General features: G+C 61.5%; 171 protein-coding genes, 4 pseudogenes and 1 riboswitch (1 of these 176 running past the window's edge). Of the genes and pseudogenes, 79 read left to right on the top strand and 96 right to left on the bottom strand.

The window, feature by feature from the left end; genetic code table 11:
- The first annotated feature begins 715 nt into the window (after nucleotides 1–715).
- On the top strand, nucleotides 716–2,713 hold the full coding sequence (gene rpoD / locus BCY88_RS36960) for an RNA polymerase sigma factor RpoD (RefSeq protein ID WP_120349005.1): 1,998 nt from the start codon (nucleotides 716–718) through the stop codon (nucleotides 2,711–2,713).
- A 124-nt stretch (nucleotides 2,714–2,837) separates the two neighbouring features.
- Here the strand turns inward: rpoD and BCY88_RS36955 are convergent, their stop codons facing one another.
- The 10 genes from BCY88_RS36955 to BCY88_RS36910 all read right to left on the bottom strand — a co-directional run bounded on the left by BCY88_RS36955 (nucleotide 2,838) and on the right by BCY88_RS36910 (nucleotide 19,477).
- Nucleotides 2,838–3,635, bottom strand: a complete 798-nt coding sequence (locus tag BCY88_RS36955) for a YfaP family protein (protein ID WP_120349027.1) — start codon at nucleotides 3,633–3,635, stop codon at nucleotides 2,838–2,840.
- A 22-nt stretch (nucleotides 3,636–3,657) separates the two neighbouring features.
- The gene (locus tag BCY88_RS36950; protein WP_259461627.1) at nucleotides 3,658–4,470 is read right to left on the bottom strand and encodes a YfaP family protein; all 813 of its coding nucleotides are present in this window, start codon (nucleotides 4,468–4,470) and stop codon (nucleotides 3,658–3,660) included.
- A gap of 158 nt (nucleotides 4,471–4,628) precedes the next feature.
- Nucleotides 4,629–6,443: a DUF2300 domain-containing protein gene (locus tag BCY88_RS36945; protein WP_120349003.1), complete on the bottom strand. Its 1,815-nt coding sequence runs from the start codon at nucleotides 6,441–6,443 to the stop codon at nucleotides 4,629–4,631.
- Nucleotides 6,444–6,454: 11 nt separating this feature from the next.
- The gene (locus tag BCY88_RS36940; RefSeq protein WP_120349002.1) at nucleotides 6,455–11,278 is read right to left on the bottom strand and encodes an alpha-2-macroglobulin family protein; all 4,824 of its coding nucleotides are present in this window, start codon (nucleotides 11,276–11,278) and stop codon (nucleotides 6,455–6,457) included.
- On the bottom strand, nucleotides 11,275–12,081 hold the full coding sequence (locus BCY88_RS36935) for a DUF1175 domain-containing protein (RefSeq protein WP_259461626.1): 807 nt from the start codon (nucleotides 12,079–12,081) through the stop codon (nucleotides 11,275–11,277). Before BCY88_RS36935 ends, BCY88_RS36940 begins: the two co-directional genes overlap by 4 nt.
- Nucleotides 12,082–13,872 (bottom strand): DUF2138 domain-containing protein, encoded by a 1,791-nt coding sequence (locus BCY88_RS36930; RefSeq protein ID WP_120349001.1) that lies wholly within the window; start codon nucleotides 13,870–13,872, stop codon nucleotides 12,082–12,084.
- Nucleotides 13,873–14,363: 491 nt separating this feature from the next.
- A complete protein-coding gene (locus BCY88_RS36925) occupies nucleotides 14,364–15,560 on the bottom strand; it encodes an aminotransferase-like domain-containing protein (RefSeq protein ID WP_120349000.1) in 1,197 nt (398 codons plus the stop codon).
- Nucleotides 15,561–15,693: 133 nt separating this feature from the next.
- Nucleotides 15,694–16,866 carry an NAD(P)/FAD-dependent oxidoreductase gene (locus tag BCY88_RS36920; protein ID WP_120348999.1) on the bottom strand — a complete coding sequence of 391 codons (1,173 nt, stop codon included), beginning with the start codon at nucleotides 16,864–16,866 and terminating at the stop codon, nucleotides 15,694–15,696.
- A gap of 31 nt (nucleotides 16,867–16,897) precedes the next feature.
- Nucleotides 16,898–18,397 carry an L-piperidine-6-carboxylate dehydrogenase gene (gene amaB, locus BCY88_RS36915; protein WP_120348998.1) on the bottom strand — a complete coding sequence of 500 codons (1,500 nt, stop codon included), beginning with the start codon at nucleotides 18,395–18,397 and terminating at the stop codon, nucleotides 16,898–16,900.
- A gap of 234 nt (nucleotides 18,398–18,631) precedes the next feature.
- Nucleotides 18,632–19,477 carry an HTD2 family dehydratase gene (locus tag BCY88_RS36910; protein WP_120348997.1) on the bottom strand — a complete coding sequence of 282 codons (846 nt, stop codon included), beginning with the start codon at nucleotides 19,475–19,477 and terminating at the stop codon, nucleotides 18,632–18,634.
- A gap of 228 nt (nucleotides 19,478–19,705) precedes the next feature.
- Between BCY88_RS36910 and BCY88_RS36905 the strand changes: the two genes are divergently transcribed.
- Together BCY88_RS36905 and BCY88_RS36900 are read left to right on the top strand one after the other, a co-directional pair.
- Complete coding sequence (locus BCY88_RS36905; RefSeq protein WP_120348996.1) at nucleotides 19,706–20,518, top strand: 2OG-Fe(II) oxygenase; 813 nt, start codon at nucleotides 19,706–19,708, stop codon at nucleotides 20,516–20,518.
- Nucleotides 20,519–20,723: 205 nt separating this feature from the next.
- Nucleotides 20,724–21,443: a glycosyltransferase family 2 protein gene (locus tag BCY88_RS36900; protein WP_120348995.1), complete on the top strand. Its 720-nt coding sequence runs from the start codon at nucleotides 20,724–20,726 to the stop codon at nucleotides 21,441–21,443.
- A gap of 360 nt (nucleotides 21,444–21,803) precedes the next feature.
- Here the strand turns inward: BCY88_RS36900 and BCY88_RS36895 are convergent, their stop codons facing one another.
- The 6 genes from BCY88_RS36895 to BCY88_RS36870 all read right to left on the bottom strand — a co-directional run bounded on the left by BCY88_RS36895 (nucleotide 21,804) and on the right by BCY88_RS36870 (nucleotide 28,343).
- Nucleotides 21,804–22,079 (bottom strand): hypothetical protein, encoded by a 276-nt coding sequence (locus BCY88_RS36895; protein WP_120348994.1) that lies wholly within the window; start codon nucleotides 22,077–22,079, stop codon nucleotides 21,804–21,806.
- A complete protein-coding gene (locus tag BCY88_RS36890) occupies nucleotides 22,079–24,430 on the bottom strand; it encodes a DUF6531 domain-containing protein (RefSeq protein ID WP_120348993.1) in 2,352 nt (783 codons plus the stop codon). The genes BCY88_RS36895 and BCY88_RS36890 overlap by 1 nt, the downstream gene beginning before the upstream one ends.
- A gap of 550 nt (nucleotides 24,431–24,980) precedes the next feature.
- Nucleotides 24,981–25,796: a VOC family protein gene (locus BCY88_RS36885; protein ID WP_120348992.1), complete on the bottom strand. Its 816-nt coding sequence runs from the start codon at nucleotides 25,794–25,796 to the stop codon at nucleotides 24,981–24,983.
- A 57-nt stretch (nucleotides 25,797–25,853) separates the two neighbouring features.
- Complete coding sequence (locus BCY88_RS36880) at nucleotides 25,854–27,041, bottom strand: ABC transporter substrate-binding protein (protein WP_120348991.1); 1,188 nt, start codon at nucleotides 27,039–27,041, stop codon at nucleotides 25,854–25,856.
- A 322-nt stretch (nucleotides 27,042–27,363) separates the two neighbouring features.
- Nucleotides 27,364–28,110, bottom strand: a complete 747-nt coding sequence (locus BCY88_RS36875; RefSeq protein WP_120348990.1) for a CbtA family protein — start codon at nucleotides 28,108–28,110, stop codon at nucleotides 27,364–27,366.
- A gap of 11 nt (nucleotides 28,111–28,121) precedes the next feature.
- Nucleotides 28,122–28,343 carry a CbtB domain-containing protein gene (locus tag BCY88_RS36870; protein WP_120348989.1) on the bottom strand — a complete coding sequence of 74 codons (222 nt, stop codon included), beginning with the start codon at nucleotides 28,341–28,343 and terminating at the stop codon, nucleotides 28,122–28,124.
- Between the two features lie 54 nt (nucleotides 28,344–28,397).
- A riboswitch (adenosylcobalamin (AdoCbl) riboswitch) is annotated at nucleotides 28,398–28,482 on the bottom strand.
- 98 nt (nucleotides 28,483–28,580) lie between these two features.
- On the opposite strand from BCY88_RS36870, the gene BCY88_RS36865 reads away from it, so the two are divergent.
- A complete protein-coding gene (locus tag BCY88_RS36865; RefSeq protein ID WP_120348988.1) occupies nucleotides 28,581–29,255 on the top strand; it encodes a histidine phosphatase family protein in 675 nt (224 codons plus the stop codon).
- 47 nt (nucleotides 29,256–29,302) lie between these two features.
- Here the strand turns inward: BCY88_RS36865 and BCY88_RS36860 are convergent, their stop codons facing one another.
- The 4 genes from BCY88_RS36860 to BCY88_RS36845 all read right to left on the bottom strand — a co-directional run bounded on the left by BCY88_RS36860 (nucleotide 29,303) and on the right by BCY88_RS36845 (nucleotide 33,371).
- Complete coding sequence (locus tag BCY88_RS36860) at nucleotides 29,303–29,743, bottom strand: hypothetical protein (protein WP_120349025.1); 441 nt, start codon at nucleotides 29,741–29,743, stop codon at nucleotides 29,303–29,305.
- Between the two features lie 155 nt (nucleotides 29,744–29,898).
- Nucleotides 29,899–30,909, bottom strand: a complete 1,011-nt coding sequence (locus tag BCY88_RS36855; RefSeq protein ID WP_120348987.1) for an alpha/beta hydrolase — start codon at nucleotides 30,907–30,909, stop codon at nucleotides 29,899–29,901.
- A 42-nt stretch (nucleotides 30,910–30,951) separates the two neighbouring features.
- Nucleotides 30,952–32,313 (bottom strand): MFS transporter, encoded by a 1,362-nt coding sequence (locus tag BCY88_RS36850; protein ID WP_120348986.1) that lies wholly within the window; start codon nucleotides 32,311–32,313, stop codon nucleotides 30,952–30,954.
- Nucleotides 32,310–33,371 (bottom strand): alpha/beta hydrolase, encoded by a 1,062-nt coding sequence (locus BCY88_RS36845; protein ID WP_120348985.1) that lies wholly within the window; start codon nucleotides 33,369–33,371, stop codon nucleotides 32,310–32,312. Before BCY88_RS36845 ends, BCY88_RS36850 begins: the two co-directional genes overlap by 4 nt.
- 223 nt (nucleotides 33,372–33,594) lie before the next feature.
- On the opposite strand from BCY88_RS36845, the gene BCY88_RS36840 reads away from it, so the two are divergent.
- The 6 genes from BCY88_RS36840 to BCY88_RS36815 all read left to right on the top strand — a co-directional run bounded on the left by BCY88_RS36840 (nucleotide 33,595) and on the right by BCY88_RS36815 (nucleotide 39,980).
- Nucleotides 33,595–34,503 (top strand): LysR family transcriptional regulator, encoded by a 909-nt coding sequence (locus tag BCY88_RS36840; protein ID WP_120348984.1) that lies wholly within the window; start codon nucleotides 33,595–33,597, stop codon nucleotides 34,501–34,503.
- 100 nt (nucleotides 34,504–34,603) lie between these two features.
- Nucleotides 34,604–35,065 (top strand): MarR family winged helix-turn-helix transcriptional regulator, encoded by a 462-nt coding sequence (locus tag BCY88_RS36835; RefSeq protein ID WP_120349024.1) that lies wholly within the window; start codon nucleotides 34,604–34,606, stop codon nucleotides 35,063–35,065.
- A gap of 6 nt (nucleotides 35,066–35,071) precedes the next feature.
- Nucleotides 35,072–37,174, top strand: coding sequence for an FUSC family protein (locus BCY88_RS36830; protein WP_120348983.1), 2,103 nt, complete (start codon nucleotides 35,072–35,074; stop codon nucleotides 37,172–37,174).
- Between the two features lie 45 nt (nucleotides 37,175–37,219).
- Entirely contained in the window at nucleotides 37,220–37,429 is a 210-nt protein-coding gene (locus BCY88_RS36825; protein ID WP_120348982.1) for a DUF1656 domain-containing protein, read from the top strand.
- Complete coding sequence (locus BCY88_RS36820) at nucleotides 37,426–38,412, top strand: efflux RND transporter periplasmic adaptor subunit (RefSeq protein ID WP_120348981.1); 987 nt, start codon at nucleotides 37,426–37,428, stop codon at nucleotides 38,410–38,412. The genes BCY88_RS36825 and BCY88_RS36820 overlap by 4 nt, the downstream gene beginning before the upstream one ends.
- Nucleotides 38,409–39,980, top strand: a complete 1,572-nt coding sequence (locus BCY88_RS36815; RefSeq protein WP_120348980.1) for an efflux transporter outer membrane subunit — start codon at nucleotides 38,409–38,411, stop codon at nucleotides 39,978–39,980. The genes BCY88_RS36820 and BCY88_RS36815 overlap by 4 nt, the downstream gene beginning before the upstream one ends.
- Nucleotides 39,981–39,996: 16 nt before the next feature.
- On the opposite strand, the gene speD is transcribed toward BCY88_RS36815, so the two are convergent.
- The 4 genes from speD to BCY88_RS36795 form a co-directional block, all read right to left on the bottom strand.
- Entirely contained in the window at nucleotides 39,997–40,386 is a 390-nt protein-coding gene (gene speD, locus BCY88_RS36810) for an adenosylmethionine decarboxylase (protein WP_120348979.1), read from the bottom strand.
- 165 nt (nucleotides 40,387–40,551) lie between these two features.
- On the bottom strand, nucleotides 40,552–42,114 hold the full coding sequence (locus BCY88_RS36805; RefSeq protein ID WP_120348978.1) for a DUF4178 domain-containing protein: 1,563 nt from the start codon (nucleotides 42,112–42,114) through the stop codon (nucleotides 40,552–40,554).
- Between the two features lie 9 nt (nucleotides 42,115–42,123).
- Nucleotides 42,124–43,134: an SPFH domain-containing protein gene (locus tag BCY88_RS36800; RefSeq protein WP_120348977.1), complete on the bottom strand. Its 1,011-nt coding sequence runs from the start codon at nucleotides 43,132–43,134 to the stop codon at nucleotides 42,124–42,126.
- Between the two features lie 63 nt (nucleotides 43,135–43,197).
- Entirely contained in the window at nucleotides 43,198–43,584 is a 387-nt protein-coding gene (locus BCY88_RS36795) for a DUF350 domain-containing protein (protein ID WP_120348976.1), read from the bottom strand.
- 127 nt (nucleotides 43,585–43,711) lie between these two features.
- On the opposite strand from BCY88_RS36795, the gene BCY88_RS36790 reads away from it, so the two are divergent.
- Nucleotides 43,712–45,229 (top strand): polyamine aminopropyltransferase, encoded by a 1,518-nt coding sequence (locus BCY88_RS36790; RefSeq protein WP_120349023.1) that lies wholly within the window; start codon nucleotides 43,712–43,714, stop codon nucleotides 45,227–45,229.
- A complete protein-coding gene (locus BCY88_RS36785) occupies nucleotides 45,229–46,851 on the top strand; it encodes an NAD(P)-binding protein (RefSeq protein ID WP_120348975.1) in 1,623 nt (540 codons plus the stop codon). Before BCY88_RS36790 ends, BCY88_RS36785 begins: the two co-directional genes overlap by 1 nt.
- Before the next feature lie 259 nt (nucleotides 46,852–47,110).
- Here BCY88_RS36785 and BCY88_RS36780 read toward each other — a convergent pair whose 3' ends face one another.
- From BCY88_RS36780 to BCY88_RS36770, 3 genes are all read right to left on the bottom strand, one after another.
- Complete coding sequence (locus BCY88_RS36780) at nucleotides 47,111–47,572, bottom strand: (2Fe-2S)-binding protein (RefSeq protein ID WP_120348974.1); 462 nt, start codon at nucleotides 47,570–47,572, stop codon at nucleotides 47,111–47,113.
- A 24-nt stretch (nucleotides 47,573–47,596) separates the two neighbouring features.
- A complete protein-coding gene (locus BCY88_RS36775; protein WP_120349022.1) occupies nucleotides 47,597–49,867 on the bottom strand; it encodes a xanthine dehydrogenase family protein molybdopterin-binding subunit in 2,271 nt (756 codons plus the stop codon).
- Nucleotides 49,868–50,147: 280 nt separating this feature from the next.
- On the bottom strand, nucleotides 50,148–51,035 hold the full coding sequence (locus BCY88_RS36770; protein ID WP_120348973.1) for a LysR family transcriptional regulator: 888 nt from the start codon (nucleotides 51,033–51,035) through the stop codon (nucleotides 50,148–50,150).
- A 100-nt stretch (nucleotides 51,036–51,135) separates the two neighbouring features.
- Between BCY88_RS36770 and BCY88_RS36765 the strand changes: the two genes are divergently transcribed.
- The 3 genes and pseudogenes from BCY88_RS36765 to BCY88_RS40635 all read left to right on the top strand — a co-directional run.
- Nucleotides 51,136–52,557, top strand: coding sequence for an aldehyde dehydrogenase family protein (locus BCY88_RS36765; RefSeq protein ID WP_120348972.1), 1,422 nt, complete (start codon nucleotides 51,136–51,138; stop codon nucleotides 52,555–52,557).
- Between the two features lie 261 nt (nucleotides 52,558–52,818).
- Complete coding sequence (locus BCY88_RS36760; RefSeq protein ID WP_120348971.1) at nucleotides 52,819–53,154, top strand: type II toxin-antitoxin system RelE/ParE family toxin; 336 nt, start codon at nucleotides 52,819–52,821, stop codon at nucleotides 53,152–53,154.
- A pseudogene (locus BCY88_RS40635) lies at nucleotides 53,151–53,426 on the top strand (helix-turn-helix domain-containing protein); the annotation flags it as partial. The gene BCY88_RS36760 and the pseudogene BCY88_RS40635, both read left to right, overlap by 4 nt.
- Nucleotides 53,427–53,681: 255 nt before the next feature.
- Here BCY88_RS40635 and BCY88_RS36750 read toward each other — a convergent pair.
- From BCY88_RS36750 to xylA, 4 genes are all read right to left on the bottom strand, one after another.
- Nucleotides 53,682–54,881: a sugar ABC transporter permease gene (locus BCY88_RS36750; protein ID WP_120348969.1), complete on the bottom strand. Its 1,200-nt coding sequence runs from the start codon at nucleotides 54,879–54,881 to the stop codon at nucleotides 53,682–53,684.
- Nucleotides 54,878–56,437, bottom strand: a complete 1,560-nt coding sequence (gene xylG, locus BCY88_RS36745; protein ID WP_120348968.1) for a D-xylose ABC transporter ATP-binding protein — start codon at nucleotides 56,435–56,437, stop codon at nucleotides 54,878–54,880. Before xylG ends, BCY88_RS36750 begins: the two co-directional genes overlap by 4 nt.
- A 99-nt stretch (nucleotides 56,438–56,536) precedes the next feature.
- Nucleotides 56,537–57,565 (bottom strand): D-xylose ABC transporter substrate-binding protein, encoded by a 1,029-nt coding sequence (xylF, locus tag BCY88_RS36740; RefSeq protein ID WP_120348967.1) that lies wholly within the window; start codon nucleotides 57,563–57,565, stop codon nucleotides 56,537–56,539.
- 174 nt (nucleotides 57,566–57,739) lie between these two features.
- The gene (gene xylA, locus BCY88_RS36735; protein WP_120348966.1) at nucleotides 57,740–59,062 is read right to left on the bottom strand and encodes a xylose isomerase; all 1,323 of its coding nucleotides are present in this window, start codon (nucleotides 59,060–59,062) and stop codon (nucleotides 57,740–57,742) included.
- A gap of 330 nt (nucleotides 59,063–59,392) precedes the next feature.
- Here xylA and BCY88_RS36730 point away from each other — a divergent pair, with 330 nt between their 5' ends.
- The 5 genes from BCY88_RS36730 (at nucleotide 59,393) to BCY88_RS36705 (ending at nucleotide 64,588) form a co-directional block, all read left to right on the top strand.
- The gene (locus tag BCY88_RS36730) at nucleotides 59,393–60,610 is read left to right on the top strand and encodes a XylR family transcriptional regulator (RefSeq protein WP_120348965.1); all 1,218 of its coding nucleotides are present in this window, start codon (nucleotides 59,393–59,395) and stop codon (nucleotides 60,608–60,610) included.
- Nucleotides 60,611–60,643: 33 nt separating this feature from the next.
- Nucleotides 60,644–61,729: an aldose epimerase family protein gene (locus BCY88_RS36725; RefSeq protein WP_120348964.1), complete on the top strand. Its 1,086-nt coding sequence runs from the start codon at nucleotides 60,644–60,646 to the stop codon at nucleotides 61,727–61,729.
- 173 nt (nucleotides 61,730–61,902) lie between these two features.
- A complete protein-coding gene (locus BCY88_RS36720; protein WP_120348963.1) occupies nucleotides 61,903–62,214 on the top strand; it encodes a DUF4148 domain-containing protein in 312 nt (103 codons plus the stop codon).
- Nucleotides 62,215–63,006: 792 nt separating this feature from the next.
- Complete coding sequence (locus BCY88_RS36710) at nucleotides 63,007–64,083, top strand: polyamine ABC transporter substrate-binding protein (RefSeq protein ID WP_259461630.1); 1,077 nt, start codon at nucleotides 63,007–63,009, stop codon at nucleotides 64,081–64,083.
- 142 nt (nucleotides 64,084–64,225) lie between these two features.
- Nucleotides 64,226–64,588: a cupin domain-containing protein gene (locus BCY88_RS36705; protein WP_120348961.1), complete on the top strand. Its 363-nt coding sequence runs from the start codon at nucleotides 64,226–64,228 to the stop codon at nucleotides 64,586–64,588.
- Between the two features lie 96 nt (nucleotides 64,589–64,684).
- Here the strand turns inward: BCY88_RS36705 and BCY88_RS36700 are convergent, their stop codons facing one another.
- Together BCY88_RS36700 and BCY88_RS36695 are read right to left on the bottom strand one after the other, a co-directional pair.
- Nucleotides 64,685–65,446 carry an SDR family oxidoreductase gene (locus BCY88_RS36700; protein WP_120348960.1) on the bottom strand — a complete coding sequence of 254 codons (762 nt, stop codon included), beginning with the start codon at nucleotides 65,444–65,446 and terminating at the stop codon, nucleotides 64,685–64,687.
- 26 nt (nucleotides 65,447–65,472) lie between these two features.
- Nucleotides 65,473–66,315, bottom strand: coding sequence for a DMT family transporter (locus BCY88_RS36695; RefSeq protein WP_120348959.1), 843 nt, complete (start codon nucleotides 66,313–66,315; stop codon nucleotides 65,473–65,475).
- A 102-nt stretch (nucleotides 66,316–66,417) separates the two neighbouring features.
- Between BCY88_RS36695 and gcvA the strand changes: the two genes are divergently transcribed.
- A complete protein-coding gene (gcvA, locus tag BCY88_RS36690; RefSeq protein WP_120348958.1) occupies nucleotides 66,418–67,323 on the top strand; it encodes a transcriptional regulator GcvA in 906 nt (301 codons plus the stop codon).
- A gap of 123 nt (nucleotides 67,324–67,446) precedes the next feature.
- Here the strand turns inward: gcvA and BCY88_RS36685 are convergent, their stop codons facing one another.
- The gene (locus tag BCY88_RS36685; RefSeq protein ID WP_120348957.1) at nucleotides 67,447–67,950 is read right to left on the bottom strand and encodes a hypothetical protein; all 504 of its coding nucleotides are present in this window, start codon (nucleotides 67,948–67,950) and stop codon (nucleotides 67,447–67,449) included.
- 126 nt (nucleotides 67,951–68,076) lie between these two features.
- Here BCY88_RS36685 and BCY88_RS36680 point away from each other — a divergent pair, with 126 nt between their 5' ends.
- Entirely contained in the window at nucleotides 68,077–69,036 is a 960-nt protein-coding gene (locus BCY88_RS36680; RefSeq protein WP_120348956.1) for a LysR family transcriptional regulator, read from the top strand.
- Nucleotides 69,037–69,222: 186 nt separating this feature from the next.
- Here the strand turns inward: BCY88_RS36680 and BCY88_RS36675 are convergent, their stop codons facing one another.
- Nucleotides 69,223–70,212, bottom strand: coding sequence for a GlxA family transcriptional regulator (locus BCY88_RS36675; RefSeq protein WP_120348955.1), 990 nt, complete (start codon nucleotides 70,210–70,212; stop codon nucleotides 69,223–69,225).
- An 82-nt stretch (nucleotides 70,213–70,294) separates the two neighbouring features.
- Between BCY88_RS36675 and BCY88_RS36670 the strand changes: the two genes are divergently transcribed.
- The 4 genes from BCY88_RS36670 (at nucleotide 70,295) to BCY88_RS36655 (ending at nucleotide 73,342) form a co-directional block, all read left to right on the top strand.
- Nucleotides 70,295–70,744, top strand: a complete 450-nt coding sequence (locus BCY88_RS36670; RefSeq protein WP_120348954.1) for a tautomerase family protein — start codon at nucleotides 70,295–70,297, stop codon at nucleotides 70,742–70,744.
- Nucleotides 70,745–70,772: 28 nt separating this feature from the next.
- Entirely contained in the window at nucleotides 70,773–71,237 is a 465-nt protein-coding gene (locus BCY88_RS36665) for an SRPBCC family protein (protein WP_120348953.1), read from the top strand.
- 134 nt (nucleotides 71,238–71,371) lie between these two features.
- On the top strand, nucleotides 71,372–72,829 hold the full coding sequence (locus tag BCY88_RS36660; RefSeq protein WP_120348952.1) for an NCS1 family nucleobase:cation symporter-1: 1,458 nt from the start codon (nucleotides 71,372–71,374) through the stop codon (nucleotides 72,827–72,829).
- 129 nt (nucleotides 72,830–72,958) lie between these two features.
- On the top strand, nucleotides 72,959–73,342 hold the full coding sequence (locus BCY88_RS36655; RefSeq protein ID WP_120348951.1) for a hypothetical protein: 384 nt from the start codon (nucleotides 72,959–72,961) through the stop codon (nucleotides 73,340–73,342).
- Between the two features lie 142 nt (nucleotides 73,343–73,484).
- On the opposite strand, the gene BCY88_RS40055 is transcribed toward BCY88_RS36655, so the two are convergent.
- The gene (locus BCY88_RS40055; RefSeq protein ID WP_183081542.1) at nucleotides 73,485–73,943 is read right to left on the bottom strand and encodes a hypothetical protein; all 459 of its coding nucleotides are present in this window, start codon (nucleotides 73,941–73,943) and stop codon (nucleotides 73,485–73,487) included.
- Nucleotides 73,944–74,319: 376 nt separating this feature from the next.
- Between BCY88_RS40055 and BCY88_RS36650 the strand changes: the two genes are divergently transcribed.
- From BCY88_RS36650 to BCY88_RS36630, 5 genes are all read left to right on the top strand, one after another.
- Nucleotides 74,320–75,735 (top strand): tetratricopeptide repeat protein, encoded by a 1,416-nt coding sequence (locus BCY88_RS36650; protein ID WP_120348950.1) that lies wholly within the window; start codon nucleotides 74,320–74,322, stop codon nucleotides 75,733–75,735.
- Nucleotides 75,736–75,853: 118 nt separating this feature from the next.
- The gene (locus BCY88_RS36645; RefSeq protein ID WP_183081541.1) at nucleotides 75,854–76,765 is read left to right on the top strand and encodes a phosphotransferase family protein; all 912 of its coding nucleotides are present in this window, start codon (nucleotides 75,854–75,856) and stop codon (nucleotides 76,763–76,765) included.
- Nucleotides 76,766–76,880: 115 nt separating this feature from the next.
- Nucleotides 76,881–77,423 (top strand): helix-turn-helix domain-containing protein, encoded by a 543-nt coding sequence (locus BCY88_RS36640; protein ID WP_120348948.1) that lies wholly within the window; start codon nucleotides 76,881–76,883, stop codon nucleotides 77,421–77,423.
- Nucleotides 77,420–77,836: a VOC family protein gene (locus BCY88_RS36635; protein WP_120348947.1), complete on the top strand. Its 417-nt coding sequence runs from the start codon at nucleotides 77,420–77,422 to the stop codon at nucleotides 77,834–77,836. The genes BCY88_RS36640 and BCY88_RS36635 overlap by 4 nt, the downstream gene beginning before the upstream one ends.
- Complete coding sequence (locus BCY88_RS36630) at nucleotides 77,833–78,069, top strand: hypothetical protein (RefSeq protein ID WP_120348946.1); 237 nt, start codon at nucleotides 77,833–77,835, stop codon at nucleotides 78,067–78,069. Before BCY88_RS36635 ends, BCY88_RS36630 begins: the two co-directional genes overlap by 4 nt.
- Here the strand turns inward: BCY88_RS36630 and BCY88_RS36625 are convergent.
- Nucleotides 78,066–79,007, bottom strand: coding sequence for a LysR family transcriptional regulator (locus tag BCY88_RS36625; RefSeq protein WP_120349021.1), 942 nt, complete (start codon nucleotides 79,005–79,007; stop codon nucleotides 78,066–78,068). The two genes, BCY88_RS36630 and BCY88_RS36625, sit on opposite strands and share 4 nt — an antisense overlap.
- Before the next feature lie 100 nt (nucleotides 79,008–79,107).
- On the opposite strand from BCY88_RS36625, the gene BCY88_RS36620 reads away from it, so the two are divergent.
- The 3 genes from BCY88_RS36620 (at nucleotide 79,108) to BCY88_RS36610 (ending at nucleotide 81,807) form a co-directional block, all read left to right on the top strand.
- A complete protein-coding gene (locus BCY88_RS36620) occupies nucleotides 79,108–80,157 on the top strand; it encodes an aromatic ring-hydroxylating dioxygenase subunit alpha (protein ID WP_120348945.1) in 1,050 nt (349 codons plus the stop codon).
- 1 nt (nucleotide 80,158) lies between these two features.
- On the top strand, nucleotides 80,159–81,112 hold the full coding sequence (locus tag BCY88_RS36615) for a PDR/VanB family oxidoreductase (protein ID WP_120348944.1): 954 nt from the start codon (nucleotides 80,159–80,161) through the stop codon (nucleotides 81,110–81,112).
- 272 nt (nucleotides 81,113–81,384) lie between these two features.
- Nucleotides 81,385–81,807 (top strand): cupin domain-containing protein, encoded by a 423-nt coding sequence (locus BCY88_RS36610; protein ID WP_259461629.1) that lies wholly within the window; start codon nucleotides 81,385–81,387, stop codon nucleotides 81,805–81,807.
- A gap of 122 nt (nucleotides 81,808–81,929) precedes the next feature.
- Here the strand turns inward: BCY88_RS36610 and BCY88_RS36605 are convergent, their stop codons facing one another.
- The 3 genes from BCY88_RS36605 to BCY88_RS36600 all read right to left on the bottom strand — a co-directional run bounded on the left by BCY88_RS36605 (nucleotide 81,930) and on the right by BCY88_RS36600 (nucleotide 83,895).
- Nucleotides 81,930–83,027 carry a serine hydrolase domain-containing protein gene (locus tag BCY88_RS36605; RefSeq protein WP_120348942.1) on the bottom strand — a complete coding sequence of 366 codons (1,098 nt, stop codon included), beginning with the start codon at nucleotides 83,025–83,027 and terminating at the stop codon, nucleotides 81,930–81,932.
- 164 nt (nucleotides 83,028–83,191) lie between these two features.
- A complete protein-coding gene (locus tag BCY88_RS40050) occupies nucleotides 83,192–83,350 on the bottom strand; it encodes a hypothetical protein (protein ID WP_183081540.1) in 159 nt (52 codons plus the stop codon).
- A gap of 338 nt (nucleotides 83,351–83,688) precedes the next feature.
- Nucleotides 83,689–83,895: a hypothetical protein gene (locus BCY88_RS36600; RefSeq protein ID WP_120348941.1), complete on the bottom strand. Its 207-nt coding sequence runs from the start codon at nucleotides 83,893–83,895 to the stop codon at nucleotides 83,689–83,691.
- A gap of 411 nt (nucleotides 83,896–84,306) precedes the next feature.
- On the opposite strand from BCY88_RS36600, the gene BCY88_RS36595 reads away from it, so the two are divergent.
- From BCY88_RS36595 to BCY88_RS36585, 3 genes are all read left to right on the top strand, one after another.
- Nucleotides 84,307–85,557, top strand: a complete 1,251-nt coding sequence (locus BCY88_RS36595; protein ID WP_120348940.1) for a metal-dependent hydrolase family protein — start codon at nucleotides 84,307–84,309, stop codon at nucleotides 85,555–85,557.
- 50 nt (nucleotides 85,558–85,607) lie between these two features.
- Nucleotides 85,608–86,978 carry an MFS transporter gene (locus BCY88_RS36590; RefSeq protein WP_120348939.1) on the top strand — a complete coding sequence of 457 codons (1,371 nt, stop codon included), beginning with the start codon at nucleotides 85,608–85,610 and terminating at the stop codon, nucleotides 86,976–86,978.
- 283 nt (nucleotides 86,979–87,261) lie between these two features.
- Nucleotides 87,262–87,657, top strand: coding sequence for an RcnB family protein (locus tag BCY88_RS36585; RefSeq protein ID WP_120348938.1), 396 nt, complete (start codon nucleotides 87,262–87,264; stop codon nucleotides 87,655–87,657).
- A 160-nt stretch (nucleotides 87,658–87,817) separates the two neighbouring features.
- Here BCY88_RS36585 and BCY88_RS36580 read toward each other — a convergent pair whose 3' ends face one another.
- The 3 genes from BCY88_RS36580 to BCY88_RS36570 all read right to left on the bottom strand — a co-directional run bounded on the left by BCY88_RS36580 (nucleotide 87,818) and on the right by BCY88_RS36570 (nucleotide 90,422).
- Nucleotides 87,818–88,219 carry a VOC family protein gene (locus BCY88_RS36580; protein WP_120348937.1) on the bottom strand — a complete coding sequence of 134 codons (402 nt, stop codon included), beginning with the start codon at nucleotides 88,217–88,219 and terminating at the stop codon, nucleotides 87,818–87,820.
- A 117-nt stretch (nucleotides 88,220–88,336) separates the two neighbouring features.
- On the bottom strand, nucleotides 88,337–88,999 hold the full coding sequence (locus tag BCY88_RS36575) for a TetR/AcrR family transcriptional regulator (protein WP_310796142.1): 663 nt from the start codon (nucleotides 88,997–88,999) through the stop codon (nucleotides 88,337–88,339).
- A gap of 103 nt (nucleotides 89,000–89,102) precedes the next feature.
- Nucleotides 89,103–90,422, bottom strand: coding sequence for an Nramp family divalent metal transporter (locus BCY88_RS36570; protein ID WP_120348935.1), 1,320 nt, complete (start codon nucleotides 90,420–90,422; stop codon nucleotides 89,103–89,105).
- Between the two features lie 492 nt (nucleotides 90,423–90,914).
- On the opposite strand from BCY88_RS36570, the gene BCY88_RS36565 reads away from it, so the two are divergent.
- Nucleotides 90,915–91,607 carry an NnrU family protein gene (locus tag BCY88_RS36565; RefSeq protein WP_120348934.1) on the top strand — a complete coding sequence of 231 codons (693 nt, stop codon included), beginning with the start codon at nucleotides 90,915–90,917 and terminating at the stop codon, nucleotides 91,605–91,607.
- Between the two features lie 86 nt (nucleotides 91,608–91,693).
- On the opposite strand, the gene ppnP is transcribed toward BCY88_RS36565, so the two are convergent.
- The 3 genes from ppnP to BCY88_RS36550 form a co-directional block, all read right to left on the bottom strand.
- Nucleotides 91,694–92,014, bottom strand: a complete 321-nt coding sequence (gene ppnP, locus BCY88_RS36560) for a pyrimidine/purine nucleoside phosphorylase (protein ID WP_120349020.1) — start codon at nucleotides 92,012–92,014, stop codon at nucleotides 91,694–91,696.
- 202 nt (nucleotides 92,015–92,216) lie between these two features.
- Nucleotides 92,217–92,957, bottom strand: coding sequence for a hypothetical protein (locus tag BCY88_RS36555; RefSeq protein WP_259461621.1), 741 nt, complete (start codon nucleotides 92,955–92,957; stop codon nucleotides 92,217–92,219).
- 74 nt (nucleotides 92,958–93,031) lie between these two features.
- Nucleotides 93,032–93,853, bottom strand: coding sequence for an alpha/beta fold hydrolase (locus BCY88_RS36550; protein WP_120348932.1), 822 nt, complete (start codon nucleotides 93,851–93,853; stop codon nucleotides 93,032–93,034).
- 156 nt (nucleotides 93,854–94,009) lie between these two features.
- On the opposite strand from BCY88_RS36550, the gene BCY88_RS36545 reads away from it, so the two are divergent.
- Nucleotides 94,010–94,795, top strand: a complete 786-nt coding sequence (locus BCY88_RS36545) for an AraC family transcriptional regulator (protein ID WP_120348931.1) — start codon at nucleotides 94,010–94,012, stop codon at nucleotides 94,793–94,795.
- Nucleotides 94,796–95,011: 216 nt separating this feature from the next.
- Nucleotides 95,012–95,644: a helix-turn-helix domain-containing protein gene (locus tag BCY88_RS36540; RefSeq protein WP_120348930.1), complete on the top strand. Its 633-nt coding sequence runs from the start codon at nucleotides 95,012–95,014 to the stop codon at nucleotides 95,642–95,644.
- A gap of 53 nt (nucleotides 95,645–95,697) precedes the next feature.
- Here the strand turns inward: BCY88_RS36540 and BCY88_RS36535 are convergent, their stop codons facing one another.
- The gene (locus tag BCY88_RS36535; RefSeq protein ID WP_120348929.1) at nucleotides 95,698–98,721 is read right to left on the bottom strand and encodes an FAD-binding and (Fe-S)-binding domain-containing protein; all 3,024 of its coding nucleotides are present in this window, start codon (nucleotides 98,719–98,721) and stop codon (nucleotides 95,698–95,700) included.
- Nucleotides 98,722–98,773: 52 nt separating this feature from the next.
- Nucleotides 98,774–99,811, bottom strand: coding sequence for a DUF1338 domain-containing protein (locus tag BCY88_RS36530; protein ID WP_120348928.1), 1,038 nt, complete (start codon nucleotides 99,809–99,811; stop codon nucleotides 98,774–98,776).
- 167 nt (nucleotides 99,812–99,978) lie between these two features.
- Here BCY88_RS36530 and BCY88_RS36525 point away from each other — a divergent pair, with 167 nt between their 5' ends.
- Nucleotides 99,979–100,911 (top strand): LysR substrate-binding domain-containing protein, encoded by a 933-nt coding sequence (locus tag BCY88_RS36525; RefSeq protein WP_120348927.1) that lies wholly within the window; start codon nucleotides 99,979–99,981, stop codon nucleotides 100,909–100,911.
- 35 nt (nucleotides 100,912–100,946) lie between these two features.
- On the opposite strand, the gene BCY88_RS36520 is transcribed toward BCY88_RS36525, so the two are convergent.
- Nucleotides 100,947–102,080 carry a 4-hydroxyphenylpyruvate dioxygenase family protein gene (locus tag BCY88_RS36520; RefSeq protein ID WP_120348926.1) on the bottom strand — a complete coding sequence of 378 codons (1,134 nt, stop codon included), beginning with the start codon at nucleotides 102,078–102,080 and terminating at the stop codon, nucleotides 100,947–100,949.
- A gap of 527 nt (nucleotides 102,081–102,607) precedes the next feature.
- Nucleotides 102,608–102,763: pseudogene (locus tag BCY88_RS36515) on the bottom strand (IS6 family transposase); the annotation flags it as partial.
- Between the two features lie 220 nt (nucleotides 102,764–102,983).
- Here BCY88_RS36515 and BCY88_RS36510 point away from each other — a divergent pair.
- The 9 genes and pseudogenes from BCY88_RS36510 (at nucleotide 102,984) to BCY88_RS36475 (ending at nucleotide 109,826) form a co-directional block, all read left to right on the top strand.
- Nucleotides 102,984–103,589 carry a TetR/AcrR family transcriptional regulator gene (locus BCY88_RS36510; protein ID WP_120348925.1) on the top strand — a complete coding sequence of 202 codons (606 nt, stop codon included), beginning with the start codon at nucleotides 102,984–102,986 and terminating at the stop codon, nucleotides 103,587–103,589.
- A 120-nt stretch (nucleotides 103,590–103,709) separates the two neighbouring features.
- Nucleotides 103,710–104,396 carry a type 1 glutamine amidotransferase domain-containing protein gene (locus BCY88_RS36505; RefSeq protein WP_120348924.1) on the top strand — a complete coding sequence of 229 codons (687 nt, stop codon included), beginning with the start codon at nucleotides 103,710–103,712 and terminating at the stop codon, nucleotides 104,394–104,396.
- Nucleotides 104,397–104,555: 159 nt separating this feature from the next.
- The gene (locus tag BCY88_RS36500; RefSeq protein ID WP_120348923.1) at nucleotides 104,556–105,713 is read left to right on the top strand and encodes an alkene reductase; all 1,158 of its coding nucleotides are present in this window, start codon (nucleotides 104,556–104,558) and stop codon (nucleotides 105,711–105,713) included.
- A complete protein-coding gene (locus tag BCY88_RS40840; protein WP_404935761.1) occupies nucleotides 105,710–105,856 on the top strand; it encodes an SDR family NAD(P)-dependent oxidoreductase in 147 nt (48 codons plus the stop codon). The genes BCY88_RS36500 and BCY88_RS40840 overlap by 4 nt, the downstream gene beginning before the upstream one ends.
- Nucleotides 105,826–106,173 (top strand): annotated as a pseudogene (locus tag BCY88_RS36495) (SDR family oxidoreductase); the annotation flags it as partial. The gene BCY88_RS40840 and the pseudogene BCY88_RS36495, both read left to right, overlap by 31 nt.
- A gap of 284 nt (nucleotides 106,174–106,457) precedes the next feature.
- Entirely contained in the window at nucleotides 106,458–107,264 is an 807-nt protein-coding gene (locus BCY88_RS36490) for a helix-turn-helix transcriptional regulator (protein WP_120348922.1), read from the top strand.
- A gap of 93 nt (nucleotides 107,265–107,357) precedes the next feature.
- On the top strand, nucleotides 107,358–108,761 hold the full coding sequence (locus tag BCY88_RS36485; protein ID WP_120348921.1) for an NAD-dependent succinate-semialdehyde dehydrogenase: 1,404 nt from the start codon (nucleotides 107,358–107,360) through the stop codon (nucleotides 108,759–108,761).
- Between the two features lie 63 nt (nucleotides 108,762–108,824).
- The gene (locus BCY88_RS36480) at nucleotides 108,825–108,986 is read left to right on the top strand and encodes an oxidoreductase (protein WP_120348920.1); all 162 of its coding nucleotides are present in this window, start codon (nucleotides 108,825–108,827) and stop codon (nucleotides 108,984–108,986) included.
- Nucleotides 108,987–109,055: 69 nt separating this feature from the next.
- Nucleotides 109,056–109,826: an alpha/beta hydrolase gene (locus BCY88_RS36475; RefSeq protein WP_120348919.1), complete on the top strand. Its 771-nt coding sequence runs from the start codon at nucleotides 109,056–109,058 to the stop codon at nucleotides 109,824–109,826.
- Between the two features lie 146 nt (nucleotides 109,827–109,972).
- Here BCY88_RS36475 and uilS read toward each other — a convergent pair whose 3' ends face one another.
- The 7 genes and pseudogenes from uilS to BCY88_RS36440 form a co-directional block, all read right to left on the bottom strand.
- Nucleotides 109,973–111,103 (bottom strand): UilS family quorum-quenching N-acyl-homoserine lactonase, encoded by a 1,131-nt coding sequence (gene uilS, locus BCY88_RS36470; protein ID WP_259461620.1) that lies wholly within the window; start codon nucleotides 111,101–111,103, stop codon nucleotides 109,973–109,975.
- 99 nt (nucleotides 111,104–111,202) lie between these two features.
- On the bottom strand, nucleotides 111,203–112,432 hold the full coding sequence (locus BCY88_RS36460; RefSeq protein ID WP_183081539.1) for a lipase family protein: 1,230 nt from the start codon (nucleotides 112,430–112,432) through the stop codon (nucleotides 111,203–111,205).
- A 424-nt stretch (nucleotides 112,433–112,856) separates the two neighbouring features.
- Nucleotides 112,857–113,771, bottom strand: a complete 915-nt coding sequence (locus BCY88_RS36455) for a LysR family transcriptional regulator (RefSeq protein WP_120348916.1) — start codon at nucleotides 113,769–113,771, stop codon at nucleotides 112,857–112,859.
- 175 nt (nucleotides 113,772–113,946) lie between these two features.
- Nucleotides 113,947–114,066: pseudogene (locus tag BCY88_RS40630) on the bottom strand (IS6 family transposase); the annotation flags it as partial.
- Between the two features lie 328 nt (nucleotides 114,067–114,394).
- Complete coding sequence (locus BCY88_RS36450; RefSeq protein ID WP_120348915.1) at nucleotides 114,395–114,778, bottom strand: VOC family protein; 384 nt, start codon at nucleotides 114,776–114,778, stop codon at nucleotides 114,395–114,397.
- A gap of 96 nt (nucleotides 114,779–114,874) precedes the next feature.
- Nucleotides 114,875–116,404 (bottom strand): methyl-accepting chemotaxis protein, encoded by a 1,530-nt coding sequence (locus BCY88_RS36445; protein WP_183081538.1) that lies wholly within the window; start codon nucleotides 116,402–116,404, stop codon nucleotides 114,875–114,877.
- 20 nt (nucleotides 116,405–116,424) lie between these two features.
- Entirely contained in the window at nucleotides 116,425–117,315 is an 891-nt protein-coding gene (locus BCY88_RS36440; protein WP_120348913.1) for a sugar phosphate isomerase/epimerase family protein, read from the bottom strand.
- A gap of 276 nt (nucleotides 117,316–117,591) precedes the next feature.
- On the opposite strand from BCY88_RS36440, the gene BCY88_RS36435 reads away from it, so the two are divergent.
- On the top strand, nucleotides 117,592–118,869 hold the full coding sequence (locus tag BCY88_RS36435; RefSeq protein ID WP_120348912.1) for an ABC transporter substrate-binding protein: 1,278 nt from the start codon (nucleotides 117,592–117,594) through the stop codon (nucleotides 118,867–118,869).
- A gap of 79 nt (nucleotides 118,870–118,948) precedes the next feature.
- On the opposite strand, the gene BCY88_RS36430 is transcribed toward BCY88_RS36435, so the two are convergent.
- Nucleotides 118,949–120,607 carry a GMC family oxidoreductase gene (locus tag BCY88_RS36430; protein ID WP_220669718.1) on the bottom strand — a complete coding sequence of 553 codons (1,659 nt, stop codon included), beginning with the start codon at nucleotides 120,605–120,607 and terminating at the stop codon, nucleotides 118,949–118,951.
- Nucleotides 120,608–120,644: 37 nt separating this feature from the next.
- A complete protein-coding gene (locus BCY88_RS36425) occupies nucleotides 120,645–121,736 on the bottom strand; it encodes a Gfo/Idh/MocA family oxidoreductase (RefSeq protein WP_220669717.1) in 1,092 nt (363 codons plus the stop codon).
- A gap of 298 nt (nucleotides 121,737–122,034) precedes the next feature.
- Here BCY88_RS36425 and BCY88_RS36420 point away from each other — a divergent pair, with 298 nt between their 5' ends.
- A complete protein-coding gene (locus tag BCY88_RS36420) occupies nucleotides 122,035–123,183 on the top strand; it encodes an MFS transporter (protein WP_120348910.1) in 1,149 nt (382 codons plus the stop codon).
- A 20-nt stretch (nucleotides 123,184–123,203) separates the two neighbouring features.
- Here the strand turns inward: BCY88_RS36420 and BCY88_RS36415 are convergent, their stop codons facing one another.
- The 6 genes from BCY88_RS36415 to hisD form a co-directional block, all read right to left on the bottom strand.
- Nucleotides 123,204–124,358, bottom strand: a complete 1,155-nt coding sequence (locus BCY88_RS36415) for an MFS transporter (RefSeq protein WP_120348909.1) — start codon at nucleotides 124,356–124,358, stop codon at nucleotides 123,204–123,206.
- A gap of 18 nt (nucleotides 124,359–124,376) precedes the next feature.
- The gene (locus BCY88_RS36410) at nucleotides 124,377–125,900 is read right to left on the bottom strand and encodes an amino acid permease (RefSeq protein WP_120348908.1); all 1,524 of its coding nucleotides are present in this window, start codon (nucleotides 125,898–125,900) and stop codon (nucleotides 124,377–124,379) included.
- Between the two features lie 283 nt (nucleotides 125,901–126,183).
- Complete coding sequence (locus BCY88_RS40045; RefSeq protein WP_183081537.1) at nucleotides 126,184–126,351, bottom strand: hypothetical protein; 168 nt, start codon at nucleotides 126,349–126,351, stop codon at nucleotides 126,184–126,186.
- 63 nt (nucleotides 126,352–126,414) lie between these two features.
- The gene (locus tag BCY88_RS36405) at nucleotides 126,415–127,404 is read right to left on the bottom strand and encodes an SGNH/GDSL hydrolase family protein (protein ID WP_120348907.1); all 990 of its coding nucleotides are present in this window, start codon (nucleotides 127,402–127,404) and stop codon (nucleotides 126,415–126,417) included.
- Between the two features lie 93 nt (nucleotides 127,405–127,497).
- Nucleotides 127,498–128,628: a porin gene (locus BCY88_RS36400; RefSeq protein WP_120348906.1), complete on the bottom strand. Its 1,131-nt coding sequence runs from the start codon at nucleotides 128,626–128,628 to the stop codon at nucleotides 127,498–127,500.
- 437 nt (nucleotides 128,629–129,065) lie between these two features.
- On the bottom strand, nucleotides 129,066–130,349 hold the full coding sequence (hisD, locus tag BCY88_RS36395) for a histidinol dehydrogenase (RefSeq protein WP_120348905.1): 1,284 nt from the start codon (nucleotides 130,347–130,349) through the stop codon (nucleotides 129,066–129,068).
- Nucleotides 130,350–130,819: 470 nt separating this feature from the next.
- On the opposite strand from hisD, the gene BCY88_RS36390 reads away from it, so the two are divergent.
- From BCY88_RS36390 to BCY88_RS36380, 3 genes are all read left to right on the top strand, one after another.
- A complete protein-coding gene (locus BCY88_RS36390) occupies nucleotides 130,820–131,479 on the top strand; it encodes a ThuA domain-containing protein (RefSeq protein WP_120348904.1) in 660 nt (219 codons plus the stop codon).
- A 109-nt stretch (nucleotides 131,480–131,588) separates the two neighbouring features.
- On the top strand, nucleotides 131,589–133,376 hold the full coding sequence (locus BCY88_RS36385) for a thiamine pyrophosphate-binding protein (protein WP_120349017.1): 1,788 nt from the start codon (nucleotides 131,589–131,591) through the stop codon (nucleotides 133,374–133,376).
- A 14-nt stretch (nucleotides 133,377–133,390) separates the two neighbouring features.
- On the top strand, nucleotides 133,391–134,989 hold the full coding sequence (locus tag BCY88_RS36380; RefSeq protein WP_120348903.1) for a GMC oxidoreductase: 1,599 nt from the start codon (nucleotides 133,391–133,393) through the stop codon (nucleotides 134,987–134,989).
- 38 nt (nucleotides 134,990–135,027) lie between these two features.
- On the opposite strand, the gene BCY88_RS36375 is transcribed toward BCY88_RS36380, so the two are convergent.
- From BCY88_RS36375 to BCY88_RS36350, 6 genes are all read right to left on the bottom strand, one after another.
- Nucleotides 135,028–136,200, bottom strand: a complete 1,173-nt coding sequence (locus BCY88_RS36375; protein WP_120348902.1) for a LacI family DNA-binding transcriptional regulator — start codon at nucleotides 136,198–136,200, stop codon at nucleotides 135,028–135,030.
- Nucleotides 136,197–137,003, bottom strand: a complete 807-nt coding sequence (locus BCY88_RS36370; RefSeq protein ID WP_259461619.1) for an inositol monophosphatase family protein — start codon at nucleotides 137,001–137,003, stop codon at nucleotides 136,197–136,199. Before BCY88_RS36370 ends, BCY88_RS36375 begins: the two co-directional genes overlap by 4 nt.
- Nucleotides 137,000–138,091: an ABC transporter ATP-binding protein gene (locus BCY88_RS36365; RefSeq protein WP_120349015.1), complete on the bottom strand. Its 1,092-nt coding sequence runs from the start codon at nucleotides 138,089–138,091 to the stop codon at nucleotides 137,000–137,002. The genes BCY88_RS36370 and BCY88_RS36365 overlap by 4 nt, the downstream gene beginning before the upstream one ends.
- 2 nt (nucleotides 138,092–138,093) lie before the next feature.
- Entirely contained in the window at nucleotides 138,094–138,879 is a 786-nt protein-coding gene (locus BCY88_RS36360) for a carbohydrate ABC transporter permease (protein ID WP_120349014.1), read from the bottom strand.
- Nucleotides 138,880–138,988: 109 nt separating this feature from the next.
- Nucleotides 138,989–140,044: a carbohydrate ABC transporter permease gene (locus BCY88_RS36355; RefSeq protein WP_404935760.1), complete on the bottom strand. Its 1,056-nt coding sequence runs from the start codon at nucleotides 140,042–140,044 to the stop codon at nucleotides 138,989–138,991.
- Nucleotides 140,031–141,716 (bottom strand): thiamine pyrophosphate-binding protein, encoded by a 1,686-nt coding sequence (locus BCY88_RS36350; protein WP_120348901.1) that lies wholly within the window; start codon nucleotides 141,714–141,716, stop codon nucleotides 140,031–140,033. The genes BCY88_RS36355 and BCY88_RS36350 overlap by 14 nt, the downstream gene beginning before the upstream one ends.
- A gap of 177 nt (nucleotides 141,717–141,893) precedes the next feature.
- On the opposite strand from BCY88_RS36350, the gene BCY88_RS36345 reads away from it, so the two are divergent.
- Nucleotides 141,894–142,892, top strand: coding sequence for a helix-turn-helix domain-containing protein (locus BCY88_RS36345; protein ID WP_259461618.1), 999 nt, complete (start codon nucleotides 141,894–141,896; stop codon nucleotides 142,890–142,892).
- Nucleotides 142,893–143,614: 722 nt separating this feature from the next.
- Complete coding sequence (locus BCY88_RS36340; RefSeq protein WP_120348899.1) at nucleotides 143,615–144,391, top strand: DeoR/GlpR family DNA-binding transcription regulator; 777 nt, start codon at nucleotides 143,615–143,617, stop codon at nucleotides 144,389–144,391.
- Between the two features lie 97 nt (nucleotides 144,392–144,488).
- Here BCY88_RS36340 and BCY88_RS36335 read toward each other — a convergent pair whose 3' ends face one another.
- The 3 genes from BCY88_RS36335 to pcaQ all read right to left on the bottom strand — a co-directional run bounded on the left by BCY88_RS36335 (nucleotide 144,489) and on the right by pcaQ (nucleotide 148,042).
- A complete protein-coding gene (locus tag BCY88_RS36335; RefSeq protein ID WP_120348898.1) occupies nucleotides 144,489–145,502 on the bottom strand; it encodes a glycoside hydrolase family 3 N-terminal domain-containing protein in 1,014 nt (337 codons plus the stop codon).
- Entirely contained in the window at nucleotides 145,499–146,554 is a 1,056-nt protein-coding gene (locus BCY88_RS36330) for a glycoside hydrolase family 3 N-terminal domain-containing protein (RefSeq protein ID WP_120348897.1), read from the bottom strand. The genes BCY88_RS36335 and BCY88_RS36330 overlap by 4 nt, the downstream gene beginning before the upstream one ends.
- Before the next feature lie 489 nt (nucleotides 146,555–147,043).
- Nucleotides 147,044–148,042 carry a pca operon transcription factor PcaQ gene (pcaQ, locus tag BCY88_RS36320; protein WP_120348895.1) on the bottom strand — a complete coding sequence of 333 codons (999 nt, stop codon included), beginning with the start codon at nucleotides 148,040–148,042 and terminating at the stop codon, nucleotides 147,044–147,046.
- A gap of 107 nt (nucleotides 148,043–148,149) precedes the next feature.
- Here pcaQ and pcaH point away from each other — a divergent pair, with 107 nt between their 5' ends.
- The gene (gene pcaH / locus BCY88_RS36315) at nucleotides 148,150–148,854 is read left to right on the top strand and encodes a protocatechuate 3,4-dioxygenase subunit beta (RefSeq protein ID WP_120348894.1); all 705 of its coding nucleotides are present in this window, start codon (nucleotides 148,150–148,152) and stop codon (nucleotides 148,852–148,854) included.
- A gap of 3 nt (nucleotides 148,855–148,857) precedes the next feature.
- Complete coding sequence (gene pcaG, locus BCY88_RS36310; RefSeq protein ID WP_120348893.1) at nucleotides 148,858–149,445, top strand: protocatechuate 3,4-dioxygenase subunit alpha; 588 nt, start codon at nucleotides 148,858–148,860, stop codon at nucleotides 149,443–149,445.
- Between the two features lie 116 nt (nucleotides 149,446–149,561).
- On the opposite strand, the gene BCY88_RS36305 is transcribed toward pcaG, so the two are convergent.
- A complete protein-coding gene (locus BCY88_RS36305) occupies nucleotides 149,562–149,825 on the bottom strand; it encodes an H-NS family nucleoid-associated regulatory protein (RefSeq protein ID WP_120348892.1) in 264 nt (87 codons plus the stop codon).
- 448 nt (nucleotides 149,826–150,273) lie between these two features.
- Here BCY88_RS36305 and BCY88_RS36300 point away from each other — a divergent pair, with 448 nt between their 5' ends.
- From BCY88_RS36300 to BCY88_RS36290, 3 genes are all read left to right on the top strand, one after another.
- Nucleotides 150,274–150,909, top strand: a complete 636-nt coding sequence (locus BCY88_RS36300) for a LysE family translocator (RefSeq protein WP_120348891.1) — start codon at nucleotides 150,274–150,276, stop codon at nucleotides 150,907–150,909.
- A gap of 293 nt (nucleotides 150,910–151,202) precedes the next feature.
- Nucleotides 151,203–151,406 carry a cold-shock protein gene (locus BCY88_RS36295; protein WP_012428559.1) on the top strand — a complete coding sequence of 68 codons (204 nt, stop codon included), beginning with the start codon at nucleotides 151,203–151,205 and terminating at the stop codon, nucleotides 151,404–151,406.
- A gap of 285 nt (nucleotides 151,407–151,691) precedes the next feature.
- Complete coding sequence (locus BCY88_RS36290) at nucleotides 151,692–151,916, top strand: hypothetical protein (protein ID WP_093635010.1); 225 nt, start codon at nucleotides 151,692–151,694, stop codon at nucleotides 151,914–151,916.
- Nucleotides 151,917–152,014: 98 nt separating this feature from the next.
- Here BCY88_RS36290 and BCY88_RS36285 read toward each other — a convergent pair whose 3' ends face one another.
- Nucleotides 152,015–153,646 carry an acyl-CoA synthetase gene (locus tag BCY88_RS36285; RefSeq protein ID WP_120348890.1) on the bottom strand — a complete coding sequence of 544 codons (1,632 nt, stop codon included), beginning with the start codon at nucleotides 153,644–153,646 and terminating at the stop codon, nucleotides 152,015–152,017.
- A 159-nt stretch (nucleotides 153,647–153,805) separates the two neighbouring features.
- Between BCY88_RS36285 and BCY88_RS36280 the strand changes: the two genes are divergently transcribed.
- A complete protein-coding gene (locus BCY88_RS36280) occupies nucleotides 153,806–154,552 on the top strand; it encodes a Crp/Fnr family transcriptional regulator (protein ID WP_120348889.1) in 747 nt (248 codons plus the stop codon).
- 269 nt (nucleotides 154,553–154,821) lie between these two features.
- Nucleotides 154,822–156,381: a methyl-accepting chemotaxis protein gene (locus BCY88_RS36275; RefSeq protein ID WP_120348888.1), complete on the top strand. Its 1,560-nt coding sequence runs from the start codon at nucleotides 154,822–154,824 to the stop codon at nucleotides 156,379–156,381.
- Nucleotides 156,382–156,507: 126 nt separating this feature from the next.
- Here the strand turns inward: BCY88_RS36275 and BCY88_RS36270 are convergent, their stop codons facing one another.
- The 3 genes from BCY88_RS36270 to BCY88_RS36260 all read right to left on the bottom strand — a co-directional run bounded on the left by BCY88_RS36270 (nucleotide 156,508) and on the right by BCY88_RS36260 (nucleotide 159,541).
- Nucleotides 156,508–156,861, bottom strand: coding sequence for a transposase (locus BCY88_RS36270; RefSeq protein WP_120348887.1), 354 nt, complete (start codon nucleotides 156,859–156,861; stop codon nucleotides 156,508–156,510).
- Nucleotides 156,862–157,154: 293 nt separating this feature from the next.
- Nucleotides 157,155–158,318 (bottom strand): porin, encoded by a 1,164-nt coding sequence (locus tag BCY88_RS36265; RefSeq protein ID WP_120348886.1) that lies wholly within the window; start codon nucleotides 158,316–158,318, stop codon nucleotides 157,155–157,157.
- An 815-nt stretch (nucleotides 158,319–159,133) separates the two neighbouring features.
- On the bottom strand, nucleotides 159,134–159,541 hold the full coding sequence (locus BCY88_RS36260; RefSeq protein ID WP_120348885.1) for an HrpB1 family type III secretion system apparatus protein: 408 nt from the start codon (nucleotides 159,539–159,541) through the stop codon (nucleotides 159,134–159,136).
- 329 nt (nucleotides 159,542–159,870) lie between these two features.
- Here BCY88_RS36260 and BCY88_RS36255 point away from each other — a divergent pair, with 329 nt between their 5' ends.
- Nucleotides 159,871–160,455 carry a hypothetical protein gene (locus tag BCY88_RS36255; RefSeq protein ID WP_120348884.1) on the top strand — a complete coding sequence of 195 codons (585 nt, stop codon included), beginning with the start codon at nucleotides 159,871–159,873 and terminating at the stop codon, nucleotides 160,453–160,455.
- A gap of 97 nt (nucleotides 160,456–160,552) precedes the next feature.
- Nucleotides 160,553–161,758: a cytochrome P450 gene (locus BCY88_RS36250; RefSeq protein WP_120348883.1), complete on the top strand. Its 1,206-nt coding sequence runs from the start codon at nucleotides 160,553–160,555 to the stop codon at nucleotides 161,756–161,758.
- Here BCY88_RS36250 and BCY88_RS36245 read toward each other — a convergent pair.
- The 5 genes from BCY88_RS36245 to BCY88_RS36225 all read right to left on the bottom strand — a co-directional run bounded on the left by BCY88_RS36245 (nucleotide 161,731) and on the right by BCY88_RS36225 (nucleotide 169,043).
- Entirely contained in the window at nucleotides 161,731–164,028 is a 2,298-nt protein-coding gene (locus tag BCY88_RS36245) for a DcrB/PsbP domain-containing protein (RefSeq protein ID WP_120348882.1), read from the bottom strand. The genes BCY88_RS36250 and BCY88_RS36245 overlap by 28 nt on opposite strands.
- Nucleotides 164,029–164,034: 6 nt before the next feature.
- Complete coding sequence (locus tag BCY88_RS36240) at nucleotides 164,035–164,430, bottom strand: CesT family type III secretion system chaperone (protein WP_120348881.1); 396 nt, start codon at nucleotides 164,428–164,430, stop codon at nucleotides 164,035–164,037.
- A gap of 81 nt (nucleotides 164,431–164,511) precedes the next feature.
- Complete coding sequence (locus BCY88_RS36235) at nucleotides 164,512–166,737, bottom strand: glutamate cyclase domain-containing protein (protein ID WP_120348880.1); 2,226 nt, start codon at nucleotides 166,735–166,737, stop codon at nucleotides 164,512–164,514.
- A gap of 178 nt (nucleotides 166,738–166,915) precedes the next feature.
- Nucleotides 166,916–167,737, bottom strand: a complete 822-nt coding sequence (locus BCY88_RS36230) for a hypothetical protein (RefSeq protein WP_120348879.1) — start codon at nucleotides 167,735–167,737, stop codon at nucleotides 166,916–166,918.
- A 187-nt stretch (nucleotides 167,738–167,924) separates the two neighbouring features.
- Entirely contained in the window at nucleotides 167,925–169,043 is a 1,119-nt protein-coding gene (locus BCY88_RS36225; RefSeq protein WP_183081536.1) for a cupin-like domain-containing protein, read from the bottom strand.
- A gap of 323 nt (nucleotides 169,044–169,366) precedes the next feature.
- On the opposite strand from BCY88_RS36225, the gene BCY88_RS36220 reads away from it, so the two are divergent.
- From BCY88_RS36220 to BCY88_RS36205, 4 genes are read left to right on the top strand one after another with little or no spacing between them, the layout of a single operon-like run.
- A complete protein-coding gene (locus tag BCY88_RS36220; RefSeq protein ID WP_120348877.1) occupies nucleotides 169,367–170,107 on the top strand; it encodes a DUF3455 domain-containing protein in 741 nt (246 codons plus the stop codon).
- Nucleotides 170,108–170,139: 32 nt separating this feature from the next.
- On the top strand, nucleotides 170,140–173,643 hold the full coding sequence (locus BCY88_RS36215; protein WP_120348876.1) for a hypothetical protein: 3,504 nt from the start codon (nucleotides 170,140–170,142) through the stop codon (nucleotides 173,641–173,643).
- A 9-nt stretch (nucleotides 173,644–173,652) separates the two neighbouring features.
- A complete protein-coding gene (locus tag BCY88_RS36210) occupies nucleotides 173,653–174,558 on the top strand; it encodes an aminoglycoside phosphotransferase family protein (RefSeq protein ID WP_120348875.1) in 906 nt (301 codons plus the stop codon).
- Nucleotides 174,559–174,562: 4 nt separating this feature from the next.
- Nucleotides 174,563–175,309 (top strand): class I SAM-dependent methyltransferase, encoded by a 747-nt coding sequence (locus tag BCY88_RS36205; RefSeq protein WP_120348874.1) that lies wholly within the window; start codon nucleotides 174,563–174,565, stop codon nucleotides 175,307–175,309.
- 44 nt (nucleotides 175,310–175,353) lie between these two features.
- Here BCY88_RS36205 and BCY88_RS36200 read toward each other — a convergent pair whose 3' ends face one another.
- Nucleotides 175,354–176,454, bottom strand: coding sequence for an aromatic ring-hydroxylating dioxygenase subunit alpha (locus BCY88_RS36200; protein WP_120348873.1), 1,101 nt, complete (start codon nucleotides 176,452–176,454; stop codon nucleotides 175,354–175,356).
- A 623-nt stretch (nucleotides 176,455–177,077) separates the two neighbouring features.
- Between BCY88_RS36200 and BCY88_RS36195 the strand changes: the two genes are divergently transcribed.
- Nucleotides 177,078–178,109, top strand: coding sequence for a response regulator transcription factor (locus tag BCY88_RS36195; protein WP_120348872.1), 1,032 nt, complete (start codon nucleotides 177,078–177,080; stop codon nucleotides 178,107–178,109).
- On the opposite strand, the gene sctC is transcribed toward BCY88_RS36195, so the two are convergent.
- The 11 genes from sctC to BCY88_RS36140 form a co-directional block, all read right to left on the bottom strand.
- The gene (sctC, locus tag BCY88_RS36190) at nucleotides 178,096–179,940 is read right to left on the bottom strand and encodes a type III secretion system outer membrane ring subunit SctC (RefSeq protein ID WP_120348871.1); all 1,845 of its coding nucleotides are present in this window, start codon (nucleotides 179,938–179,940) and stop codon (nucleotides 178,096–178,098) included. The two genes, BCY88_RS36195 and sctC, sit on opposite strands and share 14 nt — an antisense overlap.
- 66 nt (nucleotides 179,941–180,006) lie before the next feature.
- Nucleotides 180,007–181,461, bottom strand: coding sequence for a helix-turn-helix transcriptional regulator (locus BCY88_RS36185; protein WP_120348870.1), 1,455 nt, complete (start codon nucleotides 181,459–181,461; stop codon nucleotides 180,007–180,009).
- A gap of 289 nt (nucleotides 181,462–181,750) precedes the next feature.
- Entirely contained in the window at nucleotides 181,751–182,566 is an 816-nt protein-coding gene (gene sctT, locus BCY88_RS36180; protein WP_120348869.1) for a type III secretion system export apparatus subunit SctT, read from the bottom strand.
- Nucleotides 182,567–182,585: 19 nt separating this feature from the next.
- Entirely contained in the window at nucleotides 182,586–183,098 is a 513-nt protein-coding gene (locus BCY88_RS36175; RefSeq protein WP_120349012.1) for a type III secretion protein, read from the bottom strand.
- Nucleotides 183,099–183,109: 11 nt separating this feature from the next.
- A complete protein-coding gene (sctN, locus tag BCY88_RS36170; protein ID WP_120348868.1) occupies nucleotides 183,110–184,489 on the bottom strand; it encodes a type III secretion system ATPase SctN in 1,380 nt (459 codons plus the stop codon).
- A gap of 18 nt (nucleotides 184,490–184,507) precedes the next feature.
- On the bottom strand, nucleotides 184,508–185,290 hold the full coding sequence (sctL, locus tag BCY88_RS36165) for a type III secretion system stator protein SctL (protein ID WP_120348867.1): 783 nt from the start codon (nucleotides 185,288–185,290) through the stop codon (nucleotides 184,508–184,510).
- A complete protein-coding gene (locus tag BCY88_RS36160; RefSeq protein ID WP_120348866.1) occupies nucleotides 185,275–185,988 on the bottom strand; it encodes a type III secretion protein HrpB4 in 714 nt (237 codons plus the stop codon). Before BCY88_RS36160 ends, sctL begins: the two co-directional genes overlap by 16 nt.
- On the bottom strand, nucleotides 185,988–186,782 hold the full coding sequence (gene sctJ / locus BCY88_RS36155; RefSeq protein ID WP_120349011.1) for a type III secretion system inner membrane ring lipoprotein SctJ: 795 nt from the start codon (nucleotides 186,780–186,782) through the stop codon (nucleotides 185,988–185,990). Before sctJ ends, BCY88_RS36160 begins: the two co-directional genes overlap by 1 nt.
- Nucleotides 186,783–186,818: 36 nt before the next feature.
- Entirely contained in the window at nucleotides 186,819–187,208 is a 390-nt protein-coding gene (locus BCY88_RS36150) for a type III secretion protein HrpB2 (RefSeq protein WP_120348865.1), read from the bottom strand.
- A 29-nt stretch (nucleotides 187,209–187,237) separates the two neighbouring features.
- The gene (locus BCY88_RS36145) at nucleotides 187,238–187,828 is read right to left on the bottom strand and encodes an HrpB1 family type III secretion system apparatus protein (protein ID WP_120348864.1); all 591 of its coding nucleotides are present in this window, start codon (nucleotides 187,826–187,828) and stop codon (nucleotides 187,238–187,240) included.
- 88 nt (nucleotides 187,829–187,916) lie between these two features.
- Nucleotides 187,917–188,099 (bottom strand): hypothetical protein, encoded by a 183-nt coding sequence (locus tag BCY88_RS36140; protein ID WP_120348863.1) that lies wholly within the window; start codon nucleotides 188,097–188,099, stop codon nucleotides 187,917–187,919.
- Between the two features lie 163 nt (nucleotides 188,100–188,262).
- Here BCY88_RS36140 and sctU point away from each other — a divergent pair, with 163 nt between their 5' ends.
- The 8 genes from sctU to BCY88_RS36100 form a co-directional block, all read left to right on the top strand.
- Nucleotides 188,263–189,351 carry a type III secretion system export apparatus subunit SctU gene (gene sctU / locus BCY88_RS36135; RefSeq protein WP_120348862.1) on the top strand — a complete coding sequence of 363 codons (1,089 nt, stop codon included), beginning with the start codon at nucleotides 188,263–188,265 and terminating at the stop codon, nucleotides 189,349–189,351.
- A gap of 26 nt (nucleotides 189,352–189,377) precedes the next feature.
- Entirely contained in the window at nucleotides 189,378–191,462 is a 2,085-nt protein-coding gene (gene sctV, locus BCY88_RS36130; protein WP_120348861.1) for a type III secretion system export apparatus subunit SctV, read from the top strand.
- A 29-nt stretch (nucleotides 191,463–191,491) separates the two neighbouring features.
- A complete protein-coding gene (sctP, locus tag BCY88_RS36125; RefSeq protein WP_120348860.1) occupies nucleotides 191,492–192,139 on the top strand; it encodes a type III secretion system protein SctP in 648 nt (215 codons plus the stop codon).
- A 22-nt stretch (nucleotides 192,140–192,161) separates the two neighbouring features.
- A complete protein-coding gene (sctQ, locus tag BCY88_RS36120) occupies nucleotides 192,162–193,454 on the top strand; it encodes a type III secretion system cytoplasmic ring protein SctQ (RefSeq protein WP_259461617.1) in 1,293 nt (430 codons plus the stop codon).
- Entirely contained in the window at nucleotides 193,438–194,088 is a 651-nt protein-coding gene (gene sctR / locus BCY88_RS36115; RefSeq protein ID WP_120348858.1) for a type III secretion system export apparatus subunit SctR, read from the top strand. The genes sctQ and sctR overlap by 17 nt, the downstream gene beginning before the upstream one ends.
- 30 nt (nucleotides 194,089–194,118) lie before the next feature.
- Entirely contained in the window at nucleotides 194,119–194,382 is a 264-nt protein-coding gene (gene sctS, locus BCY88_RS36110; protein ID WP_064266295.1) for a type III secretion system export apparatus subunit SctS, read from the top strand.
- The gene (locus BCY88_RS36105) at nucleotides 194,379–195,323 is read left to right on the top strand and encodes a hypothetical protein (RefSeq protein WP_120348857.1); all 945 of its coding nucleotides are present in this window, start codon (nucleotides 194,379–194,381) and stop codon (nucleotides 195,321–195,323) included. The genes sctS and BCY88_RS36105 overlap by 4 nt, the downstream gene beginning before the upstream one ends.
- Nucleotides 195,324–195,478: 155 nt before the next feature.
- Nucleotides 195,479–196,498, top strand: the 5' portion of a protein-coding gene (locus BCY88_RS36100) for a secretion protein (RefSeq protein ID WP_120348856.1). It continues 222 nt past the right edge of the window; only the first 1,020 of its 1,242 coding nucleotides appear in the window; the start codon lies at nucleotides 195,479–195,481; the stop codon falls past the right edge of the window.

Here is a 196,498-nt window from a genome sequence, read left to right as displayed (position 1 = left end):
CAGGAAAACCTTCCTTTAATACTAGTGTGAGACTTGATACTTTCGCTTATGCCAGACTCCGAAGAATCCGGCTCGCGTCTCGCATCAAGCGCCCACACTTATCGGCTGTTAATTTTTAAAGATCGAGTACGCATTCACCACCAAACCAGCACCGCGTCGCACACTTCACAACCACCGGCACCGCTTCGTTCTGCGTCGCTGCATCAGCAGCAGAGAAACGAGATTATGGAGAACGGTCGGCATGTCGTCAACCCCCTTCTGCGAATTTTCTTTTGAGCAAGGGCGAATCAACGCTAGAACTTGCATCCTTCCACGACGCCCCTATATATAGCGAGGTGGCAGAATGTGGGGACACCGTGTGAGGGCGCGCGACTTCATCTATAGTAGGAGGCTTGTTCCTAGGCATGTCGATCTGTCGACGCGTCGCCTATGACGAGCATCCACTCGATAGCCAGCGGCACCCAAACAGGCCTGCGGCAAGAGCGCACGACAAAAGGTGTACGCACAATGAGCGCGAAGGCGCAAGGTCGTATATAATGCGAGCCGCGCGAATTTCGCACATTTCTATCGGCCCGCTTCGTGCGGGCTCATCTTTTTTGCTCCCCAGAGCACAGCCAAACAACCGCGTTGAGTCACTCAGGTGATGTTGAGCCATGCTCGAAACGCCTGACGGTCGCGTCTTGCGTCTCATAGCGAAGCCTCTAGAGGAGAATACGTGAACCCTTTTGATCGCGAAGATTCGCAACACGAAACTGCCGGATACACCGCCAAAGCGCCCGCAGGCCGTACAGCCAAGGGCAAAGGCGCAGGCAAAGCGATCCCCGTAGCGGCTGAACTGCCGCCGCAACAAGCTGAAGAGCGTCAGCGCCAGATGCGCGCGCTGATCCAGTTGGGCAAGGAACAAGGTTACTTGACCCACGCGCAGATCAACGACCATTTGCCCGACAACTTCGCGCAAACGGCGGCGATCGACAGCATTGTCAGCGCCTTCAACGACATGGGCGTGCAGGTCTACGAGCAGGCCCCGGATGCGGAAACCCTGCTGCTCAACTCGAACGCCCCCGCCGTGGTGTCGGACGATCAGGCTGACGAGGAAACCGAAGTCGCGTTGTCGACGGTCGATTCCGAGTTCGGCCGCACGACCGACCCGGTGCGCATGTACATGCGCGAAATGGGCGCAACCGAGCTGCTGACCCGTGCAGGCGAGATCGCAATTGCGAAGCGCATTGAAGACGGCCTTCACGAAATGGTGCAGGCGATTGCCGCTTGCCCGCTCGCGATTTCCGCCATTCTGGCGAGCGCCCAGCAGGTCGCGGACGGCGAACTGCGAATTGACGAACTGGTCGACGGTCTGAATGAAGACACGGTCGCCGCGGAAGACGCCAGCGCGGACGCCGCAGCGGACGTTGACACCGACGCGACCGACGATGACGACAGCGATAGCGAAGACGACGACGATGCCGGTCCGGCCGACTCCTCGGCGGCAGACGAAGCACGCCTGAAGCAACTCACCAGCGACTGCCTGGAAATCTTCGCCCAGGTCGGTATTCTGTCCGACCAGCAGAACGCCTCGCACACGCGCGGCGACGTCACGTCGAAAGCCTATCAGCGCGCCCGCGAAGAGATCCAGCAACACCTCGCGAAGATTCGCTTTACGGCTCGCACAATCGACCGCCTGTGCGGCGACGTGCAAAGCCAGGTCGCGCAGGTTCGCGCGATCGAGCGCAACATCCTGCAAATCGTCGTGACGAAGAGCGGCATGCCGCGCGAGCAGTTCATCGAGTCGTTCAAGGGTCACGAAGCCGACCTCGGCTGGACCGAGCGCGCCGCCCGCGGGTCGTCGTCGTTTGGCGCGGCGCTGGAGCGCCACCTCCCGGCAATCCAGTCGGAACAGCAAAAGCTGATCGACATCGAGGCTACCGTCTCGCTGCCGCTCAAGCATCTGAAAGAGATCAATCGTCAGATGGTCGCGGCCGAGTCGAAGATGCGCAAGGCCAAGAGCGAGATGATCGAGGCGAATCTGCGTCTCGTGATCTCGATCGCGAAGAAGTACGTCAACCGCGGCATGCTGTTCCTCGATCTGATCCAGGAAGGCAACATCGGTTTGATGAAGGCGGTGGACAAGTTCGAATACCGTCGCGGCTGGAAGTTCTCGACGTATGCAACGTGGTGGGTTCGTCAGGCTGTGACGCGTTCGCTCGCCGACCAGGCGCGCACGATTCGCGTGCCGGTGCACATGATCGAAACGATCAACAAGCTCAACCGAATTTCGCGCGAGATCCTGCAACAGACCGGTCAGGAAGCTCATCCGTCGGTGCTGGCAGAACGCATGGAACTGTCGGAAGAGAAGGTGCGCGGCATTCTGAAGATCGCCAAGCAGCCGGTGTCGATGGAAACGCCGGTTGGCGATGACGGCGACGCCACGCTTGGCGACATGATCGAAGATTCGGCAGCTTCCTCGCCGGCTGACGCAGCCATGCAGGCCGACTTGCGCGCCGCTATCGACGACGCGCTCGACTCGCTGTCGCCGCGCGAAGCGAAGGTGCTGCGCATGCGCTACGGCATCAACACGAAGTCGGACCACACGCTTGAAGAAGTCGGCAAGCAGTTCGACGTCACGCGCGAGCGGATTCGTCAGATCGAAAGCAAGGCAATGCGTAAGCTGATGCATCCGAGCCGCGCAGACCGCCTGAAGTCGTTCCTCGACCGTTAAGCAAGCGGTTGCGCTTGTCGTGCCCCAAGCACGGCAAGCGCATGCCGGGATTCAACACCGTTCCTGCCGATTGTCTCTGGCGCCCGGCTGCGCCGCCAAAAAACACCCCGCCTCACCGCCCTCGCTAGGGCATCACAAACGTCTTCACGAGCGTCAGCTCGCCCGGCTTGCGCATGGGCACCCGAATCGTTTCGCTCTTCTCGTCTGGCGTATTCTCGTTCGTGATGATCGTCACCTGAGCGACGGTCATATCGCTGCCGCTATTCCCGTTGCCGAAGTAATTCACGTAGACCAGATACGTGCCCTTCAACGGCGCCGCCGACGAGTAAATCTCCGGACCATAGCCGGTCGTCACATCCACATCGAGCGAGCCGCCGCTCGGCGCAACCCGGTCGCCGTACCAGGTGTGCACGCCATCCGGCGAAACCACATGTAAATCCAGATCAGTGCCGTCGGTGTCCCAGGCGAGCACGATGCGTAACTTCGGCTGGGTTTTGCCGCTATACGCGTCGTAAAACTGCACGCGCTTGCGTGAACCGTCCGGCGCCCGCAGTTCGACGCCGTTGCTGCCTGACGGAAACGCATAAGGCCGCGAGAACTTGCCGTCTTCCTCAATGCGCTGCGGCAACGGCGTACCGTCGACCACCAGCGTGCCCACCGTGGTGCCCTTCTTCTTCGGCGTGTTACGGATCTGCCCTTCGATCAGCGCGAACTTCGACTGACCTTCGGGTGTCGTCACCGTCACGGCCGGGTAATGCACGTCCTGGGTATAGCGCTGGCTGTCGCCGCTCGTATTGCGCCAGCCGTTCAATGGCGCGCCGAAGTCGATATCGCTCGCGTGCGCTACCGTCGCAACCTGCAAACAGGCGACGACAAGCATCATCCAGCCAGCCTTCACCCAACTCGTCGTCTTGACCTTCATCGTCACTGCTCCCATCCCGCTCTCAAAGCCGCTCGCTTTTCACGAGCAACAGGTCGCCGATCTTGCGCAACGGCACGACCATCGTTTCACGCCGCTCGTTTGGCGTATTTTCATTGAAGACCAGCGTCAACGTCGCGGTAATCACGTCGCGCTCGTGCGCGGCGGCGTCGAAGTTGTAGCCGGTCGAATCGAAATTGCCCCAGTAGTTCAAAAAGAACAACCACGTACCATGCTCGGGCGCCGCCGATGAAAATATGCCCGGCCCCGCACCGTCCACCGAGTCGACGTCGAAGCCGCTGCCGTCTTCGAGTGTGGGATTGGCGAAGAACGCATGCAGGCCGTCCGGTGTGATCACGTGCAAATCTACCTGCGCTTTCGGGTCATCCCACGTGACGATCGCGCGCAGCTTCGCCTGCGGCTTGCTGTGGTCGGCTTCGTAGAACTGCATGCGCTGGTGCTGCTTGCCGTCAGCGGAAATGAACTCGATGCTGTTCGACCCCGCGCCGAACGCCCACGGGCGCGCGAATGCGCCTTCGTCGTCGGTATAGAGCGGCGTCGGGTTGCCGTTGACGATCAGTGTAGGCGGCTTGCGCGCGTGTTTGTCGAAGTGCCTCAGCCGTCCTTCGATCAGCGTGCGATAGCGTTGTGCACCACGGTCGACCGGCGGGCGCGGGTACGCCGCGACAAAGTGCTCGCCCTCGTTCGTTAGTCCGCTGTGACGCCAGCCACCGAACGCACCGGTCAGATCGGCAATCGCGCCGCTGCCGTCGTCCGCGCCTGCCGCTTGCACATTCGTCGCCGCCACCAGTGCAGCCGAGGCCGCAGCAATGGCCATGCGGACTCGAAAACCACGCGTAAGAGCCGGCAAGGTAATTGCCATGCGAACTCGACGGCGGCGCATAAGTGAGGGCAAGGCAACCGTCGCAGAAATCCGAACACGGCGCATTGAAGGCGGCGCGCGGAACATTTGCGAAAGCGAACGCGAGATCGAGTTCATTGGATCGGACTGTCCGTTCGGATCAGCGTGCGCGCGGTACGTTCGACGAACGCTTCATCGAGGCCACGCGGATGATGCTGGAACGCGAGGTGAATATATTCATGCGCCAGCGCGATACGATCCTCTTCGGTCTGCAGACGATACACATACACGCGATTGCGCTGCGCGTCCGCATAGGGCCGCCCTTCGCGCACCTCGCATACGGCCGGCAGATCGGGCGTCTCGTAGCCGGCCGCGCCGTCCATGCGCCGCGCCCACAGCGGCGCGTTGCGCTGCAGCCATTGCTGGGCGCCCGCCACCTGGGTGCAATCGCCAGACAGCGGGCTCTCGAACGACGTCAAGGTTGCTTGCGGCCAGGTGCGCGAGACAATGGCGTCGAACGTGAGACCGGTTTGCGCGGACGCCTTCGCGGCTAGCCAGCTCATCTGGCCAGGCGCGGCCTTGTCGTGGTGATACTGAACCGGCACGCCGGTGAGCACCAGCGCGTCGGTCAGATCGGCTGCCCGCCGTGCGGCAGCGGTCGGCGCGCGTGGCAGAACGCGCTGCGTGCTGCTGCTGTCGTCGATACGGAAGCAGCCGTGATCGTGATTGCCGTGCTGCACGACGTAAGAGCGCGCCGCCACCGCCAGCGCTTTCGCCGCTTCCGGCTGGCTCGTGTCGCCTTCCCGCTCGACCACCCGCGCGACGTAGTCATTCATGCCGAAGCGGCCCACGATCTGCAGCGCACCGGCGGGATCGCGATCGAGCCGCAGTTCACCGCGGCTCTCCACACGCGCCCAGTTGCCGTTGACGAAGCCAACCCGGAAGTCGCCGCGCAGCGGCCCCTCGGGCGCCGCCGCCGGCCCTTTGTCGCCGAGCACCTCGCGAATCGGGTAGCGGCTGAAGAAGTCAACCAGCACGCAGGCGTTGTCATCAGGCACGCTCACTTGCGTGAGCAGCGGCGCGATGCGCGGCGCGGCGTCGGCCAGCACGCGCGCGCTGCCGCCGGCGCCGCCCAGCCATACCGGCGTGCCGTCGGCGAGCCAGCCAGCCGCGCCGCCAATCGAAGCGCCGGGCCGGGCCGGGTCTGGCATGGTCCAGGTCTTGGCGCGCAACAGGCTGCCGTAGACCGACACGGTGCCCTCACCGCGCCCGCTGGTCAGCACCGACACCAGCGTGTTCGCCGCCGCTTCGCGCGGCCGTGCCGGCATCGCCTGCAATGCGGCAAGCAAGTCGGACACCGGCACGCGGTGCGTGGGCGTCATGGCGTGGAGGTCGCGCAGCCAGACGGGCGCATGCGCGGCCGTCCAGTACTTGCGCCAATCGGCGGGGTCCAGTTGCAGGCGCGCGGGCTCGAAAAAGCGTCCGCACGATTGCACCAGCGCGTGTTCGCGGTCGACGTGGCCGCCCGTCATGCAGCAATACACTTCCTCAGGATCGCCGCCGTTGCAGACGTAGTCCGGCGTGGCGATATTGCGGTCGACCAGATAGCCATAGACGAACAGCTTCCACACGCTGCCGAGCGGCGTCTTCAGGTTCGACGGCAACGGGCGCGCGGACTGCGGCGTGAGACCGTCCGCGGCACCGGAGGCCGCGGCGTTGAATTGCCAAAGCTGCGCCTGGCTGTCGCGCAACCAGGCAAAGCGCAGCAGTTGCGCCGAGGAAGTATCCGGCGACACAGGCCGCGACGCGCCCGGCAACGTAGCCACCGCAGCCGCAACCGAAGCAGCACTCGCGCCCGCACCGCCAAACACACACCCCGCCCCCACCATGAGCGCAACCCGCAGCGTAGCGGCCAGACGATCGCGCGAGTGTCGAAGGACGGAGAACATGGCGGTCTCGCTTACTGAATGCGCAGCGTCGTTACGCGATCGCTCTTGCCGCCTTCGAACGCCTTCGCGTCCGGCTGATACATGCGGAAGTAGCGAGCCGGTGGCAACGCGAACGTGCCCGGCAAGGCAAAGCGCACCAGTTGCCGCAGCGTCACCGGACGATCGAGCAAGGGCACGGGCTGGTGATAAGCCAGCTCGCCCATCTCAAACGACGCGGCACGCGCGAAAGGCTGCGGACCGCTCGCCCCGTCCTTTGCGCCCGGCAAACCGTCGATCGACACGCCCCAGCTGGTCGCCTCGACATCGCCGCCCGGCGGCAGCGGCACGTCGAGCAGACCGTAGTGGTACGCGTTGCCCGAGCGCGGCGTGAGCGTCACTTCGTCGACGTACAGCGCATTGCTGTCGATCGCATCGCCTGACTTCACGAGGCGCGCGGTAAATGCCGAGCGGCCCAGTTGACTCCCGGCGTCACCCTTCTTCGGATCGACCTTCACTTCGACCGGCTCGAGCTTGTAGAAACGGCGTTCGACCGTGATGTTCAGGCGGCTGTCCTCGCTCGTATGGCTGCGGAACGACACCAGTGCGTTCACATCGGTGCGCGCGCCGCCTGCGTCGAGCGTGGTGGGCGGTCCCCCAAGGGGACTTCCTTCGGGGCGTGCCGCGCCGGTCCACTTCCAGAGCGGCGTGCCGGTCGGCGTCGCTGCGCGCGTCCAGCCCGCGCCTTGCAGTGACGGCAACGAAGCCGGCGCCGTGTCGCCGCCGAGTGCCTTGCGCACCCACAGCAGGGTCAGCGCGCGATCGAGCGTCGGGTAGTCGGCGCTGCTCTTCGCGAGCAAGGCCGATGCGTCGTTTGCCGCGCCACCGTCGCCACCCGTCATGTAAAGCAGGCTCTGTACGAGCGGGGCGGAATCGTTGGCGAGAGCCGTACGCGCGGCGCTCGCTGCCGCGTCGAAGCCATCCGGCAGTTGCGCACTCGTGCTGCGCGCGAGGTTGGCGATCAGCAGCGTCGCCATCTGCTTGCCGCGCGGCGAATCGGCTTGCGCGAACACGATACTGTCCGACGCGCCATACGTGACGCTAGCGGACGGCGCTTTGCCGGTGGCCGCCGCATCGTTCATCAGGTCCGCCGCGACGCCCGAAACCGGCGTCGCGACCGGCAAGCCCATCTGCTGCATGAACCACAGCGCCAACGCGCGATGCAACAGCGGCTCTTTCGCACCGGCGTCGCGATAGACATCCATCGCGTGCTGCCAGTTGTCGGCGGGCAGCGTAATACCCAGGCTGCGGCTCGCGAGCCAGTCCGCGTAGTACGCGTAGGCGGTAATCAGCGAACTGCCGCCGGTCGTATCGCCCCACCAGCCGAACGTGCCGCCGACACCCGCCAGCATCGCCAGACGTTGGCGCTGGTTGCGCAACAGCGCTTCGAGCCCCTGCGTCGAGTTGGCGCCGCTGTCACCACTGAGGCCGCGGCCGATCGCATCGTGCGCGAGTGCCAGAGGAATCAGGCGGCTCGACGTCTGTTCGGCGCAACCGTAGGGGTAATTGATCAGATCGTCGGCGACGCGTGCGAACTGGCTCGCGGCACTGCCGATGAACCGCACGCTGACGTCCTGCGCGTCTTGCGGCAGATTGAGCGGTTTGTTCGAGCCGTCGAGCGCCACTGTGTTCTGATGCAGATCGAGCCAGCCGCTCGCATCGAGCTGGATGGTGGTCTGCAGGCGATCCACGTCCTTACCCGCACGACGCAAGCTCGCGTTGATCACCCCGGCCTTCAACGCGCCCGTCGGCAGACGCAGATAGTTGGCGCCGCGCTTGAGCGTGACCTTCTGGTGCAACGAGAGACCGCCGCCGTCGACCAGCCACTCGGCGTCCACATCCGCGTCGGTCTGATTGAAGGCGATCATGTCGATGGCCGGCTGATCGTTGACGCGGAAATGCGACGGACCGCTCCACTTGAGATACAGCGCCTTGTCCGAGCGCACGTATGCGGTGCGCTGACCGACCATGCCGTCCGGCGCCGCCGCTCGCACGGTCACGCGCCAGCGGGCCAGCGAGTCCGGCATCCTGAACGTCATGGTGGCATGCCCGTTCGCGTCGGTCTTCAGCGTGCCTTCCCATGCGGCCGTGTCCTGATCGTCACGGCGCGGCCGTTCGAGCACCTTCACGCCGCGCTCGTTGTAGTTCGCGCGTTGCGGGCCACCTGGCGCACCCTTCAGCGGCGAGCGCGCAAGGTCGTACGTAATGAACGACAGACTCGACGACGTCCGCACGTTGTTACGCCGCGGGTGATAGAAAAAGTCGACGATATTCGGCGCGATTTCCGGCTGCAGCACGTAGACCATTTCATCGACCACGCTCACCGTCAGGTTCGCCGCTTCCGGTTTGCCGTTCAACGTGCTGTCGAAATTCAGCGTGACCGTATCGCCCGGACCGTACACCGGCTTGTCGCTCTTCACGTTCAGTTCGATCTGCGGTTGCGCGACCACGATGCCCGCGTTCTGGAACACGTATTCGCCTGCATGCACGTACAGCACCGAGAACGTCATGTTCGGCGCGAATTCTTCGCCGACCTTGATACGCGCTTTCCATTGCGAGGGGGCCACGCGTTGCAGTTGCAACCAGTCGCCGCCGGCCGTCAGCAAGGCACGGTGTTCGACGTTGTCACGCTCCAAGGTCAGGAGTGCGTCGTCGACCGGCATCGGGAAGGTGATCAGCGCTTCGGCGGTGTCGCCGATCTTGTACCTGTCGCGATCGAACACGATCTCGACGCTGCCCGGGATCGCCTTCAGCCCATCGCCTGCGACCCAATGGCTCGCAGCGGCCAGCAGATTGCCCGTGTCGTCCTTGACGGACAGCATGTAGGACCCCGGTTCATCGAACTGCACCGGGAACGACAACTTGCCGCCGGTCGTGGCGCCCTTGAGTGCGCCTTCGCCGTGTGTCTGCGATTCGAGGCGGGTCCATTCCCATTTGGCCGGCGCGTGCGAAGACGGATCGATCGACCCGAGCGCCTGCAGATCGAAATTGACCGCTTCCTTCGGTTGCGAAAACGACTTGGCCGTCGACAGGCGATAAGGCGTCGCGCCGCGTGCGATCAGCACTTCACGTGTCACACGCACCTTGTAGGCCGCCCCGTCCTGCGCAAACAGCGTCAACGCGTAGCGGCTCGGCTCTTTGGCGGCGGGCAGCGTGAGGCTCGCGTTGCCGTCGCTGTCGGTCGTGAGTTCCTGCTGCTCCAGCTTGACCGGAAACAATCCGGCATAACGCAATTCACCGTCGACGATCGTCACTTTCTGCGCCCGCAGTGTGACCGACACCTTGCTGTCGCGTACCGGCTTGCCGTCCGGGTAGCGCAACTGGATCTTGCCCTTCAGTTGCTCGCCCGTCGCATAGTCGGCTTTATCCATCGACAGGTTGACGTCGAAATGCGGCTTCACATATTCGGCGACGCGAAATGCGCTGCCGTATACATCGCCGTTGTAGTCGAAGCGCAGCGTATAGCCGCCGGCGGTGGCATCGGCGGGAAGCGTAAACGATGCATCCGCGCCCGTGTCCGAAGCAAAATGCACCTTGCTGCTCGCCACCGGCGAGCCGTTCGGATCGAGCACGTCGAGCTTGATATCGGCCTCGGCGGGCGCGGTGGACTGCGTCGCGTTCTGGAACGTGCGGCCGATAAACTTCACGTGCACCGCGTCCCCCGGCCGATACATTGGACGGTCCGTGACCGCATAGATCTTGGTGTTGTAGATCTCGCTGTCGTAATAGAAATTCTCCGAGACGAACACGCCGCCTTGCGGATCGGTGCCGAGCACATAGCTGCGCTCGGGGCTCACGTGTTGCAGCACCAGCGCCCCGTCGTTGCCGGTGGCGCCGCTTTGCAGCACGCCTACGCCATCGGTCCAGCTCACGTCGGTATTCGGCACCGGCTTGCCGTTATCGCGCCGCGCGGTCCACACCAGCATGCCGCTCGACGCCGCTTTCACGACCGCAACCGTGTCCGACACGAACAGCAAGGTATGCGCGCGATAGTTGCCGATCACTGCCTCGACGATGTACAGCCCCGGCGGCAGCTTGCCGACCGGAATCATCACGTTGCCCGAACTCGCTTCGATAAAGTTACTGCTGCTGCCTTCGAGATTCACGCCCTTGGGCGGCTCGATCACCTTCGCGTCCCAGATCGGATAGCGAAAGCGCGCGACCATGTCATAGCCTTTCAACGGCGCGAACTGCGTGTTCTGCCGGAATTGCGTCTGCTTGCCAGTCTCTTCGCCGAGCTTGAATTGCGGCTCGGCCTGGGTCACCTTGCTGCGCGTCGCGAACGACAGTACCCGTTGCCAGGCGCGGCGTGCTTCGGTGAACCAGCGGTCCCACAGATATGCCAGCGTATTCGCCAGCCCTTCACCCTGATAATTCGGCGCAACATTCAGCCGATGCAGATTCTTCTGTGCCTTCAGGAAGTCCAACGGCTTCGGCACCCGATACACGACGATGTCCGCTCCGCCGTACGCCTGCAATGCATCCTTGAACTCGCGGCCGGGCGCTTCGAGACGCACCTGAGCCAGCTGATCGCTGCCGAAGCTCGCGTCCGAGAGCAGGAAGAAGGGCTGACCGTCGACCTTCTGCGAAGCGAAGTTGCTCGACGGCGCTGTTTGCAGCGTCGGGTTCGCGGCGATGTTGGTATCCGCCGCGGTGCTCGATGCGTCGTCATCCGCATGCGCCGTTGGCGCGATGACAAGCGTCATGGCCGCGAAAAACGCTAGCAGCGCGACACCCGCGCGACGAGGTAAGTTGCCGAGCCAGGCGCGCGACGCAGTGACGGATTGCATTCGGGTCATGGTGTCAGAAAGTCCAAACGAAACACGCCAACGAAATTCGGATTGCCGTCGAGCGGCTGCCAGCGGGAATCTTTCCATTGCATCAGGTCGGAGACGGCCACGGCGCGCAAACCGGTATCGGTCGGCGTAACGGTGCCTGTGTGATAAGCGATGTAGCGATCCAGCCAGATCATCAGATGCTGGTCGTCGCCCTGGTCGAAGAACAGCAGATCGCCAGGCAGTGCCTGGTTCACGTCCTTCGAAACAAACCGGCTATTGCGTTGAATCAGCGCGATCGCCGACGCGTACGCGCCGGTGGAACCGTCGAGTTGGGTCCAGCGATTCGCGATGGTGCGTTGCGAGGCGGACAGTTGCAGTTCGGGCGGCATGCTGCTCGCGTCCGCGAGACTGGTCATGCCGTTGGCGCGCAGCCATTTGCTGTCATGCGGCTTAAGCGTCTCGCCGACGGCAAAGCGCACGAGACCCGCGCAATCGCGTTGGGTCCAGCGCGGCGTCGGACCGCGGCGCATTTGCTGGTCGACGATACGCGTGAACCAGGCGCGAAACGCAGCGGATTGCTGCGGCGAGAGCGCGTCGGGGTCGGGCGATGCAGCGGTGCTGGTGAGCGCGTTTGCATAGGGCGCAAGGCTGGCCATGACGAGCGCTGACGCAGCGCGCGCGAGCCACTTGCGGCGCGCGGCAGCCGGCGTGCCGCATGCGTGAGCGATTGCATGCGCCGCAGGAGCGCGCGCGGACGCGGACGCTGGCGCCGCTGCGCGCCCATCCGTCGCGGATGCCACGTCGAAGACGTGAAGGTGGCGCATTCAATCGCCCTCGGTGCCGGGCTGGTCCGCAGGGGCATCCGCCACACCGGCGTTTGCAGCGCCAGCCGCACCCGCCTGCGGGCGATCGAACCACCATTCGACCGGAACCCAGCCCGTCGAACCCGGCAATTCCTGCGGCAGCGTCAACGACACCGGCGGGTAGTGTGCAAGCGCATGCAGCTTCGGCACGAGATGGGTGCGCGACGCATTGCGGAACACCGCTTCCTGGTCCGCCGGCAGCGCCGCACCCGCTTCGCGCTCGATCAACGCGGCCGCGGACGAAGGCGTGAGCGTCAGGATGGTACGCGGCAGACGTTGCGGCGCGAGCGTATCGGCGAGCGCCGGATAGCGCTTGTCGAGCACGGCGAGCGTGTCGTCGACCAGACGTGAATCGGGGGAAAAGATCAGATAACCGTGCGCCAGAGCGAGCGTCACCGGGAAATACCGCTCCGCCGACAATTGCGCTGCGAACGACGCCTTGCTGGACAAAGCCGTACCCGAGCGCGCACTGACCGGCCGTTGCCACACGGTGACGCCCGCGCCCTGGTCGTGCTGCGTGACCGGCAGGCGGCGATAGCCCGAACCGGCGTCGCCGGATTGCGCAGCCTTTGCCTCGTAGGCGCCGATCACGTCGCCAAAGGTCTTACCCAGCGAAGCCTTCAGCGCAGCGATGCTCGCCGCGTCCTGGGTCTTCACGCGCGCGACAAACACCGGCGCGACCAGCGTGGACTTCGCATACCAGCAGACGGCCGCGGGACCGGTGAGCTGATCGCCGATCGCAGCGGCGCCGTCCGCGCCAACATCGGCGACCTTGCCCAACAGACCCGACGCCTCTTTCCAGTCGGCCGGCAGGCTCGTACACGCCGCCGGATTGGCAGGCAGCGCGCGCCACAAGTCGGCGCTATTCCACGCTTGCGGCAACTTGCCCGGCTCGATCAGCGCAGTGGTCTGCCAGTTCGCAGCCGCGTCCCCGTTCGACGAAAAATCGAATCGCAGTGCATCGATGCCGGAGAAAAACGCCTGATAGCCAAACGACAGATAGTTCGCCGATACCACCAGTCTGTGCCCCTTCGGTGCATCGCCAGGCGCGTCCAGCCGATAGGCGCGCGCCGCATCGTCGCGGCCGGAAGAGAGCATCTCGGACACAGCGTCGGCCCGTTCGCCCAGCAAGCCGCCCTTCGGATCGAGCAGCACGCCGGGTGCGGACATCACGACAAGGCGGTCGTCTTTCGTCGCGAACAGAATCGTGCGGCCTACCGCCAGCTTCAACGCGTAAACCGGAACGTCGCCGGAAAGTTTGGCGACCTGGCTCAACTGCGAGTCGCTCGCTGCGACGTTGCCGAAACCCTGCAGCAGCTTCGCCAGACCGTTGCGGTGGATCGACATCACCCAATAACCCAGCCGGCCGTCCGGCGAGCGCCACAGCAACACATGCGCGGGTTCGTCGAAGACGCGGCGGATCAGCTCATCGCGCCAGTCCAGTTGATGCTCGAATGCGAGACGCCGCAGCGCGCCTTCGGTGGACAGTCGCGTGTCGTTCGATTCGTAATAGTCGACGAAGTCCTGAGTCAGCACGTCGTGCAACAGCGGCACGCGCAGAATGTCGCGTGGCAAACGCGAGAGCGCCTCGCTGTCGATCACCGCGTCCGGGTGATGAATGTCGAGCACGATTTCGCTATTCTCGGCGGCTTTGCGATGCGCGAATGGACGCCACACCGCCTGAATGACCACGCCGGCCACGACCAGAAGACCGACCACCAGGATTACAATCTTTTTGCGCGACATCTTCATCTGATTTTTTCTGGTTCGATGCGACGGTATTAACGTGGATGGCCGATGAATTAACTCATCGGAATCATTCGCCGAAGGCAGCGATCATAACCGATATTTATAGCTCAAAACCAGCGGCACACGCCATTTAACAATCAACCATGTTTCATAAGTTTGACGGAAATACTGAACAGAAGGGAATTAAACGATTAGAAAACGCATCGCAATCGAAACAGCCGTTTGAGTTAAAACGACATGCAAAGAAGGAGACGGCGTACGGAGGAAGCGACGCACGCATCTGCAGCCCGGAGCGAAGCGGGGCGAGGGCCGCGAGCGGCGTCGGGCTGCGCGTGACATTACGCGGCTTTACCGGGTCGGTGAACCTATGCTAAATCGCCGTGATTTAGCGTTGGCATAAAAAACCCGACGGTGCACCGCGTGCCCGCCGGGTTATTTCAGGCATTGCGCTTACTGCTTTTCCGCCAATACCGTGTTAGCCGCCTTTGCCGCCATCAAACGAGTGCGAGCGCCTGCTTCATTCTCCGCACCCCGGTTTCGATTTCGGCGACACCGGGCGCGGCAAATGACAAACGCAGTGCCGCCAGATCGATATTGTCTTTATAGAATGCGACGCCCGGCACGAACATGACGTTGCGCTCGATACACGCACGCAATGTGTCGGATGCATTCTCACCGCCCGTCAGTCGCGCCCACACGAACATGCCGCCGGCAGGACGATGAAACGCAATGGCGTCGCCCAGATGCTCGTCGAGCGCATCGCACAGCGTGCGGCACTTCACGGCATAGGCGTCGACGATTCGTGGCAAATGACGCTCCAGCGCGCCGCTCGCGAGGTATTCGGCGGCAATCGCCTGAGTCCACGGCGAGCTGCATAGATCGACGGTCTGCTTGGCGACGAGGCAGCGGCGCAAGATTTCCGCGTGCGCGACCATCCAGCCGACCCGCAGACCCGGTGCGACGATTTTCGACAGACTCGAGAAATGCACCACCCAGTCGCGTGAACCGGGCACCTGGTCGCTCAACGCCAGCAACGACGGCAACGCCGCGCCGCTAAAACGCAGGTCGCCATAGGGATCGTCTTCGACGATTAGAAAATGGTGACGCGCCGCCAGCTTCAATAACGCGATGCGGCGCTCGAGCGACAACGTCGCGCCGGTTGGATTCGCAAAGGTCGCAACGGTGTAGAGCAGCTTTGGCGGCCGCGCTAATGTGCCCGCTTCGAGCAACGCGGCGAGCGCGTCCACATCGAGCCCGTTCTGATCCACCGGCACGGTCACCACATCGGCTTGCTGCAGCTTGAGCGCCTGCAAAGTGGCCGGATAGGCGGGCTGTTCGACCAGCACTACGTCGCCCGGTGCAACCATCACGCGCAGCAGCAGATCGAAACCTTGCTGCGAACCGGTCGTGACGAGCAACGCCTGCGGGGCGCAAGGCGTGCCGCGCCGCGTCATCAACTGGGCGAGTTGCTCCTTGAGGACGGCGAGGCCATCCGTCGGACCATATTGCAGGCAGAGCGTGGACTGTTGCGACGCACGCGCCGCGGCGGCATCGAGACCTTCGCGGTCGAACAGGTCGCTCGCCGGATAACCGCCGGCAAACGAAATCATGCCGGGCTGCGCCAGATACTTGAACAGCTCGCGGATCGGCGAACCGCTCGGCGCTTCGAATGCGGGATTGAACGTGAACATGGTGACGGACCGTTTATCTTTTTGAAGGAAGACCGGCGTCGATTGTGATCATCGTCCGGATGGGCGGCAAACGATATCTACGCACTACGTATTGCGTTTTCCGCATCATCTCGACCCGCTTCGATCAAGCCGGTCAAACCACGTTCTTCTCCACGATCGGCCGGTTTTCGAGCACGCGGGTGAAGCCCAGCGAGCCCAGATCGAGCGTCGTGTAGCGGCCATGCAGAATCAGTTCGCTGATACCGCGGCCGGTTGCCGGGCCTTGCTGCAGACCATGCCCACTATAGCCATTGGCAAAAATGCAGTTATCGACATCCGGGTGATAGCCGATGATCGCATTCTGATCCAGCACGTTGTACTCGTAGTAGCCAGACCAGCAGTTCTGCACCCGCAGCGCTTCGAATTGCGGCACGCGATGCGCGAGCGTTGGCCAGATCACATCGTCGAATAGTGCGTGATCGACTTCGTCGAGCGGCAAATCATCGGGATCGTTGTCCGCTGACGGTGAGGTGCCGCAAATAAACGATTTGCCCTCGGGCCGGAAATACACGCCGCTCGGATCGATCAGCAAAGGACAATGGTCGAGCCGCGCGGGCGACGTGACATTGAAAATGCTGCGGCGCCGCGCGAACACCGGTAGATCGATGCCGGCCATCTGCGCGACTTTGCGCGACCACGCGCCCGCGGCGTTCACGACGAAGTCGCAGGCATAAACCTCGCCATTCGCGGTTTGAACTTGCGTGACATGTTTGCCGTCGCGATGCAGGGCGGTGACGTCGGCGGCAATGTAGCGCGCGCCGAGCGCCTGGGTCTTCTTGCGCAACGCCTGCACGAGGCCATAACCGTCGAACCAGCCCTCGCCGCTTTCGCCGTAAGCGCCAGCAATGAGATCTTCGGTATTGAGCCAGGGGAAGCGCGCCTGCAACGCGTCTTTGGCGAGCAAACTGATATCCGCGCCGAGCGCTGTTTGCAGCGCGTGATTCTCACGCAGCGTCGCCTCACCGGCGGGCGTGGCGAGAAACAGATAACCGCCTTCGTGCAGATCGATCGACGGCTTCACACCGTCGATCTCGAGCCGCTCGCCGATCGAGCGCAGAAACTCGATGCCGAACAACGACATCTGAATGGAAAGCGGCGTAGAGAACTGCTGACGAATGGACGCGGCCGACAATGCCGACGACGACCGCGCATACGTCGGATCGCGTTCGATCACGGTGACGCTAACCGACGGATCAGAAAGCCGCAGAAAATATGCAATCGAGCTGCCGATCACCCCACCGCCGACGATCACGACTTTGGAACTCAAGACTGACTCCACGAATAGCGCCGCCGCTCTATCAGCCGATATTGAAGTCGATGCCCTGCGCGAGCGGCAACGCTGACGAATAGTTGACCGTGTTGGTTGCGCGGCGCATGTAGGCCTTCCACGCATCCGAGCCCGACTCACGACCGCCGCCCGTTTCCTTCTCGCCACCGAACGCGCCGCCGATTTCCGCGCCGCTCGGCCCGATGTTCACGTTAGCGATACCGCAGTCGCTGCCCGAATCGGACAGGAAGCGTTCGGCTTCGCGCAGATCGGTCGTGAACACGCACGACGACAAACCATGCACTGCCGCGTTGTTCGCCTCGACCGCATCCGTGAAATCCGAATAGCGCAGCACGTACAGAATCGGAGCGAAAGTTTCCCTCAGCACCACCGCCGTTTGCGACGGCATTTCCACGATCGCCGGACGCACGTAGTAACCGCCTTCATGGCCCTTTACCTCGACGCGTTCGCCGCCGAACACCTTGCCGCCTTCGGCCGTGGCCTGCTGCAGCGCTTCCTGCATGCGAACATACGATTGCTTGTCGATCAGCGGCCCCATCAGCGTGCCCTTCTCGAGCGGATTGCCGATCGGCACCTTGCTGTACAGCTGCTTCAGACGTTCGATGGTCTTGTCGTACACGCTCTCATGCACGAACAGGCGCCGCAGCGACGTGCAGCGCTGCCCCGCCGTACCCACTGCCGAGAACAGGATGCCGCGCATCGCGAGCTCGTGATCCGCCGTTTGCGCGACGATGCCCGCGTTGTTGCCGCCGAGTTCGAGCAGTGAGCGGCCGAAACGCTTCGCCACTTCGACACCGACCGTGCGGCCCATTTCCGTGCTGCCCGTGGCGCTGACAATCGACGCACGCGGGTCGGCCACCAGCTTCGCGCCCACATCGCGGCCACCGTTGATCAGCGCGGTCAGGCCGGCCGGCGCGTCGCCGAACTCCTGCAGTGCCTCGCTGAGAATCTGGTTGACCGCGAGCGCGGTCAACGGCGTCTTTTCGGACGGCTTCCAGATCACGGCGTTGCCGCAAACGAGCGCAAGCGCCGCATTCCACGACCATACTGCCGCCGGGAAGTTGAACGCCGAGATGACGACGCACGTGCCCATTGGATGCCAGGTTTCAGCCATGCGATGGCCCGGGCGTTCCGAGGCGATCGTCAGACCGTACAACTGGCGCGACAGCCCGACCGCGAAGTCGCAGATGTCGATCATTTCCTGCACTTCGCCCAGCCCTTCCTGCAGGATCTTGCCGGTTTCGAGCGTGATGATGCTGCCGAGCGCGTGCTTCTTTTCACGCAGACGATTGCCGAGCAGGCGCACCAGCTCGCCGCGGCGCGGCGCCGGAACGTTGCGCCAGGCGGTGTATGCCTCTTTCGCACGGGCGAGGGCCGCATCGACTTCCGCCACCGTGTTGCTGGCCACTCGGCCAATGAGTTCGCCGGTAATCGGCGAATGAACCGCGATGTCGCCGGCTTGCGCCGCGTGGGCGATGCCGAGGTCGGCGAGGATGGTGGAAGCGTCCATGAAAATCCCTTTAATTTCCGATACGAAACAAGAGTAAGTTCGGAAACTATACACGCGGGATTTTATGGCGGCAAGCGGATTTGCCCGGGGTTGCGGGTCTGGGCGAGTGAATGGGCCTGCAATGGCTGATTACGGCTCGCCGGCGCCGGGCGGCGCTGAACGGCCGGCGCGTGGTTGCCGGTCGGTTGGCGGCGTACCAGCAGGCGAGCGTTCGTTTCTTATTGGAAATATCTTCTACGCAGCCACCACCGCCGTAGCACGCATGGTCAGATAGCCTTCGTGGTCTTTGGCCCACAGATCGATCGTCTTGCCGTCGGCCGAAGGTTTGCCGCATACCGTGAAAGGCTGACCCGCGAAGGTAGGCCGCACCGCCTTGAACGCGAAGCTTTGCAGCGTCGCATCCGGTTGCTCGCGGCGCACCAGATCGACGAGGAGCGTCGCGATCAACGGCCCGTGCACGATCAGGCCGGGATAGCCCTCCACCTCGGTCACGTACGGGTAGTCGTAATGGATGCGATGGCTGTTGAAGGTCAGCGCGGAGTAGCGGAACAGCATCACGGCGTCCGCATCGACGGCGCGGCGCCACGTTTCGCCCTCCGGCGCAGGTGCCGCTTGCGGCGGGCGGCCGCCCTCTTGTGGCGCGTCACGGTAAACAATGTCGTGCTCTTCTTCCAGCCTCAGTTCACCACCGGCTTCAATCGTGTGCTGCACCGTCACGAACACGAGACGGCCCGAGCGGCCGGTCTTGTCTTCGATATTGACGATGGTCGATGTGCGTTTCGCGTGTTCGCCGACTTTGAGCGGCGCGTGGAAAGTCAGGCGTCCGCCGGCCCACATGCGGCGTGGCAGCGACACCGGCGGCAGAAACTCGCCGCGCTTCGGATGACCGTCCGGGCCGGCCTCGGACAGGGGCGAGACCGGCAGGAAGTACAGCCAGTGCCAGAGCGGCGGCACGTTATCGCCACTTTCTTCGCGCGCCAGGGTCGCGGCCATAGCCGTCAACGGAAAAGCGGTGATGTCGTCTTCCATCACCGCTTCCTTGTCGAGCCAGTCATCGAGTTTTTCTGGGGAGGCGGACATGGGCAAAGTCTCCGAATGCGCTGGTTGGGTCAGATAGGGTTTTACTACGAACCTCGCCTCAGGTTTCACGAGGATTGCATTTTCGATTTCCCCCGCCCTTAACCGGCAGGATTCAGGCGGCGTGGTCATAACGATACGGGAATTGAAGAGCAAGAGTCGGAGTGCATCGCATTAGCCGCGTGCTTACACTCAGTTATCGTTCGATGAATCGCCTTACGGAGAATGCTCATGAATACGGTCGCGAAGGACCCGCACTCGCAATTGCCGGCGTTGGAACTTGAGCTGGGGTTCGAGCTCGAACCGAAACACACGGGAGCGCGGGAGTCCGCCACTGGCTCGCTTACGCAGCGCGTCAACGCGATCGACTGGTTCGATGTCGAAGAGGAATTGAATGGCTACGGCTGCGCGATGCTACGCAATCTGCTCGGTGCGCAGGAATGCGATGCGCTGAGCGCACTCTACCCGCGCGACGACCTGTATCGCAGCCGTGTCGTGATGGCGCGGCATGGCTTCGGCCGTGGTGAATACAAATACTTTGCGTATCCGCTGCCGCATCGGGTGGCGCAGTTGCGCGCCGCGCTCTACCCGCGCCTCGCGCCGGTCGCGAATCGTTGGAACGAGGTAATGAATATCGATGTGCGCTATCCAGCCGCGCACGACGAGTTCATCGCGCGTTGCCACGCCGCCGGCCAGATGCGTCCGACGCCCCTGATCCTTCAATACGCCACCGACGACTACAACTGCCTGCATCAGGATCTTTACGGCGAGCATGTCTTCCCGCTTCAGATCGCGATTCTGCTGTCCGAGCCTGGCAAGGATTTCACGGGTGGTGAGTTCGTGATGACGGAGCAGCGTCCGCGGATGCAGTCGCGCACGGAAGTCGTGCCGCTCTGCAAAGGTGACGCGGTGGTGTTTGCGGTTCATCACCGGCCGGTGCAGGGCACGCGTGGCGTGTACCGCGTGAATCTGCGGCACGGCGTGAGCCGGTTGCGCTCGGGTCATCGGCATACGCTTGGGGTGATTTTTCATGACGCGACGTGATCCTAAACCGGGCGGCGCTCCTGGCCATCAAGCACCGCACGCCTTCCTGGCGATGTGAGGCCTACCCTGATCGCCAGCGCTGCATAGCGAATGACATTGTTGCGTGAGTACATAGTGGTGCCCCGGACGACTGGTATTTAAGATAATCCGGGGTCGGCGCCGATAGATATAATCCGCCGTTCCACCAATCCCACAACCAGCCTTCATGCGAGTCGCTGTCATTAGCGCCTACTATAAAGAGCCGCGCCACGTCTTACGAAAATGTCACGAAAGCGTTCTTGCGCAAGCAGGCAACGTGACTCACTTTATGGTCGCCGATGGGTTCCCTGACTCCGAAGTCGATAGCTGGCCAGCTGTGGTCCACATCAAGATCCCCAATCACGCCGACTACGGTGACACGCCTCGCGGTGTAGGTGCCGCTTGCGCGGCCGCGAATGGATTTGATGCGATCTGTTTTCTTGACGCCGACAATTGGTATGAGCCAAATCATGTCGAAACGATGCGCACGATCGTCGAGGAAACCGGTGCGCAAGTCGTCACGGCGACACGAACGATATTCACCGCCGACGGCCGGATGCTCGGCATCTGCAAAGAATCGAACAGCGTCGATTTCAACGACACCAACTGTTATTTCCTTACGCGCTCCGCCTTTCCCGCCTGCGCCGCGTGGCTATTCAAGGACGCGCGCGAAAGCATCAGCGGCGATAGGGTATTCTGGAACGCCGTGCAAGCCGGTGGCTACACGCGGTTCCACTCAATCGAGCCAACCGTCAACTATGTGAGCACGCTTGCATTTCACTACGAAATGTTCGGAGAAATACCGCCCGACGACTCAAAGGTCATTGCAAAACTGAAGGGTAGCCGGCATTTCCAGATGTTTAGTTACGCGCAATTTAAGACGATGCGCCAAGCGCCCGGTCGGTAATGGCGGTCGTATACACAAAATAGTGCTAGCACTCTGGGTACTGCGGCAGGACGTTTCGCCTCGGCGATAGGGCGCGATACGCTATTGCCGGAACGAACTGTCTGATATCGCAGTTGCGCGCGTGCGTAGTAAGAGCATCGGCTCATCTGTGGTGCCGCGCCGAGAGTAAGGATGATCAGTGAGAAACAGCCGCCCCGATTTCACCGACTGTTTCTGAATGACCGCGACGGCGCGCGCAGCTCCGTCGGACGATCGTGAAAGGGGACAGTTGCATCTTCGCCTTCGAGTATCAGCGGCGCCGCTTCCGCCGCCTCGGGGGCATGACCAAACGTTGATCGTAAGGCGCTTACCCCCAATTTGTTACTCTTCTGACGGTCTGTCGATTGGATGCTGCGTAAGAGTGAGGTATTTTTTGACGTCAGGCCTGCCCGCTGCAATCAGATTCAGCATAGCGACCCCAAGCTGCCGGGCCAATTCGTCGTCAAACCTGAACTCCTCGTCATCCAAAAAAAATGGCACTTCCATTTTTCCGGCGACGAGTGGAGCCACTAAGCTGGAATCCACTGCTTGTATCGTCAATTGCCGAGGATCATCGGTATAGGTCAGGACTACGGTATACGGCGGATGATTAACCATTAATATCCCCTGCACTGTTGATATCTGTCGAACGCGTTCTCTTTACATAGAGCGTAGTTTCGCTGGCCCCTCGGTTTGGCTGCCAGGATGCAAAAATCCAGGTCGACCTCATACTTTGCATGACATGCAGCCTCATGGCCTTCACGCCCACCGCACTTTACCATTCCCCCGTCACCGCTCGCTGCTCCAAAAAGAGCGCTATAAAGCATTGATCTCTTCGCAGAACTGGTCAGATCCGGCACAAGAGTAGGATAAGGAATCTGCGACTGATCGCTCAGCATCAGTTCCGTTGTCTCGCCCCACTTCGGAAGCGTTTCGCTCAATTCGCTACCGAAAAGCTTCCCCGTGAACTTCGCTTTCCACGCCACATAACATTCAACGCACATATCTGGAACGAAGGCTCTGGCATCAGCCTTGATTCCCGTGAGCATAGGGGGTGGTGCAACAGGATCATTGCCCAACTCCCAGTTGGTCAGCCACACGCCTAGCTCAGCGTCGCTGATCGGCTGCGACCACGCTCCATTCGTTGAGACCTTCGCTGAATGTGACGACACCGCGCCATTCGCAGCATACTCATAGTCGACTGCCAGTACGCGGGACAGGCCGCCGTTTACCAAACTTGCCGGTTCGTTGTACTGAAACGACTTTACGCGGCCACGCTCGTCGTAAGCAATGCTTGCCTGACCGCTGTTACCTGCTATTTGTGTCGCACGGTTCGCGGCGTTACGCTCAAGCGTTCGCATCGTCCAACCCGAAACGGCATCCTTCGTCGTCGCGATGTTGCCCTTTTCATCGTAAGCATAGGTCCAGTCCTCAAGCTTCTGGCCGTCCTGGATGACCGTCGCGGACAGGAGACGGCCTGCTCCATCGTAGCTAGCGCCCACCGTCATCTTGCTGCCAGTCGCGGCCGCCAGCATCCCCTGTTCGCCCGTAAGGTCAGTCGTTTGGACCTCTGCGTAGCCCGTGGCATTGCCTTGCGCGTCATAGACAAACGCACGGATTTTGCCCGGGGTCGCAACTAGATGCGGACGCAACGAACTAGCGTCGGCATACTCGACCGTCGTTACGGTCCTGTTTTCAGCAATCGTTGCAATTGCCTTCGTTGGCCGGTTGACGCTGTCCCACGTGTACTGGACACCTCCGTCGGGCGTCTGCCTCTGCTTCAGATTCCCTGCCGTATCCCACGCTCTCGATACCGCGCCATCTGGCGTAGCAATAGTTCGAGGGCGCAACGTGTCTCCGACATCGAACGAATACGTCGTGGTGCCGGACATGTCGCTGAGCGTCGTCGTCCCTGAAAGATAGCTGAGCGACACATTCCGTGTCGTGTCGGGATGGGTGACCGAGATTGCACGTCCGCTGGAATCGTAGCTCCACGTTGCAATCCGTGAGCCGGATTCGTCCTTAATGCCGGTCAATGCGTTTGGAAAGCGGGCGTCCTCGTACAGATACTGACGAACGTGGTCATAGGGTGCGGTTACCGAAACGAGATTGCCCTTTCCGTCGTAAGCATAGGATGTCGGCATTCCCAAAGGATCCACCAGCGTAACGATACGGCCACTGTCGTCATATTCCATACGAATTGACGTCACTGTTTCCGCTACAACGTTATCGGCCGGCCATTCGGCGATCACCGACAGCCGCTGCTTGCCGTCATACATCGCCTTCCGGATAAAGCCCGTGCGAGTCGTTTCGGAGTAAAACTTACCGTTAGCTTCCGAGTAGGCTTCCGTCGTACCAAGCCGTTCGTCCTTGAGGTAGAAGTACCCGTCGCCAGCTTTCGTCAGGGAAAGACCGGCGGTTCCTGGCACGACCCACGCTCCGTCAATCAACTTGAATATCAGAGGTCGTCCGGTACCCCGATAGGCAGCGATTTTCGGCGTGCTCGTATCGACCGCCGACAGATCAAGTCTGCGTTGCCAGTTGTTGACCCAGTAACCACCCATCGCTGTCTGCGTTTTGTCGTAGGGCTTCGAGAGATAGGTTCGCTTAAAGACAAGTGGAGATGTGTCACCACTAGCAAAATCAGTTTCGGAAACAATGACGTTACCGTTTGCTGGAAACACCGGGTCTGCCACCGGACAGGAGTCATCAGTCGGATTGTCGGTTGAATTGCACCACTGCTCGATCAGAGCAAGATTATTGATGCAGGCGTAGTTACCCATCCCGCCAGGCGTATTGCTGGTAACGTCAATCTTGCAGGTTGGCGAACCTTGAGTGGCTCCGGATTTGGCGTAAAGCGTGAAGCAGTCGTCCGCGCCTGCTCCGAGCGCGACCGGGAGCAGCATGAACGCAGCCAGTAAACGGAACGCTGTGGCTGCCCTTCCTCTGTGAAATTTGTTGTTTTTCATAGTTATCCTTATTAGTTGTACCTGCTTGAAACCCAAGTACCCTATAAGGAGCCTTCAGGCCCTGGCTATCCGACAATTCCTAAATTTGTATTTTCTTTATGTCGGCTCAAACGCTACCGTCCAACCTCCGACGCAATTCGTAGGGCATGATGCAAAGCTCCGTCAGTCATCAACGCTTTGCAATCAGAAAAGCAGAAGGCCGAACGCCAGGTATGCATACGCGGAAATGATTGGATGCTCGCAGACAAGCCAATGCGGGCGGGAAGGAACGGCAGGAGATAGAGCGGGCCACGCAGTACGTTGCCCGAAGAGAAGACTAGTAACGCAAGAAAGCGCTACGAGACGAATCGCGACTTAAAGCACGATTCCAAAACAACAGGCCTGTGAAGAACAGGCAAAAACGGAACGACCAACCGTCCGAAGGGCGGCCTCAAAGTTATCCCCAGTTTTTGTTCGCAAGCCTGTGGATAACACCCCCACAACGATCCCAAGCCATTGATACAAATACGTTCCTAGGCCCTGCGCGCTGACAGGCGAAAGGCGAACCCCCTCACCCGGCCACGATCTCAAACCACGCCCCATGCGTACGATCACGATCGAGCACCCGTGACTCAGCCCGACCGTCAGCCCGCAGCGCAACTCCCAACACCCCTTCCCCACGCGTGGCGAGTTGCCGGCGCAGCGCAGCGCCTTCCGCGGTGACGCTCGCGGCATCGACATGCACGGGGCTCAACAGCACGACGGACACATCGCCGATCGACACCGTCGCCGACACCGCCCCCAGTCCCGGCAACGCGACCGGCCGTGCCTCAGCCGCCCCAAGACCAAGCAAGGCCCGATACCGCTGCACGCTCACCTTCAAATCCTCCACCACGACAGTCAAACTCGCGACGCCTCGCACGCCGTTCGCATGTTCACGCACGGCGCCCTCCGCCACACGCAGATCACGCGGCGTGATATCCCCGCACAGGAATGGCAAGTCGCTGGTCTGCGGCCGGCCGGTTTGCCACTCGAGCCGCGCGCCATCCGGACGCACGCGCCCACCGGCCTGCGGACCGTCGTATTGCAACCCGCGTCCATGCGCGGCGTCGATCACGGCGCCCACGCTCGACGGCAACAGGGCGTAATCGACAAAGCCATCGCCGTGACGCTGCCCCACGTCCCACCAGCGGCGCTGCGGCGCCGCCTGCAAGAAAGCGATCAGTTCGATGTAGCTACCGTCGGCGAAACCGATCAGCGCGTTGTGCGTCACGCCATCGGCATGGGTGCCGCCTTGTTGCACGGTGAAACCAAGCGCGGTGAAATCTTCTATGGTTTGCGTCAGGTCGTGGACGCGAATCACGATGTGATCGAGTAAAAGGCTCATGGCGAAAGCGGTCTGAATGGCGTGAATGATCGGATGGTTCGACGGACGTTGGGACGCCTACTTCTGCGCAACCGTTGCGTTGCCCTCAAGCAAGGCCCACTTGTCGTTCTTCACCACCACGTTGATGTTTTTCACGCCGATTACACGGCGCGTCGCCGGATCGAAATTGGCCTTGCCGAACACGACGCTCGGAATGTCGTGCAGCTTCGGCAACGCATCGCGCACGGCTTTGCGCTCAGGGCCACCGGCGCGCAACGCGTAGGCCGCGATGATGACGGCGTCGTACGCGTAAGCGTTGAACGCGTCCGGCTCGCAGTGGTACTTCGCTTCAAAACGTTTGACGAAGCTCTGCACCTCCGGTCCGGATTCGCCGGGGAAAAAGCTGGTGTTCGTCGCCACGCCATTGACGGCCGCTCCGCCGAGTTCGAGGAATTTCGGCGAATACACGGAGCTGGCCGCGGCGATCGGCAGGTTGATGCCGCTCGTCCGCGCCTGGCGGGCGATCTGTGCGCCGTCGGAGTAGTACGAAATCAGCACGATGCCATCCGGGTTCGCCGCGCTCACCCGTACCAGTGTCGCGCGGAAATCCTTCTCGGTCGGCTGATAGCCTTCGGCCGCGACGACCTGCGCACCGCGTTCGTCGGCGGCTTTGACAAAGACGTCTTTGCTGGTGCGTCCCCAGTCGGTGTTCAGATAGAGCACGGCGATACGCTTGAGGCCGAGCGTTTTGACGGCGAGATCGGCAAGCAACGGCTGGGCATCGGCCTGGCTGACCGAGGGGCTCCAGATGTAGTCGCCACCCTTGGTGAAGTCCGGATGAGAATTGGTGAAGCCGAGTTGCACGAGGCCGGCGTGCTGGTAAATCGGCGAGGCGGCCATCGAGGCCGGACTGGAAAAGTCGCCGAGTTCGATCAGGATGCGCGGGTCGTTGACGAATTTCTGCGCGATCGTGATGGATTGGCGCGGGTCGCTCTGGCTGTCTTCGAAGACATAGTTCAGCGGGCGGCCATTGATGCCGCCGTGGCCGTTGATTTCATCCAGGGCGAGATCGAAGCCGGCCTTCCATTGCGCGCCGTACTGCGCGTTCTGGCCGGTTAGCGGGCCACTTACGCCTATCAGAATCGGCTCGCCTGAAGGCGGTGCGGCCACGGCTGTCGTTGTCGCCGTTATTGCCGATGCGGCGAGCAGCAGAAGTGCCGTGAACTGGGTGGCCCATGATGGGCGCGGGCTTGACGTATTCGACATGGCTCCAGGCTCGGTTTGCGTGAGATTGGAGTGAGTGTCGGATGTGCCCCGGCTTCGGGCAACCAAGCGATTCGCATATCGTTATGCTGCGGGAGAACTTGTCCACAGAAAATGTTCGCAAGCCTGTGGATAACATTCTGGCAAGCGCGCCAAGTACTTGATGTATTTGGCTTCTCTTACGCTGCACGTCGGCGGGACCGCTAACGCGGTCCCGCCCAAGGCGTCAATAAGTAGGCGGCTTCGCCGCGGCTAACGCGGTCCCGCCTGGGGCGTCAATAAGTAAGCGGCTTCGCCGCGGCTGACGCGGTCCCGCCGTCATACATCAAAGGTAAGCGGACTTCGCCACGCCGCGGTTCGCGGGGCCCAGCAGTTTGCTTCGCTCAACCAGGGCGCCAAACAGCAGCCCAATGGTCGTCCACATGATCACCTGCATGCCGATTGCCGCGACGCGGAATTTCCACAGCAGCACGGCCGGGAAGGCAGCCGGCACTTCGTTGATCACCGGCATCGACAACTGCACGGCAGCAATGATCACGACGAACACCACGCCGGCCACGATCGAGCCATTCCACGCACCGAGCTTCAGCGCCGCGCGGCGCCGTACCTTCAGCGAGAACACCAAAGCAGCCAGCGAGATCGCGATCATCAGGAAGAACAAGCCGGTTCGCATCCCGATCGTCTCGGGGTCGCCCACTGACGGCGGATTTGCGGGGTACTTGATATTCGGAACGATCACCAGCGCGATAAACGCGCCAAGCGCAAGCCATGCGGACAACGCGCGCGCACTCAATGCACCGACGCGGCCGTACGCAAAGGCGAACACCAGCGAGAACAGCCCGCCAAACGCGGCGCCATAGGTCACCACCCCCGTCAACAGTCCCAGGCCCGCTTGCGTTTCGCGGCTCACCAGCTCGGGTTCGGGCGCTTCGCCTTTGGCGGCATCGGCCTTTTCCTCGAAGGAAATCGCCTGGTCGACCTGCGGTTCGCCCACCAGTCTGGCGAAGCCGAACGTGAGCAATCCGGCGGCGATGCCTGCAAGCATCCCGCGCACCAATAATTTACCAACCATGTTCGACTCCGTTAGTGGCAGGGAAAGCCGAGCAGATGGCGGCCGTCGTGTACGAACTCATGCACGTACATGCCTGGCACCAGCGAGGTGGCGCCTTCTTCCGCACCAACGAAATAAATCGCGAGCAACAGCAGCAAGCCGCCGAACACGACCCAAGGCAGCAGTTCACGCAGCGGAATCGGCGTGGGTTGCGCAACGGGTTGCGTCGCGGAATCAAAAACAGCGTTGGACATAGTGGACATCTCCTGGGGGTTACGCGCCCCGATAGTCGATTGAAGAGGAATGAAGCGAAGCTCGGGTCTGGCTTTCGGCTCGTGATGCCGATTACAGTGGCGCGACCGCGCCGGGTTCTCACCGGCTTCCGTGCTTCGCAGTGCCGCTATTCTACGCGTTAAACTTTGCCGCCCGGTAATGCGCAGCCTGCATCGCATGCGTTCCGCGTTGACCTGGTCTCTATGGAAATGAACCGAATGGACATACGGCTGTTACTGATCAGCCACGCGTCGACCGCGGCAATGCGCGCGGCCCGCTTTCCCGCCGACGATCCGCTCGATGCACGCGGCCTCGCCGAGGCAAGCACCGCGCGTGCGCGTCTGTCGATTCAGGACGACGTCGTGGTCTTCGTCAGCCCCGCCGTTTGTGCGCGCGATACGGCATCGGCCTTGGGTCTCGCCGCAACGGTCCACGATGGACTGACCGATCTGGATTACGGACGCTGGCATGGCCGCCGCCTCGCCGATCTCGCCGTCGAAGCGCCGCAAGACCTCGCCGCATGGACGCACGATCCCGACGCCGCTGCACACGGCGGCGAATCATTCAGTCAACTCGTGAAGCGGATAGGACGGTGGCTCGATACGCTCGACGATGAGTTGAGCAAGAGCATGATCCATGCAAAAGACAGTGCGTCAGGCGATGGAGCGGATGGCGCAAACAATCACGCGCCCAGCAGCGCAAGGACACGCAGCGCGCCGCACCATACGCAAAATGTCATCGCCGTCACGCATGCGCCGGTGATCCGGGCCGCCATTGTTCATGTGCTCGGCGCATCGCCGGCAAGTTTTCCGCGCATTGAGATCGCACCGCTTTCGATGGTCGAGTTGCGACACTCGCGACGTGGCTGGACCTGGTGGCCGGCGTCACAGTAACAGCGGCGGTCGCGCGAGAAAAACCGCGTTGACACGCGTGTACCCGCTCACTTGCCGGAGACGAGCAGCCTCAGCTTGTTCGAACCGGCCCGCGTCAACGTGATATCGGTCCGCCTCGCACGCGTGCCAAGATAAAAGTGCTGGCGTCCTGGCGAATTCTGGTCATGCGTCGCGTCCGGCAAACACGATGCGATATCGGCGGCAACGGCCTGCAACGCGTCCGCGGCGGAACCGGCGTCCTGGTGCGGCGTCCACGTGCATTGATAGCTGCCATGGCTCGCCGAACATAGCGCGTCGTCGCCGTAAGGTTGTGCAACACCTTTGCCGTCGTCCGGCGTCAACGAGGCCAAACCTCCCGGCGCCGCCGCGACGATCCGTTTGAGCGACGCACACGGGCTAGGCGCATCGTCGGCATTCGCGCTGCACGGCAGCAAGGCGCTCAGCGAAAGAGCGGCGATCACAACGGCCAGGGTTCGGGTTTTGTTCATGTCGGCGCAGTCCTTCGAAAGGTGGCCATATCGTGGCAGCACGATTCGTGCCCATGACGCTTCGAAACACATGTACGCCGCACGTCCCGGACCGCGCCTCGTAATGAATCTCGCAGCTCATCCTGGATGCGAATGTCGAACCACACCGGAAGGTTTCAGGAAGCAGCGCCGAACAACGCGGCCAGCCCATGCGGCGACGCAAAAATTCCCTTGGCATCGTGCCCGATGCCGTCGATCACAAACGTCCGATGCTTCGCCGCCTCGGGGTGCCGCAACGCCATATAGCGCGCGTAAGTTAGTCCGCGCGCCAGCCGATTTTCGCCTTGCGTCTGCGCGGCGCATGAACGATCGAGTGCCGGATGCCGCGGATCGCAATCCGCGCCGCCGAGCAGCACGGTGACATCGCGGCGCACATATAACGATTCGAGCGCATCAGCAAAACCAGGACCTCCGCCATTCGAAGCATAAGCAGGCAAATCATCGAGCCCATACTTCCAGCGATTGAAAGACGGACACGCCACCGGATCGAACGCCACGAATTCGCCGGATGCGGTCGGCCGCATCGCATCGAAGTACACATACGACGAAGGATTCGCAACCACATAGCGCACTGCGATTCCACACCCCACGAGCGGCGCCTCACCTCGCGTCACCACGGCATAACGCTGCACCACCTGACCACCGCCCGAATGCCCGGCGATCACCACTTCAGTCAACCCGGCAAACTGCTCGCGCGACGCCAGCGTCTGCAGAATGGTATCGAGGACATCGAAGGAACTGATCGGCGCCGGACCTTCGGCGTTTTCACCGCCCATCCAGCTAGTCCATTCCCAATGCAACGTAGACGCCGGCAACGCATGCGCGCCGACGTCCGCACTCGCCAGAAACTGAGGCACGATCAAGAGCGTCTCGGCGGCATCGCCACCGGCCAGCGCGCAAGCACGCTGTGCGAGATCGAAGTACGCGTCCGCATTGCGCAAGCGTCCGTGAATCAGAATCACCGCGCGCCTGACGCCGGGCAGCGGCACAAGCCAGTTGCCGTTTGCGAACACCGGCACGGTGCCGTTGCCCGCTCGCGTCTCAACACGCAGATGCTGATGGGCGACAACCGCAACCGGATGTTCATTCGGCGCGCGTTCGTCATCTGTGATCAAAGGCTGGGTCATGCAATAAGCTCAGGTCAATCCAATAAATCTGGCGAGTGACGGCTAACGCCGAGCGGCGAACTTCGCGGCTGCACCGCGTGGCTCACGTCCCGAGCGCGTGAAATACACCATCGCCAACGATACGAAACCGGCAAAAATCAGATAGAAAGCCGGCGTCAGACTGCTGCCGGTCAGATGCGTCAAACCGGTAATGGTGAGCGGCGCCATGCCGCCGAACAGCGTCACCGCAATGTTGTACGACAGCGCCACGCCCGCCGAACGGCTGCGCACCGGGAACAAGGTCGCCAGCATGCCCGGGTGCGAACCGGACATGGCGGCGAGGAATACCGTGGCAACCATCTGCGCGATGAACAGATGCCCCGGCGTCGGATTCGTCACGACGAAATGATAGAGCGGATACACGCACACCATCCACGCGATCACGATTGGATAGAACAGACGGTATGCGCCATAGCGATCGGCAAGCTTGCCGGACAACGGAAACAGGAACAGATTCAACACGCCGGAAACGAACGCGCCGAGCAGCGCCGTGGACAAGGGCAAATGCAGTTGCCGTTCGACATAAACCGACAGATAGGAATGCCATACATAATTTGTCGCCGCGCCGATAATGATCACACCCATCGCGCAGATCGCCGCGTCGCCATTGTCGCGAAAGAACTGGCGCACGGTCACGCGCGGCGGCTTGTCCTGCTGATCGAGCAGGCGCTCGAACTCCGGCGACTCCGCCACACGATGCCGGATGTAGAAACCAAACGGTCCGGCCAGCGCGCCAAACAGAAACGGCAGGCGCCAGCCCCACGCCACCAGTTGCTCATGCGTGAGTTGCGTGGTGAGCAGATAGCCGACACCCGATGAAAGCAGCAACGCAAACGCCTGCGCCGACATGTTGAAGCTGCCGTAAAACATCTTCTTATGCGGCGGCGCGTACTCGACGAGCATCGCCGAGGCCGTCGCGAACTGGCCGCCTACCGAGAGGCCCTGCAACAGCCGCGCGAACACCACCAGCAAAGGCGCCGCGATACCGATGCTGGCATAACCCGGCGTGAGACCCATCAACAGCGTGCTTGCCGCCATCGAGATGATCAGCAGCGAAAGCGCCTTGCGCCGCCCCGCCCGGTCCGCGTAAATGCCGAGCAGAATGCCGCCGATCGGCCGCACGATAAAACCGACGGCGAACGTGGCGAGCGTCAGCATGATCGACACGAAGCCGCTGCCGCCAGGAAAGAAGACCTGCGCGATGATCTTGGCGAAGTAGCCATAGATCAGAAAATCGAACCACTCGAGCCCGTTGCCGAGCACCGAGGCGAAGATCGCGCGTCGCACCATCGAAGGGCTCAGATCGTTCGATGCTTCCGTGACGGACAGTGCACCGTCATGCCGATTCAAGCTCGCCTCGTTCATTGCTCGCATCCCTTAGTGTCGAACATCGCCGACAATGCGCAAACCGACGTCAGCATGCGTGCGCCGTCGTGACCGACGCCCGGCACGATATGCAGGCTCTGTTTCAAACCTTCCGGATGACGCGCCTGGATGTACCGGTAATACGCTTCTGCGCGCGCGAAGCGCTGCGGACCTTGCGCTTCTGCAGCGCAGCTCCTGTCAAGCGCGCTTTGCTGCGGATCGTTGTCCGCGCCGCCGACCAGGTAGTCGATCCGGCGCGACACATAAGCCGCTTCGAGTTGCGCGGGTGAGCGGTCGTTGAGATACGGCGGCCGATTGTCCATGCCATATTTCCACTGATTGAAGTCGGTGCATTGCGCGGCATCGAACGGCGCCGCGACACCTTGCGCGTTCGGCCGTTGCGCATCGAAATAGGCATACGTGGATGGGTTCGCCACCACGTAGCGCACGTCGATGCCTTCACGGGTCAGCACGTCGATGTTACGCGCCGCCACAGCATAGCGCTGCACGACCTGGCCGCCGCCGGAATGCCCTGCGACCACCACGTGCTGCAGATTCGGAAACAGCTTGCGATCCGCGAGACGCGTGACAATCGCGTCCAGCACCGCGTACGAACTGATGGGCAACGGCCCCCGAGCCGCTTCTCCGCCCATCCACGCATCGCCCTTCCAGCGCAGCAGATCGGCCGGCTCGTCATGCACGCGCAGGTCGAGCGTGGCGAGGAATTGCGGCGCGACGAGGAGCGTGCTGTCGGGGTCGGCGTGCGCGGCCTCGCGTGCATTCCGCGCGGTGCGGAAATACACGTCCGCGTTGCGCAATTTACCGTGGACCACGATCACTGCGCGCGTGACCTGCGGTTGCGCAACCGTCCAATCCTTCGACAGATACAGCGGAAACTCAGCTTGCCCCTGCGGCGTGTCGATCGTGAACCGGGTATCCGAGATCGTCGCGACAGGTTTTAGATTCGCCGCCCATACCGGTTGTGCCGGCAAGGCCAGCATGGCGGCGCCAGCTGCCACGCACTCCAGCGCCATGCGTCGAGAAAGATTGAATGTCATCCAGCTTGCTCCTGATCACTTTACTGTGCACCGTCTTGAACGCGGCACATCGTCAAATCCGTCGTTGAAAGGCTCAAACACTCAAAACCGATATTGTCGACGCGATGGATGAAATCGTAGGAGCGGATATGGTAAATGTAAAATACCTGTTTCAGGCACTATCCATATCCATAAAATATGGCAATGAGCCGAACGCTGAACACGATCGAGGAGACAGAACACCATGGAGCTTCGCCACTTGCGCTACTTCCTGGCGGTTGCCGAAGAAGGCCAGTTCACGCGTGCGGCCGAACGGCTGGCGATGCAACAGCCGCCGCTTTCGCAGCAAATTCGAACGTTGGAAGAAGAGATCGGCTTCGAGCTGTTCGTGCGCATGCCACGTGGCGTGAGCCTGACGCCCGCGGGGCAGGCCTTCGCGGAAGACGCCCAACGCTTGCTGCTGGAGTTGCAGCAGTCGGTGGACAAGGCGCACCGGATTGCGCGCGGCGAACTCGGCACGATCTCGATTGGCCTCACCAGTTCGGCTGCGTTCCATCCCTTCACGACAGAGACGATCCGGGCCTTTCGCGCGGTGTGTCCCGAGGTCGCCGTGGAACTTGCCGAACTCAACGCGGCGGAGATTATCGAGCGTTTGGCCGCGGGGCAGATCCAGGCCGCGTTTCTCCGCAAGCCGGTCGATGCGCGCGAGGGCGTGGCCTTCGAGTTATTGCTCGACGAGCCGATGGTGGTGGTCTTGCCCGTTGGGCATCCATTGCTGAAGGGAGCGGGCAAAAACCGTCCTCAGGTGTCGTTGCAGGCATTGGCGCACGAGGACTTCATTCTGGTGCGCCGGCCGGGAGCACCCGGCATGTATGCGGACATTCTGGCGGCCTGCAGACAAGCCGGGTTCGCACCGCGGATCGCGCGCGAGGTGCCGCGCATGGTGTCGGGCATCAATCTCGTTGCAGCGGGGTTGGGGGTCACACTGGTGCCGGCATCGATGCAACGTTACGACCAGGTGGGCACGGTATATTGCACGTTGAAGAATCCCGCGAAGTTGAGTGCTCCGCTGCATCTTGCCTACCCAGCGGGACTGCGCAATAGTGCGGCGACCCGCTTTATCGAACTGGTGAAGGCGCGCGTTCACGGCTGAATACGCCGGCTTCTCATGGCAGCGCCACAAAAGCGTGTGTCACAAAAAATCCCCGATTCAATAGTTTGCTAACGAATATTTAGGCAATACAATGTCGGCCATGTCGAATCTCAATGCCCTGCGCCGCACCGTCAGCAGCACCCTGGTCGTCGCTGCCAGAAAATGGCGGCGCACGAGCCACGGCGTGCTGGCGGCCTTCAATGTCTCCGAAGCGTGCGCCACGCCGCTGCTCACCGCCAGCCGGCTCGGTGAAGCGGTGCGGCAGGTTACGCTGGCCGATCACATCGGTATTGAAGGACCTTCGCTCGTGCGGCTGCTCGATCAGCTGTGCGCGGCCGGCCTGATGCGCCGCGACGAAGATCCCGAAGACCGCCGCGCCAAGACGGTGGTGCTCACCGAAGAAGGCCGCGCCGTCACCGCCAGAATGGAAGAAGAGCTCAACACGCTGCGGGCGCAAGCTTTGAAAGGCATCTCGCGCAGCGATCTCGAAGCGACCTTGCGAGTGCTGGCCGCTTTCACGGCCGACACAGCGGCGGCACACAACGCCAGGGATCCCGAGTAACGGTTTATGGCCTACCCCTCCATCCGCGACTGGCTGTTCTCCGTCAAGACGTTTGCCGCGGCGATGATTGCGCTCTATATCGGGCTCGCACTCGAGTTGCCGCGCCCCTACTGGGCGATGGCCACTGTTTACATCGTGTCGAATCCGTTTGTCGGCGCAACCCGCTCCAAGGCGCTCTATCGCGCGCTCGGCACCGCGCTCGGCGCGTCGGCCGCCGTGCTGCTGGTGCCACCGTTCGTCGAATCGCCGTATCTGTTCAGCGTGGTCGTCGCGTTGTGGACCGGCACGTTGCTGTATCTGGCGGTGGCCGACCGCACCGCGCGCAGCTACGTGTTCATGCTGGCGGCCTACACCATGCCGATCATCGCATTGCCGTCGGTGACCAATCCGGGCGGCGTGTTCGATCTGGCAATCAGCCGCACCGAAGAGATCACGCTCGGCATTGTGTGCGCGAGCATCGTCGGCAGTTCGCTGTTTCCTAGCCGGCTCGCGCCCACCATTATCGAGCGGACCGACGCGTGGTTTCGCGACGCCGCGTTCTATGCGACCGAAACCTTGTCCGGGCGTATTGCGGGCGCGGCGATTTCGGGGGCCCGTCAACGGATCGCCACCACGATCAACGGGCTTGAACTGCTGCTGAGCCAGCTTGCCTACGACCACACCCGGCCGGATATCCTGGCCCGCGCTCATGAGTTGCGCGGGCGCATGCAATTGCTGCTGCCCATGATGTCGGCGCTGGCCGATCCGCTGCTCGCCCTCTATAACAGCGGCCGGCAAACCTGGCCAGAAGGTCTCGAAGCGTTGCTCAACGACGTCACCAAGTGGTTCAACGCTCCCCTTCCCGCAGCCAGTGGGGGCTATCACCCCGACGCGGCAGCCAATGCCTTGCGCGAGCGCATCGCCGCGATGCAGCCGCCGCCGGCCGCGCTGGCAAGCTGGAACGGCGCGCTGCTTTCGAACGCGCTATGGCGTATGAAACAGGTGATCGACGTCTGGCAGGACTGCCGCTCGCTGCGCATCATCATCACGCGCGAAGAAGGCTCGTGGCGGCCACGTTTCCGGCATTGGCGGCTCGGCGGCACCGAACGGTTCTTCGACCGCGGCATCATGCTGTTTTCAACGGTTTCAGCGGGCGCCGCGGTGATCATTGCGTGCAGTCTGTGGATCAGTTCAGGCTGGGCAGACGGCGCCAGTGCGGTGACGCTGGCAGCGGTTGCCTGCTGCTTCTTCGCCGCGCTCGACGAACCCGCGCCCATGGTGTTCAGGTTCTTCGTCGCCACGGCGATCAGCGTGGTGGCCGCCGGCATCTATCTGTTCGCCGTGCTGCCACACGTGCATGATTTCCCGATGCTGGTCATCCTGTTCGCCGCGCCGTTCATCCTCGTCGGCACGTTGATCCCGCGTCCGGCGTTCAACATGGTGACGGTGCTGGTGGCGGTCAATACCGCCACCTTCATCAGCATTCAGGATGCCTACTCGGCCGACTTCCTGATCTTCCTGAACAGCAATCTCGCGGGTCTCGCAGGCTTGTTGTATGCCTATCTGTGGACCCGCGTAACGAGGCCGTTCGGCGCCGAGCTCGCGGCCTCCCGGCTGTTGCGCTCGAGCTGGGCCGACGTGGCGCTGACCGCTTCCACCCGAACCATCGAAGACCCGCGCAACCTCGCCGCGCGCATGCTCGACCGTCTGATGCAACTGATCCCGCGCCTTGCCGCCACGGACGACCATCGCCATCCGTCGATCGAAAGCTTTCGCGATCTGCGCATTGCCTTCAACGCGCTCGATCTGCGCCGCCTGACCCGCAAGCTCGGCGGCGAAGCGCCGGCCGCAATCGATCACGTCCTCGAAGACGTGCGCCAGTACTTCGAAACCTGCGTCGATCAGCGCGCGCGCCAACCGGTGCCCGAGAGCCTGATGTCGTCGATCGACACAGCGGTGGCGCGCGTTACGACACAGGGACTCGCCAATGCCGGCGCGCCCGGCCCGACCTCGCAAACCTCGGCGCGCCACTTGCGCGAGGCCTTGCACGCACTGGTCGGCTTGCGTCTTTCGCTGTTTCCGGCCACGCTAATCACACCCACGCCGCCCGAACCGGAGGCCGCTGCCTGATGCGCCCGTTCCGCCACCCCCTCCAACCCTTTGCCAGCCCCCGCGATGATCGGTGAAATCGATATCTTCGGCGTGTTCGTGCCGGCCGTGCTCGTGCTGATGCTGATCGCCTATCTGATCAACCTCGTCATTCGTACGGTGCTCGCGCGCGTCGGCTTTTACCGCTTCGTCTGGCACCGTTCCATCTTCGATCTCGGCATCTATGTGCTGGTGCTGGGCCTTGTCGTCGTCGTTTCGCACAGACTAATAACGTGAAAAAAACCTGGTTCTCCCTCGGTCAAATTCTGCTGACCCTGATCGTCGTCGTGGTTGCAGCCTTCGTGCTGTGGAAACTGGTCGCCTATTACATGTTCGCCCCCTGGACCCGCGACGGCCACGTGCGCGCCGACGTGATCCAGGTCGCGCCGGATATCTCGGGGCTGATCTCGTCGGTCGAAGTAGCCGACAACCAGCAGGTCAAGCAAGGCCAGGTGCTGTTCGTGATCGACCAGGCCCGCTATGCGCTCGCGCTGCGTCAGGCCCAGGCCACCGCGGAGCAACGCCGCGCCACCCTCGATCAGGCGCGCCGCGAAGACGCGCGCAACCGCAAGCTCGGCAATCTCGTCGCGGTGGAAACGGCTGAAGAAAGCCGCTCGCGTGTCGAAACGGCGGAGGCCGCGCTGGCCGATGCGAATGTCGCGATCGACACCGCGAGGCTGAATTTGCAACGCACCACAATCGTGAGTCCGGTCGACGGTTATCTGAACGACCGCGCGCCGCGCACCGGAGAATTCGTCTCCGCGGGCCGCGCGGTGCTGGCGGTGGTGGACATGCATTCGTTCCGTGTCGACGGTTACTTTGAAGAAACCAAGCTGCGCGGCATCGACATCGGCCAGCCGGTCGATATCCAGGTGATGGGCGAACCGAAGGTGCTGCGCGGTCACGTGCAAAGCATCGTCGCCGGGATCGAAGATCGCGACCGCACGCAGGGAACGAATCTGCTGCCCAACGTGAATCCGGCGTTCAGCTGGGTGCGTCTCGCGCAACGGATTCCCGTGCGCGTTGCACTCGACGAAGTCCCTGCCGACTTCCGCATGATCGCCGGACGCACGGCGACGGTGTCGGTGCTCGATTTGTCACTGAGCGGCAAGCGGCACCCGGCTACGGGCGCCTCGGGTGCAGTAGATGCTTCGGCGGCTTCGGCCACCTCAGCTATTCAACCGGCGTCCGCTGCCGCCACCTCGGGCGCATCGCAATGAAGCTGTCGCGCGCCCTGCCCTTATTACCGCTGCTGCCGCTCTTGCCGCTGGCGCTCACGCTCAACGGCTGCATGAACGTCGGCCCCAACTACGCGCTGCCGAAGCAGGCACTGGTCAATGCTCCGCTCGCCAATGCGCCGATCGAAGGCGCCGATGCCCGGCTGACCACGCGGCAGAACGTGCCCGCGATCTGGTGGAAACTCTATGACGATCCGGTGCTGAACAGCCTCGTCGACGCAGCGCTGCAATCGAATACCGACTTGCGCGTGGCAGCGGCTAACCTCGCGCGTTCGCGTGAAGCGCTGGGTGTGGCGCAGGCGCAGGGCGGTTTCTCCGGCAAGACGTCGGCAGTCATCGAACGCGCGCAGGAATCCGCCGAGCAGTATCTGCTCACCGAGAAGCTGCCGGTCGTCAATGAGGGCGACATCGGTATCAGCATCTCGTACGAAATCGACCTGTTCGGCAAACTGCGGCGTGGTGTCGAGGCGGCGTCGGCGGACACGGAAGCGGTGCAGGCGGCCGGCGATCTCGCGCGGATCACGGTGGTCGCAGATGTGGTGCGCGCTTATGTCGACCAGTGCTCGGCCGCCGAGGAACTCAAAATCGCGCAGCAGTCCCTGGCATTGCAGAAGCAGCGCGCGGACGTGTCGCGCCGGCTGCGCGACGCGGGTCGCGGCAATCAGCCCGATGTGACGCGCAACCAGACCCAGGTCGATACCCTGGCGGCGGATATTCCCCGCTACACGGCGCGCCGCCAGATTGCGCAATACCGGCTCGCGGCGCTGCTCGCACGCGCACCGTCCGATTTGCCGCCGGCCGTGCTGGCCTGCAACACGCTGCCGCAAATCCGTCAGCCGATTCCAATCGGCGACGGCGCCGCGCTACTCAAGCGCCGTCCGGACGTGCGCGAGGCCGAGCGTCAACTGGCGGCTTCGACCGCACGTATCGGCGTGGCGACGGGTGCGTTGTATCCGAGCGTGAGCATCGGTGCATCGGCGGGTTTGACGGGCGTTCTGGAGGATCTCGGCACGTCGCCCACGGCGCGCTGGGCTTTCGGCCCGCTGATCAGCTGGACCTTCCCGACGAACGGCGCGCGTGGCCGGGTGCGTGAAGCGCAGGCGTCGAGCACCGTCGCGCTGGCGAAGTTCGACGGCGTGGTGCTGACCGCGCTGCGTGAAACCGAAACCAGCCTCGCGACCTATGCGTCCGACACCATGCGCGCCGACGCATTGCGTGCCGCACTCAAGTCGGCCGCCCAGTCGGCGGATGAAACGCATCGGCTATACCTTGCCGGGCGCGAGTCGTTCATTTCGGATCTGGATGCGACGCGTACGCTGACTTCGACGAAGTCTCAGGTGGCGGCCGCGGAAGGTCAGGTGGCGATCGATCAGGTCAACCTGTTCCTCGCGCTGGGCGGCGGGTGGGAAACCGATACGCAGACGGCGCCGGGGGTGACTGGGTCTAATACGGGGTCTAACGCAGGGTCTACCGCCGGACCCACCTCCGCAACGCCCGCTGCCGCAGCACCGGCCAAGGCCATGCCCACGGCAGCCGCCAAAGCACCCTGACCGGGTTTACGACGCTTTAGCGCGGCGAAGACCCGGCAACCCGAAAACCGCGCTCGCAGGTCCGCACGTTTTGCAGTTCAGCCTGCAAATCACGTGCGATCTGCGCGGCCGCCTCTTCAGGACGCGCCTTGCCGCACATGAAAATATCGAGCGCGGCAAAGCGATGTTCAGGCCACGTGTGAATGGTAATGTGCGATTCCGCGAGCAGGACCACGCCCGTCACGCCATGTTCGCCACCGAAGTGATGAAAATGCGCCGATAGCACCCGTGCCCCAGCGGCACCCGCCGCGTTCACCAGAATCGTCTCAAGCGCCACGGCGTCACGCAGCAACGCCGCAGCGATTCCGCCCAGATCCGCCAGCACATGTGAGCCGCAGGCCTCGCGTGGAGTGGGCATGGATGTCATGGCAGTGCGCTCACTTATGCGCCCCATATGATGAATAACCGCTGCGCGCCGACGTACTGCCATAGCCGCCACCGCCGCTGCCGCCTCCGTTTCCGGTCATCGATGTGCAACTGAACATGACAATCACAACGAGCGCGTAAAGCACGTATAAAAGCTGTCTCACGCTTACCTCGACGTGCTTCGTGACGCGCCCTTGCGCGACACATGAGAGTCTTCATGCACGGCGCGCCAGATCCACTCCGGCGCCCACAATGCGACCATGCCGACGATCACCAGCACCGTCGAACCGTCGAATTCGAACAGTTTGTTGAAGTTGATGAACGCCATTGCGACAGTAGCGATCCAGGGCCACGGACCGAACGCGCCTTTCCTCGGCCCTTCGCTTTTTCCCGTCACGCTGCCGCTCGCGGACTCGGCCCCACGTCCGCCGGCCGTTTCGGCCGATAGTTCCGGCACGCCGAATCGTTCGGCTACCTTGCTATTGCTCAAAGGCTTTGCGCACGACCAGACGATTTCATCGGCGGTGGTTTCGCGCGTCATCTTGAAGTCGCGCCACGCGAAATCGGTAATCGACGTCTTGTCGCCCACCTGAACCCGCCAATTGAACGCGCCCGCCACGTACATGACTTCGGCGTCGTAGCGCTCGCGCTCACGGTAGGTCTTACCAGCTTCGAGCACCTGACCGTCCTGGCCGATCATCGGCCAACGGTTCAACACATCGACACGTTCCCAGTTGCCTTCGCTATGCACGAGCCACAGAAAACCGCGTTCGAGGTTGTGAAGCAGATATTCGTCCCAGCTGGATTCGGCGTCAGGAGTACGGCAGCGCATCAAGCCGAGCACCGTATATTTCGCGCCATCGAACGTGGCGCTCGCGCCCAGCTGCAGCGCGGTTTCGATGGCCTCGACGCTGCGCTTCTTCGAAAACAGCGTGGCCTGTTCGGCGCTGCAATCGACACCCGCATGGCACGATCCGCAGATCACGTAGTTCGCCACGCCCGCAGGGCAATCAAGCGATGCCCCGCAACTCGGGCAGGTGAATGCCGCAAGCTCGCCCCGATAACGACCGGCAGATTCGCGAATCTGCGCTTCGTCGCGCAACCCCTGGCAGGCGAGCGAGGCTAACTCGACCGACTCGCCCTCGTACACCACCGGCTTGCCCGTCTGCTGATCCGCATCGGAATAGTCGAGCGTGATGAATCTGTCTTCGTAGCGGAAATCGGCGACACGCGCCTGCCAGCCGTCGCCGACACGAAACGGCAGCTCGCCCTCGCCGCCGACGCATTGCGCCGTGCGAATGTCCGACGCCAGATAGCGCTTGCCGCCGAATTCGAAGGGCACGCCCGGGCTCAGCGAATCGAATGGCGGAAGCGCACTGCTGTTACCGTCAAGATCCTTTTGCGTGGTAACCGCGTATTGCCCGGACGCATCGGAGAGCCAGGCAAACGTGCCGTCGTCGAAAGCGGCGTACCACTCGGTCCAGTAGCCCGCGTCGTAGCGTAGCTGGATGCGCCCGAGCAGCGTGAAAGTACGCGACGCGTAGAGACCCGTGGCGCCGAGTTGCAGCGGCGAATAGTCCTCGAACACCGAGGCCATCTCGCCGATCCGTTCGACCGCTTCGCCGCGTTTGAGCAAGGTGCTGCGGCACGACTCGCAGACGGCCATCACCGCCGCGGCGGAACGGAACTCGAGCGGTGCGCCGCATTGTGGACACGAAGTACTGAACATCGAGGGCGTTTATTTCGTCAGCTTGGCGAGAATCTCGGCTTTCGCCTTCGCGTAGTCGTCTTCGGTAACGAGGCTCTTGTCCAGCAGGGTCTTGAGTTGTTGCAGGCGCTCCACGTAATCGTTCGAGGAGGTTTGCGCCGGTTGTTCCGTTTGCCCCTGCGTCTGCGAGTTGAGCGCACCCGTCATTGCCTGACCGATCGCCGCGCCGGCCGCCATACCGGCGCCCACACCGGCGATGCCGCCTTCGTTTTGCGCGGCGAGCGGAATGGATTGCGCCGCCTGGTACTGCGCGAACTTGTTCAGGTCGCCGCTCATGCCGACGCTGATGCGTGCATCGAGCGTCTTTTGCAGCGCATCAGGCAGCGACACGCTTTGCACGGCGAACGAATCGAGCGCAACACCGTAGCGCGCGAATACCGGTGCGAGCGCCTGGCCAATGCGCTGCGACAGCAGCTCCTGATTCGCGGCCATATCGATGAACGGTACGTCTGCCGTTCCAAACGCCACGCTCATTGCAGTCACGACCAGGTTGCGCAGCTGCTGTTCGAGATCGTCGACGGTGTAGATCGCGCGCGTGCCGCTGATCTCGCGATGAAACGACGGCACGTCGACCACACGATATGAATAGATGCCGAATGCACGCACCTGCACAAGCCCGAACTCACGATCGCGGATCGTGACGGGCTGCGGGGTGCCCCAGCGGCGGCCAAGCTGCAAACGCGTGCTGAAGAAATACACGTCGGACTTGAACGGCGACTCGAACAGCTTGTCCCAATTGCGCAAGCTGGTCAGCACGGGCATCGTGCGGGTGGTCAAGGTGTAAAGCCCGGGGCCGAATACATCGGCAATCCGCCCTTCGTTGACGAATAGCGCCATTTGCGATTCGCGCACCGTAAGTTGACCGCCGTACTGGATTTCCTGGTCTTCCATCGGATAACGCCAGGCCAATACGCCGTCGCGTTCTTCCGTCCATTGCAAAACGTCGACAAATTGCTTGCGAATAAACGATCCGAAACTCATTGTGCACTCCTCGCGCGAGGCGCCCGCCTATAAGGCAATTGTATGAATTGGGTTAAACGGAAATCAGGTCAGACAGGCAGCGTTGATAATACCGACAACTAGCGACGCGCTGCCCATCAAGCCGCCCATAGCGGTATTGCGCGTTTCGATCGCGTGGTTCATGCCGGGCAGAAGCCGGGTAAGCAACGCGTAAGTGGCAACCTGCACGACCATCGCGCCGAATGCCCAGATCAGCACCAGCAGCAGCGTGGAGTTGTGCGCGATGCTCGAGGCCAGCGTCAGGCAGAAACCGACCAGCGCGCCGGCAAAGGAAAGGAGTGCCGCGATATTGCCTTCGCGTATCAAAGCCAGTTCGTCGAACGGTGTGACCTTGAGGTAAACTGCCGCGAATCCGAGGATCAGCGCAAAAGCCGACAGTAAATGAATCCCATAAGAAAAGGCATCACCCATTTATTCCCCCGGATTTTGCATGCCGCGCATGCCGTTTCTACCGGCCCTGATTATGCCGGCAGCGCCGATCGACGGCTCGCAGAAATCGCCGCCAGTATATCCAGATCGGACCGGGGTGCCCAGCACGATGAATAAACATAATCGCACGCTGATTCTGTCGGTACTGGTGCTGGCCTCATGCGGATTGGGTTACGAACTGATCAGCAGCACGCTCTCGAGTTATTTGCTGGGCGACTCGGTGCTGCAGTTCTCGTCGGTGATCGGCTGTTATCTGTTTGCAATGGGCGTCGGTTCATGGCTCGCCAAGTTCATCGACGATGACGACGTGCTCGATCGCTTCGTCGATATCGAATTGCTGGTGGGTTTGCTCGGCGGTCTGTCGGCGGCCATGCTGTTCGGTGTGTTCGCGTGGCTCTCGGCGCCGTTTCGCGCGGCGCTCTATGCGGTGGTGCTGGTGCTTGGCGTCCTGATCGGCATGGAGATTCCGCTCGTGATGCGCGCGTTCCAGCAGCGCCGCCAGGCGTTTCGCCATACCGTCAGCGATGTCCTGAGCTTCGACTATCTCGGCTCGCTCGCGGTCTCGCTGCTGTTTCCCCTCGTGCTCGCGCCACGTCTCGGCCTGCTGCGCACCGGCTTCCTGTTCGGCATTCTCAACGCGCTGGTTGCGTTATGGACCACGCACACGTTCCGCGCCGAAATCAGCAACGTGCCCGGCAAGCTGGCGCGTGCCGCGCTCGTGATCAGCCTGCTCGCGGCAGGTTTCGTGCTCTCGGAGCGCCTCACCCATTGGGCCGAACACGGTCTTTACGGCGACGAGACGATCTTCTCCGAAACCACGCCGTACCAGCGTATCGTGCTCACGCAATGGCACGACGACATGCGCCTGTACCTTAACGGCAATCTGCAATTCTCTTCGCGCGACGAGCATCGCTATCACGAAGCATTGATTCATCCGACGCTCGAAGCGCTGCCGTGGGCCAAACACGTGCTGGTGCTCGGCGGCGGCGACGGCCTCGCCGTGCGTGAAATTCTCAAGCATCGCAACATCGAAAGCGTGACGCTGGTCGACCTCGATCCGGCGATGACCACGCTGTTTTCGAATTCCGCGCCGCTCGTCAAACTCAATCAGGGTTCGCTCAAAGATCCCCGCGTGCATGTGATCAACGACGACGCCGTGCGCTGGCTCGAATCGAATGCCGAGGTATTCGACGCGATCGTGGTCGATTTCCCCGATCCGACCAACTTCGGTTTGGGCCGTCTGTATTCGGTGCCGGTGTACCGGATGCTGTCGCGGCATCTCTCGGAGAACGGCTATGCCGTCATTCAGTCCACCTCACCGTATTTCGCGCCGCATGCGTACTGGACCATCGTCGACACCTTGCGCGAAGCGGGCTTCAATACGTGGCCGTATCACTGCTATGTGCCTTCGTTCGGCGACTGGGGATTTGTGATCGCGGGCAAGCGGCGCGATTACACGATCCCGACGCATTATTCGGTGCCCACGCGCTGGCTCGACGCGCAAACCGCCGTCGAGATGTTTCACTTCCCCGCCGATATGCCGGCCTTGCCGATGGCGCCGAACCAGTTGAACGACCAGCCGCTCGTCCGCCTTTTCGACGAGGACTGGAAGCACGTGCTGCGCTGATGGACCGCCGCACTTTTCTGCTCGCCGGCGCGGCGGCTTCGCTCGCCGGTTGCGGGCGCACCGGCTGGATCGAGACGACGCCGGTGATCGACAGCCCCGGCATGCGCGAGGGTCACGCGCTGCGCGACCATCGCGGCTTGCCGCCGCCCTCGGGCACGATCGAAACCGACATCGCGATTCTCGGTGCCGGTGCCGCGGGTTTGTCGTGCGCCTGGCAACTCGCGCGTGCGGGGCACAAAGACTTCGTCGTGCTGGCCGGACCGGAGTTCGGCGGCAACGCGGCGGGCGGCCAGTATGGCGATCTCGGCTATCCGAAGGGCGCGCACTACCTGCCGTTACCTTCGATGGAATCGACTCACCTGCGCGATATGCTCGCCGACCTCGGTGTCATCGAAGCCGATCCGTTCACAGCGCGGCCGGTGTTCGATGAACGCGTGCTGGTGCATGCGCCTGACGAACGTCTGCTGATCGACGGCCAGTGGCAGGACGGTCTCGTGCCCACGCTTGGCATCAACCCGGCGGAGCTCGCCCAGCAGCAGCGTTTTTTCGCCTATACCGACTCGTTGCGCACGGCGTTCGGCAAGGACGGCCGCAAGGTGTTCTGCATTCCGCTCGCGCAGTCTTCGCAAGATACGCAATGGCGTGCGCTGGACAAGCGCTCGTTCAGGCAATGGCTGCTCGACGAGGGTTATACCGCGCCGTCGCTGCACTGGTATCTGAACTACGCCTGCCGCGACGATTTCGGCGCGGGTTACGAACGTGTCTCCGCGTGGGCCGGCTTGCACTACTTTTCCGCGCGCGGCGGCCATGCGCGCAACGCGGAGGATGGCGCGGTGCTGACCTGGCCCGATGGCCTGCACAGCATGGTGACCCGGTTGAGCGCGTCCATCGGCAAGCGAGTGGGTGAGCACAAATGGTCGCTGCCCGGCTTCGCAGCGCGTGTCGACGAGAAAGCCGGTGGCATCGAGGCGCTGTGCGTTCGCATCGACAGCAACAACATGCCCACCACCTTCGTGCTGAAAGCGCGCCGCGCGGTCTGTGCGATGCCGCTCTTCGTCGCGCAGCACGTGATGCCGCAATCGCTGCGCGCCTACGGCTTCGACGCCGCACGCGATCTGCCGCCGCGCGCGCCGTGGCTGGTATCCAACTTCCTGATGGACGGCATGCCGCGCGAAGCGCAAGGCGTGCCGCTCGCGTGGGACAACGTCGTTTATCGCGGTGACGGTCTCGGCTACGTGGTCTCGACCCATCAATTGATCCGTTTGTCGCCGCCGCAGCGCTCGGTGTTCTCGGCTTACCAGGCACTGAACCTCGATGCGCCCGATGACACGCGCCGCTGGCTTGCCGCCGCGCATCCCGACGACTTGCGCACCCAGGCGGCGATCGACCTGGTACCGGCCTACGGCCGCGATCTGTGGCGCCATGCCGCCGCGCTGGAAATCACTGTACGCGGTCACGCCATGGCCACACCCGACGTGGGTTTCCTGAGCCGCCCCGGCCTGCTCGCCTTGCGCGACGCGAACGGCCCGATCCTGTTCGCCCATGCCGATCTTTCAGGGATGTCGCTGTTCGAGGAAGCGTCCTATTGGGGCGTACTGGCGGCGAACCGGGCGATGGCCTGAGCTTCCCGCCTCGCCTCATCCGGGTAAATCACTATTATTGACAAGCTTTCTTTTGCCTTTCAGTTCAGGTTAAATACGAACCTCAACACCACACGTTACGGGGTCACGTATGTCGCATTTCATGCAAGGCGCAGCCACGCTGGGCGGTTGTATCGGCGTTTTCACGGTAGTGGTGGCGGTCGTGGAGATGCTGGCGAACTGAGCGCGCCGGACTCGTGCCCGGCTCACCCAGGCGTTCCTGTCAGCGGTAATGCCAGCCTCAAGCGGAGCGCCGTCTTGCAGCCGCCTGGTGAATCGCCGCCCTTACCCTCGGATACGTGCCGCAACGGCACACGATGTTGGACATCGCCTCGTCGATGTCCGCATCGGTGGGATTGGGTTTCTGTTTAAGCAGCGCGCAGGCCGCCATCAACTGCGCGCTCTGGCAATAACCGCACTGCACCACGTCGAGATCGATCCACGCCGCTTTTAGCGCCTGCGCTTCGGCGCCCTGCACGCCTTCGATCGTCGTGATCTTCTGTGAGTGCAAGCTCGACATCGGCGTCTGGCAGGCAAGGCCCGCCTTGCCGTCCAGGTGGATCGTGCACGCGCCGCAGATGCCCACCCCGCAGCCGAACTTGGTGCCGGTCATGCCGAGGTCGCAGCGCAGCACCCACAGAAGCGGCATGTCCGGTTCAGCCTGCACAGCGACCGCCCGGCCGTTGATGTTTAGCGATCCCATGTTTTCTCCGTCAATCTGAGCGTTTTATGCAACCCTCAACGGCAGCGCGCGCAAGCGCTGGCCGGTCAGCGCGAATACCGCGTTGGCCACCGCCGGCGCAACCGGCGGCACGGCCGGCTCGCCGACACCCTGCGGGTGCATCTGGCTTGGCATGATGTCGACGTCGATCACCGGACAGTCGTTCATCCGCACAACAGGGAAATCGACGAAGTTTTTCTGCGCCACCTGCCCGCCGATGATGGTGATTTCGTCCTGCAACGCAGTCGAGAGGCCGAATACGATGCCGCCCTCCATCTGCTGACGAATCAGGTTTGGATTCACCGGCAGTCCACAATCGATCACGCAGACAACCCGATGCACGCGAATCTGCTTGTTCGCACCGACCGATACTTCCGCCACCTGCGCGACCACACTCCCGAACGCTTCGTGCAGCGCGACGCCGCGCGCCCGCTTTGCGCCATCGGCGGCATGCGTCAAGGGACGCCCCCAATCCGACAAGGCCGCAACGCGCCTTAACACCGCCAGATGGCGCGGATGCTGCGCGAGCAGCGCCGCGCGAAACGCGATCGGATCCTGACCGGCGGCAAAGGCGAGTTCGTCGGTAAAACTCTCGGTGAAAAACGCCTGATGCGAATGACCGACCGAGCGCCAGAATCCAATCGGAACCGGTAATTCAACGATCTTGTGCGCCACGCGCGCGGTGGGCCATTCGTAGGGCTGATCAAATGCGCCCTCACAAGTGGTCTTGTCGATCGGAATGCGCGGCACGCCGTAGTAACGCGCGAGCGATTCCGGCACGATCGCCTGACTCGCCGAAGTGGCATGCCACGCAACGAGCTTGCCGTCTTTGTCGAGACCGCCCTTGAGTCGCGACACGCACGCCGGACGATAGAAATCATGCGTGAAATCCTGCGCACGCGACCATATCGTTTGTACCGGACGGCCGCCGCCTTCACGCGCAATCGCCGCGGCTTGAGCGATGAAATCGAGCTCGAGACGGCGCCCGAAAGCCCCGCCGAGCAGTTGCGTTTGCACGTCGACCTTGTCGGCGTCGATGTCCAGCACTTTCGCGACGTGCTGCCGCGCGAGCGCCGGCATTTGCGTGGAAACCCAAACGGTGGCCGCGCCATCCGCAACCTGCACCGTGCAATTCACCGGCTCGACCGCGCCATGCGCGAGATACGGTGCGTGGTACTCGGCGCTGATCGTTCGCGCCGCGCCGCTCAATGCAGCGTCGACGTCGCCGCGGTGGTAATAGGCGTAACCGTCGCTGTCATCGAGCGCTTGCCCGAGCTGGGAGTCGACGTTTGCGCTCGACAGATTGGCTGCAGCGCCGTCATTCCACACCACGTTGATGGCGCTCACGGCATTCATCGCGCGGAACGGGTTGTCGGCGATTACAGCGACGCCGCCGCTGCCACCCGCGTACGGTCCTAGCGCAAACGCCTTGATGAAGCCGGGCATGATCCTGGCAGGCGAGGCGTCGAAATGCGCCACCGTGCCGCCTAACGTAGGACACATCACCACGCTTGCATAGATAAGACCGTCAGGTAGCGCGTCAATGCCGAAGCGCGCCGTGCCGTTGATTTTCGACGCGGCTTCGATACGCCTCATCGGTTTGCCGATCAGTTTGAACTCCGCGGGATCTTTCAGCGCGACCTTGCGTGGCAGCGGTTGCTGCGCAGCCATCGTGGACAGTTCTCCGAAGCTCGCCTTGTGACCCGCTGCATGCAATACGTAGCCGCTTTCCGTACGGCATTCGCCGGGCGCCACCTTCCATTGCGCGGCCGCCGCGCCGATCAGCATCGCGCGCGCCGAGGCGCCGGCCTCACGCATCGGAGACCATAGATCGTTCATGCTCGATGAACCGCCCGTCATCATCGTGCCGGCGTCGCGCACCAGCTTGCGAGTCATCCAGACCGTGGCGCGCTTCATGGTGCTGTCGTCGTCCGGGCGAAACGGCAGATCGTCGACGATGTTCTGCACGCTGTTGTAGATCTTGTCGATCGGCGAGTTTTCGACGCGAATCTGCGACCAGTCGGCGTCGAGTTCTTCGGCCAGCAGCATGGCAAGACCCGTGTGGATACCCTGCCCCATTTCCGCTTTGCACACCACGATCGTCACGGTGTTGTCCGCGGCGATTTTGACCCAGCCGTTGAGCGCAACCTGATTGCCTTCCACCGGCAACGGCGTGGAGGCAGTCAGACGCTGCCCCGGTGGCAGCACCGACCAGCCGACCAGCAGCACGCCGAACGCGCCGGCGCCGCCTAGCAGGAAGGTTCTGCGCTTTAACATCATCTGGCTCGATCAGCTTGCACGGTGGCGGAGAAGCTGTAGAAGCGCGGCTTGGCGCGGGAGCTTGGTTCGTTGGAACAGTAATAAGACGGGAGAGTGGCTGGGGGACTGAAAGCTAAGCGGTTTCAGCCGAGTTGAACAGTGCAGGCAGATGCCCTTCGAGCAAAAGGCGGTGCAAGCCGCGTGTCAGTTCATTAAATGTTATTCGTCGCGTGGTGGCACGCTGCAGCGCAACTGGCTTGAACGGCGGAAAAATGCGAGAAGTGGCGGATTTTTGCTTTCACCCGCCCTCCCGAATCATCTCAATCAACGCCCGCAGTCCCGCCGGGACATGACGTCGCCCAGGATAGTAAAGACACAACCCATCGAACGGCGGCGTCCAGTCTTCCAGCACACGCTGCAGCGTGCCCGCCTCCAGATCCGCTGCCACGTTCCATTCGGTCATATACGCCAGTCCGAATCCTTCGCGGGCCGCCTCCATGATGAGCGACGGTTCATCGAGCGTCAGGATGCCCTGCACATCCACGCTGCAAGCCTCGCCGCGTCGCTCGAACTCCCAGTGATAAATACGCCCGCTCGGCATGCGCATGCGGATACAACGGTGTGCACGCAGATCGTCCGGCGTGCGCGGCTGCGAATGTTCGGCGAAATAGGCGGGACTCCCAACGACTGCAAAACGCTGCGGCCGGTTGAACGGCACGGCGATCATGTCCTGCGGCACAGTCTCAGCCAGCCGAATACCGGCATCGAAGCCCTCTACCACGATGTCGATCATGCGCCCCTCGGCGACGAGATCCAGCTTCATGTCCGGATAGCGCCGCAGGTATTCCAGCAGCATGGGCATCACCTGGCGCGCCGCGCCCGTCGATGTGTTGATGCGCAGCGTGCCCGCAGGCGTGTCGCGATAGCTGCCGGCCTGCTCGATAGCCACGCGGATGGTCGACAACGCCGGCGCCACACTGTCGACGAATTGCGCGCCAGCTTCGGACAAGGACACGCTACGTGTGGTCCGATTAAAGAGGCGCACGCCGATGCGTGCCTCCAGCGCCGCAATCGCATGGCTCAGCGCCGACGTCGATACGCCAAGTTCCGTGGCCGCTGCGCGGAAGCTGCGATGGCGCGCCACCGCAAGCACGCCCTCCAGTTCGCTCAAACCAGGCGTCTTCATTATCCCATCCTGTTCAACGAATCATCCTTGATTATATGGCTAGTCAGCCTAATCCAATGCGCCTATCTTTGAGGCAACAACTTCCTGGGTAGGAGCTTTCATGCAACAAATCGACAAGGTTTATATCGACGGCGCATTCGTCACCCCGCACGGCGAGGAGTGGTTCGATCTTCACGACCCGGCTAAGGAAACGGTGATCGGCAAGGTGCGTCTGGCCGACGCCGAAGACGCTCGCCGCGCGATCGCGGCCGCCAAACGCGCCTTCCCGGCGTTTTCCCGCACCAGCAAAGAGGAGCGGATCGCGCTGCTCGGACGCATGCACGTCGCGGTTCAAGCGAGGGAAGACGACCTGTTTGAAGCAATCGTGGAGGAATACGGTGCGCCGGTGTCACGCGCGCGCTGGATGGCGAAACACCCGGCGGACGTGCTGGCAGAAGCCATCAAGGTCTTGCAGAGCTATGACTTCACGCGCCGCGCCGGCATGGCCGACGTCGTCATGCAACCGCTCGGCGTCGCCGGACTGATTACGCCGTGGAATAGCAATGGCGGCTTTATCTGCGGAAAGCTGGCTGCGGCGATTGCAGCCGGCTGCACGGCCGTCATCAAGCCGAGTGAAATGAGCGCGCTTCAGACACGCATCATCACCGAGGCGCTGCATGAAGCCGGCTTGCCCGCGGGCGGGTTCAATATCGTCACGGGCCGGGGCGACACTGTCGGCGCGGAAATCAGCGCGCATCCGGACGTGGCGAAGATTTCCTTCACCGGATCGACGGCTGTCGGCAAGACGATTCTGCGCACCGGCGCGGAGACATTGAAACGCGTCACACTGGAGTTGGGCGGCAAGTCGCCGGTGGTCATACTCGACGACGCCGATTTCGCGCAAGCGGTGCCGTTGGCGCTCCAGGCCGGGTTCATGAACAGCGGTCAGGCTTGCGTCGCCGGTACGCGGATTCTTGTGCCGCAGAGCCGTCTTGCGGAATTCGAAGAACTGGTGCGCTTTGAAGTTGCTCGCACGCAAGCCGGCGATCCGCGCGATCCGGCTACGCAGATCGGCCCGATGGTCAGCCGCAAACAGTGGGAGCGCGTGCAGCGCTACATCGGCATCGGCATCGAAGAAGGCGCGCGTTTGATTGCTGGTGGCGAGGGCCGGCCGAAGGGTGTGGAGCGCGGCTGGTTCGTGCGTCCGACGGTATTTAGCGGCGTCAGCAACGACATGACCATTGCCCGCGAAGAGATTTTTGGGCCGGTGCTGTCGATCATTGCGTATCGCGATACCGAGGAAGCGATTGCAATCGCCAATGACACGAGCTACGGGCTGCAGGCCTACGTGCTCTCAGCCGATGCGGCGCGGGCTCGCGCAGTCGCCACGCGCATCGACGCAGGACGGGTACTGATCAACACGTTGGCACACGAACCGGCTGCACCGTTCGGTGGTTTCAAGCAATCGGGCATCGGGCGGGAATATGGCACGTTCGGGTTGGAAGCATTCATGGAGCCCAAGTCGTTACTTGGCGTGAACTGAAAACAGCGCCTTGTCGATTGACGGACGCATCTGATAGCTCGGCCGGCGGCGCGTCTGCATTTGCCTGACGCACCGCCGGGTGCCTTCTTCACCGCCGATTCGACCCCGACACTACATCGATCCACACGGCCAGCACAAGAATGCTGATCGACCGCAAATGGTGTCCATCTGCACCCCTCATGACTCGCGCGTTCGGGATATAAACAACGGCTTCCCGGCTTAGCCGATTTCCCGTTCATACAAATTTTTGTATAATCATCAATGATCGATGCAAAACCATTGAGGTTCTGCGGCAGTGCATTGGACGACTTGCGCGAATTCCCACTCCCGGCTCGGCGTGACGCCGGCCATCAACTCGATCAGGTCCAGCGAGGCCGTGATCCCGACGATTGGAAGCCAGTCAACACGATAGGCAAAGGAGTACGGGAAATCCGGATTCGAGACGCGGACGGCGCATTCCGGATCATTTATCTGGCCAAGTTCGCAGACGCGGTTTATGTTCTCCATTGCTTTCAGAAAAAGACGCAGAAGACCAGCAAAACTGATCTTGATCTAGCGACCAGGCGCTATCGCGAATTGAACGAGGTTAAGCCATGAGCAATCAAACATTTTCGAGCGTCTGGGATGCCATCGAAGACACGCCGGAACAGGCGCAGAACATGAAGCTCCGGTCAGTCCTGATGATGGCGCTCAAGGACCATATCAAGCGTGCCGGAATGAGCCAGGCAGAAGCCGCAAAGCATTTCTGCGTTACCCAGCCACGCGTGTCCGATCTCATGCGTGGCAAGATCAACCTGTTCGCGCTCGATGCACTAGTCAATATGGCGGCAGCGGCAAACATGCGCATCGAGATGCGTGTGTCGGATGCGCCGGCTAAACGCACTAGCAGCAGCGCCAAAACAACCGCGCGCAAGAAGCCAACAACGCCGGCAAAAAAACCGGTTGCGGCAAAGAAGCCCGCTACCAAGGCGCCGGTGCGACGCAGCAGGAGCGCTGCCGTTGCTGGCGCGCAGGCCCTCTGATCGGCAACTGCGTCGCGGCAATACCCAATAATTCACCCAACTTCCGCCGAAGTGGCACAGCGGCGCGTCTGCATTTGCCTGACGCACCGCCGGATGCCTTCTTCACCGCCGATTCGACCCTGACACCACATCGATCCACACGGCCAGCACAAGAATGCTGCCCTTCACGATCATCTGCCAGTACGCGTCGACGTCGAGCATCGACATGCCGTTATCCAGGCTCGCCATCACCAGCGCACCAATCAACGCGCCATAGACGGTTCCAGAACCGCCGCGCATCGACGTCCCGCCGATAAAGCACGCGGCGATCGCATCGAGCTCGCCCATCGATCCCGCCGACGGCGAACCGGCCGCGAGCCGCGCCGTGTTGACGATGCCGGCGAACGCGCACATCAGTCCCATCAGCGCAAAGATGGCCAGCTTCACACGGTTCGTATTCACGCCTGAGAGCCGCGTCGCTTCCAGGTTGGAACCGACCGCGTAGATGCGCCGCCCGAAAACGGTCTGCGTTGCGATCCACGTGAAAATACCCAACAGCGCGAGCAGCAGCAGAACCGGCACGGGAATCCCGCCATAGCGATCAAGCGTGGCGATAAACGCGGCCAGAATCACGCCCGCACCCACCACCTTCACGACGTCCTGCCAGATCGGCACCACCCGCAACTTGTAACGCTCGCGGTTGCTTCGTTGCCGCACCGTCAAAAACGCCAGCACGACAAACAGCACGACGGCAAGCGTATCGCCCGCGAGACGCGGCAGATACCCCTGGCCGATAAACACGAAATCGTCCGAAACCGGCGCAATGGTCGAACCGCCCGTGACGCCGAGCAGAATGCCGCGATACGCGAGCATGCCGCCCAGACCGACAATGAACGAAGGCACACGCCGGTACGTTGACCACCATCCGTTGAACATGCCGACAAGCACGCCGAGCAGCATCACCACCGGTACGGTGACCCCGATCGGCCAGTGCCGGTTCGCATCGAGAATCGCCGCGACACCGCCGAGCAGGCCCAGCAACGACCCAACCGACAGATCGATCTCACCCGCAATAATCACGAACACCATGCCGCACGCGAGCATGCCGGTAATCGACATCTGCCGCAGCAGATTCGACAGATTACGCGGCGTCACAAACGCGCCGTGGGTCAGAAAGGAAAAGAACATCCAGATCACGGCCACGGCGATCAGTAACGCGAGAATCTTGTAGCGCGCGAATAGTTGCTGAACGCGCTGCGTGCCACCGAACGCGCCTCGCGGGGCGGCGCCTTCTGCGGATTGGGAAGTGACGTCGGGAGTCATGCGGCACTCGCTGCGGTTGGGTTCGTGGATCGCTGCACAGGACGGATCGCGGCGCTGAGAATGTCCTCTTGCGTGAGGCCGTCGTTGACGAAATCGCCGCGCAATTCGCCCTCACCGATCACCAGCACGCGATCGCTGATACCGAGCACCTCGGGCAATTCCGACGACACCATCACGATCGACATGCCGCGCTGTGCCAGTTGAAAAATCAGTTTGTAGATTTCGTATTTCGCGCCGACGTCGACGCCGCGGGTCGGCTCGTCGAGGATCAGCACTTTCGGGTCGGTCAGCAGCATGCGCGTGAGTACGGCCTTTTGCTGGTTGCCACCCGACAGACTCGCAATCGAAAGCATGGGATGCGCCGCGCGCACTGAAAGCCGCTTCATCTCCGTGTGAATCGTATCCAGCTCGGCAGCGGAATCGATCCGGCCTCCCTTTGCGAAGCGTTGCAACACCGCAAGCGTGATGTTGTGGCCCACACTCAGTCCCGGCACGATGCCGTGACGCTTGCGATCCTCCGGCACCATGCCGATGCCGGCACGAATCGCATCGACAGGCGCGCGAATCTTCAACGGCTTGCCTTCCATCACCACGCTCGCCTCGCTCACGCCGGGATACGCGCCGAAGATTGCCTGCATCAACTCCGTTCGCCCTGCGCCGACCAACCCGGCAACGCCGAGAATCTCACCGCGCCGTAGCGCAAACGACACATCGTTCACGCGCTTGCGCCGCGGATTGGTGACATCGAAACAGGTCACATGGCGGGCCTCGAAAATCACCTCGCCGATCGGATGGGCTTCACGCGGAAACAGGTTCTTGATCTCGCGGCCCACCATCAAGGAGATGATGCGGTCGGTAGTCAACGCGCGCATTGGCTCGGTCGCGACGTGGCGGCCATCGCGAATCACGCTGATCGTGTCGCACACGGCCGCGACCTCGTCGAGCTTGTGCGAGATATACACGCAGGCAACACCGCGCCGCTTCAGATCGCGCACGATATCCAGCAGGATGTGTATCTCCGTTGCAGTCAGCGAAGACGACGGCTCATCGAGGATCAACAGTTTCGCGCGCTTGTTCAGCGCCTTGGCGATTTCGATCAGTTGCTGATGACCGCCGCCGTAGTTCATCACAGGTTGCGCGGAGTTGATTCCGCTGATGCCGAGCTCGCGCAGCAGCTCGTCGGCGCGCTGATACATTGCCGCGTAATTCATTCTGCCGCCGGGCAGCGTGATCTCGTTGCCGAGAAAGATGTTCTCCGCGACCGAGAGTTCCGGCACCAGCATCAACTCCTGGTGGATGATAATGATGCCCGCGCGTTCCGTGTCTCTTATGCTTGCGGCCTTCAGCGGCTCGCCTTCCCAGATGATTTCGCCATCCCACGTACCGTGGGGATAGACGCCGGACAGCACCTTCATTAGCGTCGATTTACCCGCACCATTCTCGCCACACAAGCCCACACACTCGCCTGGCGCGACCGTCAGGTCGATGCCGTCGAGCGCCTTCACGCCGGAAAACGCTTTGACGATGCCGCGCATCGTCAGCAATGTTTCACTCATTCGCTATGCCTCGCTGCAGGGCGCGCAGTCGTGCCGATGTGCCTGGCACATACCAGGCATACACCAGGCACACCGGCTCGAACTACGCACACGTTACGCTCATTGGCTCGCGAGCTGGGCCTGGGTGTAGAAGCCGTCCTTGACGACCACATCGACGTTACTCCTGGTGAGCAACGTAGGTTGCAGAAGCACCGTGTCGACCTTCTTCTTGCCGTTGTCGTACTGGGCATTAAAGGCCGGCTTCTCGCCCTTCGCAAGCGCGACAGAGAGTTTCGCTGCTTCACTCGCGATCAGCTTCAGCGGTTTGTACACGGTCATGGTTTGCGTGCCGGCGATCACGCGCTTCACTGCCGCAAGGTCAGCATCCTGGCCCGACACCGGCACCTTGCCCGCCATGTGCTGTGCCGCAAGCGCCTGAATCGCGCCGCCCGCGGTGCCGTCGTTCGAGGCGACGATCGCATCGATCTTGTTGTTGTTCGCCGTGAGCGCATCCTCAACGATACGCAGCGCTGTCGATGCGCTCCACTCCGGCACCCACTGCTGACCCACAACCTTGATATCGCCCTTATCTATCGCCGGTTTCAACACTTTGAGCTGGCCTTCGCGCAGCATCTTGGCGTTGTTGTCGGTCGGCGCGCCGCCGAGCAGGAAGTAATTGCCCTTCGGTTGCGCGTTATAAACACCTTGCGCCTGCAGCTCGCCGACCTTCTCGTTATCGAACGAGATATAGGCGTCCACATCGGCGTCGAGAATCAGGCGGTCATACGAAACGACCTTGATACCCGCCTTCTTCGCCTCCGCGACGACATTGCCGAGCGTCTTCGAATTGAACGGCACGATTACGATCACATCCACGCCGCGCGAGATCAGGTTTTCGATTTGCGAAATCTGCCGTTCTTCGCTTGCATCGGCGGATTGCACCGATACTTTGGCGCCGAGCTTTTCGGCTGCTGCAACGAAATAGTCCCGATCGCGCGACCAGCGCTCGACACGCAGATCGTCGATACAGAAACCAATTTCGGGGTGATCCTTGCTTGCGTGCGCGAGCGGCGCGGCAAGCGACAGGCTGGCGAGCACGGCTCCACACACAAGCGAACTCAGTAGGGTACGGCGCGTTGCGAATTTCATGTCTCACTCCTTGTTCTGATAGCCCGAATACCGGATTGGACGGTCTGTGCTGCGAGCCACAGAACCGGACAAGCGACAACCGAAAGCGTCTTTTAATTCGCGCGGTCAACGTGGCCGCGCGTTTCTTATGGTTTACTGCGTACCCTCTCTCAGGCCTTACTTCGCGACGGCCTTTTAGCGATTGCTGTAAATGGCCTGATTCACAACGTTTTCCAACTGCTCCTGCCGGCCGCTCGCATGCTGCGGATTCAGGCCGCGCGCCAGCGCGTCCGTGGCCAGTGTCGAGAGCGAATAGTCGCCCTTGAGAATCTTGCGGCCGAACTCCGAATCCCATCCCGCATAACGATGACGCTTGAACTGCTCGAGCCGATCGTTCTCGATCAGCGTCGCGGCACGCTCGACGGCGAGCGCCAGATTATCGATCGCGCCAATGTGACCGAAGAACAGGTCTTCCGGATCGACGCTCTGCCGTCGTACCTTTGCGTCGAAGTTCATGCCGCCGCTTGTGAAACCGCCGTGCTTAAGAATTTCGTAGAAGGCCAGCGTCAGTTCTTCGACGCTATTCGGAAACTGATCCGTGTCCCAGCCGTTCTGCGGATCGCCGCGATTCGCGTCGACGCTGCCGAAAATACCGAGCGCATACGCGGTGGCGATCTCGTGATGAAAGGAGTGACCGGCCAGCGTCGCGTGATTGGCCTCGATGTTCACGCGAATCTCTTTCTCCAGGCCGTATTGCAACAGGAAGCCGTGCACGGTCGCCACGTCGTAATCGAACTGGTGCTTGGTCGGTTCCTGCGGTTTCGGCTCGATCAGCAATGCGCCTTTGAAGCCGATCTTGTGCTTGTGTTCGACCACCATATGCAGGAACCGGGCAAGCTGATCGCGTTCACGCACGAGGTCGGTATTGAGCAGCGTGTCGTAGCCTTCGCGGCCGCCCCACAACACATAGTTTTCACCGCCGAGCCGTTGCGTCGCGTCCAGTGCGTGACGAACCTGCGTGGCGGCAAACGCGAAAATCTCCGGATCGGGACTGGTCGCGGCGCCTGCCGCGTAGCGCGGATGCGAGAACAGATTTGCCGTGCCCCACAGTAGTTTGATGCCGGTATCCTGCTGCTTGCGGGCAAGGTAGTCGGCGATGCGTGTGAAATTCTCGCTATACGTTTTCAGACTGTCACCTTCCGGCGCGACGTCGGTATCGTGAAACGTGTAGTACGGTGTGCCGAGCTTCGAGAAGAACTCGAATGCCGAGTCGGCTTTTTGCTGTGCCCGTTCCATCGCATCGCCAGCCTGCTGCCATGGACGCCGGAACGTCCCCTGCCCGAAAATATCGACTCCGGGCCACACGAACGTATGCCAGTAGCACACGGCGATACGCAGATGTTCTTCGAGTGTCTTGCCGAGTACGCGTTTGCTCTTATCGTAATGGCGATACGCAAGCGGGTTATCCGATTGCGGGCCTTCATAGCGAATCGCGGGAATATGTTCGAAGTAGGACATCAGCGTCTCCGGTTTTATGCTGCACTGCAACCCGTGCGGCAGCGCCGCGCCGGTTGACAAGGTGACGCCATGCTGCCGCTTGCCAGATGCATCGGCAATTGCGAAATTGCGCAGCGCGCTTAATGTTTCTTAGTGCCCGTGCGTTTGTTTCACACCGGCGCGAGCTTCGCAGCCTAGAATAACCAGACGCTTAAAAACGGTGCCGCCTTAGGCTTGCACCTAACCGCAACCATCTTGCATGGGACCAGAGTAAGGCGCTAAAGCGCCAACTCTGGCCGACAGGAGACAAAGGCGCAGCGAGTCCCGCCGATTCGCACGCCACCCATTGCCATGACCCGTCCGCAAACACCACAGACGACCCATCGGATCGCGCTGCTGTTCAACGCGAACAAGGTCTACGACCGCGAGATCATCACCGGTATCGGCAATTACCTGCTGTCCACGCGCGTGGCGTGGGATCTCTTTCTCGAAGAGGATTTCCGCTGCCGGCTGACGGGCATCGAGCGTTTCGACGGCGACGGCATCATTGCGGATTTCGACGATCCCGCGGTGGGCGAGGCGCTGCGCGATTGCCCGTTGCCGGTGGTGGCGGTTGGTTCATCGTTTGAAGATCCGGCGCATTACCCTCCGGACTTACCCTATATCGCAACCGACAACGCCAAGCTCGTTTCGCTCGCCTACACGCATCTGATCGGTGCGGGACTCGAGCACTTCGCGCTGTATAGCCTTCCGCAAGCGCAGGAAAATCGCTGGGCGCAGCAACGCGAGTTGGCGTTTGCTCACCTGCGCAGCGCGGACGGCCACAGCGCCGAGCAGATCGGCACCGAGATCTATCGCGGCCTGTCGACCAGCGCGCCGTCGTGGAATCAGGCAACCGAGCAGCTCACCGCGTGGCTGAGCCAATTGCCCAAACCGGTCGGCATCATCGCCGTCACCGACGCCCGCGCGCGGCATTTGCTGCAGGCCTGTTTGATCGCGGGTATTCCGGTGCCTGAAGAAGTGGCGATCATCGGCATCGACAACGATCCGCTCACGCGTACCTTGACCCGCATTCCGCTTTCCTCCGTGATTCAGGGCACCGAAGAAATGGGGCGAACCGCGGCTCACCTGCTGCATCAGATGCTGCACGGCGCGCGCTTCCCGGGACGGCGCATTCTCGTGCCGCCGGTCGGCATCAATGTGCTCGAATCGACCAAACACCAGCCGCTCGCGAGTCCGTATGTGATGCGCGCGCGGCACTTTATCCGCCAGTACGCCTGCCAGGGTATCCGCACCGAACAGGTTGCGGACTATGTGGGCGTGTCGAGATCGTCGCTCGAAGAGTACTTCCGGCGCGAACGGCAGTGCACCGTGCATCAGGAAATCTTGCGTCACAAGCTCGATGTCGCCAAAGCGCTGCTTGCGAGGCGCGATGCGTCGAGCGCTGAAGTAGCGATCCGTTGCGGTTTCACGTCGCTGCAATACATGTACGCGGTGTTTCGCCGGGAACTCGGCTGTACGCCGCGCGAATACCAGGAACGTGCGAATTCGACGACGGCGCCCGGCTGAGCATGCCCTCCATCTTCTGTTTCCATCGACCACATGATCAGCATTGCACCTCTTTCCTCTGAGCCATGGGGCACACTGCCTGGCGGCGATCCCGTGCGACTCTTCACACTGCGCAATGCGCACGGCATGAAAGTGTCCGTCAGCGACCTGGGCGCGACGCTGGTCTCGTGGCATGCGCCGGACCGCGCAGGCCGGCTCGGCGACATCCTGCTCGGCCACGACACGCCCGCTCAATACATGGCGGCCACCACCTACATGGGCGGACTGATCGGCCGGTGGGCGAACCGCATTGCCGATGCGCGCTTCACGCTCGACGGTATCGAGTACACGCTCGATCGCAATGAAGGCGCGAATCTGCTGCACGGCGGCACGCACGGTTTTCATCGCACAGTGTGGGACGTGAGCGAAGATCATGGCGCGCTGGTCATGCGCCTCGAGTCACCGGAAGGCGACGCCGGATTTCCGGGCAACGTCACGGTGCAGGTGCGTTACACGCTCGACGACGACGGTACGTTGACGATCGCCTATGAAGGCATGACGGACGCAGCGACGCCACTCAACCTGACGAGCCATCCCTATTTCAACCTGACAGGCCGGCGCGGGGCCGATATTCGCGGCCACGTGCTGTCAATCGACGCCGACCGGTTCTTCGAAGTCGACGCCTCGATGATCCCGTGCGAGCTTGCGGAAGTCGCGGGCAACGCGTTCGACTTCCGGCAAAGCGCGCCAATCGGCGCACGACTCGATTGGCCGCATGCGCAGTTAGCGAGGGCGGGTGGCTTCGATCACTGTTACGTGCTGCGCGGCACAACTGAGGCCGCAACGGCTGAGCGCGAACTGCAAGTACGGCAGGCCGCCTGCGCATATGACCCCGGCAGCGGACGCGAGCTGACCGTCTCGACCGATCAGCGCGGCTTACAGTTCTACACCGGCAATTCGCTAAACGGCGACATAGGACGCGGTAGTATCGCCTATCAGCCACACGCCGGGCTTTGTCTCGAAGCCGGCGGCTTCCCGAACGAAGTCAATATGACTGAACAGGAGCAGGTCATCGTGCGGCCCGGAAACACCTACCGGCAAACAACCCAGTATCGAGTGGGCATACGTTCTGGACTCTGAAGTAATTCGCCCGGCCTTACGAAGCGCATTACATAACGCCGACTTATCATTTGCAGCAAGACTGAATTACCCGTTTAGGGGTTTGCCCTGGAGCACCCGCTTCCTAGAATCGTTCATAGGCCGTCGAACTCACGTTGCGGCGCCAGACAAAACAATTCTCGGAGGGAAGCATCATGAAATCGCTGATCAAGGCAATCGCACTGGCCGTTGTTATAGCCGCCCCGGTGGCGTCGTTCGCGCAGGAGCAGCAACCGCTGACCCGTGCCGAGGTCAAAGCGCAGTTGATCCAGATTGAACAGGCCGGCTACAACCCTGCCGCTTCCGGCGACTCGACCTACCCCGGCGACATTCAGGCAGCCGAAGCGCGCGTAGCCGCACAGCATGACACCACCGGCTATGGTTCCTCGGCGAACGGATCGTCGCAAACCGGCACGACCGCACCCGCTGCGCCTATGGCTCAGCCCGCGCCGATGGACGGTCAATAAAAAACGCCAGCGCTATCTGCCGCTGCAGAGTTCGATGCGGGCCATGCCTGTTCAAGCATGCGCTCGCATGAACGCGTCTCACCGCGCATCACTATGACAGCGCGGTGTCAGAAAATCCTTTGACGAAAATAATGGCTCATATATCCTAGGGCGGCAGTCTGGTGGTTCTCGTAGTGCGGTCGAACTGCATCAACGAGGACTTCTATTCAACATCGCTTCGGGTTCCATCGTGAAAGTCCGTGGTCCATTGGTGAGATACCAGCCTGGTCGGGAAAGAACTTTCCTGTCTGGCTGCTCGATCGCTCATCAGGGGAGCAACTGCGCTTCGCCATCCCGCCCCCTGTCCATCGATACCGTGTTGTCGCGGCGCTCCGTCCGCCGGCACAACGTCATTGCCGCCCCCGCAGCCATTGGGGTGCGAACTGACGAAATCGCGTCGCTTCTGCCCTAGCCCCCTTCTCTTTTCGCGAGCAAGTGTTGCGTGCAGTCAGGCCGCTTATTGAGCGCTTGAATGCCTGCAATGCGTTTGTCCGTCCGCGCTTCGCAAGTTGTCTTGCCAGCGTTGGCCGGTTCATAGCGCTCGTCCGCCTACGTTTCATTTAGCTCTGCTGTGCGCTTGCGCCGCGGCAGGAGGCGTTACGTCCCGTGCTCGCCCGCATTCTTGCGAGACATACGGGCGGCTCGCCGCGCTCGTGCATCCGCGCCTGCGCTGCGGCGAAAACTGAAGACCGCAATCAAGGAGATAGTCGAATGAAGATTCGTCATGCCAAGCTCGTCTCGTTCACCGGCACGATGCTGTGCTCGCTGACCGCTTTATCCCCAATGAATGCTGCACGCGCAGCGGACACTACGATCAATGTCTACAACTGGTCGGACTACATCGCCAAAGACACGATTTCCGGCTTCGAAAAGCAATCCGGCATCACCGTGAAATACGACAGTTACGACAGCGACGACACGCTGCAGGCAAAATTACTGGCAGGCAGTTCCGGGTATGACATCGTTGTGCCTACATCGAGTTATATGGCGCGCCAGATCGAAGCAGGCGTGTACCAGAAGATCGACAAATCGAAGATGCCGAATCTCGCGAACCTCGATCCCAGCCTGATGAAGCTGATCGCGGATGCGGACCCCGGCAATCAATACGGCGTGCCTTGGGCGTGGGGCACCGACGGCATCGGCTATAACGTTCAGGCCGTGAAAAAAGCACTCGGCGTCGACGCGCCGATTGATAACTGGTCGCTGCTGTTCGACCCGGCGAATCTCTCAAAGCTGAAAAGCTGTGGCGTGTCTTTCCTCGATGCGGCCGCGGACGTTTTCCCGGCCGTGCTTCAGTACATGCATAAGGACCCGAACAGCACCAATCCCGGCGACTACCAGGCTGCGTATGAAGTGCTGAAGAAAGTGCGGCCCTATATCACGCAGTTCAATTCATCCGGCTACATCAACGATCTGGCGAACAACGATATCTGTGTGGCGTTCGGCTATTCGGGCGATGTGGGAATTGCACGGCGACGCTCGGCGGAAGCAAAGCGTTCGTATGAGGTGCGGTTTTCGAACATCAAGGACGCGGGTCTGCTCTGGATGGACGTGATGGTCATTCCGAAAGATGCCCCGCATCCGGAAGCGGCGATGAAGTGGATGAACTACATCGAAGACCCCAAGGTGAGCGCAGCAATTACGAACGAAGTGTTCTATCCGACGGTGAATCGGGCAGCGAGGCAGTTTGTGACGCCGGCGATCGAGCAGGACGCGAACGTGTATCCACCCGAGGCCGTGCTGAGCAAAATGACGTTGATGCGGCCGCAGCCTGCGCCGATCATGCGGCTTGAGAACCGGCTGTGGGCGCAGTTGAAATCGGGAAGTTGAGGGTTGGTTGATTGTCGTGCTGTGATTTAGCGATCTTTGGCGGCGTTAGGTGACGCCTTTTGAGCGTGGCGCATGCAGTGGGTGTGTGCGTCACGTCCTTTTTGAAGCTTCGATTTTTAACTCTGTTTGCATTCGAGACATTATGAGCATTCTGAACATCGTAGATTTTTCGCAGCCCGCTAAGGAAAGCGTTGAGTACATGCCCAAGGCGGAAGCCGTGCTTGCAGGCAATCCTTCGCAAGCGGTTCACACGCACTTTGCCAGTCCGTGTGGGCAACTCGTGGCTGGGGTTTGGGAGGGGGTTTGCGGTCAATGGGCGGTGAACTTCACTGAGAGTGAATACTGCGAGATTCTTGAGGGCGTGTCCGTGATTCGGGATGCGGATGGAACAGCGAAGACTGTGCGGGCTGGGGACCGTTTTTTGATTCCGGCGGGGTTTAAGGGGACGTGGGAAGTTGTTGAGCCGTGCAGGAAGATTTTTGTTTCGGTGGAGTTTAAAGGGTAGGTGGTGGTGTCAGGAGTGTCGCGTGTTGCCGGGAATGCTGATGTCGTAGACGGGGAAACGGTGCATCGAGGAAAGTCCCGCACCGCACCCTGTCGCTCACTTACCGCCAGTGACATCGAGAAACGTGCCGGTAATGAAAGAAGCCTCGGCGCTTGCCAGCCATAGGATTGCCCGCGCAACCTCTTCAGGTTGACCGCCTCTTCCCATGGGGATCGAGTCTTTGACGCGATCCACCCGTCCCGGCTCTCCGCCGCTGGCGTGCATGTCGGTGTAGATGTGCCCTGGGCGAATGCAGTTGACGCGTATCCCATCCCGCGCGACTTCCTTGGCAAAGCCGGTGGTGAACGTCTCAACGGCACCCTTCGACGCAGCGTAGTCGACATATTCATTCGGACTGCCAAGCCGGGCCGATGCCGATGAGATGTTGATCACGGCGCCGCCGCGCCCGTTGTGACGATACGACATGCGCTTCGCTGCCTGCTGTGCACAGAGGATAGGGCCGATCGCGTTGACCGCGAAGATACGCTGCATCCGCTCGAATTCGAGATCCTCCAGCCGGGACTGCGGTGCAAGTACCGCGGCATTGTTCACCAGCACATCGATCCGGCCAAAGGTCCGGTCGATTGCGGCGAATAACTGGGCGACCTCCTCAGGATCCGCGCTATCTGCACGCACGGGTAAAGCTCGACGCCCAACCGCTTCCACATCGGCCGCCACCGCGAGGGCGGCAGACTCGTTGGAAACGAAGCTGATCGCCACGTCGTAACCTTGTGCGGCAGCAAGGCGCGCTGTCGCCGCGCCTACGCCACGACTTCCACCCGTTATCAGAATCAACGGGGCCTGAGAATCAGTATTCATTTAGCGAACCTCCACGTGATGATGAGTCAAAGCCCCAAACAAACCGCGCCACCCGCGACGATCACGCAAGCGAGCCAGCGTTTCCCACTGACCGTTTCCCGTAGAAACATTCGTCCGATCAGCACCGCAAACACCACACTCGTCTCGCGCAAGGCCGATACCGAGCCCATCGCGCCCGACTGCAACGCCCATATCACGATGCCATACGCCGCGATCGACACGAGGCCGCCAGCCAGCGACGAGCCGATTGCCATTGGCGCCGCCCGTACCGGCGCCCACAGCGCCGCGAACCCACGCGTCGCGACGAACAGCACCGGCATCAGCCAATAGAACAGAAACATCCACGCGGTGTAGGCGAGCGCCTCGCCGCCGGACAAGCGCACGCCGATGCCGTCGATCACGGTATAGAGCGCGATCGTCACACCAGTCGTTAGCGCGGCCAGTGCACCCGCTCGCGACACATGGCGCCTCTCCAGCGCGATCGCAATGATGCCTCCCGATATCATCGCGATCCCCAAACCGTGCAAGGGGCTGATCGCCTCATGCGCGAAGAGCGCCGCGCCGAGCGTGACGAGCAGCGGCGATGAACCGCGCGCGATCGGATAGGCCTGCGCCAGATCGTTGCGGCGGTACGACCGCACGAGGGTCACGTTGTAGACGATATGCACGAGCCCCGATGTGACGATGTACGGCCAGGCCGCGCCGGCCGGCCACGGCGCCAACAGAATCACGACCGTAGAGACCGCCGCGATGGCGATGCTCATCCACGTCATGGACAGCAAGCGGTCGCCGTTGCCGTGCAGCATCGCGTTCCAGCTCGCGTGGAGCAGTGCGGCAAGGAGGACGAAGCCACCGGTGTAACTGAGCATGCGCGTCCAGGTGAGAAGGTGTAGCGAGAAGGATATCTATCTTGTGACGGGCCAACAAACCAGATAAATTGCGGATTCGCGTTAGATAAACTACTTCGAACCATGCGGACATTGCCTCCACTCAATGCATTGCGCGCCTTCGAGGCCGCGGGCCGGCTAGGCAGCTTCAAGGAAGCCGCTGCGGAATTGCATGTGACTCAGGGTGCGGTGAGCCAGCACGTGCGCCTGCTTGAAGAGTGGCTGGGCGCACCGCTGTTTGAACGGCATAACCGGCGCGTGGCGCTCACTGCAGCGGCAAAGGCCTACCTGGAGGAAATCGGCCCCGTGTTCGAGCAGATCGCGCAGGCAACCGCCAGATACGGTGTCCCCGCGCCGGTCTCCCGAACACTGTCCGTGAATGCGCCCGCAACGTTCACATTGCGCTGGTTGGTGCCGAGACTGGAGAGATTCCGTGTCGAGCATGCCGACGTGGACGTCAGGGTAGAGACGTCGAACGAGCCGGTGGAAAGTCTCAAAGAGATCTATGACGTCATCATCCGGGGCGGTCCGGACACGTTTTATGGCTATTTGATGCGACCTTTCCTGTCCGAGGAAAGACTTCCCGTTTGCAGTCCCGCACTCTTGCAGCGACTGCCGCTTCGGATGCCGAACGATCTGCAGCAGCATACGTTGCTGCACACGACGAGTTTGCCGCGACTCTGGCCGGACTGGCTGGCGAGGGCACAGATTCCCGCACTCCGCCCGGCTGCAGCCCTAACTTTCGATCACTTCTATCTGACGTTGCAGGCTGCCATCGACGGCATAGGCATCGCCATGGGGCCGACTGCGCTTGTTTCGGACGACCTTGCTGCGGGCCGGCTTGTCGAGCCGTTCGCTAGTCCTCGTCTACCGTCGCGGAGCTATTGCAGTTACGTTCCGGATGGCAGATCCGCAGATGACGTGATCGTGCTGTTCCGCTCGTGGCTCGAGCGTGAGGGCACGCGTTCACGAACAGAGACGGCGCCTTAGCTATCTCTCCCCGCGTCATCGTATGAGATCGCACCGTGGCCTCGCCGTCATTGCGTTGGACCCTTTCGTCGCCGCCTGCTGGAAGCAGGTCACGCTTTGGCAACGTCGTGACTTACGGAAAGATCAAAAGCTCTGGGCCACCTTGAGCTGGGGCCGCAGCAGCAGATAGAACGCGCAAACATGCGTAATCATCAGCAGTGGCACATAGATGATCGGAATCGCGTACGTAGCGCCAAACTGCCCCGCATGCGCGGGTAGATCGGCTTCGATAGCGTGGTAGTAGTCGAGAATAAGGTCGGTCACGCCTACGAGATTGAACGCTACGACGAATAGCCAGAAGAGAGCGCGCATTCGTGCTGTGAGTAGCGCCAGCATTGCCAGAATTCCCGTTGCGAAGTCACCATATGCGGCGAACTCGGCGAAGCTGGCAGGCAGATCGGGGCTGACGATGCCCGGCAGAATGAAGACCAGACCAAAGAAGCGGAAGCTGTGCAAAGTGGCGATGGCGCGTTGCGCGTCGAATGGGTCCATCGACTTGAGTTTGGGCCAGACGTATACGCGCAAGCAGAGCAGCCAGGCGACATACCCCAGAACGAGATGCAATTGAAAGAGAAGCTCCGGTGGCATGTTGCCTCCTGTCAGGTGTTGTCTGCCGCACTGAGGCCGGGACGGGGATCTGCCGGCGCGTGATCTGCAGGCGTAGGTGTACCATGGCCTCTCGCGGGCGACTATTCACCACAATGTTGACGGGCTATGAAGCAGAACTTCACAGTCAGGCAGGGCGCGCTCGATGGCGTGGAGGTGTTCCTGAGCGTTGCCCAGCATCGCAGTTTTCGCCGGGCAGCCGCGGAACTTGGCGTGACGCCGTCGGCCGTCAGCCAGGCGGTGCGTGTACTTGAAGCGCGTATTGGCGCAACGCTCTTTATACGTACCACGCGCAGTGTCGGCCTGACCGAAGCGGGTGAACGGTATCTTTCGCACGCAAAGCCGGCCTTCGATGAGCTGGTCGCCGCTAGTGAAGTTGCGCGCGGACTGGGTCAACGCCCCGCCGGATTGTTGCGGCTTTCCGTGCCGCGCGCAGTAGTGCCAATTCTGCTGGAACCCCTGATCGCGTCCTTCTGCCAGGCTTATCCCGAAGTCGAAGTGGAGATCGCCACCAGCAAGGAGCTGATCGATCTTGCAGCGGAAGGGTTCGACGCCGGCATCAGGCTCGGCCAGTTCGTCGACGCCGACATGGTTGCCGTACCGTTGACGCCACCGCTTCGTCTCGTCGTCGTCGGCAGCACTGCTTACTTCGCAGGGCGCAGCCGACCCAGCCACACGGACGAGCTGCGCCAGCACGCATGCTTGCGATGGCGGCGATCCAACGGCGCGCTCGCGCTATGGTCATTCAACGACAACGGCCAGGCGATCGAGATTGCCGTATCCGGCCCGTTCATCGCCAGCGATTTTCCTACCATGCTCGGCGCGGCAGCCGAAGGCATGGGCCTTGCACAGCTACCCGAGCCGATGGTCGCTGAAGGGTTGAAAGCGGGAAGACTGGTGCACGTGCTGGAGCCGTTCGCGCCGGTGATACCGGGCGTGTTTCTCTACTATCCAGGTCGCCGGCAGATGACGCCGAAGCTGCGCGCCTTCATCGATCATGTGAAAAGCCGCCCTGTGGAACATGGCAAAATCCCGGGTTCATCGTGGAGAGCCTGGCGCCGATCATAGCCAGCCTGAGCGCAGCAGGCCATGACGTGAAGAGCGATACGCCCACTCAAGGTTTTACGAGAGTCTTTACGGCAGACCCATTTGGGAACCGCATCGAACTCCTGGAGCCAGTGCGGTAAGTGCATGGGGCGCGCCGTACGTCGGATCGATACGGAAATATCGCCTGAGATCAGATCAACCGCCCGTTCAATATGCGGTCGGCCTGAACTGTCTCGGCGTCGCGCCCACAAGCTTACGCATCATTCTTCTAAGCGCCGTTGCATCGCTGTAGCCTACTTGCTCGGCGATCTGCTCGACCGTCATCCGGCTCGTGGCAAGCAGCATGCGCGCCCTGCCAAGCCGAACACTTTGCAACAGGTCCTGAGTGCTACGGCCTGTAGCGGCTCGCACGTGACGCGTGAAGGTTCGCTGCGACATGCAAAACCGCGCCGCCAACTCGGCCAAACCAGGCAATTGCGGCAGTGAAGCCTCCACATGCGCGATGATCTTGTCCACCAGTTCGCTCCCGCTCGCGAGCAACGACGGCGCAATGAACGGTGCCTGTGCCTGTCGCGCGTCGACAAGAAGCACACGCGATACGGCATCCGCCAGCGCCGGCCCAAACTTGCCTCGCAGCAAATACAACAGCAAATCGGTTTGCGCGAGTGCTGCGCCCGCCGTCACGACGCCATCATCTTCCAGCACCATGCGGTCCGCATCGACGGTGCAGCGTTTCTCCAAACGTTGCAGTAGCGGCGCCAGCCACCACGACGTTGTCGCCCGGCGGCCGTCCAGCAGACCGGCCGCCTGAAAGAGGAAGACAGCGGAGCAGGATGCCGCTACGGTGCCGCCGCGCAGCGCATGACCCCGCAGAGCCTTAATCGCCATGAGCGCGTCGTCTTGCTTCATACGTCCCGGCAGATCGGTCGGGCTTTCAAGCCCCAGTCCGGGCACGATCCAGATTGAACCATCGGCGCGTAGTGTCTTCGGCAAAGGCTTCGCTTCGATTGAAAGACCGTGTCCGAGCTGCACCCTGTTGCCCGCAATCGAGTAGATGCGCCACCTGGGTGCGGCAACACCAACGCGTGCCGACACCGAAGCTGCAGCCGCGAGGATATCGAGTGTTAGCGTGACGCTCGATGGATAAGCGCCACTGAGGACCAGAATCGTGAAATCGTAGAATGGCTGAATACGCATGAAAGATGTCCAATCAGACACTCAGATTTTGCGTACGGCGGCGCTCTAATGCAAGCTTCCGTACACAAATGAAGAGGCTCACTTGCCGAACATTCTGGTCAAGCTTCCCAAGGATTCATTTCCCGCCGGGCATCGCGACACGCTGGTGCGCTTGCTTAACGATGCTGCTGCAGCTGCAGAGCAGATTCCCGACGACGCGAAGAAACGCTTCCTGTGCTGGGTCGTGATCGACGAAGCCGCGCCAGGATTGTGGACCTGCGGAGGGTTCAATGTCACAGCCCAGGTTTTGCCGTGCATGGCGATGATTTACGTGCCAGCCGGGGTGCTCGACGCGGCCGCCCGCGCCCGATACGTCAGTCTGGTCCACGATGCATTCATGCAAGCATTGCCCGCTGCAGACCAGCGCCGCCTGGCCACCTCGGTTATCGTGCACGATGTCGCGGATGGGTCATGGGGCGCCAATGGCGTAGTCTGGCGTCTCCCGGACTTTGCCGACGCGGCTGGTTTCATCCACTTGAAATCGCTTGCTTGACAGTGATCTGCACCCCACGGAACCAACCATGAACACCACGACAGTGAGCATCGAGCAAGATGCGCCGGTAGTCTCCCGACATGACATCGACATCGACGCACCGCTGTCAACCGTATGGTCCTTTCAGACCAATATCCCGGCATGGCCGGCCTGGCGGCCGACTGTGAGCGCCGCCCACTTCGAAGGTATTCTCGCGGCCGGTTCTGCGTTCACATGGGAAGAAGGCGGCTTGCAGATTACATCGACCGTTCAGGAGATCGTGCCGAATCGAAGGATCGCGTGGACAGGTCCGGCCCAGGGAATCTTTGGGGTGCACGTCTGGGAATTCACCGCGACCGATCGCGGCGTGCACGTCCATACCGAGGAATCCTGGAGTGGTGACGTGGTTCGGGAGAACGCCACCACCTTCCAGCCACTGCTGGATGCTGCACTGCAAGATTGGCTGACGAGACTCAAAACCGTCTGCGAAGCCGAATCATTACGCGGCAAATAATTCGCCCGCCTGGAGCTTGGCGGGTTTTTTTTGCTCATGCAATATTGACCCGTTGCATTCAGAAGCGGGGACATCTCCATCCGGGAATGCCCAGCGGTGTTTCCTCAGTTCCACGAACTCCAGGGAGATGTCAGATGGAAATCCGCGATCCCTCGCCCGGCCTTTACAACGAAGACCTCGCGCCCGCCAGACAGCGCAACTGGGGCGCCTTCAGCATCTTCAACGTCTGGACCTCCGACGTTCACAGCCTCTGGGGCTACTACCTCGCCGCCAGCCTGTTCCTGCTATGCGGCAGCTTCACCAACTTCCTGCTGGCAATCGGACTCAGCTCGCTGGTGATCTTCGCGCTGATGAACCTGATCGGCTACGCCGGGGAGAAAACCGGCGTCCCTTATCCGGTGCTGGCGCGCGCCTCCTTTGGTGTGTGGGGCGCCAACCTGGCGGCACTGGTACGCGCCGTGGTGGCCTGCTTCTGGTACGGCGCCCAGACGGCAGCCGCATCCGGTGCCGTGGTCGCGCTGCTGATCCGCAATGACAGCCTGATGGCATTCCACAAGGGCGCACAGTGGCTCGGCCACTCACCGCTGGAATTGATCTGCTACGTGATCATCTGGGCGCTGCAACTGCTCATCATCCAGAAAGGCATGGAGACGGTGCGCAAATTCCAGGACTGGGCCGGTCCGGCAGTGTGGATCGCGATGCTGATTCTCGCGATCGGCCTGTGCGTCAAAGCCGGCGGCTTCTCTTTCTCCCACGGCATTCCAATGAAGGCGCTGCTTGAGAAGACCAGCGACGCCGGCGTCAGCGGCGAGCCGGGTTCTTTCTGGGCGCTGATGGCCGTGGGCGCGACCTGGATCACCTACTTCGCCGCGCTATACCTGAACTTCTGCGACTTCTCGCGCTACGCGAAAAATCGCGACGCGGTAAAGAAAGGCAATCTGTGGGGCCTGCCGGTAAACCTGATCGCGTTCTCACTGGTTGCCGGCATCACCACCATCGCCGCCTTCAAGGTGTACGGCGAAGTACTGCTCCACCCCGAACAGATCTCGGCCAAGTTCGACAGCTGGGTGCTGGCGCTCATCGCGGCGCTGACCTTCGCGGTCGCCACGCTGGGCATTAACGTGGTGGCCAATTTCGTCTCGGCCGCGTTCGACATCTCCAACACGTTCCCGAAGCATATCGGCTTCAAGAAAGGCGGCTACATCGCCGCGATCATCGCGCTGGTGCTCTACCCGTTCGCGCCGTGGGAAGGCAACGCCGCGCACTTCGTCAACGCGATCGGCGCGACGATGGGCCCGCTGCTGGGGATCATTCTGGTGGATTACTACCTGGTGGCCAAGCGCAACATCAACGTCGCGGCGCTCTATCAGGAGTATGGCGAATACCGTTACGAAGGCGGCTGGAATATCAACGCGCTGGCCGCGGCGGCAATCGGCAGCGTGTTCTCCACCTTTCTGCCCAATTTCACCAACCTGCTGCCGGCCTGGTGGAATACCTATGGGTGGTTCTTCGGCGTGGTGATCGGTGGTGGCATCTACCTGATCATGGCGACCCTGCGGCCGCGTACCGCGATCGCACCGACCCGCGCCTGAGGTTTTTTTGGGGAGCGAGTCACGATGGTTACCGGCTTTTAGCAACGCGGAGCAGGCACGGCAACAATGCCGATGGTTAACCGTCGGCGGTCATGCTAGGATTTCCCTCAAACAACTCCGGAGACTGCTATGCCGTTCATCTGTGAAAACGTTGAATGTCGCGCCGTGCTGGCCCGCGGACAGGTCAGGTCCATTCAGGAGAACGAGGGGTGGTGCTTCTACTGCCCGGACTGCAAAACAAGGAACGAACTGAAGAACATCGGCGTGCCGGGCGGCGCTGTCGAGTTGATTCAACCGGAGCGATCCGATCTCCCGCACAAAGTGATTGCAAGGGCCCAGCCGCTGGAGGACGGCAAGTACGCAGCGCAATTGAGCGTGCAAAGGGCACTCGGCATGAAAGGAACTTACGCCGTCGAAGAACGCTGGGACCAGCTCGGTGTGTTCCCTGACGCACACGCAGCTGTCGCGCATGCGAAATCCATTGCGGCAGATTTGCTGCACCGCAAGGCATAGCCCCGAGTAAAAACCTCAGTCAGCCGCATGCACCTTGCGCGGATCTACAGCCGGCCATCGGTTGTAGATCCGCGCAACAATCGGTTGCTGCATGACACCCCGCCAGACGCGACGTCACGGGGCTGAATTCATACAGCATTGCTCACGAAGCATCGGCGGGAACGAGCTTGACGAACAGTTTGGCTGCTTCGTTGCCATGAGACAAAGCACGCACGGCAAGAGAGAGCGCCAGCTGTGCATCGTGAGCAACTGCACTACGGTCCTGATCGAAAAGCTTGACGGCGTGGCGCATGTGTTGCGCCGCCTGGTCGTGAAGCTCCGCCGCCGTTGCGTGATGTTTGGCCGCGTTTGCGCTGTCTGAGGCAGCGCCGGTCGACGCCGCAGTTACCGGCGGCGTATTGGCGCTGTGTATGCCTGCCTCGTGTGCCTGATCGACTGCGTGCAACGTGTGGCCATGCGCCATCATCGCCTGGTGCGCAGCGTGGGCATGGTCTTGCCCGGCCTCAAAATATCGCGACGCTGCGCGGTGATATCGCGCGGCCTGCTCGTGATGTGACGCCGCGGCTTCAAGATGTCCCTTTTTATTATGCTTTGTGCTCATACCGGCTCCTGTACGACTGTCGGACCGACTTCAATGACGACCGATTCGAAAATGCAGTGGCGGGTCGAAAACCACCAGATCCGAATTTACACGCAGTTGCGCTGTTAATGACGAAGCGATCGACGAATGGGTCGCGGCCTGCTGCCGTTGCCGCACGGCACCGCGTTACGAGAAGTTACGTCGCATGGTCATGGTAAGTGTCGGTAAGTATTCGGCGTCCGGCTCCGATTAGCGCCGTGTACTTGCGCTGCTATGCTCCTTTCGTTCATCCCATCTGGTCAGGTTTTACCCACGTCACCTGATAACAGAACTGTCCTAACCTTCGCTTTACCGGCCCGTCAGTATCGCGTCACGTTGCTTGCGGCGCTCTTCAAACATGTCCATCGACCGTCTTTTTTCCCTCGCGTCCGCGTACCATCAGGCGGGCCGTCTCGACCTCGCCGAGCGTCATTACCGTCAAGCAATCAGTATCGAACCGGACCGCTGGGACGCATGCTTTGGACTCGCACAGGTGTTGATCCGGCAGGATCGTTTCGACGAAGCAATCAGCTGGCTTACGCCGCTGCTGAACCGCCCCGGTGACCATACCGCCGTGCATCGCCAGCTTGGCTTTGCTAATGCGTGCGCAGGCCGGCGGCAGCATGCGCTCGATCATTTCAGACGCGTCCTTGAACACGACCCTGACGATCCCGCGACCTTACATATCGTCGCAAATCTTCAACAGGCGTTAGGTCTCCATAGTGAGGCGGACGCAAACTATCGCCGTGCACTGAAATTGAAGCCGCTGCTCACCGTCCCAGCCGTCGTCGCGCCGCCGGATTTCCGCGTGCTATTTGTATTCGCACCTGGTGCGGGCAATACGCCCATTGAGCATCTGATCGGACACGCACGCTTTGAAAGCAATGTCTTCACGCTGTTGCGGGACGTGGACTACGACGTCGACCGGCTGCGACCCTATGCCGACGTAGTCGTCAATCTGATCTCCGACGTCGATCAGGGACACGCCCTCCTCGAGCCCGCGCAAGCGCTTATAGAGGGGCTCGGTCGGCCGGTCATCAATCATCCGCGAATAGTTGCGGATACGGGCCGGGAGTCGGTCGCGCGGCGTCTCTCGGAAGTAGCGGGTTGTCGCGTCCCACAAACTCGGCGCCATTCAGTGGCCGAGTTGCGCGCAATGCTCTTGCGCGCTTCTCAGGCGCCGCTGTCGTTTCCGCTGCTGGTGAGGCCAGCCGGCACGCATGGTGGCGACGACTTCGAGCGAATGGAAGACTGCGCACAGTTACTGGCGTTCCTGAACCGGCACGATGCCGGCAGCTACTACCTCACGCCGTTTGTCGACTATCGCTCAGACGATGGCTATTTCCGCAAATACCGTTTCATCTGCGCTGGTGATGAGATCCTGCCGTACCACCTCGCCATCGACGACAAATGGAAGGTGCACCATGTCACGACCAGTATGGCCAGTCATGCGTGGATGCAGGCCGAAGAACGGGCATTCCTCGATGATCCATGGCGTGTATTCGGTGCAGCACAGCGCACAGGATTAGAGTCGATTCGCGATGCGATCGGCCTCGATTTTTTCGGCATCGACTGTTCGCTTGCGCGTGACGGCGCCATCGTCGTGTTCGAGGTCAACGCGAGCATGCTCGTTCATGGGAATAACCAACAGTTCCCGTACAAGACCGAAGCCGTTGAGCGCATCAAGCGGGCATTCCATACCATGCTCGAACGGCGAGCGCGCGATTCTTCCAAAGTATCGTTCGTTCAGGAAAGAATCGAATTAAAGTCGTAAGGATCACTACTAAAATGTAATGACGTAATCAACGATAACATTCGCCCCCTTGCTCTGCCGACACAAATCCGCTGCAATAGACCGCACTTCATACAGCACGGTATGCGCGGAGACAAACGTGATCGACGACGAACAAGCCGCCGGACTGGTTCGCACGGCGCTTCATGTGAATCCGGTTTCCGCGGCACGGCAGTTACTCACGCAAAGTGGCAACTGCATCTTTCGGGCCGATCTTCCGGAAGGAAAATCGATCGTGTTGCGTGTTAGTCCGCGACGCAACGCCTTCGCGTACACGCGTCACAATCTGGGCATCCTGCGTGCAATGGCGCTACCCGTCCAGACCGTGCTTGCGAGCGGCGACACGGCAACAGGTGGTTCATTCGTTATCCTGAACTGGATACCGGGTCGCGATCTCGCCTATGAACTGCCGCAGATGCGCCGGGAAGAGATGACTCGCGTCGCTGAAGCCGTGACCGATTATCAGAAACGCGTAGGATGCTTGCCGCACAGCGATGGATTTGGCTGGTCGCAGATCGGCGGACACCCTACCTTTGCGCAATGGACGAATATCTTCGGCGAGCCGGCAAATGATTCGATTTCCGCCGACGCAACGCCGCTCTCGCAACTGCGCGCTCGTCTGCGTGCCGTACGGAGATCCGTCGAGCCCCACTTCGCCTCGATATCCCCCACGTGCTTTCTTGACGATCTGACGACGAAAAATGTTCTGGTCGAACATGGTGTGCTACAAGGCGTCATCGATTGCGACACGGTCTGCTATGGCGACCCGCTGATGTCCGTCGGTACGACGCTCGCTCACCTCGCTGCGGACCTTGGCGAGGCCTACCGCTTCTACGGGGAAGAACTGATTCGTTGCTGGCGCCCGCGAGTCGACGCCTTGCGGGCGATCCGCTTCTATGCGGCCCTGTGGGTCGTCGGCTTTCTGGCGGCCGCCGAAGTCGCAGGGGAAATCGCGCGCGCCGCCGAATTGACCGGCATCGCCGACGCTATGCTGCATCTGGCTGAGACGTAAGCATCAACGCGGGTTCTGTACCACCGCCAGCAGGTCGAACAGACGGCTCGCGCCACTATGCGACCACACCCGTCAGCCCTAAACTACGCGCTACGGCCAGCTCTCCTCTGAACTCATGCCCGCTCGCGAAGACCAGAACGACGCGCCGCTTGCCACGCTCCCCGCACCGGCCGGCACAAGCGCACTACAGGACCCCGCTCTGCTGCGCCGCCTGCTACGCGCCAAAGACCGCATGGACGCCGCCTCACACGAGGCCTGGCCCGTCAAGCGTCTGGCTGAGGTCAGCGGTGTCTCCGAAGCCCATTTCGCGCGCTCCTTCAAGCGTGCCTTTGGCCTCCCGCCACACCGCTACCTGCTGACGCGGCGCATCGAGCAGGCCACCACGCTGCTGCGCGACACCGAACTCAGCATCACGGAAATTGCCTTCGCCACCGGCTGGGAGAGCCTGGGCACGTTCGGGCGCATTTTCCACGACATCACCGGCCAAAGCCCGAGCGCCATGCGTCTTGAGACGCAAGCCAACATGCCTGAAATCGATCGCGTACCCGGCTGCGTCCTGAAGGCCGCGCAACGCCCCGACCTCACGATCGCAGTTTTGGAGAAGCGCCGCCGCGTGGCCAAAGATACAGTCCCGCCATCAACCAAGGAGAAATCATGACTCAAGGTATCAACGTGGTGGGTTTGTACGTCGACAACCAGGACGAAGCGCTCACGTTCTACGTCGACAAGCTCGGATTCCGCGTCCATACGGACGTGCGCAACGGTCCCTACCGCTGGCTTACGGTCCAGCATCCTGAACAGCCTTCGTTCCAGCTCGGCCTGTTCACGCCCGGCCCGCCCATCCACGACGAAGCCACGGCGCAAACCCTGCGCGCGATGATCGCCAAGGGGGCCATGCCGCCTCTCGTCCTCGCCGTGACCGACTGCCGCGCCAGCTACGCCGAACTGAAAGCCCGCGGCGTGGAATTCATCCAGGAACCGATAGACCGCTTTGGCAGCGTGGATGCCGGTTTCCGCGACCCCGCCGGCAACGGCTGGAAGATGATCCAGGCCCCGAGGAGCGCGACATGACCGCCAGCCGCTGGATTCGCCAATTTCACCGGTGGATATCCATCATTTTCACGCTGACGGTTATCGCCAACTTCGTCGCCATGGGCCTGAGAAAAGGGCCCCCGCCACCCTGGATCACCTACGCGCCGCTGCTGCCGCTGGCCCTCCTGGTGTTCACGGGGCTCTATATGTTCGCGCTGCCCTACTTCAGCCGCTCTAGTCGCCTCAGCCGCTTTAGCCGCGGGAGTGCCTAACGGCGGCTTTCCGGAAAGTCGGGGTAGTGTTCGAACGTGCGCTTGATGAGTTGGCGAAGCCAGATGTTCGCCGGCTCGTCGTGAAACCGGGGATGCCAGAGCTGGCGAAGCGCGAACGGCGGAAGCTGCACCGGCGGCGGCACAATCTTGACGGTCCCGAGCTTGGCGAAGACGTTCCCAAGCTCCAGCGGCACTGTGGCGATCAGTTCGGGATGCTCGTCGATCAATAGCGGCACGACCAGGAAGTGCGGCGTCGTCAGATACACATTCCGATGGATGCCGTATTCGTCGAACGCGCTGTCATAAGCCGCGCCCGCGCGGCCAGTCAGGGAAACGACAATCTGCGGCATCGTTTCGAATTGTTCACGCGTAATCGATTCGCCGATTTCCTTGTTTCGCACGCTCACCATCGTTACGAACGTGTGCAGAAAGAGTTGTTGCTGGTAGAGATTGTCGGGTGCGGCACGGATTGACCCTAGCGCGAGATCCGCTTCCCCGGACGCCAGCAGTCCCTCGATCTGCTCGATCGGGACTTGCATGGATCGCAGTGTGCAGTTCGGCGCCTCCTCGCGCAGCCGCCGGATGAGCGGCGGCAGAAAGACCAGCTCACCCATGTCCGTCATGCAAAGAACGAAGGTGCGCCGCGCCGTCGAAGGATCGAAGCGCGCCTGCGAAACGACCTCCTGGCGCAAGGTCGTCATGACTTCAACGATCGAAACACCAAGCAGGGTGGCTTTCGGCGTCGGCTCCATGCCTGATGGCGTCTTGACGAACAGAGGGTCCTCAAAAAAGGCCCGCAGCCGGTTCAACGCATGACTCATGGCGCCCTGTGACAACCCCACTTCGGACGCCGCTCGCGTCACGCTTCGTTCGCGGAGCAGCGCGTCGAAGACCACCAGCAGATTCAGATCGAGATCACGTATATGCACAGCGTGCATTCCTTGCATTAGTCTCATTGGCTTGACGCATGATGATGCCGATTCTATCTTGAGGTCAAGCGTGCCAACGATAGGCCGCACCCACATGATGGAGACAAGGATGTTTATCAGGAATACGTGGTATGTGGCCGCCTGGTCGCACGAGGTGGAAAACGAGGCGCTGTTCGCTCGCGTCATCACCGGCATTCCGGTTCTGCTGTATCGCGAGGAAACCGGCCGCGTTGTCGCGCTCGAGGATCGTTGCTGCCATCGCGGTGCGCCGCTGTCGGTTGGCCGGCGCGAAGGCGATTGCGTCCGCTGCATGTATCACGGGCTGAAATTCGACAGCACCGGAGCGTGTGTTGAAGCGCCGGCCCAACAACGCATTCCGCCGCAGGCGAAGGTTCGAACATTCCCGGTTGTCGAGCGGCACCGCTGGATCTGGATCTGGACCGGCGACCCTTCGCTTGCCGACCCGGAGACGATTCCCGACACTCATTGGCTCGACGATCCGCAGTGGCGCAGCTTGCCTGGCTACATTCACTACGACGTGAACTACCTGCTGATCTGCGACAACCTGCTGGACTTCTCGCATCTGCCGTTCGTGCATCCCACCACGCTGGGCGGCCCCGAAGACTATGCCAGGGTGCAGCCCAAAGTTGAGCGGATCGACGGCGGTGTTCGCATCACACGCTGGACGTTGAATACGGATGCGCCGCCGTTCGCCGCCGCCGTCAAGAACTGGCCTGGCAAGGTCGATCGCTGGAACGTTTACGACTTCACCATTCCCGCGATTCTACGCATGGATTCCGGCATGGCGCCCGTGGGCACCGGCGCGCAGGAGGGTGCCCGTGTCGACGCAGCCGAATTCCGTGGCTGCCAGGCACTCACGCCGGAGACGGAAAACTCCACGCATTACTTCTTCGGCCATCCGCACAACTTCGCGATCGACCAGCCCGAGGTCACGCGAGCGATCCATCAGGCGGTTGTCGATGCATTCGACGAAGACCGCGACATCATCACCGCCCAGCAGAAAAATCTTGCACTGGATCCCGGCTTCAGAATGATGCCATTCGGTATCGACGCCGCACTGTCCCAGTTTCGCTGGGCAGTCAATCAGCGGCTTGAAGAAGAGAAACAGCAGACGCCGGAAGCGGCCGCGGGAGCCTGAGATGATTCAGGTGAAAGTGACGCAACTGAAGCGCGAGGCCGAAGGGATTCTCGGCATCGAGCTGCAAGCCGCGGACGGCGCGACGCTTGTTCCGTTCGAACCAGGCGCGCATATCGATGTCCATTTTGCCGACGGTCTCGTCCGACAGTATTCGGTCTGCAACGATGCAGCGGAAACAGACCGCTATCGTCTTGGTGTAAGCCTGTCTGCTACATCGCGCGGCGGGTCGAGCTATCTGCACGCATCGCTTCGCGAAGGTGACTCGCTGACGATCAGCGAGCCCCGCTCGCTGTTTGCTTTGTCACCTGCGGCGGTATCGCATCGTTTCATTGCCGGCGGAATAGGCATCACGCCCATTCTCAGCATGATCCGCTGGTGCATCCGTCATTCAGTGCCCTGGCACCTGCACTATTGCGTGCGTTCACGAACGTGCGCCGCGTACCTCGATGAATTGCGCGCGTTCGGTGACAACGTTCATGTGCACGCCAACGACGAATTCGCCGGCCAGACACCTGATATTCAGGCACTCGTTAGCAATGTGGCGGCCGCGGAGCATGTCTATTGTTGCGGGCCAGATGGACTCATGGACGCCGTACTGCATCACGGCCGGCAATGCGGCATACCGTGCGAGAACCTCCATTTTGAGCGTTTCACCGCACCGCCGCCGCGCGTTGCCGATAACAGTGAACGCGCTTTCACGGTCGTGCTCGCAAAACAGGGACTGCGCTGCGCGGTTGCGCCCAACGAGTCGATTCTCGAAAGCCTGGAGCGTCATGGCGTCCACCCACCGTTTTCCTGCCGGGAAGGACTGTGCCGCAGCTGTGAGCTTGAAGTCCTGTCGGGAGAAGTCGAGCATCGCGATTACGTATTGAGTGAGGATGAACAACTGGCTAACAGATCACTCATGATCTGCGTGTCACGAGCAAAATCAGACGAACTGGTGATCGATCTCTAGTCGTCCCGATCGATCACTCCTTTTCCAGAATGCGCCGTATTTCCCAGAGACCGATAGCCTTCAGCCGCGGCGTCAAACCAGCCGATCCGCGCAACGCTCACAACGCCCGGCTTGCCATAGTCGATCACGGCATGGTCAGGCGGTCATCGACATGAACGAAAAGATCGCTGACAATTCAAGCGGACTTGCACCAGATGTCATATCCGTTAGAGACGAGGCGAATAGTGGCGAACCAAGCACGCACGCTGTTGAAGGCAACCGAAATCGACGCAATGGAGCCGCAGTGCTCCATCCATCCATTGAATGAGCGGGCGGTTCGCCTTAAGAGGTCGCTAAGCGACATGGCCGGGCTCACCCAGTTCGGCTTTCACCTCATCACGCTGCAACCCGGGCACGAGTCCACCGAATATCATCGCCACCTTTACGAAGAGGAATGTGTCTACATCCTCTCCGGCAACGGCGAGGCAATCATCGACGATCAGGTACACGAAGTCGGACCCGGGGACTTCATGGGTTTTGCACGCGGCGGCGCTGCACACACATTGTTGAATACCGGGCACGCTCCGCTCGTTCTTATCGTCGCCGGTCAGCGACTGGAGCAGGACGTTTGCGACTACCCGCACAAGGGCAAGCGTCTATATGCGGCGGGTACCCATAAGGTTTTCGTGGACCTCGCCAAAGAGAGTGAAGATTGAGGACTTCGCGGCTCCGGATTGGCTTGCACGAATAAAAATGCGGGAGGCCAATATATCCTTACGCAGTCATTTCGTCGTGGTGGTGGAACTAGCAGTCTCGCCCCCCGTGTCGGTCCTTGTCGCTAACTGCTCGCTGCAACAGGATCAGCCCCCGGGTCACCGACGTGCGCAGCCGTGTAGATCAACCCCATCAGATGGCCCATTTGCTGCGCAGTGACTTGCTGCCCGGCGGTCTGGTGAACGACGACAAGGTCGTTCATGGGATCGACCACCACGAACTGGCCTGCGTGGCCGTCGGCCCAGAAACCACCGGGCGGCAGATCCATGACCGCCACGCGCCGGTCAGGAAACCCCGTCCACCAGAGATAGCCATATCCGGAATGAAAATACGTTTCCGACCAGGCACGGGTACTTTCCGCAACCCAGCTAGCGGGAACGATAGCCTCGTTATTCCATTGGCCCGAGCGAAGGTATAGCAATCCGAAACGCGCGAGGTCGCGTGCGCTCATATGGAACGGATAGGCCGGAAACACGGAGTCCCGCCCACGGATGTAGCGCCCGTCCTGAGGACGGTAGTCCTGCATCCCGATCGGACTCGCAATGCGTTGCCGGAAGCTTTCGAAAATCGATGTACCGACCGCCCGCTCGTAGATCGTGCCGAGGACATTGAAATCCCAGTTGTTGTAGTACCAGAACGTGCCGGGAGGATGGCTGCCGCGAGCAGGCCGCAATCGCTTCTCCCCAGCGGTTTCGTAGAGTGCGGGGTGATATACGCCGGAACGCGCCTGGAGTAGCTGGCGGACCGTCGCCTCTTTCTCCGCGTCGGTCAGACCGGGAGGCGTATCGTCGATATTCAGGCTTGCCAGGCTTGCGTCAAGATCAATTTTTTTCTCCGCAACGGCGATGCCGATCAGTGCACTGAGAAGACTTTTACGCACCGAATGGACCTCGAGCCTGCGAGTAATGTCACCCCAGCTGTCGAGGATGCGACCGCGATGCACAATCACGAGCGTCGCCGTGCCGATCGACTGGGCATGAGCATGGACCTGCGCGAGCGCATCGGCCGCCCATCCAGCCTGCCCAGGCGTAATCCGGTCCCACTCCGCTCCCGGCCAATCTGCCGCGTCAGATGACTGGCCCCCGAGCGAGATTGGGCTCCGCGTTGCCAGTCCTGCCAGGGCAAGTGCGATAAAGGCCCTGCGATTAACTTTCAAACTCATCTCCTGTGGCAGACGAAAGTCGTGGCAACCCAAGTGAAGAGAGTCGTCAGAATCGACACCACGAACCGTTTAATATCTTGCGTCGGCGCTGCCTGAAGCGCTCACCGAAATCGTTTCGTACGCTGAGACGTTAAACGGTGGATTGCCAGAATTCCGTTGGCAAGTTAATCGGCACAATCTTGCTGAATATTACGGATTGGCGCTGCCCGAAGATGCGATGCGTCGGTCACCGGCGCGTTGTGTTCGCGTGAGGTGTGTTGCGAGGTGGAACCCGGCGCCAGCAGCGCATGCACGACCAGCACCGTATCGGCTAGCCAGACCATGGTCGGCTTTCCTGTGACCTGCCTGGCAGCAGGTCGGGCATGTTGCCACGTCTCTGAAAAGGAGTGCTCTTCAAATCTGCACGGGTCCTTTCACGCCGTGACCATCAACGGATCGGGAGGCGCCTCTTCAGTGCCTGTCGCGCATCACTTCCCACCAATCGCGATGGTCCATTCGTTTGAGTTTGCGCCGTCGCGTCATTTCGCGCCAATAGTGAACGGCGACCAGCAGCACGGCAGCGCTCATCCCACACAGACCGACGACGATTCCTGTCCACGATTCAGCCACGAAACACCCCCTGACGGTCAACCTGATCAAGCGATACGTGTCATTCGTCGTGTCATTCGTCGCGCGGAAGACGGGCGAAAGCCTTCAGAAACATTTGCCCGTCTTGAGTGATGAGAGGTCGTCGCTGCCCGGAAGAGGGGTCTTCCAGCGTGACGAGCTGGCGATCCAGAAGCGCTTCCAGATCGGCACTGTCCAGATTCAGCAGATCCGGCGCATCCTTGAGCAGCATGAGGGTCGCGAATTCATGTGGACTGAGCATCTCCGTCTCCTGGCTGAGCCTGTTGCTTCGCTGGGAACCTGATCCGTTGGCCTCGCCTCGCGAGCAGGATCAATTCGGGGATGGCTGCTGCGGTATGCCGCCTTGTAGCCGGTGACATGTCGCGCGCCAAGGCACCCATCATAATGCTGAGGTGTCCAACAGATCAATATGTGGGAAACGCTTTTTACTGCATATTTACAGCGGCTTCGCAAAGCTGTCGCGGTGCAGCATGGCCCGCCGGCAGGCGAAACGCAATCCGCGTTGCACCACGTGTGGGTCAGCGCACAGACTGGATGCATATCGGACCGATCCTGATGAATATCCTGGCAGCGCTTCCATACGCCAAGGCGGCATACTCGAGGTGAGGCCCGAATGCCGGGCGCTGTAATCGAAACTTGAAGGAGACAACAGTTGACCACCTTCCTATTACGTAACGGCGCGCTTCTCGATCCCACCCACCCTGATCTTCTAGAAGGTTTCGAAGTCCTCATTGAAGACGGCTTCGTGCGCGAGGTTTCCGATAAGCCGATAAAGAGCGGCAGCGCACACGTCATCGATGTCAAGGGCAAGACGATCATGCCGGGCCTGATCGATTTGCATGTGCATGTCGTCGCAATCGAGTTCAACCTGCCGCGTGTCGCGACGCTACCCAACGTGCTGGTCACGCTGCGCGCCGTGCCGATCATGCGTGCGATGCTGCGCCGCGGCTTCACCACCGTGCGTGACGCCGGGGGTGCCGGATATCCGTTCAAGCAGGCGGTCGAGTCGGGGCTCGTCGAGGGGCCGCGCCTCTTCGTATCCGGACGCGCGCTGAGCCAGACAGGTGGTCATGCCGATCCGCGCGCCCGCTCCGACTACATGCCGCCCGATTCGCCCTGCGGATGCTGCGTGCGCGTGGGTGCGCTTGGCCGCGTGGCGGACGGCGTCGATGAAGTACGCCGGGCCGTGCGTGAAGAGCTGCAGATGGGCGCCGACCAGATCAAGATCATGGCTTCGGGCGGCGTGGCTTCACCCACCGACCCGGTCGGCGCATTCGGTTACTCCGAGGACGAGATCCGCGCGATCGTGGCCGAGGCGCAGGGGCGCGGCACCTATGTGCTCGCGCATGCCTATACGCCGGCGGCGATCGCGCGCGCGGTGCGTTGCGGCGTGCGCACGATCGAACACGGCAACCTGATCGACGATGAGACGGCGCGCCTCGTGGCAGAGCACGGCGCGTATGTCGTGCCAACCCTGGTCACTTACGACGCCCTTGCAAGCGAAGGCGAGAAATACGGGCTGCCGCCGGAAAGCATCGCCAAGATCGCGGACGTGCATGGCGCCGGCCTGCACTCAATTGAAATCATGAAGCGCGCCGGGGTCAGGATGGGCTTCGGTACGGACCTGCTCGGCGAGGCTCAGCGTCTGCAAAGCGACGAATTCCGGATTCTGGCCGAAGTCCTGTCGCCGGCCGAGGTGATCGCGAGCGCAACCGTCGTCGGCGCGGAAGTACTCGGCATGCAGGACAAGCTCGGCAAAATCGTGCCGGGTGCTCACGCCGATCTGCTGGTGGTCGACGGCAATCCGCTGAAGTCTGTCGATTGCCTGTTAAGTCAGGGTGAACATATCCCACTCGTGATGAAGGATGGCCGCCTCTTCGTCAACGAACTCGAAGGGTGCTGACCGTGTAAGCGTGCGTGCGTTGTGCCCACCGTCCCTATCGGAGTCTGTTCATGTCGATGATTTCAGCCCGCATCGAACGCCTGCCGTTTTCAGGTTTTCACCGCCGTCTGCTGTTGATGGGTGGCCTCGGCTACACCTTCGATGCGATGGACGCCGCCGTGCTCGCCTTCCTGCTGCCGATGCTGCGCACGCAATGGGGATTGACGAGTGTGCAGACAGGCGTGCTGGGAAGCGGCACGTTCATCGGCTATTTCGTCGGCGCGATGTTCGCGGGCATGCTCGGCGATATCATCGGCCGACGCAAGGTCATGATGTTCGCGCTCGTGATCTACTGTGTGGCCTCTCTCGCCAGCGCACTCGCGAATGATTGGGGATTTTTTCTCGCAACGCGCATTGTCGCCGGGTTGGGAACGGGCGCGGAAAGCGCCATCGTCGCGCCGTTTCTTTCGGAGTTCGTAGCGCGTCGGTATCGCGGGAGTTTCACGGGCAGCCTCGCGGGTTTCTTCTCCTTCGGTTTCGTGGCGGCTGCATTGCTCGGCTATCTGGTGATCCCGCTCGCACCGAATGCATGGCGGGCGGTAATGGTCATCACCGCGCTGCCGATTCTGATGCTGCTCTGGTGGCGCCGTGCGTTGCCCGAATCGCCGCGCTGGCTCGAAGCGCGCGACCGGCATGCGGAAGCCGATGCGATCGTCTCGCGAATGGAAGCAGAGGTGACCCAGGCCGGTTGGCAGTTGGAGCCGCTGCCCGCAGTGAGCAACACCACGGTTCCGCTCGCAGCGGGACGGGCCTCGATCGTCGCGAACGTGAAGGCATTGTGGACAACCAGGCTCGCGCGCATCACAGCCATGACGTGGCTGATGTGGTTATCCATCACCTTCAGCTACTACGCCTTTTTCACATGGATTCCGGGCTTGCTGGTTCAGAACGGGATGACGATCACGCGAAGCTTTTCGTACTCGCTGGTGATTTACCTTGCACAGATCCCGGGCTACTTTTCTGGCGCGTGGCTCAATGAGAAGATCGGCAGACAGGCAACGATCGCGTCATACATGATATTGGGCGGCGTATCCGCACTTGGGCTTGCATTGACGCGCACGGATGCGGGCATCATGGTGTCGGGTATCCTGCTTTCGTTCTTCATGAACGGCACCTATGCCGGCGTCTACGCTTATACGCCGGAGGTGTTTCCCACCGACGTGCGCGCCACGGGCACGGGGCTCGCTTCGTCAATCGGCCGGCTGGGCGCGATCGCGGCGCCTATCCTCGTTGGGTACGTCTATCCACTGCTGGGCTTTGCCGGGGTATTCGGTGCAACGACGCTGGTGCTGCTGTGCGGTGCGATGGCCGTGGTGCTCATGGGAGTGCCGACGCGTGGAAGGTCGCTCGAGGACATTGCTGCAGGCCAGGTCGAACGGTAAGAAATCAGTTGACGGCTCCAGTCCGGCTATCGCCGTCAGCGTGACACCCTCGTGACACCGGTGTATCACGCGCCTCGAATTAGTGAAGCTGTGTTACGTGGCTTTGGCGAACTGACGTTCTTATGACATTATTTGCCAACGCAGACGATGTGAGCGTTAATAGTGCGAAGCACGATGCGAACCACGTCGCGTAGCGAGGCAATCAATACGCAGCAGGCGCTTTGCGGCAGACACAGCTTCGAGCGTCAGACTGCTATCGCGTCATTCACTCAGGGACAAAGCCATGAAATTGACAATCGTCGCACCACTCTTGATCGTTTCGTTACTCGGCACGCCCGCCGCCGTCTTCGCTCAGCAACACGACGACAATCACGGCGGCCCGCCTCAGCACGAAAGACAGAATCCGGGGCACGGAGGCCAGTATGGACGTGGCCACGGGCCTGCGCCTCACGAAGCGTCTTTGGGAGGCCCGGGCGGTCCCGTTCCTCACAGCGATTGGCACAAGGGTGAGCGGCTTCCGGCCGAGTACCGCGATCGCAATTACGTTGTCGACAACTGGCACGAGCACGGCCTGCAAGCGCCGCCTCGCGGCTATCAGTGGGTCGGCGTGAACGGGGACTATGTGCTCGCCGCCATCGCCACGGGTGTCATTGCAAACGTCCTGCTGAACGGACATTAAGCTACCGGATCGAAATCGCCTGCTTTGCACCGCGAAAACGAGCTTTCATTACGCGGATCGTGACCGCAGGTGAACGCGGTGGCCCGTCGTTACGGGCCACCGCCCCACTCCGTATCGCGCGCTGGTGAATACATACACCGCGCCCGAAGCTACCGGGTTATCAGTTGAAGGTGCCTCGAAATTTCTCTTCGGCATCCGAACGAGTATTGATTTCGACAAGCACGCCGCCCGGCACTTCACAGAAGAATCGCGAGCCGCGCTCATGCTTGAACACCTCGGTTTTCATCACGACGTCGGCCGCGGCCATCTGGTCATAAAGCGAGCGAACATCGTCGAGCGTAGGCAACTCGAAGCCGATGTGAAAGTTGTGCGGCCATTCGACCGGGTGGTCGGCGGCGTCTTCGATCACGATGTCGAAGCCTGGACGTTTCAACAACCAGCTCGCGCCTCGCGCGGCAACGGTACAGCCCAGATGAGCCTCGAAAAAACTGGCGGTGGCGCTCACATCGGATGAGGGGAAGCTCGCGTGATTGAGCTTCATGGTGGTGGTGATATCGGTCATGTCGATCTCCGTTGTTCTGGTTCGCTCGTTGCGTTCCATACGGAGAATGTTACGAGTAAAAGCTCGCGTTCAATACTCGCGTCGCCGCGCTCGCGCTGCCCGCCGCTCAGCCTTGTGCTACGGGCGTTTCAGCCCGCGCGCCGGCACCTTGCGTGCAGCGTACTCGCGTTTGCCTTTGGGCTTTTCCTCTGGTTGCGGCGTTTCCGTGGCGAGCGCATCGCCATTCGATTCGGCACTCGCCGACATCATCGTCAGATAGCCCAGCACGGCGGCCGTTACGCGGCGAGTGAGTCCGGCCGTATCCGTCTCCCCTCGCTCACCGGCTTCATCGACGAGACCGCGGACGATCGCCATCAGATCGCGTGCGGCGAGAACCGTGTCGTCCTGCGGCGGCAAATCATCACTCGCAAGAATCTGCGCCAGCAAGGTGTGCATCGTTCCAGTGTCCGGTAGCGCCTCGCGCAACTGCGGTCTGCTCTCTTCGACGTCGAGTAACCTTGCCAGCGTGGGTCTCGCAAACTGTTGCCGCACCGAGCAGCCAATCAGATGGTTGAGCGCGGCCAGTCCGTTCGCGTGATCGAGCGCGCTGCGCGCGTCCTCGTAGAAGCGTTCTTTCTCCCGCAACATGAGCGCGATCGTCAACGCGTCCTTGCCGGGGAAGTACTGATACAGCGAGCCGACGCTGACGCCGGCGCGCTCCGCGACCGCGTTCGTATTGAAACCTTCGAGCCCTTTCATTTCGAGCACCTGCGCGGCCGCTTCGAGCAAGGTGGCAACCATGCGTTCGGAGCGCGGTTGGCTGGGCGCCCTGCGCGGTTTGAGCGGGGACGGAGTCAGCTGTCGAGGCATGCGGCAATCACGTGTATGGATAGTTACGAATAGTTCAGGCTGGCAAGCCAGGAATCTCAACGCCGAACGTTTGCAGTATCAGCACGACATTGAACGACAGGACGACGAATGCCGCGAGCGTAGCGATCACGGCGACAAGCGCGCGGTTTTTGTATGGGCCCATCACGTCCTTGCTGCAGGTGAACCATACCAGCACTGCCATCGGCAGCGGCAACGCGAGGCTCAACACAACCTGGCTGAGAACGAGTGCCTGGGTCGCATTCACCCCAAGCGCCACCACGACGAAACTCGGCACCATGGTAACGGCGCGGCGCACCCATAGCGGGATGCGAAAACCCACGAACCCTTGCATGATCATCTGGCCCGCCATGGTGCCGACCACGGAGCTCGATATACCCGAAGCGATCAACGACAACAGGAAAATCCCCGCCGCCCCAATGCCCAATAGCGGCGCCAGCGTGTGATAGGCCGTTTCGATCTCCGCCACCTCCGGGTGCCCGTTGTGGAATGCACCGGCCGCCATGATAACCATCGCCATATTGATGAGCCCGGCAATGGTCAGCGCGATGACAACCTCGATATTCGAAAACTTCAGCAACTTTGCACGCTCGCTCTCGGTTCTCGCCGGCGCCCGGCCTTGCGTGAGTCCGGAGTGCAGGAAAAGCGCGTGCGGCATCACGGTCGCGCCCACGATGCCGACCGCGATCGTCAGTGCGTTCGCGTCGGGCAATCGGGGAGAAACCGTGTGGGCGAACACGCTCCGCCATGCAATCGGCGTGATGAACAGTTCGGCAAGGTAGGACAAGCCGATGATGCCGACGAGTGCGCCGATCGCCAGTTCAAGCGGACGGAAGCCCGCGCTCTCAAACAACAGCAGGCCGTAGGTCACGATCGCCGTGACCACCATGCCCCCAAGCAACGGCATGTGAAACAGTAACGACAGCCCGATTGCCCCGCCGAGAAATTCGGCCAGATCGGTTGCCATCGCGGCAATTTCGCTTACGCCCCACATGCCCAGCACGACAGGTTTCGGAAACCGTTCGCGGCACAGTTCCGCGAGGTTTCGCCCGGTGACGATGCCGAGCTTCGCCGAGAGCGCCTGAAACTGCATCGCCACAAGATTCGCCAATAGCACCACCCAGAGCAGCGCGTAACCGTATCTGGCGCCCGCCTGAATGTTCGTCGCAAAGTTGCCCGGGTCCATATAGGCAACCGAGACCACCACGGCCGGTCCCGCAAACGGCAGGAGCATCAGCGCACCGCCGCGGCGGCCTTCCAATACCGCTCTGACCGCAAGCGTGGTGCGCTCGGTTCTCGTCGCCGGTCTGGATGCCTTACGAACGCGATCGTCCAAGCTCTTGCTCCTTGCTCATGAGAATGACAGGAGTATCCGAACTACCTGGCAAGCATGGCATTGACGGTTTCGCAGCGCCATTTACGCCGAAGAGACTTCGCAACGGTGGAGCAGTCGTCGCCCCCACGTCGGACAGTGTAATAAATGTACCGCAGAGTGCGATTTCCCACCCGGTTGCGAATCTGGGCAGGCGGATCGCGGACATTGCCGGCCTCCACGCCAAAGGTGCTTTGGAATGAACGCCTGGCGCACCGTCCCCGTGCACTTGACCGGTCTACTCGCGCGAGGAGTAATCTTCGGTACTGGATGGGGAACAGGGGCCATAACCCGGCCCGCCACGGTGGTTCGAACCGCTATGACGCCTGTCCAGATGAAGTCCTCATCAATGCCGAAGTGCGCACTATGCCGGCAGCTTCGAACCCGTCCGGCGACGCATGTTCGCGAGTGAGGACAACACGGTCAATCGACGATATGACTTGAGGAGCCGGATCAATGGGAAGCACCAGCGCAGTTGCGGCGGCGGCGGTCGCCTTCGTGGGTAGCCACTTTCTCCTGTCCCATCCGCTGCGCGGGCGTTTGGTCCGCGCAATCGGCGAAGTGGGGTTCCTCGGTGTCTATTCGGTGGTGGCGCTCGTCACCTTCGGCTGGCTGATCGTGGCCTACCTGCACGCGCCTGTCACGGCGCCGCTATGGGCGGCGGGAGACGTGCTCTGGGCGGTGGTGACCCTCGTCATGCTGATCGCGTCGATCCTTCTGATGGGCTCCCTGATCCGCAACCCGGCGCTTCCCACCGGCGGTCAACCCGGCCCGTTTCCGGAAACAGCGCTCGGTGTGTTCGCGGTAACGCGTCACCCGATGATGTGGGCGTTCGCGCTCTGGGGGCTATGTCACGTCGCGGTATTCCCGGTGACTAAAAACATCATCCTCGCGGCGGCCATTATCTTCCTCGCGCTCGTTGGCGCCGCCCTGCAGGATCGGAAGAAGGAGCAACTCCAGCCGGACCTCTGGCCCGCATGGGAGTCGAAGACGAGCTACCTGCCGTTCGCGGCGATCGCCGCCGGCCGCGCGCGGCTGGCGGGCTTCGGCTCGCACGCGCTGTTGGGCGGCCTCGTTGTCTGGCTCGTCGCGACCTGGGCGCATGGGCCGCTCACCGGCTGGGCCGCGGGCATCTGGCACTGGCTGTAGCGGCGGCCCGGCGACCCGGCGACAATCATCAGGCAGGAAACGGCGGCGCGGCGGGGAAATCCACCGGCACGCGCGCCGGTCCGGCTTTACAGATAGCTGCAGACGTAGTCGAGCGTTTCGATCACGTCGATATCGAAGCGGCTCTTGCCGGGCACCGAAAACGACTCGCCCGCGCCATACGTCTTCCACTCGTCGCCGCCTTCGAGGCGGATGCGGCATTGGCCGGCCTGCACTTCCATGAGTTCCGGCGCGTCGGTGCCGAAATTGAGCACGCCGGGCAGGATGACGCCGAGCGTCTTGCGCGTACCGTCGGCAAAGAGAACCGTGTGCGAAACACACCTGCCGTCGAAGTAGACGTTGGCTCGTTTGATAACTGAAACCTGATCGAATTGCGTTGCGGCCGTCATGGCGGTCTTCCTCTGGATCATCGTGAATGGATGCGTTGGCGCCGCGTCATAGCGGCCGGCGGTGCGCAATCTGCGCGGATCGCCTGCGCGGACTTTCGGTTTGGCGCCAGCCCGCCATCATACAGGCGGCCGATGCCCCCAGTCAGCGTCCCTCGTGCAAGGGCGACTGTGTCAGAGCGATGCTGCTGTGTGATCCTGACGGTCAGTCGACCCGGCGCCAACGGCCAGATTCCGGGCACACGCTGACTGGTTCACCGTTCAGACGAACTTGCTCTGCATCCAGTTGCAAGGAGGCCGAAGGGTCGACATCGAAGGCAAGCTTGAGTGCGTGCCCGACATGAGCGTCTTCGATGGGCAGCTCCCAGGTCAGGAATAGCTGGACCCAATCCTGGTCCGGCGTGAAGTCGGACACATTGAATCCGCTGCTGTGGCGCCGAATGACGCCATGAGGCTGGCACGTATCGAATATCACCGCCGTGCCCCGAGTCAGCGGAATACGAAGGTCCAAAGCGGGGAAATGCAAATCCAGCCCCTTTTCCTCGCTCAGGAAAAGATTACAGAAGACCGCGCCGCCATACTGCTCACCATCATGGTGGTACCGTGCGCCGCGGCAGGCCATGAGGGCTACGTCGCTGGCAGCAAGCACGCCGGGTAATCCAAGCGCGCCAGTCCAATCGGAGATGGCCTGCACGCAGCGTGTGTAGTCCGGCCAGCGCATCCGTGCGCGCGCCAACGGCATGACCTCGACGTCACCGGGCTCGAGAACCATGCGCGACGATATCTCCCTGTCCCAATCCGCAAGCAGACGCGCCGGCGGCGCAGGCACGTCGACCGTGCCTGTTAGCACGATGTCGCTCACGTGTCGGCTGCGCAGGGTGTCGTCACTCCAGAAATAAGAGGTCAGCATGTCTGGCACGCGATGCTGTTGAGAGGGTTGATTCATCTGCGCGATTGTAACGATTCCTGGGAATCGCCTCGGCACAGATCGGCCGACTGCTACCCATCGCCCCAATGAGCTCAGCGGCAAACGCCCTGACATCCTGACTCATGGAGGTTTCGTTCTTTTCCCACGTCGAAGTCGGGGTCCAGATCGAGAAGAAAACGTTCGAGTACCGCGACGAGTGCGAGCGGCGTTTCGTTCATCGGATAGTGACCCGCATTCGCCAGGACCTCGATCGTGGCGAGTGGATATCGTCGAAGATAGGTTTCGGTCATCAGTTTCTGATTGAATGCCGGATCATGCTCGCCGACGATGACCTTCACCGGATGGCCGCCCCCGATTTCATCGCTAAAGTCCGTATCAGCCCACGCGTGAAAATACGCTGCAAACGCCTTCCTTGACGAATGCGCTGCCGAATAGGCCGCTTTCCATTCGACCCACGACGCGGGCAAGCGATGGCCCGTACTTCGATCGATGATCGTCACGCGGTGGTCGCGCCGATCGGCCGCGCCTTCGAACAAGGCGCGCTTATCCGGGTCGAATGCGATCCCGCCGCAGGGTACGGGCGCTAGCGGAATCAGCGCACGCACACGCTCAGGCGCGCACGCGGCGATCTTTTCGATCGCCATGCCGCCCATTGAATGACCCACCAGGCTGAACGTATGAAAACCGAGAGCGTCCGCAAGTGCGAGCGTATCGGCGGCGATCTCGTCGATCGTGTATTCGCCATCGGCTTCTTTCATGCCACCGTATCCACGGTAGTCCATGAAGACGTAGCTGAATCTGTCACGCGATAACCACGCCTCGATCGGCTCGAACGCGTGCGCGTCACCGAACCAGCCATGCAGCACAAGAACGGCATGCGGGCCGTGGCCCACCCGATGGAATGTATTGAGCATCTCGACTCCGAAACGAAGGAACAATTGACCTGGCTGGCGTGGCCGGCCTGTCTTCAACGCATTGAAACGCGGTGTTCGACGGGCATGCGTTGCATCGTAAAGATGAACGGAGCGGCCCGCCTTCGGCATCGGGTCAAAAACTGTAGAATTCGAGCCATGCGCAATACCCTGATCGATCCCTACGAAGACATTCCCCGGAGCGTCGTCGTGACCGCGACCGACTATCCGGCCGGCCTGACGTTTCCCTCGCATTCGCATCGGCGCGGACAATTCGCGTTCGCCTCTCGCGGCGCAATCAGCCTCGCCACGCCAGCGGGCAACTGGCTCGTGCCACCGCAGCGCGCGTGCTGGGTGCCCGCGGGCGTCGAGCACGAAATGACGATGAGCGGTGCGGTCACCATGGTGAACACGTTCGTCTCGAACGAGACGGTACGAGCGGAAGGACTCCCCACTCAGTGCAGCGTGTATGGGGTGTCGCCGCTGCTCAAACAACTGCTCGACGAGGCAATCGATCTGCCCGCGCTGTACGACGCCGGTGGACGCGCCGGCAAACTGATGACCCTGCTGGTCGCCGAGATTGCGGCCGCACCGCAGTTGTCATTGAACGCGCCGTTGCCCGCGGATCCGCGCCTTGCGCGCGTGTGCCGGCGTCTATTCGCGGCGCCGTCGATCACCGTCGATCTGGATGCCGTCGCCGCCGAAGCCGGGATGAGCCGGCGGACCTTCACGCGTTTGTTCCGCACGCAGTCCGGCGTCAGTTTCGGGGGGTGGCGCCAGCAGGTCTGTCTGCTGGCGGCAATCGAGCGCCTGAGCCTGGGCAAACCGGTAACCCAGGTAGCGCTCGACCTCGGATATGCGAGTCCCAGCGCATTCGCGGCCGCGTTCCGCCGTGCACTGGGCGAAACGCCGAGTCAATACATGGAAGCGCGTTCTTGGCGATAGAACAATGGGCACCGCGCGCGCCTGCGTGGGAATCGCGGTGACCACCCACGCCAGGGCACGTGGACTGTCATGCACAACGCTCCGTGCCCGCTCGTTTCCGATGGGAAAAGTTCATGGGCGCGCCCCGTCGAAACGCCCCATGCCGCCGCCACTGGCCCAAATGTTATTATCGGAAACATCGAACGCCGCGCAAGGCAAGCATTTAAGCCAGCCCCCATGGACACGCACCTCACCAAACCCGCCGACCCATCCACTACCGACCTCGGTCGTCGCGTTCGCGCCGCCCGCCAGGCGCAGGACTTGACGCTGGAAACCGCGAGCCGCCTCTGCGGCGTCTCCCGCTCGACGCTGTCCAAGGTCGAAAACGGCCTGATGTCCCCGACCTTCGACGTCCTCCAGAAAATCGTGCTCGGCCTGAAGATCGAGATCGGCGAGCTCTTTGGCTCGACACCCAAGGTCAGCGCCAACGGCCGCCGCGCGTTGACCCGCAAGAACGAAGGTCAGCGCCACGCGTACCGCGGCTATCAGATGGAGTTACTCGCCACGGATCTGGCGCACAAGGCGATGTTGCCGTTTCGCATCCGCATCTCGGCACACACGCTGGACGCTTTCGACGACTGGGGCCGTCACGAAGGCGAAGAGTTTCTATACGTGATTAGCGGCAGCGTATGCCTGTATTCCGAGTTGTACGCGCCGACCCATCTGAACGCCGGAGACAGCCTTTACTTCGACAGCCGCACTGGCCACGCCGCGGTCTCCACCAGCGACGAAGACGCCGAAGTGTTGTGGATGGCGACCAGCGCCGACATTCCGCAGACCTCGGCCACGGCGGAGCCCGCGAAAAAGTAACGAAGGCGTTTGGCGCAAGCCACGGCGCGTATCAACGCGGAGGCCAGTGCACTTCAACGACGCGCCGCCAACGCCCGCTGCGCCAGTTGCGCGATATGCATTGCGTGGCGACCGGTCCCCTGCTCGATCTGCTCACGGCAACTGAAGCCGTTGGTCAGCACGATCGTTTCCGCATTCGCCGCGGTCGCAGCGCGCACAGCAGGAAACAACCTGTCTTCGCCAATCTTCTCCGAAAGCGCGTGATGCTTGTCGTTAAAGCCGAACGATCCCGCCATTCCGCAGCATCCCGTATCGAGCAGTTTCCAGTTCACGCCGAGCTTGTCGAGCAATGCGGTGTCGCCTTGCATACCGAACAGCGCCTTCTGATGACAATGCCCGTGCACGATCACGTCGGCCGCAAGCGCCGGCCATTCGAACGGCTGACGCGCGACGAAATCGGAGAACAGAAATGTTTGCGCCGACAGCTGTTTCGCTAACGCATGACCGGGCAGCTGCTTGAGCAACTCGTCCTTGAACACCGACAGGCAGCCGGGCTCAAGACCGACTAGTGGCACGCCCGCGGCAATATCGTCGCCAAGGTCGTCGAGAATCGTGCCCAGCAACTCGCGCGCACGCTCGAGCAAACCGAAGTCATACAGCGGACGCCCGCAGCACAAACGGTTCTTTGGCAGCACGACGTGCCAGCCCATTTGCGTCAGCACGTCGGCAGTGGCCTGCGCGATTTCGGGCGTAAAGTGGTCGTTGAAAGTATCGACCCACAAGATGACTTTCTTCACCTCACCACCGGCACGCACACGAGCGTCACCCTCAGCCTTGAGCGAGCGCCGCGCAATCTGCCGATAAGTCTGCGTAGCAAACTTCGGCAATTCCCGTGCTTGCGCCACCCCGGCAGCCCATTTCCCGACCGCGGCCAAACCCGGCGCCGACGTCATGAAATTCGTCAGCCGCGCAAACCTTGCCGCCAACGGCGCCCATTCGCCAATCCGCCCCATGAACAGCGCCTGCCGCGGTCGACGATTCGTCTCGTAGTAATGCGAAAGAAATTCCGCTTTGTACGAAGCCATATCCGTGTGCGTCGGACAATCGGATTTGCAGCCTTTGCACGCGAGGCAGGTATCGAGCGCTTCCTTCACTTCGCGGCTTTGCCAGCCATCGGTGAGCACGTCGCCTTGCAGCATTTCCCAGAACAGATGCGCGCGGCCACGCGTCGAATACTTCTCTTCGCGTGTCGCGCGATAGCTCGGGCACATCGTGCCGCCTTCGAGCGAGCGGCACTTGCCCATGCCGATGCATCGCTCGATCTCGCGCTGAAAACCATCCCCCTCCGGGCTCGCGAACGTGAGCTTTGTTTGCAGGCTCACCGGTTTGTACGCCGGCCCCATGCGCAGATTTTCGTCGGCGCGATACGCGTGCACGACCTTGCCTGGATTCAATCGATTGGCCGGGTCCCAGATCGCCTTGAACTGTTCCATTGCCTGCATCAGTTCCGGGCCGTACATGATCGGCAGGAACTCGGCCTTGGCCTGGCCGTCGCCGTGCTCGCCCGACAGCGAACCACCGAATTCGACCACCAGGTGCGCCGCTTCGCGCAAGAACTTGCGCCACGTCGCGACGCCTTCCACGCTGCGCAGATCGAACGTAATGCGAGCGTGCACGCAACCGTCGCCGAAATGGCCGTACAGACTCGTCTCGTAGCCGTAACGATCCACCAGCGCCTGAAAGGCGCGCAGATAATCGCCGAGACGCAGCGGATCAACCGCCGCATCTTCCCAACCGACCACCGGATCGGGCGTGCCCGTCTCCACCGACAAGGCCACCGCCGACGCCCCCGTCTCGCGGATCGACCAGACCTTCGCCTGCAACGCGCGATCTTCGACGAGCATCGCCGACACATTCGGCCCCGCTTCACCCGACGAAAAATACGCCGCAGCGGTTTGCGCCTGCCGCACCGCATCGTCTTGCGTATCGGCGCCGAATTCGAGCACGACCCACGCATCGCCTTGCGGCAGCAGGGCAATCTCGTCCTTCTTCAGACCGCGCGCCTGCAAACCGCGGATGATCGCGCGGTCGAGCCCTTCGATCGCGATCGGCCCGCAGCGCATGAAATGCGGTACGGCGTCCGCCGCGGTGTAGATATCGGTAAAGCCGACCACGACGATCACGCGTTTCGCCGGACTCTTCACGAGCCGCACTTTCGCCTGCAGGGTCACGGCGCACGTGCCTTCGGTGCCAACCAGCGCACGCGCGACGTTAAAGCCGTTTTCCGGCAGCAATTGATCGAGATTGAAGCCCGACACACGCCGCTTGATCTGCGGGAATCTGGCGCGGATCTGATCGGCGTAGGTGTCGCGCAGCCGCTTGAGCGCGGCGTAAATTTCGCCCTGGCGGCCGCCTGCCGCAATGATGCGGTCGAGTTCGTCGTCAGGAGTCGGGCCGACCCAGAAACGCGCGCCATCGAAGGTCGCGATTTCCAGCGCCTCGACGTTCTCGACCGTCTTGCCGGCCATCACCGAATGTGCGCCGCACGAGTTGTTGGCGATCATGCCGCCGAGCGTGCAGCGGCTGTGTGTCGCCGGATCGGGGGCGAAGGTCAGGCCGTGCTTTTCCGCGGCGTCGCGCAAGGTGTCGCAGACTACACCCGGTTCGACGAGCGCGACGCCCGCTACTGGATCGACCGACACGACGCGGTTCACATACTTGCTGGCATCGGCCACCACCGCGACGTTCACGCATTGGCCGTTCTGCGAGGTGCCGCCGCCGCGCGGCAGGAAGGGCACGTCATTGCGGCGGCAAGCGGCAAGCGTTTCCACCAGATCGTCGACGTTCGACGGCACGACCACGGCGAGCGGGACCTGCCGATAGTTCGACGCATCCGAGGCATACAGCGCTTTCGAACCCTGATCGAAGCGCACTTCGCCGCGCACACTACGCCGCAGATCGGCTTCGAGTGCCTGCAGCACGGCGGCAGTCCCTTGAAAGGGCCTGGCAACCCGCGGCGCTTTCAAGGTGCTATCGGCCACGGCGCTCAGCGAAGCATGCACGCCCGCGCCCTGTTCTTCATCCAATGACGTTCCCACCGCGTCCCTCACGTCTTGTGTCCAACGCCCGCGCCATGGCCTGAGCCGCGCATCACGCAGCCTGGCTCGCGGTCATCTTGAAGATGCCCTGCGCGTTGCCCGCGTCGAAACGCAGGTCCGTTTCCCAGCGGCGCGCGTCCTGGTCGAAGGTCCGCTTGCGCGTGATGAACTCGTAGAACGAGCCCGGCACCTCGCGCGTCACGATGCTGCCGTCGGCCGCACGGAATTCGCGCCGCACGATATCCGCGCGGTACGCGGTCTGAAACACGCGGCCCGAGCGCGAACGCTCGACTTCCGGCTTCATCGGCCGCCCCTTCGCCTTTTCGTCGTCGGAAAGCTGGAACACGTCCGCGACGCGATCGGTGGCGTGATTGAAGGCGTTGCCTTCGGTCGCGATCCACGCCATTTCCGCCGACTCGTTCAACAATACTGCGTAATCGGCCTCGCGTGGCGTCTCATGCTGACGTGCGAACGCGCCGACGATCACCGGCAGCAGCGCATGAGCCGCCTCGAGCGGCAGCACGCCGTCGCGTTCGAGCTCCCACAAGTGGCCCGCGGCTTGCGGCGTCAAGGGATCGCGCGAGGCGCCGATCACGTTGGTCACCGCCTGCTGGAATGCCGTCGAAAACCGCTCGGGATGCAATTCGCTGACGAAGAACTGTGCGATTTCATCGGGGGCGTCGTCATGCGCCCAGGCGCGGCCCGTCATGCCGAGACGGTCGAGCGGATAGCGGCCGTTGATGCTGAAGCCGAGCGGCCGCAGGATGCGCGCGAAAGCCGCTTCGCCCGGCGGCAACGCGCCGCTCGCGGTCCAGCGCACGGTGCGCAATGCGCCGTGGTCGAAATAGACGCTGCCGCCGGCGGCGATCGTCTCCTCGGTGTACTGGCGGCCATTCGCCGAGCGCGCCAGCAGATCTTCGAACAGCGCCATGTTCATCGCCTGCGCCAGTTCGGCGCGCGTGACCGCGCCATCCTCCCATTCGTCGAGAATTCGCGGATGGTTCAACGTGGCGAACAATCTGGCAGTTTTCTCGGCGCCGCGCAGTTTCAGCAGCAATTGTTCGACATTCGCATTCTTGATGTTTCGCATATCGGTTCCGGGCGGGGTGCGGCGGGCGCGCTTGGTGCGTGGGAAGGTGCCCGGCCGGCACGGCTTCTGGACGCAAACGCGGCATCGTTGAAGGCGAGATTATTCAAATTCGCAGCGTTGCCGTAAAGCGAGATAAAATCGCCACTTGATGCGTTTTTGGAATCAACGTGCGAAAGTTCAAGATCCCCAACATGGGTGCGTTGCTCGCTTTCGAAGCCGCCGCGCGGCACGAGAGCTTCACGCATGCGGCGCGCGAACTCTTCCTCACCGAGAGCGCGGTGTCCCGGCAGATCAATACGCTGGAGAGCAATCTCGGCGTGCGGCTGTTCGTGCGCGTCAAACAGCGCGTGGTCCTGACCAAGGCGGGCAAGGTCTATAGCGCGCAGGTGCGGCGCTCACTGGAACAACTGGACCGCGACACGCTGTCGATCATTGCGCACGGCAGCGGCGGGGGGTATCTGGAACTGGCGGTGCTGCCCACTTTCGCCTCGCAATGGCTGATTCCGCGGCTGGCGGCATTCAACGCGCAGTATCCGGATGTGCGAGTCAATATGGGCGTGCGCACGGGCACCTTTCCGTTTGCCGATACGCATTTCGAAGCGGCGATCCACTACGGCAAACCGACCTGGCCGGGCACCTCGGCGGATTTTCTGTTCAGCGAGGAAGTCGTGCCGGTGTGTGCGGCGAGTTTGCTGACGCGGCCAGTCGGGACGGCAGCCGATCTGCTGGACTACCCGCTGCTGCATTCCACGACCCGGCCGGACGGCTGGGCATCGTGGTTCGCCGGTCTCGGTGTCGACGACACCCGGACGATGCAAGGCGTCCGCTACGAACTCCACACCATGCTGATCAGCGCCGCCGCTGCCGGCCTCGGCATCGCGCTCGTGCCGCGTTTTTTCGTCGACGCGCAACTCGACCAGCTCGGACTCGTGATACCGCTCGACGTGCCCGCGCTTGCCGACTCGGCGTATTACCTGGTCTACCCGACCGAGTTGAGCCACGGCAAGCCGCTCACGAGCTTTCGCGAGTGGCTGCTGCGGGAAGCGGCTGCATACGGTGCGGTGAATCCCGAACTGGCAGGCAATCCCGCTACCGATTGATTCAGCACCAGGCGCCAAGCGACGGGCGACGGGCGCTACGCGCCGGCTTGTTCGCGTGCCTGCGCCAACGCGCTCAAATTGCCTTCGCCGAAACCGTGGTGCCCTTGCCGCTGCACGATCTCGAAGAAAATTTCACCGGCACCGCGTCGCACAAAGGTCTGAAAGAACAGCAACGGCACGCCGTCGGCGCCGATCTCGCCATCCACCAGCACATGCGTGCGCCTGAGCCGCTCGACATCGAGCCCATGTCCGGGCAGGCGCGCATCGAGTTGCTCGTAATAGCGCGGCGGCGGCTCGACGAATTCAACGCCGTTCGCGAGGAGTTGCTCGACGCACGCAAAGATATCGTCGGTGGCAAGCGCGAGGTGCTGCACACCTTCGCCCGGATGATCCGGCAGATACTCGTGCATCAGATTCGTGCGGCGCGTGCCCTCTTCATACAAAGGCACGCGGATCGCGCCGCACGGCGACACCATCACGCGCGATTCCGCCGACACATGCCAGTTCGCGTGCAGCTCGTGGATCTCACGGAAGTTGAGCAGGTCGCGATAAAAATCGAGCCACTCCTGCATCCGGCCCTCGCCGACCGTTTGCGTCAGATGATCGACCGCAACGAGACCGGTGCCCGCGTGATCCAGATCGGCTTGCGCGGTATCGATCTCGATTGGACGGAAGTCGATATCGAAGATCGAGATGTCGCCCAGGCCGCCGCGTTGGCCGCCACGGCCGCGCCAACGGTCGACGAAATAGATGTGCGAATCGCCGATGCCCTGGATCGCCGGAATCAGCAGTTCGCCGGTGCCGATGCGCTCACCTTCGAACGCCCATGCGCCGAGGTCGATCGCGCGGTCGAAGGCGCGCTGCGCATTGGCCACGCGAATGCCGATCGCGCAGATGCCCGCGCCGTATTCCTCGGCATAGCGCTCGGCGAATGAGTCCGGCTCGGCGTTGATCAGGAAATGCATCTCGCCCTGGCGATACAGCGTGACGTCCTTGCTGATATGGCGCGCAATCGCCTTGAAACCGAGTTTCGTGAAAGTCTCGCCGAGCACCTTCGGCTCGCGCGAAGCGAATTCCACAAATTCGAGGCCGGCGGTGCCGAGCGGATTGTGCTCAGGCGCCGACACGGCGCGTAGCGCGGCGTCTGGAGTGGGCAAGTCGCTGGGCATGGCAATCTCCTGGTACGGTTTTTCGTACAGCGTTCCGGGTATTCGTGATGTTTCCGCGGGCTGGTGCAAGCCGTCGTCCACTCGCAGTGTGACACCGCGTGTGCGCTGCGTCGCGGCAATGCGGCCCACGACGGCTTTTGCACGAGTTCTTCACAATAAAGTTGAGAACTGCGAGTTCCGCTGAGCATCGCGCTGGGACATTCCGGGTGTGGCCTCAAGTGCTTGTAAAGTTGCGAACTAAAACCGTCGGCAGCCATGTATTGCCGCACGCTTGACAATTAAGTTGAGAATCGACCCTCGTGTAGCGAGCCGGTCAGGCCATGTTGATACGACATAGCGGGACGGCGTACGCGCGAATTTTACATGAGCCGAGCGCACGCAACGTCGCTGAACGATGTCCCCATGCACCGCTCTCTAACACGCCGTGTCGCCAGGTACATCCTCAAGCGCTGCGGCCAGCATGTAGCAAGGGGGAGAAAAGCTCAGCTATCTGTCGACGGGTTTTGGGGACCTGAGGCGATGCTGCGTCACGCGTCAAATGGCACGGCGAGTTGCTTGCGATAAAGCGATGCGCGTAAAAAGTGTCGCTTGAGCGCAAAGTACTGGCGAATCGAGCCGAAGCACGAGACGAAGGCCCGCGTGTGCTGAGGGTCGCGGAACCCGCGCATGCGCCCTCGCGTGGGCGCTGCGCCGCGAGCTATCCGACCGACTGATGAGGTCGCTACAGCAGTGAGAGTCCCGTCCTCCGTGACGTTGCCGACTTGGCACATTGCGAGCCAGGGGAAGCTCGGCGCCACTCCGCGGCTGCTGTCTAGTGCGCTGAGTTAAATCGGCCGAGAAGGTCGTGATGGTTTTCTCAAAATTTCTATATACGACTGGTCTACTATGAGCTATAGTCCGCTCATGGCTACCGCAAACACATCTGAAACCAACGACGTCCGCGAGAACATCATTGCCGTGGGTCAACGGCTGATCGGCGCCAAAGGCTTTTCCGCCGTTGGCCTGAATGAGATTCTGTCGGAGGCTGGCGTGCCGAAGGGGTCGTTCTACTACTACTTCGGCTCGAAAGATGCGTTCGGTGTAGCGCTGCTCGAAAGCTACTTTGACGAATATCTGAACGACATCGACCGGACGTTTGCCCAGCCCGGTCTGGACATGGCGCAGCGGTTGCTGAACTACTTCAGGATCTGGCAGGAAACCCAGTCGTTCTACGACTGCCAGGGCAAATGTCTGGCGGTCAAGCTGGGCGCCGAGGTGGCGGACATGTCGGAAGCGATGCGCGCCACCTTGAATCGCGGCACGGCGGGAATCGTGAGCCGGCTGGCGCGCGCTATCGAGACCGGCGTGGCCGAGGGTTCGCTTATGATCGAGGGCGATTCGCAGAGCGTCGCGCAGAGTCTGTACCAGTTGTGGCTGGGTGCCAGCATTATGGTCAAGATCGTTCGCCATATGCAGCCCTTCGAGATGGCGATGAGAACAACGCAGCAAATGCTCCACCGTGCTCCCTGACAAATCGGGGCGGCAAGCGCACTTCTCCGGAAGTGTTTTTTTTGGCCTTCTTTATAGACGACTGGTCTACTACTAAAGAGATTCACTTACCGAGTCACTGACTCATAACGGAGAAACAAAATGAAAGTACTGATGGTTCTGACCTCGCATGACCAACTCGGCAACACGGGCCGCAAGACGGGTTTCTGGCTCGAAGAACTGGCTGCGCCCTACTACACGTTCAAGGAAGCCGGCGTTGAGATCGTGCTGGCTTCGCCTAAGGGCGGCCAGCCACCGCTCGATCCGAAGAGCAATGAGCCGGCCAATCAGACCGACATGACGCGCCGCTTCGAACTCGACCCCGAGGCGACTGCGCAGCTGGCCGCCACCGTGCGCCTCGACCACGTCACGCAGGCGGACTTCGATACGGTGTTCTATCCGGGCGGCCATGGTCCGCTGTGGGATCTCGCCGAAGATAAGAACTCGATCGCCCTGATCGAATCCTTCATCGCTGCCGGCAAGCCCGCCGCGTTGGTCTGCCATGCGCCGGGCGTGCTGCGCCACGTCAAGGCAGCGGATGGCAAGCCGCTGGTCGAAGGCAAGAAAGTGACGGGCTTCACCAACTCCGAGGAAGCCGCCGTTGGCCTGACCGACATCGTGCCGTTCCTCGTGGAAGACGAACTCAAGGCCAAGGGCGGCGTGTATTCGAAGGGCGAAGACTGGGCGCCGTATGTCGTCACCGACGGTCTGCTGATTACCGGGCAGAACCCGGCATCGTCGTCGTCCGCTGCTGCCCTTCTGATCAAGCACCCGGCGCTCGCCGCGTAATAGCGAACGCTGACCTGCCTGCGCGGGGCTGTCGTCTGGCAGCCCCTCGTGGAATACACGACGGGCACAGGTCGGCTCTCCACGCATTCACGCCGCCAGCGGTCTCTCGCCGTCGAGCCGTAACCACCAACTCGCGTCATTCCAAGGAGCGAACCGCCCATGCACCACCCTTCACTCTTCACGCCGCTCAAGCTTGGACGGCACACGCTGCGAAACCGCATCGTACTTCCGCCATTAACGCGCCAGCGGGCCGCCCAACCCGGTGACGTACCCACGGCACACGCCGCGATCTACTACCGGCAACGGGCCAGCGCCGGCTTCATGATCAGCGAAGGCACACAGATCGAACCGCGCGGCCAGGGCTACGCGTGGACCCCTGGGATCTACAGCGAAGAGCAGATCGTCGGCTGGCGTCAGGTGACCGACGCGGTACATGCAGAAGGCGGCGTGATCTTCGCGCAACTCTGGCACGTGGGTCGTGTGTCACATTCCGCGTTGCAGCCGAACGGCGCCGCGCCGGTCGCCCCGTCCGCCATTCAGGCCTCGAAGGTCAAGGCGTTCATCCAGACCGCTCCGGGCGTCGGCACGCTGGTGGAACCATCCGTGCCGCGCGAGCTGACGGTGGCCGAGATCCGCGAGCTGGTCGAACTCTATGCGCAAGCGGCGAAGAACGCGCTGCGTGCGGGCTTCGATGGCGTCGAGATTCACGCGGCCAATGGCTACCTCGTGAACCAGTTCATCTCGGCGCACGCGAACACACGTGACGATGAATATGGCGGCTCGCTACAAAACCGCCTGCGCTTCCTGCGCGAAATCGTCCACGCGGTCGTCAAAGCGGTTGGGCCGGAACGACTCGGCGTGCGTTTCACACCGCTCTTCACGAGCACCGATCAGGAACGGGTTTATATCGGCCTCGTCGAAGACGATCCTCATCAGACCTATATCGAAGCGATCAAAGTGCTCGAAGCAGCCGGCGCAGCGTACGTATCGATCGCCGAAGCCGATTGGGAGAACGCGCCCGACTTGCCGGAAGCGTTTCGTCGCGAGGTCCGGAAAACTTTCAGTGGCAGCATCATCTATGCGGGTCGCTACACGGCGGAACGCGGTGCCCGGCTCGTCGAAGCGAACCTCGCGGATCTGATCGCATTCGGCCGCCCTTACATCGCCAATCCGGATCTTCCGGAGCGCATTGCGAACGACTGGCCGCTCAATGCCGTGAATCACGCCACGCTGTACGGCGGCGCACAAGAAGGACTCACGGATTATCCCGTGTACGCAGAATCGGTTTTCAACTCGTCTAATGAGGTGGTGTCATGAGCAACGGCATTGAGAACAAGGTCGTCCTGATCACGGGCGGCAGCACCGGCATTGGTGCGCAAGTAGCGCGCCGCCTCGCTGCCCGTGGGGCGAAAGTGGCCATCGCTGCACGTCGCAAGGCAGTGGTCACATCATCAACCTGAGTTCGGTTGCCGGCATCAAGGTGTTCGCGCCGGGTGGGACGGTCTACTCAGGAACCAAGTTTGCCGTCAGGGCAATTTCTGAAGGGCTGCGGCAAGAGGTCGGCGAGAAGATTCGCATTACGTCGATCGAGCCTGGCGCCGTGGAAAGCGACCTCAAGTTCAACACGTCCGGCACCGCGCAGGAGTCCGTGCTCGAATTTTATCGCCAAGCCATTCCGGCGGACTCGGTTGCGAGAGCCATCGCATTTGCGATCGAGCAGCCTGACGATGTGGATATCAACGAAATCGTGCTTCGCCCGACCAGCCAGGCGTTTTGACAATAGCCAGTGATCCACGCACTCGACGACTTCCCCCCGCGGCTCACGCGACTCGCTTCGCCTGCGGGCCGGCGAGACCCGCACTGTACCGTAGTGCACTGGCTCTGGCCTGGCGCCCCGACCGCCTTTGACGATCTATAAATATTGCCGTGGTAGCGTTCGGGCTTCCGGGCAAAGCAAATCCGCTCTATCCGTGCTTTACGCGAGTCGCGGCCTGCCGAGCTTCACGACGATGCACGGATTGCCGGCTGTTCTGTCAATTCTTTCGTGATCTGTGAAGCCCTATGTCGAGAAGACCCTCTCCTGAACAACGGCGCGAGCTCGGTACGTTTCTTTCCAGCCGCCGCGGCCGCTTGCAACCCGCCGAGTTCGGCCTGCCGGAGGGCCCACGCCGCACGCCGGGTCTGCGGCGCGAAGAAGTCGCCGTGCTCGCTGGCGTAAGTGTGAGCTGGTACACGTGGCTCGAACAGGGACGCGACATTCAACCGTCTTCCGACGCGCTGCGCCGAATTGCAAAAGTGCTCAAACTCGATACCGTGGAATCGGCGCATTTATTTGCGCTGTCCTCACGTGAGCTTTCACAGGTCGCGACCGGCAGCGGTGTCAGCGAAGGCATCGAACTGCTGGTTCGATCGATCAACGTGCCCGCTTACGTCCGCAATACGCGGCTCGATATCCTCGCCTGGAACGACGCCATCGCCGACCTGTTCGTCGACTATGGGTCGCTTGAGCCACACGAGCGCAATACGCTTCGCCTGCTATTTCTTTACAAGCCCTATCGCACACAAATTCTCGACTGGGAACAGATGACGCGAGGCATGATCTCCGCATTCCGCGCCTCGCGTGCCCAGGCACAGGACAAAGCACCGTTCGACAGCCTCATCGACGAGCTCACGGAACTGAGCCCGGAGTTCCGTTTGTGGTGGCAGGACACCGAGGTCAAAGGCTTCGATGAGGGCGACAAGCGGCTTCGCCATCCGTCCGGCAACCACATCGAATTCACCTATGTGGCGCTGACACCCACGGGCAGACCGGACCTGTCGCTCGTGACTTACATCCCGCGACTCGCTGCCAGTGACTCGGACTCATAGGATCACAAGACGCCTTCTTGGCCCGGTTTGATTTGCCTAAAGTGACGCCAGTGCAGCAACGTCCCCACTGTCCTTCACGTCACCGAGGCAAACATGTCGAACCTGAACACTCCTTTCACCGTTGGCGCGACTTCGCGTAATCCCGCCACCGGCGAGTTCATCGCCCACTATGCGTTCCAGACCGCGGACGAAGTCGAGCGCATGCTCGAGAACAACGCCGCGGCCTACCGGCTGTGGCGCGCCACGCCGATGACGGAGCGGGTTGCAACCTATCGCCGCCTGGCGGTCACGTTGCGGGACCGCTCCGAAGCGCTGGCTTCGCTGATTACCGCGGAGATGGGCAAGACGCTGGCCGCCGCACGGGCGGAGATCGAAAAGTGCGCCGCAGCGATCGACTGGATCGCGACGAACGGCCCCGCGTTCCTCGCCGACGAAGCCGCCCCGGTCGAGGGCGATGACGAAGTCCACGTCTCCTACCTTCCGATCGGCTCCATCCTTGCTGTCATGCCGTGGAATTTCCCGCTATGGCAGGTGATTCGCGCGTCGGGCCCGATCATGCTGTCGGGCAACGGTTTCATCCTCAAACACGCGGCCAATGTGATGGGCTCGGCGTATGCGTTGCAGGACGCCTATGAAGCCGCTGGTTTTCCGATGGGCCTGTTCGCGAACCTGAACGCGGACAACGAGACCGTCGCTCATGTGATCGAAGATTCCCGTGTCGCGGCCGTCACGCTGACAGGCAGCATGCGCGCAGGATCGGCGGTGGCAGCGACAGCAGGCAGGGCACTGAAGAAGACCCTGCTGGAACTCGGCGGCGCCGACGCCTTCATCGTGCTGGCCGATGCGAACATCGACCTGGCCGTCAAGGCAGCGATCGAAGCGCGATTCCAGAACGCCGGTCAGGTCTGTCTGGCTGCGAAGCGCTTTATCCTCGAACGCCCGATTGCGGAAGAGTTCACACGCAAGTTCGTGGCCGCCGCGGCGCGGATCAAGGCCGGCGATCCGCTCGATCCGTCCAGCACGATTGGGCCGATGGCGCGTACCGACCTGCGCGACGAACTACACGATCAGGTGGTGCGCACGATCGAAGCCGGCGCGACACTGCTGCTCGGCGGCCAAAAGATCGAAGGCGCCGGCAACTACTACGCGCCGACCGTACTCGCCGATGTCGCCCCTGGCATGGCCGCATTCGACGAGGAAACCTTCGGGCCGGTCGCAGCGATTACCGTTGCCGAGAACGTCGAACACGCGATCGAACTAGCCAATACCAGCGACTACGGTCTCGGCGGCAGCCTCTGGACGAACGACGTCACGCGTGCCCAGCGAATCGCGCGTCGCCTCGAAACGGGTGGTGTCTTCATCAACGGTTTCTCCGCTTCCAACCCGCGCATTCCCGTGGGCGGAGTGAAGAAGAGCGGTTACGGACGAGAACTGTCGCATTTCGGTCTGCGCGAGTTCACCAATGCTCAAGCGGTTTGGGCCAAGACGGTCGATTGATCCGCCACGGCTTTATCCGCCGACCTGCCGACTCATCGTCCGAACCATCGAGGAATCAAAATCATGGATACCCATTCCGAAAACCCCGTATTGCAACCGGTCACTGTCGGCCGTCTGCAACTGAAGAACCGCATTGTGACGGCGCCGATGACCCGCACCCGCTCCGACGATGCCGGTTACTCGGACTGGCCCGAGATGCGGCGTCGAGTTGCTGTCGACGCGTAAGTAGCCGACATGTAGTGCGAATCCATTCAATCCAATTGCCTGTTCTTTTTTAAACTTCTGGAGCTTGTCATGAAACCGATTATCCAAATTCGCCGTATCGCCACTGCTATCGCGCTCGGCGTGGCAGTATTTTCCGCGCAGCTCGCCGTGGCGGCCCCCGTCAAGAACGTCGTCCTGGTTCACGGCTACTTTGCCGACGGCTCGGGTTGGCAAGCCGTATCGAAGATCCTTACCCACGACGGCTATAAGGTCTCCGTGGTTCAGGAGCCCGAGACTTCGTTCAAGGACGACATCGAGGCGACCACGCGTGTGGTCGACGCTCAGGACGGCCCCAGCATCCTCGTCGGTCATAGTTATGGCGGCGCAGTGATTACCGAAGCCGGCAACGATGCCCATGTTTCAGGTCTCGTCTATATCGCCGCGTTCGAACCGGACGCCAACGAAAGCCTCAAGGATCTGACCACGAAAATGCCGGCCGCGACCAAGGCCATCAAGGCGACCGACGACGGTCACCTGTATCTCGATCCGTCGCGCTTTCACGCCGACTTCGCTGCCGACGTGCCGGCGGCCGAGACCGCTTTCATGGCAAGTTCACAGGTGATGCCGGCCGTCGAGTCGTTCACGGCGCCCGTCACTCAGCCGGCGTGGAAATCGAAGCCTAGCTGGGCGGTCGTGGCGACCGCGGATCGAACCGTCAATCCGGACCTCGAACGCTGGATGGCCAAGCGCGCGAACAGCACGACGATAGAAGTCAATTCGAGCCATGTCGCCTACCTGTCACATCCGGCGGAGATCGCGAGACTGATCGAGAAAGCCGCAGTTGAAAGCGCAGATCGTTGATTAAAGTGATGCTGGCACGGCTTCGCCTTTGCACTTTGGCAAGCCGTGCATATTGGCAATCACCCAGCCGTCCCGGCCAACCACCGTCCGGCGAGCGGTCGCTACCCCGCGCAACCTCGAACTGCTGATTAACTGGAAGGCGCGCGTTATACGTGCTGGTGGAACCAGTCGATCTGCTTGTCGATGCTGCTGTCGAAGTGCGGCCCGTCGTACATGTCGTAGTGGCCGGCGGTTTCCTCGACGTGAAGCTTCTTCGTGGTTGTCGCTACGGCCTCAAAGAGTGCGATACCGTGATTCGGTGGGTTCACGCCGTCCTCCCCCGCGACCACCACGAGCACCGGACACGCAACGCGCGCAGCATATTCCTTGGGCTTGTAGCTCAGCATCTCGCGAACGGTCAGGAATGGAATCTTGATGTCCATCGCAGGAAAGCGTTGCCGGTTTTCTTCGATAAACACCTTCGACTGTTCGTCTGTCATCACCTTCGGGATCGCCACGAACATCTCCTTGCCCGTGTTCAGCTTCTTTTCATGCATACGTTCGAGCGTCCCGACGAATGCCTGTTTTTCGGCTTCAGTCATATTGCGCGTAACGACCTGTTCGCCGTCAGCAAAGCCAAGTTGACTAACAACTGCCTTGATCGACGGATCACCTGCAGCCGCCCCGAGCACGTGACCACCGCCCAGCGAGGTGCCCCACAGCCCGACACGGGCGGCGTCGATGTCAGACCGTTCCTTGACAAAAGCAACGACGGTGTGGATGTCCTCGATCTGCATCGACGGAACGAGGCGCCCTCGTTCGCCCCCACTAGCGCCAAAGCCGCGGTAGTCGAAGGTGACGGCCGCATAGCCCGCGAGGGCGAAGGCCTCGGCGAAACGAGGCAGCAGCAACTCCTGGATGCCGCAGAACCCGTGGCACAAGACTATGACAGGTACAGGATGCTGCGTATCGGGCCAGCGTATGGTCACTGCAATGTCGTTGGCTGTTCGATGTGAAGTGGTGTTCATGTAATCGGGAGGTAGAAGTAAATAGGTATAGCGAACTGCATTGGAAAACAGCCAGGCACCGCCGCCGACGAGTCCATGGACCAGAGCGATATCGGGCTGCCGCTCATAATCGTGCAGCAACAGATCCCCCACCAACCCGCAAGGAACGGATGCCAGCACAAGCTTTGGTTTGAGCAGGGCCCGCAACCGTTGAAAGGGTATCCCAAAACGCTCCCGGGTCGCCAGTACGGCCGGCAACTCTTCAAATATCCGGTACTCGAGCCCGGACATTGAGCCTGCCGGTTGAGCGCCCGGACGGTAAGTCACCAGATGGTGTGTCCTTGCTTATTGCGAGACGCATCCCATTAGTCCTCCCAACGAAGCATGCTGCTAATGTTTCGGTAAAGATTCACAATTCCCGCTAATGCGCTCACCCGAAAACGCCTTCGCGACAAACTTCGTTGAATCGGGAAGCGAACCGTTGACAGTTGCTGAATGGTCGAGCTTCGGATACAAATGCCATTCGATCCGATCGCCGGCCTTGCATGCATCGGTCACGAGCGCAACCTGGCCCGGTACAAACACGTCGCGATCCTTGCCACCGGTTCCGACGAAGATCGGGATGTCCGACTTCAGCGTTGGATACGCCGCTTCGCGGCTGATCGCTGCGAGCATCGGCTTCGGTGAGCGCTTGAAGCTGTCGTCGAACGTGAGCTTGTCCGCAACTATCCTCTGCTCAATCGCGTGCAGGCATGCGTGTTGACTGGTTTCAAACGCGGGCATCGCGCGGTCGGTCAGGTAGTCCGCTGGCACGAACGAAGGATCGAGCAGCGTTGCGGTGCTGAGTCGCAGCATGTCGTAACCGAAGGTGGGGACAACCGACTTGTGTGCGTTCGCCCGGTCCTCGTTATCGGCCGTCTCATGAACAGCCGCATACGGCGTGCCGGTCGCGACCACACCGACAATCTTCAGTTCGGGCGCGTAGGTCTTCGCATACACGGCCGTCGCGAACGCCGCGCGACCGCCTTGCGACTGCCCGAATACGACCACTCGAGACGAGACGTCGAAGCCACCATGCGCCACCGCACGGATACTGTCGAGGACGCCGTAAGCGAGAGGGCGCGTGAGCCCGTAGGGATGCAGGCCGGGCGTTCCGAGACCCTGATAGTCAGTCGCGACGATGGCGTAGCCCTGCGCGAGCCAGTGGCTCAGATAGCGCGTGTCGCGTTCGCTGCGGCTCGTGAACGATGGCGCACACACGTCGGCACTGCCGACAGTACCGTGCGCCCACGCCATCAGCGGCCAGCCGCCTTGCGGCGGTGTCCCTTTCGGCACAAACAGGGCGCCGGACACGACGATCGGAGTGTGGTTGTCGATACCGTCGGTCGACGTGTACAGGATCCGGATGTTCTGACCGGCTTCGGCGAGGCTTTGCTGCGGCGTCAATTGTTCGGTGCGCAGCATCTGGCCGGGCGTTGCCGGAACTGTCTCCGTCCAGGCATAGAATGCGGGAACACCTCCATCGCCAGTGACGGGCAGCGGCGCGGCGACTACTGCCGATGTGCCGATAACGGCCGCGATGACCGGCATGAACAGTGGTCTGAGTTTTGCATAAAACATCAGGTAGCTTTCCTTGGTTAGATCGCAGTAGTGCGACAGGGGCGCGCAAAGACAATCGTTCGGGAATCCACTCCGTAACGATCCCAATCGCTATGTGTGATTTATTTTCCGCGTCCAACGTCTAAATCTGCTGCACGCCAGAACTTGCGCTCGATAAGCGCTCGCCTCAATCGCCAGACTTGATGGTCCGGACTACGTCCGATCAGCGGCTGATCTTCAGCTATCGCTTACGTTGAATCGGATCAGTATGGTCCAGGTTTCGTGTGGAATCCAGCATCAAGGCGCTACTCGAATGTTGCATGCAACGCAACAGAGCGCCAGGCCCAACCAGCTGTGGGGCTTCCGTAATCAACCGTATGATGCTGCGCCTTTCGACTGATGCAACGCAAGTGTCCGTCCCTGATCGCGCAGGTTGTCCGGTCAGCTATAGAGAAGACATGGTACGAATGATGTCGCGCCACAGGTAGTTGGCCGCGGGGATCAGCTTGCGGCCAAGCCTGGTTGCAACATAGTGGTCAAATCGCTGCGCGATCGGATGATCGATGGGAATAGCGACAAGCTGGCCAGTTGCCGTCTTATCCGCCGCCCCTCCAGGCGAGGAGAACGCGATACCAAGGTTTTCCGCCGCCAGGGAAAGAGCTGCTTCGAATCGGTCAACGCGATATGCCGGCGACATGTCGATGCCCATGTCGCGCAGGATCGCATCTACGTAAATTTGAGCGGCAAAGTTATTCGGCAGAAAGATGAGCCGTTCCGTAACGATGTCCTCGATCCGCACCGTGGCGCGACCCGCAAGTTTGTGTAGCACTGAGACCACCACGCATAACGGCTCGCTTCGGAAGAGGCGCGAGTTGAGGATGGGGTCCAGGGATGCACCGTTATATATGCAAATATCCACGATGTCGTCCCTGACCAATTGCACCAGCTTCGATTGCGGGCCGCTGCGAATTTCCACTCTGATCTCGGGATACTTGATGCTGAACCGTTTTAATGACCCCGTGATCAAATGCGTCATGATGCCGGCGCCGGCTCCAAGGGTGACGTGCCCACGACGCATGAACCGATACTCATCAAGCTGAGCATTTAGCTTTTGCTCCAACTTTTCTTTTTCGTTGCTGTACTCAACGAACGCCGAACCGATCTCCGTAAGCACACTATTTCGTCCGTGCCGAGTCAGAAGCGAGAGCTTGAACTCTCGTTCGACGGCGGCCAGTTGACGGCTAATCGTCGACACGTTGATCCCTAACGATTGAGCCGCCTGCCGCATTCCGCCATGCGTGGCCAACGCGACGAGATAGGTCAGGGTACGGTCGGAAATAGCGGGAGTATCGGGTTTCATGTCAGCAGTGCACAACGGTCAAGACGATAGATCCGACGACGGCGGTTGATCGGTTAGATAACCTTACAGATCCTGACCATCAAGACAGATTTACCCTTAGGATGGTTGATCAGTTGATGCGAGTTAGACGCAAGTACTGTAGCACGCGACAGTATTGGTAAGCAGTCTCACTACGAACATGCGCTCGGCGGAAATTCGTGAACCCGAGCATCGGCCGTATGACGCGTCTGACGGCCCGATGGTCCTGCCCAACCGCGTTGATCCGATACTTGGCCTGCAGAATCGTGATGGGAGTACCGTGCCCGGGAGCGTGGGCGCAAGCGCCTGGGCAACGAACAACTGCCGACACTGACCCGCACGATCCACGTGGAGGTCAAGGGCGCGTACGTTCAACGCGGATGATCAAAGAGATTCGCACACAGGGCTCTCCGGCCAGCAAGCAGCGGGTTAGGCGACTCATGCACGACAATGCAGTCTGGGCTCGTCACAAGCGACGTTATGAGGCACAAAAGCGGAAGCCGCACTCGTATTCTCAGCGCCTCTAACCATTGAAGCGAGAATGTCGACCGAGATACCATCGGCTCCTGAGTCCGAGGATCGTGCAAATTACGCGACGGGCCGGTTCAAATCGTCACCTCGACAAGATTGCCATCCGGATCCGAAACAACAGCTTCAAAATAGCCGTCGCCCGTCCAGCGAGGACCCGATACCAGAGCCCCGTTGGACTCCATCCTCCTCGCGAGGGCAATCACGGCGTCCTCGGTGCCGAGTGAAATCCCAATATGCGCCCAGCCGACCCGCCGGTCGTCCATCGAATGCGGCGCCAGCTTCGGCAAATGCATGAGTTCGATCGCCGGCCCGTCCGGCAAGCGGGCAAAGCGCGAACTGAATCCTTGGGTTCGTTCACTTCTGTACATTTCGCCGATCTCGGCTCCAAACATGTCGCGATAAAAATCGGCTGCGCGGTCGAGATCATTTGTCCAGAGCGCAACGTGAGCGATTTTCATAAAGCGATTCTCCGGAAAAAAACAAGCTGGAAATGTCCAACGGCAGCATGAAGGTCCGGCGAGCCGGACGTGTTACCACGCCTAAACCATATGCCTTCACGCAACGAGGAATATCGCGACCTCGCTGCGTAATGTCGAAGCCTGCCGCTCCATTTCGGACGCCGCCGCAGCCGCCTGTTCCACCAACGCCGCGTTCTGCTGGGTCGTGCCGTCCATCTGCGAGACCGCCTCGTTTATCTGTTCGATGCCGCGCGCCTGCTCGACGGACGCCGCGGCGATTTCTTCGACGATGTTGGTGACGCGCTGAATTGCCGAGCTAATCTGGGTCATGGTACCGCCGGCACGCCCGACCAGCTCGCTGCCGGACTGCACTCGCGTGCTGGACTCATCAATCAACTCTTTTATTTCTTTTGCCGCGCTAGACGAGCGCTGCGCGAGCGCACGCACCTCACTTGCGACAACCGCGAAACCACGCCCCTGTTCGCCCGCACGCGCCGCCTCCACCGCAGCATTCAGCGCGAGGATGTTGGTCTGAAACGCGATGCTATCTATAACGCCGATAATTTCTCCGATCCGCCCGGAGCTTTGCTCGATACCGCCCATCGTTTTAACTACCTGCTCGACGATCCGCGAACCCTCGAGCGCAACTTCCCGTGCGTTGCCGGCAAGGCCGCTTGCCCGGCTCGCGCTTTCGGAATTCTGCTTCACGGACGCCGTCAATTGCTCCAGGCTTGCGGCGGTTTCCTGTAGCGATGCCGCCTGCTCCTCCGTACGCGACGACAGGTCAGAGTTGCCTGCAGCAATCTGTTTGCTTGCAGTCGCGATGGCTTCGGCATTCAAGCGAACGTTACCGACCGTGCTCGCGAGCTTGTGCTGCATAACGGCAATGCCATGCATCAACTGTGACATCTCGTCGTTGCCACAAACGGCAATTGCGCGGGAAAGGTCACCGTTCGCGATCTGCTGAAGCGAGGCCAATGCCTCATCCAACGGCTTAACAATCGCTCGTCGAAGGAAGATCCAGCCCGCCGCGGCAGCAGCAATACCGCTTAACATCAGCCCGGCGCCCACCATCTGCTGTATCCGGTAACGACGGGTATTCGCGGCGTTCTGCCGTTCGGCTTTCTGCAACTGGGACTGCTTCAGGCGGCTCGATGCGTCGGCCGCCATGCTGTATGCCTTCGGCAAGGCCTCGAGCGAAATGCGATTGACCTCGCCCTGGTTGTAGTTCTCGACGGCAATGCCGAAGTCCGCGATAACTTTTCTGAGTTCGGCGCGCGACTGCCGCAACGCTTGCGCAAGCCCCTCGTCTTCAGCGTCGCGCGGTAGCGCTTCGTATTTCCTGAACCAGTCGTCGGATCGGTCCAACAGTTCGCTTGCCTGCTTGCGCAATTCGGCGTTTCCCGGCGAGGTCGGCTGCAATGCAATCTTGTCGTATACGAACCGACTGCGTCCGATATCGATTTCGGCATTACCCAGCGCGCCGATCCCAGGTATCGTCACCTGACTCGCTTCGTTCATCGAATGGTTGATGCTGCCCATGCCGTATAAGCCGAATCCAATCGCCAAGGCGAGAAGGCAACCCATAAACGACATGCTGAGCCCGACGCGGTCCCGAATCGTCATATTTTTCATTGATATCACGATCACCCCACCGGTCGAACCAGCTTCTCCATCAGCGACTTCAACTCATGGGCAACCAGATAACCGTTCTGTTGGTGTTTGCGCTTGCAGAACAGTTCGCAGCTCCACCACCCCTTGTAGCCCGTCGCCTTCACCGCGTCGGTCCATTCCTGAAGATCCAGTACGCCGGAACCCGTCGGCACATCGCGAAGCACGCTCTCATCGGGAATACCACCGTCGAAGCGAAGCGAATCGCAGACATGAACGCCGTAGATCGAATCTTTGTCCAATCTGGCGACATCGTCAGGCGTAATGCCGGACGTGTAGCAGTGCCAGTAGTCGATCACGACCCTGACGTTGCCGCGCTCCGCCCGCTCGATCAATCGAAGCGATTTTTCAAGTCCGTTCACCGGCGCCCATGAAAGCGTCTCCAGATACAGCAACAGCCCTGCCTCCTGCGCCATATCGGCGAGTACCATCAGATTCTTTGCAGTTATCGCAATCTGCTCGTCTTCCGGATACCCGAGAACACCGGCATACAGGTCCGTACGCCCTGACTCGGACCACTCGATCACGGCCTGAACGTTGACCGGCCCGGTCAGAACCTGAACGCCTTTTGCACCCACCGTAGCCGCGAGATGGAAGATTTCCCGCGCCCGGCTCCAGAGCGCTTCGGCGTCTTCTCCCTGCCGCTCGATATCGATGAGAAACCCCATGCCCGGCACGTTCACGTTGGCAAGAAGCTGCTTCAGGTCGCCGGTCGAATAGCCCGCGTCGAGATAGCTCTCGATCTTGCTGCTGGACAGCTCGATGCCGTCGAAGCCCGCGGATCTCATGATGTCGATGTCCGTGATCAGGTTCGAGTATTTCGCAACGGTTGCGTGCAGCACGAGTGTGTCTTCCTTCGCCGTCATCTCCGATTCCTCCGTTCTATTGCCACGATAACGCAACCAGTTTGACCACCCAATATTCGCCTGGCAATTTCGCAACCGCGTCATTCGCAGACGCAACGCGACGCACTTATCCCAACGAAGCGAATCGACGCTAGCCGCGCGTCAGTTAGCGTCGCAAAACTCAAAGTAGCGAAATTGCATACGTTAATTTGCCCTCGAATACTCGGAACTGCGCTCACCCATCAAAAAATGGTGAATGTCAGCGATGAATATCGAAACCTATGAGGAGATTGTGCTGTGAAACTGAAATCGAAGCAGGGGCAAGTAATGGCGCGTGTCGTCGCATCAGCGGTGGCAAGCCTTGCTATTAGCGGCATCGCTGCTGCGCAGACGCAACAGGTCGAAGTGGTTCACCAATGGACGTCGAGCAGTGAGTCGTACGCACTTCAAGCCCTCAAGGATGGCTTGCAAAAAAAGGGGGTGGGTTGGAAAGATAGCGCGATCGCAGGCGACGACGGCGCCAACCAGCAGCAGGCGCTTCAGGCCCGTCTGGCGGCCGGCAACGCCCCCGCAGCGGCTCAGGCAGAGCCTCAACTGCTATTCGCTTACGCTGAGCAAAACGAGCTAGGTAGCCTCGACAGCGACGCGAAAGCCGGCAACTGGGATCACCTCATTACACCGGAACTGATCCCTTATCTGAAGTACAAGGGGACCTGGTACGGCGCGCCGATGGACGAGCATCGCGAGAACATGTTCTGGATCAACAAGAAGATCCTGCAGAAATACGGCGACAAGATCCCGACCACGTGGGACGAATTCAATGCGCTCGCTGAGAAGATGAAGAAAGACGGCATCATTCCCGTGGCGTTGGGCGGCGAAGACTGGCAAGAGACCGAAATCTTCAGTGACCTCGTAGTCGGAATGGGCGGCCCGGCGTTCTACAAGAAAGCGATCATCAACCACGACCCGGCTGCCGTTCAAAGCCCGACGATGCTCAAGGTCTTCGATGAACTCCGCAAGATCATCAGCTACACCGATCCGAATCGCGCGGGCCGCGACTGGAATGTCGCAACCCAGATGGTCATCGACGGTAAGGCAGGCATGCAGATTCACGCGGACTGGGCAAAGGGTGAGTTCCTGCGCGCAGGGAAGAAGCCCGGTGTCGATTTCGTTTGCGCTGCAACACCTGGCAGCGGCCACGCATTTATCTGGGTGATGGATACGTTCGCGTTCTTCAAACAGAAAAATCCGGCCGCGCAAGCGGACCAGACCTTGCTGGCAAATACCGTCATGGACCGGGACGTGCAGGAAAGCTTCAATCTGCGCAAAGGTTCGCTGCCGCCGCGGCTCGATGTCGCGCAGGACAAGTTCGACGACTGCGCAAAGATGAACTTTGCAGACCGTACCGCAGGTAATAAAGCCGGCGAAGTCATGCCGTCGTTCATCGAGAACGCAGCACTCGAACGCGATGTCCGTGCGGCTTATGTCGATGTTGTCACGCAGTTTGTGAATACGCCTTCGATGACGTCGGCCGACGCCGTCAAGAAGCTTGCCGTTGCTGCCAGGAACAACTGATAGCAACTCGTGCCTGCTCCCCTTTCGAAAGGAAGGGGAGCAGGCAGAACACGCTTAAAGCTCGCGTTCCATGTGAGCGTCAGACCAGACTGATCATTTTTCCACTGGGCCGGTTTTCTTCGATCTTCGCCTTAGCGCCGATCTGACGGTCGCGAATCAGGTCGGAAGCTTTCTCGCCGATCATGATGCACACAGCGTTCGGATTGCCCGAAATGAGATTCGGCATCACCGACGCATCCGCAACCCGCAAACCCTCGATATCGCGCACTCGAAGCTCCGGATCCACGACGGCAAGCTCGTCGGTGCCCATCCGGCACGTACCCGCTGGATGAAGCGCGGCGTGCGCCTCCTGCTGGCAGAAACGGCGCAATTCCTCGCGGTCCAGCACGGGTTGAAACGGCACGAAGCGTCGCTCGATATATTTGCGTATCGCCGGTTGGTCCATGATGTCTATCGCTTTCGAACACCCCTCGACTACCGCGTCGAGGTCATAAGGGTCGCTGAAATACATCGGCGCGACGCGTGGAACGTCTAAAGAATCGCTACTGTTCAACGTGACGAACCCACGCGAACGCGGTCTGATTTGTCCGAGGTTGACGGTGCAGCCGTTGCCTCCAGGCACACCGTCGACGCCCTCTTCAATTCCTGCTCCGACCACCATGAAATACTGGATATCGGGCGTCAGTTCCGTTTTATTTCCCCACCAGAACGCGCCTCCTTCGATCAGATTGGATGCCGCCGGCCCGCTTTTGAAAAGCGCGTATTGCAAACCCGCCATGGCCTTCCAGCGCAGTTTCTTGTATTTGTCGTAGCTGTGCGGTCCTTTCAGCTGATACACAAGGGAGATCTCGATATGGTCCTGCAGATTCTGGCCTACGCCTGCCAGGTCCGCATTGACCTTGATCCCGTGCTTCACGAGTTCCTCTTTCGGTCCAATGCCTGAGAGCATCAGCAGCTTGGGTGAATTGATCGCTCCGGCGCACAGAATGACTTCGCGCTGTGCCCGCAACTGCTTCAACTTGCCGTCCTCGACGAACTCGACGCCGACCGCACGGCCTCGCTCGATGACAATCCGCGTGACCCGGATGCCTGTGCGCACCGTCAGGTTGGGTCGCCCTTCGGCGGGACGAATATAGGCAACCGCCGAGCTGCTCCTCCTGCCATCGCGTGCGGTGATCTGATAAAGCCCGCATCCCGTCGGGTCGCCCGAGTTGAAATCCTCGTTATAAGGGAGCCCGGCTTGTTGACAGGCTTTCAGCCATGCCTTGGTGAGAGGGTGAATGTGGCTGATGTCGGAGACCCCCAGCGGACCGCCCACGCCGTGGTTCTTATTGCTGAAGCGCTCATTGTCTTCTGCCCGGAGAAAATACGGCAGCACATCTTCATAGCCCCAGCCGGTAGCGCCCGAGTCGCGCCATTGATCATAATCGGACGGCACGCCACGAATGTAGATCATCGCGTTAACAGAGCTTCCGCCGCCAAGTACGCTTGCCTGCACCATCGTCGGCATTTCCTTGCGGTCCTGCTCGGCCATCGGCACCCACGGAATACGCTTCAACAACGGGCCTTGCGCCGTCTTGTAGTAAGCGCCGGGAATGTGAATATAGGGGCTGCGATCGCGCGGCCCTTCTTCGAGCAGCGTCACCGTCGAGCCGCTGTCTTCGCTTAGGCGAGATGCAATGACGCACCCGGTCGATCCGCCACCCACCACAATATAGTCAACCATAGCAATGCCCATCCTTTCCTGTTTCTGACTTCCCGTTCCCGCTACGCATTCATGAATGCGAGCTCCTGTCGTTCTCGAAGGCCACGCGCTCTGCTTCCGTCAGCGGCAGTGCCGTGGGACGGCCCTCTGATGCTGAAATCGCAGCGGCTTCCAGAAGAGCGATGAGCGCGACTGCCTCAGCCGGTGCCACCGGGTTAGGGCCCTCACCGCGTATCGCGCGTTCCAGCTGGACGTAGAACTGTGACTGATCACCTCGCGTTGCCGGCACTGCACGCCGTTGCGCTGAAGCGTCAGCCGGGTCGAACACATACGCATCGTCCGGATCGACTCCATACGAGGGGTCGCCCGGCCGCAGTCCTGCAATCAACTGATGCTCCTGAACGTCCTGGGCCTGCTTCATCACTGAACGGTTCGTGCCGTGCACGAGGAAGCGCATGCCGAATCCGGGCACCACTTGAGCGCCGCGCAGAACGACTCTCATACGACCGTATTCGAGGATGACTGTGAACCAGTCGTCGGTCCTCGCCCCAGCTCGCTGCTGCGCGAACGAGGCGACAACGCGCTCCGGCAGTCCGAATTGCAACAGCACCTGATCGGCAACGTGAGGGCCGAGGTCGAACCATGTCCCACCGGCTGGCACGGGTTCTTCGCGCCAGGCTTGCGGGACGTTCGGCGCGTAACGATCGATGTGCGATTCGAAATGGACAATATCGCCGAGACTCTCGTTGCGGATCGCATCGCGGACGGTCAGATAGTCGCTGTCCCAGCGGCGATTCTGGAAAACGGCAAGATTTCTGCCGACACGTTTTGCCAGCACCGCCAGTTCGCGCGCTTCGTTGAGCGTCGGCGTGAACGGCTTTTCAACGACCACATGTTTGCCGGCCTCCAGCGCGAGCTTTGCAAACCGGTAATGACTTTCGTTGACGCTCGCGACGATCACGAGGTCCACCGAGTCGGCGACGGCCGCGCGTTCCGGGCTCAGAATCTCGATTGACGGGTCATCGAGCTTGATCTGGTCCGGGCGCTGAGTACCAATGGCGACGAGTTGCAAACCCGGCACGCTGGAGATCAACGGCATATGAAAGTGGCGGGTAACGAATCCATAGCCGATGATCGAAACCCTGATCTTTTTGCCTTGCACAGCACGTCTCCTGTGAATTGAGTGGCCGCGCGCAACATGCGCGTCCATACCCTATCGTCCGCGACTAATAAGGCAGCATCAATTTCGCGAGCACTGCATTCCAGACGCAAGCCGGCGCACTGATTACGTCACTGTGCGTCCCATCCGTCAAAATTTCGCGCACGTCGCTTATTGCGTCACGGTGCGTCATCAAAATCCGATCTGCGAAGTTACCTCCACGCAAGGCGCTCATTACACTCCAAGGACGGCGCCCTCAAGGCGCGTGCCTGATTTCACCCAGCCATTACCCAAAGATCACATGGACACCACAAGCGTCAGCCGAAGCTTTGCGTCTTCCTCGTCTGCGCGCGCTTCCACTCGCGCCGGCTTCTTCTCCTTTGGATTGTTTCTTTCCGCGTGGGCGCCTCTGGCGCCGCTGGCCAAACTACGTCTGCATCTGTCCGATAGTCATTTCGGGCTCGCGCTCCTCTGTTTCGGTCTCGGTTGTCTTGTCGCGATGCCTGTCGGGACCGCTCTCGCGGCGCGCTTTGGATGCAGGAAAGTCATCCTGTCGGCGGGTCCCGTGGTGTGCGCGTGTCTCTATCTGCTCGCGACGACTGAAAACCCCGCAGTTCTCGTGGCCAGCCTGCTGGTTTTCGGATCGGGACTGGGGGTCACCGAGTCAGCGATGAATCTTCAATCCGCTGTCGTACAACGATCGCATGATGAACCGCTGATGTCCGGCTTCCATGCGTGGTTCAGTATCGGTTGTATTGCCGGCGCGACCGGCGTGAGTGCATTGCTCTCGGCGGGTTTGAGCGCCGAGTTCGCTGTGGGCTGCATCAGCGCAATCCTCGTTTTCATCTGGAGCTATTACGGCAAGAACTTTCTTGCGGCCACGAGTAAGGGCTCGACGTTTGCTCTGGCCCTCCCGAAAGGACGGGTTCTCTGGATCGGCGCGCTTTGCTTCATCTCGTTCCTGGCGGAAGGCGCGATGCTCGACTGGAGCGGCGTGTTCCTCACTACGGTGAAAAATTTCGATCCTTCTCGCGCAGGCTACGGTTATGCCTGCTTCGCAGTGGCCATGACGGCAGGACGGCTATCGGGCGATTTCCTTTCCAGGTCGCTACAACCCCGGAATGTTCTCTGGGCAGGCGCGCTACTCGCGGCACTCGGCATCGCGTCGCTCGTGGCATCGAACCACTGGCTGCTCCTGATGCTGTCATTCGCCTTCGTGGGATTCGGACTGGCTAACATCGTCCCGAGCCTGTTTCTGGTCGTCGCACGGCAACACGTGATGCCGATCGCGGTGGCGATGCCGGTGGTCGCCACCATCGGCTACGCAGGCATGCTGACCGGACCCGCTTTTCTCGGTAACATCGCCGAGCACGCCAGCCTGCAGACGGCGTTTCTCACGGTCGCCGCGATGCTCTTCGTGATCGTCGCCACCGCGAAGGTCGCAGACTGATCCCGCTGGCATCCGGCCGACTAAGGTTCGCGAAGAACCGTTCGCGCACTTGCCGCGATAACAGCGAGCAGAACGACGACCGCGAGAAACGCCGAGGCCAGCGTGGTATAGCGTGCAATCGCGCCAATGAGCGCGGGCCCGACGAAAATCCCGCAATAGCCGATCGTGGTCATTGCGGCGACGGCGGCGCTCGTCGGCATCCGCGTCTGCTTGCCGACCGACGAAAACAACACCGGCGCGATGTTCGAACAACCCGCGCCAACCAGCGCGTATCCCAACAGGTCCACCGCCCATGATGTCGCGAAGGCCGCGAGCGCAAAGCCGGCTGCGGCGCATAGGCTGCCTACGATCACGACGCGGGTTCTACCGAGACGGCCGACCATTCTGTCGCCCGTCAGTCGGCCCGCCGTCATCGTTGCCGCAAAGGCCGCGTATCCGTATCCAGCGTAAGCGTGGGACATGCCACGTTCCGCCGTGAGGAATACGCCGCTCCAATCCAGCACGGCGCTCTCGGCCAGAAAGACAATGAACGTGAAGACACTCAGCACCAGCACGATTCCGCGCGGGACGGCGAAAAGCGTTGCCTGACTCGTCTGCGGTTCCGCCATCAGCGCGGGGTAGGCGTAGCACAGCGCGACGATCATCAGCAGCGTGGCGACAAGCGTTGATGCACTGTGCGATAGACCCGCGGTAAGAAGCAGGCTCGCACCCGCTGCGCCGCCGATCCCGCCAACGCTGTAGAACGCGTGAAATCCCGACATGATCGATCGCCCGCTCTCACGCTCGACTTCGATCGCCTGGATGTTCATCGCGACATCCACCACGCCTGCCGACATGCCGAACAGCGTCAGCGCAAAGATCGCGGATCGCACATCGTCGACGAACGCAAGCACCGGAAGCGTTGCGCAAAGCACCACGGTGGCAAGCGTGATCACCGCGCGGCAGCCGAATCTCGCCGCCAGGCCGCCGGCAAACGGCATCGCCGCCATGGAGCCCGCACCGAGGCAAAGCAATAGAAGTCCGAGTTGGCCATCGTCAAGTCCGATTCGGGCTTTGACGAATGGCACGAGCGGGGCCCACGAAGCTCTTCCGTATCCAGCTACGAGGAAGATGGCGCGCGTAGCGGCCTGGCGAGTACTGAACGACGTCCGATGTAAAGCGAGATCAGAAGGCATGAAATGATGTGGAGTCGTTTAGCGTGCGGTCTTGACCGGCACATAGCCGGGGTTGGAAACCTCGCTATCGCGCGATGCCTGGCTCGAGATCGGCGGTCCCGGAAAACGTCTTTTTTCAAGGCCGAACCACGCAACGACAATGATGATAAAGAACGTGATGAAATAATGGATCAGGATATCGGTCGGCGGTTGCAAGCCGACCCAGATGATAAAGATCCCGCCGATGATCGCGACCGCGCCATACGGTTTGGAGAACGCACCAAGTCGATACGGGCCATAAGTGCGATTGCGGGCGAACATTGCGGCGCCGATCGCCATGCCGTACGCCAGTTGATAAAAGAGCGCAGTGCCTGCAACGAGTGCGTTGAATGCCGACGAATACAAGGTCACGGCAATGCCGGCGATCGCGCCGGCCCAGATCCCTGTGACCGGCGTATAGAAGCGCGGCGATACGCGACTGAAGTACTTCGGCAGGCCCTGGTCACGAGCAAACGAATAGACCGCACGCGACAGCCCGGTCAGCGCGCTGGCGCCGCAAACGTAGGCCGAAATCGTCAGCGAAACAATAATCGCGTCTTTCAGCAGACGCGGTCCGCGGATCTGCTCGAACAGCATTGAAAAGCCGTCGCCGCCTTTTTTGGCGACGGCGGTCGGGTCGCTCATCGCCATGTAGAAAAGCCCGAGAAGCGCCGCGCCCATTACCACGGACAGGATCACCGAATTGCGCATCGCCTTCGGAACGGCGCGCGCGGCGTCAACCGTTTCCTCCGACACGTGAGCCGCCGCGTCGTAACTGGTCACGATCCACATCGGCAAAAGCAATGCATAACCGAAGGTGAGAAACACGTTCTCCGTGCGCGGCACCACGCCGCCCCCTGCGTCGCCCGTATTGTTCGTGAACGAGAAGATGTGCGCGAGGTTCGTCAGATGAAGGTTATAGAGCATCACGCCGATCAAGGCGATGGCGCCGAGGAAAGTCACGTAAGCGCCTGCGGTCACGAACCACGCCAGTGTCCGCACACCCACGTGATTGAGAATCGCCCAACTGGACATGATGGCGACCACGCCGACGACCTGCTGCCAGTATCCCCAGTGCGAGGTGTCGATATGCAGCATGCCGCTCAGGATCAACTGATTGAACAGCAGGTAGAACGCAACGGATGTTCCGCCCGCAGAGAACACGTAGCCGATCAGGTTGATCCACGCGGTAGCCCAGCCCCAAGCTCTGCCGCCAAGTACCGACGACCAGTGATAAAGCCCACCCGCGGTCGGAATGGCTGAGCTGATCTCGCCCAACGAGGCAGCAGTGGCATAAGCAAGTCCGCCGCCGATCAGCCATGTCACCGTAATGCCGAACGCGCCCGCAGTGCCGAGACCCTGCTGCATGTTTGCCCCGAGCGCCCAGAACAGTCCGATCGCCATGAACGACATTGCAAAGTTGCCGAAGCCCGACATCCCGCGTGAGAGCTCCTGCTTGTAGCCGAATTTCTCCAACAGCGCAGCGTCCTGCTGTCCGATATCGATGGGTGCGCGGTCATTCATCACAATTCTCCGACAGCATCTGCTCCGCCAGGAGACAGACGATCAAAACTGCAAAAGAGATATCGGCGTTCGTCGCAAGGTCATACCATGCACAATTTCACGCCGCCTCTCTTATACGTATAAGTGTCATGGTGGCGCGTTAAAATTCTGAAGTCAACAACGGCCCAACCCCCTGTTTACCCTGGAGTTTATTCGACGCAAATCGACACCCCCGGTGCACCACGTTGCGCCGCGCCGGTTGGGTAGCGCTGTTATGGGAAATACCTGGACGCGCCTCCTTTAATTAGACGAAAGCGGGAAGCTTGCATGCGAGCCCATCGGAAGCCGCTTCCGCATAAGGATGTATCCACAGACGTGCTTGTCCTGAGTAGGTCTTGACCCGCTCCTTCGCGTGCTTGAGCATGGATACTTCGACGAGCCACTCGACGTATACAGGATCAGGAAGGGACACGAAATCTCCAGACGATGCGGACAGACGGAAAGTTGTTCAACCAGAGACTCAATCGGCTTCGCTCTATTTCGGCTCTGCACCGATTTGATGCAGCACGTAGTCCGCGAGCAACTCGTTCGCACGTGTTGTCAGGTGTTCTCCGGCGGCAAAAAAATAGGTTTGATCGGCATGAGGTTCGGCTAGAGTCGACGCATCGCAATAGTCCTGATCGGGCCTGGCGCATGCATCTGCGTGAGCGGAATGGGTGAATCCGTGACTTGCCGGATCGGAGAGCAACGAATCGAAGAACTGCCCTGTTTCGATGAGGACGATTCTGGAATCTTTCGGAGGATCGGATTGAAGCTGACGATCGTAGACAGCGCTCAGTTCGCGGACGAATTTCTGGCTCGCCCGGCTATGAAACCACGGCAACACGCTCATATCCGGCAGCTTGAAAACGACGAGACGGCGCGCGCCATGAGCAAGGATGGTTCTCGCGGTATGCGCCTCTGACTGCGCTGCGACGACAACCCGCGCACGCTCGCGGCGCATGATGCTTTCGTCGGGATCCCGGTCGTCGCGCAGCGTTTTCGCCAATGCCGGATCGTTTCCGGGGTCATAGTTATAGGCGACATCGTTGGTGCCGATCCACAGGAACACGATCTGATCGTCCTTGAACGATCCGTGCGTTTTCAGGAATCGCAGCACCTGAGTCGATACCGGAACGGGCATGCCTTCGAGATCGCGGGAGACGGTCGAATAGGGCAACTCCGCGCGCGCGCCGCCCTCTGCGTAGTTCAGTCCGCCGGGTCCCGACAGTCCCTTCATGCCCTTGTAGACGTTGTCGTAGCTATCGGTATGTTCATTCGACGTAGCGGCCTGACCGAAATGATCGGCGACAATTTGCGCCCACGTTCTTCCCGGATTAGTCGTGAAGCGGAATCCGTAAGTACCGGCGTCGGTCAGGCTGTCGCCGAAGAAAACCGCCTGTTTGTAGCTGCTCTGCGCATCGGCGATATACGGACAAAGACATACGGCAACGGCGAGTAAAGCGAGTCGGACGAACTGGGGCATGGTGTCGCTCCCGGCGCACTGCAACAGATTGAAAAAGGACGCCCACGACTGGAGTCGACCGTGGGCGCCAAATCGCACTACTCTCGCTAAAACTTAGAACTTGTGGCGCAGGCCGACGATCGCAAGCAACTGCGATTGCTTGCCTGCGTCGACGTCATACGAGCCGACCACGGCCTGAGCATCGCCCGCTCCGTTCTGCCCGTTGGCATGCGTGTAAGCACCGGCCAGATAGACGTCGGTACGCTTGCTCAGCAGATAGTCGACGCCGAGATTCGCCTGGTGATAGGTCGCCGATGAATTGCCACCCGACTTCGTGTAGTTGTATCCACCGATCAACTCGAATGCCGGCGTCATCATCCAGCTGGCGAATACCGAACCGTTCTGGAAATGTTCCGATCCGGTGAACAGCGAAGAAGCGTCCGCGGTGTATTGGGTGTACGAATAGGCGGCGCCGGCCGTCACGGAGCCGACTACGTACTGCCCGCCGACGCGAGCAATGTTGATCGAACGCGCCGATGCATAGGCGGCATTCACCGAGCTGTTGAAGAAGCTGTCCGCCGTCGCCGTGCCACGCTTCGACAGTCCGGTATTGCCGTTATCGGCGTGCAGGAAACCGCCTGCGATACTCAGCGCCGCGCCGCTGTATGCGGCGGCAGCCGACCACGTCTGCCCCGAACCCGTGGAACCTGCGATGCCGCCTGGTGCATACATCGCCTCGACCACCACGCCGGCCCACGACGGGCTTGTCCACTTCACAGCGTTGTTGAAGCGCGCGCTGTCGTCGTAGTTATCGATGTCGCCCGGCGGTGCGAACAGACCGCTGTAGTTGTCGGCGGTGAGCGGCTGCAGCAGGTCGGTGACCGGGTCGTACTGGCGGCCGAGCGTCAACGCGCCGTATTTGGTGCTGGCAAGACCTACGAATGCCTGGCGGCCGAACTCGCGTCCATTGTTTTGCAATTGCCCGGAGCCGAGATCGAATCCGCTTTCCAGCTGGAAGTTGGCCGTGAGGCCGCCGCCCAGATCTTCCGTGCCTTTGAGGCCCCACTGGTTGCCCGACAGGTTACCGGAAGACATCTTCCATTGCGAACTCTGGCCGCCGCTATTGTGAATGTACGCGATCCCCGTATCGACGACGCCGTAAAGAGTGACCGAGCTTTGAGCATGCGCTCCTGTGACGTAGGCAGCAGCACCAAGAGCGACTACGGAGATAATCTGACGTTTCATTGACTCACCCTGCTGGATGTTTGTATTGAGGAACAATTCCGGCGTGTACCGTTGGCTACTCTCCCGCTGCACGGCCGGAAATATCGCTTATGCACTACTTGCCTTGCAAAGAATCGTGATGGATGGGTCTCTTCATTTTTAATTCGTCATACTGAATTAATGGATAAGTTGCCGATCTGTCGTTGCTCCGCAAACTCGAAGTACTCGTTCATGAATCGCCGAACGCTTCGAACCCAGAGTCACGGTCCTGACATATCAGTGTGTGACGTCTCCTCACTTGCGTCGCAGTATTGAAGCCCAATAATCAACGCTCAATTTCGCAAACAGCCTATTTGTGGCGCATATCGACGCACAAACTGCGTCACCGCCAATTTCGGGCAAAAAAAATCGGCACTCTTGCGAGTGCCGACTTTCAAACAAACTCGAACCGGGACAATCTACGCCGGCTTACTGAACCGGCGAACCCGAATGTCCGCCTGCTCCTTGTGACCTGCAAAGCCTTCCATCGCGCAAAGCCTCGAACAGTATTCGCCGACGAGCACGGAGGCTTCGTCGGTCAGCACGCGCTGATAGGTACAGGTCTTGATGAATTTCCCGACCCACAGGCCGCCGGTATAGCGCGCGGATTTCATCGTCGGCAGCGTGTGGTTGGTGCCAATCACCTTGTCGCCATACGACACATTGGTGCGGTCGCCGAGGAACAACGCGCCGTAGTTCGTCATGTGTTCGAGGAAATACAACGGATCGCGAGTCATCACCTGAACGTGCTCCGACGCGATGCGATCGGCCTCTTCCACCATCTCGTCGACGGTATCGCACAGAATGATCTCGCCGTAATCGTGCCACGCAACCGAAGCAACCGCGGCGGTCGGCAGAATCGCGAGCTGGCGATCGATTTCGGCGGGCAGGGCTTCAGCCAGCGCTCGGGAGTTCGTCAGGAACACTGCCGGCGAATTGACGCCGTGCTCGGCCTGTCCCAACAAGTCCGCGGCGACGATCTCGGCATCCGACGATTCGTCCGCGATCACCAGGGTTTCGGTCGGCCCGGCAATCAGGTCGATACCGATCTTGCCGAACAACTGGCGCTTGGCTTCGGCAACGTACGCATTGCCCGGGCCGACGATCATGTCGACCGGTGCGAACTGCTCCGTGCCGAGCGCCAGCGCGGCGACTGCCTGCACACCGCCGACACAGTAGATTTCGTCGGCGCCGGCCAGATGCATCGCCGTCACGATAGCGGGGTGCGGCTTGCCGTCGAACGGCGGCGCCACTGCCACGACGCGTTTGACACCGGCCACCTTGGCGGTCAGCACGCTCATATGCGCCGAGGCAAGCAGCGGATATTTGCCGCCCGGGATATAGCAACCCACCGAGTTCACCGGCACGTTTTTATGGCCGAGGATGACACCAGGCAGCGTTTCGACTTCCACGTCCCTCAACGCCGACTTCTGAACTTCGGCAAAGCGGCGCACCTGTTGCTGCGCGAACCTGATATCCGCGATTTCGAGTTCAGACAACGTGGCGACACACGCGGCAACTTCCTCGTCGGTCAAACGGAATGACGTCGGCGCCCAGTTGTCGAATTTCTTCGAATATTCACGCACCGCCGAATCGCCGTTGGCGGCGACGTCGGCAATGATCTTTTCCACGGTGCTGCGAACCTGAGCCGCGATCTCCGTCTGAACTTCCAGGGGTTTGCTCTTCTTAAGATACTCGATCACAACTGACCTCCAAAGGTATTTCGAGTGCCATCTCGCATCACCATGCATTTGGGCTTCAACGCTTCAATGCGATACGGCGGACATTTCAATCAATATTCGATGGGACCGCTAAATTTTCGGTGCGCACCGGAGCAAAGGCAATTTCGCACCGGCATTCGAAGTGACGCACTGTGGCGCACCCACGCGACGCTGCGTCTGCAAGCCCGATCGGATCGACGCCTGACATCCGCAATTTGCGCTCGCATGACAGTCAGTATTTGGAATCAAATATCCGAATTCAATTTCGCGGATCGCAAAAGCTCGACGCCATGTGACGCACGCGCTGCGTCGCTCCGCGCCGCTCTCGTCCGATAAATGGGAATCGCCGTCAAACCCAGGTCTCCACCCACTTGACATCGGCAATTTGAAGTCGCAGCATTCACCAACTTATACGTATAAGCTAATTTGCGTTGCCTCACAGGAGTTTGAACATGACACGCGTTTTTCATCTATACGGCGGCTGGCCGGGACACTTTCCCTACGAGGTCGCGGCATGGACTCGCGAACTATTCAGGGAGCTCGATTGGGACGTCGAGGAATCGACGGACATCTTCTCGCTGGACCGCGATCTCACCCAGTTCGACCTGATCGTGATCGGCTGGAATAACGCCGTCACGACCGAAACGCTGACCACCTCGCAGGAAAATCGTCTGCTCGAAGCTATCGAAAAGGGGACGGGTCTCGCGGCGTGGCATGGCGCCGGCGCGGCGTTTCGCGCAAGCCTTCGGTATCACATGGTGCTTGGTGGATCGTTCGTCGAACATCCGACCGGCGAAGGTTACCCGCATCCCTACATGGTCAACGTGACGGATCGCTCGCATCCGGTCATGCACGGTGTGGAGGATTTCGAGGTCCGCTCGGAGCAGTACTACATGCAGGTCGACCCGAACAATCACGTGCTGGCGGACACCACCTTCGACGGCAACCCGCTCCCCTGGCTCAAAGGCAACAAGTGCCCGGCAGCGTGGGTGAGGCAATGGGGCGAAGGCCGGGTTTTCTATCACTCGATCGGACACGACACCGGCAATCTGTCGGATCCCAACGTGCGCAGGATGACGCGGCAAGGTCTCCAGTGGGCGGCACGTATCTGACTGCGGCGTTCGCATCAGGCTCATCTGATTCGTTTCAGCGAAAGCGCAGTGTTTCGCCCGGGTGTGTGATCCCGCGCGGCTATTTATCTCACCTATGCAGGATCTGGAAATGGCAAAGCTCACAGGCAGTCAAATCGTCGCTCAGACGTTAAAGAACTACGGCGTTGAATACGTTGCCGGAATCCCCGGCCATGGAATCTGGACGCTCACCGACGCATTTCTCGAGAAAGATTCGGAAATTCGCTTCATCCAGGTTTTTCACGAACAAAGCGCGGTCCATCTGGCAGACGGTTACTACCGGGTCGCCGGTAAGCCGATGGCCGCGGTCACGTCGATCGGCGCGGGCGCAAGCAACACCGTGATCGGTATGGCAACCGCGTTCACCGATTCGACCAGCGTGATGCTGATCACCGGTGGGCCGCCCACTCACATGCGCGGCCACGGTCTGCTGCAGGAACTCGAACGCTACACCGATAACGACTTCCCGAAGATCGCCGAGGCGGTGTCGAAGCGTCATTGGGTGGTACAGCGCGTCGAGGAACTGCCGTTCGTCATGCATCGCGCGTTCAGTGCGATGGTGACGGGTCGCCCGGGTCCGGTTCACATCGAGATTCCGATGGACACGCAGGCAGAGGCCGCTGAAGTCACGCTTCACGATCTCGAAGAGCGCGTACCGGTCGGCAAGGTGTTCCCCGATCCGGCTGCCGTGAGAAAGGCCGCGGACGTATTGCGCAGCGCGAAGCGGCCGGTCATCGTGATCGGCGGCGGCGTGATTACCGGCGAAGCCTCGGTCGAGGTTCTGGCGCTCGCCGAGAAGTGGAAGATCCCGGTTGTCACCACGTGGAACGGCAAGAGCGGCTTCCCTGAAGATCACGAACTGTTCGCCGGCAGCGTCGGCCAGACCGGCACGTTGTGCGGCAACAAGGTTGCCTCCACTGCTGACGTGATTCTGGCCGTGGGCTGTCGTTTCACCGACTGGTCGTCGTCGAGTTACGCAAAGGGGGTCACGTTCTCGATCCCGCCGGGCCGGCTGATCCATATCGACATCGACCCGCACGAAATCGGCAAGAACTATCCGGTCACGGCCGGCATCGTCGCCGACGCGAAGTATGCGCTCGCGCACATCGTCGAGGCACTGAAAGACGACACGGTCGACCGCACCGAATACCTCGACCAGGTTGCCGGCTACAAAGCCGAATGGGAAGCCAAGCTGTCGAGCCGCCGCGATTCGGATCGTTTCCCCTTCACGTCGCAACGTCCGCTCGGCGCTTTGCGCAAGATCTTCCCGCGCGACACGATCGTCGTGGTCGGTTCGGGCAATACCCAAGGTGCGGTCAAGCAGACCTTCCCGGTGTACGAACCGCGCACTCACCTCACGTCGGGCGGATTCTCGTCGATGGGCTGGGCCGTGCCGGCAGCGATCGGCGCGAAGCTGGCGGCGCCGCATCGGCCGGTGGTCTGTGTGCTCGGCGACGGCGACTTCCTGATGACGTCGCAGGAAATCGCGATCTGCGTGACGAACAACATTCCGGTGGTGTTCATCGTTCAGAACAACGCAGGCTACATGTCGATTCGCGGCGGCCAGCGCAAGCAGACGAGCCGTCATATCGGCACCGAGTTCAATCACCCGGACGGCACGCCGTATTCGCCCGATTTCGAAGCGCTCGGTAAGGCATTCGGTCTGAAGTCGTTCCGCGTGAACAGCAACGACGAACTCGAACCGATCCTTCAGGAAGCGCTCGACTCGAACGCGCCGGTGTTGATCGAAATCCCCACCGATCGCGACGCGGCCGGCCCGTGGGTGCCGGGCTGGTGGGACTTCCCGATTCCGGCGTACATCACCGATGAACGTCAGGACGAGTACACGCAGTTCCGTCAATCGGAACAACATCTGTAAGATGAAGAGGCTGTATGAGCGATGCAACAATTGTTCATCGCGCAGTGTCCGACTTTGATGCCTTCGCGCCGATCCCCCGGCGCGAGGTGCAGACAGTCGTTCCCGGCGACGATGGCGTGATGACCTGCGACGTAGCAATCATCGGCTCAGGTATGGGGGGGTCCACCTTCGCCCACACTTTGGCCGGACAAAACCTCGATGTACTGGTCGTGGAGCGAGGCGATTTTTTGCCGAGAGAAATTCAGAACTGGACGACCGAATCGGTCTTCGGCGAGGGCCGCTATCGCAACGCCGAGCATTGGATCGACGACAGCGGCAAGCCGTTTTCGCCCGGCGTTTTCTACTATGTCGGCGGCAATACCAAGGTATTCGGCGCCATGCTGCCGCGCTTTCGCGAAGCCGACTTCGGCGCGATCAAGCACGCTGAGGGCGTGTCCCCTGCGTGGCCGATCGCGTACGCCGATATGGAGCCTCACTACGCAGCGGCAGAGCGTCTGTACAAGGTCCACGGTCAGCGCGGCAGCGATCCGACCGAACCCTGGCGCTCCGGCGATTATCCGTTTGCCGCACTGGAACATGACCCGGCGCTGCATCGGCTACACGCTTCAATGCGGGCTCAAGGCTTGCAACCTTTCGCAATGCCTGCCGCGGTCGATTACGGCAGCGGCCGACCCTGCGTACTCTGCTCGACATGCGACGGCTATCCTTGCATGGTCGATGCCAAGGCGGACGCGGAAGTCTCAGCGCTGCGTCCGACAGTCGGCAGCGGCCGTGCGCGCCTGATGGTCCAGACGAAGATCGACCGCCTCATCATGTCGTCCGACGGCAGCAGGATCGAAGAAGCCTGCGGCACCCGAGACGGCAGGCCGGTTCGCATCAGGGCGCATCGCTTCGTACTGGCATGCGGCGCGGTCAATTCATCGGCGCTGCTGTTGCGATCCGCGGACAGGAACCACCCGGAGGGAATCGGCAATAGCTCGGGACTTCTGGGCCGCAACTACATGGTTCACAACAGCACCTTCATGATCGCGGTCGACCCACGCCGCTTCAACAAGGTTTTCTTCCAGAAGACTCTCGCGATCAACGACTGGTATCTCCAGTCGAAGTGGAATGACTTTCCGCTCGGCAACGTTCAGATGCTTGGCAAGATTCGCGAGCCGATGGTGACCGGCATGTACCCGTGGTTGCCCAAGGCCGTCTCACGCTATATCACCGACCATAGCGTCGATCTGTACCTCACCAGCGAAGACCTGCCCGATCCGGACAACCGCGTGACGTTCAATGCGCAGCAAGGCCGGATTCAGGTGCGCTGGCGCCCGAACAATTTGCGCGCTCACGAAGAGCTCGTGAAAAAGACGGTCGCGATGATGCGTGAGGCCGGGTATCCGTTCGTCTTCACCAAGCGGATGGGTATCGCGACCAACTCGCACCAGTGCGGTACCGCATTGATGGGCACGGATCCGGCGAAAAGCGTTCTCGACACGAACTGCAAATTGCACGACGTCGACAACGCGTGGATCGTGGATAGTTCGTGGTTCCCTTCGTCCGCCGCGGTCAACCCCGCGTTGACGATCGCCGCCAACGCGATTCGCGTCGCGCAGATGTTTCGTTGAACAAGAGAGCCGGCGTGGCCGAATGGTCCGCCGGTTTTTTAGCTGCGCTTTTTCCGCCGGGCTTTGGTTGTCGAACGAACGACTAGCTCGGTCGGCAGGATGATCCTGGTTGCGGGCGGTTTTTTCGAAGGCGGCGCATTCAGAAGTTCTGTCAACAAGCGGGCTGCGTGACGCCCCTTTTCGATGAGCGGCTGACGAATCGTCGTGAGACCGGCGCCGGCCGCTTCCGGAATATCGTCGAATCCGATGACAGAGAGCTGGTCTGGAACGGACACGCCTCGCTCATTGGCGATCTTCAGGAAAGACAGGGCCATCACGTCGGACGTGGCGGCCACCGCCGTCAAGTCCTTGTTCGCCAGCATCTGTTCGGCCGCCCAGTCGCCGGCAGAGTGATCGAAGCCTCCTGCCTCGATGATCACCATGTCGTCAAAGCCCAGACCCGCAGCTTTCCCTGCGGACAGATAGCCTTCCAGCCGGGCCCTCACCACATTTTCCGTGGACTGCAGGAAGCGCTTTTGCGTGACGGGCCCTCTCAATCCGTCAGGTTTCAGACGGTCGGCGATAATGCCAATCCTGCTATGACCGAGGTCGAGAAGATGCTTCATCTGAATCTCGCCCGATCCGAAGTCGTCGATTCCGACGAACGGTGTGCCGTCAATGATCGGCGCGTCGACTACGACGAATGGGATGTTCTGCTTACGCGCCATGGCGACGACCGGATAGTCGTCCGGCAGGTTGTACGCAATAAGACCATCCACAAAACCTCGCACGGCCAGGCTGACGCTGCCAGGTTCTCCCGGCTGATTGACGAGGTCTTTTTGCAGCGGAAATAGCGCAAGCGCAACGTTCGACAACTCCCCGATTTCGCCGATACCGCGCAGGAGCCCGGTAGTGGACGGATCAATGAACGCATAAGGAAGCTCGTCGGAAATCATCAGTCCGATTGCGCCGACGCGCCCCGAGCGAAGACTGCCCCCTCGAACATTCGGCCCCGGATAACCGAGCTTCTTCGCGACCTTCAGAATGTGCTCGCGCTGAGCCTCGGATATCTCGGACGGCTTGTTATACGCGTATGAGACGGCAGGCTGCGAAACCCCCGCGGCGAGCGCAACATCCTTCATCGACACTGTTCGTTTCATTTCGAAAGAGGGCATCCAGTCCTTGTACCGCCGAGAAGGATATTGTACAGGCAGTGTCGAGCGCGCCTTCATTCATCGCAGGCGGCTGCAAACGTTTGGAGTACCCGAGAATGCAGAGCGGGAGTCGAGGCGGCGAGCACGTTGCCCGCCGAGTGTTCGCTCAACACCTGGCCTTGCCAATCGGTCATCACGCCGCCGGCCTGTTGAACGACTGGAACGATCGGCAGGAAATCGTGGGGAGCAAGGCCGGCCTCGACGACGAGATCGCAGCGCCCAGTGGCGAGCGCCGCATAGTTGAAACAGTCACCGCCATAGCGATGGACCGCAACCGATTTAGATAATCGATCGAAGCGGCTCTGTTCGACTGATGTGAATTTGTCGGGTGTCGTCGTGCAAAGCCGGGCTGCCGCGAGCTCCGAACAGCGGCTTGTCCGAAGCGAATCATCTTCGCACACGGCTTCGATCTCGAAGGAGAAGAAGCGCCGGTGTAGCGCGGGCATTTCTATTGCACCCAGCCACGGCATTCCCTCGTTCAACACGCCGATTAGCGTCCCCCACAACGGACTTCCGGTAACGAAAGCCTTCGTGCCATCCAGCGGATCGATGACCCACCTTCGTGCTGACAAGCGGCCTTGTGCGCCCTCCAGCAAACCGAACTCTTCGCCGATAATCGAATCGTCCGGATGTCGCGAACTGACGCACGCGCGCAACGCGAGTTCTATCTCCCGGTCCAGTTCCGTGACCGGCGATCGGTCTTCTTTACGCACGAACTGAAACGCTTGCTCCGCGTGCGACGAACAGATGGAACGGGCCAGTTCGCACAATTGGCGCACCGTTTGTTCGTAGTATTGCCCGTCCCGCCTGTCGATCTTCACGCCACGCGCTCTTCCGTGACCGCGTCGAATATCAGTACCTTGGCCGTATTCGCGTTCAGCCTCACGGTCTCGCCCACTTTTCCGACGCCGGGCGCGAAGCGGGTCATCAACGGCTCGCCCGCTGCGGACACCAACACGAAGTTGTCGGCGCCAGTGGGCTCGACCACATCGACGACAGCCTCGAAGCCATCGTCGCCGGCGCCGAGTGCAAACCACTCAGGCCGCACGCCAAGTACGATCTCGCGCCCAACATGGCGTTGCTGTGCAATCGACAACGGCCCCAGCGAGATTTTCAACGGACGCTTCTTGTCCGGACCGCCGACAAACGTCGCCGAGGTCCCGTCGCCCTGAAGCTTGCCCTTGATGCAATTCATCGCGGGGGAGCCGATGAAGCGCGCGACAAACAGATTGCTGGGCCGGTCATACACGTCTTCCGGCGTGCCGGTCTGCTGAACTTCTCCTCCCTTCATCACCACGATCTTGGTGGCGAGCGTCATTGCCTCAATCTGATCGTGTGTCACGTAGACCGTGGTGGTGCCCACCCGCTGATGCAGCTTCTTGATCTCGGCGCGCATATCCGTGCGCAGCTTGGCGTCGAGGTTCGACAAGGGTTCGTCGAAGAGGAAGATCTTGGGCTCGCGAACCATCGCGCGGCCCATCGCGACGCGTTGCCGCTGACCGCCCGACAATTGGCTCGGTTTGCGGTCGAGCAACTGGTCGAGTTGCAGGATCGACGCCACCCGCTGCACCGCGGCTTCCTGCTCGCTTTTCGAAGCGCCGCGCACGCGCATGCCGAATGTCAGGTTCTTTCGCACCGTCATCGTCGGATAAAGCGCATACGACTGGAAGACCATCGCGATGTCACGTTTGGCGGACTCAATATCGTTGACGACCGTGCCGTCGATAATGATTTCGCCTTCGGAAACCGGTTCAAGGCCCGCGATCGCATTCAGCAAGGTCGACTTGCCGCAACCCGAAGGCCCGAGAAGAACCAGGAATTCCCCGTCGTCGGCGTCGATGTTGATGGCTTTCAGACAGGCCACGCTGCCGTAGTTTTTACGAACATCCCGAATATGCAAAGAAGCCATCATTACCCCTTGACCGCGCCGGCCATCAGCCCGCGCACAAAATATTTACCAGCCAGAACATAAATGACCAACGTGGGCAACGCGGCCAGCAAGGCCGCAGCCATATGCACGTCGTACGGACGCTCCCCTGCGCTCGCGCTCACCATGTTGTTGAGCGCGACCATGATCGGCGTGTTCTGCCCGCTCGTGAACGACACGCCGAACAGGAAGTCATTCCAGATGCCGGTGAACTGCCAGATCACGGTAACGACGATCATCGGAATCGAAAGCGGCAGGATGATGTGGCCGAAGGTCGTCCAGAAACCCGCTCCGTCGACTCGCGCGGCTTTGATCAGGTCTTGCGGCACCGTCATGAAATAGTTGCGGAAGAACATAGTCGTAAACGGAAGTCCGTAGACCGTGTGCACCAGAATCAGTCCACCGATATTTCCTGACAGTCCCAGCGCACCGAGTGTCTTCGCGAGCGGAATCAGAACGGCCTGATACGGCGTGAAACTGCCGAACAGAATGACTCCATAGACGAAGCGCGAGCCCCTGAAATTGAACTTGGTCAGCGCGTAGCCGTTGAGCGCGCCGAACAGCGCGGACAGCACGACGGCCGGCACCACCATCAAAACCGTGTTGATGTAGAAGCCGCGCAACCCCACGCAATCGACGCCGACACACGCGTTTTGCCACGCATCGACCCAAGGCTGCACGGTCGGCCTCAGCGGCACGGAGAGTATCGAGGTCGAACGGATTTCCGCCATGTCCTTCAGCGAGGCGAACACCATCACGACCAGCGGCATGACGAAGAACGCGGCGAACCCGATCAGCACCGCGTAAAGAACGACGCGGCTGAACGTTCGGGTAACGATCCGGCGGCGATTTCCCGGGCGTGCCGGACGATGGGCGAGGTTAGAGGCTATCGTGGTGCTCACGCTTAAACTCCGAAAAGAGATACGGAACAATAATGACGACCACGACCAGCAGAATCATCACGGAACTCGCCGCGCCCTGAGCCAGTTGGCCGCGGCTGAAGGTGAGGTTGTACATGAACGTCGTCGGAAGATCGCTTGAGAAACCCGGGCCGCCATTCGTCAGCGCGACCACCAGATCGAATGAGCGCACTGCCTGGTAGATCAGGATGACGATCACGCTGAACACGGACGATCGGAGCATCGGGATAATGATCGTCGAGTAGATGCGGAACACGCCGGCCCCTTCCATCTGCGCTGCTTTGACGATTTCACCGTCCACACCCCGCAGTCCCGCGAGAAAAATCGCCATCACAAAACCGGCCGTCTGCCAGACCGCGGCGATCACCAGCGTATAGACCGCCATTTTCGGATCGATCAGCCAGTTGACGTGAATGCTGGTCCAGCCGATGTCGTGGAAAAGCATTTCGAGTCCGAGCCCCGGATTCAATATCCACTTCCATGCAGTGCCGGTCACGATTAACGAGACTGCCATCGGATATAGATAGATCATCCGCAGCGTTCCTTCGGCGCGCACCTTCTGGTCAAGGAAGATCGCGAGCAGCAGGCCGATGACAAGCGAGATGACCATGAACGCCACGGAAAACAAACCAAGATTGACGACGGCCACATTCCAGCGATCCGAGTTCCACAGGCGCACGTACTGCGCGAGTCCAACAAAATCGTAGTTCGGCGCGAACTTCGAATTCGTGAATGAAATCAACACCGACCAGCCGATAAAAACGTAGACCGCGATAGTCAGCACGACGATGCTCGGCGTCAGCGTGAGAACCGCGGGATTCCAGAACTGCTTGCGTCGCGGCGCTCGCGACGTTGCGCGTCCGAGCGCATCTCCGGACTTCAGAGATACGTTCAGTCTGCGACTCGTATCCACTTCCATAACCTTGCCTCTGTAGTAAAACATCAACCAAAAACGGAACGCGGCGGGCTCGACCTGGGCATTGCCGAAGTGCTCGATACGTTCACTCGACAGCATTCCTTTCTGGACGGCGCATCGAACTTTTTTCCGCTGGGCACCCGGGATTCCCGCATAAACCTGCTAGCGATGCGTAGTCCTCGCGAGCAGTCAGAATTTCCACGAGTGCCGGCCCACCACTCGACAACGCGCCCCTCAACGCTCGTTCTAGTTGCGATTCGTGCTCTACGCGCCAGGACTCCAGTCCGAAACTTCGCGCGATGTCGGAGAAGTCCGGTGAATACGGTCTTCCGTTGGGCATGTTGAACTCAGACCCGACATGACGCCCCAGCAGTTTTTGCTGGAGAAATCGAGTCGACATGTGCCCGCAGTTGTTCAGAACGACGAACACAAGCGGCAAGCCGTGCATCACACACACGGCCATCTCCGGAAGCGACTGCAGAAAGTCACCGTCGCCGACCACGCATACGACGTCCTTTGCTGGCACCGCCAGTTTTGCACCGATGGCGGCGGGCACCGCCCACCCGACCACGGGTGAGTTCGCGCAAGTCAGTTGAGTACGCGGCTGGTAGGCGCGGAACACCTGCTGAACGGTCATCAATGCCGTGCCGGGTCCTGCCACGACAACCCCGTCCCGCTCCATGACCTGCTGAAGCACGCTGATCGGCCGTTGGCCCGAAAACGGCGTCCTGAGAACAGCCGAGCGGTCTGCGACGAGTTGCAGCCAGTGCGTCTTCAGTTCTTCGATCGTCACGAGCCAACTCTCGTGTCGCGACAACGCGCGCCGGGATCGTTGAGGCGATATCGCAACCGACATGTCGCGCAGGGCGCCGGACACATCGGCATGAATGTCCAGTTTCCAGGTCTGATCGCGCTGCGGAAGTTCTAGCGACACGCGGATCAGCGTGCGTTCATCCGAACTGCCGGCCGCACGGAGCACATCCGGAACGCTTCCCCAATCGGCGTCCTTGCAGCCCACAACGAGGATCATGTCCGCACGCACCAGAATTGAATTGCCAACCCCAGTGCCGAATCTCCCGGCCGAGAGGCCGCTGACAGAATGGTCTTCCGGCACAATTCCCTTGGCGCTCGCCGACGTCACCACCGGTGCGCCGAGCCTGGTTGCCAGTTCGAGAATCGCGTCTTTCGCATCCACCGCTTCGGTCCCGATCCCGGCAAAGATCGCTGGCCTCATCGAAGACAGAAGCAGCGCCACCGCCTTTTCGATCAATCGATGATCCGCTGTCGGTGGCTCCGCCCGCTGCTGCGCATGGAGTGCATGCATATCGAAATCGAGCGTCTCGCACTGAACATCGAGCGGCACTTCCACCTGCACAGGCTTCGGCCGACTCGCCAGCAGCACGCTAAAAGCAGACTGCAACACATCAGGCAACTGGGCTGCGCTCTGCGCCGGGTTGGCGGCGGTGCGGCCGCCTATCATCAACGCTGCGCTGGAATGCGCTTCCATCACGTTCATATCGGTCGGCATCGGCATATCATTGCCGCTTGCCCCTCCTATGAGCGCCATAGGGCGACCGCATGCGCGATGGAACCCATCAGCGAGATGGACGGCACTCCTCGACTGCATCACCTGAATGAACGGGATTTCCCTACCGCTATCGAGAAACGCGTCCAGCAGCGGCAGGCAGTCTCTGCCCGGCACGCCGGCAACGTACTGGACGCCGTGGTTCTTCATCGCCTGCGCAATGACCTGTGCGCCCGTTAGCTTCAATCTTGTCTCCTTCGGGGTTAGCGTCCCGGGCGACGATCCGCTCAAAGACACTGACTACTCGTTGGAGAGGAGTATTTGTCACTAAAAAAACGTACTCAATTTCGCAGACGGCGCAAACGAGACGCACTGTGACGCACAGAAAGCAGTACACTGAATCACACCGATGTCTGCCGGCCCGTGACGGCTCCCGCCATTGAAAACGACCTGGTTTTCGCGGGGTTTTTATCAGTTGGCATAGCACCAACGGGCGCGTACCATCCGGCGATTCACAAAGTGGCCGGCATTGGCTTGCCCGGCACTCCCGCTAAACAATTCGGCACAGTCCGAAGCTCTTTCCCATACACAGACATGGATCGACAGCAAGACCTCGCAAATCTCGCCACTAACCTGTCTCTGCTGGTGGCTTCGTTCGATTCGGTCGCGGACTTCTGCCGCAAGCTCAATGTAAATCGTCAGCAGTTCAATAAGTACCTTGCCGGCTACCATGTTCCCTCGCAGAAGGTCCTTCTGAAGATAGCGAAGTTCTTCCTGATGGAGCCCAGTGATCTGTTTCTGACGCCCGCAGAATTCCGGAGCTTCTATGAAGGCCTCGAATACGAACTTCCGCTGGACCTGAAGTCCGCCCCGCAGTTCGTAAGATTTTTACCGCTGATCAAATCCTCGGTTGCGCCGCTGCAGGACTTTCTCGGTGTCTATCACCGGTATCACAACTCATCGATCTACAAAGGGCGGATTCTGCGTTCCGTCACCTGCATCTACGAACACGATTCTTCGGTGCGATACGTGACTATCGAGCGATTCCCACAACTCGACAGCACGAACAAGGTGGCATACTCGTTCACCTACCATGGGTTCTGTTTTTTGCTCGGCGACCGGATATTTATGATCGACTTTGAAGGGCGCCAGAAGAACGAGATGACGTTTTCCGTTCTCACACCGCAGCACAGGCGACCGATCCGCTTTCTTTACGGCGTCGTCACGGGTGTGGCCTCTTCGTCCTTCAGACAACCCTTCTCGACACGCCTTGCCTTGTGCTTCGTGGACCGTGGTTCGCTTCGAAAAAAACATCTTCGCGAGGCGACGGTCCTCCTTCCTAGCGACCAATCGTTACCGCTCGAGATACGGGAGTACATGACTGGCGACCAGTCAACAATGGTGTGGGGTGGTGAGGGCTGACGGGAACTACCACATGCACGCTTATTTTTTTCAACTAGTCTTATTCGTATAAGATAAGCGTGGTCAGCCAGAGGTTGTAAGCCAAAACGCCCATCGACTCATTTGCGTCCGCATCTGCTCATTTGTATGAGGAGTTCATCATGCCAGGAAGCCTTTATCTGAATGGGTCCGCCATAGCGACCTTGTTTAAGTCACTGCCCGCCGCAATTGAAATTCCAGTTTGCATCGGTGCCGTTGCACTACTTGTCGGCTTGATGGTGACACTCGTTAGATTCGTACGATTGGATGGGAAGCGGATTTAATCTCAGGCGAAATCCGGGCGTTCCAGAACAGAATGAGAAGTGGCTATCGCGCGGCCTCCTCTCGCATAGATCGCTCGGTACCTCGTTGGCACGTGCGCCTTGTCAGCCCGCGACGGTGCACTGACGCAAAGCGATGTAGCTCTCGCAAGGCTGTCGTTTTGTCGCTCCCGATGTCCTCGCCCATACTGGCACATCCGGACGAGCACATCGAACCCGGGAAGAATTCTGGCAGACCACTCTTTCTTCTAGTTAAACCGCCCTTGCCAGCGAAACCGGTCGACCTCCAGCCACTCGTTCCGGCCGAGAATAGTCTTCGAGCGCCTGCATCCAACCAAAGGCACTACTGTTGGGATGAGTTGATCGCAATATTTCGCTCTATAATGCGCTTTATTGCTCATTATGGTCGCACCGGAATAACCAATGCTCAATTACGAGGCCCTTCCTGACGAGCGTCAGCGGCACATACGCTCATTGCTCGCTTCCAAGGGAAAAGTATTTGCCGCCGACCTTGCCGCGGAATTCGGTGTTTCGGAACACACTATTCGACGCGACCTCACAGATCTCGCAAAAGGCGGAGCATGCCGAAGGGTCTATGGTGGCGCAGTCTCCATTCCGCCCAATGGCGGAAGCCTGCAACATCGGATCGAGCGGGAACCGGAACGGAAAGGCGCTCTCGCGATTGCGGCAGTGTCGCTGCTGGGTGACAACCAATGCATATTCATTGACACCGGCAGCACTAACCTGTCCATAGCACGCGCGATTCCTACAGATATCAACCTTACGGTAGTCACCAATTCGCCGGTCGTTGCATCCGCGCTTCTTGAAAAGGACAACGTAACGTTGATCACGCTGGGAGGACAGATCGACAAGACGATAGGTGGCACAGTCGGCGTGCTTGCAGTCGAGGCAATTCAGAGGCTGACATTCGATCTTGCGTTTCTTGGCGCCTGTGCAATCGATCCGCAGGAAGGGCTAACTGCCTTCAGTCTCGAAGACGCGTCATTCAAGCGGGCGGTTCTGGCCAGAAGCGGGACGATCGCGATAGCCGTCACCAAGGAGAAGTTGCTCAGCGTTGCGACACATAACGTTATGTCCGTTGACGCCATCGCGACGATCATCGTCGAAAATGACGCACCCAAAAAGCTGGTCAAAGCTTTCGCCGATAGTGGGCTGCAAGTACTAGTCGCGTCCCGGTAGGCGTTCCGCGTAATAGGTGACTACTTATTCAGAGAGCGATGCGCCAGATCTTTGGCAAGCCGGGGAATTCCAGTGGAGAAATTCCCCGCACTGCCATTTAGACAGAGCGATAATCGGCCAGTTGATATACCGTGCTGACTGCAGTATCAAGCCGCGACGGATCAAGCTTTCCGCCCTCAACAGCCTTGACGATGGCGGCCGCTACCTCCTCAATATGAGGCACAGCTTTCGGTGATAAAAGAAGTAGATCCGCACCGGCCGCCAGCGCGTCAACAGCGGTGTCGCCGACGGACCTGTCTCCGATAGTGGCCCTATGATCTAGATCACAGGTCATCACCAGTCCTTTGAACTCCAGTTCCCCGCGTAGGAGCGCAATAAGTTCGGCCGACAGCGATCCAGCTGTCGCTGGTTTGAACGCCTCGAAGCGCGCTGGTCCCATCATCACTGCGCTAGCGCCCTCTTCGATTCCTGCCCGGAATGCACCCCACTGAGCACGCAGTTCGTCCAGCGAAGAAGGCACCGTCGCCTCGTCTTTCGCCGGATGGCCTCGCAAGACCGGATGTCCTGGGAAGTGTTTCAGCGTGGTCTTGAGACCCGCACGGCGCGCACCACGTATGTAAGACCGTACCATTCGCGACGCCGTCTGCAGATCGTTGGCTAACGTGCGCCCCTCCAGCCACTGGTTGCTACCTGTCAGCACCTCTGCCGTAGGAGAAAGTGCAAGATTGATACCGGCATCAACGACTCCACGTGCCGTCTCAAAACAGGCTTGCTCCAGTTCAGACTCTGACATTCTTTGTGCGGCGTCGCGAGCCGGCAACTTTGCCGAAACCCCTTGCAAGCGATGTACGGCTGCGATATCGGTGTCCGCTGCCAGGATCAGCTTGCCGGCGCGTGCCGTCGCTATTTCGATCGCACCATGCCAGGCTTCAACTGTTTCCCGACTGAGTCGTTGCTGACTCATGCGGCCGGAGACATATTCCTCACCTGTCTCACCAAACAAAAGACTCCGTCCACCGTTATCCAGAAAACGAGAAATATGGACGTCGATTTCGAGTGTTTCCAGTACCGGAAACAGCACTGCATGTGCGTGGCGGGATAGTTCGCTCATAGTGATTGGTCCCCTCTGTTGCCGTTAAGGCCAACATCACGTCCAATTTCAAGCTCCTGCGCCAACGACCGCACCCTCTGAGCCGCTTCAGCAAGTCGCTCATGTGCAAGCGCTCCGCTCTTCACCGCCTCAACTATCGTCCGCACGATTACCTCGAGACCTGATTGGCTCGAGACCAGCAGCAAGTCGGCGCCCGCGACCAAAGATGCCACGGCTGCCGCCTCGACTGTCCGTCCGCGCAGAATGCCCGGTGCGTCAAGATCATCCGAAATGACCAGCCCGTTGAAAGCAAGCTGCCCACGCAGGAAGGACAACGTTCCAGGAGAAGTACTGGACGGTTCTTCGGCATCAACAGCAGGGACCAACGCGGGGCCTGCCATCACGGCCCTGACACCTGCGCCAATAACATCCCTGAACACTCCAATGCCCGGCATCAGCTCGTCCAGTGTGGCATTGACTACCGCTTCATGACGCGCCGGATCGAGCTCGGTCACCGGATGGCCAGGGAAATGTTTTGCGGTAGCGGCAACACCACTTGCCTGAACACCACGCACAAACGCGCATGCAATCCGGCTCACCTCAGCCGGATCGACGCCAAGATTGCGCCGTTCGAGCCATGGGTTGATACCGGTCACGACGTCGACGATGGGTGACAGAAACAGATTGACACCCAGACTACGCGCCGCCTTCGCTACTTCAGCCGACTGCCTCGTGATTTCATCCGCTGAAAGTGCACGTGCACTTTCAAAGCCCGGCAACGCGGGCGCAAGCTGATGAAGGCGCTGAATGCCGCCGAGCTCCTGGTCGACGGCGACGATTACACCACCGCCCGCGTGCCGCCGCGCAAGCCCGGTGATGCAATCGAATTGCGCGGCCGATTCGCTCGCACGCCGGGCGTCGCTCATGGCACGAGCGACATACTCGTCCCGGCTTTCGCCCAGAAGGATGGAAACGCCGCCGTTGTCCAGATAGCGCAACACGACGTCGTCAAGTTCGAGACCGCCAAACGCCGGGAGCAGGACCGCGTGAGCGTCCTGAATTAGATCGTTCAAGGAAATATCTCCTGTTAGGTGAGAGGGCGCCAGCGACACGCCGATTTGACACTTGACAAAGCGTGTGCTTGATATAGCAATTTTTAGAGCAGTATAGCTCGTTTAAATGGCCAATGAAACCAAATCTGGCTAGTTCAATGCGCGAACATGAGCGTTTTGAGCGTTCCGGCCAGATGCCGACGGCGGCTGAACTGCTACTCGTTGGAGCGCGTGCCCTACTGACGACGGCTTTGACGCCCGGAATTACTGCTCGATCGGCGGCTCAAGCGCGGCCGCCGGCGGACTCGGATGGGTATTTTTTGGACGAATACATGGAGTTGCCAGCGTGGCGGGCCCACGCGCTACTGGCAACTCAGTTGGGCGAGCAATTGGAAGTTCGCTTGTACGGCTGGGTGGGGTAAAAAAGTAAAGCTATTTGCTCGACGCGCGGATTCATTCGGCACGCAAGAAATTCGGCCCGTTCGTGATTCGCAATGTGCGCGATATGCGTCAGGTCACGGGAGTTCCGTCACGGCCGCGCTTCGCCGCGCGCCTCGCCGCAGGCTTGCCGGCGGCAGCCGCCATGCGCTGCTGCGCGACTTCGCGCACGGCATCGATAAGCGCCCGGCCCACTGCCGACGGCTGCGTGTCCGAGCGCCGGATCAACCCCACCGGCTCGCCGGTGCCCGCGAACGGCAAGGGCAAACGCACCAGCATCCCATGCGCCAGTTCATATTCGACTGCGCTCTGCGGCACGAACCACACGGCGTCGTTCTCCAGCGTCAAAGCGCGCCCGGTGGATACCGACAGCACCTCGACGAACCCCGACAACGGCGGCACGCCCCACGCGCTCAACAGGCTTTCGGCCGATTGCCGGATCAGCGTGCCGAACGGCGGCAGCACCACCGGAAAGTCTTCCAGCGACGTGGCCGGCAAACCTGCCACGCGCGCCAGCGGATGCCCGGCGCGCACCACGGCAATCAACGGTTCACTGAAAAGCTGCTCGAAGCTGAGTCCGACCATCCTTTCCGGGTCTGCCAGACGTCCGATCGCGAATTCGATCGTGCCGGCCTTCAGGCGTTCGAGCAATTCGGGGTTGGCGCCCGTGGCAAGGCGCACGATGACGCGCGGCCAAAGCGCGGCGAAGCGCTTCAGCACCGGCGGCACCAGCGCCACCGCAACGGTCGGCAGAACGCCGATTTCCACCGTGGCGGCGGCCGCGCCTTCCGCGCGCGCCAACAAATCGACACCCTGTCGCAACGCGCTGACGCAGGCGCTCGCGTGCGGCATGAAGAGCTGCCCCTCACGGGTCGGCACAGCGCCGTGGCGGCCGCGCTCGAACAGCTTCACGCCGAGAATCGCTTCGAGTTCGGCCACCGTCTTGGAGACCGCGGGTTGCGTAACGGACAGGCTTTCGGCGGCCCGCTGCACGCTGCCGAACTGGGCGACGGCCAGAAAGCACTGAAGATGACGGAATTTGACGCGGCTGTCCGCGAGGCTGCGTTGCATAACGACAGGTTATACGAAAAGGGCGAAAACGTCATTTTGCATAACCGCTCAGGTTGGATAAAGTCGCTCCATAGGTCGTATCCCACAATTACCCGAAGGAGACACTGATGGATGAGTCCTCTCTCATTGCGCGCGATTTCGCGTCCCACCCCGCCTATATCTATCCCGGCTACGGCTCGTCGGTCAAACGCGGCCCGACGCGCCCGCTGATTCCGCTGAAGGAAAAGCTGCGCGATCAGCGCGTGCCGGTCTACGGCACCGAAGACCTCGGCGCGCTCGATCACGATCTGACGCGCAATGCGGTGCGCAATGGCGAGCCGCTTGGCGAACGCATCATCGTGACGGGCCGCGTGCTCGACGAGGGCGGCCGTCCGGTGCGCAATACGCTGGTCGAGATCTGGCAAGCGAATGCCGCGGGCCGCTATGTGCACAAGAACGATCAGCACGACGCACCGCTCGACCCGAACTTTCTCGGCGCCGGCCGCTGCATCACCGACAACGAAGGCCGCTACCGCTTTCTGACGATCAAACCGGGCGCCTACCCCTGGGGCAATCACCCGAACGCATGGCGCCCGAACCATATTCACTTCTCGCTGTTCGGCGACTATTTCGGCTCGCGCCTCGTCACGCAGATGTACTTCCCCGGCGACCCGCTGCTGGCCTTCGATCCGATTTTCCAGGGCACGCCCGAGCATGCGCGCGACCGCCTGATTGCAAACTTCTCGCTCGATACGACTCAGGAAGCCTACGCGCTCGGCTACGACTTCGACATCGTGCTGCGCGGCCGCAACGAAACTCCGATGGAGCGCTAAGTCATGACGACCTTCAAGCAAACGCCTTCGCAAACGGTTGGACCGTACTTCGCCTATGGTCTGTGCCCGCAGCAATACGACTTCGACTTCAGGAGCCTGTTTACGCCGGTTCTGGCCGACCGTGAGGCGGCCGGCGAGCACATCACGATCGTCGGTCAGGTATTCGACGGCGACGGCCAGGTGGTCGGCGATGCAATGCTGGAAATCTCCCAGGTCGACGCGCAAGGCCACTACCCGGAATCACGCGAGGAAACCCTGAAGACGGGCTTCCGTGGTTTCGCCCGCGTAGGTACGGGAACCGATCCGCAGAAGCGCTTTGTGGTTGAAACGGTGAAACCCGGCCGCGCAAACCCGGACGAGGCGCCGCATCTGAACGTGGTCGTGACGATGCGCGGCATGCTCCTGCACACCTTCACACGTGTCTATTTCGAGGACGAAGCCGAAGCTAATGAACGGGATGCCGTGCTGGCGGCAGTTCCAGCGGACCGGCGCGGCACGCTGATCGCGCGGCGCGAACCTGGTAACCCCAATGTGTACCGGTTCGATATCCATATGCAGGGCGATAAGGAAACCGTGTTTTTCGACCTTTAACGTGGATTTTCTATACTTTCATATAGCTTTCACATACACTGGAGATGATCCGTCTTGCGACTGGATCGCGAAACTCCGAGTAGTTAAGCCCGCCCCGCGCGGGCTTTTTTTTATGCTCAGCAACGAAAATGGTCGATGTTCTGTCCGGCGTAGATCGCGCGCGCGAGCCAGTCCGGTTTATCGCCATGACCGTCCCACGTATTGCCGAAAGCGTCGCGATACATCACGGCGCGGACCGCAGCTTTGTCGGCTTCGATCGCTTCGGCGAGCGTTTCCATCGTAATGCCGTATTCGTCCATGCGCCGGCGGATCCACACGATCAGGCGCTCACGCGCATTCCCGTCGAGGTCGAACAGCCGTTGTTCTTCTCGCTCTTTCATAACGTACCGGTTTCGCGGCTGATAGTGCTCGCGTTTGAAAAACAAAAAGCCTCGCTAAACAACGCGAAGCCTGGGTGCGAATTAGATGGGTTGAGTGCAAATCGAACTCACGACGCCATTCCCGACGCGTGACAACTCGCATCTGGAATCATGCCCAATCAATCCTGGATTCAGGGGAATTCGTCGGCAAACGGCTCGAATCGCGCCCGGTCGGCCTTGGTGTTCCAAGGCTGCTTTAGCGTATGGAAAGTGATTCTAGCATCCAGATTCCGCTGCCTGCAGCAACTGATTGTTCGGCTGCGGTTTGCCCGCAGCTTGTCTGCAGCGATCGAATTTCTTTGTCATTTCCGTTCGCACGCGGCGCCGCCAAAAAACAAAATTCCGCTCTCTCATGCTATGTTTCAGTGTTCCGACGGCTCATGTCGCCGCCTATAGGAGACGCACAAAAATGCCCGCCTCAACAGCCATCGCCACCATTCTCGCCGCGCTGCTGCTCGGCGCCATGAGTCCCGGACCGAGCTTCGTTATCGTTGCCCGCAATTCAATTGGACTCTCGCGCGGCGACGGCCTCGCAACAGCGCTCGGCATGGGTATCGGCGGCGTGTTCTTCAGCGGTATCGCCTTGCTCGGCCTGTACACGCTGCTGGCAACAGTAGAGTGGCTATATGTCGGCTTGAAAGTAGCCGGTGGACTTTATCTGATCTACCTTGCGTCGAAGATCTGGCGCGGCGCCGCCAAACCGCTTGCGTTCGATGCCGCGCAAGCCGCTACTGGCAATGCGCGCAAATCCTTCTGGATTGGTTTGAGCACACAACTCAGCAATCCGAAAACAGCGGTTTACTACGGCAGTATCTTCGCTGCCCTGCTTCCGCAACATCCGCCGCTGTGGTGCTACTTCGCGCTACCCCCTGCGATCTTCGCCATTGAAGCCGGCTGGTACACCGTGGTCGCGTTGTGCTTTTCGAGCAAACGGCCGCGCGAAATCTATCTGCGCTGGAAGGCCTGGATCGACCGGGTCGCTGCAAGCGCCGTGGCCGCGCTCGGATTGCGCCTGATCCTGACGGCGCACAAAGTGGGTATCTGAAACAGAAACGCCGCTTGAATGGCTTGTCGTGCGGCGAGACGCGACAAGCCAGCAACGAGGGCCGCATCGCCGTGCGCCGAATGTGTATAAGCCGGATTCATAACAAAACAGTTACAAGATAAGTGTTGACGCCGGCATGCCCTGGCGGTTACTGTGGCACCCGAAGTTCAAGAAGTTCGATTGCTGTTCATCAATGTCTCGCTCCTCAGCGGTATTCGTTGTCCTCTCCCTCCTTGATGCTTCACGCGCTCGTCAACCGAGCAAATTTTTCTATTTTTACTCAAGGATTCCTCATGGATACCGGTACCGTTAAGTGGTTCAACGACAGCAAAGGCTTTGGCTTCATCACCCCGGACAAGGGCGGCGACGACCTGTTCGCGCACTTCTCCGAAATCAGCGGCGACGGCTTCAAGACGCTGGCTGAAAATCAGAAGGTGAGCTTCGAAACGAAGCAAGGCCCGAAGGGTCTGCAAGCGGCTAACATCAAGCCGCTGTAAGTTTGAAGGGCTCGGTGTCCGGCAACGGACATCGGGCTGCAGCGACATCCTCGCGGAGCTTCGTCTCCCACAGTTGGCGCGATCGCTTTTAGCTGCATATATTGTTCAGCTAGCCTAAGCGCCAAACGCCTCGTTGCACCTCATTCTCCCCTCTGGCTTCAACGCCCTTTTTAGCTTTCCGACTGCGTTTGGATTCGGCTCGCAATGGCTTGAATCGGCTCGTCCGCGTGACCCGTACAACGGCTCGCACGGCAGGCGCGCACTCGAACATTATTAAAATATAAAATGCAAAACAAACATATTCATCATTACAACGGCTATGCCGTCAAACCCTCGGCGCATCGTTTGCCCGACGGTAGCTTTTCATCCAACCTGCTGCTCGAACGCGCTAACAGCGCGCGTACCGAAGGGCGCTACCAGTTCTATTCGCTCGACTACTTCCCGAACGAAGAACAGGCACTGCAGCACTCGGCACGCTGGGCACGCCGCTGGGTCGACACGCGCGGTTAAGCGCGCATCGAGCCTGGTGAGCGCAAGACTCCACGCTTGCATCGTTCAGCATCCATAGCGCGCCAATCGGCGCGCCAGACCAGACTAACGCGCGCGATCTATCCGGCTTGTTCCGCCTTGATCCGCGCGCGCAGTTCGAACTTCTGAATTTTTCCCGTCGACGTCTTCGGCAATTCGCCGAAGCGCACCGCTTTCGGCAACTTGTATCCCGCAAGAAACAGCCGGCAGTGCGCGATGATCTCTTCTGCGCTCACCTGAGCGCCTTCCTTGAGTTCGACGAAGGCGCACGGTACCTCACCCCACTTCGGATCGGCCATCGCCACCACGGCGGCAACCGACACCGCAGGGTGACGGTACAGCGTGTCTTCGACCTCGATACTCGAGATGTTCTCGCCGCCTGAAATGATGATGTCCTTGCTGCGATCGCGGATACGGATATAGCCGTCAGGCATGCGCACGCCAAGGTCCCCAGTGTGGAACCAGCCGCCGTGGAAGGCCGCTTGCGTGGCGCGCTCGTTCTTCAAATACCCTTTCATGCAGATATTGCCGCGGAACATAATCTCGCCGAGCGTTTCGCCGTCGTCAGGCACGGGCGCGAGCGTGTCGGGATCGAGCACCGCGACGGCTGCCTGCAGGTGGTAGCGCACACCTTGCCGCGCGTTCATTTCGGCGCGTGCGTTGTCGTCGAGCGCGTCCCATTCTTCCTGTTTCGCGCAGACCGCGGCCGGGCCGTAGGTCTCGGTGAGGCCGTACACGTGCGTCAGGTCGAAACCGATCTCCTTCATCTTGGCGATCACCGCCGGTGCGGGCGCCGCCCCCGCCACCATCGTCGACACACGATGCGTGATGCCTTCACGCCACTCGGCGGGCGCATTCGCAAGCGCGCTTTGCACGATCGGCGCGCCGCAATAATGCGTAATGCCTTCACGGCGGATCAACTCGAACACCGTCTTCGCGTCGAATTTGCGTAGACAGACGTTCACGCCGGCACGCGCGGCGACGGTCCACGGGAAACACCAGCCGTTGCAGTGAAAAAGCGGCAAGGTCCACAGATAAACCGCATGCTTGGGCATATCCCACTCGAGGATATTGCTGAGCGCGTTCAGATATGCACCGCGATGGTGGTACACCACGCCCTTCGGGTCGCCGGTCGTGCCCGAGGTGTAGTTCAGCGCAATGGCGTCCCACTCGTCGGCGGGCAGGGTCCATGCGAACTCGGGGTCGCCGCTTTGCAGGAACGCTTCATAGTCGGTTGCGCGGATGAACCTGTCCGCGTCGGCAGGCATTGCATCGGCCACGCTGATCACGCACAACTCGGGAAACTCCAGTGCCGCGCGGTGCGCGAATTCGCTGTACTCCGTATCCACGATCAGCGCCTTCGCCTCGCCATGGCGCAGCATGAACAACAGCGACGATACGTCGAGCCGTGTATTCAGCGTATTGAGCATGGCCCCGGCCATAGGCACGCCGAAATGCGCTTCTATCATCGGAGGAATATTCGGCAATAACGCCGCAACCGTGTCGCCGCGTTCGATACCGGCCCGCTGCAACGCGCTCGCGAGGCGCCGCGCGCGCTGGTAGGTTTCGCGCCAGTTTCGGCGAATCTCCCCATGGACGACCGCCAGCCGCTCACCGTAGACTTCCGCTGCGCGTACGATGAAATCGATGGGCGTGAGCGGGACATAATTGGCCTCGCGCCGCTGAAGGCCGTCTTCGAACATGTGCGTCATCGCTTTGTCTCCTGAGGCGCTGGCCGCGCCGCCAATTTTTCTGATTGATGGACTAGCCTAACAACTGTCATGGTGAACTGTCTGTCATTCAAATGACAGAGTGGCACGCCCTGGCCCCCGCTCAACCGGTTTCACCCGCTCAAACCCCGCTAGCCGCTTATGGATGACGCTTCGCTCACCGTTCTCGCAGACGCCCCTTCGCATCGGCCTGAACGGGTCGCGCGCGCCGATCTGCCGCGGCTGTTCGGCACCTGCGCCTGGTTCAGGGCGCTCGCCACTGAGCATCAGGCCCTGGTTCTTGCCAGCGCATACGCGGAGCATCTGGAAGGAGGCGCTTGGATCGCGCGCCGCCAGGAGCCGTCTGATTACTGGATCGGCGTCTATTCCGGCCTCATCAAACTCGCCATCTATAACGCCTCGGGACGCAGTTGCACGCTCTCCGGCGTGCCGCCCGGCGGCTGGTTCGGCGAAGGCAGCGTAATCAAACGCGAATTGCGCAAATACGACGTGGCCGCCATTCAGCCTTCGCTAGTGATGTTCGTGCCGTCGGAGACGTTCCATGCACTGCTGGAGTCGAGCCTGCCGTTCACCGGCTTCGTGATCAGGCAGTTGAACAACCGCATGGGCGAATTCATCGCGACGATCCAGAATAGCCGCCTGCTGGACGTCGACGCGCGCGTCGCCCAGTCGCTCGCACAGCTGTTCAATCCCGATCTCTATCCCGACACTCGGCGCACGCTGGCCATCTCACAGGAAGAAGTCGGCCTGCTGGCCGGCGTGTCGCGGCAACGGATCAACCAGGCACTGCAAAACCTCGAAAGGCTGCAGATTTTGCGCCTCTCGTACAACCAGATCGACGTGCTGGACCTCGAACGCCTGGGGGCGTTTGGTCAGGAGCAGATCTAAGGCATTAAAAGCGAGTGCGCGCACGCTTTGCCGGCCGCCTCGGCCTGCCGCCATTTCCCGCGATTTTCTACGGGTTTGACGCCACTTTCCCCGATTTTCCTCGACGTTTCCCCGCTTTTTATTGGCCACCTCGGCTCGGATGCGCATGTTCCGGGCGCAAATTTCGGACGCCGCAATAAAGAATCCTTCGCAATGGCCGTTATGCCGGATATGCAACGCAGATTGCAGCCCCTCCCTATTCCGAGTTCAACGTATTGTCGAAGCCGATAATGAACCGTCTGACACTAAAACAGAAATTGTGGGTGCCGATACTACTTTGCTGGGCGGCACTCCTGATCGTGACCGTTGTGAACGCGTTCGATGCACGCAACGCGCAAATGGACGCGCGGCGTGCGGACCTGGCTGACGTCACCGACATGGCGGTATCGATCGTCGCGGACTACGCGAAGCTGGCCGACGCGGGCAAGCTTCCAGTGGATGAGGCCAAAGCGCAGGCCATCGCCCGCATCAACGCGCAGCGCTATGGCACTTCGGGCTACGTGACAATCGTGCGCAGCGATTCGGTCATGGTCGCTCATCCCATGAGCCCCAAACTCAACGGCAAGGACATGAGCGGTTTCCGCGACGCCAAGGGCAACGCGCTGTATCACGACATCGCGCAGGCAGGCGGATCGGCGAGCGGCGCGGGCTATCTGCGCTACTGGTGGCCGAAACCCGGCGAGACGGCGCCGAGCGAAAAGATCGGCTACGTGAAGCGTTTCGGCCCGTGGAACTGGGACTTTATTGCCGGCGCCTATATGGACGACATCCAGGCGCAGTTCTACGCAACCCTCGCGCGCTCGGCCGGCATGCTGGTGCTGCTAGGCGTGTTGGTGTCGTTCGTGGCCTCGCGCGTGGTGCGCAACGTATCGCGTTCGATCGGCGGCGAGCCTTCACGGGCGGCGGCGATTGCCACGCAGATTGCAAGCGGCGATCTCGCCACTCACATCGACCTGCGGCGCGACGACACCTCGAGCCTGTTGTTCTCGCTGCGTGAGATGCGCAATCAACTGGCTGCCACCATCGCACGGATCAAGACCTCCGCGGAGACGATCACGGTCGCCTCGAAAGAAATCGCCGCGGGCAACCTGGATCTTTCGAGCCGCACCGAAGAACAGGCGGCCTCATTGCAGCAAACCGCCGCCAGCATGGACGAGCTCACCAAGACCGTCACGCAGAACGCCGACAATGCGGCGACCGCGTCGGAACTCGCGACGGACGCATCGAATATTGCGGCGCGCGGCGGTCAGGTCGTCAACGACGTGGTCGAGAAAATGGCCGGCATCACCGATAGTTCGCGCAAGATCGGCGAGATCATCAGCGTGATCGAAGGCATCGCGTTTCAGACCAATATTCTGGCGCTGAACGCAGCGGTGGAAGCGGCGCGCGCCGGCGAAGAAGGCCGCGGCTTCGCGGTCGTCGCGGGCGAAGTGCGCAATCTCGCGCAGCGCAGCGCGACGGCCGCCAAAGAAATCAAGGTGCTGATCCATCAGTCCGTCGCACAGGTCGGCGAAGGTTCCACGCTGGCAGGCAAGGCCGGCAGCACGATCAGTGAAGTGGTCGACGCCGTGCGCCGCGTGACGGCAATCATGAACGAGATTTCGGCGGCATCGAAAGAACAGAGCTCGGGCATCGGCGAAGTCAATCTCGCGATCCGTCAGATGGACGATGTGACGCAGCGCAATGCCGCGCTAGTCGAGCAAGCGGCGGCCGCGGCAGGTTCGCTCGATGAGCAGACCGAACGCCTGCGAAATGCAGTGGCCGTGTTCAAGGTCGAACAGCACGCATGATTGAGCGGCATGCTCATGCACCCACGCTTAACATAGCTCATCAACGCAGCCGATAAAAAAGGCCGTTGTCCCTCTAACGGACAACGGCCTTTGCTGTCTTGCACACAGAATCCGTCCCAGGCACTGCTATGCAGTGCGCGGGTAGCCCCGGCGGGTGACAGGTCGCGCCAGCATCGAATCGGTGCCGAACAGCACAAAAGCGATGTTTGACAGCACACCTGAATTTTTCCAGCGCAGATAGTAGCGATGCGCGGTCTGATACGGCGCATACCGGTCGGGCATCGCGTGCCACGGCTTGCCTGTGTGCAATACCCACAACACGCTATTTACCACGCAACGAATGTCGATGTTGGGACGGCCGCGCCGCGGCCCAAGATCTTTCATTTCAGGCAGGAGCGGCACGATGCGATGCCATTGCTCGTCCGTGAGATCCTGAATGGCCGGCGAGCGAACCGGGGGGCTTGAAGGGGGAGTATCCATGCAGTAAGAACGCGCACCTGCAGCACACGTGCCACCGTCGCCGCGAAAAAGAAGTCAATAGAACAATCGTTTTTCAGGCTACCCCAAGCACGCCCTCAAGAAAGTCAATTATTGTCAGACTCGTGTGCGCAATTGTCAGAAATCGCAATACGTTACGGCTGCGGTGCTGATCCAGCATCGGCGTCCGGCATTCACGCCGGACGTCGGGCGCCAGCCACACAAGTGGCGCGCCCATAAAAAAAGGTGCCGCGAACGGCACCTTTTCTGCAACAACTAGCTTCTTCTGCTGAAGCTTAGAAGCGGTGACGCAGACCGATCGTAGCAGCCGTCTGGTTCTTCGACGACGATGCCGGCACGGTGTTGTCGCCGCTGTAGATCGAAGCAACACCGCCGTCGCCCATTGCGTGCTGGTACACGGCTTGAGCGTAGACGTCCGTACGACGCGACAGCGAGTAGTCAGCTTGCACGCCGATCTGGTGGTAACGGGTCTTCATGTCGTTGCCAGCAGCGTTGACACCGTAGCCACGTGCGTCGGTGAACGTGTAAGCAACGCCCAGCGCCATAGCCGGCGTCAGGTTGTACTTGCCGTTGACTTCGTAGTTGTTCGAACGACCTTGACGTTGGCCAACTGCTGCGCCAACCAGGTTGTCGATACGCGATTGCGTGAATGCAGCACCGACGGTAGCCGGGCCGAACGAGTACGCAGCCGCTGCGCCGAACTCACGTTGACGGAAGTTGCCCGTGATCACGCCCGAGGTGTTAGCCAGCACGCCATCCGAAGCGCCGGACACGTTTGCAGCCGGGTTGTTCTGCTGTGCGTAAGCAGCGCCCAAACGCAGACCCTGGAACTGGTATGCAGCACCAACGCTGTATTCGCGGTTGTTTGCGAATGCGCCAGCCTGGTTCGAGAAGCCGTACGTGCCACCGAACGTGAAGCCTGCGTAGTTAGCGCTCGAGTACTTGATCGAGTTGTTGACTGCGTAGCCGCCGTTCGTGCTCAGGTTGTCGTTGTTGAACGGGTGAGCGAAGTACGTACCGCCCCAGCTGCCCGTTGCGGTCAGCGGTGCCAGGTAGTCTTGAGCTGCGTCGTATTGGCGACCCAGCGTGACCGTACCGAATTGCGCGCTCGACAGACCGACAAACGCTTGACGGTTGAACATGCCGTTGTTGTTAGCGAACTTGCCGTTGTTGATGTTGAAGCCGCTTTCCAACGTGAAGATTGCCTTCAGACCGCCGCCCAGATCTTCCGAACCACGCAGACCGAACATGCTTTGGTTGATGCCGCCGCTGCCCGCTGCCCACTTTGCGTTGCCGTGGCCGACGCCGTTGGCGGGAGCAACGTTGCTGGTGTACGTCAGACCTGCATCCAGCAGACCATACAGGGTCACGCTGCTTTGTGCGTGAGCGACGGATGCGAACGATGCGGCAACCGCAACAACGATGAGACTCTTTTTCATGCGTGGGACTCCAGTTCGATAAATTTACGCGGGGAGCGGGACCTGCCTCAGCAGCGCAACCAGCACGCGCTGCCGCCCTGTTCGCCAACCCACTTCGGATCAGCCGGGCACCCTTTAAACGAAGCGTGAGTGTAGGGGGAGACCCTAGTAGGGACGCCCGCAATTTACACAACATGATTTTTCAGAATCCGCAACAATCCGATAAGAACTGACATTAAGTCTTTATCTTTCAGACGTTTATCGCAAAATACGGGCGGCACCGTCCCTGCTCTGGACAGAATTTGTTCGCAACATATCAATATTAAAGTTGTGTGTATGCAACAGCATTTAATACGCGTGACGTAATCGGGTCGGAACGTTAAAAGGTAAGAAACATCTGATTGCCCGAAAATCAGGCAAATGCGAAAGGCTCAATTCGGCTCGGTATAAATTTATTTTAAAAAAGTGGGAACTTAATTGAGTTAATACGGTCGCGCGATATTGGCGGTGCTGAATGCGCCGAGGAACAACTGGCTTATTGGCCGCCGGAAGCGCGTGATTGAATTAACAAAATAAAGCCGGCCGCGCATTGCCGCCTGGCTTGATGGGGTGAAACGAAATGAAGCCTCCAGCACGGGCATTGTCCGGAGGTGAGTTGCGGCGCCGACCGCCGCGTGACAAAAACCCGTGCTGAAAGCGGATGGCATAGATCGAACAGCCTCCCGTATTCAATTAACGGCGTCGCCTCGCTCATTTTTTACACGGAGTTTCCCTAATCTCCAGCCGTCGCCCATCAGGTTCGCAGCGAAGGTTCGCCGCGAGCCTGCCCAAGCATCTCACAGCACCTCGGCAATCCGCTCGGCGACCGACTCGCCGCTGACTTCCAGAAACCTCGCGGCAATGGCAATCCCGGTCGAATCGCCGCTGCGCAGAACCGAAGCCACGCAGCGACGCCAGTCCTTGTCGCCCAGAACGTAAAGGCACCAGCCCTGCAATGCGAGGATCGCCGGCGAACCCGGCTCGTGCTCTTCGATTTGTATGAGCAGGCGCAGCGCTTCGATCCACTTGCGCGAATTGACGAGCAGCCGCACCTCGCAGATATCGACCGCGGATGGTTTGGGGTGCAGCAAACGCAAGGCAAGCAGCAGTTCCTCCATGTCGGCGCGCGCATCGACTTTGAGCCCCGCACCGAAGATCGACAGCAACATGCCAAGCACCTTCGGACTGCATTGAATGTCCGTCATGTTCCGCCCTCGCGATATGCCTCGCCCAGCCTTCGTCCGCACGCGACCTTTCATTGTTCCAGCACGGACTCGTGCTTCGCATCGCGAATACGAAGAATCGCCCAGCAAAGCGAAGTTCCGTATCCAGCGTTAGCTTTTCGCCGGCGCAAAAAAGTCCATAGGCCGGCCGCTGCATATCGACCGGCCGCCGGAGATTCGCGCCACGGCACCTCACTTCGCATCCGGCCGCGTAGCACCCTCTCAATCTCATACCCTTTCCGCTAGATCGGCGCCTGCCTGCGACCTCACCGATTCCCCCAACATCCGCGTGTCCAACCTGAGAGAAAACCATGGCCTCCAATGCGATTACGTCACAGTTTATGAACAACGATTCGTCGATGTACAACATGAACTTCAACGGTTCCCAATCCAGCGGCGGATCGAACAACGCAGAAGAGCAACAGCTCATTTCGGACATCGAACAGCTATTTTCCGAAATGGGCAACAACAACAGTTCCGGCTCGAGCAGCGCTCAGAACAACCCCTTCGACCCGAGCACCTATATGAACAAGGGTGGCAACCAGGGGCAAGGTCTGACTCAAGGCCAAGGCGATGGCCAACAAGGTTTCCGCGACGTCAAGATCAACTCGGGCGCCGGTGGCGAAGCATTGCATCTGAAAGAAGGCCCGGATGGCACCCTCTACAACGGCAGCGGCAATTCGGTAGGCGTCATCGGGGCGGACGGCAGCGTCACGCTCAATTCCGGCGCCACGGATGAAATCAAACGGCTGGAAACCGGAGGGCAAAATCCGTTTCAGCTGTTGGCTTCCGGTGGTCCGGTGCAAGGGACCAAAGGTGACGGCGGCAACGTCACGTTCTCCTCCTCGCAAGTCACGGTTAGCGACGGCGACCTGAATCAGCAAAACGATTTCTGATCGCTCGCGCAGCCACGGCGCCTGACTCCTGAGTGAGCCAGGCGCTGCGTTGCGTTGTTCGGCGCATTGCGCTTGAGTTTTGCCCACTGAGCCGGACATGACTTTGGATACCCTCGATCTGGAATTGCGCAGCGTGCTGCCGTCGATCATCGGCAGCGGATTCGACGACCCGTATCCCGTGTACGAGTACTTGCGCGCCAATTGCCCCGTGCATCGCGATGCGAGCGGTGTCTGGCTGCTCTCGTCGCACGCGGCGATCACGCGCCTGCTCGACGATCGCAACTTCTCCGCGCGCCCGCCGACGATGAATCTGGGCGCCGGCGATCCGCTCGGCTATGCAAGCATGATCGTGTTCCAGCATGGCGAGGAACATGAGCGCCTGCGGCGACTGCTCGCACCGCTCTTCTCGCCAAGATCGCTCACCAGGCTGCAGGACTTTATCGATGCGGAAATTGCGCGCCTGCTGGAACCGCTGCAAGGTGCCGCGCGTTTCGATCTTGTCGCCGAAGTCGCAAGCGTCTTGCCGCTGCGCACAATCTGCCATTTGCTCGGTTTTCCGGTGTCGAATGCAGCGAACTATCTGCAGGCGTCCATGGGCGCATGGCAGTTGATCAGCGGCGCCCCGTTGAGCACGGGGCAGCGTGCTCATGCGGTGGCGCAGACGCAAACCTTTCTGGACCACATCGAGTCGCTCATCCGCGCGGTCGACCCAACCCGCGCGCCTGAGCATCCGATCGCCTGGTTTCTGCACCTCGAGCAGGAGGGTGAGTTCACGCGCCACGAGATGCTCGTCAACATTCTGTTTCTGTTCATCGCGGGCTACGGCACGACGTTGCTGTCGATCGGCAATAGCATCGCCGCCGCATTGCGCCACCCTCATGCGTGGCGCGCGTTGCGCGACGACCCGGGGCTGATTCCGCAAGCGGTGCGCGAGCTATACCGCTACGATCCCGCCGTGCAGGCAATCTTTCGCTATGCCTGGCAAGATACCGGGTTCGACGGCCACCTGATCCGTCGCGGCGAACTGGTCGCATTACTGCTGGGCGCGGCCAATCGCGATCCCAACGAATTCCGCTCACCCGATCAGATCGACTTAGCACGCACTCAGGGCCGTTCAATGACCTTCGGTGCGGGTCCGCATAGCTGCATGGGTGTCGTGCTCGCGCGGATGCAACTCGAATCGCTGCTGCGTGCGTTGCTGCATCGCCTGCCCAACTTGCAACTGAGCGCCGTCGAATCACGGCGCCTGCAGCGCGGCACGTTCCATGGTTTCGATCAGCTCTGGCTCGAACGGCCATCCTGATTCTGATCTTCGGACGCGTCGTAGCGGTCCACGTACCGGTTCCAGCGTGCATCGAAGGTGCGCTTGTACGCCCAGATCGACGCGGCGCCCACGATGGTTTCGTAGGACCCGGCAATCGCGTAGAGAACCGGCTGATGCAGAAAATACGGCCCGAGTGCCGCGCCCATCAGCGGTGAGGTGTAGGTTCCGATAGTCAGGCCAAGACGTGCCGGATTGATGCCCATCGCTTCCCGCGCACCCGCGCCCCAGGCTTCGCGCCATCCCACCGGCTTGCTCTGTTCGAGAAACGCCGCAGCAATCTCCGGTGCGTCCAGGTTGCGCATGCGCGCCAGCACCGCCTCGCGCTCGGCCGTCTCTGCGCCGCAACTTGCCAACGCGTCGTCGACGATCGTGATCAAGCGATCCTTCGACAGGTCCATCTCACTCAACTCGTCGAGCCTGCCATGCAATTCGGGCGGAAGCGCCAGATGACCCGGCAGCTTGCCGTCCTGTTCCAGCTGGCGATACTGGCCGGCAAAATACTTGACCGACATGATGCCGGTCACCGCGGACAACAGCACCGCGCCGACGGAGAACAATGCGCCGCCAACCCGCTCGCCGACCTTGTGCGCGACCTCGTCGATCGAGCTGGCGGCGGCAAGCGCCGCCGCCGCGAACGGCGCGAGGAAGGCGACACGCTTGCGCATTTCGGCTGGCGTCATGCCCGCACCGCGCAGCGCCGAGAGTTCGGCGGCCTCAGCCATGACGTCGTCGCCCGAGGCCGCGATGAACTTGGCAACGCCACCCAGATGCAAGGCATCCTGAACAATCTCCACAGTCGGCGCCATCACGGCCAACGACTTGATGATCGCCTGAGCGCCTTCGGAGGTGCTGTTGGCGTCGTCGGCGGTCAACAGGCGGTGGGCGTACTCGCGCCCGAACATCGACCCAAGCGTTGCGTTCAAGGCGGCAAGCTCGCGCTTCGAAACAGCATCGCCGGTGCTTGCGGTCACGCGCATGGCGCTGCCGGACAAGGTGCGGATCAGACCGGTTGAACGGGTGAAATCCAGCTTGTCGGCCAGTTCCTCGGCGGACTGACGCTCAAGCAATTGACCCCGGAAACTGGTCTCATCCACTTTGGCCAGAGACTTTGCCCATTGCTTTGGATGGTTTTCGTTGATGCGATCGCGATCTGCCTGAATCACCGTCGGCTCGATGTCCGCCTTGACGAGATCCGGCAACCAGTTCGACACGAAATTGTGCTGCGAATGGGTCGCCACATGGCGAATCGCTTCCAGCACGCCGTCCGGTGTCTGCTTGCATTTCACAAACTGCAGTGTCGCGCCCTGCTGCTGCAGCTTAATTAGTGTGCGCTTCGCCGCTGGACTCAATTCGGCGAGCCGTTCGATCTCGTGTGGCATGCCGCCGTCGGTTCTGAACGTGACACACTCGAAATGATCGTCGATGAATGTCGGCACCTGTGGGCCACTTTCAACGCCTAAGGCGTTCCATAAATCGCGCCGCGCTTCGAGCCACTCGCGTTGTTCACGTGGCAATGCCGCGAGCACCTCGGGCGGCCACGACAGCATGTGCCCCGCGTCGAACTCATCTCCAGAAGGTTGTGCACGCACCGTTAGCGGCTGCATCGCCAGCATGCCGCCTGAGTCCGTGAGATCCACGTCGAGGCTCGCCCGCGTCTCTGCGCCCTGTGAACCGAACCATCCGGCAAGACGCGCCCCGTCTTCCCCCTCCTGCCGCTCCCACGTTGCACGTTGATGCAGATGGTCGACCACCTCCTGAAGCCGGTCGCAACGACTCTTCAGACGCGGCAAACGGTGTTTCATCGCGTCGACGCGGCGTCCCATCACGGGCGCGCGTTCGTATCCCAGCCCATACGCGATGTCCTTCGCGGACAGCTTCACATCGGCGCGATTGGCCGCAGCGATCAACGTAAGCGCGCGGCTGAGGTCTTCCGCGTCGGTTTCTCGCATCTGTGAGGTTTCGGGCACCGCCGCGGGACTCGTCTTCGCGCGAGTCAACGCCGGCAACGCGCGGCGCCGGCGCATTGCCGGTGTCGTCGCGGGTGTCGCCGAATCAGTACCGGCTGCAGTCTGCGCACGCGCCGCGCGCTTCGACGCATCGGGCTGATCCCGGGATCGCGCGCTCAGGCCTGACACGGACGACGGACGTGCGGGTGTGGGAGGCGGATTGGACGGTGCCGCCTCCTTGCGCGCATCACCGCCTTGCTCATCGAACGCGCCGGGGCCGCTCCCGGAAGGTACCTTGACCATCGCGGTTCAGACCGTCGCCAGGGCCTCGAGCCCCACGTCGCCGACAAAACGGATCAGCGAATCGAGCAGCGCCTGACCGGATGCCTGCTGGTCGAGCCGGTAGCGGAACGAGTAAAACAGATGCCCGGTTTGCGGATGAACGCTAAGCGAGCCGCGCTGGCTGGCGCTCAGCTTGAAATTAATCATGAGAAGTGTCTTGTAGGCGGCGGCCTGATTGTCGGGAAGCGGACCCATGTCGATATAAACCTGCAGCAGATTCGAGTCGACGCTCTCGTCATAGATCAGCGACACGAGATAGTCGTCGATCTTCAAACGGCCACCGTCGAGCAGCGTCTTCGGCGAGCCGAAGCCGACCACCTTGCAGAGTTCCTGGACAACGCGCTTGTATTCGGAAGTATTCATGGGAATTTCGCTCGCGGACAAAGGGGTAAAGCGCGCCTCCGTCAATCGGACCAGGTGCGCTTGATGGAGTCGATGGCCACGTTACGTGGATGACGGCCCAGGAGGATGATCGCCTTGCTCCGGCTTGCGTTTCGGCAGCAGACGATGCGGCTTCGGACGCCCCTGGGTCGCGCTGTTCTGGCCGGCGCGCAACGGCGAGACCAACTCGATCGTGTGACCCTCGCTGAACTGCGTGTGGACCACTTGTGCGTCGTCCCGGTTCAGAAGCTTCAGCGCGGACTGCTCGACCGCTCCGGGTTCCGTGCTGGTGGTCAGCACCACCGGCGAGAACGTGGCGAGCCGGTCGTGCCGATCGACAATGGCCTCCTCGTCCAGAAACTGGATGACCTTATCCGCCTGGTACTCCATAGGATCGATCACCGGCACGTGACCCATGCCACGCTCTTCGAGCCGCTTTTCGATCCGTTCCTTCAACGCTGGATAGTGGGTACAGCATAGCCATAGCGACGTGGCATCCCGCGGCACCTTGTCCACATACTGCGCGACGGCCGCGTCCACTCTGCGCGAGACCTCGGGATCCTCGCTCAGGTGGTCGAGATCGTTCACCAGTTCCGCCCAGCCCGGTGCGCCGATTGCGTAGCCGTCCCGCAGCCTGACGTTGCGCTTCGACTGATCGTCGCCGGCGCGCGCGTATTGCGCGATCTTCGTACGGTAATCGGGCGAATCGGCGGTTTTTTGTGTCGCCAGCATGGCCGGCCGCTCACCGCCGTGACGGGGAATCTCGGCCGCCGTCGTTTCGATCAGATCGATGACCGGCACATAGACGCCATCCAGCGCCTCTGGAAACGCGGTACAGGCCGTATTGCACGCCATCGCAATGACGTCCACACCGACCTCCTGGCCGGTCTTCAAGCCCTTGCCGACCAGCGAGACGAGTTCCTCGCTGTTTTTGCCGCCATACGCACCCGCGCCATGATCCGTCACGATCACGAAGCGCGACTTGCTTGCCGAGCGATACTGCAGAAACTTGGCGACATTTCGCGCAGCAATCAGTCCGCCGTTGCCCGAATCGAACAAGCCGACAAGGAATGGCTTGTCGTGGTCGGGCGAGCGTTTCGCGACGATCCCACCTTGCGGCAGTTGCGCAACATTGGTCCGCAGCAGTTCGAGCATCCCCCGATGCACATCGAGCGAGTGGCCATCGACACCCGTGTAGTTCCGCCCGTCCGCGGTGGGTTGATTGACCTCGCGGCCACGCGTGACGCCGTCCACCGCACCGGCTTCGATGGTCGCGCGAATCGCGTTGTCCTGCTGTTCGCCCGTGAGCAACTTACCGAGTTTGCCGGCACGCTGCAGCATCACCGCGCCGATCGCCGTCGCCCCCAGGTTCGAGTTCCATGCCGTTACCGGATGGTCGGCCGGCACGGCAGCGGCCATCGTCGCGCCATCGAGCGCTTTAGGTATTCCATCCAGGCCGCCCATGCCGGCTTCGTTACCGCCGTCACCGACACCGACGGTCGTGATGTCGTCGCGCTTTCCCGCGTTGATCAGCAACTGGTCGACCGGCGCGTTGAAACCGTTGATGTTCTTGCCGCGCATATTGAGGCGATCGCCATTTTCGTTGCGGCTGGGCAATTCGATTGCCACCACCGCATCGGGACGATGCTTGTCGAGAAGCGCGTCCGCCTGCTTCGAGGCGGCATGGCCCGCATGCGATGCGTCCATGATGTCGAAGCGGGCATATCGCTCTGCCTCCGGATTCAGCGCTTTCACCGCCGCGCGCAGGACAGGTTCGTTGGCCTTGTCGGTGACGAAGGTAACCACCTTGCCAAGCTCCCACAGTGCATGCGCAAGCGCGGCGGCGCCCGGCGGGCCATCGGTCTCCGGCAAGCCTGGACTGGCGGGATTCGCAGGATCAGTATGGTCGACGGAAAAGCCCGTGAGGATCATCACCCTATCGGCGTGTTCGAGCGCTTTCGCTGCGTCCAGCGCGCCGCCTTCGACGTGAAATCGGGAAACGTCGCGCAGATCGTTTGCGGTCAACAGACGGTCGAGCCGCGCAGATACCCGTGCTTCCTGTTGCTCGGTGTCATCCGCGGGCGCGAGTGGCGCTTTGGCGTCGCCGGTTTTGCCAAACCTTGCCGCGATCTGTTTCGCCGGCGCGAAATCTGCAAGGCGTTTCAGTACAGACGGCCCCTTGGGCTGCCCGGTGGGCTCTGGCGAGGCCGCTGGTTCCGAAGGCTCATTCGCCCGGCCGATGTTGCGGTCGGGATCGGGACCACCCGACCCAGTGATTTTTCCATCCATAATGAGACACCTTCCGTATCGTCATATCGGGGATACAGCAAGGGGCCACTTTACGAGCGCAATAGAACCGTCATATTCGGCGAGGCGACGCCAGCGACGGTCAAACGAACCTGCATTTCGCAAATAACTATGGATACCGAACTACATTGATTGCGCAACGACGGCGCATCGGAACCGGTTACTGCGACAGGAACTGAACGTCGTCCTGATTGCCAGTCCAGTTGTCGTACGAAACGACCTGTGGACCGGAACCACCATCCGTATTGTTTGAACCCACCAGGGTGATGCGGCCGTTGTCATTGCTCGCGACAATCTCGACATGCTCGTCGCCGCCGACGATACACACGTCGCCCGGTTTTGCCTGGCTTCTGCTTTCGTCGTGCCAGCCATCGCCCTTGAGCTCGCTAGCGAGCGTACCAACGCTATTCGTGTGTTGCGAATCCGGCAGCTCACCGGCCTTGACGAGGCAGGCGGAGGCGAAGTTCGCGCAGCACACGTCGGTCGGAATGCCCTTATCCATCGGCACTTGCTGGTTCTGCATGATGCTGGCTGCCGACGTATTGAGCAGCCCTTCGGCAATGCCCGCCGGGTTGCCTGAGCCGGCGCGCTTCACGTTCGTATCGCCCTGCTGGCCCGAGCTCGCCGCGCTGCCGCCCGAAGACGAGCTCGCGCGGCGGGCGGACGTAAAGCCGCCGCCTCCGCCGTTTCCGCCTCCGTACCCTGTGCCACCCGAAGCGCCGTCGGACGAGCTCGATTCGCTCATCACTTCCATCAGCGCGGCCAGCAGTTGCTGTAATGCGTCATCCAGAGCGCTATTCGACGCACTACCCGCTGCGTCCCATTTCGAACTGGAACTGTCGATCTTGTTTTGCCACGAAGTCCAGTAGCCGGTATCGTCTCCGCCCTGTGCGCCAGGTGCCTGCTGAAACGAAGCGGCGTCGTAGGACGTCGAGAACGACGTGGGCGAAAAAGATAACGCGGAAATTGCGCTATTCGACATGACAATTCCTTTCGCGGCGTGCGCGGGCGGCTTCGCAGCGCGCCTTGTGATTGAACACCCGATGCGGTGGACACGCTTTGAGGCGTCCCCCACCTTAGAACGAGGCATCGACCACTGCAGGGCGGCATGCGCAGCGACGAACGAAAAAACGAAATGCGGATCGGCCAGAGTCTTTGCCGCGAACGCGCTATGCCAGCCTCTGCGCCACCTCGTCACGCATGAACCGGCTGACCGACAGCACATCGTCGAGCGCCCACGTGCAGTGATACCAGCCGGTCGGCACGATCAGAAGATCGCCAGGTTCGAGAATCAGGTCAGCATACGTTGCTTGCGCAAAACGCGGAAAACGCGTCAGGTCCGGTTTATCGGCATTGACGCAGCATAGCTGGTGCGAATTGAACGCCTCGACAACATAGAGCAGATCGCTTTGTCCCGGCGCGAACAGCCGCACCTTCTTGCAGCCATATACCTGCGCCAGAAAGGAACTGGCGATATCGCAATGCAGGCCCGTGACGACGCTGTCGCGCCGCGGTCCGCTCCATAGCTGGGCCGCGCTGAACGCGTCAGCGGGCAAACCGGGCAACGCAAACAATGGCGCGAACTCGTCAGGCAGCAGACATCCGTCGGTATAGGGTGGCGGCACGCCGCGGTGTTGATCGCCATGCCCGGCATCGCGCGCACGGGCGGGCACCGGCAGCACGTCGCGCAACCGCAGCGGATCGCCGCCGGCTGCCGCCTCGCGCAGCACGATGTCGCCGTAGCGCGCATCCCATTCGACGCAATCCCATTGCACCGCCGGCCAATCGAGCACACCTTGCAGATGCAGCGGCGTGCTGCATCGCACGGCGTCTAGCATCGCTGCACGATCGCACCTGGTGGTAGCCGGCACTGTCGCGAGCGCCGCCGGCGCGACCGCCCGCGCGCGAGCCAGCGCGGCGCGCGCAGCGGGTTCCGGGCGCTTGAGCAGTTGCAGCCAGTAGTAAGCGAAACGGGTCTCGCCAGCCACCTGGAAGCACCCGTTGCAAGCCCGCAGAAAAGCCTCGTTGCGCCAGTCGAACGCGGATGGTTCAGCAAGGGCCCATGTCAGCGCGCCGTGCGTCAGCGTAATGACAGCGTCGGCAGACGCGACGGTGCGCGACATCGTCAGCCGTTCGCCCAGCACATAGCTGCAATCGAGTTCAGGGGCATCCGCCACCCTGACACTCACGCTTGCTGGTCGCGCGGTAGGCAGGTAATGCTCGGCCACGCGCTCGTACAGCAACGGTGCAAGCTGCGCCGATGGCTGGGCACGTTCGCTGCGAGTCACGCACATCGTGGCGCCCCGCGCCGCAATGGCGCGAATCGTGCGGCGGACTGGACGGCGAACTGAGGGCAAGCCTGCCCGGGCGGCATGGATTTCAGAACGAGGGGCTTCATTCAAGGTTTGGGCGCCGGAGTCACGGAATCCATACTTTCATGCCGGCGCCCGCAACGTGCTTTGTCGCGTGCGAAGCCGGGCGCAATGCCGCGAATGCACGCCGCGTTTCGTGCCGGTGCGTCTGGTCATTCAAAAATTCGGATTGCACACGCCCGGTGCACGTTCTTTGAGTTGTACTTCGTACCTTGCCCCCAGGTGAGCCTGCCGCTTCGATGAAACTTTTCACGACCTCATTACGTACGCTGTCCGCGCTCCGTTTTGTCGTGCTTTCGTGCGACGTCGTGGCCTCGAGCCGGAATCGTTGCGCATCGCAGGCGGTTCGGACCACATCGGCTGCGGCGCTCGCCGTTTTGCTCGCTGCCTGTGCCCACCCGCCTTCGGCCGAGCAGATTCCACCGGCCAACGAAACTTTGCCCGCGTCGTTGCGCGCGACGCCGCAGGAAATCCTTCAGGATGCGCTCACCGCCGTCGGCGACACGACCTACAGTTGCCGCCGTAGCGGCGAGCGGCTGTCCTGGGTCTCAACCGGTTCGGAAGCAACGCTGGTCGACGGCGCGCGGCAGAGCGTCGGCACGGTCGCACCCGGACGCTATTTCACGGCCTACGACGGAAGTTATGTAATTGGCCGCGTGGCGGCCGAAGAGATCGTCACGACGAGTGCGCTGCCGTGGCAGCGCCTCACCGCGAAATTCAACGCAGGCGAGCGGCAAGGTCAGGGGCGCTTTGCGAAAACCAGCTCGGTACAGCGAGTGCGAACCTCTGGCGGCCTGCCGCCCGTCCCTTCGTGCGACCAGGAGGGGATGTCGCTGTTTGTCCCCTATACCGCGACGTATCTGTTCTATCGGGCTGCGGAGCCAGCCGCTGCCGATGCGGCCGCCACGCCGGTTGCCGAACCCGCCGTTGTCGTGTCGCACACGGAAACCCCGGGCACGGCACCGGCTCAAGGGCAGTAAAAGCACCACTGCTGCATGTTCCGGAGAAGCCGATGAACTTTCGTCCCATGTCATGGCTAAGCACACTGTTGCCGGGCAGCAGCGCGCATGCGTCAAACCCGCCCGGCCCTCAGGCTTCGCCACCCGCATCGACGCCACAGACCGGAGCCGCGCCCGACACACCGCTTGGCGGACTCGCGCAGGCCGCGGACAAAGCCAGACACAACCCCGTCACACGACTCTTTCGCACCAGCACGACAACGCTCACCAAGCTCGAATCGACCAAGGTCTCGGGAGGCGGACTGACGAATCCCCTTGCCGATGCCTCGCTGCCTCGCCCACCCCGCAGAACGCCGCTTCCCGAACCTTCGCCGCCGGCGCGCAATGAAGTGCGCATGGGTCCGCAGGGTGGCTTGCTCGGCAGCAGTTCGGTCGAGCGCGCGAGCGCGCATCTGGTCACCGGCGGCGCGGCAAGCCGGGGCGTGCCAGTGCCGAAGTTCATGAGTCCGCGGGCGATCAAATCGTTTCTGACCCGCACGCGGCAGCGTAAGTTGAGCGCTGAAGCACGCGTGTGGGCCGACGATCTCGACACGCGTTTCGAAACCCCGACGCTCGCGGTCAGCGCGCTCTTCCCTCCACCTGAGGGCAACGGCCCGCAGGCGCTGGCCGATCATGGACAAGCGTTGAACGCGCTGCTCGACGGTCTGACATTGCGCCGGCCGCGACCCGCACAAGCCGATCCCGCGCTGCCGGCCATGGTCGAACGCCTGCCCCGCGATTGCACGATGCCGCTCGCGAACGCCCTCGCGCAGGCAAGCGGCGGCGACGCACGAAGCGCAGCGCAGATCCTTGCGCGCTTGCAGGAACCGCTTGATATCGAAGACTCGCGCACCCGTGCGCCGAACGAAACCATCGAAGAGAAAGCATGGCAATGCGCGCAGGATCTCGCCCACACGCGCTGTGCGGCGCTCGACGCGCTATTGCGTCTGCAGTACGGCGCGGCGCAAGCCGATTGCGAACGCGGCAACGGCAAGGCGGCGCGGCTGGTGGTCTATCTGCAGGCCGGCCATAAGCTGCGTACGCTGGAGAAGAACCTGGGCGCGACACCCGCGGCGCTCAATCCGGACCGCACGCGCGACCGCTTGCTCGGCGACCCGCGCGCCCGGCAAGCAACGCTCGCGCTGACAGCCGCCCGGCAACTGCCCGACGCATCCACCGGCACGCATGACATCGGCGCCTGTTCACCGGAACAGATCACGGCCTACAGGACGTGGCAATGGGGCTTCGATGAAAGCGGCCGCGGTTCGCCGCTCGACAAAGCCTCGCACCTGCTTTACGAGGGCGGCACGAAATGGGTCGAGCTGGGTGCCAAACGGCAGGCGCTGAAAGATCGTGCAATGGGCTCGATCGACGGGGCCCCTCCCGCACAGCGCATGGCCCGCACCAAAGCGCGCGTGGCGCTCGCCGCACACGATGTCCCGCGCGCCTTCAGCAAGCAGCGCACGCCCTACCGGACGACCCCGAATATGCTCGGCGCGGACGCGCCCTTCTTCGACACCTTGCGCGGCCAGTACGACACCGCTCTTGTCGACGTACGCACCGGGTTGCTGGAATACAGCCGGCAGCAGATGCCACACGCGGCGAATCCGGCCACGCTGATGACCATGGCGCTCAATGTCGGCCGCCTCGAAACCTGGCACGCGGCCCGCCCCGACATCCCGGCCAATGCCGCCCCGCGCGAACTGCAGAAACGCCGCCCTGAATCGTTCGGCGTCAGCCGGCGCGAAGCGCAGCGGATGTGGCAGAACGCACGTGCCAGCGTTGAAAGCATGCGCACGGGAACCAACGCTGGGTTGATCCAGCAGACGCTGGACCTGTTCGACAACCGGACGCAGCGTGACGCCTTCGTCAAGGAGATGACCCAGGGCGCCGCCAGCGACGATGCGAAAACCGGTTTCACGCTCGCCGCCCTCGAACGCTGGACGATCGCAAGCGGCATGAAGCAGGACGACCCGGCACGCGCCGAACAGTTGCGCGAAAAGATCGACGCGGCACGCGAACTGACCACCCAACCAGGCATCGCACCGCTCGAACGCATCTCGACAGAAAATCTGCGCGACCAGCAGCACGAGTTGATGGAGCAAAACATCCTCGGCACGATCTACACGTCTTATGACGGTGGCATGCTAGGGCTCGACGCGAACCTTTGGGCCAATCTGCCGGCCAAGGTCAGGCTGACGTCGGTAGGGCCGATCCTCGCGGCCATGGGCGGCCGTGACGCGGTTTACGCAGTCGGTACTGCGTATGACGGCGGCCAGATGCAATTTGGCACACGCAACCGGCTGAACACATCGCTTGGGGCACAGGGGTTTCTCGGCATCGGCGGCGAGATTGGCAAGGTGAAAGGCATCGCCGGCGCGGTGGCCTCCGCCTCCGTCAACGGCGCGGTCTCGCGTGAAGACACGGTTGTGCTGCGCGCGCACCGCGCCTCGGCAACGCGCCTTGGCCACACGCCTGATCCCAATCAGTGGCGCGACGACAGCAGCGAAATGGTCGACGCGTACTGGGATGCGATCGAACAATCGGCATCGCCGGAAAGCTTCATGCAAAAGCTCGCGGAATTCACGGCGCACAATCCGCGCATCTCGCTGTCTTCACAGACCTACGGTGCAACCACTGTCACCGCCACCCCAACCGCCGGCGCCGCGGTACGCGCGAACGTCGACGATAGTCCCGATGCGCCGAATCGCGTCGGCATCTACGTCAACGCGGGTTTGAACACGACGTTGTTCGCGGGCGGCAATCGCACCGAAGCGGGCGAGTTCACCAACGTCGTCGATTCGACCATCTTCCAGAACACCGTCACCGCGGGCGCCGGCGCGCAATTCGCGCCGCGCCTGATCCATAACGGCGATGGAAAGGGCGACGTGAAATCCGTCAGCGCGGCGAGCAAGACACTCGCGGCGGCGTCGGCGGAGTTCGCGCGCCTCGGGCGTTCCGGCTTTGTTTATCTGACCCGCGACAATCGCGGCTTCGTGCCCGAATTCATGCTGCGCGACGTGATGTACCGCAACCCGGACGACTGGGGCCATGCGATCCGCGCCAATCCCGCCTGGGTAGACGGCGTGGGGCCGCAGCGGCTGGAACAGGTGATCGGGGAGGTCCAGGATGAATCATCCGGCGAATTCGCATTTGGCGAGCGCTGGATCATCAAGGAAGAGCGCGTGCCCAAACTGAACCATTATCTGACGCTCAGCAGTCAGTTAAACGAACAACGCAGCAACGCCCCGAGCCGACGCGAGCGTGCCGCCATCGACGCGAAACTGCGTGCGCTGGAAACGAAGATGCAGGACGAACTGAACGACCCGCACGCATGGCGGCCACTCGGCCTGTACGGGCTGCGGGAGACGGCGCGCAGCAGTTCGCAGGGCTGGAAGTATGGCGTGCGCGCCTCGCACGAACAGACGCAAAGCGGCATCGGACTGACAATGTGGGAACCGGTCACGCCGCGCCCGGCGCTCACACCGGGCACCACGGCGCCGGGTAGCGGCGTCTAGAGGCGGCCCGTGGGGGAAACGCTCACCAGGCCGAGCTTCGAACTCACTGCGCAGACAACACCGCTTGGCGTCGGCCGCACGTCTGAGGTGTTCGAATGGTCGCCGGGTTGGGTCGTGAAGCTGTTTCGCTCGGGTTATCCGTTGCGGCAGATCGAACTGGAAGCCAGTCTCGTCGATTGTATATGCCGCGCAACCTGCGAGAATCCGGCATTCCGTGTGCCGTCCTCAGGTGGAATCGTCGCGGTCTCGGGACGCCACGGATTACTCTACCGGCGCGCCATGGGACAACTCATTGTCACTGCGATGCGCGAGACCGGATGTCGTGCTCCTCTCGCACGCTGCGGTGAGCAACTGGCCGACCTTCATTTCGCAATGCATCGTATCCAGGCTGGCGCTCACACAGGGCTGTCCGGCCTGCCGCCCCAGCACGCGAAATTGCGCTGGTCGATCGAGGCGGCGCCGGACCTGCCGCGTCAGCTTCGCGCCGCGGCGCTGCAAGCGCTTGCCGCGCTGATAACGCTCGAGGCACGCGATGCGGCTGATATGTGCCTTTGCCATGGCGATTTCCATCCCGCGAATGTGCTCGTCTGCCGTGACGGAACCGTCTCGCTGATTGACTGGCTGTCCGCGGAACGCGGCAGCGCGATCGGCGACCTGGCGAAAACATCGGTTCTCCTACTTTTTGGCCGCACGTCGGAAACACACGTGATATCACCGCGTGAAGAGGGGGCACGCCGGCAGGTTCACGACACGTACGTGAAGCGCTATTTCGAGCTTGCCTGTTTGCCCGACGGGCCCGCACGTCTCGCACGCTGGCTCCCGCTGGCTGCCATGGCCCGTCTGAGCGAAGGCGTCGGCAACGCCGAGCGGGCAGCATTGTTGCCGCTATCAGAAAAACTGCTCAAGGAGGAATAACACCATGTCCGCGACCGACACTCACCATCAACCGGCCGATGCGCCACCGCAGCGCGAGCGCAATACACATGCAAACATCCATACCGTGAGGCCTTGCGCGGACCCGCACGCAGCGTACTACGCAGCGCGTGCGCCGGAATATGACGTCTCCGTCGGCTATGGCACGCCCCTCGTGGAGCGGCATCTCGCTGCGCTGCAGGCTCGCCTTCAGGCTGAGCTCAAAGACCACGACGCGCTCGAAGTTGCGTGCGGGACCGGTTACTGGACAAACGTCGTCGCGGCAACAGCGCGTTCGGTACGGGCGACGGATCGCGACGCGGCCTCGCTTGCGCTTGCACAACCAAGAATGGCGTTGAGCAACCACGTTCAATGCCAGCCTGCCGACGCGTATTCCCTCGAAGGCGTGTCGGGCCTCTTCAGCGCGGCCTTCGCGCTGTTCTGGTGGTCACATATGCCGAAGTCGAAAATTCCAGCCTTCCTGAGCACACTGCACGGCAAACTGGCGCCTGGTGCACGGGTCATCTTCGCCGACCAACTGCCGTACGAATGGCACGGCAAACGGCGTTTCAACGACGAAGGCGATCTACTCGAGGAGCGAAGTTTGCTCGACGGCACCCGGTTCGAGATCGTCAAGAATTTTCCAACCGAAGCCGAACTCGCCGGTCTGCTGGCGGGTATCGCCGAGCAGGCAGTTTATTCGACTGACACCAATGGGCGCTGGTGGATGATCAGCTACCGGACTGCTTCATGAGCCTCACCGGCAGGCCTGGCTCATGCGCTGACTCTTAATCCGACTCACAGGCCCGACACCTCGCCAACACGATCGGCGGCGCGCTGCTGCACGCCCGGCGCTGCCGCATTGAGGTACGCGAGGTCGTCGGCAATCAACCGCTCCATAATGCGTCTTGCGCGAACCGCACCCGCATCGATCGGCAACAGCGCCGGGCGCAGCGACCAGAAATCGCGCTCGCCGATGGCCCGTTGTTGCGCTTCCAGCATCGGCAGATCCTCGTCACGGAATGGCTTCATCAACCCTTCTACCGAGAACTGAACGAGCGCCTCGCCCTCCGCGCCCATCTCGCGCGGCAATCCGAAGGCGAAGAAATAATGGGTACTGTTGGCCGTTTCGGGCGTCAACCAGTGGGCGGACATTCCGACGCGCGTCATTTCCGGCGGTGCCCCCGCTTCGCGCACGCTGACCGTGATCGTCAGCAGACCGGGCGGTTGCCAGCGCACGTCCAGGTCGCGATCCGCCGCCTTGCCATCCGCTACGCCAAACGCCTGCCCGACAAACGGCTGCAGTATTTCCCCCCGCATGCTGCGGCGCACCCATACCGTGTCGCCCTCGCTTGCCGATTGCACCGTGCCGCGCGCCATCATGTCGCTGCCGAGTGTATCCGGATGCAGGTACTGGAAATGACTGAGGTCCAGCAGATTGTCGGCACTCAACTGATAGTTCGCCCGCGTCAATAGATACCCGTCGCAGGTGAAATTGCGTAGCGGGTCGAGGAACTCGAAATCGGGCAGCGGCACCGTCTCGGCTTCGCGGGCCTCGCCAAGCCAGATCCAGATCGCGCCGTAACGCTCGCGGGTGGGATAGCGCCGCACTACCGCCCCGGCGGGCACACGTCCATCGCCGTGTGGATTGAGTACACAGGTGCCCGCCGCGCCGAAACGCAGACCGTGGTAGGGACATTCGAGCGCACCACCGATCAGGCGCCCGCGCGAAAGCGGCGCGAAGCGGTGCGGGCAACGATCGTCGAGCGCGACCACTGCACCGCTCGCCTCGCGGTAGAGCACGACCGTGCGGTCGAGCAACGTGCGCGCAAATGGCGCGTCTGCGGTGATCTCGCGGCTGAATGCAGCGACATACCAGGCGCTGGATAAAAACGGCATTGGATGGGCTCCCTGGCAGATATCTGCGCAGCGTGATGGGTAACCTCCGTGCTGGCAGCTTGCAGATTCGATCCTAAGCAAGCGGCACAACCACACGCTCAACAATCCTCACGAATGCCGCATTCGTAAATTTTTCCCAAATAGCAATACGGATGCAATACGCGGCATACGGATTACCGGTTCAATGCGGTCTGATGTTTTGAAAAACGAACTTGCAGGAAGCAATGAATATTCAAACAGCAAACAAAAGCTCAATTAGCTTAATTTTTACTTTCATTTTCGAAAGATTTGTCATTGCAGGCCCGGCAGGACGGGCGATTTCCCCCTACCCGGTCGAATCGACCGTAAGGTTTGGAAAAGGCGAAAGAAATACTCAAGCCATATCAGTGAGCTAATTCCCCGCTAACTGACGATAAGTTGTTCACAAAATGCGATGCCCAGTTCGTCTACGAATAACCGGAAATTAGCCTGGTGACACTTTGCAATTTAAATGAAACAAACCGTTACACCCTTGATTCATCTGTAGCTCTACTGTCCGATCATTCGCAACGAACTCCCCATCGCCAGGCTGTTGTTCCCGTCGCGTACGAGTCCGTCGCGCGCCAGGACCATTCGGAGGAAAAATGAAACTCGCAGTAATGACCCGAAGCGGGGCGCTTTTCAGGTTGATCTGTCAGTGTTTCGAAGCCGACGGAGCAACCTGCAGTCAGTTTGACGATGACGTTGCGCTTGCGCGTTCGGTATATCGCGAAGAGTACAGCGCGATCCTCATCGACGCCGACACGGGTGTCAATCCACTGCGCCCGGTGTTAGCCCGGCGCGCCTGCTATGCCGACCGCCGCGCACCGCTGATCGTGGTCGGCGCCCGCGACGACCGTACGCAGATCACGCATCTGTTCGATGCCGGTGCCGATGACGTTGTGCTCTCGCCGATCGACTCGCGCGAACTGGTGTTGCGCGTCCATCTCGCGTTGCGGCGTTTCCAGCCGCTTCAGGCCGCCGACGCCGACGACCGGCTCGAATGCGGTGCCTACCGGCTCGAGCGCCGCACTTGTGAGGTGCTTGTCGAGGGCGAGCCGGTCCGGCTGACGTCGCGCGAATTCGCGATTGCGTGGCTGCTGTTTTCCCGCCCTGGCGAGTACGTGAGCCGGCGTCAGATTGCAGGCGCGGTTTGGAGCAGTTCCGAGGACATCGTGGGACGCACGCTGGAACAACACATCTACAAACTGCGCAAGAAACTCGATCTCAACGGCGCACATGGGGTTTATCTGCGGACCATGTACGCACACGGCTATCGCATCGAAGCGCTTGCCGTGCCCGCCGATCTCGCCGAGCAGGGACGGGTTGCGCTTGCCTCGCCGTCAGGCGCCGTGAGCGAAAGCGTAGACACCGCCGCTTGCATCGAAGCACAGTCTCACGCCCTTTCCGTGCTGGCGGCGCTTGCGCAGCGAACCGTACCGGCCAACCGCGACGAAGCGAAGGCGTGTGTGCTGCACGAAACACCGCATGCGGAAATCCATCCACCGGATAGCGCGGCCGCACGCAACGCGCCGCCCTGGTCCAACCCCGCCCGCGAAGCGACCTTTGCAGGCTGCGCCGCCACTACACCCACGGCGCGCCCCTTGCCCCTCACTAACGCATTCAGAACTCGATGATGCGCGGCGACAGCAGAAACAGACGCTCCATGTGGCTGCGCTCGTCGTCGCGATAGCGAAACAGCGCGCCGACCAGCGGAATCTTCGACAACACCGGCACGCCGGTTTCACCATTGGTCGTACTGTCGACGCGGTAGCCCGCAATCAGCAGGCTCTCGCCCTGCCCCACGAACGACTCGGTATTGATCGTGCTCGTGGTGATGATCGGGATGTTGTCGACCTGCTGGTTGGTCACGGAACCATCTTCGATATGCACATTGAGCTTGATTTGCGTCGCGCCGTTTTCGTCGACCACAAGCGGCAGCACGCGCAGCGAGACGCCGGTGGAAACGCTGTAAAGATCAGCCGACGTGTAGCCTGACACCCGCACGAAAAAACGGGTCTTCTGGTCCATCACGGCTTCGACATTGTTCAGGGTCGCGACCTTCGGACTCGCGTCGATCTTCGCAAGATTGGTCTGCTGTAATGCGTTCACGCGTGCGAGCAGGTAACGCCCGGCATTGCCGAGGACCGCGGTCAACGACGCGCCCGCGGGTGTCGTATTGATGACCGTGGAACCGTCGGCCAGGGTCGAGGTGCCGAAGATCGGATCGATGTTGCCGTTGTAGCCATTCTGCTGCGTATTGCCGTTACCTGTCTGGAAGTCCACATGGCTGTTATGAGCGCGCCAGTCGACCCCGATCTGCTTGAGCGCGTTGTCGTCGATCTCGATGATGTGCGCTTCAATTTCGATCAGCTTCGGCTTCACATCGAGTTGATCGATCAGTGTCTGATATTGCGCGAGGCGTTGCGGCAAATCGCGAATCAGTACCGAGTTCGTACGTGGGTCGGCCTCGATCACCGGCAACGACTGCGAGCCGCCGCCGGGCGCCGAGGCAAAGTCGCCCCCGCCGCCCGAGTTGCTCGAGCCACTCATGCTGCCGCCGTAACCCGGCAAGGTCGGCATGCCCGAGGCCGCGGCGCCGCCCGCCCCCATGCCGTTCAGCAAGCCGCCGAGGCCAGGCCCCGTGGAGCCGCCCGCGCCCATCATCCCGGCCGGCAATGGCGGCGGCGTGGCACCGTTCTGAAGTCCGCCGCCATTCATGCCGCCGGTCACATCCTGCATCGGTTGCAGACGGCGCATGGTCGGCACGATCGCATTGCGCTGGCCGCCGTTGCTACTGCTGCCGCTCTTGTCCTGCGGGTGATACATGCCCGCCAGCACATTGGCAACGCCGGGCACCGTCACTGAGTTGCCATCTATCTCGACGTTGTGGTCGGCCGCCCACGCGTGATGCAGCGAAAACACGCGCACCTCCGAGCCGGTACGCTGCCCGGCATTGTCGTCGAGCCGGCGCGCGACCTCCGCCACCAGTTGCACATACGGCACAGGCCCGCTGACGAGCGCCGTGCCCTGGCTCGCGTCGTACATGATCGGGAAACGCGGATTCGCGACGTGCAACTGGTCGAGCGCGGCGCGCAAGTCGGCCGTGCTCGCATAATCGAGTTTGACGACCTGACGCGTCACGGTATTGACGTCGCTGATCGACAGCACGTTGCCGTCATAGAACCAGACGAAACCGAAGGTCGATGCGAGGGTGTCGAGAAAGCGCTGCGGCGACATATCGAACTGCCCCGTCACCGTGCCGTGCACGTCGTCCGAAATGGTGGCCGGCACCCCTTGGCCCGCGGTGAAATCGCGCAGGACGTCCTTGAGGTCCTTGCCTTCCGCCGAAATGTGGACCATTGAACCGCGCCAGTGAATCGTCGCCGCGTCGGCAACATGGCCGCCCGTCGCGATTGCCAGAGACGCCGCCAGCAAGGCGGCGCAGATGAGCCGTTTCTTGTTCATCGAGGGATCCACGATTATTGTAGGTTGGTCGCCGCAACCGGCGCCGCCGGCGCGAAAACTCCGGGCTTATCGCCCCAGCGTTTCTGACGGCGCTTCGTGAAACTGCTTGCGATAGCCGCTGACGAGCGTCGAACGGTTTTGCACGCCCCATTTGTTGGCCGCGCACAGCACGCTGCGATCGCTCGTGAACGAGTCCTGCAGCAGTTCGGCGCGGATGCGTTCCATGCGTTGCCGCCGGATCAGCTCGGTCGGCGACAGGCCAAGGAAGTTCTTGAATGCGCTTTGCAACGCGCGCTCCGTCACCCCCACTTCCGCCGCCACCTCACGCACCGAGAGGTCGTGGCGATCGAGGTTCTCCTGCAGGTAACGGTAGGCGCGCCGGTACTTCGCCGGCAAACGCGCGCCCACGTCGTCGAGTTGCGCCGCGTGCCGCGCCGCCCGGTTCGCGAACGGCGCGATGGCCGGTGCATCGTCGCGCAGGCATTGCGTCGTAATCAAGGCGTAGCGGCTGTACAGCTGCATCGATTCGAGCGTGCGCCCCTGCACCTGGCGCACCTTGGCGACGCAGTACAGATACTCGAGTTGACGGTGCCCCGTCGAGGCCGCGTAGTCAGTACGATGCAGCGGCTCCAGCATGGCTTCCGCGAGCTGCGGAGCATCCGACGCGAGCGCCGCAAGAACAATCTCGAAGCGCGTCGTGCGCAGGTACTCGTGCAGCCCCGCGTTCTGGGCCCAGGTCAGATGCAGGCCAATGTCGCTCATCGCATCGCGCTCACCCTTCATCAGCGCACGCAGTTGCTGCAGATATCCGATCCGCTCCCGCAGCAACGGTATCTGTACGCGCAACGCCTCGGTCTCCTGACGATCGGCTGCCACGCTGGCGTCGCCACTGCCGGCTACGCGCTCGTCGGTCATGCCCGATTGCCAGTACACGTGATCGCTTAGCAGCACGGAAGAACGCAGTTCGCGTTGAACGGCGACATCGAAGCGCAGTGTCGCGAGAACATCGCGCCATGCCGCCGAGCCGCCCTCGTCAGGTGACGCGGCCATTGCGGCGAGTTCGTCGAGCGCGTCGAATGCATCGCGCGACTGCCCCAGTTCATACAGCGCGCAGGCAATGCCGAAGCGCGCTTCGAGCCGCTGCACCGGTTCGATGCCGGTCTCGTCGACAACGCGCGCAAAGCACGACAACGACGTCGCAAAACGATGACGAAACAATGCCTGCCAGCCGACGTTGCGGCACGAAGCGGCACGAATCGCCTCACGCGGCGAGCGAATCGCTTTCTGCGCGCGGCGATACTGCTCCTCTGCTTCGTCACCAATACCAAGTGTCATTTGCATGTCGGCATAGAGCTGCAGGAGCCATGGCACATCGGTACGCTGATGGACCTCTTCGGTCCAGCGGTTTGCCTGAGTGCGAGCCGCGTTGAGATTGCCTTCCAGCAGTTTGTCGAGAAATCCTTCCGGCAGGCGCCGCACGCTGAGCGCCGCGGCGAGTGGAAAATAAAGCGTCAGAAACATTGTTCGACTCCTCGTAGATGCGTGCATACCGGTGAATCCCGGCATGACTGCATGACATGCGGTACTGATGCCTGGACAGGAATCCACAGATGCAGCGACGTGAATGACAATGTGATCGGCGACCGCGTTGCCCCAATGTATAGAAATGGGTCACGCGAATTTTCAACAAATCTGACCGCGCTTGAGGATTTGAGAGCTGTTGAGATTTGCGCGAGCGTTGGCCCTTGTCTGTGAAGGCCCGGCACGTATTGGATTAATGTTTTGTGTCGGACATCCTACGAAAAATAGGCTATTTCTTCATCTCGTCGGCGATGGAGCGCAATTGTTCGCCAAGGCTCGTCAATACCAGTTGGTCTTTGACCTGATCGACAAAAACCCCTACAAACAAGGCCAGAATCAACACGGTCAACGCGCCCTTGACAGGCTGGGCCAAGGTCACGAGATCGAGTTTTTGCGCAGATTTCGCGCCGAAGCCGAAAGCAAGGTCCACTAGCAGCAGAACGAACATCATCGGCGCCGCGAGTTTTGCCGTGGTCTGCATCAGCGTGTCGGTCTGCGTCAGTACGAAGCTCTCGAGCACGTTCGCCGCCACCGGCGTCGTCGACGTCAGAGGCCACCAGTGATACGACTCGTAGAGCACGCCGAGCAGAAACGTCATGCCCCCGAAGGTCCAGAAGGCGACGCTCGCCACTTGCGAAAGCAGCGTCGCGGTGGGCGTCGACTGATCCTGGCGCAGTGGATTCGTGATCTGCACGTTGTTGTATCCGGTCAGATCGTCGACATAGGTGCCCGCCGCTTCCGCCACCCAGAACACGGTGGAGGCGGCAAAGCCCAGCACCAGCCCAATAACGCCTTCACGCAGACCGATTTCGATCAGCGTGACGCCCGTCAGCGAAGTGACGAGCGACGCGGGTTGTCCATAGGCGATGAACGAACTGAACAGCAACACAATGCCGTTGCGCACGACACCCTGGAGAATGCCGTCGGCCGTGGGCGGAAAAATGTACAGCATCACAAAGAGCCGCACCGAACAGACGGCCAGCACCATCAGGTAGTCCATCAGTGTGGTGCCGAATTGCGGGAGCGTCGTTAGGGCTTCGTTCATCCTTGGCCTGGGTGTCGTGTCATACGGTGGAGCGCGCGTTGAACCGCATGCGGGCGAGCGCGGCCTCTTCGGCCTCTTCGTCGGCGGCGTCGCTCGCGGTGTCGGCCACGCTCCGCCTGATCTCCACGACGCGCTGCGTGCAGATGTCGATCCGGCCGCGGTTGTTCGCGATCGCGCGCAAGGTCGCGGCGACCTCGAGCGACCTGGCCTCCACGGCCTGCTCGAGCGCAACGAGCTCGGCTTCCAGGACGCGCAGCCGGTCCGCGACGATCTCCGCGTGGCGCATGCTGGCGTTCATCTCTGCCAGCGCGAAAGCCTTGCCGCCGCTCATCAGTTGGGCGATACGTTCATGGCACGCCAGCAGGAGATCGCGCTCACGCTGTACCGCGGCAAGCTTGTCGTCACGCTGCGCTTCGACGCGCGCGTGCGCTTCACGCTGGGTCGCCAAGGTCGCCCGCAGGCCCTTCTCGAGCCGCACGCGGCGCTCGGTCGTGCGGCGCAGCGCGGCAATGCGCCGGTCGGCAACGCTCATCCCCATCTGCGTCACCCGCTCGCAAGCGTGAAGAGTTGCGCCTCGGTATCCTCAGGCGCCGCGAATTCGTCCGTCGCCTGCGAGAAAAATGCCCGGATCGCGTCGATCTTGCCGATGGCTTCATCCGCGAGCAGATTGCCGCCGGGTTTGTACTCGCCAATCTGCAGCAACATTTCGACCTCGCGGTGGCTGGCCAGCAACTCACGCACCCGCGCCGCCGCCTGTACGTAGTCGCGCGACATCACCTGCGGCATGACGCGCGAGAGGCTCGCCAGCACATCGATGGCCGGGTACTGGTTCTTCGCGGCGATCTCGCGCGACAGAATCATGTGGCCGTCGAGAATGCCGCGCACCTCTTCGGCAATCGGGTCGCTGCCTGAATCGTCTTCCGCCAGCACCGTGTAGAGCGCAGTGATCGAACCGGTCGCGCCCATGCCGGCTCGTTCCAGCAAACGCGGCAACTCGGCAAAGATCGACGGCGGAAAGCCGCGCCGCGCAGGCGGCTCCCCGGCCGCGAGTCCAATCTCGCGCTGCGCACGGGCAAAGCGGGTCAGCGAATCCATCATCAGGAGCACGCGGCGTCCCTGATCGCGGAAATGCTCGGCAATCGCGGTGGCCACGTACGCGGCTTTCGCACGTTCGATCGACGAGCGGTCCGAGGTCGCGCACACCACGATCGAGCGCTCCATGCCCTCGGGTCCGAGAATCAGCTCGACGAACTCGCGCACTTCCCGGCCGCGCTCGCCGATCAGCGCGATCACCGTCACGTCGCATTGCGCGCCGCGCGCGAACATGCCGAGCAAGGTGCTCTTGCCGACTCCGGCGGGCGCGAAAATACCCATGCGCTGCCCCTCGGCGAGAGTCATCATGCCGTCCACGACGCGCACGCCGGTCGCCAGCGGCGCGTCGATCATCTGGCGGCTCATCGGATCAGGCGGACTCGCGAAGATCGGCCGCTCATCCTCGGCGTCGATCGGCCCCAGCCCGTCGATCGGCTGGCCCAGGCTGTCGATCACGCGCCCTAACAACGCGTCGCCGACGCGCACCGAGAGCGGCCGTCCGAGTCCGATGACCTGGGTGGATCGCGAGATATCGGCGAGCCGTGAGAACGGCGACAGCAACGCGACGTCGCGCGTAAAGCCGATCACCTCGGCATGCTGCAATAGCGCGCCGCTCGCCGAGCGCAACTCGCAAAGTTCGCCCAGCGTCACATCGAGTCCGGCGACTTTCACCAGCGTGCCGATCACCTCGAGCACCTTGCCGCTGCGGGCAATATTGCGGGTCGAGAGAATCTCCTGCTCAATCGCGTCGGTCAAACGCTCGACGTCGAGCAGCCGCCGCGCGCGCGTGCCATCGAGCCGTTCATCGGGACCAGGGCGTGGTGAATTCATCGTGCGGGGCCGCTGCCGTTAGCGGGCGCCATCGGCGTCGGCGGGTTCATCGTCGAACGCAGAGGCATCGGGATCGTCGTGGGACTCGCTCGCCGATAGTTTGAGTGCGCGTGCCACCGCGGAACGCATCGCGCGCAGTTGGGTCGCAAGGCTCGCGTCGATGGCGCCGAAATCGGATTCGCAAATGCAGCTGCCCGCCTCCAACCGCTTGTCCGCCACCACCGAAAGCGGGAACGGACGGCCCAGTTCACGCCAGCGTGCCGATAAGCGCTCGAAGGCGACGCAGGCCTTGTCGTAGTCGCCCGGACTGACGGCGACCCTCAGATAGGTTGCCCCTTCGACGATCCTGTCCACCGTTGCCAACGCCCGCTCGAACAGCAGATCCGATTCCTGCACATTGACGATCTGTTCGACCGCGACGGTAACGATCTCGGCGAGGCGTTCGCGCATTCTCATCTGCGTGTGCCGCTGCTCGGCACCCGCATCCGCGAGCCGTTCGACCCAGTTCGCCAGGGCCTGTTGTTCGCCGTCACGGTAACCGTGGTCGGCCGCGGCCTCGTACTCGCGACGCGCCGCCGCGAGAATCTCCTGCGCCTCGTGACGGGCCGCATCGACGATCGCCGCTGCTTCGTCGCGGGCCTGGGCGAGCACCGCTTCGCAATCCGCCGCGAGTTGCGCATACGCTTCGTCGATCTCCAGCAGCGCGCCGAAGGTGGCGCGCGGAATCACGTCCGAATGCGCCCCGACGCGCGCACTGGCCGCATCCGGTATCTCCCGATCCGATCTCAACCAAATAACCATGCCCACTCCGGAAGCAGTTCCGGCAGGCGCGCGACGAGCTGTGCCGTGCCGCCCGCGTCGAGTTCGCGACCGCCGTCATCGAGCCAGGGCGACGCCGGAAGATCGCGTGGCAATACGAGACGCAGCAACGCAAACGGCGCGGCGATGCTGCGTGCGTCGCGTGTCATCAATGCGTAGCCTTCGTACGCGAGCGTGTCGGCGTCGAGACGGTCCAATGCGGGCAGCAGGCCGCGCGCGGTCAGCCGTGCGATATCGGGTGCGTTTGCCGTACCGGACGTGCCGCCGGTGAGCTTGTCGAGCGGCACACCCACGCATTCCGACAATTGCATGCGGTTACGTTTGTCGATCAGACGCCGCACATCGGCACGGCGTAAGGCAAGCGAGCGCATCCGCAGCACCCGCAGCCCCCACTGCGGCGGCAAGGCGTCGAGCACCGCCAGGTTAGGCGCGCGCAATGCGTCGAAGGATGGCGCCTGCACGCCGAGTGTGCGCAGCAGCGCGAGCGAACACGCTTCAACCTGCGCACGGGCCGCCGACGCCAGCGCGGCACGCAAACCTTCAAGCGCGCCGGCTTCTACACCCAACGCGCCGGCAAGCCATGACGGATGGGCCCAGCACACCGCTTCACGGGCATTGCGCTCGTACGCGGCAAACGCGGCCGCCGTCCGCGCAAAGGGAAACGCAGTCGAGGCGGCCATCAGGCGGAGGTTGTCGGCTTGACGCGCCGCAGCCGTGCGAGCAGCGCGTTAAGCCGCGCACCCAGGCCGCTCACGGTGAAGTTCGCCGGCACGCCACGCTTCATCCATACGAAGAGAGCCGCCGCGCACACGAGGAACACCAACGCTGCCGCAACGATCATCTGTAGCGGCGACGACTGTGCCTGCGGCAAACGCGACAGGTCTACCGGGTCGGCCGGCACCGCGGTGACGCTAACCGCGTCGTAAGTGAGCCCCTCGACGCTGTGCATCACGAGGGTCTTGATCTGCGGCACGAGTGTGCTCGCATCGGAGTCGGGCCGGTACTTGATGAAGACGGACGCCGACGACGGCTTGATCTGCTGCGCCAGCGGATCGTTGTTCGGCAACACGATCTGGACCCGCGCGACGATCACGCCGTCGATTTTCGACAACGTCGACGACAGCTCCTGAGACAAACCGTAGATGAAGCGCACGCGCTCCTCGGTCGGCGTCGACACGAGGCCGTCCTTCTTGAAGAGGCTGCCGAGGTCGTCATACTTGCTGTGCGGCAGACCGCGCGCGCGCAGCACTTCCATGGCGCGGACCATCTGGCTCTGGTCGACGTCGAGCGCCCAGGTCTTGCCGTCGTCCGAACTCGCTTTCGTCGCATTGACGCCCTGCTCCAGCAGCGCGACGACCATCTCGTTGACGTCCTGCTCCGACAGGTTGCCGTAGAGCTCCTTCTGGCATCCGGCCAGCGCCACGCACAGCACGAGCATCGTGCACACCGCGCCGCGCCGCGTCCAGCGCCGCATCGCGCTCACCGTATCGAGATTGGTTGCGGACATGCGCTATTGATTCTTCATCAGGGTTTCGAGCGACGATTTCGACGAATCGACGACACTCATCTTCGCTTCCATGTCGAGCTGCGTGCTCGCCAGTTCGAGCGTCACCTTCATCGTCGCGGCTGTCATCTCCTGCATCGACATGCCCTCGGCGTGATCGGACAGCTTGACCACGTCGTCGACGGAGCGCTGCAACTCCGCGTCCTGCGAGGCGACCAGCTTCGAGACCACATTCGTGCCGTCGTTCTGGCCGTGCGACGGCGACTCCATGCGCGGATGCTGCATCAGCGATTTGAACTTGTCGCCGAGTTGCTGCATGGAGGGATCCGCGGCGGACTGCGCCGCGCTCTTCTCAAGTGCAGCCGCGATCTGCTTTGACGTGACGGACACGCTCATGACCGGTCTCCCGCGATACGAGCCGTGGCTCAGATACGCAGATAGTGATGCTGGGGAATCGCCTCTGCCGTCGCCGCGGCGGGCTTTGCGCTTACTCTCGCGGCTTCGTCGCCGCTCTCGTCGCCCTCGTCGCTTTCTTCGCTGAGTGTCGCGATCGACATCGGCACCTCGAACTTGCCGCCGCTTCGATAGGTGCGCACCGCCGCGCGCAGATCGTCGCGCGCTTCAAGCGCACGCACCAGCCTGCGGGTATTGCGATCGGGATTGTCTTCCATGGCCTCGCCCGCGCTGCGCCGCCAGTTCGGATCGCCCTTGGCCGACAGACAGAATGCCAGCAGCGCCTTGGCGTAGGCGAAGCGCGGCGCGTCGGCAATGACCCGGTGGAAAACCTGAATCGCGTCGTCCCAATTGCCGCGCTGCATATGCAGGACGGCGTCGACCGTTTCCAGTTCCGCCATCTTGGGGCGCAGCACCCGCAGCGCATCGAGCACGAGTTCGATATCGTAAGGATCGACTTCAAGCACCGGGAAATTGTTGAGCAGCACGGCGGAAACCGTTTCGATCAGGCCGCTGACGATGTCCTGACTGCAGTTCAGATAGTTCGTCGAAGTAACACTCATGGCGCAGAGCCCCCGCAAGGTGAATGCCGACCGATTACACAAGACCGATGCATCGCGGTGCGCTCGCGCCCTGTCTCACGGACGCCGCTCACGCCGACACCTCGATCTGTCGATATGCGGAAGATACCGAGAGGGGCGTCACCGCTGCGGAGGTGACGCGAAGCAAACGCAACCTGTGCGAAGCACGCTCGCCTGCGCCGTACAGGCGGCGCTTGACCGCATAGGCCGTGCCTGCCGGCGTCACATCGGCGCCGGCAGGCACGCCGCGCACTGTCTATCCAGCGCTTCGCTTGCGACGCAGTCGCTTCGCGTCCGGCGCACGCATTGCGCAAACGCGCCGATATGATCGTTTGTCGAGGTAGACCGGGCATCGCGCCTAGAAGCGCGCACCGGCATCCGCCCCAGGCCCCTCCGCCCGTTCACCGAGATGTCCGATGAGTGAAGAAAAGACCGAACAGCCCACCGAGAAGCGGCTCCGGGACGCGCGCAAGGAAGGCCAGGTATCGAAGAGCACGGACCTGACCGATGCCGTCACGATGTCCGCGGTGATCGGCGTGCTGCTTCTCGCCTCGGGCACCTTCGCGGGCGCGTTTCGCGCGATCATGGTTACCGCGCTGGGTTTCGTCTCCGGCGATCACTCACTGCCCAATCTGTTCGGCAAGCTATACAGCCTCGGTGGCCAGGGCTTGCTGGTGGTGGTGCCATGTGTCCTCATCGGCGCAGTGGCGGCGATGGCCATCCTGGTCCCTCAGGTCGGCTTCAAGGTCGCCACCAAACCGGTGGTGCCCAATCCGATGAATGCCAGTCCGATCAACGGCTTCAAGCGGATTTTCTCGTGGCGCACGGTGATCGAACTGATCAAGATGATCATCAAGGCGGTCATCATCGGCGTCGTCATGTGGTGGACGATCAGATGGATGCTGCCGCTCATTGTCGGCTCGCTGTATCAGCCGCTGCCGCAGTTATCAAAGATGTTCTGGGACCTGATTCTCAAACTGTGTTCGATCGCGGCTGCGGTGTTCGTCGTGATCGGCAGCGCCGACGTCAAGCTTCAGCACGTCATGTTCATCCGCAAGATGCGCATGTCGAAAGACGAGGTCAAGCGCGAGCACAAGCAGCAGGAAGGCGATCCGAAGATCAAGGGGGAGCGCAAACGGCTCGCGCGCGAGTTCGCGAGTTCCGCCGCGCCCCAGCAGCGGGTCGGCTTTGCGAACGCGCTCATCGTCAACCCGACGCACTACGCGGTAGCGATCCGCTATGCGCCCGGCGAGCACCCGCTGCCGCTCGTGACAGCCAAAGGGATGGATGAGAGCGCCGCGCAATTGCGCCGCTTCGCACAGCAGGCAAACGTGCCGATCATCGGCAATCCGCCGGTTGCGCGAGCGCTCTACAAAGTCGGCATCGACGAACCGATTCCCGAGGAACTCTTTGAAACGGTTGCCGCGATCCTGCGTTGGGTCGAGGCGATCGGCGCGAAAAAACAGTCCGCATCCGGTGAAGATGCGGCCTCCTCGCTGCACTGACGTCACGCAATACCGAGAGGTTCGAGATGTTCAAGTCACTGAAGCTGCCGGCAGGCGGGGAAATCGGCATCGCCCTGCTCGTCGTGGCGATCATCTCGCTGATGATCCTGCCGCTGCCGCCGGCGCTGATCGATATTCTGCTGGCCATCAATATCACGATCAGCGTCACCTTGCTGATGATCACGATGTACGTGCCGAGCGTCGTCTCGCTGTCGGTGTTTCCCTCGCTGCTGCTGTTCACCACGCTCTATCGCCTCTCGCTCAACATCGCGTCCACCAAGTCGATCCTGCTGCACGCCGACGCGGGCCATATCATTGAGAGTTTCGGCGAGCTGGTGGTGGGCGGCAATCTGGTGGTTGGGCTCGTCGTCTTCGTGATCATTACCACCGTGCAGTTCATCGTGATCGCCAAAGGCTCGGAACGAGTCGCCGAAGTCGGTGCGCGCTTCACGCTCGACGCCTTGCCGGGCAAGCAGATGAGTATCGACGCCGATCTGCGCGCCAACATCATCTCGCCCGAAGAAGCACGCCGCAAGCGCGCCACGCTCGCGGTCGAAAGCCAGTTGCACGGGGGCATGGACGGTGCAATGAAATTCGTCAAAGGCGACGCCATCGCGGGGCTGATCATCACGATGATCAATATCGTGGCCGGCATTGCAGTGGGTGTTGCCTATCACGACATGTCCGCAAGCGAGTCGGCCAACCGGTTCTCGGTTCTCTCTGTCGGCGATGCGATGGTTTCGCAGATTCCGTCTCTGCTGCTGTCTGTTGCAGCAGGCGTGATGATCACACGCGTAGCCGATGAGCGCGACGTCAAGCCGCTTTCGCTCGGCGACGAGATCGGCCGCCAGCTCTCCACCAGCCACCGGGCGCTCTATTTCGCGAGCCTCCTGCTGCTCGGCTTCGCGGCGGTACCCGGCTTTCCGACCATGCTTTTCCTGCTGCTGTCCGGCACGCTGGCGTTCTGCGGCTATCGGTTGAGCAAGCGCTCCCCTGCTTCGAGCACGCATGCCAGCGAGACCGTCAACGCCATGCAGCGCTCTGGTTCGAAGATCGACGTGCCCGCCATTCTGATGCGGCCGCCGCAGTTTGCGTGTCCGCTCGGCGTGAGGATCTCGCCGGACCTCGTGCCGCGCCTATCCACCGCCGCGCTCGATAAATCGTTCGAAACCGAACGGACCCGTTTGCAGGAATACCTCGGCTTACCGTTCCCGGGCATCACGATGTGGACGAGCGATGCCCTGCCGCCGTCCAGTTGCGAACTGCTGATGCACGACGTGCCGTACTGTGCGATCGAATTGCCGCCTGGCAAGGTGATGCTGCCCGATGCCGGTTCGCTCGGCAAAAACGAGCCTTTGCAGGCGGAAATCGCTGCATTGATACAGCGCGGCGAGCAGCGCCGCGGGCTCGATGGAGGTCCGGGCCCGACCTGGTGGCTCGACGAAAAAACGCTCCCGCCAAAAATGTCCGCATGGCGCGCGGAACAGGTGATCGCCCATGCCTCCGTTGCCATGTTGCGCCGTCATGCGTCGCTGTTCCTGGGTATTCAGGAGGTCCAATGGATTCTCGACCAGCAGAATGCGGAATATCCTGGCCTTGTCGCCGAGGTGCAAAAGGTTCTGCCACCTCAACGGATCGCCGACGTGTTGCGACGGCTGCTCGAAGAACAGATTCCGATCCGCAATTTACGGAATATTCTCGAGAGCCTGATCGTCTGGGGTGCAAAAGAGAAGGACATGCTGATGCTCACCGAGTACGTGCGCGGTGATCTCGCGCGCTTTCTCGCGCATCGCGCAGCCGGTGGCACACGGCAACTGCCCGCCGTGCTGTTCGATCTGCCGGTCGAACAGCACATCCGGCAGGCCATCAAACAGACACCCACCGGCAACTTTCTGGCGCTGCCGCCCGACGAAGCCAATTTCCTTGTCGACAAAATCCAGTCGTTCGTCGGCCAGGTGCCGCGCGAAGGCGTGGCCCTCGTCACCTCGATGGACATTCGCCGCTACGTGCGGCGCATGATCGAAGCGCGGCTCGACTGGCTGTCGGTCTACTCGTATCAGGAACTCGGCGAGCATGTCGAATTGCAGCCGCTTGGCCGCGTGACCATCTGAATGCCCGAATCCCGCATGGTGTGACGCTCATGATCGAATCCCGCTCACTGCGCATCATCCCCGGCGACATGGCCGCCGAGCAGAAGGCCGATGATGCGCGGGCGCGCGCCTTCGACTATGCCGGCCTCGCGCGCAGGACACGTATGCAGCGTCTGGCCGCCCGCCCGCACGACACCGATAGCGCACGGGTGACGCGCGACAACGAGGAATCCGGCGGCCGTCCGCGCATGTTCGAGTCGCGTGACGAGGAGGAGCACGACGGCGGCGCCGATCAACCGGTTGATACCCGCGATCAGGCGGCGGCAGGCGAGCGCGAAGCGGTCACGCAACGCGTCTGCGGCGCGACCCTGCCGGTGGTCGACGCACTGTTTCGCACACAGGGCCAATTCCTCGAACTGGCAACCTCGCTGGCGAGTGAAGTCAGCGCGTTCTGCTCCGACCCGGCTATCGGCAACGCCGGCAACTGGGAAGTCCAGATGCCGCTCGACAAGGCCGTGCTGCCCGACACCACGTTGTACCTGTCACTTTCGGGTTTCAGGCTTTCGCTTCGGTTCGATACCTCGAATATGGAAACAAAGCAGTTACTGTTGAACCACAGCACCATGCTCGAACGCGAGATCGATTCGCTGTTGAAGGCATGGGGCGCACCGCGTGATATCGAGTTGACGGTCTGGTGACATCCGCCACGCCCAGGTGCTCGTGCAGACGCACCCATCCTATTTCTACCGCCATCGCATGGGCTATCCGATCGCTGAAATGCCGGGGAGTGTCGAACGCGTCGACAGGTGGCCAGATACGCGCGCCCGGCAGGATGAAGCGCAGCCGGGCCGTGCCCCGGCTCACGACGCACCCGCAGCGCGCCTGCCATTGCGTGCCGTGTCGCCGGTCGCCGCGCGTACTGCACGGCTCTTCTGCGATGCGCGCACGGCATGGGCCGTGCAGCGCCTGCGGGGCATCGACGCATGGCAAGCGCTGCCGCGCGATGCATCCGCTTCGGCCACCGAACACTTCGTTCAGCCAGGCGTGCTGGAACTCCTGCATCGAGCGGGCCCCGTCTACGTGACCTTCGATCTGGCCGCACACCCTTCACTCGACATTGCGGCGTGGCCTGCAGAGAGCGGTGCCGCGCCGCTGGCGGAGGCGCACCGCGCATTGCGCCTCGCGGTGGCGGGCGTATTGCTCGAACCGTTGCTGCAGCGGCTGGCGGCGCTCGGGCTCCAACTGCGTATCGCACGGCTGCTGCGAGGCATACCGGCACGCCTGATACCGCTAGATGCCGCACCGGTTGCCCTGTCATTCATGTTCGCGGGACGCCGCTATGCCGCCGAGCTTACCGTTCCCCCCGCACTGCTGGGCGCATTCGAAGACCTGCACGCGACGCAGTCAACGGGCTTCGCCCACGCGGCGCTCGCGCGAGCCGGCCAGTCCATCGCCGGACACGCCCGCCTGGCCGATTGCCTGATCCCGGGGCGTGCCGTGCTCGGTTCACGGCGCCTGCCGGTCGAGACGCTGCGCGCACTCATGCCAGGCGACGTTCTGCTGCGCTCGCTCGCCAGCCGCCTCCTGCCGCCCGGCACCGATACGGCGCAGGCGATCGCTGCGTGGGGCACACCCGGCCTGACCCGGTTGCATGCGCCCGTGACGATCGACGGGCGCATGCTTTCCATCACGAAGGAGCCGACCATGACCGATGAACTGGATCCAGTTCGCCTCGACGACTCGCTCGTCCCCGATCAACAGGAGCATCCCATCGAGATCGGCGAACTGGATCTGCCGGTTCAGTTCGAAGTCGACACGGTTGCGCTGCCGTTATCGCAGCTCTACGCGCTGCGTCCCGGCTACGTGCTGGAGCTGCCGACGCCGGTTGCCGAGGCCCAGTTGAAGCTCGTCACGCACGGCCAGACCATCGGTTACGGCGAACTCGTGACGGTCGGCGAACATCTTGGCGTACGAATCTTGCGGATGGCGCACGGCGATGGTCCAGTTCAGTGACGTCACCGGTTTACTGCTCGTCGTCATCGCGATCAGCCTCGTGCCGTTTGTCGCGATGGTCGTGACCTCCTACGCGAAGATCGTGGTGGTACTCGGCCTGCTGCGCAACGCGCTCGGCGTACAGCAGGTGCCGCCCAACATGGTGCTGAACGGCATCGCGATTCTGGTGTCGCTGTATGTGATGGCGCCTGTCGGCATGCGTGCCGCGCAATCGCTACAGGGTCAGCAGATCGCCGGTCAACCGACTCAGGCACTGATCCAGGTGTTCAGCGCCGCGCGCGAGCCGTTCCGGACGTTCCTCGAAAAGCACGCGAACGAGCGCGAAAAGCGTTTCTTTATCCGCTCGGCGAACGTCGTGTGGCCGAAGGATGCGGCCAACAGCCTGCATGAAAACGACCTGATCGTACTGGCGCCGGCCTTCACGCTGAGCGAGCTCACCGATGCGTTCAAGATCGGCTTCCTGCTGTATATCGCGTTCATCGTGATCGATCTGATCATTGCCAACGTGCTGCTCGCGATGGGCCTGAACCAGGTGACGCCGACCAACGTCGCGATTCCGTTCAAGCTGCTGCTGTTCGTCGTGATGGACGGCTGGTCGACCCTCATCCACGGCCTTGTCATGACTTACCGGTAGCGTGCCGCACGCCACGCAGGAACTGAGCGCATGGATATCGACACACTCGTTCGTTTCACCACACAGGGCATGCTGCTATGCATGTTCGTGTCGCTGCCGATCGTGATCGTCGCCGCCGTCGTTGGGCTCGCGGTCTCGTTTCTGCAGGCCATCACGTCGATGCAGGATCAGACGCTGTCGCATGGCGTGAAGCTGATCGCCGTGACGGTCGCCATCGTGATCGCCGCACCGTTCTCGGCAGCGGCGATCCTGCATTTCGCCAACGAAGTGATGCAGGCAGCGGTGCCGCAATGACGCGTATTTCGCAGCCGTCGCAGGCAGAGGCCGCGAACCTCGCGCACGCGCATGAAACGGGGCGAGCCGGCAACGAGCAGGACGTCGCGCGGCATGCCGCCCTCTATCGCGGCACGACCCGCTTCGCTTACACGCCAAAGCCACAGCCTGGCGCGCGGGGCTCGCTGCGCAACCGCAAGCTCGCCGAACTGCAGGCAAGACGGCGACGCGCCGCCTTGCGCCGGACCCGCATGAATGGCAGCGGCGGCGTGGACGATGATGGAGACGGCGAAGGCGGCGCGCACGAAGAAAGCCGCCGCGTGACGCGCGACGGTGGCGGGGGTGGTGGCCGCGGCGGCGGTGATCAAGGCGGCCAGTCGCACGACGGCCAGCATGACAGCGAGGGAGCCCTGCCGTTGAATGTCCGCGTGCGCGCGGGCGCATCCGAGCCTGCCCCCATGCCGGGCGCCTTGCAGACGCTCGCGGCCACCTGTTCGAACGACGCCGAGCGGGCTGACGCCGTGCGTGGCGGTCTGTGCGACGGGCTGCTGGACGTGCGCGACAACATGGCGAAGCATCCGGACGCCGAGTTCGACGCGCGCCTCTACGAACTCATGGCCGATGCGCGTGCGGCCCTGCGCCATGCCCCCTTTAAACCAGGGAATCCTGCCGGATTGCGCCAGCTGATGATCGATCGCAGCGGCAACCGGCAAGCGCTGTCCATGGAACCCGCACACGCCGTCGATACGCGCCTCGCCACTACTGCCCCAGTCTCGCCCGATCATTCGGTTCCAGGCACACCCCAGCCGCAGTTAAACCGCGTGCAACGGCTCAACCTTCTGGAGTACCTGTTCCTGCTGAGCGCCGAAAGCCCGATGCCGCCGTCGCAGCGTGACGGCTCGGTCAATCGGCTGAGTTTGCTGCGCGCCGGCGCGCTCGCGCGCGGCAAAGGGCACCGCTGATGCCGCCGCGTATGCACATCGCAGTGCACAAATTCGCATAAGCGCTAGCGGCTTCGCATTGCGCGCGGGGATGCCATCCGGACGGGCTAGAGTAAGCGCGTGAAGCCTGCGGGACACGCCCGCGCGCAGCAGTCGCTCGACCAACCAATCGCCACATGATGAAACTGCTTCGGATCCTGACTGGCGTGCACGCAGGCGCGGAACTGCGTCTGACCGCGGGCGCGCATCGGATCGGCGCGGACGACGATGCTGACATTCGCATCTCCGACTGGCGCGGCGCCGACATGCTGCTGACGGTGGACGACAGCGGCATGGTGAGCGCGCGATCGGTTACGCCAGGACTCGAAACGGTGCAGAGCGACGAACTGGCGTTGAGCAGTGGCGGCGGCGGTGGCGAGGCGGCAGATGTAGCGGAATCGGAGGTGCACGAGCACGCAACGATGGAAAGGCTCGATGTGCCCGACACCAGCACGGTGCTGCTCGTCGACTACGTGCCAATGCAGTTTGGCGATACGGTGATCTGCATCGGCTGGCCTGACACCGCCTGGCCGAGCGATCTCGACCTGCTGTCGACGCTGCTCATCAAGCCTGCTCAGGCGCGCCGTGAAGCTGAGCGCTCGCGTCAGCGCAAGCTGGTCGGCATCGTGCTGGGCTGCGCGATGCTGGGTGCGGTGATCGTGATCGGCTCGGTGCTGATGACGACGATCGTCAGCCGCGCGGCACTGCCGCACGATGCGGGCGATCTCGCACAACGGGTCAACACGGCACTGGCCGCGGCGCATATGAACGAACTGCATGCGCAGGCGCTTGGCTCGAGCGTCGCGGTGAGCGGCATGGTAGCCAGCCCCGAAGACGACACCGCCGTGCGCAAGCTGCTTGCACGCGTGTCGTCGACCCCGGTGCTGCGTCACTACGATATCGCGCAGAACGACACGCGCAACATCGAGGATTCGCTCGGCATGCAGGGGGTTCATGTGGCATATGCAGGCCACGGCGCATTCGACATTACGGGCAAGGCAGCCAATCCGTCCGACGTCGATACGGCCCTTGCGCGCATCCGCCGCGACCTCAGCGACAACGTGAAGACGTTGCGCATGCGGGTCGTGCAATCGAACGAAGGCGCACCGCTGCCGCCTTCGTTTTCGGAATTGATGTCGTCCGACGATGTGCGCTAC

Origin of the sequence: Paraburkholderia fungorum (assembly GCF_003610895.1) — a bacterium.
In the GTDB taxonomy this organism is placed as follows: domain Bacteria; phylum Pseudomonadota; class Gammaproteobacteria; order Burkholderiales; family Burkholderiaceae; genus Paraburkholderia; species Paraburkholderia fungorum_B.
This window is presented reverse-complemented; position numbering and strand designations above follow the sequence as displayed.

Coding starts and splice junctions, on each gene's coding strand:
- BCY88_RS36400 (WP_120348906.1), bottom strand. CDS start 128,628: ATGAAACGTCAGATTATCTCCGTAGTCGCTCTTGGTGCTGCTGCCTAC.
- BCY88_RS36710 (WP_259461630.1), top strand. CDS start 63,007: ATGCTGTGCTCGCTGACCGCTTTATCCCCAATGAATGCTGCACGCGCA.
- BCY88_RS36790 (WP_120349023.1), top strand. CDS start 43,712: ATGAATAAACATAATCGCACGCTGATTCTGTCGGTACTGGTGCTGGCC.
- BCY88_RS36575 (WP_310796142.1), bottom strand. CDS start 88,999: ATGGTTGCCACCTTGCTCGAAGCGGCCGCGCAGGTGCTCGAAATGAAA.
- BCY88_RS36610 (WP_259461629.1), top strand. CDS start 81,385: ATGGAGCCGCAGTGCTCCATCCATCCATTGAATGAGCGGGCGGTTCGC.
- BCY88_RS36730 (WP_120348965.1), top strand. CDS start 59,393: ATGACCCGTCCGCAAACACCACAGACGACCCATCGGATCGCGCTGCTG.
- BCY88_RS36630 (WP_120348946.1), top strand. CDS start 77,833: ATGACCGCCAGCCGCTGGATTCGCCAATTTCACCGGTGGATATCCATC.
- BCY88_RS36265 (WP_120348886.1), bottom strand. CDS start 158,318: ATGAAAAAGAGTCTCATCGTTGTTGCGGTTGCCGCATCGTTCGCATCC.
- BCY88_RS36660 (WP_120348952.1), top strand. CDS start 71,372: ATGGAAATCCGCGATCCCTCGCCCGGCCTTTACAACGAAGACCTCGCG.
- BCY88_RS36175 (WP_120349012.1), bottom strand. CDS start 183,098: ATGAGCGTTGCCGACCGGCGCATTGCCGCGCTGCGCCGCACGACCGAG.
- BCY88_RS36945 (WP_120349003.1), bottom strand. CDS start 6,443: ATGTTCTCCGTCCTTCGACACTCGCGCGATCGTCTGGCCGCTACGCTG.
- BCY88_RS36160 (WP_120348866.1), bottom strand. CDS start 185,988: ATGGCCGCCTCGACTGCGTTTCCCTTTGCGCGGACGGCGGCCGCGTTT.
- BCY88_RS36850 (WP_120348986.1), bottom strand. CDS start 32,313: ATGAACGAGGCGAGCTTGAATCGGCATGACGGTGCACTGTCCGTCACG.
- BCY88_RS36270 (WP_120348887.1), bottom strand. CDS start 156,861: ATGGATACTCCCCCTTCAAGCCCCCCGGTTCGCTCGCCGGCCATTCAG.
- BCY88_RS40055 (WP_183081542.1), bottom strand. CDS start 73,943: ATGAGCACAAAGCATAATAAAAAGGGACATCTTGAAGCCGCGGCGTCA.
- ppnP (WP_120349020.1), bottom strand. CDS start 92,014: ATGACGGCCGCAACGCAATTCGATCAGGTTTCAGTTATCAAACGAGCC.
- BCY88_RS36895 (WP_120348994.1), bottom strand. CDS start 22,079: ATGGTTAATCATCCGCCGTATACCGTAGTCCTGACCTATACCGATGAT.
- BCY88_RS36845 (WP_120348985.1), bottom strand. CDS start 33,371: ATGACATTCAATCTTTCTCGACGCATGGCGCTGGAGTGCGTGGCAGCT.
- BCY88_RS36460 (WP_183081539.1), bottom strand. CDS start 112,432: ATGTTTTATGCAAAACTCAGACCACTGTTCATGCCGGTCATCGCGGCC.
- BCY88_RS36585 (WP_120348938.1), top strand. CDS start 87,262: ATGAAATTGACAATCGTCGCACCACTCTTGATCGTTTCGTTACTCGGC.
- BCY88_RS36230 (WP_120348879.1), bottom strand. CDS start 167,737: ATGTCGAATAGCGCAATTTCCGCGTTATCTTTTTCGCCCACGTCGTTC.
- BCY88_RS36285 (WP_120348890.1), bottom strand. CDS start 153,646: ATGACGCACATGTTCGAAGACGGCCTTCAGCGGCGCGAGGCCAATTAT.
- BCY88_RS40050 (WP_183081540.1), bottom strand. CDS start 83,350: ATGGTCTGGCTAGCCGATACGGTGCTGGTCGTGCATGCGCTGCTGGCG.
- BCY88_RS36205 (WP_120348874.1), top strand. CDS start 174,563: ATGTCCGCGACCGACACTCACCATCAACCGGCCGATGCGCCACCGCAG.
- BCY88_RS36510 (WP_120348925.1), top strand. CDS start 102,984: ATGGCTACCGCAAACACATCTGAAACCAACGACGTCCGCGAGAACATC.
- BCY88_RS36335 (WP_120348898.1), bottom strand. CDS start 145,502: ATGAGCGAACTATCCCGCCACGCACATGCAGTGCTGTTTCCGGTACTG.
- BCY88_RS36880 (WP_120348991.1), bottom strand. CDS start 27,041: ATGTCGAATACGTCAAGCCCGCGCCCATCATGGGCCACCCAGTTCACG.
- BCY88_RS36885 (WP_120348992.1), bottom strand. CDS start 25,796: ATGAGCCTTTTACTCGATCACATCGTGATTCGCGTCCACGACCTGACG.
- pcaQ (WP_120348895.1), bottom strand. CDS start 148,042: ATGCAACGCAGCCTCGCGGACAGCCGCGTCAAATTCCGTCATCTTCAG.
- speD (WP_120348979.1), bottom strand. CDS start 40,386: ATGACATCCATGCCCACTCCACGCGAGGCCTGCGGCTCACATGTGCTG.
- BCY88_RS36565 (WP_120348934.1), top strand. CDS start 90,915: ATGGGAAGCACCAGCGCAGTTGCGGCGGCGGCGGTCGCCTTCGTGGGT.
- BCY88_RS36635 (WP_120348947.1), top strand. CDS start 77,420: ATGACTCAAGGTATCAACGTGGTGGGTTTGTACGTCGACAACCAGGAC.
- amaB (WP_120348998.1), bottom strand. CDS start 18,397: ATGGACGCTTCCACCATCCTCGCCGACCTCGGCATCGCCCACGCGGCG.
- BCY88_RS36220 (WP_120348877.1), top strand. CDS start 169,367: ATGAAACTTTTCACGACCTCATTACGTACGCTGTCCGCGCTCCGTTTT.
- BCY88_RS36650 (WP_120348950.1), top strand. CDS start 74,320: ATGTCCATCGACCGTCTTTTTTCCCTCGCGTCCGCGTACCATCAGGCG.
- BCY88_RS36275 (WP_120348888.1), top strand. CDS start 154,822: ATGAACCGTCTGACACTAAAACAGAAATTGTGGGTGCCGATACTACTT.
- BCY88_RS36505 (WP_120348924.1), top strand. CDS start 103,710: ATGAAAGTACTGATGGTTCTGACCTCGCATGACCAACTCGGCAACACG.
- BCY88_RS36145 (WP_120348864.1), bottom strand. CDS start 187,828: ATGAGTGTTACTTCGACGAACTATCTGAACTGCAGTCAGGACATCGTC.
- xylA (WP_120348966.1), bottom strand. CDS start 59,062: ATGTCCTACTTCGAACATATTCCCGCGATTCGCTATGAAGGCCCGCAA.
- BCY88_RS36365 (WP_120349015.1), bottom strand. CDS start 138,091: ATGGCTTCTTTGCATATTCGGGATGTTCGTAAAAACTACGGCAGCGTG.
- uilS (WP_259461620.1), bottom strand. CDS start 111,103: ATGTCCGGGCTCGAGTACCGGATATTTGAAGAGTTGCCGGCCGTACTG.
- BCY88_RS36500 (WP_120348923.1), top strand. CDS start 104,556: ATGCACCACCCTTCACTCTTCACGCCGCTCAAGCTTGGACGGCACACG.
- sctT (WP_120348869.1), bottom strand. CDS start 182,566: ATGAACGAAGCCCTAACGACGCTCCCGCAATTCGGCACCACACTGATG.
- BCY88_RS36480 (WP_120348920.1), top strand. CDS start 108,825: ATGGATACCCATTCCGAAAACCCCGTATTGCAACCGGTCACTGTCGGC.
- pcaG (WP_120348893.1), top strand. CDS start 148,858: ATGACGACCTTCAAGCAAACGCCTTCGCAAACGGTTGGACCGTACTTC.
- BCY88_RS36105 (WP_120348857.1), top strand. CDS start 194,379: ATGACGCGTATTTCGCAGCCGTCGCAGGCAGAGGCCGCGAACCTCGCG.
- BCY88_RS36840 (WP_120348984.1), top strand. CDS start 33,595: ATGGAGCTTCGCCACTTGCGCTACTTCCTGGCGGTTGCCGAAGAAGGC.
- BCY88_RS36935 (WP_259461626.1), bottom strand. CDS start 12,081: ATGCGCCACCTTCACGTCTTCGACGTGGCATCCGCGACGGATGGGCGC.
- BCY88_RS36195 (WP_120348872.1), top strand. CDS start 177,078: ATGAAACTCGCAGTAATGACCCGAAGCGGGGCGCTTTTCAGGTTGATC.
- BCY88_RS36440 (WP_120348913.1), bottom strand. CDS start 117,315: ATGACGGCGAAGGAAGACACACTCGTGCTGCACGCAACCGTTGCGAAA.
- xylG (WP_120348968.1), bottom strand. CDS start 56,437: ATGAGTGAAACATTGCTGACGATGCGCGGCATCGTCAAAGCGTTTTCC.
- BCY88_RS36235 (WP_120348880.1), bottom strand. CDS start 166,737: ATGGATGGAAAAATCACTGGGTCGGGTGGTCCCGATCCCGACCGCAAC.
- xylF (WP_120348967.1), bottom strand. CDS start 57,565: ATGAAATTCGCAACGCGCCGTACCCTACTGAGTTCGCTTGTGTGTGGA.
- BCY88_RS36150 (WP_120348865.1), bottom strand. CDS start 187,208: ATGAGCGTGTCCGTCACGTCAAAGCAGATCGCGGCTGCACTTGAGAAG.
- BCY88_RS36655 (WP_120348951.1), top strand. CDS start 72,959: ATGCCGTTCATCTGTGAAAACGTTGAATGTCGCGCCGTGCTGGCCCGC.
- BCY88_RS36695 (WP_120348959.1), bottom strand. CDS start 66,315: ATGCTCAGTTACACCGGTGGCTTCGTCCTCCTTGCCGCACTGCTCCAC.
- BCY88_RS36795 (WP_120348976.1), bottom strand. CDS start 43,584: ATGGGTGATGCCTTTTCTTATGGGATTCATTTACTGTCGGCTTTTGCG.
- BCY88_RS36360 (WP_120349014.1), bottom strand. CDS start 138,879: ATGCCGCTGGTCGTGATGGTGTTCGCCTCGCTGAAGGACATGGCGGAA.
- BCY88_RS36475 (WP_120348919.1), top strand. CDS start 109,056: ATGAAACCGATTATCCAAATTCGCCGTATCGCCACTGCTATCGCGCTC.
- BCY88_RS36280 (WP_120348889.1), top strand. CDS start 153,806: ATGGATGACGCTTCGCTCACCGTTCTCGCAGACGCCCCTTCGCATCGG.
- BCY88_RS36870 (WP_120348989.1), bottom strand. CDS start 28,343: ATGTCCAACGCTGTTTTTGATTCCGCGACGCAACCCGTTGCGCAACCC.
- BCY88_RS36200 (WP_120348873.1), bottom strand. CDS start 176,454: ATGCCGTTTTTATCCAGCGCCTGGTATGTCGCTGCATTCAGCCGCGAG.
- BCY88_RS36450 (WP_120348915.1), bottom strand. CDS start 114,778: ATGAAAATCGCTCACGTTGCGCTCTGGACAAATGATCTCGACCGCGCA.
- BCY88_RS36245 (WP_120348882.1), bottom strand. CDS start 164,028: ATGGTCAAGGTACCTTCCGGGAGCGGCCCCGGCGCGTTCGATGAGCAA.
- BCY88_RS36865 (WP_120348988.1), top strand. CDS start 28,581: ATGGACATACGGCTGTTACTGATCAGCCACGCGTCGACCGCGGCAATG.
- BCY88_RS36405 (WP_120348907.1), bottom strand. CDS start 127,404: ATGCCCCAGTTCGTCCGACTCGCTTTACTCGCCGTTGCCGTATGTCTT.
- BCY88_RS36410 (WP_120348908.1), bottom strand. CDS start 125,900: ATGAATGACCGCGCACCCATCGATATCGGACAGCAGGACGCTGCGCTG.
- BCY88_RS36765 (WP_120348972.1), top strand. CDS start 51,136: ATGCAACAAATCGACAAGGTTTATATCGACGGCGCATTCGTCACCCCG.
- BCY88_RS36385 (WP_120349017.1), top strand. CDS start 131,589: ATGGCAAAGCTCACAGGCAGTCAAATCGTCGCTCAGACGTTAAAGAAC.
- BCY88_RS36830 (WP_120348983.1), top strand. CDS start 35,072: ATGGCCTACCCCTCCATCCGCGACTGGCTGTTCTCCGTCAAGACGTTT.
- sctN (WP_120348868.1), bottom strand. CDS start 184,489: ATGAATTCACCACGCCCTGGTCCCGATGAACGGCTCGATGGCACGCGC.
- gcvA (WP_120348958.1), top strand. CDS start 66,418: ATGCGGACATTGCCTCCACTCAATGCATTGCGCGCCTTCGAGGCCGCG.
- BCY88_RS40840 (WP_404935761.1), top strand. CDS start 105,710: ATGAGCAACGGCATTGAGAACAAGGTCGTCCTGATCACGGGCGGCAGC.
- BCY88_RS36940 (WP_120349002.1), bottom strand. CDS start 11,278: ATGACCCGAATGCAATCCGTCACTGCGTCGCGCGCCTGGCTCGGCAAC.
- BCY88_RS36255 (WP_120348884.1), top strand. CDS start 159,871: ATGGCCTCCAATGCGATTACGTCACAGTTTATGAACAACGATTCGTCG.
- BCY88_RS36925 (WP_120349000.1), bottom strand. CDS start 15,560: ATGTTCACGTTCAATCCCGCATTCGAAGCGCCGAGCGGTTCGCCGATC.
- BCY88_RS36875 (WP_120348990.1), bottom strand. CDS start 28,110: ATGGTTGGTAAATTATTGGTGCGCGGGATGCTTGCAGGCATCGCCGCC.
- BCY88_RS36760 (WP_120348971.1), top strand. CDS start 52,819: ATGATCGATGCAAAACCATTGAGGTTCTGCGGCAGTGCATTGGACGAC.
- BCY88_RS36825 (WP_120348982.1), top strand. CDS start 37,220: ATGATCGGTGAAATCGATATCTTCGGCGTGTTCGTGCCGGCCGTGCTC.
- BCY88_RS36340 (WP_120348899.1), top strand. CDS start 143,615: ATGCTCAATTACGAGGCCCTTCCTGACGAGCGTCAGCGGCACATACGC.
- BCY88_RS36185 (WP_120348870.1), bottom strand. CDS start 181,461: ATGTTTCTGACGCTTTATTTTCCACTCGCCGCGGCGCTCAGCGTGCGG.
- sctJ (WP_120349011.1), bottom strand. CDS start 186,782: ATGCGGCGCTGGACGCGGCGCGGCGCGGTGTGCACGATGCTCGTGCTG.
- BCY88_RS36445 (WP_183081538.1), bottom strand. CDS start 116,404: ATGACGATTCGGGACCGCGTCGGGCTCAGCATGTCGTTTATGGGTTGC.
- BCY88_RS36250 (WP_120348883.1), top strand. CDS start 160,553: ATGACTTTGGATACCCTCGATCTGGAATTGCGCAGCGTGCTGCCGTCG.
- BCY88_RS36700 (WP_120348960.1), bottom strand. CDS start 65,446: ATGAATACTGATTCTCAGGCCCCGTTGATTCTGATAACGGGTGGAAGT.
- BCY88_RS36415 (WP_120348909.1), bottom strand. CDS start 124,358: ATGCCTTCTGATCTCGCTTTACATCGGACGTCGTTCAGTACTCGCCAG.
- BCY88_RS36705 (WP_120348961.1), top strand. CDS start 64,226: ATGAGCATTCTGAACATCGTAGATTTTTCGCAGCCCGCTAAGGAAAGC.
- BCY88_RS36520 (WP_120348926.1), bottom strand. CDS start 102,080: ATGCCCAGCGACTTGCCCACTCCAGACGCCGCGCTACGCGCCGTGTCG.
- BCY88_RS36725 (WP_120348964.1), top strand. CDS start 60,644: ATGATCAGCATTGCACCTCTTTCCTCTGAGCCATGGGGCACACTGCCT.
- BCY88_RS36905 (WP_120348996.1), top strand. CDS start 19,706: ATGAATACGGTCGCGAAGGACCCGCACTCGCAATTGCCGGCGTTGGAA.
- BCY88_RS36530 (WP_120348928.1), bottom strand. CDS start 99,811: ATGCGAAACATCAAGAATGCGAATGTCGAACAATTGCTGCTGAAACTG.
- BCY88_RS36780 (WP_120348974.1), bottom strand. CDS start 47,572: ATGGGATCGCTAAACATCAACGGCCGGGCGGTCGCTGTGCAGGCTGAA.
- BCY88_RS36640 (WP_120348948.1), top strand. CDS start 76,881: ATGCCCGCTCGCGAAGACCAGAACGACGCGCCGCTTGCCACGCTCCCC.
- sctL (WP_120348867.1), bottom strand. CDS start 185,290: ATGGTTATTTGGTTGAGATCGGATCGGGAGATACCGGATGCGGCCAGT.
- BCY88_RS36290 (WP_093635010.1), top strand. CDS start 151,692: ATGCAAAACAAACATATTCATCATTACAACGGCTATGCCGTCAAACCC.
- BCY88_RS36910 (WP_120348997.1), bottom strand. CDS start 19,477: ATGTCCGCCTCCCCAGAAAAACTCGATGACTGGCTCGACAAGGAAGCG.
- BCY88_RS36300 (WP_120348891.1), top strand. CDS start 150,274: ATGCCCGCCTCAACAGCCATCGCCACCATTCTCGCCGCGCTGCTGCTC.
- BCY88_RS36680 (WP_120348956.1), top strand. CDS start 68,077: ATGAAGCAGAACTTCACAGTCAGGCAGGGCGCGCTCGATGGCGTGGAG.
- BCY88_RS36600 (WP_120348941.1), bottom strand. CDS start 83,895: ATGCTCAGTCCACATGAATTCGCGACCCTCATGCTGCTCAAGGATGCG.
- BCY88_RS36930 (WP_120349001.1), bottom strand. CDS start 13,872: ATGAAGATGTCGCGCAAAAAGATTGTAATCCTGGTGGTCGGTCTTCTG.
- BCY88_RS36550 (WP_120348932.1), bottom strand. CDS start 93,853: ATGCTCAATACATTCCATCGGGTGGGCCACGGCCCGCATGCCGTTCTT.
- BCY88_RS36835 (WP_120349024.1), top strand. CDS start 34,604: ATGTCGAATCTCAATGCCCTGCGCCGCACCGTCAGCAGCACCCTGGTC.
- BCY88_RS36590 (WP_120348939.1), top strand. CDS start 85,608: ATGTCGATGATTTCAGCCCGCATCGAACGCCTGCCGTTTTCAGGTTTT.
- BCY88_RS36860 (WP_120349025.1), bottom strand. CDS start 29,743: ATGAACAAAACCCGAACCCTGGCCGTTGTGATCGCCGCTCTTTCGCTG.
- BCY88_RS36665 (WP_120348953.1), top strand. CDS start 70,773: ATGAACACCACGACAGTGAGCATCGAGCAAGATGCGCCGGTAGTCTCC.
- BCY88_RS36215 (WP_120348876.1), top strand. CDS start 170,140: ATGAACTTTCGTCCCATGTCATGGCTAAGCACACTGTTGCCGGGCAGC.
- BCY88_RS36305 (WP_120348892.1), bottom strand. CDS start 149,825: ATGAAAGAGCGAGAAGAACAACGGCTGTTCGACCTCGACGGGAATGCG.
- BCY88_RS36855 (WP_120348987.1), bottom strand. CDS start 30,909: ATGACCCAGCCTTTGATCACAGATGACGAACGCGCGCCGAATGAACAT.
- sctC (WP_120348871.1), bottom strand. CDS start 179,940: ATGAACAAGAAACGGCTCATCTGCGCCGCCTTGCTGGCGGCGTCTCTG.
- BCY88_RS36380 (WP_120348903.1), top strand. CDS start 133,391: ATGAGCGATGCAACAATTGTTCATCGCGCAGTGTCCGACTTTGATGCC.
- BCY88_RS36685 (WP_120348957.1), bottom strand. CDS start 67,950: ATGCCACCGGAGCTTCTCTTTCAATTGCATCTCGTTCTGGGGTATGTC.
- BCY88_RS36580 (WP_120348937.1), bottom strand. CDS start 88,219: ATGACCGATATCACCACCACCATGAAGCTCAATCACGCGAGCTTCCCC.
- BCY88_RS36750 (WP_120348969.1), bottom strand. CDS start 54,881: ATGACTCCCGACGTCACTTCCCAATCCGCAGAAGGCGCCGCCCCGCGA.
- BCY88_RS36950 (WP_259461627.1), bottom strand. CDS start 4,470: ATGGCCATTGCTGCGGCCTCGGCTGCACTGGTGGCGGCGACGAATGTG.
- BCY88_RS36555 (WP_259461621.1), bottom strand. CDS start 92,957: ATGAATCAACCCTCTCAACAGCATCGCGTGCCAGACATGCTGACCTCT.
- BCY88_RS36355 (WP_404935760.1), bottom strand. CDS start 140,044: ATGCTGTCGAGTGAACGTATCGAGCACTTCGGCAATGCCCAGGTCGAG.
- sctP (WP_120348860.1), top strand. CDS start 191,492: ATGATCGAATCCCGCTCACTGCGCATCATCCCCGGCGACATGGCCGCC.
- sctV (WP_120348861.1), top strand. CDS start 189,378: ATGTTCAAGTCACTGAAGCTGCCGGCAGGCGGGGAAATCGGCATCGCC.
- BCY88_RS36720 (WP_120348963.1), top strand. CDS start 61,903: ATGAAATCGCTGATCAAGGCAATCGCACTGGCCGTTGTTATAGCCGCC.
- BCY88_RS36800 (WP_120348977.1), bottom strand. CDS start 43,134: ATGAGTTTCGGATCGTTTATTCGCAAGCAATTTGTCGACGTTTTGCAA.
- BCY88_RS36615 (WP_120348944.1), top strand. CDS start 80,159: ATGATTCAGGTGAAAGTGACGCAACTGAAGCGCGAGGCCGAAGGGATT.
- sctU (WP_120348862.1), top strand. CDS start 188,263: ATGAGTGAAGAAAAGACCGAACAGCCCACCGAGAAGCGGCTCCGGGAC.
- BCY88_RS36620 (WP_120348945.1), top strand. CDS start 79,108: ATGTTTATCAGGAATACGTGGTATGTGGCCGCCTGGTCGCACGAGGTG.
- BCY88_RS36785 (WP_120348975.1), top strand. CDS start 45,229: ATGGACCGCCGCACTTTTCTGCTCGCCGGCGCGGCGGCTTCGCTCGCC.
- BCY88_RS36430 (WP_220669718.1), bottom strand. CDS start 120,607: ATGGGCATTGCTATGGTTGACTATATTGTGGTGGGTGGCGGATCGACC.
- BCY88_RS36260 (WP_120348885.1), bottom strand. CDS start 159,541: ATGACGGACATTCAATGCAGTCCGAAGGTGCTTGGCATGTTGCTGTCG.
- BCY88_RS36540 (WP_120348930.1), top strand. CDS start 95,012: ATGGACACGCACCTCACCAAACCCGCCGACCCATCCACTACCGACCTC.
- BCY88_RS36390 (WP_120348904.1), top strand. CDS start 130,820: ATGACACGCGTTTTTCATCTATACGGCGGCTGGCCGGGACACTTTCCC.
- BCY88_RS36890 (WP_120348993.1), bottom strand. CDS start 24,430: ATGAAAAACAACAAATTTCACAGAGGAAGGGCAGCCACAGCGTTCCGT.
- BCY88_RS36955 (WP_120349027.1), bottom strand. CDS start 3,635: ATGAAGGTCAAGACGACGAGTTGGGTGAAGGCTGGCTGGATGATGCTT.
- BCY88_RS36815 (WP_120348980.1), top strand. CDS start 38,409: ATGAAGCTGTCGCGCGCCCTGCCCTTATTACCGCTGCTGCCGCTCTTG.
- BCY88_RS36375 (WP_120348902.1), bottom strand. CDS start 136,200: ATGAAGGCGCGCTCGACACTGCCTGTACAATATCCTTCTCGGCGGTAC.
- BCY88_RS36545 (WP_120348931.1), top strand. CDS start 94,010: ATGCGCAATACCCTGATCGATCCCTACGAAGACATTCCCCGGAGCGTC.
- sctR (WP_120348858.1), top strand. CDS start 193,438: ATGGTCCAGTTCAGTGACGTCACCGGTTTACTGCTCGTCGTCATCGCG.
- BCY88_RS36420 (WP_120348910.1), top strand. CDS start 122,035: ATGGACACCACAAGCGTCAGCCGAAGCTTTGCGTCTTCCTCGTCTGCG.
- BCY88_RS36490 (WP_120348922.1), top strand. CDS start 106,458: ATGTCGAGAAGACCCTCTCCTGAACAACGGCGCGAGCTCGGTACGTTT.
- BCY88_RS36455 (WP_120348916.1), bottom strand. CDS start 113,771: ATGAAACCCGATACTCCCGCTATTTCCGACCGTACCCTGACCTATCTC.
- BCY88_RS36675 (WP_120348955.1), bottom strand. CDS start 70,212: ATGCGTATTCAGCCATTCTACGATTTCACGATTCTGGTCCTCAGTGGC.
- BCY88_RS36240 (WP_120348881.1), bottom strand. CDS start 164,430: ATGAATACTTCCGAATACAAGCGCGTTGTCCAGGAACTCTGCAAGGTG.
- BCY88_RS36770 (WP_120348973.1), bottom strand. CDS start 51,035: ATGAAGACGCCTGGTTTGAGCGAACTGGAGGGCGTGCTTGCGGTGGCG.
- BCY88_RS36900 (WP_120348995.1), top strand. CDS start 20,724: ATGCGAGTCGCTGTCATTAGCGCCTACTATAAAGAGCCGCGCCACGTC.
- BCY88_RS36605 (WP_120348942.1), bottom strand. CDS start 83,027: ATGAGTTTGAAAGTTAATCGCAGGGCCTTTATCGCACTTGCCCTGGCA.
- sctS (WP_064266295.1), top strand. CDS start 194,119: ATGGATATCGACACACTCGTTCGTTTCACCACACAGGGCATGCTGCTA.
- BCY88_RS36485 (WP_120348921.1), top strand. CDS start 107,358: ATGTCGAACCTGAACACTCCTTTCACCGTTGGCGCGACTTCGCGTAAT.
- BCY88_RS36625 (WP_120349021.1), bottom strand. CDS start 79,007: ATGCACGCTGTGCATATACGTGATCTCGATCTGAATCTGCTGGTGGTC.
- pcaH (WP_120348894.1), top strand. CDS start 148,150: ATGGATGAGTCCTCTCTCATTGCGCGCGATTTCGCGTCCCACCCCGCC.
- BCY88_RS36805 (WP_120348978.1), bottom strand. CDS start 42,114: ATGTTCAGTACTTCGTGTCCACAATGCGGCGCACCGCTCGAGTTCCGT.
- BCY88_RS36775 (WP_120349022.1), bottom strand. CDS start 49,867: ATGTTAAAGCGCAGAACCTTCCTGCTAGGCGGCGCCGGCGCGTTCGGC.
- BCY88_RS36295 (WP_012428559.1), top strand. CDS start 151,203: ATGGATACCGGTACCGTTAAGTGGTTCAACGACAGCAAAGGCTTTGGC.